The organism is Xanthocytophaga flava (assembly GCF_030068545.1).
GTDB lineage: Bacteria > Bacteroidota > Bacteroidia > Cytophagales > 172606-1 > Xanthocytophaga > Xanthocytophaga flava.
Genome location: NZ_JASJOR010000003.1, coordinates 288,358 through 485,065 on the forward strand (window position 1 = coordinate 288,358; position 196,708 = coordinate 485,065).

134 protein-coding genes, 1 tRNA gene and 1 riboswitch are annotated in these 196,708 nt (G+C 39.4%); of the genes, 71 read left to right on the forward strand and 64 right to left on the reverse strand.

Going from position 1 to position 196,708, the window contains the following annotated elements; genetic code table 11:
* Positions 1-204: 204 nt before the first annotated feature.
* Positions 205-385, forward strand: a riboswitch (cobalamin riboswitch).
* A gap of 173 nt (positions 386-558) precedes the next feature.
* The 3 genes from QNI15_RS06555 (at position 559) to QNI15_RS06565 (ending at position 8,272) form a co-directional block, all read left to right on the forward strand.
* On the forward strand, positions 559-4,842 hold the full coding sequence (locus tag QNI15_RS06555; protein WP_314031087.1) for a cobaltochelatase subunit CobN: 4,284 nt from the start codon (positions 559-561) through the stop codon (positions 4,840-4,842).
* 564 nt (positions 4,843-5,406) lie between these two features.
* On the forward strand, positions 5,407-7,386 hold the full coding sequence (locus tag QNI15_RS06560) for a putative cobaltochelatase (RefSeq protein WP_314004776.1): 1,980 nt from the start codon (positions 5,407-5,409) through the stop codon (positions 7,384-7,386).
* A 160-nt stretch (positions 7,387-7,546) separates the two neighbouring features.
* A complete protein-coding gene (locus QNI15_RS06565) occupies positions 7,547-8,272 on the forward strand; it encodes a hypothetical protein (RefSeq protein ID WP_314031088.1) in 726 nt (241 codons plus the stop codon).
* On the opposite strand, the gene lptB is transcribed toward QNI15_RS06565, so the two are convergent.
* Both lptB and recJ read right to left on the reverse strand, forming a co-directional pair.
* A complete protein-coding gene (gene lptB, locus QNI15_RS06570) occupies positions 8,181-8,912 on the reverse strand; it encodes an LPS export ABC transporter ATP-binding protein (RefSeq protein WP_313985957.1) in 732 nt (243 codons plus the stop codon). The genes QNI15_RS06565 and lptB overlap by 92 nt on opposite strands.
* A gap of 132 nt (positions 8,913-9,044) precedes the next feature.
* A complete protein-coding gene (gene recJ, locus QNI15_RS06575) occupies positions 9,045-10,748 on the reverse strand; it encodes a single-stranded-DNA-specific exonuclease RecJ (protein ID WP_314031089.1) in 1,704 nt (567 codons plus the stop codon).
* Positions 10,749-11,145: 397 nt separating this feature from the next.
* Between recJ and QNI15_RS06580 the strand changes: the two genes are divergently transcribed.
* The 3 genes from QNI15_RS06580 (at position 11,146) to QNI15_RS06590 (ending at position 13,216) form a co-directional block, all read left to right on the forward strand.
* Positions 11,146-11,697 carry a nucleotide exchange factor GrpE gene (locus QNI15_RS06580; RefSeq protein ID WP_314004768.1) on the forward strand — a complete coding sequence of 184 codons (552 nt, stop codon included), beginning with the start codon at positions 11,146-11,148 and terminating at the stop codon, positions 11,695-11,697.
* A gap of 78 nt (positions 11,698-11,775) precedes the next feature.
* Complete coding sequence (dnaJ, locus tag QNI15_RS06585; RefSeq protein WP_314004766.1) at positions 11,776-12,921, forward strand: molecular chaperone DnaJ; 1,146 nt, start codon at positions 11,776-11,778, stop codon at positions 12,919-12,921.
* Positions 12,922-12,961: 40 nt separating this feature from the next.
* Positions 12,962-13,216, forward strand: coding sequence for a hypothetical protein (locus tag QNI15_RS06590; RefSeq protein WP_313985964.1), 255 nt, complete (start codon positions 12,962-12,964; stop codon positions 13,214-13,216).
* Positions 13,217-13,374: 158 nt separating this feature from the next.
* Here QNI15_RS06590 and QNI15_RS06595 read toward each other — a convergent pair whose 3' ends face one another.
* Both QNI15_RS06595 and QNI15_RS06600 read right to left on the reverse strand, forming a co-directional pair.
* Positions 13,375-15,711: a M1 family metallopeptidase gene (locus QNI15_RS06595; RefSeq protein ID WP_313985966.1), complete on the reverse strand. Its 2,337-nt coding sequence runs from the start codon at positions 15,709-15,711 to the stop codon at positions 13,375-13,377.
* Between the two features lie 197 nt (positions 15,712-15,908).
* Positions 15,909-16,508, reverse strand: a complete 600-nt coding sequence (locus QNI15_RS06600) for a HupE/UreJ family protein (RefSeq protein ID WP_314031090.1) — start codon at positions 16,506-16,508, stop codon at positions 15,909-15,911.
* 383 nt (positions 16,509-16,891) lie between these two features.
* On the opposite strand from QNI15_RS06600, the gene QNI15_RS06605 reads away from it, so the two are divergent.
* Positions 16,892-19,537, forward strand: a complete 2,646-nt coding sequence (locus tag QNI15_RS06605; protein ID WP_314031091.1) for a WG repeat-containing protein — start codon at positions 16,892-16,894, stop codon at positions 19,535-19,537.
* 166 nt (positions 19,538-19,703) lie between these two features.
* Entirely contained in the window at positions 19,704-20,720 is a 1,017-nt protein-coding gene (locus QNI15_RS06610) for an MBL fold metallo-hydrolase (RefSeq protein WP_314004760.1), read from the forward strand.
* Between the two features lie 11 nt (positions 20,721-20,731).
* On the opposite strand, the gene QNI15_RS06615 is transcribed toward QNI15_RS06610, so the two are convergent.
* The 5 genes from QNI15_RS06615 to QNI15_RS06635 all read right to left on the reverse strand — a co-directional run bounded on the left by QNI15_RS06615 (position 20,732) and on the right by QNI15_RS06635 (position 29,268).
* Positions 20,732-23,707, reverse strand: coding sequence for a PAS domain-containing sensor histidine kinase (locus QNI15_RS06615; RefSeq protein ID WP_314004758.1), 2,976 nt, complete (start codon positions 23,705-23,707; stop codon positions 20,732-20,734).
* A gap of 323 nt (positions 23,708-24,030) precedes the next feature.
* Entirely contained in the window at positions 24,031-26,949 is a 2,919-nt protein-coding gene (locus QNI15_RS06620; RefSeq protein ID WP_314031092.1) for a hypothetical protein, read from the reverse strand.
* A gap of 113 nt (positions 26,950-27,062) precedes the next feature.
* Positions 27,063-27,488: a hypothetical protein gene (locus QNI15_RS06625; RefSeq protein ID WP_314031093.1), complete on the reverse strand. Its 426-nt coding sequence runs from the start codon at positions 27,486-27,488 to the stop codon at positions 27,063-27,065.
* A gap of 249 nt (positions 27,489-27,737) precedes the next feature.
* Positions 27,738-28,340, reverse strand: coding sequence for a short chain dehydrogenase (locus tag QNI15_RS06630; RefSeq protein ID WP_314004751.1), 603 nt, complete (start codon positions 28,338-28,340; stop codon positions 27,738-27,740).
* Between the two features lie 67 nt (positions 28,341-28,407).
* Positions 28,408-29,268 (reverse strand): AraC family transcriptional regulator, encoded by an 861-nt coding sequence (locus tag QNI15_RS06635; RefSeq protein WP_314004749.1) that lies wholly within the window; start codon positions 29,266-29,268, stop codon positions 28,408-28,410.
* A 102-nt stretch (positions 29,269-29,370) separates the two neighbouring features.
* Here QNI15_RS06635 and QNI15_RS06640 point away from each other — a divergent pair, with 102 nt between their 5' ends.
* The 3 genes from QNI15_RS06640 (at position 29,371) to QNI15_RS06650 (ending at position 33,062) form a co-directional block, all read left to right on the forward strand.
* Positions 29,371-29,946, forward strand: coding sequence for a Crp/Fnr family transcriptional regulator (locus QNI15_RS06640; protein WP_314004747.1), 576 nt, complete (start codon positions 29,371-29,373; stop codon positions 29,944-29,946).
* 96 nt (positions 29,947-30,042) lie between these two features.
* Entirely contained in the window at positions 30,043-30,486 is a 444-nt protein-coding gene (locus QNI15_RS06645) for a carboxymuconolactone decarboxylase family protein (RefSeq protein ID WP_314031094.1), read from the forward strand.
* A gap of 332 nt (positions 30,487-30,818) precedes the next feature.
* Positions 30,819-33,062: a Tex family protein gene (locus QNI15_RS06650; protein WP_314031095.1), complete on the forward strand. Its 2,244-nt coding sequence runs from the start codon at positions 30,819-30,821 to the stop codon at positions 33,060-33,062.
* 572 nt (positions 33,063-33,634) lie between these two features.
* Here QNI15_RS06650 and QNI15_RS06655 read toward each other — a convergent pair.
* Complete coding sequence (locus QNI15_RS06655; RefSeq protein ID WP_314031096.1) at positions 33,635-34,834, reverse strand: GTP-binding protein; 1,200 nt, start codon at positions 34,832-34,834, stop codon at positions 33,635-33,637.
* 138 nt (positions 34,835-34,972) lie between these two features.
* Between QNI15_RS06655 and QNI15_RS06660 the strand changes: the two genes are divergently transcribed.
* The 4 genes from QNI15_RS06660 to QNI15_RS06675 all read left to right on the forward strand — a co-directional run bounded on the left by QNI15_RS06660 (position 34,973) and on the right by QNI15_RS06675 (position 39,454).
* Positions 34,973-37,072, forward strand: a complete 2,100-nt coding sequence (locus QNI15_RS06660; RefSeq protein WP_314031097.1) for a M28 family metallopeptidase — start codon at positions 34,973-34,975, stop codon at positions 37,070-37,072.
* 330 nt (positions 37,073-37,402) lie between these two features.
* On the forward strand, positions 37,403-38,368 hold the full coding sequence (locus tag QNI15_RS06665; protein ID WP_314031098.1) for a zinc metalloprotease: 966 nt from the start codon (positions 37,403-37,405) through the stop codon (positions 38,366-38,368).
* Positions 38,369-38,696: 328 nt separating this feature from the next.
* Positions 38,697-39,053 (forward strand): hypothetical protein, encoded by a 357-nt coding sequence (locus tag QNI15_RS06670; protein ID WP_314031099.1) that lies wholly within the window; start codon positions 38,697-38,699, stop codon positions 39,051-39,053.
* An 8-nt stretch (positions 39,054-39,061) separates the two neighbouring features.
* Positions 39,062-39,454, forward strand: coding sequence for a hypothetical protein (locus QNI15_RS06675; protein WP_314004733.1), 393 nt, complete (start codon positions 39,062-39,064; stop codon positions 39,452-39,454).
* 76 nt (positions 39,455-39,530) lie between these two features.
* On the opposite strand, the gene QNI15_RS06680 is transcribed toward QNI15_RS06675, so the two are convergent.
* Together QNI15_RS06680 and QNI15_RS06685 are read right to left on the reverse strand one after the other, a co-directional pair.
* Positions 39,531-40,373, reverse strand: coding sequence for a serine O-acetyltransferase (locus tag QNI15_RS06680; protein WP_313986022.1), 843 nt, complete (start codon positions 40,371-40,373; stop codon positions 39,531-39,533).
* Positions 40,374-40,438: 65 nt separating this feature from the next.
* A complete protein-coding gene (locus QNI15_RS06685; protein ID WP_314031100.1) occupies positions 40,439-41,671 on the reverse strand; it encodes a chorismate-binding protein in 1,233 nt (410 codons plus the stop codon).
* Positions 41,672-41,930: 259 nt separating this feature from the next.
* Here QNI15_RS06685 and QNI15_RS06690 point away from each other — a divergent pair, with 259 nt between their 5' ends.
* Positions 41,931-42,443 carry a SixA phosphatase family protein gene (locus QNI15_RS06690; protein ID WP_314004729.1) on the forward strand — a complete coding sequence of 171 codons (513 nt, stop codon included), beginning with the start codon at positions 41,931-41,933 and terminating at the stop codon, positions 42,441-42,443.
* 75 nt (positions 42,444-42,518) lie between these two features.
* On the opposite strand, the gene QNI15_RS06695 is transcribed toward QNI15_RS06690, so the two are convergent.
* The 3 genes from QNI15_RS06695 to QNI15_RS06705 all read right to left on the reverse strand — a co-directional run bounded on the left by QNI15_RS06695 (position 42,519) and on the right by QNI15_RS06705 (position 48,698).
* The gene (locus QNI15_RS06695) at positions 42,519-43,112 is read right to left on the reverse strand and encodes a type II secretion system protein GspG (protein ID WP_314031101.1); all 594 of its coding nucleotides are present in this window, start codon (positions 43,110-43,112) and stop codon (positions 42,519-42,521) included.
* 10 nt (positions 43,113-43,122) lie between these two features.
* The gene (locus QNI15_RS06700) at positions 43,123-45,600 is read right to left on the reverse strand and encodes a penicillin acylase family protein (protein ID WP_314031102.1); all 2,478 of its coding nucleotides are present in this window, start codon (positions 45,598-45,600) and stop codon (positions 43,123-43,125) included.
* A gap of 257 nt (positions 45,601-45,857) precedes the next feature.
* Complete coding sequence (locus QNI15_RS06705) at positions 45,858-48,698, reverse strand: putative LPS assembly protein LptD (protein WP_314031103.1); 2,841 nt, start codon at positions 48,696-48,698, stop codon at positions 45,858-45,860.
* A 76-nt stretch (positions 48,699-48,774) separates the two neighbouring features.
* Between QNI15_RS06705 and QNI15_RS06710 the strand changes: the two genes are divergently transcribed.
* The 4 genes from QNI15_RS06710 to QNI15_RS06725 all read left to right on the forward strand — a co-directional run bounded on the left by QNI15_RS06710 (position 48,775) and on the right by QNI15_RS06725 (position 53,377).
* The gene (locus QNI15_RS06710) at positions 48,775-49,560 is read left to right on the forward strand and encodes an N-acetylmuramoyl-L-alanine amidase family protein (RefSeq protein WP_313986037.1); all 786 of its coding nucleotides are present in this window, start codon (positions 48,775-48,777) and stop codon (positions 49,558-49,560) included.
* A 120-nt stretch (positions 49,561-49,680) separates the two neighbouring features.
* A complete protein-coding gene (locus tag QNI15_RS06715; RefSeq protein WP_314031104.1) occupies positions 49,681-50,616 on the forward strand; it encodes an MlaD family protein in 936 nt (311 codons plus the stop codon).
* A 144-nt stretch (positions 50,617-50,760) separates the two neighbouring features.
* Complete coding sequence (locus QNI15_RS06720) at positions 50,761-52,389, forward strand: acyl-CoA carboxylase subunit beta (RefSeq protein ID WP_314031105.1); 1,629 nt, start codon at positions 50,761-50,763, stop codon at positions 52,387-52,389.
* A gap of 139 nt (positions 52,390-52,528) precedes the next feature.
* Entirely contained in the window at positions 52,529-53,377 is an 849-nt protein-coding gene (locus tag QNI15_RS06725; protein ID WP_314031106.1) for a transglutaminase-like domain-containing protein, read from the forward strand.
* Positions 53,378-53,439: 62 nt separating this feature from the next.
* Here QNI15_RS06725 and QNI15_RS06730 read toward each other — a convergent pair whose 3' ends face one another.
* Positions 53,440-54,036: a hypothetical protein gene (locus QNI15_RS06730; protein WP_314004714.1), complete on the reverse strand. Its 597-nt coding sequence runs from the start codon at positions 54,034-54,036 to the stop codon at positions 53,440-53,442.
* Positions 54,037-54,259: 223 nt separating this feature from the next.
* Between QNI15_RS06730 and QNI15_RS06735 the strand changes: the two genes are divergently transcribed.
* The 3 genes from QNI15_RS06735 to QNI15_RS06745 all read left to right on the forward strand — a co-directional run bounded on the left by QNI15_RS06735 (position 54,260) and on the right by QNI15_RS06745 (position 57,725).
* Positions 54,260-54,817: a YqgE/AlgH family protein gene (locus QNI15_RS06735; protein WP_314031107.1), complete on the forward strand. Its 558-nt coding sequence runs from the start codon at positions 54,260-54,262 to the stop codon at positions 54,815-54,817.
* A 381-nt stretch (positions 54,818-55,198) separates the two neighbouring features.
* The gene (locus QNI15_RS06740; RefSeq protein WP_314004712.1) at positions 55,199-56,029 is read left to right on the forward strand and encodes a glycosyltransferase family 2 protein; all 831 of its coding nucleotides are present in this window, start codon (positions 55,199-55,201) and stop codon (positions 56,027-56,029) included.
* Between the two features lie 430 nt (positions 56,030-56,459).
* Positions 56,460-57,725, forward strand: a complete 1,266-nt coding sequence (locus QNI15_RS06745; RefSeq protein ID WP_314031108.1) for a serpin family protein — start codon at positions 56,460-56,462, stop codon at positions 57,723-57,725.
* 51 nt (positions 57,726-57,776) lie between these two features.
* Here the strand turns inward: QNI15_RS06745 and QNI15_RS06750 are convergent, their stop codons facing one another.
* Together QNI15_RS06750 and QNI15_RS06755 are read right to left on the reverse strand one after the other, a co-directional pair.
* Positions 57,777-58,982: a DUF1501 domain-containing protein gene (locus QNI15_RS06750; RefSeq protein ID WP_314031109.1), complete on the reverse strand. Its 1,206-nt coding sequence runs from the start codon at positions 58,980-58,982 to the stop codon at positions 57,777-57,779.
* A gap of 86 nt (positions 58,983-59,068) precedes the next feature.
* Positions 59,069-60,511, reverse strand: a complete 1,443-nt coding sequence (locus QNI15_RS06755) for a DUF1800 domain-containing protein (protein ID WP_313998458.1) — start codon at positions 60,509-60,511, stop codon at positions 59,069-59,071.
* 99 nt (positions 60,512-60,610) lie between these two features.
* Between QNI15_RS06755 and QNI15_RS06760 the strand changes: the two genes are divergently transcribed.
* Complete coding sequence (locus QNI15_RS06760; protein WP_314031110.1) at positions 60,611-61,126, forward strand: L,D-transpeptidase family protein; 516 nt, start codon at positions 60,611-60,613, stop codon at positions 61,124-61,126.
* Positions 61,127-61,132: 6 nt separating this feature from the next.
* Here the strand turns inward: QNI15_RS06760 and QNI15_RS06765 are convergent, their stop codons facing one another.
* From QNI15_RS06765 to QNI15_RS06775, 3 genes are all read right to left on the reverse strand, one after another.
* Complete coding sequence (locus QNI15_RS06765; RefSeq protein ID WP_313998463.1) at positions 61,133-62,098, reverse strand: quinone oxidoreductase family protein; 966 nt, start codon at positions 62,096-62,098, stop codon at positions 61,133-61,135.
* A 62-nt stretch (positions 62,099-62,160) separates the two neighbouring features.
* Positions 62,161-63,480 carry an ethanolamine permease gene (gene eat / locus QNI15_RS06770; protein ID WP_313998465.1) on the reverse strand — a complete coding sequence of 440 codons (1,320 nt, stop codon included), beginning with the start codon at positions 63,478-63,480 and terminating at the stop codon, positions 62,161-62,163.
* Positions 63,481-63,533: 53 nt separating this feature from the next.
* On the reverse strand, positions 63,534-65,369 hold the full coding sequence (locus QNI15_RS06775) for a M61 family metallopeptidase (protein WP_313998467.1): 1,836 nt from the start codon (positions 65,367-65,369) through the stop codon (positions 63,534-63,536).
* Positions 65,370-65,866: 497 nt separating this feature from the next.
* Between QNI15_RS06775 and QNI15_RS06780 the strand changes: the two genes are divergently transcribed.
* From QNI15_RS06780 to QNI15_RS06795, 4 genes are all read left to right on the forward strand, one after another.
* Positions 65,867-66,679 (forward strand): RNA polymerase sigma factor, encoded by an 813-nt coding sequence (locus tag QNI15_RS06780; RefSeq protein ID WP_313998469.1) that lies wholly within the window; start codon positions 65,867-65,869, stop codon positions 66,677-66,679.
* 66 nt (positions 66,680-66,745) lie between these two features.
* Positions 66,746-67,636: an alpha/beta fold hydrolase gene (locus QNI15_RS06785; RefSeq protein WP_313998472.1), complete on the forward strand. Its 891-nt coding sequence runs from the start codon at positions 66,746-66,748 to the stop codon at positions 67,634-67,636.
* Between the two features lie 261 nt (positions 67,637-67,897).
* Positions 67,898-71,059, forward strand: a complete 3,162-nt coding sequence (locus QNI15_RS06790) for a T9SS type A sorting domain-containing protein (RefSeq protein WP_314031111.1) — start codon at positions 67,898-67,900, stop codon at positions 71,057-71,059.
* Positions 71,060-71,225: 166 nt separating this feature from the next.
* Complete coding sequence (locus tag QNI15_RS06795) at positions 71,226-72,965, forward strand: M14 family metallopeptidase (protein ID WP_313998476.1); 1,740 nt, start codon at positions 71,226-71,228, stop codon at positions 72,963-72,965.
* 57 nt (positions 72,966-73,022) lie between these two features.
* Here QNI15_RS06795 and QNI15_RS06800 read toward each other — a convergent pair whose 3' ends face one another.
* Positions 73,023-74,807 (reverse strand): M61 family metallopeptidase, encoded by a 1,785-nt coding sequence (locus QNI15_RS06800; RefSeq protein ID WP_313986071.1) that lies wholly within the window; start codon positions 74,805-74,807, stop codon positions 73,023-73,025.
* Positions 74,808-74,902: 95 nt separating this feature from the next.
* Positions 74,903-75,682 carry a nucleotidyltransferase family protein gene (locus QNI15_RS06805; RefSeq protein ID WP_313998478.1) on the reverse strand — a complete coding sequence of 260 codons (780 nt, stop codon included), beginning with the start codon at positions 75,680-75,682 and terminating at the stop codon, positions 74,903-74,905.
* Positions 75,683-76,192: 510 nt separating this feature from the next.
* On the opposite strand from QNI15_RS06805, the gene QNI15_RS06810 reads away from it, so the two are divergent.
* Positions 76,193-77,287 (forward strand): Gfo/Idh/MocA family protein, encoded by a 1,095-nt coding sequence (locus QNI15_RS06810; protein WP_314031112.1) that lies wholly within the window; start codon positions 76,193-76,195, stop codon positions 77,285-77,287.
* Between the two features lie 59 nt (positions 77,288-77,346).
* Here the strand turns inward: QNI15_RS06810 and QNI15_RS06815 are convergent, their stop codons facing one another.
* From QNI15_RS06815 to QNI15_RS06825, 3 genes are all read right to left on the reverse strand, one after another.
* The gene (locus QNI15_RS06815) at positions 77,347-78,678 is read right to left on the reverse strand and encodes a glutamate-1-semialdehyde 2,1-aminomutase (protein ID WP_313998483.1); all 1,332 of its coding nucleotides are present in this window, start codon (positions 78,676-78,678) and stop codon (positions 77,347-77,349) included.
* A 308-nt stretch (positions 78,679-78,986) separates the two neighbouring features.
* The gene (locus QNI15_RS06820) at positions 78,987-80,825 is read right to left on the reverse strand and encodes a DUF3857 domain-containing transglutaminase family protein (protein ID WP_314031113.1); all 1,839 of its coding nucleotides are present in this window, start codon (positions 80,823-80,825) and stop codon (positions 78,987-78,989) included.
* Between the two features lie 92 nt (positions 80,826-80,917).
* Positions 80,918-82,882 (reverse strand): DUF3858 domain-containing protein, encoded by a 1,965-nt coding sequence (locus tag QNI15_RS06825; RefSeq protein WP_313998487.1) that lies wholly within the window; start codon positions 82,880-82,882, stop codon positions 80,918-80,920.
* A gap of 549 nt (positions 82,883-83,431) precedes the next feature.
* Here QNI15_RS06825 and QNI15_RS06830 point away from each other — a divergent pair.
* The 3 genes from QNI15_RS06830 to QNI15_RS06840 all read left to right on the forward strand — a co-directional run bounded on the left by QNI15_RS06830 (position 83,432) and on the right by QNI15_RS06840 (position 86,117).
* Complete coding sequence (locus QNI15_RS06830; RefSeq protein WP_314031114.1) at positions 83,432-84,889, forward strand: S8 family serine peptidase; 1,458 nt, start codon at positions 83,432-83,434, stop codon at positions 84,887-84,889.
* A 57-nt stretch (positions 84,890-84,946) separates the two neighbouring features.
* Entirely contained in the window at positions 84,947-85,474 is a 528-nt protein-coding gene (locus tag QNI15_RS06835; protein ID WP_314031115.1) for a hypothetical protein, read from the forward strand.
* A gap of 214 nt (positions 85,475-85,688) precedes the next feature.
* Entirely contained in the window at positions 85,689-86,117 is a 429-nt protein-coding gene (locus QNI15_RS06840; protein ID WP_314031116.1) for a hypothetical protein, read from the forward strand.
* A gap of 71 nt (positions 86,118-86,188) precedes the next feature.
* Here the strand turns inward: QNI15_RS06840 and bshB1 are convergent, their stop codons facing one another.
* From bshB1 to QNI15_RS06880, 8 genes are all read right to left on the reverse strand, one after another.
* Entirely contained in the window at positions 86,189-86,905 is a 717-nt protein-coding gene (bshB1, locus tag QNI15_RS06845; RefSeq protein ID WP_314031117.1) for a bacillithiol biosynthesis deacetylase BshB1, read from the reverse strand.
* 47 nt (positions 86,906-86,952) lie between these two features.
* Positions 86,953-87,957 carry a peptidoglycan DD-metalloendopeptidase family protein gene (locus QNI15_RS06850; RefSeq protein ID WP_313986100.1) on the reverse strand — a complete coding sequence of 335 codons (1,005 nt, stop codon included), beginning with the start codon at positions 87,955-87,957 and terminating at the stop codon, positions 86,953-86,955.
* Positions 87,958-88,158: 201 nt separating this feature from the next.
* Positions 88,159-89,103 (reverse strand): thioredoxin-disulfide reductase, encoded by a 945-nt coding sequence (trxB, locus tag QNI15_RS06855; protein ID WP_314031118.1) that lies wholly within the window; start codon positions 89,101-89,103, stop codon positions 88,159-88,161.
* 176 nt (positions 89,104-89,279) lie between these two features.
* On the reverse strand, positions 89,280-90,143 hold the full coding sequence (locus QNI15_RS06860) for a sigma-70 family RNA polymerase sigma factor (protein ID WP_313986102.1): 864 nt from the start codon (positions 90,141-90,143) through the stop codon (positions 89,280-89,282).
* 380 nt (positions 90,144-90,523) lie between these two features.
* Positions 90,524-92,665 carry a polyribonucleotide nucleotidyltransferase gene (gene pnp / locus QNI15_RS06865; protein WP_313998499.1) on the reverse strand — a complete coding sequence of 714 codons (2,142 nt, stop codon included), beginning with the start codon at positions 92,663-92,665 and terminating at the stop codon, positions 90,524-90,526.
* Positions 92,666-92,991: 326 nt separating this feature from the next.
* Positions 92,992-93,267 (reverse strand): 30S ribosomal protein S15, encoded by a 276-nt coding sequence (rpsO, locus tag QNI15_RS06870; protein WP_313986109.1) that lies wholly within the window; start codon positions 93,265-93,267, stop codon positions 92,992-92,994.
* Between the two features lie 126 nt (positions 93,268-93,393).
* Entirely contained in the window at positions 93,394-94,905 is a 1,512-nt protein-coding gene (locus QNI15_RS06875; protein WP_313998501.1) for an LptF/LptG family permease, read from the reverse strand.
* 193 nt (positions 94,906-95,098) lie between these two features.
* The gene (locus QNI15_RS06880; RefSeq protein WP_313986114.1) at positions 95,099-95,494 is read right to left on the reverse strand and encodes an START-like domain-containing protein; all 396 of its coding nucleotides are present in this window, start codon (positions 95,492-95,494) and stop codon (positions 95,099-95,101) included.
* Between the two features lie 92 nt (positions 95,495-95,586).
* On the opposite strand from QNI15_RS06880, the gene QNI15_RS06885 reads away from it, so the two are divergent.
* Both QNI15_RS06885 and QNI15_RS06890 read left to right on the forward strand, forming a co-directional pair.
* Positions 95,587-95,660: transfer RNA gene (locus QNI15_RS06885), tRNA-Met, on the forward strand.
* Positions 95,661-95,977: 317 nt separating this feature from the next.
* Positions 95,978-97,588: a S8 family peptidase gene (locus QNI15_RS06890; protein ID WP_314031119.1), complete on the forward strand. Its 1,611-nt coding sequence runs from the start codon at positions 95,978-95,980 to the stop codon at positions 97,586-97,588.
* Positions 97,589-97,643: 55 nt separating this feature from the next.
* Here the strand turns inward: QNI15_RS06890 and QNI15_RS06895 are convergent, their stop codons facing one another.
* The 5 genes from QNI15_RS06895 to QNI15_RS06915 all read right to left on the reverse strand — a co-directional run bounded on the left by QNI15_RS06895 (position 97,644) and on the right by QNI15_RS06915 (position 104,593).
* Complete coding sequence (locus QNI15_RS06895; RefSeq protein WP_314031120.1) at positions 97,644-98,348, reverse strand: DUF1003 domain-containing protein; 705 nt, start codon at positions 98,346-98,348, stop codon at positions 97,644-97,646.
* A gap of 83 nt (positions 98,349-98,431) precedes the next feature.
* On the reverse strand, positions 98,432-98,647 hold the full coding sequence (locus tag QNI15_RS06900; protein WP_314031121.1) for a hypothetical protein: 216 nt from the start codon (positions 98,645-98,647) through the stop codon (positions 98,432-98,434).
* Between the two features lie 208 nt (positions 98,648-98,855).
* Entirely contained in the window at positions 98,856-101,981 is a 3,126-nt protein-coding gene (locus tag QNI15_RS06905; protein ID WP_314031122.1) for an efflux RND transporter permease subunit, read from the reverse strand.
* Between the two features lie 167 nt (positions 101,982-102,148).
* Entirely contained in the window at positions 102,149-103,228 is a 1,080-nt protein-coding gene (locus QNI15_RS06910) for an efflux RND transporter periplasmic adaptor subunit (RefSeq protein ID WP_313998511.1), read from the reverse strand.
* Between the two features lie 51 nt (positions 103,229-103,279).
* On the reverse strand, positions 103,280-104,593 hold the full coding sequence (locus tag QNI15_RS06915) for a TolC family protein (protein WP_313998513.1): 1,314 nt from the start codon (positions 104,591-104,593) through the stop codon (positions 103,280-103,282).
* A 229-nt stretch (positions 104,594-104,822) separates the two neighbouring features.
* Here QNI15_RS06915 and QNI15_RS06920 point away from each other — a divergent pair, with 229 nt between their 5' ends.
* Positions 104,823-105,647, forward strand: a complete 825-nt coding sequence (locus QNI15_RS06920) for a universal stress protein (protein WP_313998515.1) — start codon at positions 104,823-104,825, stop codon at positions 105,645-105,647.
* Between the two features lie 101 nt (positions 105,648-105,748).
* Here the strand turns inward: QNI15_RS06920 and QNI15_RS06925 are convergent, their stop codons facing one another.
* The 3 genes from QNI15_RS06925 to uxuA form a co-directional block, all read right to left on the reverse strand.
* Positions 105,749-107,041, reverse strand: a complete 1,293-nt coding sequence (locus QNI15_RS06925) for a serine hydrolase domain-containing protein (RefSeq protein WP_314031123.1) — start codon at positions 107,039-107,041, stop codon at positions 105,749-105,751.
* A 30-nt stretch (positions 107,042-107,071) separates the two neighbouring features.
* Entirely contained in the window at positions 107,072-108,511 is a 1,440-nt protein-coding gene (locus tag QNI15_RS06930) for a glycoside hydrolase family 140 protein (RefSeq protein WP_314031124.1), read from the reverse strand.
* A gap of 1,084 nt (positions 108,512-109,595) precedes the next feature.
* Positions 109,596-110,798 carry a mannonate dehydratase gene (uxuA, locus tag QNI15_RS06935; protein ID WP_314031125.1) on the reverse strand — a complete coding sequence of 401 codons (1,203 nt, stop codon included), beginning with the start codon at positions 110,796-110,798 and terminating at the stop codon, positions 109,596-109,598.
* Between the two features lie 186 nt (positions 110,799-110,984).
* On the opposite strand from uxuA, the gene dctA reads away from it, so the two are divergent.
* The 8 genes from dctA (at position 110,985) to QNI15_RS06975 (ending at position 123,961) form a co-directional block, all read left to right on the forward strand.
* On the forward strand, positions 110,985-112,271 hold the full coding sequence (gene dctA / locus QNI15_RS06940) for a C4-dicarboxylate transporter DctA (RefSeq protein ID WP_314031126.1): 1,287 nt from the start codon (positions 110,985-110,987) through the stop codon (positions 112,269-112,271).
* A 2-nt stretch (positions 112,272-112,273) separates the two neighbouring features.
* Positions 112,274-112,972: a hypothetical protein gene (locus QNI15_RS06945; protein ID WP_314031127.1), complete on the forward strand. Its 699-nt coding sequence runs from the start codon at positions 112,274-112,276 to the stop codon at positions 112,970-112,972.
* A 42-nt stretch (positions 112,973-113,014) separates the two neighbouring features.
* Positions 113,015-113,899 (forward strand): SMP-30/gluconolactonase/LRE family protein, encoded by an 885-nt coding sequence (locus QNI15_RS06950; protein ID WP_314031128.1) that lies wholly within the window; start codon positions 113,015-113,017, stop codon positions 113,897-113,899.
* Positions 113,900-114,349: 450 nt separating this feature from the next.
* Positions 114,350-115,408 carry a protein-glutamate methylesterase/protein-glutamine glutaminase gene (locus QNI15_RS06955; RefSeq protein WP_314031129.1) on the forward strand — a complete coding sequence of 353 codons (1,059 nt, stop codon included), beginning with the start codon at positions 114,350-114,352 and terminating at the stop codon, positions 115,406-115,408.
* A 427-nt stretch (positions 115,409-115,835) separates the two neighbouring features.
* A complete protein-coding gene (locus QNI15_RS06960; protein WP_314031130.1) occupies positions 115,836-117,041 on the forward strand; it encodes a vWA domain-containing protein in 1,206 nt (401 codons plus the stop codon).
* A 71-nt stretch (positions 117,042-117,112) separates the two neighbouring features.
* Positions 117,113-118,222 (forward strand): AAA family ATPase, encoded by a 1,110-nt coding sequence (locus tag QNI15_RS06965; protein ID WP_314031131.1) that lies wholly within the window; start codon positions 117,113-117,115, stop codon positions 118,220-118,222.
* Positions 118,223-118,225: 3 nt separating this feature from the next.
* Positions 118,226-121,126 (forward strand): leucine-rich repeat domain-containing protein, encoded by a 2,901-nt coding sequence (locus QNI15_RS06970; RefSeq protein WP_314031132.1) that lies wholly within the window; start codon positions 118,226-118,228, stop codon positions 121,124-121,126.
* Between the two features lie 321 nt (positions 121,127-121,447).
* Complete coding sequence (locus tag QNI15_RS06975) at positions 121,448-123,961, forward strand: mechanosensitive ion channel family protein (protein ID WP_314031133.1); 2,514 nt, start codon at positions 121,448-121,450, stop codon at positions 123,959-123,961.
* A gap of 706 nt (positions 123,962-124,667) precedes the next feature.
* Here QNI15_RS06975 and QNI15_RS06980 read toward each other — a convergent pair.
* On the reverse strand, positions 124,668-125,333 hold the full coding sequence (locus QNI15_RS06980; protein WP_314031134.1) for a hypothetical protein: 666 nt from the start codon (positions 125,331-125,333) through the stop codon (positions 124,668-124,670).
* 266 nt (positions 125,334-125,599) lie between these two features.
* Between QNI15_RS06980 and QNI15_RS06985 the strand changes: the two genes are divergently transcribed.
* The 3 genes from QNI15_RS06985 to QNI15_RS06995 all read left to right on the forward strand — a co-directional run bounded on the left by QNI15_RS06985 (position 125,600) and on the right by QNI15_RS06995 (position 131,244).
* On the forward strand, positions 125,600-126,382 hold the full coding sequence (locus tag QNI15_RS06985; RefSeq protein ID WP_314031135.1) for a fatty acid desaturase family protein: 783 nt from the start codon (positions 125,600-125,602) through the stop codon (positions 126,380-126,382).
* 252 nt (positions 126,383-126,634) lie between these two features.
* Entirely contained in the window at positions 126,635-127,054 is a 420-nt protein-coding gene (locus QNI15_RS06990; protein WP_314031136.1) for a response regulator, read from the forward strand.
* Between the two features lie 350 nt (positions 127,055-127,404).
* Positions 127,405-131,244 (forward strand): ATP-binding protein, encoded by a 3,840-nt coding sequence (locus QNI15_RS06995; protein ID WP_314031137.1) that lies wholly within the window; start codon positions 127,405-127,407, stop codon positions 131,242-131,244.
* Between the two features lie 471 nt (positions 131,245-131,715).
* On the opposite strand, the gene QNI15_RS07000 is transcribed toward QNI15_RS06995, so the two are convergent.
* Positions 131,716-131,847, reverse strand: a complete 132-nt coding sequence (locus tag QNI15_RS07000; RefSeq protein ID WP_313986174.1) for a hypothetical protein — start codon at positions 131,845-131,847, stop codon at positions 131,716-131,718.
* 237 nt (positions 131,848-132,084) lie between these two features.
* Here QNI15_RS07000 and QNI15_RS07005 point away from each other — a divergent pair, with 237 nt between their 5' ends.
* Positions 132,085-134,601 carry a leucine-rich repeat domain-containing protein gene (locus QNI15_RS07005; protein WP_314031138.1) on the forward strand — a complete coding sequence of 839 codons (2,517 nt, stop codon included), beginning with the start codon at positions 132,085-132,087 and terminating at the stop codon, positions 134,599-134,601.
* 363 nt (positions 134,602-134,964) lie between these two features.
* Here the strand turns inward: QNI15_RS07005 and QNI15_RS07010 are convergent, their stop codons facing one another.
* The 11 genes from QNI15_RS07010 to QNI15_RS07060 form a co-directional block, all read right to left on the reverse strand.
* Positions 134,965-136,551, reverse strand: a complete 1,587-nt coding sequence (locus QNI15_RS07010; RefSeq protein WP_314031139.1) for a sensor histidine kinase — start codon at positions 136,549-136,551, stop codon at positions 134,965-134,967.
* Between the two features lie 1,173 nt (positions 136,552-137,724).
* On the reverse strand, positions 137,725-139,170 hold the full coding sequence (locus QNI15_RS07015; protein WP_314031140.1) for a glycoside hydrolase family 30 protein: 1,446 nt from the start codon (positions 139,168-139,170) through the stop codon (positions 137,725-137,727).
* Positions 139,171-139,384: 214 nt separating this feature from the next.
* Positions 139,385-140,854 carry a RagB/SusD family nutrient uptake outer membrane protein gene (locus QNI15_RS07020; RefSeq protein WP_314031141.1) on the reverse strand — a complete coding sequence of 490 codons (1,470 nt, stop codon included), beginning with the start codon at positions 140,852-140,854 and terminating at the stop codon, positions 139,385-139,387.
* A gap of 31 nt (positions 140,855-140,885) precedes the next feature.
* Positions 140,886-144,347 (reverse strand): SusC/RagA family TonB-linked outer membrane protein, encoded by a 3,462-nt coding sequence (locus QNI15_RS07025; protein WP_314031142.1) that lies wholly within the window; start codon positions 144,345-144,347, stop codon positions 140,886-140,888.
* 154 nt (positions 144,348-144,501) lie between these two features.
* Positions 144,502-145,503 carry a FecR family protein gene (locus tag QNI15_RS07030; RefSeq protein ID WP_314031143.1) on the reverse strand — a complete coding sequence of 334 codons (1,002 nt, stop codon included), beginning with the start codon at positions 145,501-145,503 and terminating at the stop codon, positions 144,502-144,504.
* Between the two features lie 66 nt (positions 145,504-145,569).
* Positions 145,570-146,223, reverse strand: a complete 654-nt coding sequence (locus QNI15_RS07035) for an RNA polymerase sigma-70 factor (RefSeq protein ID WP_313998565.1) — start codon at positions 146,221-146,223, stop codon at positions 145,570-145,572.
* 945 nt (positions 146,224-147,168) lie between these two features.
* Complete coding sequence (locus tag QNI15_RS07040) at positions 147,169-151,830, reverse strand: MG2 domain-containing protein (RefSeq protein ID WP_314031144.1); 4,662 nt, start codon at positions 151,828-151,830, stop codon at positions 147,169-147,171.
* Positions 151,831-151,872: 42 nt separating this feature from the next.
* A complete protein-coding gene (locus QNI15_RS07045) occupies positions 151,873-154,833 on the reverse strand; it encodes a carboxypeptidase-like regulatory domain-containing protein (RefSeq protein WP_314031145.1) in 2,961 nt (986 codons plus the stop codon).
* Between the two features lie 198 nt (positions 154,834-155,031).
* A complete protein-coding gene (locus QNI15_RS07050; protein ID WP_314031146.1) occupies positions 155,032-155,949 on the reverse strand; it encodes an alpha/beta hydrolase in 918 nt (305 codons plus the stop codon).
* Between the two features lie 165 nt (positions 155,950-156,114).
* Complete coding sequence (locus tag QNI15_RS07055; RefSeq protein WP_314031178.1) at positions 156,115-157,641, reverse strand: FtsX-like permease family protein; 1,527 nt, start codon at positions 157,639-157,641, stop codon at positions 156,115-156,117.
* Positions 157,595-158,536 (reverse strand): ABC transporter permease, encoded by a 942-nt coding sequence (locus tag QNI15_RS07060; protein WP_314031147.1) that lies wholly within the window; start codon positions 158,534-158,536, stop codon positions 157,595-157,597. The genes QNI15_RS07055 and QNI15_RS07060 overlap by 47 nt, the downstream gene beginning before the upstream one ends.
* Positions 158,537-158,863: 327 nt before the next feature.
* On the opposite strand from QNI15_RS07060, the gene QNI15_RS07065 reads away from it, so the two are divergent.
* A complete protein-coding gene (locus tag QNI15_RS07065) occupies positions 158,864-159,250 on the forward strand; it encodes a hypothetical protein (RefSeq protein WP_314031148.1) in 387 nt (128 codons plus the stop codon).
* Positions 159,251-159,292: 42 nt separating this feature from the next.
* Positions 159,293-159,721, forward strand: a complete 429-nt coding sequence (locus tag QNI15_RS07070; RefSeq protein ID WP_314031149.1) for a hypothetical protein — start codon at positions 159,293-159,295, stop codon at positions 159,719-159,721.
* Between the two features lie 353 nt (positions 159,722-160,074).
* Here the strand turns inward: QNI15_RS07070 and QNI15_RS07075 are convergent, their stop codons facing one another.
* Positions 160,075-161,019: a membrane-binding protein gene (locus QNI15_RS07075; RefSeq protein WP_314031150.1), complete on the reverse strand. Its 945-nt coding sequence runs from the start codon at positions 161,017-161,019 to the stop codon at positions 160,075-160,077.
* Between the two features lie 301 nt (positions 161,020-161,320).
* Here QNI15_RS07075 and QNI15_RS07080 point away from each other — a divergent pair, with 301 nt between their 5' ends.
* Both QNI15_RS07080 and QNI15_RS07085 read left to right on the forward strand, forming a co-directional pair.
* On the forward strand, positions 161,321-161,701 hold the full coding sequence (locus tag QNI15_RS07080; RefSeq protein ID WP_313998581.1) for a hypothetical protein: 381 nt from the start codon (positions 161,321-161,323) through the stop codon (positions 161,699-161,701).
* A gap of 124 nt (positions 161,702-161,825) precedes the next feature.
* Complete coding sequence (locus QNI15_RS07085) at positions 161,826-162,650, forward strand: hypothetical protein (protein WP_314031151.1); 825 nt, start codon at positions 161,826-161,828, stop codon at positions 162,648-162,650.
* 300 nt (positions 162,651-162,950) lie between these two features.
* Here the strand turns inward: QNI15_RS07085 and QNI15_RS07090 are convergent, their stop codons facing one another.
* Positions 162,951-164,396 (reverse strand): leucine-rich repeat domain-containing protein, encoded by a 1,446-nt coding sequence (locus QNI15_RS07090; RefSeq protein WP_314031152.1) that lies wholly within the window; start codon positions 164,394-164,396, stop codon positions 162,951-162,953.
* A gap of 193 nt (positions 164,397-164,589) precedes the next feature.
* Here QNI15_RS07090 and QNI15_RS07095 point away from each other — a divergent pair, with 193 nt between their 5' ends.
* From QNI15_RS07095 to QNI15_RS07120, 6 genes are all read left to right on the forward strand, one after another.
* The gene (locus QNI15_RS07095) at positions 164,590-165,387 is read left to right on the forward strand and encodes a hypothetical protein (RefSeq protein WP_314031153.1); all 798 of its coding nucleotides are present in this window, start codon (positions 164,590-164,592) and stop codon (positions 165,385-165,387) included.
* Positions 165,388-165,571: 184 nt separating this feature from the next.
* Positions 165,572-166,066 carry a hypothetical protein gene (locus QNI15_RS07100; protein ID WP_314031154.1) on the forward strand — a complete coding sequence of 165 codons (495 nt, stop codon included), beginning with the start codon at positions 165,572-165,574 and terminating at the stop codon, positions 166,064-166,066.
* A 167-nt stretch (positions 166,067-166,233) separates the two neighbouring features.
* The gene (locus tag QNI15_RS07105; RefSeq protein WP_314031155.1) at positions 166,234-166,731 is read left to right on the forward strand and encodes a hypothetical protein; all 498 of its coding nucleotides are present in this window, start codon (positions 166,234-166,236) and stop codon (positions 166,729-166,731) included.
* A 36-nt stretch (positions 166,732-166,767) separates the two neighbouring features.
* The gene (locus QNI15_RS07110) at positions 166,768-167,145 is read left to right on the forward strand and encodes a hypothetical protein (protein ID WP_313998594.1); all 378 of its coding nucleotides are present in this window, start codon (positions 166,768-166,770) and stop codon (positions 167,143-167,145) included.
* Positions 167,146-167,253: 108 nt separating this feature from the next.
* Complete coding sequence (locus QNI15_RS07115; protein ID WP_313998596.1) at positions 167,254-167,715, forward strand: hypothetical protein; 462 nt, start codon at positions 167,254-167,256, stop codon at positions 167,713-167,715.
* A gap of 659 nt (positions 167,716-168,374) precedes the next feature.
* Positions 168,375-169,727 carry a hypothetical protein gene (locus QNI15_RS07120; protein ID WP_314031156.1) on the forward strand — a complete coding sequence of 451 codons (1,353 nt, stop codon included), beginning with the start codon at positions 168,375-168,377 and terminating at the stop codon, positions 169,725-169,727.
* A gap of 232 nt (positions 169,728-169,959) precedes the next feature.
* On the opposite strand, the gene QNI15_RS07125 is transcribed toward QNI15_RS07120, so the two are convergent.
* Positions 169,960-170,682 (reverse strand): hypothetical protein, encoded by a 723-nt coding sequence (locus QNI15_RS07125; RefSeq protein WP_314031157.1) that lies wholly within the window; start codon positions 170,680-170,682, stop codon positions 169,960-169,962.
* Positions 170,683-170,728: 46 nt separating this feature from the next.
* Positions 170,729-171,778, reverse strand: coding sequence for an ankyrin repeat domain-containing protein (locus tag QNI15_RS07130; protein WP_314031158.1), 1,050 nt, complete (start codon positions 171,776-171,778; stop codon positions 170,729-170,731).
* 455 nt (positions 171,779-172,233) lie between these two features.
* Here QNI15_RS07130 and QNI15_RS07135 point away from each other — a divergent pair, with 455 nt between their 5' ends.
* Positions 172,234-175,743 (forward strand): DUF7619 domain-containing protein, encoded by a 3,510-nt coding sequence (locus QNI15_RS07135; protein ID WP_314031159.1) that lies wholly within the window; start codon positions 172,234-172,236, stop codon positions 175,741-175,743.
* A 282-nt stretch (positions 175,744-176,025) separates the two neighbouring features.
* On the opposite strand, the gene QNI15_RS07140 is transcribed toward QNI15_RS07135, so the two are convergent.
* Positions 176,026-176,883 (reverse strand): winged helix-turn-helix domain-containing protein, encoded by an 858-nt coding sequence (locus QNI15_RS07140; protein WP_314031160.1) that lies wholly within the window; start codon positions 176,881-176,883, stop codon positions 176,026-176,028.
* 205 nt (positions 176,884-177,088) lie between these two features.
* Between QNI15_RS07140 and QNI15_RS07145 the strand changes: the two genes are divergently transcribed.
* The 3 genes from QNI15_RS07145 to QNI15_RS07155 all read left to right on the forward strand — a co-directional run bounded on the left by QNI15_RS07145 (position 177,089) and on the right by QNI15_RS07155 (position 179,270).
* Complete coding sequence (locus QNI15_RS07145; protein WP_314031161.1) at positions 177,089-177,661, forward strand: hypothetical protein; 573 nt, start codon at positions 177,089-177,091, stop codon at positions 177,659-177,661.
* A 98-nt stretch (positions 177,662-177,759) separates the two neighbouring features.
* Positions 177,760-178,302, forward strand: a complete 543-nt coding sequence (locus tag QNI15_RS07150) for a hypothetical protein (protein ID WP_314031162.1) — start codon at positions 177,760-177,762, stop codon at positions 178,300-178,302.
* 11 nt (positions 178,303-178,313) lie between these two features.
* A complete protein-coding gene (locus tag QNI15_RS07155; protein ID WP_314031163.1) occupies positions 178,314-179,270 on the forward strand; it encodes a ligand-binding sensor domain-containing protein in 957 nt (318 codons plus the stop codon).
* 1,002 nt (positions 179,271-180,272) lie between these two features.
* Here QNI15_RS07155 and QNI15_RS07160 read toward each other — a convergent pair.
* Positions 180,273-181,268, reverse strand: a complete 996-nt coding sequence (locus tag QNI15_RS07160; protein WP_314031164.1) for an endo alpha-1,4 polygalactosaminidase — start codon at positions 181,266-181,268, stop codon at positions 180,273-180,275.
* Between the two features lie 350 nt (positions 181,269-181,618).
* Positions 181,619-184,078: a T9SS type A sorting domain-containing protein gene (locus QNI15_RS07165; protein WP_314031165.1), complete on the reverse strand. Its 2,460-nt coding sequence runs from the start codon at positions 184,076-184,078 to the stop codon at positions 181,619-181,621.
* A 650-nt stretch (positions 184,079-184,728) separates the two neighbouring features.
* Here QNI15_RS07165 and QNI15_RS07170 point away from each other — a divergent pair.
* From QNI15_RS07170 to QNI15_RS07190, 5 genes are all read left to right on the forward strand, one after another.
* Positions 184,729-185,445, forward strand: coding sequence for a hypothetical protein (locus QNI15_RS07170; RefSeq protein ID WP_313998618.1), 717 nt, complete (start codon positions 184,729-184,731; stop codon positions 185,443-185,445).
* A gap of 778 nt (positions 185,446-186,223) precedes the next feature.
* On the forward strand, positions 186,224-187,027 hold the full coding sequence (locus tag QNI15_RS07175) for an AraC family transcriptional regulator (RefSeq protein ID WP_314031166.1): 804 nt from the start codon (positions 186,224-186,226) through the stop codon (positions 187,025-187,027).
* A gap of 70 nt (positions 187,028-187,097) precedes the next feature.
* Positions 187,098-187,988 carry an SDR family NAD(P)-dependent oxidoreductase gene (locus QNI15_RS07180; RefSeq protein WP_314031167.1) on the forward strand — a complete coding sequence of 297 codons (891 nt, stop codon included), beginning with the start codon at positions 187,098-187,100 and terminating at the stop codon, positions 187,986-187,988.
* 286 nt (positions 187,989-188,274) lie between these two features.
* Entirely contained in the window at positions 188,275-189,363 is a 1,089-nt protein-coding gene (locus tag QNI15_RS07185) for a glycoside hydrolase family 5 protein (protein WP_314031168.1), read from the forward strand.
* A 273-nt stretch (positions 189,364-189,636) separates the two neighbouring features.
* Complete coding sequence (locus tag QNI15_RS07190; RefSeq protein WP_314031169.1) at positions 189,637-190,293, forward strand: hypothetical protein; 657 nt, start codon at positions 189,637-189,639, stop codon at positions 190,291-190,293.
* Positions 190,294-190,486: 193 nt separating this feature from the next.
* Here QNI15_RS07190 and QNI15_RS07195 read toward each other — a convergent pair whose 3' ends face one another.
* Positions 190,487-190,903: a hypothetical protein gene (locus tag QNI15_RS07195; RefSeq protein ID WP_314031170.1), complete on the reverse strand. Its 417-nt coding sequence runs from the start codon at positions 190,901-190,903 to the stop codon at positions 190,487-190,489.
* A 157-nt stretch (positions 190,904-191,060) separates the two neighbouring features.
* On the opposite strand from QNI15_RS07195, the gene QNI15_RS07200 reads away from it, so the two are divergent.
* Positions 191,061-191,519: an SAM-dependent methyltransferase gene (locus QNI15_RS07200; RefSeq protein ID WP_314031171.1), complete on the forward strand. Its 459-nt coding sequence runs from the start codon at positions 191,061-191,063 to the stop codon at positions 191,517-191,519.
* A gap of 474 nt (positions 191,520-191,993) precedes the next feature.
* Here the strand turns inward: QNI15_RS07200 and QNI15_RS07205 are convergent, their stop codons facing one another.
* Positions 191,994-192,872 carry a hypothetical protein gene (locus tag QNI15_RS07205; protein WP_314031172.1) on the reverse strand — a complete coding sequence of 293 codons (879 nt, stop codon included), beginning with the start codon at positions 192,870-192,872 and terminating at the stop codon, positions 191,994-191,996.
* A 620-nt stretch (positions 192,873-193,492) separates the two neighbouring features.
* Between QNI15_RS07205 and QNI15_RS07210 the strand changes: the two genes are divergently transcribed.
* From QNI15_RS07210 to QNI15_RS07225, 4 genes are all read left to right on the forward strand, one after another.
* The gene (locus QNI15_RS07210; protein WP_314031173.1) at positions 193,493-193,852 is read left to right on the forward strand and encodes a hypothetical protein; all 360 of its coding nucleotides are present in this window, start codon (positions 193,493-193,495) and stop codon (positions 193,850-193,852) included.
* Positions 193,853-194,044: 192 nt separating this feature from the next.
* On the forward strand, positions 194,045-194,353 hold the full coding sequence (locus QNI15_RS07215) for a hypothetical protein (protein WP_314031174.1): 309 nt from the start codon (positions 194,045-194,047) through the stop codon (positions 194,351-194,353).
* A gap of 17 nt (positions 194,354-194,370) precedes the next feature.
* Positions 194,371-194,829, forward strand: coding sequence for a hypothetical protein (locus QNI15_RS07220; RefSeq protein WP_313989286.1), 459 nt, complete (start codon positions 194,371-194,373; stop codon positions 194,827-194,829).
* A 528-nt stretch (positions 194,830-195,357) separates the two neighbouring features.
* Positions 195,358-196,335, forward strand: coding sequence for an aldo/keto reductase (locus QNI15_RS07225; protein ID WP_314031175.1), 978 nt, complete (start codon positions 195,358-195,360; stop codon positions 196,333-196,335).
* Positions 196,336-196,708: the final 373 nt, after the last annotated feature.

Sequence of the window (196,708 nt, forward strand, 5' to 3'; positions counted from 1 at the left end):
TAAATCCAGTATATTTGTTGTTTTCAATCAAGATGTTCTTTCTCCTCTGAAAAAAGGTTCTGTGTAAGAGGTTGTCTAACTTATTATTAAAGAAGCGAAAAGGCTAGATTTTGTAGCGAGATGAGGCCATTTCTCAGCCCGTAGCCAGCGGCTACAGGCCGAGAAATGGACGAAATCGTAGCACAAAAGATGCCTTTGCAGCCTTTAAGAATAGTTTAGACAACCTCTAAAACAGATGAATAGGGAATCGTGTGTAAATCACGAACTGTCGCGCAACTGTAAGTAACCTATGGGATTATGCGTTACTATCCACTATACTACACCGTATGGGAAGGATGGCATAATTGGTACAAGTCAGGAGACCTGCCTGTTTTCAGTATGATAATGCTTTCGCGGTTTGAAGCAGATTCAGCTGAGGTGATTAGGAATGTGGGCAGGCTTATACCTGTACCTTTAGCTTTTACAAGCTAACTTTTCATTCCTCCTCTGTCACCTGTCTATCCGCAAGCTTTTGAACGTCTGAAATCCGATTGCTTGCTTATATAAGTTGTAAATGGTATGACAGAAATAAAACGCCAGCGGGTAATGCGCCCGGATGGAAAAGCCATTAACCTGGTTCAGCGAAGAGGACATTTGTCTTACTGTTACAATGCATGCTGCTGTGGCCGTACAGACAGAGGCTATGCTCCCATTCCGGTTGAGTTGTATAAAAGTGAATGGTTACGGCGGAAGCTACGTAATGTAGTCCATATGACCAAAGGTGGATGTCTGGGCCCATGCACACTGGCTAATGTGGTGACCTTGTTGTTTGACGGAAACTCTGTATGGTTTCATTCTGTCAACAGCAACTGGCAGATCATTGCCATTTTCGATTACATCGAGAGTATGGTAAAGGCCGATAGTTTTCTAACCCCACCCGCTGAGCTGGCAGAGTATGTGTTTCAATTCTATACATGGAAAGGTTCTGAAGCTATAACCCGTTCCGGGCAGGTGGCAACACCCGATGGAGGAATTGTATTCCTAACCCATGCCGATACGGATCTACTTACCCTAAGTCGCACACTTCAGGACTTACCTGCTGACTTTCCCAAAACGACAGGCCTTAACCTGATGGCAATTAAAAGTGATGCCCATATGGCTCAGTTGCTGGATCGGGAAGTAGGAGCCGCTCAGATTATAATCATACGTATTCATGGCAGAGCCAGCAGTATTCCAGGTTTTGCGGAACTGGTTCGTCGGGCAAAGCAGCAGGCACAGCATCTGATTGTGATAAGCGGAACAGGTGAACTAAATCCGGAATTTGCAGCTGTGTCTACAGTGTCACCAGCCATATTGCATGAAACACTGGCATACTTACAAGCAGGAGGACATAGCAATCTAACCTCCCTGTTGTACTTTCTGTCAGACCATCTGTTGATGACAGGTTTTGGCTTTGAGGTTCCTGTAACTCTACCAGAACATGGTATTTACCATCCGGATCTCCCTGAAAATGCAGAGAAAGAAGATTGGTTAAAGATGCACAATCCTGCTTGGCCAAGTATTGGCATTACCTTCTATAGAGCACACTGGATTAGTGGCAATACAGCCTTTGTAGATGCCATGATTCGTGCACTGGAAGCTCGGAATCTGAATGTACTGCCTGTCTATACAGCCTCTCTCAAAGCAGTTGACAGTGGTACAGGTTGGCCGTACGCGCTGGATTTATTCAGACATACTAACGAAGTGCTGATCGACGTATTGGTAAATACAGTTTCGTTTGCCATGCGGGATATACAAACAGAACAACTGCAACAAGGAGAAGAGGAAATCCTGCGTCAGCTAAACGTACCGATTCTGCAGGCCATCACCAGTGGTATGAGTCGTGGCCCTTGGGAATCATCAAGCCGAGGACTCAATCCATTGGATACTGCCATGAATGTAGCTATCCCTGAGTTTGACGGACGCATTATCACTGTACCGATTTCATTTAAGGAAAAAGACAGGGAAGCCAAAGGATACGAACCTGTTGAAGACAGAATAGAACGAGTGGCTGGTATAGCAGCCCGTTTTGCCCGTTTGCGTCATTTACCCAATAAAGATAAACGCATCGCATTTGTTTTTACAAACTCCAATGCAAAGGCTTCGCAGATTGGCAATGCGGTAGGACTGGATTCTCCAGCGTCTTTGATGGCTATTCTGCAAGCTATGCAGGCAGAAGGGTATACTGTCCCTCATATGCCAGCTAGTGGAACAGAGTTAATTCATGAGCTGGTAGACAGGTGTTCGTATGATCTTACATACCTCACTACAGAACAGTTAGCACGTGCAGTCGGACAAGTGCCATTTACCCAATATGCTCAATGGTTTTCAGAACTGCCTGAGGTATTGCAGCAAAAAATGCAGAAACAATGGGGGCCACCACCCGGTGAAACCTACGTACATGATAATTACATTGCGCTGGCTGGTATGGAATTAGGCAATGCCTTAGTCGTATTACAACCACCACGTGGATACGGCATGGACCCGGATGCGATCTACCACCAACCTGACCTGCCACCTACTCATCATTACTATGTGTTTTACAGATGGTTACGGGATGGATGGGGGGCTGATGCGATTGTGCATGTAGGCAAACATGGGACATTGGAATGGCTTCCTGGTAAAGGAATCGGGCTTTCAGAAAATTGTTTTCCGGATGCTTTTTTGGGAGATATGCCATTATTTTATCCCTTTATCATCAATGATCCGGGTGAAGGCTCGCAGGCGAAACGTCGGGCTCATGCAGTTATACTGGATCATCTGACCCCACCCATGACATCAGCCGATAGTTATGGTGAACTGGCTCAACTAACACAATTGGTAGATGAATACTATCAGGTAGAGACATTAGATCCCGCCAAACTGCCACTGTTACAACGCCAGATCTGGGATTTAATACGACAAACCAATCTGGATAAAGACCTGTCTGCGATGCTGAAGCGGGATCATGGCGACCATGTACACGAATGGGATGACGAAATGACACCCGAAGGTGTGCCTGTTACATTGGCAGAAATGGGAGGGAAGGACATTGCTCACTTAATCGAAGATATAGACGGCTATCTGTGTGAACTAGGCGCTGCACAGATTCGGAATGGGTTACATATACTCGGAGAAATACCTCAGGAACAGAACCTGATTGATATGTTACAGGCTTTGACCAGATTACCTAATCGCAGTACTCCTGGATTACCAGCTGCTATTGCTGCTTTATTTGGATGGGAATGGGACGTAATTACAGCTGTCAGAGGGCAAAAGGTGGAAACTGTGTCTGCTGCTTTTACAGAACTGGCAGGGCGTCCGGTGGTGACAGGGGCAGATGTACAGGAAATGATTGAGGAACTTAGCAGACATCTATTTCAGATACTCTACCGTGAACGATTTCGGGTTGATTCTATACCTCAGGTAATTGCTGAGACATTTGGAGTAGAGTTGGTGCGGGATACAGCAGAGGTTCATAAAATACTAACGTTTGTTTGCCAGCAACTTGTACCTAATCTGGCTCAAACATACGATGAGATAACGCATTTGTTACATGGATTATCCGGAGGTTATGTGCCAGCCGGACCCAGTGGCGCTCCTACACGAGGTATGGCCCATATTTTGCCTACTGGACGCAACTTTTATGCGGTAGATCCCAGAGCCTTGCCTTCGCAGGCTGCCTGGCAGGTGGGACAACAGCTGGCAAAGGAGGTACTGGACCGTCATATGAAAGAGACAGGCCGCTATCCTGAAAACGTCGGCATCAGTATCTGGGGGACGAGTGCTATGCGTACCTATGGCGATGATGTGGCAGAGATTCTGGCATTATTGGGTGTGCGTCCTGTATGGCAGCCAGAAAGCCGGAGAATTATAGGGATAGAAATAGTGCCATTGGCAGAGCTGGGAAGACCACGTATAGATGTAACGATTCGTATCAGTGGCTTTTTCAGAGATGCCTTTCCACATCTGATCGAACTCATGGATGACGCAGTACAACAGGTGCTTGCTTTGGATGAACCTATAGAGCAAAACTTTGTACGGAAACATTATCTGAAGGATCTGGCAGAACTGCAAACTCCTGATATGCCTGTAGAAGAAGCAGAGCAACGGGCCAGCTACCGTATTTTCGGAGCTGCGCCGGGGAGTTATGGGGCAGGTATTTTACCACTGATCAATGAGAAAAACTGGCACAATGAAACTGACTTTGCTCAGGCGTATGTCAACTGGGGCGGATATGCCTACACCCGTAGTGTCAGTGGAGTAGATGCCCGCAGTGAATTCCGGCAGTGTTTGTCAGGAGTAGAGGTAGCGTTGCATAACCAGGACAACCGGGAGCATGACATCTTTGACAGTGACGATTACCTGCAGTTTCATGGCGGAATGATTGCTACCATTCGCAGCCTGACAGGTCATCAGCCCAAACACTATTTTGGGGACAGCCAGAATCCGGATCGGCCGGTCGTCCGGGATTTAAAGGAAGAAGCCTTACGCGTATTCAGATCCAGAGTGGTGAATCCCAAATGGATTGAAAGTATTCAGAAACATGGCTATAAAGGAGGATTGGAACTGACAGCTACAGTGGATTATCTTTTCGGATACGATGCAACGGCACAGGTAGTCGACGACTGGATGTATGAAAAAGTGGCAGAGACGTATGCCTTAGATGCAAATATGCAAGAGTTTTTTGCACAAAGTAATCCGTGGGCTTTGCATGCCATTGCTGAACGTTTGCTGGAAGCTGCACAACGCAGTATGTGGAAAGAACCCTCACCAGAGATACTGGAAGCGTTACAGGAAGTATATTTACAGAGTGAAGGCTTGCTGGAAGGAAGAGTTGAGTAATCTTATCCTGTCCGATAGCTTTTCAGAAATGAAAGTTAAAAAAAGGGAGCACTGGTTCGAATAGAAAGATGCTGGTTCGAACATTCGGTCGGACCTAATTTGACAGCAACGTCCGTTGCGTTGGGGCAAATTGAGCCAAGTTTACGTTTTTCCCCATGTTGGTGTTATCACCAACATGCATGATGGGAAACAACTCGTTGGTGATAACACCAACGATGGGAACAAAGGTTCTATCTACCAACGCCGCGTCCGCTCCATACTGTCAACTTAAAAGATTACTCATCCCTGTCCTTCTGAAAGAAACTTGTGACAAATAGAGCTACATTTCCTTTCTGAGAGAAAAAATACTCTCTAGTCGGAAAGGCTGCCAGTCTTGCCACAAGATTCTTCCAGAAGGACAGGAGAGGTAGTTTGAGTGGTTTTCTTACCTTGACAGTATTGAGCGGACGCTTACGCCAGAGACTTTCTTTATTTCCTCAAAAGACATAAGACACGATAAGTTGAGTAATAGGCCAACAATGGGCAGGCAAAAATAAAAACAGTCTTATAGCGTATTATCGATACATGAAGTATACACAGACATACTATCCTTTTGCTGCTTTAGTAGGACAGGAGAAGCTAAAACGGGCTTTACTGCTTTGTGCCATCAATCCGGAAATAGGAGGGGTGCTGATCAAAGGTGACAAGGGTACTGCCAAAAGTACAGCCGCCAGAGGGTTAGCTCAAATAGCACCTGCTATTACTAAGGTGGCAGGCTGTCCATACAATTGTGATCCGGTTCACCCACTGGATACATGCGAAGTATGCCAGGATAAAGCCAATCCGATACAACTCGTAGAGATGCCTCTGGTTACATTGCCTCTGGGTGCTACGGAAGAACGCATTGTAGGAAGCCTGGATCTGGAAGGAGTGTTGAGTGAACGGAAAAAGAAATTCCTTCCTGGACTGCTGGCTGCGGCACACCGGGGTGTATTGTATATTGATGAAGTTAATCTTTTGTCAGACCATCTGGTCGATGTATTACTGGATGCTGCTGCCATGGGAGTGAATACTGTGCAACGGGAAGGACTTTCGGTCAGTCATCCCGCTCGGTTTACGTTGATTGGAACCATGAATCCGGAAGAAGGCAATCTACGTCCACAGTTTCTGGATCGCTTTGGACTGATGGTCGAGATTGAAGCCCCTCGTGATACAACGGAACGAACCGAAGTAGTACGAAGACGAATTGCCTATGATGCCGATCCTGCTGCCTTTATAACACAATGGCAGATTGCCCAGCAAGCTCTGCAAAAGCAGTTGACAACAGCCCGTCAGTTACTGACCTCTGTACATATGCCAGATCATTTACTGGAACTGATTAGTCAGTTGTGTATGGAAATGGGCGTAGTGAGCCTCCGGGCAGATATCGTCATGTACAAAACTGCACGCACCCTGGCTGCCTTAGCCCAGCGTACTGAAGTAGTGCCTGAGGATATCCGACACGCCGCAGAACTAGTTTTGCTGCATCGTCGTCGGCAGAAACCTTTTTCGTCAGATACAAGAATGGATGAAAAGGCACTGGATGACCTGATGCAACAAGCTCAATCTACAACAGAAAATAAAACCTCTGATTCCAAAGCGGACGCTTCCGAGTCTTTGGAGAATCAAGCTCCCGATGACGATTGCCTGACAGAGGACTGTTTGCCTGACCCATCAGAAACGGAACAGGAAGGAGAGAAGGAACAGGTTTTTGCCAGTATACCAATTGGTAGTCTGCCTGATATTCAGATTGAGAATGGCGTCAAAACTTCACAGAATGCTACAGAAGGAAACAGGAATCAAAACTATACTATACAGAAAGGAAAATCTATCCGGTCTGTTCCGGATAAGCAACCCACTAATCTGGCTATAGAGGCAACTTTACAGCAAGCCTTATTGCGGAATCCGGACGAATGGCAGATTACCCGTGATGATCTGCATCAGAGAATACGGGAGGACAAAAAAGGTAATCTGATCCTTTTTGTGGTAGATGCTTCCGGTTCCATGGCTGCCAGCCGACGTATGGAAGCTGTAAAAGGTAGTGTACTGGCATTGCTTACCAACGCCTATCAGCAACGTGACTGGGTGAGCGTTATTGCATTTCGGGGTATTGAAGCACAGGTGTTACTTGAGCCAACCCATAGTATAGAGAAGGCAGAAAAAGCCCTTCACAGTCTACCAACCGGTGGGCGGACTCCCTTGCCTCATGCTTTACAGCTAACGCTGGATGTAGTGGATGCCATTTCAACAAGCACATTGCAACCTTTGGTCATTATTCTGAGTGATGGCAAAGCAAATGTACCACTGCCCGGAGGTGGCAATCCCTGGAGCCAGATTCAAGTGCTGGGCAATCAACTAAAAGAACAACAGATCCCTTCACTCATACTGGATACCGAAAGCGACTATTTACGCCTGGGAAAGGCCCGTGAATTAGCTGCTATATTAGGTGGTGAGTACCTATCACTGGATGAAATTTCGTCAGATTCCATATTGCAAACTATCACTATACGGATGCATGCTGGATAAAAGAAAGAAGTTGTTGTGATATATTTGTTTGTGGTGTTATGTATTTGATTATCAATTATTTGTGTTTTTATTGAGAATGGGTAAATAGTTGGTCATACGGCAGATTTTTAGTATTTTTAAGGTAGTAAAAAATCACTCTCTAACCTTCGTTTTTTAGTACATGGCAAGACATACTACAGCTTCCGCATTACGTAAATACAGATCAGACTATTATCGCTTGATGGCTCATGAAGCACGTCTCAATGAGCAGCTTCACCATATGTTGAAACGCATTAAAGCTATCAACGCAGACGAGGAGAGAACTCTTGCCAATCATACTCATCTAACTGCTCTATTGTCTCAGGCAACTCAGCAAAAAACGGAACTGGAAGCTCAGCCTGTTTCCAAAGAACGCAACAAGCAACTTAAAAAGGCGGAATCAGTATGGAAGGACATCACTATTCAATACAAACGCAGTGATCTTCGTCTGGCAGTGCTTGACAGAAAGAAAGACAAGGACAATGCCGCTAACTATGTATTGAAAGAGAATTACCGTGATCAGGTACGTTTACGTGCTGACGTTGCCTATGCTATGTGGAAAGAACTGGAGAAAATATATCAGAGAGAATGCCAGCAGGAAAGTCGGTTAGTGACTGAAATAGCTTCTCTTGAAGTGAATCCTGCCTTACAGGTATCTGAAAGGGAAACAACAGATATTCCATCAGTGACGGATGTTAGACAAGAGATTGTAACAGAAAATCAGGCAATGATTGTCTTTGCGTTGTCCAATCAGTGCCTGTATATCCTTACACCGGTTAAATCTTTCTTTTTAATTCAAAGTGTTTACCCAGATAAACGCGTCTTACCTGTTCATCAGATGCCAGGTCTTCGGGAGTACCAGATTTAAGGATCTTACCTTCAAATAGCAAATAGGCACGGTCTGTAATAGACAAGGTCTCGTCCACGTTGTGGTCTGTGATAAGGATACCTATGTTCTTGGTTTTGAGTTTGGCTACAATACCCTGAATCTCTTCAACGGCAATCGGGTCAACACCCGCAAAAGGTTCATCCAGCAGTACGAACTTAGGATCTACAGCCAGTGCACGGGCGATTTCTGTACGGCGGCGTTCCCCTCCGGACAATACCCGTCCCAGGTTTTTGCGTACATGCGTAAGACTGAACTCTTCCAGCATTTCCTCTGTCTTCTCTTTGCGGGCAGCTTTGGATAGTTTTGTCATCTCCAATACGGCCATAATGTTTTCTTCCACTGTAAGCGTTCTGAATACGGAAGCTTCCTGAGCCAGATAACCTAACCCTCGCCGAGCCCGCTGATACATAGGCAGATTAGTGATATCCTCATCATCCAGGTAGATAGTGCCTTCATTGGGTTTAATCAACCCCACAATCATGTAAAATGTTGTTGTTTTCCCTGCACCATTCGGACCCAGAAGCCCGATAATCTCCCCTTGTTGTACCTGTACTGACACATTGTTGGCTACAATACGAGAGCCATATTTTTTTAATAAATTTTCAGAGCGAAGAAGCATTTTTCAGTTTAAATACAATGTTCAGCTTTCGTTGAACCATTTTGGCTTTTTAACAAGAAGCCAAAGATAGAATATTGTTTTGGGGAGCTACAAATTTTGTTCCAATCCATCAGATATAATGCCCATACAACATTAAAAAGCCTTAATATCTTTGATCAGAAGCTGGAGAGTCTGATTGCCACGATAATTGTTCTCAACAATCTGGTAACAGATACGGAAGGGTTTGCCTTCGGTAACTTTGTCCAGATGTAATTGAGACATGCCAAATCCAATGGCATCAATATAGGAAGTGCCTTCCTGAAATACACTCATTTTCAAGTGAACGTCTTTTAGTATGCGTACATTATCGGCATACACCGGTTCGGACATAAATACCGGACGCATATTTTCAGGGCCAAATGGCTCCATTTGTTTGATGATATTATAAAACTTAAAGTTAATATCCCGTAGATGCAGTTTTAAATCGATTTCAATCTGTGGTATTAATTGCTCGGCTGTAATACGCTGAGCAACAATTGTTTCAAAACGTTCCCGAAACGCTTCTACATTTTCACGTTTCAGCGTTAAACCGGCTGCATAGGTATGTCCCCCAAACTGCTCCAGCAAATCAGCACATTCGGCAATGGCTTCATATACATCAAAACCAGGTACTGATCGGGCTGAACCTGAGACAATCTCGTGGGATTCAGTCAGAATGATGGTCGGACGATAATATTTCTCAACGCAACGTGAGGCCACAATACCAATTACCCCTTTATGCCAGTCACTTTTAAACAATACTGTACTTTTGGATAGCCGCAGTGTCTCATCTTCCTCAATCATTGCCAGCGCTTCCTTGGTAGTATGTATATCAAAGCCTTGTCTGTCTTTGTTATTGACATTAATTTCTTTGGCATATTGCTCTGCCTCTGCTTCTGAGTGGGCAAGCAGTAGATTTACAGCTGCATGAGCATGGGCAATACGTCCGGCTGCATTGATACGCGGGCCTATACCAAAGACAATGTTGGTAATATCCAATTCTTTCTCGAATCCTGCTAGTTGTGTCAGTGCTTTCAGTCCCGGACGCGGATTATAATTAAGTTGTTTAAGTCCGAAGTGGGCCATGACACGGTTTTCGCCTGTTATTGAAACCAGATCGGCCGCAATACTGACAACTACCAGATCCAGAAACGGATAAAGTCGTTCTTCAAGCGATAGGTCATTTCGTTGGCAAAAAGCTTGTAAAAACTTAAACCCAATACCACAACCCGATAATTCTTTGTAAGGATAAGGGCAATCCGGACGTTTGGGATTCAGGATAGCCACTGCTGTTGGAAGTATATCATCTGGGCGGTGGTGATCACAGATAATGAAGTCGATCCCTAACTTTTGGGCATAACTGACCAACTCTCCTGATTTGATTCCACAATCCAGACAGATAATGAGTGAAACCCCGGTTTTATGTGCATAATCAATGCCTTGCCGGGAAACACCATAGCCTTCGTTATAACGATCCGGAATATAAAAAGACAGATTAGAATGAAATTGCTGAAGGAACCCGTATACTATTGCTACAGAGGTTGTACCATCTACATCATAATCTCCATACACCATAATAGACTCATTATCACCTATTGCCTGTTCCAGCCGCTTAACTGCTTTGTCCATATCCTGCATGATAAAAGGGTCATGCAAATGGGATAACGAAGGTCGGAAAAACAACTTAGCCTTCTCGAATTCACTAATGCCACGCTGAGTCAATAATTGGGCAGAAGCCCGGCTAACATTAATAGCAGTAGTTAGAGACTGTATAGTTTCTTCAGAAGGGGTTGACTTAATGATCCAGCGGTTCTCCATATCTGCAAAGTAAGCAAAAAAATGTTAATTGGTTTGAGTGAGGAATGGATTTCTTGGATTTAACTATTGCATTTTAATCATTTATCTTAGGATTATGCTTGTGGCATAATAAAGATAGAATAATGAGCGTCAGGATATAAACGCAAAATTTATCTGGGTTATTTGTTTTTCATTCCTCCTCAGAAAACCAAAAAATGACATTCTGTTCTTTTTCTAACAAATTGGCTTATTTCTATTGGAATAGCATTAGATAAATTCCGACAAAATGTCATATTTTTGTGGGCAAAATGTGATTGGCAATATTCTTGAACTGCTGACACTGCATTCAGGTAGTTGTTCTACCAGGATAAATAATGCCTGAATTTTTATAAAGACCTCATAAATTATTTGAATAGGTATGCAAAACGAACCAAATCAAGGTACAAACCAGCATGAATCTGAAACTCCTGTAGATCTGAACGAAGAAACAACAAAGACACAGGAAACGCAAGCCGCAGCACCAGAGGCTCCGTCTGCTGATGCGCAGGTTGCCGAAATGAAAGATAAGTATCTGCGTTTGCTGGCAGACTTTGAAAACTTTAAACGCCGGACTGCCAAAGAAAAAATAGAATTTCAACAAACAGCCGAAGAGGGTGTTATTTTGGCCATTATACCTGTTCTGGATGATTTTGAAAGAGCTTTGAAATCAATGGAGAAAGCACAGGATATTAATTCTGTGAAGGAAGGTGTACAACTTATTTACCATAAACTGTATAAAACGCTTGAACAACGTGGTCTGAAGCCAATGGAAGCAATCGGAAAAGAGTTTAATGGTGAGACCCATGAAGCAATTACTCAGATTCCAGCTCCTACGGATGATCTGAAGGGCAAAGTAGTGGATGAAGTAGAAAAAGGATATTCTCTGAAAGAAAAAATTATCCGCTTTGCTAAAGTAATTGTAGGTAACTAAGAATTATAATCAATGAGGGATTAATGCAGGGAAAGGATATCCGATTCCTGGATTACGTTTCAATACATATCTTAACCCATGACAAAACGAGATTATTACGACATACTGGGCGTAAGCAAAACTTCTTCAGAAGAGGAGATAAAGAAGGCTTATCGTAAGTTGGCTATCAAATATCATCCCGACAAAAATCCGGATGATCCTTCTGCAGAAGATAAGTTTAAAGAAGCTGCTGAAGCGTATGAAGTGCTTAGTGATGCTCAAAAGCGTCAGCGTTATGACCAGTTTGGGCATCAGGGTGTAAATGGTGGAGGTGGCTTCAATGGTGGAGGCTTCTCAGATGTCAATGACATTTTTTCACGTTTTGGAGATATTTTCGGTGACAGTCCGTTTGGTGATTTCTTTGGTGGAGGTGGTCGTGGTGGCAAGCGGGTCCGTAAGGGAGATAGCTTGCGTATCAAGCTTAAGCTAAACCTGGAAGAGGTAGCTAATGGTATTGAGAAAAAAATAAAGGTAAAGCGTTATACCAGTTGTACTACCTGTGGCGGAAATGGAGCCAAAGGGGGTACTGCACTGAAAACCTGTTCTACCTGTCAGGGATCAGGTCAGGTACGTCGTGCGGTGAATACCATGCTGGGACAAATGATTTCAACCAGTACTTGTCCAACCTGTAATGGGGAAGGCTCTATTGTCTCTGATCGTTGTGAGGTGTGTCATGGAGAAGGCCGTCAATTGACTGAAGAAACTATCTCAGTACGTATTCCTGCCGGAGTGGCCGATGGGATGCAGCTAAATATGGCCGGGAAAGGCAACGTTCCTCCAAGAGGTGGTGTAGCAGGTGATTTATTGATTCTGATTGAAGAGGAAGACAATGAATTACTTAAACGGGATGGTGACAATGTGGTATTTGATCTGTATGTAAATTTTGCAGATGCTGCATTGGGAACGAGTGTAGAAGTACCTACCATCGAAGGAAAAGTAAAAATAAAGATAGATGCAGGTACTCAAAGTGGAAAAATCCTTCGTCTGAAAGACAAAGGAATCCGGAGTATCAATGGATATGGTAGAGGAGATCAGTTGATTTATGTAAATGTATGGACTCCTCAGCAGCTATCCCGTGAAGAAAGTGAGATTCTGGAAAAATTCCGTACAGCTCAGAATTTCCAGCCTCGTCCTTCCAAAAATGAAAAAGGATTCTTTGATCGTATGAAAGAATTTTTTCAATAACTTAGCGATCATATAATCCTTTACTTAACTATAAATGCATATGAGCGCAGACAAGTATTTTCATAACACAGATGAATTTGATTTTTATAAAGATTTCTTTGATGAAGAGACTGAAGCGCGAGTGGCGTTTAAGTTAGGGATGTATGAGGTTTTGCATAATCTACCTAAGTACAAAGATCTACTACCCACTAATGTGTATAGTGCATATAAAGCAGGTAGTCTGGCAAAAAAAGATATCGAGAAGCTAAAGGATGAGGTAGATAGCATTCTTAAATTGTATAAATACGAAAATTAAAAGAATAAGACCTTTTATACTAAAACACCTTCCATGATTCTGGAAGGTGTTTTTATTTGTAGCCTAGTGTACTATACTTTTTTGACTTTTCCAGACATAAAAAACGCAAGCCATAGTGGCTTGCGTTAACTATAAAAGAGCCTCTATACTTATCCAATCTATCGGTTGCTTGGCTGACCTCCTTGAGTCTGCTGAGCTTCCTGCATAGGGTTAGCCGGACGACGATTTTGCTGTTTGAACAACTGAAAACGTGTTGGTGCAGCTTTTGATGGAAATGCATTGTTATCAGTATCGATATCGGCAGTTTCCTGGAATGGATCTAGTGTAAACTGTACTACTTTTTTAGAAGTATGAATGACTTTGCTTACTTCTTTATTGTTCATACGCCAGATTTCAGCAGGAATACGAACAATCTCATTGGTGCCATCTTCAAAATCCAGTTTCAGAATCACAGGCATTACCAAACCACCATTGTTTTTCAGTTTTAGGCTATAGAAGTTTTCTCCTGAGGCAAGCAATTTCTTTTCCTCATCACTTAAAGAAGCCTGGTATTGTTCATAACGTGACTTGCTTTGTGGCGTTACTGCATAACGATCATATGAGTTATAGAAATCTTTCAATTCCGGGTTTTCATCAACCAGTGTTTTCTGAATGTCTTTCTCGTTACGAATCTGACTGATTGTCTTTTGTTCGTTTGCCTGAGCTTTGCTGATTGGGTTTTCCTTCTCTGGATTCTGTGTATCAGCATTGAATGCTTTTACATCTTCCAGTGCAATATCTACTGGTTCTGTGCCATAGAACCAACCTCTCCAGAACCAATCCAGATCCACACCTGATGCATCTTCCATCGTACGGAAGAAATCGGCAGGCTGAGGACTCTTGAATGCCCAGCGTGTAGCATATTGTTTGAATGCATAGTCAAACAGATCACGTCCCAGGATTGTTTCACGGAGAATATTCAGCGCAGTAGAAGGTTTTGCATAGGCGTTGTTACCTAGCTGACTTACTTGTTCAGAGTTAGTCATGATAGGCTCTAATTTAGATTGTTCCATACTCATATAAGGAACAATTTTATATGCTTCCCCACGGCGGCTTGGATATTCACGTTGCCATTCCTGTTCGGACAGATACTGACAGAATGTATTCAACCCTTCATCCATCCATGTCCACTGACGTTCGTCAGAGTTGATAATCATGGGGAAGAAGTTGTGACCTACTTCGTGAATAATCACAGAGATCAGACCATATTTGGTTTGTTCTGAGTAGGTACCATCTGCTTCCGGACGACCCCCATTGAAACAAATCATTGGATATTCCATACCCCCTACAGGACCATGTACTGAAATCGCTACAGGATAAGGATACGAAACAGTACGTTTGCTATACGTACGAATAGTGTGGGCTACTGCCTGAGTTGAATACTTACCCCAAAGAGGATTGCCTTCTTTTGGATAGTAAGACATACACATAACAGGCTTGCCATCTTGTGTAATCTGCATAGCATCCCAGATAAACTTACGTGAAGTGGCAAAGGCGAAGTCACGTACATTCTGTGCAGCAAATTTCCATGTCTTCTTTGTTGTAGACTTGTCTTTTTCGTTTGCTTCAGCTTCTTCCTGCGTTACGATGACTACAGGTGTTTTAGCTGTTTTAGCTTTTTGCAGACGGGAAATCTGAGTAGCTGTTAATACCTCATTTGGGTTTTGTAGAACTCCTGTTGCACCCAGAATGTGGTCTGCCGGAACTGTAATCGATGCTTTGTAATTTCCGAAAGGAAGAGTAAACTCTCCATTGCCCAGGAATTGTTTGTGTTGCCAGCCATACACATCGTCATAGACGGCCATGCGTGGGAAAAACTGCGCTATCTCATACAGATAGTTGTTATCCTTAGCGAAATATTCATACCCCATACGACCATTGCCAGGAGCCCCAGCTAGTTTATTATGGTCATGTATGTTATAGCTCCATGCAATAGAAAAGCTAAAAGAACCTTTTGATTTCAATGCATGAGGCAGGTCAATCCGCATCATGGTTCCATTAACGGTATATTTTAGGGCATTGCCAGCTTTGTCTTTTACATATTTGATCTTATAGCCACCATCAAACTGTTCCAGTGTCATGAAACCGAGCTGGTACATAGACACCTTTTCTTCCATTGCAGAAGTTTTGGTCAGATTGGCTGTTGAGTTTTTGTCAAAAATGTTTTGTTCCAGTTGTAGCCACAGATAGCCTAGTTCATCCGGAGAATTGTTGAAATAGGTAATCGTTTCGGTACCGGTGATCTGTTGTTTTTCATCGTTTAGCTCAATCTGCATGTCATAGTCGGCACGTTGTTGCCAGTAGTCATGACCAGGAGCACCAGATGCTGTACGATACGTGTTGGGAGTAGGGAGTAAGGTGCCTAACTGCTCAAATTTGGAGCGATTCTCCTCAAAACGCTGAGCCATGCCAGCTGTACTTGCCAGCAAAGCCGCTGCCAGAATTACTTTCTTCATGTTTGTTGGTTATGAGATATGGGAGGTCTTTAGTTTTTCAAAGATACTATTTTTGATTACTGGTTGATGTAGGTACAAACTATTATTTTACTTTTTTTCCTGTATTGCGAATAATTATACTGCCAAGTGCTTTACAATTAGTAGAATATGCCTTTAGCGAGGAATAGAATTTTTATCCTTTACGTTGTATACAGGAATTAAAAGATCCATGTTTTTTGAATGAGAATGAGGGCCATACCTGCTACTGCACCTGACAATACAAGGTTCCAGTCACGTCTATTTGTATTTAAGATTCGTTCAAATAGTGATGCAATAATAACAAATATGGCAACAATAATTAACTGACCCAGTTCCAGACCAATGTTAAAGGCAAGAAGAGGTTGCCAGATACTTTCTTCTTTGCCTAGCAGACTACGCAGGTAGTTGGAGAAACCCAGACCATGAATTAGGCCAAACCCTATTGCCAGAAAGTAACGGGAATATTGTGGTTTGGTTGGATTTGAGAGAGAATAGCCCTTAGGAACTTTATAAAACAGGTTGAAGATTGCTGTAAGGAGAATAGTTATTGGGATTAAGAACTCAACTACATCCGTTCTGTATGTGAAAAGCTGAAGGGTTGCAACAGCTAATGTAATGGAATGACCAATGGTAAATGCAGTGACTAATACCAGAATACGTTTCCATTCCGTTATCTGATAGATAGCACAAAGTGCTACAATAAACAAAATGTGATCATATCCGTTCAGATCTGTGATGTGGTCAAAGCCCATAATCAAATAAGCCTGAAAACTATTCATACGATGTAAGTGGAATGTAGGTTGGTTAGAAAATGGCTTAAAATGTATAACCCGTAGTGCCCATGTGTTTGTTACAACTATATGCTATTTGCTGTTGAACTGGAATAATACTTGCTAAAGAGAGCTAGTATACAGAGTATTTAGGCCTAGTGCTGCATAAATAGGAACTGAATTTCTGTAAATGGGTTAGAATTTCGTGAAAACTAAGAAGAAAAATGATGTTTTTTATTACATGGACAGAAAAAAGTACTGAATTTTTAGGCACAAGAGGGTAGGGTCGTTGTATATTGCAACGCCAGAAGAAAAGTGAGTTTTTTTGTTCTGCCTCATAGTCAAAGTTTTACATATACGTGAAGACATACCTTTGTTGTTTGTGGGTAACTGTGTGTATTTGCATATCTTCTACAGCATATGCAGATCGTGTCACCTCTGCTTTAAAAAAGCTGAGAAAAAACCATACAGCAGAAGCCCGGCTGTCTCTTAATAAGGTTTTACGAAAGCAACCAAAAAATGCAGGAGCGAAATACGTCTATGCACTGTATTTTTTGTACCATTATTCGCCTGTCCAGGCACAAGCTACCGCCTCTCTTACTACAACTTTCACAAACACGGAAATATATCTTGATTCAGCCTATGCTTATGTCCTGGAAGCATTGGTTGATTATCCGCAAACGGAACGTTCGTCTTTAAAATCATGGAAGAAGGCAGGTATAGATCTAACGGCTATAGAGGCCAAGAAACGTGAGATAGATAGTCTTGCCTATGTTATTGCGGAAGGCAAAAACAGTATACCAGGTTTTCAGTCATTCATCGACCGTTTTCCGGAAGCTTTACAAAAAGCACAGGCGATAGAAAAACGGAACGAATTGGCGTATGCGGAAGCATCCAGAATTAATACCTATAAAAGCTATAAGAAATTTTTAGATACCTACCCCGATGCCCGTCAGGCACATGAGGCGGTAAAGCTATATGACTTGCTGCTTTTTGAATTCCTGACACAGGATGATGATATTGTGTCGTATGAAAAATTCCTGGAAGTAGAGCCCAACAGTCCCTACAGAGGAGAAGCCGAAAGACGCTTATTTGAACTTTCTACCTTATCTCATACCCGACAGACCTATTACGACTTTATTCAGCGGTATCCGAAGAGTCCGTATGTTGAACAGGCCTGGTATTGGATTTTTTCTTTGTATAAAAAGGAAGATAACCCGATTGAAAGCTTCCTGACTACATACCCTGACTTCTTTGATAAAGCATATATTGAAAAACGTATTGCCACACAACCGCTGGCGTATTTTCCTGTTTATAATGAGGAAAATGAAAAGTTTGGATTTATTGATGCCAATGGAAAACTCCAGATAGAAGCAAAGTATGACTCTGTAGATACAGAGTATTTTTGTGATGGCGTGAAGGATAACACCATGCTGGTGTATCGGCAGAACCGATTGGGATCGGTTGACAAAACAGGCAAAGAGATCACCGGATTTGGCTATGAGAGCATTGAACCATTGGAAGGTGAATTATTGCTGGTAAAGCAGGAAGGGAAAGTGGGGGTATGGCATGAATCCGGATTTGCTGTATTACCTGTTCAGTATGAAGAGGTAGATGTATTGAATGAGACATTTCTGCTGGTAAAACAGGATGGCAAGTATGGGCTGACCAACTTCTTTGGTGGAAAGGTGGCAGATACAGAGTTCGAAGAAATTAAGAATCTGGAAGATGGGTTGATTGCTTTCAAACAAAACAGGCGATATGCTATTATCCGCAACCAAAGACTTTTGTTTAAGAAGTTTCCAACACTGGAATTTTTATATGATTCAGTTGACTGGATCAGACAGGATGCACTGAAAGTAAAGATTGGAGACTATGAGAGTATTATCAATTCCGAACTACAAACTATTGTAACTCCTGTTGCGGCTCAGCTAAAACCTCTGCCTAATGCCTGGATAGCTCAATATGAGAAATATCAGCAACTCCTGAATAACAGAGGCAAGCTATTAGCTGATAGTTTGGATGAAGTAAGGGGAAATAACTCATTCTATGCTACCCGCAGAGGAGACTTCTGGGCAATCTGGAAAACTAATATTTCTCCTCGTCTGAAGTTTGACTATGATACCGTAATGTTATTGGGGCAAGATGGATTTGCTGTTAAGAAAGGAACTGTCTTCTATGGTTTTTTTGCTCCGGATGCATTCCTTAAACTTGGCAATTTCGTTAAAATTAGTCTACTGCAATTAGAAGGACAACAGTCTCGTCGCTGGATTTTGGTGGAAGATAAAGCAGGTGCACAGGGATTATTGTCAGCAAAAGGACAAGCTATTTTACCCGTTAAATACGACAAGATTGTACTATGGACACCTGACCTGATTGCCGTAGAAGCAGGTGGGAAATGGGGATTGATGGATGGCAACGGAAAACAGATTCTTCCCTTGTTGTATAGTGCACTGAATTATGAAAATGGTTTTGTCAGTACACTGAAAAACGGAAAGTTCGGATTGCTGCATCTGGAAAGAGGAATCGATATTCCGCCACAGTATGAACGACTGATTAAACCGTATACAGATAACTCGCTTTTATTTGTAGCTGCCAAAAATGGAAAGTATGGATTTGTTACTGCTGACAATGAACCTGCCTCTGACTTTATTTTTGATGAGATAAATTACTGGCAATATGGGGTGGCACTTGTAAAAAAAGGTGATCAATGGCAGTTTTATCAGATTGCAGAGAAGAAGTATACATTAAAGCCTGTTGATGCGTTTGAATACATTCAGCAGGATGATAAAGAAATAATCATGCGTTTGTATGCCAACAAGCAGTATGGTATCGTTAGCAATACACGTGGTATTGTTGTAGATCTGGAGTATGATGATCTGCGTAATGTAGGTACGAAAGAAATCCCTTTTTATCTGGGAGAAAAATATATTGATACAGCGGATGTGTATCTGATCTTTTATATAGACCGGGATGGAAAGAAGGTGCATAAACAGCTTTTTGATCAGCAACGATATGATCGAATTGTCTGCGATTAAGGCTATTTATTTAAAAAATGTAGGAACCTGAGGAAACTCAGGTTTTTATTTTTTAGAAAAAGCATTCCCAGATTGACAATTTTTTACTAAAGTCTTCGTCTGCATGTATAGATATAAGCTTTACAGAGGGTAAGGCATTTTTAGTTGAATATACTTTTATCTTATTATGGAGAATTTAGTTCCTGTTTCGTATACATCAAATCCTGCATTGCTTACCATTTTACCTGTAGAGAAGTGGAAAGGTACTCCATTGGATGCTAAAGGGCGGTTTATAAATCATGAATTTCCTTTCTGGCCTTATTTGAAGGATGTATTGAAATGGCAAACAGAACACAATCCCTATAAAGAAATAAAAAAACAAGAGCGTTGGCACCTTCCCGTCAGAAAGGATAATTCGTTTCTGACCTCATCTGATGATGTGATTGTATGGCTGGGACACGCTACTTTTTTTATTCGTATCAATGGAGTTACTTTACTGACAGACCCAGTTTTTGGGAATGCAGGACCTGTAAAACGTAAAGCAGCACTACCTGTTGCGGCTTTGGATATCAAAGGGTTGGATTATGTATTGATTTCTCATAATCACCGTGACCATTGTGATAAACCTAGTTTAAAAATAGTAGCGTCACAAAATCCTCAGACTACTTATTTGACCGGATTACGAATGAAGGGCTTATTACAGGATTTTACCAAAAGCACACAGATTCAGGAAGCAGGTTGGTATCAGCAATACATTACAGATAACTCAAAAATTAAAATTTACTATTTGCCATCCAGACACTGGGCCAGGCGTGGATTGACGGATACCAACACTCAGCTTTGGGGAGCCTATATAATTGAAGCAGGAGGGAAGACAATTTACTTTAGTGGTGACACCGGATATGGAAACCATTTAAAACAGGTAGGTGAGTTATTTCCTCAAATAGATTATTGTATCATAGGCGTAGGGGCTTTTGCTCCGAGGTGGTTTATGGGCTCTAATCATATAGCTCCGGATGATGCAGTGAAAGGATTTCATGAAATGAGCGCCAAAAATATGATTCCTATGCATTATGGTACATTTGATCTGTCTGACGAGCCGTTAAGTGAACCACAGCGTATGCTTATTGATCTTAAAGAAAAGGGTCAGATTAATGGAGAATTAAAGCTGCTGGATATTGGAGAAGTCTTGTCAATTGGGTAGGCAGGCAAATATCAGGAGTTAGGTAATGGGAGTGAGAAAGTAAATGTCGTACCTTGATTAAGTTCACTGACAACCCAGATTTGCCCTCCGTGTTTTTCAACATATCCCTTACAAAGCTCCAGGCCTATGCCTGAACCCTTCTCTCCGTGAGTACCATATGTAGTGAAATTGGCGTGTTTCTGAAAAAGCTTTTCCAGATTTTGCGGACTTATACCTACTCCGTGATCCTTTACAGAGAAAAAGACCATATCATCCTGTTGAGTAGCTCGTAAAATAACCTCTCCTCCTGATTTAGAAAACTTAACAGCATTTGACAACAGATTTCGGAGTACTACCTTAAGCATAGATTCATCTGTAAAAGCGACTAAATCAGGTGCAATCTGATTCGTTATAACAATATTTTTGGCTAATATCTGATATTGATTGTGTTCTAAAATAGATTTTACTATATGCAGTACGGTACAAAATCCGGGTTCAAATGAGACTTTCTGAAACTGACTTTGTGCCCAGAGTAAAAGATCTTCCAACAAATCGTTTGCGTTAACTGAACAGCGCTTAGACAAGGATAATAATTCCTGTAAATCGGGTTCCAGAGATTCTTGAGAAGAAAGTGAAAATTCCAGCAGTGTATTGATTTTTCCAATTAATCCTCGTAAGTCATGGGCAATAACGGAGAAAAGTTTATCTTTTTGTATGTTTGAGGCTACTAATTCTTCAAGTAATAGACTTATTTTCTGTTCTCTTTCCTTAAGTTGGGAAATATCCTGAATAAAAGACCAGACATATTTTTCTCCTTTTCGGTTTTTAATAATTATTCCTGCCATTAACACCGCAATCCGCTCTCCGGATTTGGTAATATATTCTTTCTCATAAGGTCCATACTGACCTGTCTCTCCAGCAAGAGCAATTTGAACTTTGTCCTGGTCATCGTATTCTGGAGGTGTGAGCTGTTTGAATGTCATACCTTTAAGTTCTTCTCTGGAATAACCGATACTTTCTGCAAAAGCATTATTAAATTCCAGATACCTTCCTGTTTTAGGGTCTGTAAGAGCCATTCCTACAGGAGAAAGATTAAACATGGTCCGAAATTTTTCTTCATTCTCCTTTATCTGTTCTTCGGCTTGCTTGCGAGAGGTTATATCTTCTGTAAAGAGTAAGATGCCACCTATTTGTCCTTCTAAAGTATACCAGGGGCGGGCTTCCCAACGCATCCAAACAGCTGTGCCATCTTCGCGTACAATGTATTCTTCTTCTCTGGATTCTATATTTCCTGCCAGGCAGCTGTCATGACTATCGCGATGCATTTCCGCCATAAATGGGAGTAACCGATAATGATTTTGGCTCAGATAAGTTTCTGGGTTCAGTCCATAATAAGTTAACCAGCGTTCACTGGCTGCCAGATAATCTAGTTGTGTATCCAACATAGCCAATGAAGAAGGGGATTGGCTAATGAATAATTGTAATTGGGTTTTGCTTTGTTGTAACAGTCTTTCTGCTTCTTTTCTGTCGGTAATATCACGGGCTATAGCGTATATCTTCTCATTTTTAGCTACAGATGTCCATTCTAACCACAAATAGTGACCTTCCTTTGTTCGGTATCTATTGGTAAAATGCAGAGTTGGTATACCAAGGTTCAACGTTTTCAGTTCTGCCTGTGTAGATTCCAGATCCTCCGGATGGATGAGTTGCAGAAATGGAATAGCCAGAACCTCCTCTTTGGAAAACCCCAGCATTTTGGTAAATGCCGGACTGACCTGAGTAAAATATCCTTCAAAGTTTGCTATGTTGAGAGCATCAACGGAAATTTCAAAATAGGTTTGTAACTCTTCCTGTACTTTTTTCTGCTCCTGAATATTTTGAGTGGCACCTCGCAGCCCCGTTATTTTCCCTGTATTATCAAATACAGGTTTCCCAAGAGTTCTTACCCAAATAATGTTTCCCTTGCCTGTAGTAATCTGGAATTCCTCATCCCAGGGTTTGCCAACTTCAATAGCTTCTTTTACCTTTTGCTTTATTAGATCCGTATGGGGTGGAAAGAAACGATTCGTCATCTGTTCCGCTGTAGGAACAAAATCATAAGGCATTTGCCAGATGTCATACAATTCCCTTGACCAACGAAGAGATTGAGTTGAAAGATCATATTCCCAGCCACCTGCCTTGGACATTTTAGAAACTTCCTGTAATAGGAATTCACTTTCAGCCAGTTCCAGTTGTAATAACTTTTTGTCTGTGATGTCAATAATAGAACCACACATCTGAATAGGTTTGTTCTCATTGTTGAACAAAGCTTTACCAGATGTTTCAAACCAATAATATTTACCATTTTTATGCTTTAGACGAACTTCCAGCTTATACGGAAATGCGGCTTCCAGATGTATTTTGACGGCTCTCTCAACTTGCCCCTTATCCTCAGGATGGACAAGTACATTCATAAATGTATCGTAAGAAGGAATAATATCGCTTTCCTGGTAACCCAATAATTGATAAAATTTGGGTGACCACCAGTTTTTCCCACTCTCTATATGCCACTCCCATATACCAGCATCAATACCTCCAATAATTAATTCTAATCTTTGATTATTCTTTTTGACCTCATCCTGTATTTTCATCAGGGAGGATATATCGAAATATATACCTGTAAAAAGGGTAGGGTTACCCTGATTATCCCACTTGGCTATCTGACCTTTACTTAGGACATAGATAATAGATCCATCTTTATGTAGAAAGCGTAGGGTGGCTTCATACGGAATTTTGCCATCACTATGAAGATGATTGTTCAATGATTCCTGAGCAACTTCCAGATCTTCCTGAAAAACCAGTTGTCTCCAATAATTGGACAGTTCATCTGAATCTGTGATTTCGTAACCTAACTTTTTATAAAAGTAAGGATCTACAAAAACATGGTTTGTCAGTATATGCCATTCCCAATAATCTGGAATAGTATTTACAAGGATTGGGAATAAGTTATGGGTGTCTGAATTCATCATTCGTGGATAGAGCTTACCCGACAGAGTTGTAAAGATGCAGATGTTGTATGGATACAGGAAAAAAGGTGCTCATATAGGACTATTCAAATAAACGAAAAAAAAATGAAAAAGCAATACATTGACTTTCAAATATAAAAAGAAGAAATCAGGGTGGTTGGCTCAGATGAGAATAGGACTTTATCCTGAATAAAGTGTAGAAGTGATGTAGATAATTAACAGTAGAAAATATCCACAGAAAAATGTATAGGACGCTTTCTACTGTTAAAATATCAACACAGCAAAATTAAGAAACTTACTTTTTATCGTTTTCTATAACTGGAATGTTAAAAACCGATGTCTATGACGAGTGGCTGTACAATGACATCTCCTGAATTCGGACGATATACTGTGCGAAATCCAAGTTCCAGTTGAGGCAGCAAACGCATGAAATTAAAATTTGCGGAGATATCTATTCCTATAGAAGTCAGGTCAAGGCTGGCATCTCCCGTAGTTAAACGACCATAATCGGCAAAGAGATTGCCTTTAATCCGCTGTATATACAACCATCTGCCTACTGCCCAGTCTGGATAGAAGATAGGGAAACGATAATCAGCATATACCCCAGCATAATAGGTTGAGTTGGTATACGATTGCCCTCTTACAAAAGTGATAGGCGCTGCAAACCGATAGTTCTGACGTGTAGCACTCACATCTTCGTATTTAAAATTACCTCTGAGTAAGAATCCATGATGCTTAGCTAATCCCGGAAAGAATAAACCACCCTGGATTGTATATTGAGAACCTGTAAAATCACTGCCTGGCAATGTGTGACGGTATTGTGTAGTAAGTGTTTGACCCCATTTGGGAAATACATCCCGCAAGGCTTGTTTGCGCAATCTGTTATATTGTAGCGTATAGCGCATATCGGATAAAGAGCCATTGCTTTGTTCGCTATAAGATCGGGCTGTAAAATCATAATCTGATACTTTGGTATAACCACTATAAACCGATAACACCAAGCTTTCTCTAAATTTTGAGCGAGTGAATGTGAGCGGTAAACGAACACCTCCGGATATGCTGGTTTCTCTCCATCTATCTGTACGAGTACTATCCAAAGGTAATTTACGATCTACATACCCGGTGCCACTACGACCCCCACTGGATACACTTAAATCCAGTACAGGATATAACTCCTGATAACTGATATTTCCTATATAACTGGCTGTTTGCTGATTGGCATCATATCCAATGCCGGTCTGAATGGCTGTGGTACTTAAAATATCCTGAGACGAAATACCCACAAAAAAGTCACTTCCAGTACTGTTTACCACAGGTCCCCAGCTATAAGGGTTAATCAGATTGGCTAGTTTACTGTATGGCTTTATAGTATAAGAATCATGGCTGGTCATTTTCAACAGGTTTTTTTCTCCTTCCTGTAGAAGTAACGGACGATAGAAGGAAACGGTACGGTTTGGAAGTTCTTCTAGTGGTTTCCAGGAAGAAGGATCGTTCGGCATGGTAGCAATACGAAATCCATCGGGTGTAAAGTCATTGAACGCAATTTCTTTGCCATCAGGAGAGATTGTTGCATTGTATGCTCCAAACTTTCGGGAAGTGACCTGATACTTTTTCCCTGTAGGGGCATGAAGTGCATAAATATTGTCAATACCCGTAAAAGGTGAATTATAATAAATATACTCACCATGTTTGACAGGATGCGACACGTTTTCATCTCCAAATGGAAATGATTGTTTTGTTCTGTTCTTTAGATCAAATAATACAATACTTTTCCCATTTTCCTGAAGAATGACAGACATAATATAATTACCATCCGATGAAAATCGTGGTAGTTGAAAAAGAGGGTGCCCGGATGCATTAAGTCCCTCATTCAACCATTGAGATAAATCCGTTTGAACTATCTGGCCAGTTTGTGTATCCAGCAACTGTAGAGAAGACTGGTTTTGAGCAGTGTATTCTACTGCAAGTATGGTTTTCCCATCAGGTGAGAGCGAAGGTGCAAACAATTTGGTTCTGCGCGTAATTCTACGAATTTTTTGTGAAGACAGATCATAGAGTTTTATTACAGCATAGTCTCTCATATTCCATCGGGGATCAAACCCATGTTCTGTCCATACAATCTTGTCATCAGCTACAGATAACATCCCATTGGATGGATTGGATGCATGGCTGGTAAATTCTACAATACCAGGTACGAATAATTTTTCTTCCACTGCTTTTCCATTTTCCACTTTTTTCAGAGAAACATATGTTTCTATATCTCCAATTCCTGATTTACGGCAAACAATGGTGTTATTATCCAGATATTGAGGAAACTCGTAATTCGTCATTACTTTATTGCGGGCAGTAGGCAGGAGAGTGGCTTGTGTCTCATTGAGCTGGTTTAGTTGATTACGCCATAAACCTGCCAGTTCTTTAGCGGCTTCATGATACAGTTTCTCAACCTTCATTCCTGTTTCTTTACGGATAGCTCCTGAGAATGAAAAGGGTTCAAGAGGGAATTTATAATGGCGGGTCAGTATCTTTCCCCAGGCATCACCTTCGTAATGGCGTCTTAAATAAGAGGATAGAAAGTATCCAGAGACATAGTGATTGGGTATATAGTCTTTATATGAACGACAGGTTGCTTTTGAATACGAAAATTCGCTGCCTGTAAGTAACCGGGTCCGAAATTCGAGGTCAAAACGCGGAATACGACCCCTGCCTCCAGAAGTCAAAGCAGTTTCTGTACTCACCGCATCACCTTCCCAAAACCAGTTAGGAACAGTAAGACTAATCACTCCCAGTGCATTGCTTCCAAATATCCAGTAAGCTCCTTTGGTAAACCCGGTAAGCATCTTATCATACTGCACTACATGGCGGAACTCATGTACCGATAGTAGTCCCAACCAGTTATTGGTTCCAGCTAGGGTCGGGTCCTGAGGAGGTGTAGTGAAAAACTCGGAATGACGAGGAAACATGGTCACAAAACCGTTGGAGATAGTGGTCTGGTTTTGCAACACAACGGATAGCTTTCGTGGCTGCTTTCCTAATGTATGTGATACAGAGACATAGTTGGTCTGTAGTAGATTGGCTGTATACTGGGCTGTACTATCCAGTCCTCTGGGATAGATAATCCGAAAATGAGGTGTTTGTAACTGATTCCATCGTATACTGGTTGGATTCTGTTCAAGGATAGAAAAAGTTTGTGCATGTAAACTGAGCAACAGCCAGAAAAATAAAACAGACAGACAGATAGGTTTCATTAGAAATGAAGGATAAATCTTGGATGCAAAGGCAATGAATAGAATAAACTAATACATTGTTAGAATAGATGTACGAAAATGAGGCTTGGGAAACGTATGTGAATAAACTATACTTAATATTCTTCTTTATCAATTTTAGCACTTTGCTTAAAAGAAGTGATCTTACCAGTTTGTGTTTGGGCAAGACCTTTGATATCAATATCCTTTCCCTCCATAGTTGTCACCATAATGCCTACCTTGGATGAGTTGGATTGACTGTAAAATTCTGAGTAGACAGTATATTCCGTCCCTTTATTCGAAAATGAAAGCCAGTTAAGATCCTTTGCATCAGCTTCTTTACCACCTGTTCTCTGATAATAGCGAAAGGTAAATTTTTTCCAGCTGGATTCATCCAGTTGTTCCGGATATTGTAATTCGGTTTTTGCAGTTGTTCCAAATCTATAGACCAGGTATTTATCTGATTTCTCTTTGCAGAGTGACGCGGTCTTTTTGTTAGTCATCTGGAAGGAATATACATTGGTTTCATTTGCTGTACACAAACAATTGCAGGGTTGCTGAGCAACAACAGTTAGACATAAGCATGTGCAAACGAAGAAGAAAATACAAAATCTCATAGAACGGTATAGTAAAACTTTGTGAGTGAGTTTTTTGAAGTTCATGTTTCCGGCTCGTTAGTAGCAAAGCTATCTGTTTTTGGGAAAAAGAAAAACCTCTGACTACCGGCAGAGGTTTTGTAAGGATAAAGAGTGTAATCTGATGTTTAAGCTGTCTTTTTTATGGCAGGTTTTTTAGGCATATACTTTTAGTATTTTCCCTGTTATTGCACCTTCTGTACTACGTATATAGGCGTTTACAACTTTATTCATCGGTACAGGATCAATTCCAGGAAAACTTGCTCCATATCGTTCTACAGAGTCTTCCACTAGTCCGGGACTTACCACATTGATACGTATTCCTCGTGTTAGTTCCAGTGATGCAGCCAACACAAAGCTATTGATACCTCCATTGAGCATAGCCACGCAAGACGAATTACGTACGGGTTCTTCAGATAAGATTCCGGATGTTAAGGTAATTGATCCATTGTCATTCAGATAATGTTGTCCAATCAATACAACATTGATTTGTCCCATCAGTTTGTTTCGGATGCCACTATACACATTTTCTTCTGTCATTGTGTCCAGTTTGCCATAGTATCCTGTTCCGGCTGTACAGATACAGGCATCCAGTGAACCTATTTGTTTGAAACCTGCTTCAATCGATTGTGCAGAGGTAATATCCATCTGAATGTCCCCACTGGTGCGACCTGCGGTAATAATTTCGTGTTTTGATGATAATGCCTGAGCTACTTTCTTGCCAATAGTGCCATTTGCACCAATAATCAGAATTTTCATATTGTTTTACGTTTAAGGTTTCTGCAAAACTATAGTGCAATGAATAAACTCTGATAACGCAAAAAGCTCAAAGAATTGCCTGATTGGTTCGATTCTGAGCTGGGGTAAAGCCATAGTGCTTTTTAAAAATCCGGATAAAGTGAGACACACTTTCAAATCCGCAGGCAAAAGCTGTTTCTGAAACATTCTGGCTAGTATTGTCTAATAATACACGCGCATGGGCCAGACGTTGCTGATTAATCCATTTCTTCGGAGAGGAATGATAATGTGCCTGAAAGTCGCGCTTAAATGATGCCAGGCTTCTGCCTGATAGACTAGCTAACTCTTCAAGCGTGACCGGATGGAACAGGTATTGCTGCATAACATACTCCAATTCCAACGGTACCTTGTCGGTAATAGATCTTATAAAAGATAATACAGAATCTTTATGTGCTCCAAGACTCAGCAGCATAAAAAGCTCCTGAACTTTCATTTGCAGTAATTGATCAATATGTGGATAAGTACGTTTGAAATATGCCATATATTGCATCTTGAAACTATTAAGCAAATCATCGGATGGTAGTAGCAGATATTCTTTGTCCGTTTTGGGAAGGGTGGCAGAGAGTGGATTTTCATATAAGAATTCATTCAAAAGCTTATCAGTAAAATAAACTACCAGTGCTTCGTAGTTGATACCTTGTGGCACATAATCTGACATCGCATATATCCCTCTTTTTAATAACAAAATAGTTCCTGTTTCAACTACAAGTGTTTCATCTGGAAAATGCAGGAGCTTTTGTCCTTGCAGAACAAATAATAAAGAATGCTCCTTTATAAAGTAGGTGCGTTTGTGCTGAGCTTTCTGAACAATATGTTTGGCAAAATAGGTATCACCAGCCATAAGGAAGGTAGAATTTTCATTTGTTTCCTGTGGACTTCTTGTCAACATTGCATAAAGGGAATAAAACAAAATAATAACTCAAAGATACTGAGAGGTACAAAGCTTCTCAAATGAGATGAAGTATCTTTGCTAATATTTACTATACATTATATGAAGCATGAAGCGCTTTTGAGGCATATCCGCCGATATGTAGAGTTAAACGAAGAAGAGCAGGATTTGATTGGTGTATATAGTAGCATACAGGAGTTCCGAAAGAAAGACTTTCTATTACATCTGGACCAGACATGTTCAGCTCATTTTTTTGTAGCAAAAGGTTGTTTAAGAGCTTTTCTAATCAATGAAAAAGGTCAGGAACAAATAACTCAGTTTGCTATTGAAAACTGGTGGATTACCAACTATGATAGCCTGGACAACCAAATACCTTCTTCCTTAGCTATTCAGGCAGTTGAAAATACAGAGGTGATTCGCATACATAAGAATGATTATGAGATGTTATTGCATAAGATTCCTAAGCTTGAACGCTATTTTCGTCTTGTATTGCAGAAAGCTTATGGAGCATCTCAGCGACGGATACAATACATTTACACACTCTCAGGAGAAGAACGATATCATCATTTCAATGAATCGTTTCCTGAATTCGTTCAGCGAATACCACAATACATGCTGGCCTCTTACCTAGGATTTACGCCTGAATTTTTAAGTAAAATACGTGCAAAGAAAATCTAGGTATCTCCATTTCTTGAACTAGATTAATTTTTTTCAGCTCGGACTAAGGCACTTTTGTGATGTATTGAATTACTCACCAACTAAACATCACATAGTATGAACACCCGAATCAAAATCAATACTGTAGAGCCTGAGGCTTACAACGTTATGTTTGCTTTTGAAAAATACCTATCTACTACAGAGATACCAAAGTTACATAGAGAACTTATCAAAATCCGGGCTTCACAAATCAATGGCTGTGCCTATTGTATAGATCTGCACACCAGAGATGCTCGTAATGCTGGGGAAACAGAACAACGAATTTATGCTTTATCTGCCTGGCGTGAAACACCCTTCTTTAGTGAAGAAGAACGTGCTATACTGGCATTGACGGAAGAAGTTACCTTGATTCAGGGATGTGTATCCGATCAAACCTATGCAGAAGCAGCACGCTTATTTGATGAGCAGTATCTGGCTCAACTAATAATGGCTATTATTGCAATTAATGCGTGGAACCGAATTGGTATTGCCACAGAATTAACACCTTCTATCAGGGAATAATAGATTTGATGAGATTTCCAGTTTATATTCATAATCCCTTGTAAATCTGTTGTATTTACAAGGGATTATAATGCTGAATCCTACCTCTCAAAGTAAATCTTTCAATTTCAGGTGTCCTTTAAAAAATAGATATGCAGATTGATTATCTGTAACTTTTCTGTGTGATGGCTGATCCGATTGTATAACAAAATGGGTAAAAAAGATCTTTGAGAAAAGCAAAAAAATCGGGCTTTTTATCTTCAGTTTTAATAATAAACACCGGTCTTTTTACGACCACTTTTTCACTGAAAAGACTTACATTTGCGGCCTCAAATCAAAATAGTCGGAGTTACATGAGTTTAACACACATTGCCAAAATTGCTCAGGAACTGTCCATTACAGCTAAGCAGGTAGAAGCCACAATTACCTTGCTTGATGACGGTGGTACAGTACCTTTTATTTCCCGCTATCGGAAAGAAGTAACCGGATCTCTGGATGAAGTTGCAATTGCTGCTATTCGTAATCGTATCGAGCAACTTCGTGAACTGGATAAGCGTCGTGAAACGATTCTAAAATCTATTAGTGACCAGGGTAAACTAACACCAGAACTGGAAACGGCCATTCATGCAGCAGAAACAATGGCTGTCCTGGAAGATATCTATTTACCTTACAAGCCGAAAAAACGTACTCGTGCAACTATTGCAAAGGAAAAAGGATTAGAACCTCTGGCAGATATTATCTTTGAACAACAAACGACTGTTAATCCTCTGGCCGAAGCAGAGAAATTTGTGGATGCAGAAAAACAAGTTGCTTCTGTAGATGAAGCACTGGCTGGAGCACGCGATATCATTGCTGAACGTGTAAATGAAAATGCAGAAGCACGGGCTGCTGTGCGTGATCTTTTCTGGAAGAAAGGAACGTATAGCAGTAAGGTGATTCCTGGCAAAGAAGAAGAAGCTCAAAAATATAAAGACTACTTTGAATGGAGTGAATCGGTTTCCTCTGCTCCATCCCATCGGGTGCTGGCCATGAGAAGAGGGGAGAAAGAAGGATTTCTTTTATTAGATACGGCTCCTGAAGAGGAAGAAGCAATCGAATTACTGGAAAGACAGTTTATTCAGAATCGTAGTGGTAGCGCAGATCAGGTAAAACTAGCGGTAAAAGATTCGTATCGTCGCTTGTTAAAACCATCCATGGAAACAGAAATTCGCCTGATGTCCAAGAAGAAAGCTGACGAAGAAGCTATTCGGGTATTTGCTGATAACCTGCGTAACCTGTTGATGGCGGCACCTATGGGTGAACGAAACATTCTGGCTATTGACCCGGGTTTCCGTACAGGTTGTAAAGTGGTTTGCTTAAACCGGCAGGGTAAGCTATTGCATAATGATGTGATTTATCCTGAGTTTCCAAATAAAAAACAGGATGCTATTCATACAGTTATGGCATTGTGTGCTCGCTATGAAGTTGAAGCTATTGCTATTGGTAACGGAACTGCTGGTCGTGAAACGGAAAGTTTTGTACGTAGTATTGGTTTACCAAACACAATACAGATTGTAGTAGTAAATGAAAGCGGTGCTTCTATTTATTCTGCATCTGATGTTGCTCGCGAAGAATTTCCGGATTATGATGTAACCGTTCGGGGTGCGGTTTCTATCGGGCGTCGTCTGATGGACCCACTGGCGGAGCTGGTTAAGATTGATCCAAAATCGATAGGTGTTGGACAATATCAGCATGATGTGGATCAGTCTGCATTGAAACAGAGTCTGGATGATGTGGTAATGAGTTCAGTAAATGCTGTAGGAGTAGAAGTCAACACTGCTAGTAAGCAGTTATTAACCTATGTATCAGGTTTAGGGCCACAACTTGCTCAGAATATTATTGATTATCGGAATACCAATGGTCCATTTAAAACCCGTGAAGAATTAAAGAAAGTACCACGTCTGGGTTCAAAAGCATTCGAACAGGCAGCTGGTTTCCTACGGATTCGCAATGCGGAAAATCCACTGGATTCTAGTGCTGTACACCCCGAAAGATATGATCTGGTAAACAAGATGGCTACAGACTTGAATAGTTCTGTAAAAGATCTGATGAAGACAGATAGCTTGCGAAAACAATTGGTTTTAGCCAAATACCAGAGTGAAGAAGTAGGATTACCTACGTTACAGGATATCGTTTCCGAATTGGCTAAACCAGGTCGTGACCCTCGTGAGCAATTTGAGACTTTCCAGTTTGCCGATGGTGTTAATTCCATGGAAGATTTACGTGTTGGAATGAAACTGCCAGGTATAGTTACCAATGTAGCGGCCTTTGGTGCCTTTGTTGATATTGGTGTTCACCAGGATGGATTAGTGCATATCAGTGAGTTGTCAGACAAATATGTTTCTAATCCAAATGAGGTTGTCAAAGTACAGCAGAAAGTTGAAGTAACTGTAATGGAAGTGGATATTGCACGTAAGCGAATTGCTCTTTCTTTAAAGACTGGTAAACCAATTGATAAAGCAGGTGCTGGAAAGACGAAAGAACGTTCGCAGAAAAATGCAGAACCAGAAAACGATCTGCAAACAAAATTGGCTCAGTTGAGAAGCAAATTTAAGTAACGGCTGATAAAGCGAGCAATTTGCTTAAAATGAGAAAGTTGCTTTAAAAATAGATAAAGAAAGGCTGGCCGTAATGTCAGCCTTTTTGTTATCTTAATGTAATGTATTGGTTAATTTTTGCTAAAAACAAGTCATTTCTTTGTAAAAAACATAAGTTTATTTTGAGGGTCGTTACTTGTATTTTTTCTGGGTGAGTAAAATGTAAATAACTATAAATCAGTGTAAAACCTTTTTGGTGGCTTTAAAAAACAGTACTATATCATTGAATTGATATTTATTTTTATAGATGGTGTTTGAAAAAAAGGAAGAATAGAGAAATTGAAGTTTACAAATAATGCATTTTTTTCAAAAACAGAAAAGAAGGTATATGTGTATGAAAATGAGTGAATTGTGACTTTACAGGCAAGGGGTAGATATAGTATCTTTGTAATGTAAATCAAGCAGATATATCTTCAGATGTAAGTCTGATTAAAATATAAAAATACGAATTTAGGTTGTAAGTGGTTTGTTACTGAAATTCTCCGAAGGTGTCCTTCGGAGAATTTTCGTTTTACTAGGGTGATACGATTGAACTAATGTGGGAAATGATCGGTGAATTTGTGACCATTATACATCTGTAGAACCTCAAATGGAGTACATAGGCATAAACCAAGTTCCTGCTTGATGATTTTTTCTTCTATATCCTGACCAATAATTACCAACTCATTTATACGATCACCAAAGTCACTATTCCATCGTTCCTGTATGAGTTGTTTGTTTTCCTGATATGCCGGATGTTGTTCTCTTTTTGCTTCAGGCATAGAAGCCCACCATATACCAGCCGTTTCCGCTCGTAATGATCCGCCTGCCTGGCTCCAGCTTAGTGCTACACTGGGACGAGAGGCCAGCCAGAATAGACCTTTACTTCGAATAATATTGGCAGGCCAGTTCGCATTCAAGTAGTTCCAGAATCTTTCAGGGTGGAATGGCAGTCGGGATCGGAATACAAAAGAGCTAATACCATACTCTTCGGTTTCTGGTGTATGCGTTTTTTGTAACTCTTCCTGCCATGCTGGCGAATTTTCAGCTTCTTCCAATGTAAAAAGTTGAGTATGAAGAATCTCTTTTAACTCAACCTGTCCATACTGTGATTCAATAATACGGGCTTTAGGATTAAGCTTCTGTAGAATAGCTTTTAGTTCACCCAATGTTTGTGGTGTTACCAAATCTTCTTTATTCAAGATAATGACATTGGCAAATTCAATCTGTTCTGTGAGTAAGTTAACGATTGGGCGATGGTCATCTTCTGTTTCATTTAGTTTTCTGTCTGTAACAGTTTCATTGCTTCCATAGTCTCTGGCAAAATTAAATGCATCCACTACTGTAACCAATGTATCCAGTTGCGAAAACCTGGAAAGATTAACACCTGATTGTTCATCTACAAAAGTAAAGGTTTGAGCAACGGGCAGTGGTTCTGAGATTCCTGAGCTTTCAATTAGCAGATAATCAAATCTTCCTTCTTTTGCAAGTTTCTCGACTTCCTGTATTAAGTCTTCCCGTAATGTGCAACAAATGCAGCCATTTGACATTTCAACCAGTTTTTCTTCGGTTCTGGATAAAGTATTTTCTCTTTGTACAGTCTGAGCATCCATGTTGACTTCACTCATATCATTGACAATAACGGCCACCTTCAGATTTTCTCTGTTATGAAGAATATGATTCAGGAGAGTAGTTTTACCTGCTCCCAAAAAGCCGCTGAGAACAGTGACAGGCAATTTTTTAACTTCTTGCATAAGAATAAGTAGTTGGTTACTTGAACGATGGATTTTTACTTTTGCAATATTGTTGCAAAAGTAAAAATCCATCGGAACTTTTAAAAAAAATCCTACATTCGTTATCGCAACACCAATTGATCAAACCAACCATTCATCATGAAGAAAACTTTCTGGAGACTTTCTATCGGTCTCTTTGTAGTAGCAGGAGCCAATACTCTCAATGCTCAATCATTAACGGGCTTTCTACCTTCTCAGCAGGCAAAAGAACAAGAAGCTGAAAAACTTTTTTTGCAGAAACCTAAGCCTGAAGTCTATAAAAAACATCTGGAAGCATTGACTCGTGTACCACATTCTGCAGGTACTCCTGAGAATGCTCAAGTACGAGCATATATTGTAGATATCATGAAAAAAGCAGGCTGGCAGGTAGAAGAACCTGCCTATGACATTTTTATGCCTGTGTCTCCTGGTGAAAATACAGTTGAAATTATCACACCTGAGAAAATAAAATTAAATACTACTGAAACACCAGTAGATGCTTTTTCAGGCCAACCTCGTGTTACAGGTGGTTGGAACTCATTTTCCGGTTCTGGAGATGTAACAGCAGAAGTAGTGTATGCTAATTTTGGTACAAAAGAAGATTTTGAAAAGCTGGAGTCAATGGGAGTTTCTGTTAAGGGTAAAATTGTCATAGCCAGATATGGTGGGAACTTTAGAGGATACAAGGCCAAACATGCTCAGGCACATGGTGCTGCCGGAGTAATAATCTATACAGATCCGATAGATGCTGGCTATATGAAGGGCATTACTTATCCGGAAGGACCTCAGGCAAATGATTCCTATATTCAGAGAGGATCTTTATTGACAGTAGATTTTACAGGTGATCCTTTGACTCCTTTTGTGCCTGCATTACCATTAGATGGAAAGAAAAAAATAGAACGCTTATCTCCGGATAAAGTAGATTTACATAAAATTCCGGTTACTCCAATTTCTTATGGTGCTGCCAAAGAAATTCTAACCCGAATGACAGGACAGAGCGTGCCTGCTGGCTGGCAAGGGGCTTTGCCTTCTGCCTATCGGATTGAAGGAGGGAGTAAACTAAAAGTACATTTAAAAGTAGAGCAAAAGAATGACTTTACCAGAGTCACTAATGTGATTGGTACACTCAAAGGTAGTGAGTTCCCCGATGAGTGGATTATTCTGGGATCACACTATGATGCATGGGTTCATGGAGCAACAGATCCAAATAGTGGAACCTCTATGCTCATTTCTGTAGCAGAAGCACTGGGAGAGCTGGCAAAGGCAGGTTACAGACCTAAACGCAGTATTAAAATCTGTCATTGGGATGCTGAGGAATTTGGGGTAATCGGATCGACAGAATGGGTTGAGCAATTTAAAGAAGAATTGTCTGCTAAAGCTGTTGCTTATATGAATGCAGATGCAGCTGTATCAGGTAAGTCCTTTGGAGGGGCTTCTTCCCCATCGTTGAAACAATTGTTAAAAGATGCTACACAGATGGTTTCGTATCCGGGTTCTGATAAGACAGTCTATCAGCAGTGGGCAGGAGCTAAATCTGAACCTGAAGTAGGAAATCTGGGCGGGGGGTCGGATCATATTGCTTTTTATATGTATGTTGGTGTGCCTTCGTGGGGTGGGGGAACAGGTGGTGTAACGCCTTATCACTCAGCTTATGATAATTTCGAATATTACTCCCGCTTTGTTGATCCGACTTTTCAGATGGGACCAATGGTTTCACAGATTTTTGGTGTTATGGCCATGCGATTGGCTAATGCAGAAGTGATTCCTTATGATGTAAGTAGATATGCAACAGACCTGGAAAAGCATTTGAGTACTATTGAGAAAACTATAAAAGTGTATTCTCCTGCTTATTCGTGTGAAAAGCTAATGACAGCTGTTCATGAACTTGGAAAGAATATTGAATCATATAATGCTGCACAACAAAAATATATTCAGGCCAATAAGAGTGTTAAAAACACAACTGCAGAATTAAATAAAATTCTTATTTCTCTGGAGAAGTCATTTATTGATGCACAAGGTATGGCCTATGGCAAATGGTATCAATCCTTGTATGCCTCTCCTGATCCCTACAGTGGATATGCCTCCTGGATGTTACCAGGTTTTATGTATGAGGCATCTTTAAAATCAACAGCCAACCTGCCTCAGTTAGAGGCTCGCTATCTGAAAGCTATTCAATCTTTAAATGAAAAGGTAGTAGATCTGACTAAAAAGTTAGGATAGACTAGTTGTATCTTAACAAAGAAGTCCAGATCTCGTCAATTACAGTGAGATCTGGACTTCTTTGTTATACTTTATATAATTGAAATTTGCAAATTGATTTTATATAAAAACTTGCATTTTAGATAGTAAAAAACTTTTTAGTGTTTTTTGGAAAGAGAAATTCTTTTCTAAAAGATTTGCTTTTGATGCTAAATGGAGGGGTTAGATCCACTTGAATAACTATGTGAGATTATTTTTGCAGATGTGATTATTGTAGAATCTTACAATCGGATTCTATTTTAGATGGGAAATTTTATATTTGGTTATCACAAACTCCTAACTTAATTAAACATGAAAAAACTGCTTCTACCTTGCCTGATTATGGCATTGACTTTTGTGTCTTGTCATAAAGATGAAATTGAGTCTCAAAGCTCTGATATCACTATTGCTCCGACTGCACGTAAATGTGCTTCTATGGAACTGCTTGCCATTCAACTAAAGAATGATCCTGCTATGGCAGACAGAATGTTGCAAATAGAATCATTTACCAATAAGGTACTAAAAGAGCATAAGGCGGCTCGTCTGGTAAATGGTGTAATAGAGATACCTGTTGTTGTCAATGTCCTTTATAGAACTGCAGCAGAAAACATATCTGATACTCAGATACAATCTCAGATTGATGCATTAAATGAAGACTATAATGCAACCAATGCTGATTTCACGCTTGTTCCGGCAACTTTCTCAGGTGTAAAAGCCAACGTTGGAATTCGGTTTGTACTAGACCAGACCGTTCGTAAATCCACCAACAAGAGGTCATGGAATACCAATGATTACATGAAAATATCATCACGCGGTGGAATCGACCCTACTTCGTCTGCTACTAAATTGAATTTATGGGTATGTACCTTGTCAAATGATATTTTGGGGTATGCTCAGTTTCCTGGCGGAGCCTCTGCTACGGATGGCGTCGTGATATTAAATACAGCCTTTGGTCGCACCGGCACTGCTGCTGCACCGTTTAATAAGGGGAGGACAGCAACCCACGAAGTGGGACATTGGCTGAATCTGCGCCATATATGGGGTGATGCAACCTGTGGAACTGACTACGTCAATGATACTCCATTGCATAATACAGCTAATTATGGTTGTCCGGCTGCTGGTCACAAATCTACCTGTACAGGTACACCTGTAGAAATGACAATGAATTACATGGATTATACAGATGATGCCTGTATGTATATGTTTTCCAATGGACAAAAATCAAGAATGTTAGCTACTTTCGTTTCAGGAGGACCACGTTATAGCTTTGCTCAATAATGTCAGTTTTTGATAGGTTGTTGTATACATACAACAACCTATTATTTTTTATCTGTTCTCCTCATTTGTTTCTCTACAAGTTTCCCTCCATTCAGAAATTCATCGTTAGATTCTTCCATCCTGATTAGAAGTTAGATTCTTTTATTTTTTATATCGATTCTACAGAACCAAACTATCTATCTACCAGTGATATAATAATTTTTTAGTTAAGATAATTAATTATATTTTCAAAATATTTTGAAAATATAATTAATTATCTGTAGTTTTGAATCGTTCAACAAGAACAAAAAGCATCAGAAAAACTAATCACAAGCAGAAGCCATTTTATATGAATGTGATTGCTTACCTAATATATTTAGCTATAACCTATTGGGTTACAGTACATGTAGGACTCAGTTTTTACAAGCATGGAAGACTTTATCTTCTTTCTCTTTTTCACAATGATGAAAAGATTAGTGATAGTATCAATCGATTACTGCTTGTTGGATACTATCTGCTTAATTTAGGCTACGTAGCTATTATGATACGTTTCTGGGACTCTGTTACTTCCTGGCAAACATTGGTTGCTAGTGTAAGTACTATGGTAGGAAAGATCATGTTAACACTGGCTATTATCCACTTTATCAATATGACAGTACTTCTGTTTTTTAGTAAATCATATCATACATCTACTCATTCCAAATAAACACTTTTATGAAAACTTCATTTGTATTAACCTCGTATCTGATCTACTTACCTGTTGTGGTAATGCTTACCTGGTATGTTGCTCATACCTTATTTAAAAATAGTAAAGTCTTCATGTTGGACATATTTCATGGAAAAAGTGATATTGCCTATTCAACCAATAAATTGTTTGAGGTAGGATTCTACCTGCTGAATTTGGGTTTTGCTTTGTTGATAATGGAGACGAGTGCTGCTATAGCCAATAGTCAGGGAATGCTGGAAGAGTTAAGTAGCAAAATAGGAGGGTTTAGTATCTATCTGGGTATAATGTTGTTCTTTAACCTGTATCTGTTTTTTAGAGGACGTCGGATTTCGAAACAAAAAATGGCACAAAGTTTTGTACCACCTGCTGATTTGAGATAAAAAGAAACATAATATTAAAAGAAACGCCAGTCGGAATATATTCTGACTGGCGTTTTGTTATGAGAATCAGTAATTATCAGATATAGTATTCAAGATATTCGTCTGCTTTTTCGTAGGCTGTTCCGCTGACCTTGATCTGATTCTTATTATAAACTTTTGAATAAGGTTTGATACTTTCTGTAAGCCAGACATTTCCGCCTATGATACTATCATGACCTACAACAACATGCCCACCCAGAATCGTTGCTCCCGCATAAATTACCACATTATCCTCAATCGTTGGATGGCGTTTTACACCTGCCAGGGTTTTTTCTACACTTAAAGCCCCCAATGTTACACCCTGATATATTTTAACACGATTTCCTATAACTGTAGTTTGACCAATCACAATACCTGTACCATGATCTATGCAGAAATGCTCTCCAATAGTTGCTCCTGGATGTATGTCAATGCCCGTTTTTTGATGGGCATATTCTGTTAATAGACGCGGAATCAAAGGAACTCCTAACTGGCATAGCCGATGGGCCATACGATAAATAGCTATGGCATAGAAGCCAGGATAAGCCAGTATAACTTCATTAGGACTTGTTGCTGCGGGGTCTCCATCTGCCATAGCACGTGCGTCGTTCAAGAGCAAATCATAAATGCGTGGAAGACTTTCTGCAAACTGATTAGCAATGGTAGCAGCAGGAGCAGGGAGATTAGGCTCAATATCAATTAAAAGCTTCTCTCCATTATTTTGTAATTCATAGAGTTCTGCTTCTACACTTTCAGGTGTTTTGAATGTTTGATCTGCAAATTGTGGAAATAACATTTGCAAAACTGAGTCTATAAAACGATATACTTCAATCTTTTGTGGAAGTTTGTCATAACTTGTGTGTGACTGAAATAACGTTTGTGCAAAACGGTGGTAATTCATAATCGTGGCAAGATAGATGAAATAAGCAGATAATGTAAAAGTAGTATAAAACCCAATGGTAATGGCTATACGCCTACAATTTTCCGCATAGTTTGTGTTTTTAATTCTGTTTCACGCCATTCCCGTTCCGGAATAGACCCTGTGGTAATACCTGCTCCTGCATAAAAAATCACCCGATTGCTTAGCCATTGGGTACATCGCAAATTTACAAAAAGATGAGACTCTCCATCTATATTTACAGGGCCTAGAAATCCACTATAAAATTCCCGGTTATGAGGTTCGTGGTTACTAATGAAGTCCATGGCTGGTTCTTTGGGAGTGCCACAGACAGCAGAAGTAGGATGCAATAACCGAAGCATAACTGTACCCAACTGGGGAAATTGAGTAGCTTGCATATCTACAGTCAAATCAGTTCGTAAATGCAAGAGATTACCTGCTACTACAGTTTTTGGACCTTCTTCTTCAAACTCCCTCAGACGAATTTTTTTGAAACAGTTGATAATGTAACGACTCACCAATGCTTGTTCTTCTATCTCTTTCTGCTTCCACATTACTTCAGACAATGGTACACCTGGCTCATAAGGTTGTGTTCCTGCCAAAGCTATTGTACGAAATATCTTTTGTTTATTTGTACTGATAATCACCTCAGGAGAAGCACCCATCCATGTGCCATGTTCAGGGATACTGATTAATGAGACAAAGGCCAGGGGATAAGATTGAGTTAGCTTAAAGTAAGTTTGAATGATATTGGTATCTTCCTTGATTGGAACTGTAATAGTGCGGGAAAGTACAACTTTCTGAAATTTCCCTTCTTCCATCTCCCGAATAGCCTTGGATACCATATCTTCAAATATGGCTTGATCTGCATCCTGAGTTTGATAAGAAGTTCTGGAAGATATAACGGATGAGTAATTTCTGGTTTGTAAAATATTCTCTACAGTCTGATAGAAATTTTCTTTTCGAATCTGTAAGATAGGATCGTTAAGAGGAAGATTCTTATCCGAGAATATATATGTTTCTGTTGATGGATCTTGCTCTAGCGTAAAATGGATGTCTGCATGAATAAATAAAGACTGATCTGCTTCAGGGTTAATGAAGGGACTGACTGCAAATCCGGAATGCAGTTCTTCAAGATCAATGACCGTTTTTTGAGGTTGTCCTGAAAGATCTATTATTCCCTGAATTTCCTGAGTTTCTGGTAATCGCCATAATGCGATAGGTAAACCCATTTGGTGTGTAGCAATCCAGAGTGCTTGTATATATTCTAAAGTATTTGTTAATGTAATAGAAGAAACCATGGAAATGTACAAAGTTCGATACTCAGAAAGGTAATAGACCAAAATAGTATCCTGATAAGATTCTCATGCTCACCTTAGGATATACAAAGAACTGAAAAAAAAAACTTTCAGTTTCCATTTTTTTCAAAAAATAAGAAAACCAATCAGAGTAAGTGACAGGCTGGATAAATGACTGGGCATATTTGAGAGAATTAGGACTGATATTCACATCTTTGTATAAATTAATTCTTATTTTTACTCTATTAACAAACATTTACTTATGAAGAGATACTATCTTGCTTTATTCTTTTTTTTGGCTTATATAGGTAATGGCATCAATCTCTATGCACAACAAGTAACAGGAAAGGAGACTATTATATTTCTTGTCCGTCATGCAGAGAAAGATCTTACAGAAAGTTCAAATGATCCCTCACTCTCTTTGGAAGGAAAGAAACATGCGGAGCAATTGGCTGCAATTCTGAAAGATGCAGGAATTGAAGCTATTTATTCCACAGCGACTAAGAGGACTGAACAGACAGCACTGCCTTTGTTGCAGAAGCTGGGATTATCTATTATGCACTATGATGCTAAAGAATCTGATCTGCCTATAAATTTAGCTAAGAAGGGAAAAAATAAACGTATTTTGGTAGTAAGTCACTCAAATGTGGTTCCTAAGTTGTTGAATGAATGGACAAAGTCAAATAAATATACAGAATCAGATGAGTATGGTGATTTATATATTGTGAAAATTAGTGATAGTCAACCTGCTAATGTGATTAAATTACACTTCTAATAAAAACTGCCTATGTCTAATACATAGGCAGTAGAAATATAATTGTCTGAACTGTTTGTATTGTAAGCAGAGTGATTAACGATCCTGATAGAGCAGATCATCCTCTGTATCTGGTTTTCCATCTACTCCGGATGATCGTAACATAAATGATTGTCCATTATTGATAGTCTTGTATTGATATACGTTTTCCCAGCTATCTTTATCCCAATCTCTTCGTAATGGATCGTTCCCTATTACTTCTCTAAGAGTTGTCGGATAGTTCTTTGTACTCTCTTTATAGAACTGTAAGGCAGAGACTATCTGATCACATTCCTGTCGTGTAGCTCTTTTGTGGAAATAATTTTGTCCAAAAATAAATACACAGGAAATGATAAGTGCAAGAATGAGTAGGGTAGTTAAAGTTGATTTTACTATTGATCTAAGGATGGATGTGTAATTTATAGATGAGAGATCTACATTCCATTTTGGAACAGAAACAAATGGTAGGGTAAATGTACCTTGGTTCATAGTGCGTACAATAAGGTATCCTATTACCATTAGGAATACACACATAAGTCCAGGTAGAAAGCCAGATAGCAATGAAACTACCGCAAATACAAATCCTGTACAGAACAAAGTTATTCCGGCAGAATAAAGCAATGTATATAAGGTAGGATGGGAAGATTTCATAGTAATATACTTAATGGGTTAATGTCCAGGTAGCTTTGATACGTTCATTTTTTTCAGTCTGTTTGTGTAAAAATACAACATCCAGCAATTCGCCCTTAGACCATTTATCTATCATGTTATCATAATAGTAGCTGCCAGGGTTACCAGATTGTCCACCTGGATAGAGTGCATACGCTTTAAGATTTGGTCCTAATGCCACTACCATACGCCATGACGGACCGTTGCGTTCAGAGGTTGCATTTACAATTCCTCTGCCTCCTCCAATCCATATATCCTTTCGTGAGAAAGGAAGAATTGAACGGGACAAATGTAGAATGGTTGTGCTTTTGTATTTTGCCCAAGCCCAGGATTCTGGATTTAGTTCTCCTTTTTTAGTTGTGAGTGTATCAATGGTAGCTCTGAATGATTGAGTTGCTATATCTGCCAGTGTTTCTTTTTGTTCTGTTTCTTTATTGTCAATCCAAGGAGAGGTAGGTTCTGTTGTTACAAGTTTTACCGTTCTATCCTGGTTGGGCATTCGCATAGGTTTGTCGTCTGTACTACGAAACTCATCCCATAATTTTAGTGAGAAATATTGCCACCAAACATAAAAGATTGTTGGTCCAATCTCTGCAGGGTTATTTTGTTTATTCCATCCCGCAACTGTTTGATATGCTTTTAACTGTTCTTTATTAAGTTGATTCTGTGAGACATAAGATAATAACTGTGGCAATACATCCCGTGCATGAATATTATAATTATCATTTTGCAACATACGAAGGCTATCGGGTGTAATCTGCTGCATGCTGGTTAATCGTTGATTGATGCGTTCACCACGAGAGTAGTTGGAAAATTCCCACCCCAGATAATAAGGATACGTTGTATCTGCCGAGAATTGATTGGCAGAACTGACAAACCCACGAGAAGGATTAAGCACATGTGGATTCTGAGCATGTGGAATCCATCCTTGCCAGTCATAGGCAGAATTAGATCCATCCAGAATAAATTTACCCTGCTCTTTCCATTTTATAGGAAACTTGCCATTGGGCCACAGTGCAATATCATTGTCAGCAGAAGCGAAAACAAAGTTTTGAGCTGGACTAATATAGTAAGATAGTGCTTTTACATAATCTGAGTAATTTTTGGCTCGATTAAGGTAATAGAATGTCACTAGTTCGTTGGAGGGTTCGTGTGCAATCCATCGCATGGCGCAACCAATTGGGGTTCTGCCATTCAATGATTGCATTCCCTCATTGTATACTATAGGACCATGATGGGTATATAAAACAGTATCTATAACATCCGGTTTTCCACGAACTTTAATGACCTCAATAGCCTGCTTTACTGGTTTGTAAATGCCATCGTATAAGTATTCTTTGTGTGTTTGATCTTTGAATGTAATCTTATACCAATCCATTACATCTGATCCTACATTGGTTACGCCCCAGGCCACTTTTTCATTAAATCCACTGATAACATTAGGTGCTCCAGGTAATGAGGCCCCACATACATTTACATCTGGACCGACAAGCTGAATCTGGTACCATATAGATGGTAACGATAATTCCAGATGAGGGTCATTGGATAAAATAGGATAACCAGTTGCTGATTTCTGACCGTTTATAGCCCAATTGTTACTGCCAACTTCTTTCTCTGCCTGAGGATCATTGTAAACAAGAGATGGATTTGCTCGAGAGAATTTGGATAAACTAGTTATAGCATTTGATATAGGTTTGATAAAATCTTTGGGTTGTGGTGGTGTAGGGAGTGGTTCAAAATCCCATTTGGTGCCGACAGGGATGACTGGATTTTCGTGAAATGGATAGTCAGGAAACAAATCTTTGACAACATCATAGCCATATTGAGCCAGTACATTTGTCATCTGACCATCATCATCACCCGTTGCCAGCGTGGTTGCCATTTGTTTTAATAGCAAGGCAGACTTTAAAGGCTCCCAGGGTTCTGGTGAATAATCAAGAATTTTGTATTCAACCGGATAATCTTTTGGAGATAAGCTTGAAATATAGGCATTGACGCCTGCTGAATAGGCTTCCAGAATTTGTCTACTGACAGAGTCTGACATCATTTGTGTCAGTGTAGCTTTAGCGGCAACAACCATTCCCCTTCTACGAGTATTCCGATCTAATTCCAGTGTACGGTCTCCTATGATCTCTGACAATCTTCCTGCTGCCGCGTGAGTTTGCAACTCCATCTGCCATAACCGATCATAGGCTGTAACATATCCCTGCGCATAAAACAGATCATAGGTATTATTGGCAAAGATGTGTGGTACATGATTGTCATCAAACCGGATTGTTACTTTATCCTGTAATCCTGTAAGCGAAAGACTCTTCTCGGATTCTGTTTTAGTTGGATCTGCATTAGCCCAGAATCCATGAAAAGGATTCAATAGCTTTCCTAAAGGAGGGAGAATGCCCAACTTGGTATTAAAGAAAAAGATAAGTCCAATTGTTAAAACCGAAGAGAGAATGGCTTTAATCCATTTCATAGAATCAGGAATAAGAGTTTAGATCAGACAGATACTCTGTTTGATTCAGACAAACAATTAAAATATGTGTAAAAGATACTAGTGCAGTTGAAAAGTACCAAATACTTCAGGGAAAATTGATTATATCTTGATTGAGATGCTCTAGTCTATACCTATAGAAGGAATTTTCCTGGAAAATAATTATGGATATTCTGATAAGAAAATCCCTCTGATTTATAGAAATCAGAGGGATTTTTATGTGAAATAGAAAAATTAGTTTAACGTCCTTGGTCATACCATGTACGACGGCGGCTGAGTTTAAGATCTTTAAGCATAGAAGCTTTCACTTGAATATCAATAGAATAATATTGATAGGAACCAAAAGGAGCCCAGTTGGCTGTCATCTGCCAGCAATGTAAATCTCTGAATATATTGATGGCAGTCGTATTAACAACATAATTTCTGGTAAAATCATAACCTGATGTAACCCCAATACGCCATTTTTCGGTAAGTTTTACTTCGCCGTTAAAAGTCAGCGTTTGTACAACACTGGATGCTCTAAATCCATCTTTGGAATAATTGAAGTTATATGCCACATTGGCATTCCATGGAATATCAAAATCTACATAGAGGTTAGGATTGGCCTTTATCTGTTGTTTGGTTTGTTCATCCAATGTTGGATCTTTATCAACCTTTTCAGTTGTCTTTTTACTTGCATTCGGATTTAAACTGGTACTAATACTTAAGTTCAAACTAGTAATACGTCCTAAGCTGCTACCCTGTACCTTTCCCACTCTTCCTGTATTCGAAGTATAACGACTGGAACGCCAGGCAAATTCATCTACACGACGTTGTATATAAACTGGATTGCCATTAGAATCAAAAACCGGATTGTTATCTGCATCAACTGATTGCAACTGAACCATACGGTATGGATCTAATGTAGAGGTAAAGTTAATATCTACTTTTTTGAATAGTTTGGTACGTGCCGAGATGCTAATATTGGATAGTTTTAGCGAGTCAGCTGCCAGGTTGTAGCTACCTGAAAAACCAAAATTGTCCAGAAGACTTACTTTTTCATACTTCACTTTCGCTGTATCGCTTTTGGCTTTTATTTTAGCCTCAAGAGTATTACTCAAACTAAATGTAATGCTTTTTGAAAGACTGGCACTTGGTAAATTACTGGTACTGCTAAAACGAGGTAGCCTTACTTTCGTCATTTCTCCAGAAGAATCCTGTACCATGGCTATCTGATAGAATCCAAATTTATCAGGTGACAAATCAGGAGTAAAGCTAAAGCCTATGCTTGGCACCATCCGGTGGCGGATTGCCTCAATTCGTTTGCCATGAACATTAAACATCCCATAAATGTTGGTTGTCAGACTGGCACTGGCAGAGTAAGAGCTTGAACGGGCAAATCCTCGCGCTGTATCAATTCTAATACTATCACCCTGATTGAATGAAAGATCTGAGTTAATTAAACGATTTTGGGCATCATAGAAAGTCAGTTTTTGAGGATACCAGGTTTCTTTGTAGTTAAAACTATAATTCATACTCAGGTATTTGAGTAGTTTCATTGTCATTGAAACCGGTATAGTATGTGTTACACCTTTATCCGCTCTTTTCCAAAGTAATCCTGCATTTGAAAAATTGAAAGGAAGCGTATCTCCGTTAGTCTGATATGCATTCGATATCGGTAGTCCCTGATAGGATGTGGCAAAAGATTGAGGAGAGTTACTAATTCTGTTATACCCATCCAATTGATAAGCCATGTTTAAGGTTTGCCAGAAATATTTGCTACTACTTCCTCCTTTACCTTTCAATGGATAAAATCGGTTAAGAGAAATATTAAATTCAGGTAGTGATGTATTAACAATACCTGTTACCGTATTCATATCCTGTCTGGCACTTGCACTATAGGTTACTGGCAGGTTTTTGATTGAAAAAGAGTTGGAGTAAGAAATACTGGAAGTAAAGGAAGAAGAAATTCTTCGGTTGATATCATTTTGTACACCTGCACCTGCATAGGCAAATTTGGAGTTGTAATTTGTCGAACCTAAGTTAACACTTGCAGAAAAACGTCCTGTACCTTTGCTGACAGGACTGTGTGACCAGCTAATCCAGAATGCATCTGTGCGTGATTTAAATCCTTCATCTCCTGTGCTTTGTCTGTTAAAGCGTAAGTCAAGTGAACCGCTGTATGCATATTTCTTTGTATAAGTTGAACGGACATTTAAACCCCATCCTCCACGTGAATAAACTTCACCCAGGAAGCTCATATCCATAAAATCACTCATTGCCCAATAATAACCACCCTGTCGTAAGAAAAAACCTCTATTAGTAGGTTCCTCTCCATACGTTGGTACAATAACACCTGATTTACGTTTTTCAGAGGAATAGGGAAAGAAACCAAAGGGAAGTCCTAAAGGTAAAGGAATACCACTTAGATAAAAATTGAACGGTCCGGATACAACTTGTTTATTTCCAACAACTTTAATTTTTCGTGCTGCAATATGGAAGTGCGGATTTGGTAAATTACAGGTTGTATAAATAGCCCCCTTTATATAAAGGTTATCATAGGGATCTTTAAATACATCTGTACCTCTGACATATCCTTCTCCTTGCTGAGTTATAACACCACCAATAATTGCTTTTTTAGTTTTAATATTATATTGAATTCTTTCTGTCTCATATTTTTGATTACCTTCTGTAAAAATGGGTGCCCCAACCACTTTACCTGTGGAATCTTTTACCCCTTGTGCATCTACGATTCCTGTATCCCAGTTTATCTCTATATATTCGGCGTCTAAAGCAATATTACCATAATTGATCTTTGCCTGGCCATACAGCCGGGCTATTTTACCATTAACATCCAGTATAATCGAATCCTGAGCACTGTATGTAACAGAAGTCTCAATTTCTCTGCTTTGTTTTCGCAAACTGTCTGTCTGTGCCCCCTGAGCTGTTGTGTCTCTCAACAAAGAAGGTTTTTTTAATGAATCAAGTGCTGTGCTACGTGGAGAAACACGTACACTGTCACGGCGATTCTGACCATAAGTGGTTAGTATGGTACCTGTAAGAATACAACCGAATACTAGAAAAAGGCAAGATAAACGCAAAAGATGTTTCAGTTTTATTAAAAAATTTACATTTTTGCACAAATTTAGGGCATTCGAGACAAAAAATTGAAGCATTGTGAAAAATATTATTCTCATTTTTGTACTGGGTATTATAGTTTCGTTATGTGCTTTTACTCCATTAGAAAAACGCCCCCAATACAAACTACGTCTGGTGGTTATTGATGCGGGCCATGGTGGCAAAGATCCAGGTACTCATGGAAAATATGTACAGGAAAAAGAAATTGCTTTGAAAGTAGCCTTGGAAGTAGGCAAAACTATAAAAAAGAACTTTCCTGATGTAAAAGTTCTTTATACCCGTATGACTGATAAGTTTGTGGACTTACAGGAACGTGCTGCAATTGCTAACAGAAATCATGCCGATCTTTTTATCTCGATTCATTGTAACTCAAATAATTCCAAAGCGATTGCTGGAACAGAAACGTATACAATGGGGTTACATACTTCAGAAGGAAATCTGGATGTTGCCAAACGGGAAAATTCTGCTATTCTACTAGAGGATAATCACGAAAAAAAATATGGCGGCTATGACCCCGATTCACCCATGGGGCATATTTTGTTTGCCAATTATCAGAGTGCTTATATGGAAAATAGTCTTAGATTTGCCAGCCATGTAGAGTCTCAGTTTGAAAAGAGAGCAAACCGACATAGCAGAGGCGTGAGACAGGCCGGTTTTATCGTTTTATGGAAAACCACTATGCCTAGCGCTCTAATTGAGATTGGTTTTCTGAGCAACCTGACAGAAGAAAAATATCTTAGAACAGAGGAAGGCCGTTCAACTATTGCGAACTCCATTTATCGTGGATTTAAAGCGTATAAGGAAGATATGGAAGCAACAGATTAAACTTTCTGTATCATGACAGATAAATGCCATTTTTATTTTCCAACAATTTTGTTTTTCTAGTATTATTGGATCGATTTAAATAGGGTCTAAATTTTGATTTTTTAACTTAATTATTTTGCTGTGGCAGTCTCGAAAGAAATTAGAATAGGGATACTGGCTCTTGTGTCAGGTGTTGTTTTATATTTTGGCTTTAACTACCTGAAAGGTTCTGATCTTTTCTCCAACAAAGAATATTATTATGCTATTTACCCTAATGCTGAGGGATTAAATGTTTCAAACCCTATTACGGTCAATGGTGTGCAAGTAGGGCAGGTGGCTGGTAAAACATTGCTTCAGAATCGTGGCAACCAGGTGCTTATCACATTGGATATAGAAAAAGAAGTAAAACTCAATGATTCAACTGTTGCGATAGTTGCCAGCACTGGTTTATTGGGTGGCAAAGAAATTAAACTTCTGATTGGTAAAGGTGGCCGTCCGTTGGATGAAGGTGATACTTTGATCTCGCAAATTGAGGTAGATATGTTGGGAAAACTAGCTGAAGAGGCAAAGCCTTTAAGCCGTGACCTGGATACCGCCTTGTATAACCTGAATGTTTTGTTAAAACAATTTCAACAGATAAGCAAGCCTTTGGGAGGAACGTTACAGAATCTGGAGAATACATCTTCTGCTCTAAATGGCATACTGGCACAAAATCAGGCTGCTATCAAGGGAATTCTAACAAATCTGAATGCAATGTCTGGTGCGCTAAATGATCCTCAGACAGGAGTAAAACCTTTAATGGCAAAATTGAACGCTACAGGTGATAGCTTAAGCCGGATACAGTTAGGTCAGACAGTTGATAAAGCCAATGCATCACTTGCTAATATTAGCAAATTGTTAAATGAGATTAATCAGGGACAAGGATCATTGGGCAAACTGGCAAAAAATGATTCACTCTATAATAACCTAAATCGATTTTCTGCCAATCTGGATAGTCTGATGGTTGATTTCCGTGAACATCCTAAGCGATATATACATTTTTCTGTATTTGGAAAAAAGGATAAGATAAAAAAATAAGACTGCTAATTAGCTAGTCAAGACCTTCAGTATCTCACTGAAGGTTTTTTTATTTCCATTGTTTTTGATTTTTGTCTATATTTTTCTCGTAAAAGTATAACTTGGTTCCGGTTAAATTTCATCACGCAACTGATAAGCCATTCTATGAATTCGGAATTTACTAAAAATGAACAGACAAATAAACAGCTAAGTGCTGATCTTACTGAAAGATTAAAGAAGATACATCTGGGTGGAGGAGAGAAAAAAATTGCAGACCAGCATCAGAAAGGCAAGCTTACCGCAAGAGAACGTATCCAATATTTGATTGATAAGGAAAGCGATTTTCTAGAAATCGGAGTTTGGGCAGGATATGGTATGTATGAGGCTGACGGAGGATGTCCAGCTGGAGGGGTAATTACAGGGATTGGTTATATTCATGGGCGTCAGTGTGTGATTGTTGCCAATGATGCTACTGTTAAGGCAGGGGCCTGGTTTCCGATTACGGCCAAGAAAAATCTTCGTGCACAGGAAATTGCAATGGAAAACAGACTGCCAATTATCTATCTGGTAGATAGTGCAGGTGTATATCTGCCTATGCAGGACGAAGTTTTTCCAGATAAAGACCATTTTGGGCGTATTTTCAGAAATAACGCTCAGATGTCTTCAATGGGAATTGTTCAGATTGCAGCTATTATGGGCTCTTGTGTAGCTGGAGGGGCTTATCTGCCTATCATGTCGGATGAAGCCATGATTGTTGAGGGAACAGGCTCTATCTTTCTGGCAGGTTCTTATCTGGTCAAGGCTGCTATCGGAGAGGATGTAGATAATGAAACTCTGGGAGGTGCTACTACTCATTGTGAAATTTCAGGTGTGACAGACAATAAATATCCTAATGATCAGGAATGCCTCACCGCTATTCGTCGGATAATTGACAAAATGGGACATGCTCCTAAAGCAGGATTTGATAGATCTACACCTGTGCCACCTAAAGACAACCCTCAGGAACTATATGGATTATTTCCATCAGATCGGGTAAAACCCTATGACATGCGTGAAATTATTAAGCGTTTGGTGGATAATTCAGAGTTCGATGAATATAAAGAATTGTATGGGAAAAGTTTGCTTTGTGGATTGGCACGTATAGACGGGTGGGCTGTTGGAATTATAGCCAATCAGCGGACAATGGTAAAGACAAAAAAAGGGGAAATGCAGATGGGTGGAGTAATCTATTCAGATTCGGCAGATAAGGCGGCACGATTTATTATGAATTGTAATCAGAAACGTATACCATTGGTGTTTTTACAGGATGTGACCGGATTTATGGTAGGAAGTCGCTCTGAACAGGGAGGAATTATAAAAGATGGTGCAAAAATGGTAAATGCTATGGCAAATTCCGTAGTACCTAAATTTACTGTTGTTGTTGGCAATTCATATGGTGCAGGAAATTATGCGATGTGTGGCCGTGCCTATGATCCCCGATTGATGGTTGCCTGGCCTTCTGCTCAACTGGCTGTAATGAGTGGTTCGTCAGCTGCCAAAACATTATTGCAAATTCAGCTGGCAGCCTTAAAGGCAAAAGGGAAAGAGATAACAGCTGACGAAGAGAAAAAGATGTTTGAAACGATTAAGAATCAGTATGATAACCAGTTGTCTCCTTATTATGCTGCGGCCCGGTTATGGATTGATGCGGTGATAGATCCACTGGAAACTCGTAAGGTAATTGCGATGGGAATTGAGGCTGCTAATCATGCACCTATTGAAAAACGGTATAATGTAGGAGTTATTCAGACATAAATGACGATATAGGTATTGGAAATATGATAGATTCTACAACTGGAAAATATCCATTTGATTGTCATTGAATCTAAAGTAAATTTTTGTTTCTTGTTTTTAGAATTGACACATTTGCGTGTACGCTACGTTTTGCCTTGCTATGAATACAAATGAAATCAAAGCTTTGGTGTCTCTATTAGATGACGATGATAAGGAAGTCCAACTACATGTAGAGCAAAGAATTATTTCTTTGGGTGGGCCAGTGATTCCTTTTCTGGAGGCTGAGTGGGAGACAAATTTTAATCCAATTGTTCAGAAGAAGATAGAAGAACTGATTCATACCTTACAGTTTGATGCTTTAAAACAACGCTTAAGGGAATGGAAAGATAGTGAAACACAGGATTTGCTGGAAGGTATGTGGTTAGTAGCAACCTACCAATATCCTGATTTGTCTTTGGAGAGATTGAAAAAAGATCTGGAACAGATTTATTATGATGCATGGCTTGAATTTAAGGCCGATGTTCATGCCTATGATCAGGTGAAGATACTAAACAGTGTAATGTTTAGTAAGTTGAAGTTTGCTGCTAATACCAAAAACTTTCATTCTCCTGCTAATTGTATGATCAACATTGTGCTGGATTCCAAAAGAGGCAACCCTATTTCACTTTGTGTGATTTATATGCTTATTGCTCATAAGTTAAAACTGCCTATTTATGGAGTAAACCTTCCTAATCTATTTATTCTGACATTTAAAACGGTTGATACACAATTCTATATTAATGTGTTTAATAAAGGAATTGTTTTTTCCAGATCAGATATTGATAGTTATATCAAGCAATTAAATTTACCTCCTTCTGATATTTTCTATGAACCTTGTTCAAATGTAGATATCATCAAACGGGTACTTCGTAATCTATCTCTGGCTTTTGAGAAGACAGGTGACAATGATAAGATGGAAGAGGTTCGTTTGTTACTAGATGTTGTAACTGAGAATAAGGAAGAAGAATAATGCTTTCTTGTGACAAATCAGTAAAAAAGGCTGAAGAAATATTTCTTCAGCCTTTTTTACTATTAACTACCTGTTCCAAAGTTTGTGCTTAATGTGATATATCCTGGATAAGGAACGGTAAGGCTACCAATCATAATAGATGGCTTTATCTTGAGAGATAATTTAGGTGAAGGTTTGTTGCCTGCGCCAACAAGGCCTAAGCCTAAATTGATATTTTCATCCATGCTGTTCTTGGCCATAATTTTGCGTAAATCAGCATTAATTTGTACAGGTATAGTCGCTGTTCCTCCACTGGGAGCAATGCTTATTCGATCATTTAATGTACCTGTTACAATCTCTTTGCCTTCAATCAATAATATCCATTCCATTTTATTCATAGCTGCTGTCGCATCATTAGGATTTTGAGCATCCACATTAATGGTTAATGAAAGAGGCATTGTACCTGAAGCATAAGCAGCTGTTAATTTGCCTGCCTGTAGAAGGTTCATGTCAGATAAACTTTTTATTTGCTGAACGTTAACTCCTGCTAAGTTGGTATTTTGTACTGAACTCATTCTAAACTGGCACTTAGTAAAGTTGGCCATTTGTTTGAGTTGTGTACAGGAAACAGAAACCAGCAACAAGGGCATTATCCATAATAAAGAACTTTTTTTCAACATAGGTATGGTATTTTAGTAACTAATTAGAATTAACAAGTGAGAGTAACTATTAACCTTACAAAAATAAGACCTTTCTTGTGTTGGTAATGAAATTTTTGTATGTTAACTGAGCTTTCTATGTACAGAATTAGTACGAATAATAAAAGTGTTTGCTGCTATCTTGTTGATAAATAGAAGGTAATATTCTTTGTTTGATCTGACGATTACATAAATTTTGTGTAAAATGATAGAACAAATTCCAGCTAAAGGCAAATTATTGATTGCAGAACCCTTTTTGGGAGATCCTAACTTTGAACGGAGTGTTGTTTTACTCTGTGAACATACAGAAACAGGATCATTTGGTTTTGTTCTAAACCAAACTACTGTGCTGACTCTTAAAGATGTGATTGAAGATGAAATATATGCAGATCTTCCATTACATATTGGTGGGCCTGTAGAACACAATACACTTCATTTTATCCATCGTATGGGGCCAATTATTGAAGATACTATTCCTGTTGCAGATAACCTGTACTGGGGAGGGGATTTTGAGCAAGTGAAGAGTTTGCTAAACATGGGTAAAATAACAATGGATGACATTCGTTTTTTTGTAGGTTATTCAGGTTGGGGTGAAAAGCAGTTAGAAAATGAATTGAAACAAAATGCATGGATAATTACAGATGCTGAGTCTTCCTTTATTTTTCAAACCCCGGCAGACCAGTTCTGGAGAAATATATTGCGTCGTATGGATGGTAAATATAAATCTTTTGCCAATTACCCAACAGACCCTCGATTGAATTAACTTTTAGAAAGATATTTACTCTTTGAATGGTAAAACTGAATTGTATAAATCGGCTTTAGTTGATTTTAGTTTGTAAGTTGATGATTTATAATGTTTGTTATATAGTTATGCATAGGATAATGAGTGAATATACAATCTAACTTATCTTGTTGAGACGATACTGCGCAGGTTGGTAATTTTGAACATCTACAATTTAGTATTACATAACTCTTAAACATGTAATACATTGGCCAGATAGCTTTCTGTGTTTCTGAATCTACTTGACTGCCGTTTCCGATCTCAAGTAAAACGCTATTTTTTTGCTTAATAAAACATTGTAGATTTGCAGTAAGAAACATTTTATTCTGTATATTAATAATACAATATTATCACAAAACTCATATGAGCCGTTTTCCTAGTTGCTCCCTAGTAATAAGTACATATAATTGGCCTGAGGCTTTAGAAGTATGTTTGTTGAGTATTCTTCATCAGACAGTTCTCCCTCAGGAGGTAGTTATTGCTGATGATGGCAGCAAGGAAGATACTTTTAAACTAATTGAATCCTATAAAAGTGAATTTCCTGTACCTATTCATCATGTGTGGCATCCTGATAATGGATTTCAGGTTGGAAAGGCAAGAAATCGTGCATTTGCAAAGGCCAAATATGACTACGTTGTTCAAATAGATGGAGATGTTATTTTGCATCCTAAATTTATATATGATCATTTAAACTTTGCTGCAAGTGGCTACTTTCTGAGTGGAAGTCGTATGTTGCTGACTGCTGATCTATCCAAGAAAATACTGAAAGAAAAACGTACTCTTATCAGCTTATTTGAAAAAGGAGTGAACAATAAGTTAAATGGAATCCGTTTTCCGATAATGAGCCATATATTATCTCCATTATACAGAGTTGGAGAAAAAAAATATTACGTAAAAGGGTGTAATATGAGTTTTTGGAGACAAGATTTAATAGATGTTAATGGATATGATGAGAATTTTATTGGTTGGGGGAGAGAGGATAGTGATCTGGCAATTCGGTTAATGAATAATGGTAAAACCAAACGATTTTTAAAACAGCGTGCTGTTATGTGTCATATATGGCATAAAGTTGCGTCTCGTGACTATGAAAAGATAAATATAACACGGATGAATGAGGCAATCCAAAATAAATTAATATGGGTGGATAATGGTATGGACAAGTATCTCAACGAACTGGAACTTCATAAAATTTAAAATAATTAGAAGCTTTAGTATATAGGCTAAAATTTTAATCTGATTTTGTTTGACAGAAAATTTGACGGATTTTAGCCTATATAAATATAATTGCCCCTCAGTGAACATATTGTTAAGAATAATTATCGACAAATATTTTTAACTCTATCCTATCTCTACCTTCCTCACTAGTTTATTCACAATGAGTTATTATTCCATCAAGTAAATTGATTTTTTTTCTGCATTCGTCCTTTACAAAGCCATTTCTGACATTTATTGAGTTAGATTCTGCTTAGCGGATTTACCTGTACAGAATTATTTTCTATAGTATTTTAACTTACTATTTATGTAAGTAATATTTTAGTTAATCTATATAATAAGATGCAACCTTTCTCAGGTTTTGAGGGTCAAATAGTTAGAATAAAATCGACTCTTTAATCAAAACTGAGACATGAAAAATCGCTACCCTATTTATTTCTGCATAGCAGCTACTATCTTACTGTTTTCTGCCTGTAAGCAGAATGAAATCTCGCCAGACAATAAACCCAATGTTCGGGCTCTACGAACTAATGAAGCACAGACTGTCAAAAATTCCACGGATTTTGCTTTTAATGTCTTTCATCAGTTAAATGAAATGCAGCCTGTTGATAAAAATCAGTTTATCTCTCCCTTTAGTATTGCTATGGCTGTTGCTATGACATATAATGGAGCAAATACTACAACGAAGGATGGAATAAAAAAAGCATTAAGTATGCAAGGCTTGACAGATGAGGAACAAAACAGCGCTTTTCAATCAATAGCAGACTATTTAAATGGAATTGACAAAACAGTTACTTTTTCGCCTGCCAACTCTATCTGGTATCGCAAAGGCCTTATACCACAGACCAATTTTGTCGAAACTAATCAACAATATTTTGATGCAGAGGTAAACGAATTGGATTTTACTAAAAACGATGCGATCAGTAGTATCAATGATTGGGTCAAGGATAAGACAAAGGGGAAAATTGATAAGATCATAAGCGAAATAGGAGGTGAGCAGGTCATGCTTCTGATTAATGCTATTTATTTTAAAGGGGCATGGACTAAAAAGTTTGATAAAAGTAGCACACAGGAAGAAAATTTTTATCTTCAAAGTGGCTCAACTGTCAAGAAGGAATTTATGAGAGGAAACGTTTCTGTAAACTTATATAAAGATGAAGACAAAGTATTGGTAGATCTTCCCTATGGAAATAAGCAATTTACAATGACGTTGATTATGCCTCAAAATACCAAAACCATAGAAAGCTTAATAGAGCAGTCTACTACAGAGAGTTTTACCAATTGGCTGGCAGAATCTGATTCGGTTGCAATAGATATAAAATTGCCTAAATTTAAGTTTGAAGGAGATTATACAAAAAAAGAATTTAATGTTATTCTGGCTAATTTAGGAATGGGAGAAGCATTTTCAGATGAAGCTGATTTTAGTAATTTACTGGTTGGTATCAATAAGGGAGTATTGAAGATTGATGAAGTGGCACATAAAACTTTTGTGCAGGTAGATGAAACCGGAACTGAAGCAGCGGCTGTTACATCTATTAGTATTGGATACACTACAGCTCCACCTCCTCCTCCAGTGTATAGCTTTAACCGTCCGTTTATCTATATGATCCGCGAGAAAAGTTCTGGGGTTATTTTGTTTATAGGTAAAATGATGAACCCTGCTGTCGAGAAATACTAACAGGAAGCATTCCCATCTATAGTATAGATAATCCTGTAGATGGGGATGTTTTTAGACCAACTTTAAATGTCCTGTCGAATTACTTATGATCATCTTATCATCTATCCCCAGCCAATCTTTTAGTAAGGTGGCATAAATGTTGCGAAAGTCGATCTGGTATTTGAGGTCTCCTTCATCCAGGTTCTGAAGATTAGGAGACTCATTAAATAATCCTGGCTTTTGTAGTTTTCCCCCTATAAGGAATACATTATTGGCAGTTCCATGATCAGTCCCTCCACTACCATTCTGTGCAACTCTGCGACCAAACTCAGAAAATGTCATAACCAACGATTCATTGAGTTGATTGTTCTGTTTTAGATCTTGTATGAAAGTGGACATAGCCTCTGAATATTGTTTCAACAATTGTCCCTGTCTTATTTTCTGATTGACATGTGTGTCAAACCCGGAAATGGACACATAGAAGATGTTTGTTTCCACTCCTGATAAAATAAGTTCGGCAATGGTTTTTAACTTTCTTCCAAGTTCAGTGGGAGGGTAGGTTACCTTAGTTTTATAAATTTTAGATTTATCATAGATGTAGGCCGCAGATGACACAGTTTCACCTAATGTTTTATATAAATAACTTACTTGTTCATGATCTGCTTCCGTGTGTTGTGCTGAATTGATATCTGTAATTATTTTGTTATGTGTGAGTTGATAAAGTTTTTGAGGATTTGACACTGCCAGTCCCTTCAGGCGATCTCCTTTCATTGCCAGGCTTAATGTATCATCTACTTCAATAGCATTGTAGGGCTGGCTGCAAGAACCGCCACAAGCTTCGTCCAGGTATCGACCAATCCAGCCTGTACCCAGAAATTCATCCGACCCAGATGCTGTTTGCCAGATATCCATCGAACGAAAGTGAGATCGGTCAGGATTAGGGTATCCAACACTGTTAAGAATAGTAAGCAGGCCATCATCATACAACTGCTTCATGCCTGTCAGAGCTGGATTAAAACCCAATTCATCCGATAAATGCAGTACATGTTGTGATTCAATGGCAAGTTTGGGACGTACTTTGTAATAGATATCATTTCGGAAGGGGATAACGGTATTTAGTCCATCGTTTCCTCCCGACAGTTGAATGATAACTAGTTTTTTATTGCTTAGACCTAATGTATTGAGGTGTTGTTTTTCAAAGGCTTTTAGAAAATTGGGAATCAGCATTGTTCCTGCTGTTGTCAGGGCTGATCGGGAAAGGAAATCACGTCTTTTCATAGCTTTCAGTTGTATATGTATTCTCCGAGGGTAATAGAGAGAGTGATAGGGCCAAGTGGGTACTGGCTTTTGGATGACTTGATAGATTAACAGAGTTGATATTCAGGCAGAGAAACCAACGCAGAAGAAAGACTTTTAATTAGTGCTTCTTTACTGCTTTTGTCAGCTCGTCGCCAGATCAGATCTTTTTGTGCCAATGTGATAGGTAAGGATAAGAGATAACTGGCAAGAGCATCCAGAGTTTCCGTATCCTTCACTTTTATAAAGGCATTCTGCAATCCAGTCCAATTGGCAGATGCCTGAATGGTTTTTCCTTTGCGATTGTTCAGATAGGCGGTATTTACATCTCCCTCTTCTTTTGCCTCAACCTTTACTTCTGCCGATTGAAAAAGTAGTTCGGGAAGTTGCATACGAAAAAGAAGACTGCTACTGTCAATCCAGTTTTTTCCCTCTTTCCAGCCTGCTACATTAGGGGGATTGAGTAACGTTTGCCCCAGAACTTTCTGAAGGAAGATAATATTTTGTGTCTCCTGAAACTGAATAGTAAATGTTTGTTGTAAGCCTACTAACAGCTCTACTGGACTTTTTACTCTGCTACCAATGATAGAAGACTGATAAAACCAGTCTGCGGTAAAGATAGATTCCATTAGTTGAGCTATATCATAATCCGACTTATAAAACTGGTCTGACAGGCTATTGATAATTGTTGGATCAGGTTTTTCATTAACGAAGTATTGATAGATTTTAGTGGTAATAAATCGGGCTGTTTGTTTGTTTTCCAGAATGGTAGTGAGTATATCTTCTCCTGTAAAGTTGCCTGTCTTACCAAAGAATGTTTTTTCTCCCTCATCGTGTTGTCTTTGGTTAAAGAAAAATTCTCCATCATGTCTGAACTGCCATCCTGTAAAAGCTCTTGCTGCATTTTTTATATCCTGTTCTGTATAGTGATCTCTTCCTAGAGTAAATAACTCCATTACCTCGCGTGCAAAATTCTCATTGGGGCTATCTTTGCGGTTTTGTTTGTTATTAAGAAAGGCCAACATCGCTGCATCCTTCGAAATAGCCATCAGTAAATCACCAAACTTGCCTAGTGCATGTGTACGAAGTGTATTATTCTGAATCTGCATGAAATAGGCATTGTTGCTACGACAGGCAAAATGGCCATGCCAGAACAATGTCATTTTTTCTCTTAGCATTGCATTGCCACTGACCATCTGATTGATCCATGCGAGATTCAGGGATTTTATGCTTTCTATGCGATCTTTGATAATAGTTTTAATCCTTTCCTGAGGGGTTGAGCTTTGTGTAAAGGTTTGTTTACTGTCCTTTTTTTCCTCTTTTTCCAATCTCATTTGTTCTGCTGTTACCACTTGCAGAGGATAAATATTTTTTGATTGTACAAACAATTCCTTTACTGCTTTCTCAACCGATTTGTGACCAACTTCTTTTATCTCAAGTGGTGAAATACCAAAGCCAGCCCGGTTGTACAGGTGTTTAATCTTTTGGTCATTGGATATCTTTGTTTGCATAGCTTTTGATAGTTTTCATCACCTAATTATGTAGATCTGTGAGGTTAGATGAAAATTAGTAGTAATCGTTTAAATTAGCGGGCGACTTTACTGTAAAAAATGAATAACTTACATAAGTTCTTTTGTCTTATCCTCATTTCCCTCTTGGGTATTTTTATCGCTTGTTCTAAAAAGCAACCTGCAATTCGTGAGAAAGCAGATAGGGTTTTGGTATTTAAATCAAAACGAAAAATGCAGTTGTTGAAGGATAATAAAGTATTGCGGACCTATTCCATCGCTTTAGGAGCAAGTCCTGAAGGGCATAAAAGTCAGGAAGGAGATGAAAAGACTCCAGAAGGAAGATATACGCTGGACTGGCGAAATGCCAAAAGTAGCTGTTATAAATCACTGCATGTTTCTTATCCTAATGAACAGGACCGCAAGAGTGCAGATGAGAAGGGTGTATCACCAGGAGGGATGATTATGATTCATGGCTTGCATCCAAGTATTAAATGGGCAGGTGGCTTTCATACACTATATGACTGGACAAATGGATGTATAGGGGTCACAAATGCAGAAATGGATGAGATATGGAAGACTGTTCCGGATGGGACAATCATTGAAATAAAGCCATAATATACATTATGGCTTTAACAAAACTTTTCCTGTAGTGATACGTGCTGCGAGATCTTTGTGTGCTTGGGTGGCTTCTGCTAGGCGATAAACGTGTTCTATCTGCAACTGTAGTTTTCCCTCTGCTATCCATTGAAACAAATCATTTGTGCGATTTAATAGCTCATCACGAGTCAATACATAATGACCTAATGTAGGCCTGGTAAGGAATATTGATTTCTTACTTAAATGTAATGGATCAAACGGAGGAACTGCTCCACTGGAGGCGCCAAACAAAACCATATACCCTCGAGGTCGCAAACATGCCAGACTTTTATCAAAGGTTGTTTTACCTACGGAATCATATACTACCTGGACACCAGATTGATTAGTGATTCGCATGACTTCTGTTTCAAAGTCTTGTTGAGTGTATAGAATGACTTCATCGGCTCCGGCTTGTCGGGAAAGCTGAGCTTTTTCTTCTGTTGAAACCGTGGTAATGATTTTTGCTCCAATTTGCCGAATCATCTGGGTTAACAATAGTCCTACACCTCCTGCTCCTGCATGTATCAATACCGTGTCTGTTGGTTTTACGGAATAGGTACTATAACAGAGATAGTGGGCTGTGAGTCCTTGTAAAAGAACAGCTGCTGCTCTATCATCATCCACCGAGTCCGGAATAGGAACCAGTCTGCTGACTGGGACAAGTGCATATTCGGCGTAACTGCCTACTTGTAACGCATAAGCAACCCGGTCTCCAGGTTTGAATTCTGTCACTCCATCTCCAATTGATTCTACAACTCCGGCTGCTTCTGAACCCGGAGTAAAGGGAGTTGGAAGAGGATATCTGCCCTCCCGGTGATAGATATCAATAAAATTGACTCCAATGGATTTGATTCGTACAAGTGCTTCTCCTGGTTTAGGTGTCGGTATGGCTACTTCCCGATATTCCATTACTTCAGGACCGCCGGGTGTGGTAACTTGAATGGCTTTCATACTATGGTTTATAAGAATAAAGCAGATAAGTATTTCGGAGCTTTAGTGGCTATATAAAATACTCATCCTATGTTTGATTTAATGTATTTAAAGCCGAATAACATAAATAGAACTAAAAAGAAAAATAATAATCCAAAAAAGATAGCACTTAACAGAGGATAAAAGTAACTAATAGCTGCTGTGCAAAACAAGGCTAAAAGTAATGCCAGATAAGGAAAAATGGGATAGAATGGAGTTTTGTAAGGGCGTTCCAGATCGGGTTCTTTCTTTCGCAGCACTAACAGGCTTACCATACTGATTGCATACATCACCACCGCTCCAAGTCCGGACATAACAATGATCTGGTCTGTTTTGCCAGAATAAATAGCCAGAACACCAATCAAACCACCTGCTATGAGTGCCCAGTGTGGGGTTTGATAACGATTCAGAAAACTTAACTGGGTAGGCAGATAATTCTCACGTGCCAATGCGAATATCTGTCTCGAATAGCTAATGGTATTGCCATGAAAAGATGCAATCAGACCAAATAATCCCAGGCTGGTGAAAACTTTAGTCCATCCACTTTCATGCCCGAACACCATTGCCAATACCTCCGGTAACGGGTGATCTATCTGTTGGAGTTTTCTCCAGTCTCCCACACCCGCACTCAGAATCATAATACCTAGTGCTAAAATAACAAGTGTAATGATAGCAGAGATGTATCCTCTTGGAATCGTTTTATGAGGATTTTTGACCTCTTCAGCTACCATAGCAACACCTTCGATAGCAACAAAGAACCAGATAGCAAATGGAATACCAGCAAATATGGAACCGAAAGAAACGGTTGGAGGATTATGAGCAAAAAAGTTGTCCGATTTAAAATGGAAAACAATTAATCCCATAAATAACAGAATTTCGCCCACAGAAAGTAACGTTACAATCAAAGAAATACGGGCACCTTCTTTGATCCCAAACCAGTTAACAGCAATGAAGATTACATACATACTGATTGCTGTCTGCTCAACAGGAATTTGAGGAATCAGGAAATGTATGTAGGCACCTAAGGCATAGGCAATGGCTGGCATGGCTAATAAGAAGTCGACCAGCGTAGCAAAACCCGCAATAAAGCCACCAATAGGTCCAAACGCACGTGTGGCAAAAGAAAATGGGCCTCCGGCTTTAGGGATAGCCGCTGTAAGCTCTGTATAGCTGAAAATAAAGGTGACATACATCAGCGTAACCAGAAGGGTCGAAAAAAGAAACCCAATGGTACCTGAGGTTTGCCAACCATAATTCCAGCCAAAGTACTCTCCGGATATGACCATTCCAACTGCCAGCGACCATAACTGTATGGTGTTTATCTCTTTTTTTAGTTTAGGTTGTGTTTCTGTAATGGTTTGCATGGTAGTTTGTATGGTTTACCTGCCAGAGATTTCTCTGGCAGGAGGAATTATGATTAGGGTAAAGCTTTGCTTTTTAACCAGTTGTCACGTAAAGTCAGTATTTCCTTTGTTGTTTTCATCCCCACTTTCTCATAGGTAACTACTTCTAACTGAGGATTCTCGCTTAGTGTCACCAGAGTGGTTTTGACAGTGCCTTTGTGGCTATATTGTACTGGTACTACATCACCTGGTTTATGTTTCTTTATAAGATCATCCAGATTTTTGGTATCTGTCACAGTTGTATTTTCAACTGACAGAATGATATCTCCTTGATCAATACCTGCATTGTAAAGCGGGGTATTGATTTGTGTTCCTGTTCTGACAATGATCTGTCCCTGTTCTCCTTTTAAATTTCTTCCAAAGAAAGCCTCATTAGGTCTTGCTTTCCGAAGCAGGAATCCCATTTTACCTAATAGAGTCTGGTAATCTGCTACTTCATGACCAGTTACATATTTACGGAAAAAGGTATTGGCAAATGTAGTATCCTTGGTAACCTGTCCAAGAATGGTTTGGAGATCCGGAACAGTATAGGGTTTTTCGGGTTTCCCCTGAGCCTGCCAAACTGCTTTCATAAAATCATCCAGTGTCAGGTTTTTAAATTTTGTCCTCAGAGATAAGTCAAGAGCCAAGCCAACTACACATCCATAAGGATAATAAGAAGTATAGGTGTTCGCAAAATTGACCGGATCTACATAACTGGACGCATCTACAAACGGAGCCTGCTGACTCATCTCAACAGGAGAAAATCGATACGTACCTGGAGAGTTAAGTACATAGCTTAACTGACCTGACAGACTTTGTACATATTGGTCATTGTCATAAAATCCTGCTCTTCGTAAAATTAGCTCACCATAGTAGCTGGTAAATCCTTCGGCAAACCAAAGTTCACTGCTCATATTGGAATGCTCAAAATTGAATGGTTCTAATGACTTGGGACGAATCCGTTCTACGTTCCAGCAGTGGAAAAATTCGTGGGAAACGGTACCCAGGAAGTCTTTCGGATTTCCTTTAAAAGAAGCTGCATCTGTGATGAATGTCGAATTGCGGTGTTCCATACCATCCCCATCATTATCTGGAAATACATCCTGGATAAAGGTGTAGGTACCATAGTCATAGGAAGGCCATTCGCCAAAAACACCTCCGGCTTCCTGTACTACTTTTTGTACCATAGGAGCATAGGTAGTTACATTTTCATCTGTACCATCATGATGTAATGCAAGACGAACGGTGATAGGCTTTTTATCTGTGTTGGTGACAGTCCATTCTTTCAGTGTAAAGTTGCTTAGCTCAGTTGGTGAATCCATAAAGTATTGCAGATTCGGTGCTGAAAAAGTATTTGGCTCAGTAGCTGCTTTAAGTTGGGTGGCCACTTTCCAGTTTGAACCATCTGGAATATCAAATGTAATACTGATGGGAGCACTCTCTAAACCTTTGGCCCATAAAAAAGAAGCAGGAATATTCAAATGGGCATGTGTTTCATCAATGCCCGCATATGTACCATCGACCAGATTCCCAAATAATGTATACAGAATATTGACTGTGGTGCCATGTTTCGGAATTTCCCATACATCGGACTCCAGGCGGTTTACAGGGATATAATTTCCATTGGCATCTGTTGCCTTCAGATTATAAATGTTCTTACCAAACTCATGTGTTGCATAACGGCCTGGAGAAGATCGGCTCATTCGGACTATAAGTGGCTGACTAGACAGGCCTGAGAAGTTGGCTGTAATCTCTGCTTCGTGGTGGATGGCATTGGGAAAAGAAACCCTATAATAGATTGCTGATTGGCAATACCCTACACAGGCAATGAAAAAGGTTGTAAAAACAGATACTAGTGTTTTTTTCATGAAGATTGTAAAGTGAATAAAGATTCTTAGCTTGTTTTTTGTCTGGAATGGTACTTTTCTTAGTTTTAGATACCTTCCGGTTTTGAAGATACTATTTTTTGCCCAAGTCTGTGTAAGATGAGGTATTATTTTCAGTTGTAAGTATGCTTAATGAGATAATAGGGTTAAAATAAATAGGCTGTTTGTGAAAAAGATTACAAAACAAGAGGAGATGGTTATTTACTGATTGTCTTTTTTCGTTGTATCTATGTTTTGTTTTTTACAATAGAATTTTATTGGCCAGATAACTGTCTTAGCTAACTGGAATTAGTATGTGATATAAAGATTCTAACAAACATCTGTGAAAAGTTAAAAAAGAATTGTATCATAGTGACATATAGACAGACATACGAATGAGGCCAATGTATGTGATTTACAGCTATCAAATGGAATGGACTTATTTTGTTGAAAACAATGCATCTGGAGACAATCCGGCAAATCATAAACACAAATTAAACATGAGATCTACAATAAGTTTTGTCTCTAAGATGAATATTCATCAAAACGAATACAATGTTCAGGAAGAGTTTTTACAACATCGTAGCACCCTTGAATCCTATTTATATAGATTGTGTGGCAATCGTGAGGATGCAAAAGACCTAGTGCATGATACATACCTGAAAGCAGTATCGAATTTTGATTCCTTTAAAGGTAATTCAACTTTTAAGACATGGGTATTCGCCATTGCAACAAATCTGGCCAAAGATAATTATCGTGTTCAAAAACGGTGGCCACTCAATGCACAGGATTTGTGTCGCAATGCCACAGAATCTGACGTGGAAAAACATGATCGGATTATCAGTGCTTTTGAAAGTCAGTCAGAACCATCTTTTGATATAGTAGAGCATATGAACTATTGTTTCACCTGTATGGCTAAAAACCTTACTCTTCAACAACAAATTGCCTTGATTTTAAAGGAGATCTATCAGTTTAAACGAAATGAGATTGCTTCTATCTTGCAAATGACAGAAGGTGTGGTGAAACATCTTTTATTTGAAGCACGAAAAGAACTACAGGAAAAGTATGAAAAACGTTGTGCTTTGATTAATAAGAATGGTCCATGTTATCAATGTGCCGAATTGAATGACTATTTAAGCCCTGCGGCAGATTCTTTTCAGAAGCTGGACAACCTAAAGCTTCCTTCTGACTTACAGGGACATTTTCGGAAACGTTTCTCTCTAATCTCAAAAATTAATCCACTAACAGATAATGGTGCATTGCTGGAAGACACAATTATGCGGATTTTAAATGAAGCAATAGCCTCTGACTAACAATTTCGACCGTTTTGCAGAGTTGAAACGTCTAAGATGAAAACAAACTGTAATCATAGACGTTTTATGTCAACTATTTCACTAACAGCCCCATCGTATCCTAATTGGCTAAATCGCCAGGAGTATCCATTTAAGTCAAATTACTTTACTCTTCCAGTAGGAAGGATGCATTATGTAGATCAAGGAGAGGGTGAACCTGTTGTTATGTTGCATGGCAATCCTGGCTGGTCGTTTGAATACCGCAATGTAATTAAGCATGTTTCCTTTTCTATGCGTTGTATAGTTCCTGATCTGATAGGTTTTGGTCTTTCTGACAAACCTTTTAATTGGAGTTACCTTCCAGAGGAACATGCAAGCAACATAGAATTATTTCTCGACTCTTTAAACCTCTCCAAAATAACGCTGGTAGTAAATGATTGGGGTGGGCCAATAGGCTTATCGTATGCCATCCGTTATCCACAAAAAATTAAAAAAATAATTTTGCTCAATACATGGTTATGGCCAGTTGATCAAGATCCTCATTTTGTTCGATTCAGTAAAATGATGGGAGGAGAGGTCGGAAGATTTCTCATTACACATTTTAACATTTTTGGAAAAGTGGTAGTAAGGCAAGCTGTAGGAGATAAACGCAAACTAACTTCTGAAATACACAGACATTATTACCAACATTTGGAGAAAAAAAGTGATAGAAAGGGATGCACTGTTTTTCCAAAAGAGATTGTAGGTTCCTCTGAATGGCTCAAAACTCTATGGGCTCAGCGTGAAAAAATTAATCATATTCCAACTACTATTATTTGGGGTATGAAGGATATTGCCTTTCGACCAACAGACCTGGAGCAGTGGATTACATCCTGCCCACAGGCAAAAGTAATACGTTTGAATGCTGTTGGCCATTTTCCCCAAGAAGAAGCTCCAGAAATTATAGTTCAACAAATTTTATCGCCATTTCAATCATAGATTACTATGTTTTGATGTGAAGTGGTCAGAAATCCTGATGAACAATATAGTGAATTTTTTGTCAGAAGGATTCAGCGAGGATAGTCTGAGAGTAGATATTGAATTATGTATAAATATTTATAGAAAAAATACCATATCAATTGTTTATCCTGCCAGGAAAATAGAATTAATAGATTGAGAGCCAATTGTTTAATACGCAAGCAAGCAGAACTCTCTACTTTTTAACACTTATTCATTTATCCATTAAAAAACGCCTAAGCTATGAAACATTTTTATTGGTTGCTGATACTCTTCGGCAACATTGTCACAACCAGCTATGCGATTCAGTCGCCTGTATTAATTTTCCCGCAGGCAAACTCTACAGTTAGTCTTAAAGATCTTTCTGGATTTACGGTTAATCCGAAAGAACCCACTGCCCGATATATTTCTATTCGGGTTTGGCTTAATGATCCGCGTACTCTGATATTTGAAGATGCTAAGAACCTTACAGCAACTGAAGCAACTCAGCCTGTTATTTTTAATTCGTGGGACAAGAGTTTACTAAAACCTTCACAGCAATATTTGATAGAACTAAAAACACTCAATGCCAATGGTGGGCTGCTCAAGCAGTTATATTTTACTTTTTTTACTTCTTCAACACCTTTAGAAGTTCCCAAACCATTACTGATTACCAATAATTCATTACATGATTTTTATACAGTATCATTTGTCTTTAATTCAGATGGAATGTCCTGGACGATCAATGCCAACAATGCTGCTGCCCGTTATATTACTGCTGAGATATTTGATAAGGCCTCCGGACAATTGGTTAATTATCAACGGAATGGAGCATCAACTGTTAAATTATTAACAGCGCAAACCGCTTTGAGTAATACTGAGATGTCTGCATTCATTCAGCCTCTTAATCGTGTTCCTTATCCTGCACGTATGGTTTTGGTCACAAAAGATTCCCTGGGAAATGTTATTGGACAAGGCGAGTATGATATTGTGATTCACCCACGTCCGCTGGCTGAAAATGTATCTATTGCTATTGTTTCACCTTCTGAAGGACAGACCAATGTTTCACTTTCTCCTATAGCTCAGATACAACGGCCAGATAGCCTGCTTTTGTTTCAGATCTCAGTAGCTGTTGCCCATTATATGATAGACACATATCCGGCAGACTGGCAAGGAGAAGATTATCATTCTGAAGCATTAAGTAATACCACAAGTATTACCAGCTGGCAGTTACCTAATCTGAAGGCAGGTACTCGTTATGTCCTGAAAGTAAACTATGTGGTTTTGGGTGCACCTGGTACTAATCCGAGTACAGGAAAAGAAGCAACAGTTACGTTTACTACTCAACCAGGTGTAAGCAGCAGTAAGCCTTTATTAATATCACCTAAGCCTGACTCTGCATTAGTATTATCCGAGAGAGGAGTATTTTATAAAAGCATGGGAACATATACTGTAAATGCTAATAATCCGCTCGCTCGATCTATGAATGTAAAGGTTTTGAATGCCAAGACTGGAGAACAGATTAATTATGTAAGAGGAGGGCCGGTATCCGAAATTTATTTACAAGATGCACAAGCTGCTACCAGCAATGTGAGTCGTACACAATTTATTTATGAAGGAAGTATCAGTGAAGGAATTACAGGTAAACCTTTTGGTGGAAAAGTATCTATTATTACCTACGATTCACTACATGTACTATTGGATTCTGCTTCTTATCCAATCACAGTTATACCCAGACCATTTTCTAAGGATATACCTATACAGTTGCTTTCACCTACCCCCGGACAAAGTAATGTAGCGCTTCCTGTTCAGGTTCGAATCAAGCATCCAGATACAACTCCTTTTACAGACATAGAGTTTGTTTATTCCGGTTATGAGATTGATCAGTATCCTGCGGATTGGCAAGGGAGCGATTTTAGAAAAAATACTACTGTGAAAAGGTATTTTTCCGGATCAATTGGTTCTTGGGACATAGATAGCCTGCAACCTGGTACAACCTATCAGCTAAAATTGAACTACACAGTTTTCAATACCTTGGATGCCGACCCATACGTCAATCTGGATACAATCATCACCTTTACGACTAGGCCTGTGATAAGTAGCGGTAAACCTTTGCTACTTTCACCTAAACCTGATTCAGTAATGGTTCTGTCTCAGAGAGGTGTTTTTGGTTTGAGTATGGGAAGTTATGTTGTAAATGCTAACAACACAATAGCCAGATCTATGGATGTACGCTTTTATAACACACAAACAGGTCAAAGAATAGATTATGTAAGGTCTGAACCCGTATCATTATTTTATTTTGCTAATGCTCAGCAAGCTACCAGTGATGTAACCAGAACTTTATATATCAGCACACCCAATACGGGGAAACTATTTGATGCGAGAGTAGATATGATTACCTATGATTCACTTCATACAAGACTGGACTCTGTCTCATACCCTATAAAAATTCTCCCTCGTCCATTAGGTAAAGATCTACCCTTAACTTTTCTATCGCCAACACCTGGACAAAATAATGTAGCGCTTCCTGTTCAGGTTAGAATACAGGAGCCAACATTTTCTCCTTTCACAGATATAGACATTTCCTATGAATACTATCTGATAGATCGGTACCCGGCAGACTGGCAGGGAAGTGATTTCAGAAAGCAGATGCTCTCAACCAATTTTCCTGTAGGCGTGACACCTACCTGGCAGATTGATAGTTTGCAAGCAGGTACTACTTACCAGATGAAACTGAGTTATCTGATTATTGGGGCTTTAGATAGTAGACCTTATCTTCGTTTAGATACAACTATTCTCTTTACAACAGCACCAGCACAAGGTTCGAATCCATTGTTGCTTTGGCCAGCAAATAATGCAACTGTTCGTGTTTGTGATAGTACGAATGCATTGTTTAATGCAAACAATGACAATGCACGAATGCTCTCTATAAAGGTATTCAGAAATGATCCAAGACAATTACTACGTGAATACAGCTATCAGCTTTCAGATGCTATGGCCGCAACAAAAACTATTGCTGTACCGGATCTCTTTCAACAGTTGAATGCCTCTGGTCAGTATCTGATAGAAGTAAAAACACAGACTTCTTCAGGTGGGTTAATTGCTCAGCAGTACTTTACGTTATTTACCAGTGGTTGTTCCTCTGCTGCCAGAAAAGTTTTGTCTGAAAATATAGAGTCTTCTTTACATTCTATAGTTTCTCCTAATCCATCTGTAACCGATTTTAAACTTCAGCTACACAGTGGTTACAATAAAGCTATAGTTGAGGTGATTTCTATAGATGGCAGAATCATAAACCAATACAATGCTCAGGGTAATAGTCAGATTCAGATAAACGGTAATGGATTACAGCCTGGAATGTACCTTATCCGGGTAAAAGGTAATGATGGAAAGATTGAACAATTTAAAATCGTGAAACAATAACCCTGATAATTGATTTTGTTCTACGTAAGGACAGATTACCACTAGCCATAGCTTTAGCTGTGGCTAGTGGTGTATATGGGGATACTTTTCGTGATAGAATATTGGTTGTTCAAGTTTTTGAGATGATCTTGCATCCGACAAGTCAGACCAACAAACCAATTACGATATGAAGAATTTCTTACTAATCCTAACTCTATCAGTATACATCTCCTCTCAGGCACAAAAAAACGAATTTCAAACCAAGTTTGAACATACCAAAGGAACAGAAACGGTTACATACCAGGAAGGTATTGAATTTCTGGAAAAGCTGGATCTCGAGTATGACAAGCTCAAACTAGTAACCTATGGCACAACAGACATAGGCAAGCCTCTGCACCTTGCTATATTGGATGGTCAACAAAGTTTTGACCCGGTTGCCATCAGAAAGTCAGGACGAAGTATATTGCTTGTTAACAATGGAATTCATCCTGGAGAGCCTGATGGGGTAGATGCGAGTCTGATGCTGTTGCGTAATCTATTGCAGAATAAAAAACTGCAGCCTTTGATTCAGAATACAGTCATTTGTGTGATTCCTTTTTATAATGTAGATGGTATATTGAACCGTGGCAAATACAGTCGTGCTAATCAGAACGGACCTGCCGAGTATGGATTCAGAGGAAATTCCCGAAATTATGATCTGAATCGGGACTTTATTAAAAATGATACAAAAAACGCACAAACCTTTGTTTCTATCTTCAGAGAGTGGCAACCCGATTTATTTATCGATAACCATGTGAGTAACGGGGCAGACTATCAGTATATAATGACTTACATTGCCCCTCAGAAAAATAAACTAGGAGGAGAGCTGGGGAAGTATCTGGACACCAGATTGGTTCCTGAACTAAAGCGACAAATGAAAGAGGCAAAGTTTGAGATGACTCCATATGTCAATGAATTTGCGATTACTCCTGATTCTGCTGGTATCGCAGGGTTCCTGGAAACTGCCCGTTATTCTACCGGATATACAGCATTATTTCAAACCATAGGGTTCATGCCTGAAACGCATATGTTAAAATCTTTTGCTCAACGTGTGGAAGGTACTTACCAGTTTATGCTGAGTATGTTGACTATGTTACAAACAGCTGGACAAAACATACAGACTTTGAAACAGAAGGATATTGAAAAGATAAAAACACAAACCGATTTTGTGGTGGAGTGGCAACTGGATAAATCTGTTTCTGAAAAGATTGTTTTCAAAGGATATGAGGGTAGAATGATACCCAGCAAGGTTACTACAGGAAAACGGCTATTTTATGACAGAACAAAGCCTTACACAAAAGAGATTCCTTACTACAATACGTTTATACCCAAAACTACTATTCAAAAGCCCCAAGCCTATCTTATTCCACAACAGTGGGAGAGTATTATTACAAGACTGAAAATCAATAAAGTAGAGTTGCAGCAGGTGTCCCGTGATACAAGTGTGGAAGTAGAAGTGTATTACATTGCAGATTACAAGACTTCCGGACGAGCTTTTGAAGGTCATTATCCGCATTCAGACGTGAAACTTCGTAAAGAAAAGCAAACTCTGGTATTTCGGGCTGGAGATTATATAGTCCCTTGCAACCAGACTGCCAATCGGTATATTGTAGAGACTTTGGAGCCACAAGCGACAGATTCATTCTTTAACTGGAATTTTTTTGATAGTATTCTACAGCAAAAGGAGGGATACTCTGATTATGTGTTTGAAGACTTGGCTGAGAAACTACTCAATGAAAAACCTGAACTACGGAAAAAGCTGGAAGATCAAAAGGCTTCAGATGAAAAGTTTCGTAATAATCCGAGAGCACAACTGGATTTTGTATATAAAAATTCTCCTTATTACGAACCATCTCATCTACGTTATCCTGTCTTCCGGATCCTATAAAACAAAAGGAGGAGTCTGACAGACTCCTCCTTTTGTTTTATTATAATAGATTAGTTATTATAGTTTAACCCATTTTTTCAATACCACATCCTGTTGAGAAGATGGATTGGATATTTTCTCAATGCGATAACTAATCGCAGGATTGCTGCTTAAAACAACATTAATAGTTTGAAGAATTCCACCACGGCTAATAGTAAATACTACTTTATCTCCCGCTTTTTTTCTTCCAAGCCACTGTTGTAAATCATCTCCCAGACGGAAGTTGTCAATGGCGATAATCTCATCGTTTACATTTAATCCATACTCATAGGCAGGAGTACCTTTGGATACACCATTGATGGTTAGTTTTCCTGATGAGAATGAAGTTGTAGCTCCCAGAAATGCTGCTTGTGGATTTGATTTGTATTCTCCTAAACGTAATCCTGCATAACCCAGGAATTTATTGTAATCAATTGTTTTGGCATCGTAGATATTGTTTTTGAAGAAATCATCCATGCTGTGTCCTGCTATCTTCTCCACGGTTTGTTGAAACTCTGCATCTGTAAAACCACGTTTCTGTTTTTTATAGTATTCTTCATATAGGAATTTCATCACATCATCGAGTGATTTTTGTCCATTGGTACTATGAATGATTTCCAGATCCAGCATAGGGGCAATTACTCCTCCTTTTGTATAGTAGGAAATAGTTGAGTTGCGAGAGTTTTCATCCGGACGATAATATTTAATCCATGCATCCCAGCTTGACTCTGCTGCTGATTGAACTTTGTTTCCAGGTTGATTTTCTGTGCTACCAATTCCGTTTGCAATGGTTGTTATAAACTGACTTGCATCCATAAAACCTGCGCGATGTGCGATCAGATCTTCATAGTAACTAGTAAATCCTTCTGATACCCACAACATATGTGTGTAGTTCTCATTGTCATAATCAAAAGGTCCTAATACTTGTGGGCGTATACGTTTTACATTCCATAAATGGAAATACTCATGTGCAACCAGAGTTAAGAACCCTACATAGTTATTTTCATAACTCCAGCGAGTAGTTTGCAGAGTAGTTGAATTCAGGTGTTCCAGACCACCACCACCATTTTGCAGATTATGCACAATGAATGTGTAATCTTTATTGGGATTTTCGCCTACTACTTTACCAGCCTCTTCTACAATTTTTTTCATGTCGTCAGCTAGTTTCCCTTCCTCATAGTTGCCAATTCCATACATAGCTACTTTGTGAGGAATACCCAAGGCTGTGAATTCAAATATCTTCTGATTACCAACTTCGATAGGGGAATCAACCAGAATATCATAATTGGGAACTGCCAATGTCCATTTATCTTTTCCGGTAGCAGATAAACCTGTAGAAATCTGAGTCCAGTCTTTGTAGGGTTTAACAGTTACTGTAGAAGGGAGTTCCTGTTGTTTATCAATATACATGAATACGGCTGCTGGTTGTACATAGCCATGAGACGCATCCAGATAAGGTGTACGAACACTTACTTCAAATGCGTATACTTTGTACTCTACAGTGACTTCTTCAGCATTGTTACTATACACTCTCCATGCATTTTTAGATACTTTTTCGCTTTTTAGCGAACTACTCTTCCCACTCACTGCAGTGAACCCTTCTACATTGCGGGCATACTCACGCACCAGGTATGAACCAGGTGTCCAGACTGGTAATTTAAAATCAATAGTAGATTGTTTAAGACCACTAACGGTAATTTTAACTGTAAAGTAGTGGGTGTGAGGTTCATCCATACTCAGGAAATACGATAATTTAGGGGCTGCCTGCAGAATCGTTGAAGAGAGGAGAATAAGGAGTGAAGAGAGAATAAAGCTTTTTTTCATTAGCAACAGGTTTTGGTATATAGAATGTTGGTTAGGTTCGCAAAATAGTAAAAAACGCTGGTATTACTTTGCTGCATTTGTACAGAATAGCCAAATCAGGCAGAATAGAGTGTCTGAAGTGCTTTCTGCAAGTCATTGGGAGTTCCCACATCCAGACAGCTGCCGTCTTCAAACAAGACCCCGCGTACATGGAGACCATTGTCAATAGCAGCTTGCATGATGTCACTGAAAATGATTTCACGGGCATTGCCTGTTTCAAATTCAGGTCGTCTGTGTTCCAGATATGTATGCATAAACTGCGTAAAAGCAGGAGACCAGGCGGCAATTGCCCATACATATTTAAGAGAAGTTTGAGTAGGTTTAATTTCTACTTTAACGATTCGTCCGTCTGTTGCCAGGTCTACAGGGTCCCATTTATGCGGGAATTCAGTTGGGAAAAGCCCCAATACCACATCTGCAGATGTAGATTTTAACTCAGACACTATGTCTTTAAATGCATCTCGTGGAGTAATCAGGATGTCAGGGAAGCCCATTACTATAATACTATTTTGTACAAATGGATAGGCTTGATCCAGTGTGTAAGGCGGACCATAAGGGACATTCATTAACAAATATCCTATATGCATGTTTAACATTGCACCATCTCCATAATAAGCAGGAATGTCCCATTTTCCTTGTCGAATAACGATAAACGCTTTATCAGCACCTCCTGCACGCATATCTTCCAGTAAATAGGTTGCGACAGCTTTGGGACGAAGTCCTCCATCAGAAGTTGGGTATAACCCTAATGGAAATAATTCTTTGCTGCAGGGCAGTGGTGAAATGCGGGTTGCCTTACCTCCCGCAGGAATTAATCCGATAATATCTTGATCCATGCCGAAAATTGCAGGAATTTTAGCGAAAAAAAAAGCTGCCAATAGTAAAACTGGTAGTCTGCAGATAATTGATTTAGTAAACGGGTGGTTGGAGATCAGAGGAATAACATACTGTATAGTTATTCTTCTGATCTCCAGGTTTCGGTGAAGGTGTATTTATATTTGTTATTTTTTATAGAGTTTGTTTGGGTATATGGATAGCTGACAATCAAAGTAGATTTAGTGAGATTATCAATAATACACGATATATTCTCTAATACAAGGCGGGATTCATCTTTATTAACAGACCAGGCTCTATTGTTTACAAGTGCTTTTCCTTGTTTTGTAATTCCTAAAAGATTATCCTTATACTAAATGTAGGTTTGATTTTATGGAAGACATACATTTCATCCCTATTGCATCTATCCATTAACTCAAATAAATTGTGTGTTATCTCTACTCCTTTTGCATTTGTAAATCATATACGATAGAAACTTAATCAATTCTGTTTTTCACCAGACAACCATTTACATGAAAACATTCTCACGCCGAAATTTTCTTCAGGTAATGATGATGAGTGGGGCAGCTTCTACAGTTTTTTCCTCTCATTCACTTCTTGCATGTACAAATCGTATTCAAAAGTCCCGATTGGGAATTGTGTTAGTGGGATTGGGATATTATAGTACAGATTTGCTTGCACCTGCTCTACAATTGACAAAAAAATGTTATCTGGCTGGAATTGTGACCGGAACTCCGGAAAAGGCCGAAAAATGGAAGAAACAGTATAAGATTCCGGATAAGAATATATACAACTATCAGAATTTTGATCAGATAGCCAATAATCCGGATATTGATGTAGTATATGTGGTATTGCCTCCTTCTATGCATGCTGAATATACTATCAGAGCAGCAAAAGCTGGCAAACATGTATTTTGTGAAAAGCCTATGGCAATGACAGTTGCCGAATGTGAATCCATGATTAAAGCTTGTAAGGATAACAAAGTAAAGCTGGCTATCGGGTATCGTTGCCAGCATGATCCGAATACACGTGAATACATGCGCTTTGCTAAAGAAAAAACCTTTGGAAAGGTTCAAATGGTGGCATGTGGAGCTGGATACTTTGATCCGAGAACAGATCACTGGAAACAAAAGAAGGCATTAGGAGGTGGTGTAATGTATGATATGGGAGTGTATGCATTACAGGGTGCCAGATTAGCTACCGGAGAGGAGCCTATAGCTGTAACAGCTCAGCATTTCACTACCAGACCAGAGATTTATAAAGATGTAGATGAAACTACATTATTTCAATTGCAATTTCCAAGTGGTGCTGTTGCTACCTGTCATACTAGTTTTGGTATCAATATGAACTATCTTCAGGCTAACTGTGAGAAAGGTTTTTTCAAGATGGAGCCGTTTTCTGCATATAGTGGAAATCAGGGATCAAGTTCGCAGGGAGTGATTCAATTTCCATTGGCTAACCAACAGGCAAAACAGATGGATGATGATGCAGAAACTATTTTAGCTAATCGAGCTTTTTTAGTACCGGGAGAAGAAGGTTTACGGGATATTAGAGTTGTTGAGGCTATTTATCAGGCTGCCCGTTCCGGAAAACAGGTAAAATTGTAGTGGGTAATAAAATAAAAAAGCCGGATTAGATAATATCCGGCTTCTCTTTTATGAAGTGATTAATTCTTCTTTCTATACACAGGTTTTACTGGACGACCAAGCAGGTATTTTTCAATTCCTTCATCCAATGCCTTCCTATATACTTGTAACGATTCATGAATAATGTCAAGTGTTTGAGCCACATCCTGATCAGAATGGGAGTAACTTACAATCAGTGATGGAGCCAATAAGCCACGTTTCATTGTTTCCTGCAGAAATAGAGTTCTGTAAGGTTGAGAAGGTTGTTTTTGCTGATCTTTGGTATAATACACCAAAGCACAGTCTTTTCCAGAAACGCCAAAGTGTCCTTCAAGGTTTAATTCCTGAACAGATTGTTCAATACCTTTTCTCAACTTTGCTCCCTGTGTGTATAAATGTTGAATAACAGGTTCCTGCTGATATACTTTAATAGTAGCCATTGCTGCTGCTAATGCATGACTTTCTGCTCCATAAGTAGTGGACATTAAGAACACCCTATCTTTATCATGCTGCAAACCACCCAATTGCATGATCTCTTTTTTTCCTACCAAAGCTGATAAGGCAAATCCATTGGCAATGGCTTTACCAAAACTTGCCAGATCAGGCTGGATGTCATACATGGTCTGAGCTCCACCATTGTGCCAGCGGAATCCTGTAATGATTTCATCCAGTATGAATACTGCACCATTATCGTGACAGAGTTTTTTTAATTCTTTAAAATAATGGGGAGCAGGAGGGACATCTTTTTCCGCTTCCAGAATGATACAGGCTATTTGATTAGGATATTGAGCAAATAGATCTTTCAGACTTTGCAGGTCATTGTATTTGAACTTTACAGTCATGTTCTGAATCGCTTTTGGAATACCAGAGTTGACAGCTGTAGTTCCGATAAACCAGCCTTCTACTGAGAAAAACGGATGATCTCCACAGATAGCAATCATATCACGTCCTGTATAGGCCCGAGCTAATAACACTGCTGCTGAAGTTGCATCAGAGCCATTCTTGGCAAACTTAACCATTTCCTGGCCTTTGATTATATCCAGCACCATCTCGGCACACTCCAGTTCGATAGTAGCAGGACGATTAAAATTAATCCCCAGATCCATTGCTTGTTTGGCGGCCTCATTAATAGGGGTAAACGCATGCCCTAATGTAACGGAACGGAGTCCCATAGCATACTCAATAAATTCATTGCCATCCACATCCCAGATATGGCATCCTTTACCTTTGACTATATAAGGCAAAGATGTTTCCGGATACTGATCATCTCCTTTGGCATAGGTATGACTACCACCAGGTATAATTTCGTTAAAGCGTTTTTGTAATGCGTTTGATTGTACAAAGCTGCCAATTTCAGTAACGGTGTGATTCATAGGGTGTATAGATTTTGTATGAAACATGAAAAGGGATTAGACCGGCGTATTCAACTATATAATTATGGAGGCTAGCTTCTGGAATTTTATAATTAATAATAAAAAACGGCAATATGTAAACTTCTAATTTATCTTACATAGGTTTGTATAAATAACTAATAAAATGAGTGTGTAGAAGTTATATACAGAGACACAGCGCTTTATGAATTCCAAGAATCAAGTATTTCGATTTTGTACAATAAATTTTGCACAAAAAAAGGCGTTTGCAATATAACAAACACCTTTTTAAGATTGTATTTTATGTTATATCAGGAACCCTTGTTTACAAGGACCATTTGAGTTTTATCTGCTTTTACGATTTTCTTTCTAAAATCTACCCACTCATTATAGGCACTAGCCGGATATTTACCCCGATTAACAGTCACACTGCGTATATAGGTAATTTCCCCTTCTTTGGTTTGTAAAGAAGACTGATATGTACCAAATTTCGATTCTATTTTTATTGTTTCCGGTACAAACTCTATCCCATAGCCTTTAGGCAATTGATAGATAACTGTGTCTATGTCTTGATAGGCCATGCGAAGTACAATCTCATTCTTTCTGTTTTCTGTTTTAGGTGGAATATAAGAAGATGCATTCATGACATTGGGAGTGATGAACATGCGTGTACCACTTTTAGATCCACATTTACGTACTGTCAATGATAGTTTTTCCGTAACAGATGGGATACGAGCTTTTTTCTCTGTCAAAGAAAATTGATTGATCTCGTAGCTAGGTACATTAATCTTCTTATAAAGAGCTTTTTTTTGTTCTTCTTGATTTTTAGTATTGAGGATATAGCTAAGGTCTTCCTGTTGTTCTCCATAATAGGTAGATAATGCTTCCACATTTGCATCTCCATTAACATCAAGATTAATCAGAACTTTTCTGCTTGCAAGATTATCTTTAGCTGTATACTGTGTGGTTTTTACCAGTTTTCCACCATCAGGAGTAATTAAAAGAGCATGTCTATTACCTGTAAAACTACCTTGATAACCAAATGGATTTGTTTGACTGGTACATTCCAGCCAGATTGTATCTTTTTCAACAGGAACACATAATATAGCATGATTAAAGTTAACACGGGATGAGAAATCAATCAGTAAATCTGATTGTGTAGGGCCAGCACCAATAATTGTATAATAGGATTCAATACCAATTGCTTTAAGCATTGCTTTGGTATAATTTGACAATGCCTTACAATCTCCATAACCATTTTGGGCTACTGTTTTAGCATCAAAAGGCTGCCAGCCACCAATTCCCATCTGAATACTCACATAGCGTGTATTGGCTTGCAGGTATTCGTAAACCTTTTTTATCTTGTCTATTTTATTCGTTTCTTTAGCTGTAATTTGAGTAATCTGCTGTTTTACATTCTCAGGAAGTTCGTCTCTGCCAGCAAGTAATGTACTTTGGAAACGTCCTAAGTTTTCCCAGGAAGTCATATTGCCTTTATAACCTGATACTTCAAAGTCAGAAGGTGAGAGATATACTCCAGAGATGATTTCATTATTAGAGGGTGCATTGGGCTCATCTGTAAGTGCAGGAAGATTTTCTAGTGTCCATTTATAGGTAGAAACTTCTCCTGTTGTCTGTACTTGTGCAGGGCTGCTCATTTTTTGCTCTTTGTATCGTAATGTGATATTCTTAGGGCATAAAACAGTCAGAGTTGCTTTTTCAAGTGAGACATCTTCATCATTTTGAGGGAACCATTGAGGATAATACATTAAATTGGTTGTAACTACCTCAGAGGTAAATTCTACTGTATAAGGATATTGTGCATAGGTAAAAGATGCTATCTTGAATTTCATATCCGTATATAGTGAAAACCCATCTGCTGCACTGATATCACGAATATCCGTTTTTTTTAAGGTTTTTACTTTACTACCCAATGCATCATAGAGTATACCGTCAAATTCAGTAATTCGATTCATCTTGTCATAATACTGAAAATTACGTGCCATGGCTTCGCCTTGCTCATCCAGAATAGTGATTACATAATGTGTTCTTTCAACAGCTTCGCCAACAGACTTGATTGTGAAGATCGTCTCATGAAGACGAATTACTGCATGAGCATCTTTCTTAAGGGTCTCAGAGATGGTACTCACAGGATATATTATCTCTGCATAACTCTGATACATACCTAAAAATACGAGGGTGATCAATAGGAGGTGTCTTTTCATTGTACTATTTTCTTTGATTAAATTTTCTTCAATACAATCTGCTCTGCATGTTTGCTTACAATCTGAGCATACAACTCTCTGAGTGCGCCATATTCATCTGCATAGAATATAGGTTTTCTTATCGAGATTTTGCTACTTACCTGAATTGTATTTCCGTTAACAGCAACCATAAATGAAAAGCGTCCTGCATTTTCAGGTAGTGACATTATGGCATTTTTAGGCATTTCCTCCACTTTAAAACCTTCAGGAACAGTAATAGTTGCTACATATGTTCTATCCATTGCAGTTGCAAAGTCCACTGGAAATTTTCTTTCCTGATGTTTAAATGGATTATCAGTCAGAGCTTCACTAAGTAGTGGTTTTAAATAGATAATATTCCCAGCTTTTTGACTGGCATCTCCCATTGTTAATTCATATTTTTCACTGAATGCTTCTGTATATTTATCTAAGTTGATAAGATCAATTTTAGATATTTGCCAGGTTGGATGCTCTTTTTTTAGATTTTCAGTATGCTTATCTTTCCCAACAGCAATTATCTCTTTGCGGTGTGTCCATGCATCATAGCCAGCTAATGATTTCTCTATCTTTCCACTCAACTCACCGTCTTCATTGATTGCCATTTGAACATTAATAAGCTGTGATGCTCTTTCTTTAGGATCTAGGACAATCCAATCTCCACCTGTTGCATCTATAAGCCTCCCTATACCATTCAAACATCTGGTAGGTAGCATTCCTGGAGATATATGTTCATCTGTAGCATCTAGCAAAATTGTATTTTCTCCAATTTTTACATGTGCTATTACATAATTAAACTTAGTTGTTGTTGCATAAAATGGAAGCACTTTTCCATTTTCCCTGGTGCTAAGTAAAACGGGTTTAGCATCTAAACCAATTTCTTTTAGCATAGCAATCAACAACAGATTAATATCAGCCGTGGTACCACTATGAGTTTCATACGCTTTTTTAGTTGCATCACTATACACTTCTTCTACCTCATTCCATTTGATAGATTTTCGTACAAAGTCGTAGCTAGCAATGGCTTGGGCTAAAGGTTCTTTATTTTCACTCTTGATTTTAGTGATAAATTCTTTTATAAACCCGGTTTTTTTGATTTGTCCTCCAAAGCTTTCATCTGTCAACATATTTTCACATATGGTGGTCCAATTGTTAGAGAATGATTTATAGGATATACCAGGAACCGAAATATTTGATAACTCAAACTCTATTTTGGAAACATAATCATCTATAGTGGTTATATATGGCTCTTCTTTGAGAGCGGGAACATCCTTGAATACCCAGCGATAGTTTTTCCCTGATACATTTGTTGTACCAAAAGACACATTTGCTGGTTCTATCTTTGAAATGTGTGGGGCTTCGTAACCAGACATTTGTAATTTATAAGACAAATATTCAGGAATGGATGCCCGATATTCACTCCAAATTACAGGAATTTCTTTTTGGAAGGTCCAATTATGAAATTCATACCAAAAGTCAGAAATTGTTGTATAGGTATATTCAATTACAGAGCCTTCCTTAACATTGGGTAGTGTAAATTTCTGGAAATATATATTCTTGCTTTTCTTTTCTGTAAAGACAGCCTCTTTATTCATTTTCTCTTTTATGATTTGGCCGTTTTGTAAGTTATAGGTAATTCCTTTCAGATCTGTAATTCTTAACTCTGCTCCTGTGTTTTTCAGGAATGGTATTATACCATCTGCCCAACTATATCCTGATTTCTTTAAGATCTTGATTCTTACAGTTCGCTCAAATTGAATTTGTAGATTAGTATTAAAATAAGCTTTCCCATAGTCGCACAATACAACAGCATCTGCACTGGTATCTTTATCATACGATTTCATTTGAAGATCTGCCAGCTCTACCTTCCCAAATTTTATAGGATCAGCCTGTGAAAATGCCTGATGAATTGAGAAAATTGAAATTGCAACATACCAAAGGCATTGAACAAAAAAACGGTGTTTCATAAATTATTGATTGAAGTTTAAATGTACGAGTGGGTGGTGTAGAAGTTCGTTATACAATTGCTCAAAGCAATTATCTGTAAGGATTGAAAGTAGAAAACTTACATTAATAATTAATCCAATAGAAAGTGAACATAGTAACCTGCAAAATTTATTAAAATAATTTACATTTTCAATATGTATTTATTTTGCAGAGTAAAGTTTTACATTTTTTATTGATGAAGCTGGAAGCAGAATTAAAAAGGTCTTTACGTAAATATTTGGCTAAAATCCTGAGTTGAGCTTGTAGATAGAATAGTGTATGGTTCTTTTTAGTACTTTTATAAAGTGAGTAATTTTATTTATCCTTTTGCTTGTTTTGTCTTTATGTTATTCAGATATATAGTCCTGTACTTTTTTTGTTGTCAATTTTTTATTGGTATTGAGGGCTTCTCTCAGCAAAAAAAATATTTTATAGAATTTACAGACAAGAAAAATTCACCGTATTCTCTTTCAAAGCCTTCGGAATTTCTTAGTCAGAGGTCTATTGATCGAAGAGAACGTCAGAACATTGTGTTATCAGAACGGGACCTTCCTGTTAATCCTGCTTATATACAGCAGATACGTCAACTAGGAGCTGTAATCTGGTATCCTTCCAGGTGGATGAATGGCGTATTACTGGAAGCAGATCCAACAACTTTGGATCAGATAACAAAATTGGCATTTGTAAAGCCTGTTACAGATCAAAACCGCTTGAATACTCGTTTGGTTTTACCGGAAAACTATGATAGAAAAATGCAAGCGACAAAACAAACTGCTACCATAGATTATGGAAGTGCAACTCGTCAGAATAGAATGCTAGGTATTGATAAAATGCATGAAGCTGGGTTTACAGGAAAAGATATACACATTGCAGTAATGGATGGAGGATTTTATCAGGCAAATGCAATGAATGTATTTGAACCTTTGTATGAGAATCGGCAACTATTGGGTACATATGATTTTGTTAGAAAGCAGGCGAATGTGTATGACCGGAGTAGCCATGGTTCAGAAGTATTATCAGTAATAGCCGCCAATAGTCCAGGAATGATGGTCGGGCCTGCCTATGATGCTTCATTCTGGTTGCTTAGAACAGAAAATGAAGATAGTGAGTATAGGATCGAGGAAGTAAATTGGTTGATTGCAGCCGAATTTGCAGATAGTGTAGGCGTCGATATTATTAATACATCCTTGGGCTATAACTATTTTGATGATGCTTCCATGGATTATCTTCCTGAACAGATGGATGGCAAAACAGCGTTAATCACCCGTGCTGCAAATATGGCAGCTGCCACTGGAATGCTGGTTGTTGTAAGTGCTGGTAATGAAGGCTCATCCTGGTGGAGAACTTTATCTGCTCCGGCAGATGCTGATTCTGTCTTGGCAGTAGCTGCTGTGGATAATTCGGAGTTGCGTGCTTCTTTCAGTTCGATAGGAAAAATAATAGGGGGGAGTACTATCAAACCCAATGTAGCAGCTCAAGGAGTCGGTACAGTGGTGATGACACCTTCAAACTCTCTTGGTACTGATAATGGAACTTCACTGGCAACACCACTCATTACAGGACTGGCTGCAGGATTATGGCAAGCATTTCCTGATCTGACTAATATGCAATTGCTGGATTTTATTCAGCGCTCGGGAAGCCAGGCAGAACGACCAGATACATTGTTAGGTTATGGAGTTCCAGATTTTACTATTGTCTCAGAATTAATCCGAAAAGAAACCGACCCTAATGCACCTATCGGATATTTATCTCCTAATCCCGTTACTTCAAATGAAGTTATGCTGAGAGTAAATATAACTCATCTGGGTAAGCCAGTAATTATCGAGTTTTTTGATATACAGGGGCGAAAGGTTTATGCGCACACAATTTCTAGCCCAATACCCGAAAATATAGTACGAATCTCTCCTGATATATTTAGAATGGGGTTGTATATCGTGAAAATATATAATTCAGACAGTCAGGTAATTACTCGCTTAGTTAGACTGTAATTGCAACTTTACCCCTTCTTTTTCGTAGCAATGGCAGTAACTAACCGCTGTTATTTTATGAAAAAACTAGTATGGACAATTGGGCTGTTTACTCTCTTTACAATTAATACTATATGTGGTCAGACAGGTCGTGGTGCTGCAATGGCAGGAGGTGGCCTTAGGCTTTTCTTTCCAAGAAATTCTGATAATTTCACTATGGAGTTCAATCCCAGAATTGGCTTTTTTGTAGCCAATAATGTGGCAATTGGAGGTATATTACCTGTGACAATCAATCGTACTGGAAATACCCGTATCTCTTCTATTGGACTTAAACCTTTTGGGCGTTTTTATCTGGGAGGATCTCAACTAAAATTGTTTTTAGAAGGACGATTCGGACTGGAGCATTTCACTGCAAGAGATGTTCCTACAGATCGTCGAATCAATCAGTATGATGATCTTTCTGTAGGATTTGGAGCGGGATTAGCTGCTTTCCTTAATAAACATGTTGCCCTGGAACCACAGGTAAGCTATGATGTATACAATCGGAATACTGCACAATATGCGGGTGTAACAGTTTCTGTCGCTTTACAAGTATACTTCCCATAGTGACAATTATAGAGAATAATCTCTTTCCTGATGTCAGTTGGGTTAGTCTATACTTTCTATGTAAATGTCTGCACTATTGTAGGGTATGTCTATTCTTAAAAGCATCAATCATTTTGAGTGTTATTTTTAGGATATAAGTAATGTCTCTTCTATAACACCTACTGATATGATAACAAAACGATGTTTCCAATTTCTTTTAGTCCCATTCTTTTTCATGAATATTATGGTTGGCTTTGCACAGGCACCAGGAGGGTTTGGCCCTCCTCCGGATATGGAGATGAACCAGCCTCCAACGCCAACAGAAATGGCTGAACAGGAAAGTAAATGGATGAAAAAGAAACTGAACCTAAGCAAGGAGCAGTATGAAAAAGTAAATGCCTTAAACCTGATTTATGCTACTATCCGTTCTGAAAAAATGTCAGCACGAATGGGGCAGGCGCAATCTCAATCAAGAGAAATGCCTTCACAGGAGGCAATGCAAAAAATAAGAGAAGAAGACCAGAAGTTAGAGCAGGAAAAAGAGGCAACGCTGAAGGGTGTTTTTACAGCAGAGCAATGGGAAACCTATCAGAAGAAAAAGAAAAATATGCCTCAGGATATGGGAATGGCGCCTCCTGCTGGTATAATGCCAGGTAATCCATAATACGAAAACTCCCAAGGTAGTACAAAACTTACCTTGGGAGTAGTCATTAACAGATCTATTTTTAGCTTATGTTACTTTAAATCAAAGAGATTAGCTACCCCTGGTGTCCGATGTGTGGTAAATCCTTCTCCGTATAGTACGCCTATTCTATGTCCAAATTCTATTGCTCTGGCTTTCTGAAAATCCAGAAACTCAGGTTTGGAAATATGTGTAATAGGCTCGCTACTTGAAGGATTAAAAAATTGAGTGCCAAATGCTTTTATAGAAGCTTCTTTTTTATCCCAGTAGGGGGTAATATCAACAATGATATCCGGTTCAATATACGTATCCTGAATAACGTGGTAAACAACCTTTGGGCGCCATGCCGATTGAGAAATACCATTGTCAACTGTTTCGACTTTGGCTAATCCAGACAGAAAGCAACTATCTCGTACTAGTTGTGCTGCTCTTCCATGATCACAATGTCTATCTGTAATAGCATTGGTAAGTACAATTTCTGGTTGATATTTCCGTATAGCTCGAATAACTTCTAGTTGATATTCTTTGGTATTTTCAAAAAAGCCGTCTGGTAATCCCAGATTTTCTCGTACATCCAGTTGCAGAATAGCTGCAGATGCTGCTGCTTCTTGTTTGCGTATTTCCGGGGTACCCCGAGTTCCTAGCTCGCCTCTGGTCAAGTCTACAATACCTATTTTTTTGCCTAAGGCTGCATGAGCTAATAACGTTCCGGAACAGGCAAGTTCTGCATCATCGGGATGAGCTACTATTGCCAGAATATCAATTTTCATAAAGTAATCTACTTGCGCTTCTTATATTTTCCTGGGATGTTATGTCTTTATCGTACTCTTAATCGCTGCCCTGCTCGTATTGTTTTGCTCCGCAGTCGGTTTAGTTTCATTAGTTTGGAGACGGTTGTTCCATGACGACTTGCTATTCCCCCCAATGTATCTCCTCTTCGCACTCTGTAGTAAACAAGCCTCCTTACCATTGCTGACTTTTTCTGACCTATATAAGAGAAATGCTGAGGCAGTAAATAAAAATATTGCTGTCTCAATTTTTCTCCCAGATAATCATATAATGCATCAGAATTAAATGCGTTTCCCTGATAGCGTACTTCATAGTGAAGATGAGGGCCAGAACTTCTTCCTGTACTTCCTCCCAGACCAATTATATCTCCTGCTTTGACTAACTGACCTACTTCTACCAATTGTTTACTCATGTGACCGTAAAGGGTCTCTAATCCATTGTAATGACGCAATAAGACGAAGTACCCCCAACCACCTGCTTCATAACGTACAATTCGTACAATGCCATCAAATGCAGCCCGGATCGTATCACCTGTATTTAAGTCCAGATCCGTCCCATAATGCCATCTATACCCTCTGGATCCAAAGTTCGAATTGACTTTTGTATGAGTGAGTGGTAATGCCCAGAGCTGGTTCTGTGCTTCGTCATACAATTGTATCTCTACGCTATCATCAAAATCTTTTGGATCAATGCCATAAGGATCTACATTTCGGGAATCCCAGACGGAATAGTATTCTGCTATTTTAATCCATGAGGAATCTACCCGTACTTCTTCCGTCACTTCTACTACACTCAATTCACCTTCATCTATATCTGTGGTATCCTCACTGACTACAGTCGGCCTGCGTTGTGGGTCAAAGCCAGGATGGTGTTTAGCTGGAGCTTCCTGGATTTCAGAAGGGATATCTTTTACTGTATCTTTTTTTTCTGTGGGCGCTTTCTTGTTGAGAGGTTTGGTAAACTTATCACCTTCTTGTGCCAATGCCCACGAAATACAGAATAGAGTAAAAAGAAAACTAATGAAAAAACGCATGATATATAGAAGCAGCTTGTAAATATAGCAAGCTGAGCTTGTTTCAATGAATGAATAGTGAACCTGCTAAAAACGAAAAAAGAATCGCAATAGTATTTTATACTTAACAAATTAATTAGCTCCTTTAGACATATAGTCTCAAAGAATATACTTTATTTCCTGACTGTAATACAGTAATAGTATGATTTTCTAATCATACTATTACAAACCTTTTGAAACAAGGTAACGTTCCGCATCCAGTGCTGCCATACAGCCCGTTCCCGCAGCCGTAACAGCCTGTCTGTATATATTATCTTGTACATCCCCACAGGCAAATACACCTTCTATATTAGTACGTGTACTTCCTTTCTCCGTAATGATATACCCACTCTCATCCATTTCCAAATAAGGCTTGAATATATCAGAGTTGGGTTGATGTCCTATTGCTACAAAAAAGCCCTTAATAGCTATATCTTTCAGTTCTCCGGTTTTTACATTCTTAACGCGAACCGCTTCGACTGCATGTTCTCCTAAAATCTCCTCCGTTTCTGTATTCCATAAGATTTCAATATTGGGAGTGTTTTTAACTTTCTCCTGCATGATTACAGATGCCCGCATTTGATCTTTGCGAATCAGCATATACACTTTACTACAGATTTTAGCCAAATAAGTAGCTTCTTCACAGGCAGTATCTCCTGCTCCAATAATAGCTACATCCAGTCCCCGGTAAAAGAAGCCATCACATACAGCACAAGCAGAGACTCCAAAGCCATTTAATCTTTTTTCAGAAGGGAGTCCCAACCATTTAGCGGATGCTCCTGTCGAAATAATAATAGTTTCTGCTTCTAGGGTATGCGTATCATCTATAATGACCTTTCTTGTGCTATTAGAAAAGTCAACACTTGTAGCGAGGCCAAAACGAATATCTGTTCCAAAACGAGCAGCTTGTTTCTGAAAATCATCCATCATTGTTGGACCCATGATTCCATCCGGATAACCTGGGAAGTTTTCGACATCATTGGTAATCATCAATTGTCCACCAGGCTGCAGTCCTTGATATAATACCGGTTTAAGACCAGCACGGGCAGCATAAATGGCGGCTGTATATCCGGCAGGGCCGGAGCCTATAATCAGGCATTGTACTTTTTCAATAGTAGTATTATCCATAAGTGTAAATGACTGTTTTTGTTAATTCGATAACAAAAACGAGCACCAAAGTTGCATAAAACAGAGGAGATGTGCAAAAATAGTATCTCTATAAAACAGAAAACCTCCAATATGGAGGTTTTCTGTTTTATGTAAGAGTGACAGTAGGGTTGATTTTCAATCTGCTACTGTGCTTTTTAACCCAGATATGGTTTCAATGCTTTGCTGCGTGATGTATGACGCAAACGACGAATTGCTTTTTCTTTAATCTGACGTACACGTTCCCGCGTTAAATTAAATTTCTCACCAATTTCTTCCAGTGTCATAGAATGCTCACCATTTAATCCAAAGTAAAGTGTAATTACATCCGCTTCACGTTGAGTTAGAGTAGATAAAGCTCTTTGTACTTCTCGACGTAATGAATCATTAATCAAACCTGCATCTGGAGTATCTTCACTATCGTTTTCCAGAACATCTAATAGGCTATTTTCTTCACCTTGTACAAATGGCGCATCCATGGATACATGGCGACCACTTATCTTCAGTGTATCAATAACTTCATTGGTTGGTACTTCCAATACTTCAGCTAATTCTTCTGGTGAAGGTTCACGTTCGTATTTCTGTTCTAATTCAGAGAATGTTTTAGATATCTTATTTAAAGAACCTACACGATTTAATGGTAAACGAACAATCCGTGATTGTTCTGCAAGTGCCTGTAAAATAGACTGTCGTATCCACCATACGGCATACGAAATAAATTTAAAACCACGGGTTTCATCGAAACGTTGTGCTGCCTTAATAAGGCCCAGGTTTCCTTCATTAATCAAATCGCCTAGTGATAAGCCTTGATTCTGGTATTGTTTTGCTACTGAAACTACGAAACGTAAGTTGGCTTTCGTAAGTTTTTCTAAGGCTAATTGATCGCCTTCCCGAATACGTTTTGCCAATTCAACTTCCTCGTCTGGGGTAAGCAAATCCACTTTACCAATCTCTTGTAGATATTTATCCAAAGATTGGCTTTCGCGGTTTGTAATTTGCTTGCTAATTTTTAGCTGTCTCATTCTGAAATTGTATATTTTTAAGTAGCCTGCGTTAAATTACCTGATTTTTAAACGTCTGACCTAAGCCAAAAGTTCCGTTTTTAGTAGTATTTATTTTGAGGGTATATGTATGATTTACAATCAATATACATCCTTATTTGATTAGTATGGAATCCTTTTATAAGGAAACACAAAATAAAATATATTTACAGACTATAGAACTAGAACTTCTTAACCAAAAGAACTTTCAACTATTTTCTGATGATCATATTATCACTCTACATTCATCTATATACTAAGAAAAAACAGTATTGCATAATTTCTTAGTATATAAATAAAAACAGGCATTCTGTGTTGCTATTTAAAGAAAATATTTTGTGTCTCCATTATACTAAAATTTTTTATGACTGAGCTGGCTTTCCTTCAGGTTTTGGTAACAAAACTTTTCGGGACAAACGATATTTACCCGTTTTTTTATCAATCTCTACCAACTTAACTTTCACTTCTTCGCCAACTTCCATTACGCCTTCCATTGATTCCAGTCGATCCCATTTAATTTCAGATATATGCAACAGGCCATCTTTACCAGGTAAAAATTCAACAAATGCGCCGAATGGCATAATAGTTTTTACCTTTCCATCATATACTTCTCCGATTTCAGGAACTGCAACAATACCTTTTACACGACTAACCGCTTTTTTCATCGACTCGTCATTTGTTGCGAAGATATTAACGTAGCCGGCATTGTCTTTTTCTTCAATAACTACGGTCGCTCCTGATTCTTTTTGAATTTCCTGTACTACCTTACCTCCTGGTCCAATAACTGCACCTATCTGGTTTTGCTCGATTCTGATAGTTACAGAACGAGGTGCGTGTGGTTTCATTTCCGGACGAGGCTCGCTAATAACTTGATTCATTATTCCGAGAATATGTAACCGCCCTTTTTTCGCCTGAGACAGCGCCTGAGCTAAAACTTCATAAGAAAGTCCGTCTACTTTGATATCCATCTGACAAGCGGTGATCCCTTCTGCTGTGCCAGTTACTTTAAAGTCCATATCTCCCAGGTGGTCTTCATCTCCCAGAATATCAGAAAGTACAGTATATTTTCCTGTCTTGCTATCAGAGATCATACCCATTGCAATACCAGAAACAGGCCCTTTGATTTTTACACCTGCATCCATAAGAGCTAAACTACCAGCACATACTGTAGCCATTGAGGATGATCCATTCGATTCCAGAATATCAGAAACAACACGTATAGTATATGGGTTTTCATCATCTGGAGGCAACACCTGCTTTAATGCACGGAATGCAAGATTACCATGTCCAACTTCACGTCGTCCCGGTGCTCTGTTAGGTTTTACTTCACCAGTAGAGAAACCAGGGAAGTTATAGTGTAACATGAATTTCTGGTAACCAGACAACATTACACTATCAATAATTTGTTCATCTAATTTAGTTCCAAGTGTTACTGTTGTCAGAGATTGTGTTTCTCCACGTGTAAAGACAGATGAACCATGAGGGGAGGGAAGATAATCAACTTCGCACCAGATAGGACGAATTTCGTCAGGTTTACGACCATCCAGACGCTTGTTTTCGTTTAATGCCAGATTTCGGGCTGCATCTTTCTCGATATCGTGATAATATTTTCCAACTAACGCCAGATCAATAGTATGATCTTCAGGTAAAGAAGCAATATACTCATCCTTTATGGCTTTAAATGCGTCACTTCTACCATGTTTGTTTGCATTACCTGACTGAGCCACTGCATACACTTTATCATACAATAACTCATAAAGTTTAGCTTTGAGTTCAGGATCATTTACCTCATGAGAGTATGTGCGTTTTTCAGTCTTGCCAACTTCTGCTTCCAGTTCTTTCTGAGCCTGAATTTGTATTCTAATAGCATCATGAGCTACCTTTAAGCCTTCCAGAATTTCTTCTTCCGACACCTCTTCACATGATCCTTCTACCATTAAAATATCTCTTGCCGAAGCCGCTACTATCAGATCCATACGAGCGTTCTTTAACTGAGTGCTGGTTGGATTGATTAAATATTGGCCATCAACCTTGGCTACCCGTACTTCGGAAATAGGACCATTGAAAGGAATATCTGATACGGCTAGTGCTGCAGATGCTGCCAGACCAGCCAAAGCATCAGGTTGTACTTCAGAATCTGCAGAAATTAAAAATATATTTATTTGGACATCTGCATGAAAGTCATCCGGAAACATTGGCCGGATTGCCCGGTCTACTAGACGGCTGATTAAGATTTCATTGTCAGATAATTTTCCTTCACGACGTAAGAAACCACCAGGAATTTTACCTGCTGAGGCAAACTTTTCTTGATAATCAACAGAAAGGGGTAAAAAATCAACGCCAGCCTTTGCTTCCTGATTAGCAACAACGGTTGCTAGTAACATGGTGTTACCTTGTCGTACAACGACTGAACCATCAGCTTGTTTTGCGAGTTTACCAGTTTCTATTGTTATTTTTTGCCCGTTGGGCATTTCAAATGTCTTGGTGATTACGTTGGGATACATATGCATTATCAAATCAAAATTCAAAATATTTGCAACTATTGTGTGTATAAATACTGAAACTAATCATAACTTCCTATTATTGAGAAAAGTAGATTGTTCCTTCATTATATTTTATAAAAAAATCTGCCATTGAAAGGCAGGTTTGGAGTGGCACCGATGGGAGAGAGACAATCAAGTCGGTGAGATATTAACTATTTTATTGATATTATTCCGCTTTAAATTTTATGGCTGCTTCTGTTGTGTCTGGACATAGACTAACCATTGATTTCCCAATAGCAAAAGAACGAAAAAAGGGAACTGCCCTTTGGTAAGTTCCCTTTGATGGCTTATTTTCTTATATTTAGCTCACCAATGATAGCACGATATCTTTCGATATCTACTTTTTGAAGATAATCTAATAATCTTCTTCTTTTACCAACCAATTTCAATAAACCCAGACGAGTATCGTAGTCTTTTTTGTGAGTCTTCAGGTGCTCGGTCAGGTGATTGATACGATAAGTAAACAGTGCGATTTGTGCTTCTGGAGAACCGGTGTCAGTTGTCTTCTTCGCTTGTCCGTACTGCGCAAACAGTTCTTGTTTTTTTTCTAAAGTTAAATACATTTTGTTTTTGCTTAAAATACTTATAATTTTTTAACAAAGAATGCCTATGCCAAAACAGACGGCAAAGATAGGAATATCGTAATGTAAATACAAAGGATAATACAAAATAATTTATAAGAAAAAAGCCTATAATTGAGGAACCTCTTCATTTTTTGCCTCTGCTTTTGGTTGAGGCAGAGATGATTTGTTTGTTTTTTTGAAACGTGAGATAAATTTGTTAAACGCAATTTTGTAGACATCTGCATCGAATAGCCTCGAGTCATTGCGTGCTTGTCTCAGGAAAAACAAACCAATCATAAATAGAACAAAGTCTGCCAGCCATGCTCCATATACTATTTCCATCACACCTTCCCGTGCCCATTTTTCACCCATTAGTGTTAATACGTAAAATAAAATAAAGAACCCAATAGAAACAAGAACAGGAACTCCTAAACCTCCTTTTCGAATGATTGATCCTAAAGGAGCACCAATAAGAAACATTGCCAGACACGCTACCGATTGTGTAAAACGGCGATGCCGTTCGATCGCAAAAATCCTGTATTCTTTTAGTGCGCTTTCTTGTTGGTATTTCCCTCCATCCAGATTGCTTTTTACATTACGTGCCTGATTAATAGCTGTTTCAATAATACTTACCTTTTTATAAGGTGGGTCTTGCAGATGGGCACGCTCTGTTGAATCCGCCCAATTGTTAGATCCATTTGTTATTTTTATCTTTTGAGCAACATTTGAATTGATTTGTTTTAAATGATGATAATAATATTGAGAAACTCCTGTCTCTGTATTATGAATTTCTTTTTCGAGTTTTTTATTCAAAGAATCTGCGGATTCCCGTAGTTCTGTGAAGTTTTTCATCAAGCGATCATACTTGAACAAGGAGGTAGGTGTTGTGTCCATTTCAAACGATGCCAAACTAAAGACCATCTTGGTTCGTTTGAAGACATTGCGTATAAACTGTGCTTTTTGATCACGTCGATTGCTGGCTCCCTGATCATCATAAATTGTACCATTGAACAACTCAAAAACAAGATACTTGCCATTCATCATATTGTACATTTGTGCTGAATCTGCAAGAATTAAACGCGAGTTTCCATGTCCTTGACTATGATCATAAATCATAAGTCCTTTCATGCTTTTACCATCTGGAAATTTCTTATTGGCTTTTATACTTACTCCTTCTAATCCACTATAGAAAATCCCTTCTTTGATAGATAGAGAGGGCTTCTTTTGTCGTATATCGTATAACAGGCTATAGGCTCTGAGATTGGCTTTGGGTACAATGTTATTGTTAAACCAGAACGCGAATAAAGTTAATCCTACTGCAAAAATAAATACAGGTTGTAAGGCACGTAGCAAAGAAATACCTGAACTTTTAATAGCTGTTAACTCATTATATTCACCCAGGTTTCCAAAAGCAATCAACGAGGAAAGGAGAATCGAAAGAGGAAAGGCAACTGTTGAAGTGTTAATGCTGAAATAAAAGAGAAGTTTTATATAAACAAGAAACGACAATCCCTTGCCTACAATCTCATCAAAATACTTGACTAACGTCTGAGTTACAAATATAAAAACAACTACAGCAAAGGTAAGTACAAAAGGACCCAGAAACGCTTTTAATACCAAAATGTGTATCTTCTTCATAACTACTATGCTTTTACTGTTCTGCAGGATTTTAGACGGGATAGTTTTTACACAGGAAATAGTTTTTAGAGTTTCCTCAAAAACTGTACCTGAGTTTGAAAAGCAAAATAATATCTAATGATTTGTAAAAACTATACTTCGCACGTCATTATTTAGTAACCGAACAATAAAAGATTGGAAAATCAACTACTATTTAGCCTCCCACAGTTTCTTTTAATGAGGCTATCAGATTTTCCCAAAGCTCCTGAAGATCTTCTTCCTCAGCCATCTCTGAATAGTCTGTGATCTTTACAAAGGATGATTGAGTCAATTCATTCTGATCAAATTTAAACTCAATGTAGTTAGGGTCTGTAGATTCTTTTCCATCATCATCCAAAAACTCAAACTTAACATAACGGTTTAAACGTTGGGCAGCAATTTTTGCGTAATGAGGGCGATTGTCCCACTGAAAGCTGAATACTTTTTCACCATCTATGGAAACATCATCAGCAAACCATTGAGCCAAACCGGCAGGGGTAGTAAAGTAGGAAAAAAGCATTTTGGGAGATGCCTTCATTTCATACTCAACTGAGAATTTAAATTTCTCCATTTGTAAAAGGTTTAGTGCCAGGTATTATTGCAAATATTGAAAAAAAAATTTGTAAATTAAAATAAAAACTTCATACCTTTGTGACCCAATTCGGCGAGGTAGCTCAGTTGGTTAGAGCACAGGATTCATAACCCTGAGGCCACGGGTTCAACTCCCGTCCTCGCTACTAGATTTAGTAAGCCCTTTATGCAACAGCATGAAGGGCTTTTTTTATTTCATTTCCGGCAAGTTGCTAAAATTATTTCATTATGCTATGTTTTCATAACTTATTTCATTGTTGAATTCAGTAGCAGGGTTAGTGTGTCTTTTGTAACTAAGTGAATTTCTGCATCGTATAGGACAAACTGTATGGGTGTAATCTAAAAGCATTACCTTTGTTTTTCCTTGAATAAGATTTTTTGTCAGTTTTGCTTCTTTGAAGAATGCATTCGCATGAGATTTGTTTATAACTAAAATTATGTATCATTAATTATTTTCTATTATATGATAAGAATAAACATCCGGAGAGTTGCTCAACCTATCATTTTGGCAGCTTTACTTAGTGGCTCTGGGTTTGCACAATCAGCAGATACCCCAAAAAAAGCTCCTGAGAACTGGTTCAATCTGGATCCTACTGCAGATAAGGTATATGGTGTAAGTACAGAAAAAGTATATCAGGAACTTTTGAAAGGGCGTAAAGCAAAGCCCGTGATTGTTGCTGTAATTGATGGGGGAGTGGATATAAACCATGAGGATTTAAAATCGGTAATCTGGACAAATCCTAAAGAAATACCAAACAATGGAAAAGATGATGACAAAAATGGCTATATAGATGATGTATACGGATGGGATTTCATTGGAGGGAAAGACAGCAGTGTACATTATGACAACCTGGAGGTGACACGTATATACCGTTCTATGTTACCTAAATTTGAGAAAGCTGATACTACCAAGTTTTCTGAGGCCGATAAGAAAGAATACGCACGTTTCAAAGAGATTAGTATTGCATATGAGGAAGAGGATCAGAAATTAAAAGGAGGCTATGCAAACTATCAGATACTGCTGGATGGATTGGAAAAAATAAAAGATAAAATAGGCAAAGAAACCATCACATTAACTGATATTCAGGCATACAGACCAACTGGTTCTATACTAGGGCAAATAAAGTTTATGGTGGAAAATGAAATGGCTAATGGAGCAACTTTTAATGATTTTATGGAGATGATTAAAGAAGGAATAAAAGAAACTGAAGCTCAAGCAAGTTATTATACTAATCTTGAATATGATCCGCGTAGTATTGTAGGGGACAATTATTCAGATGCAAAAGAAAAAATATATGGTAATAATGATGTCGTAGGCCCTGATCCAGACCATGGGACACACGTAGCGGGTATTATTGCAGCTGTTCGGGACAATAACCTGGGAATTAAAGGGGTTTCAAATGCTACTAAAATCATGGTTCTTCGAGTAGTTCCAAATGGAGATGAAAGAGACAAGGATGTAGCTAATTCAATCCGGTATGCTGCTGATAATGGTGCTAAAGTAATTAATATGAGTTTTGGGAAAAGTTATTCCTGGAATAAAGGTGTGGTAGACGAAGCTGTAAAATATGCTGCATCCAAAGATGTATTGCTAATCCATGCTGCCGGTAATGATGCGCAGAATAATGATGAGGCAGATAACTTTCCGAATGACGAAGATGATAACGCCAAGGAAATTGTGAATAACTGGGTTGAAGTAGGAGCTTCTTCCTGGAAACCTGGTGAGCAGGGAATAGGTAATTTTAGTAATTATGGAAAAAATTCCGTAGACGTATTTGCACCTGGTGTAGCTATTCATTCCACTACTCCTGGATCTAAGTATGCTGATCATAACGGTACAAGTATGGCTGCACCAGTAGTTTCAGGTGTGGCTGCTTTGATTCGGGCTTACTATCCTAAATTAAAAGCGGCTCAGGTTAAAGAAATTTTGATGAAATCAGCTCTTCCTTATAAAGAGAAAGTACAGGTTCCTGGCTCAGAAGGGCAAACAGCAAATTTGTCGGATTTGAGTAAGACAGGAGGAATTGTAAATGCGTACGAGGCTTTAAAAATGGCTCAGAAGATGTCTAAATAATCAAAAGACATAAATAAAGTCTACAGAGCTGTACTCAATTTGAGTACAGCTTTTTTTAATCTGTACTCTTCTTTTTCATTAATTGCTCCAGCATCTCTACCTGAAACTGCTGCAATTCTAATAGTTTTTGACCCTGATGCATGAGCAGATGATCTACTTTTTCATGCAAGAGCCGTATCTCCAGTTCTGCCTTTAAATTCACCTGATAATCATATTGAGATCGTAATCTGTCTTTTGCTTCCTGTCTGTTTTGACTCATCATGATTATTGGAGCCTGAATAGCTGCCAGACAGGATAATATCAGATTTAACAGGATGAATGGATAGGGATCAAATGGTTTGTTATATAAAACAAAAACGTTAACTCCCATCCATATAAACAGAAACGAGAAGAAAATGATGATAAACGTCCAGCTTCCTCCAAAATCTGCTACTTTGTCCGCAATCTTATCTCCCAGAGTCAGTTGCTGATCGCTTTCTACATCTACATTTCTTGAAAGAACTTCCGTATTACGTATACTCTCAATTACCTTTTCATCCAGTTTGTTTAGCCTCCCTTTTTCATCGGCTAATAGCTGGCGAATGTATTGATTTCTGTATTTGTTGAGCTCTTCAACTGCAATATATCCTTTGGGTAACCAATCGGGGTGTTTTTCCTGTATGAGTTTGAGTATGTTAGGATGTATAGAGTGGACAGACGCCAGTTTTTCAATAGGTAGATTCTTCCCTGTAAGCTGACAATGGCTGGTAGTAGGCTTCATACAGAATAAATGAGTACAAAATAATAAGTGTAAATCTGATAAATAATAGAATAGGTTCTATGTAATATCTGATGTTGCCTGAATTATTCAAATTTCCTGTTAAAAATACGTAATCGTACTGCAAAGATCTTTTGCAGCAAATTGCCAACCATTGTAGTTCGTTCTGGTAGACTTCTATGAGGACTTTTCCACCCAACACGGAAAATAATTCGAGGGTTAGTAGAACGAGGTTTAAATTTTTTTTGTGAAGGGATAAATAACTCGGGTATCTGTTGTTTGTCGACTGCACTTAACTGCATAAGATCATACTTAAATTCAGTAAGAGAGGGTTGGCTAGACGCGTAAGTGCAGGAATCTTGCTGTGCATAGGTGAGAGAACTTAACAGACAAACCATATATAGTAAACAGGGAACCTTCATCGACATTCTACAGATAAAATTGTATACAAATAAAAACTGGATACAGGCAATCTTCTCCTATATCCAGCCTTTACCTTGAAGTGATAAATCAGACTTGTCTAAGCTGTTTCTTTTCTTCTTTCTTGCGAATTTTTCGCCCATAGATCAGATTAAATATTGCTGGTAATATAAGCAGTACCAGGATGGTTGCTGATATCAGACCTCCGATTACAACTACGGCAAGTGGTTTTTGGGTCTCAGAACCAATCCCTGTAGAAATTGCTGCCGGTAAAAGACCTAGACTTGCCATCAGTGCTGTCATTACTACAGGTCTGAGCCGACTAATAGCTCCTTCGCGAACTGCATCTTTGAGGAGCATACCATTTTTCAGATTTTCATGGAAGATATTCACAAGAATTACGCCATTCTGCACCGAGACTCCAAATAACGCAATAAATCCAACACCTGCCGAGATACTAAAGTTAATTCCTGTCAAAAGTAATGCAAGAATTCCACCAATCAATGCGAAGGGAACGTTTAACAAAATAACGGTTGCATCTGTAGTACTGCCAAAGGCGAAGAAGAGGATCATGAAAATCATAACTATGGAAATCGGTACCACCACAGATAACCGTTTGGTAGCTCGTTGCTGGTTTTCAAATTCTCCAGCCCATTTTACTTTATAGCCTTGGGGAAGCTTTATTTGCTGTGCTACGCGTTGTTGCGCATCAGCAATGGTACTTCCTAAATCTCTGCCCCGAACAGAAAATTTGACAGCGATAAACCGGGCATTGCTTTCCCGATACACAAAGGCTGGTCCGGCTACATTGCGCAGATGGGAGATTTCTTTAATAGGGATTTTTGATCCGGTACGGGTTGGTACCAATAGATCTTCAATCTTTTCTTCTGAAAAACGATAGGCTTCATCATATCGTACTTTTATATCAAAGCGTTTTTCATCCTCATAGAACGTGCTGACTGTTTTACCACCTACAGCCATTTCTATTACGGACTGACAAGCTTCTGTACTGACATTATAAAGGGCCATTTTTTGCTGATCCAACTCGATTCTGAATTCAGGCTGCCCTAGGTTTTTGACAATACCCAGATCTTCTACACCCGGAACTTTTGCCAGAATGTCAAAAACATTTTTTGCTTGAGTGTCTAAGTACTTAAGGTCATTGCCGATAATCTTAACAGCCATAGAGCCTTTTACACCTGATACCGCTTCTTCTACGTTATCGGAAATAGGTTGAGAGAAACCAAAAGTAACACCTTTATAGGATTTTAGCTTATCCTGCATCTGAGCTACGAGTTCATCTTTGGTAATGTCCCGTTTCCATTCTTCTTTGGGATACAGGTCTACAAAGAATTCCGCATTAAAGAACCCGGTTGGGTCTGTACCATCATTAGGGCGTCCTGTCTGACTCATTACACCACGTACTTCCGGAAAACTTTTAAATATCTGGCGTATCTGACGGGTAAAGTGATAGCTATCGTCCAGATTGATGGATAATGGCATACTGGCACGTACATATACAGATCCTTCATTGAGGTGGGGCAAAAATTCAGAGCCGACAAAGCGGAACAGGAATAATGAGGTTGCCAGAATAACTACAGCGATGGAAATGCTTCGCTTAGGGAATTTTAAAACTTTGTCCAGAGCTGGAACATAAAGCCGATTCAGAAAGTTAACAAACGGATTATTTTTCTCCCGGACATTCTTATTCAAAAGCACATGGGTTAGCATGGGAATAAGGGTGAGACTGATAATCAATGCACCCAGTAAGGCAAAACCCAGGGTATAAGCAAGAGGCGAAAACATCTTACCTTCCACTTTCTGGAAAGAGAATATGGGCAATAAGGCTGTAATGATAATCAGCTTGGCAATAAAGATGGATTTTCCCATCTCAGTTGCTGTCTTGGAAATCCAGCCCATCTTAGCGCGCTTGTTGAAGGCTTCTTTGCCAAGTTCATGCGATTTATGAGCCAGCATAACAAAGATTCCTTCTACCATTACCACAGCTCCATCAATGATAATCCCAAAGTCAATTGCTCCAATTGAGAGCAAATTGGCACTCATACCCTTGATGCGCATACAGATGAAGGCAAATAAAAGGGCTAACGGAATGACAATGGCTACTGTGACGGTGGTACGCCAGTCGGCCAGGAAGATGAGCAGAATAAACGTTACCAGCAAAATACCCACTACCACGTTTTCCGAAACAGTGTGCATGGTATGGTTATTCAGCGTAGTACGATCGTAGAAAACGTTGATTTTAACATCTTTGGGCAATACATAATTGTTCAGTTCATCAATCTTTTCGTGCAAGGCCTGTAGTACTTCCCCAGGATTTTCACCCTTACGCATAAGAATGATTCCTTCCAGTACATCATCTTTGGTGTCACGCCCTGCCATACCTAGGCGGGGCTGATAGCTTTCTTTGACAGTGGCAACATCTTTTATTTTGATAGGGGCATTGTTGACGTTGTCTATGATCACATTTTCTACATCCTCAATTTTGGTTAACAGACCAATACTCCGTACCACAAATGCCTGATTACCTCGTTTGATTACATCACCACCTACGTTGATATTGCTTTTGCCTAAGGCATCGAAAACATCCAGTGCAGAGAATCCATAGTTGGCAAGTAACTTAGGATTTACACTCACCTCAATAGTTTTTACCCGACCTCCAAAGCTTACCACATCTGCGATGCCAGGTACTGATTTAAATTGTTTGTCGAGCGTCCAGTCCTGAATGGTTTTCAGTTCTGTAATATCTTTGGTTTTACTTTCCAGTGTATAACGATAAATCTCACCAGTAGGACCAGATGGGGGTTGTATTTCTGAATCTGCTCCAGCAGGCAAGTCTACGTTGGCAAGTCGATTGGCTACCTCTACACGCGCATTGAAGTTGTCTACGCCATCTTCAAAAATCAGGGTAACAACCGAGAGACCGAATAGAGAAATAGAACGAAGAGATGTCTTTTTGGGAATCACATTCATCTCTGTTTCTATGGGTATAGTCACAAATCGTTCTACTTCCTCAGAGCTTCTTCCTCTCCACTGGGTGATAATGATAACGTTGGTATTGGTGACATCAGGGAAAGCTTCAATGGGAGTATTGACAAAGCTGACCACTCCACCTACAATGAGCAGAAGGGTAGCAAAAATGACAAAAAACTTATTTTTGAGGGAGAACTTGATAACTCCTTTGATGAACTTATTCATACTTCAGCATGGAATGTATGTGTATAGATAGATGAAACCTTGACTAATTTGAGACACATCAACTACTATAAAACAGTAATGTGTGTTCAGAAAAGGCATGAGCCTAGAAGGGAGCCTCCAGGCTCATTAATTATTCAATCAATGAAAATGAATTATTTGATTGATAGCTAGCTGTTTAATTCGTTAAAGAGCAGTAGACTGCCTTCAGTTACGATTGTATCGCCTGGTTTGATATCTCCTTTCAGAAAGGCTTTTTGGGAAGTGTTTTTTAGTATCTCTACTTTGCGTTTTTCATATTTGCCATCTTTGGTAATAATGACGAAATAATCGTCGTTGTCAAAGACAACAGCTTTTAACGGCACGGCAAGCATTTTTTCATCTTGTGTGAGTTGAAGGTGCACAGTAGCAAACATATCAGGTTTCAGCAGACCGTCAGTATTCTCAATCTCAACGCGTACTTTCATCACCCGTGAACTCTGATCCAGTACATTGGAAATATTGGATATTTTTCCTGTGAAGGTTTTATCCGGATAGGATAATGTTTTGATGGTAACTTCCTGTCCCTGCTTCACAGAGGCAATGTCGGTTTCATATACATTGGCAAGTACCCATACCTTTTTCAAATTAGAGATAACAAACAAAGGCTCAGAATTATCTGGTCGTAATTCCTGACCCGTATTCACATTTTTCTCTACGATATAACCGCCTATAGGAGCTTTTACAATGAAATAAGGTTTATCTGACTTGGTAGCTCCTCCATAAATGCGAAGAACTTCGCGACTACGGGAGGCTTCCTGCTCTGCTTTTTCTTTTTCCTTTTTAGCTGTCAGATAATCTGTTTCAGAAGCAAAACCTGACTTGTATAATGTTTCTGCATTTTGAAGGCTTTTCTGAGCTAATTCCAGATTGGCTTTATCTACTTCATAATCTTTTATGTAATTGGTCACATCGGCGCTTTTAATCACTGCCAGTTCCTGTCCCTGCTGCACATACATGCCAAGTTGAGGCTTTACAGTTTCTACATTGCCACTAACCAGCGGGAATACACGTACGACATTACTTTCGTCAAAGGAAATTTCACCATTCAATACCAGTTCTGCTTCCGCATTGGTGTAACTAACCACTGCTGTCTTATAAATGGTACTGGTTGTTTGTTCATCTGTATCTTTTTCTGTTTGCTGTGGTGCTTGAGGCTTACTACAAGCAGCTAACACTAGCATTGACACAAAAATGAAATATTTTTTCATATAGGTAGGATGGATAAAATCAGGATTGAACCAGAGTTATAAATAAGTGGTTTAGAAAACTTTGGTATTGGTTACAAAGTTGAGATACTGTTGAGACTGAAAAACTGTATTTTGCAGGTCAATCAGTTTAAGGCTTGCTTGCTTGTATGTCCGGATCTTATCCAGGTAGTCTAGCAGGTTAATGGTGCGCTGATTGTAGTTTTTAGTTGCCTCTGCACTGATATTTTTCAGACTTTCCCGATAGGTGACTGAGATTTCCTCATTTAGCTGGTTTATCTGAACAAACTTCTCATACGCATTCATAACCTCGTTTTGTACCGTTATCTGCTGACTTTCAACAGACTTTTTTGCACTTTCCAGTTGGAGTTGGGCTACCTGAACATTTCCCTGATTTCTGTTGAAAACGGGCAGATCCATAGCTACACTTAATCCAGTATAGTTCATAAACGCACTCGCATACTTATCAAAGGTAAGTCCTGCTACCAGATCTGGGGTACGACGGGCTTTTTCATACATCAGACTCTGATGTGCATTGTTTACCTGTTCCTGAGTCAGACTGACATCCGGTCGGTTGGTCAGTGCTGAGTCCATAACGGTTTTCAGTTGTGGCAAGGTAATAACTGAAGGCACCACTTCTGTTGGCTTGATAAATACTATATCTTTTTGAGCTAAAAATGTACGAAGCGTAGTCTCTTCATCTGAGATGCGACCTTGCAGATTTAATATGTCTGACTGAATGCTCCTGAGTTCAGCTTCGAGCCGTGTCACTTCATACGCTGAGATACCTCCTTTACTCAAAAGTTGTTGCATCACATTGACCAGTGATTTCTGCTGCTTTTCTTCATTGCGGAGTAGAGTATACGATTGCATATCAAAATACAGACTGGCATAGCTGGAATGAAGCTGATAACGTAGGTTGCGTAGTAAATCTTCGAATGCCAGAGATTGTAAATTTTTATTGCTTTCGGCCAGTTGAACTAACTTACTGCGTTTGCCTGCTGTATAAATCAGTTGTTGCAACTGAAGTGTGATAGATCCTTTATTGTATTGTGAGGCTGCTATGTCTGCAGCCGAATTCTTGCCATACTGAAAGAATTTTCCTGTTTGAGGGTTATAAAAATTACTTTCTACAAAAAAGTTTGGATTGGCCCAGAGTTTGGATTGACGGATATTGGCTTCCGCAATATTGATATTATACTTTTGAGCTAATAGAAGGTAGTTCTTAGTGAGAAAGATATTTTCGGCCTCTTGTAAAGATAGAGTTAATGTATCACTTGTCAGAGAAGGGGTTTGACTCCATGCACTTCCCAATATGCAGATCCATAGGATGGATGCTACTATCCATTTCTTATTCAAATTGGACATAATTTATAATCATTTTGCTTGGGACAAATGTCTGAGAGTTGGATTAAACGGGTATTAAGGCCGAATTAAAAGGTGATTAAAAGATATAGATGCTATTTTGAAGCAGCTAATAAGGCGCTGATTGAGATATATCAGGCGTTGTATTGAGGGTTATCATACATTACCCGGAAAAGTCTGAGTAGGTTTGTCTGTCGGAATTATTGTATTGAACTACTAGACTATAGAGGCCATGAAAAAAATACTTGTACCAACTGATTTTTCGGATCATGCACACCAGGCATTGCTGTATGCCGCAAAGATTGCTAAGGTAACAAAGGCAGAAATTGTGGTTGTACATGCCTATCACTTTTTGTCTGCAGATCCTCTGTTTTCACAAAGTATGTATGAAACGGCAATTGACAATATGGCAAAACAGGCACAGTCTATAATGAATGAATATGCAAAGCGTGTTGCAGATCTTATTGAGGTACCTTGTTTTTTTGAGACAAAGATGGGATTGGCAGCAGATGTGATTATTGCAGAATTTCAGGCCAAACGAGCGGATATAGTGATAATGGGGACACGGGGTGCAAATGGAGTTTTAGGAAATGTGTTGGGCAGTGTTACATCGGCTGTAATAGAGAGACATACAGTACCCGTCCTGGCTGTACCTACTAGTAATATTGGAAATTTTAATACGATTGTTTTTGGAACCGATTATACGGAAATCCGAAACCCAGAAACGCTACGTCCTATGCTAGACCTGGCAAAGTCGTTTGGATCTCATATACATATCCTGAATGCAAGCTTTGTACCTGGTCATGAGGATTTAGACTATGCAGGTGAAGAGCAACTGGAACGCTTATTTGAAAATCTTAAAATTTGTTTTGATTACACCTGTGAAGAGGATGTAGAAAAGGCTTTACTGGATTGTATGAAACAGGATAGTGCGTCTTTGCTAGTTATGATTGCACATGACAGAGGATTCCTGAAAGGATTATTTCATTTCAGTAAAACACGTAGTATGGCGCTTCATGGAGATGTCCCTTTGCTTGTATTACCTGAGTTATACTAGGTATGCTATATGATGCATAAGCCCATTTTCTTTCATAATTCTGATAAAATACATGGAAGAAAATGGGCTCCGTAAATGGTACTAAAATAGAGGAAAATCCATTAATCATTTATAGCCTGATAGATCATTCGGACAAAAAGAGCTTCAGAGTTATCTCCGATGGCTCCCTGGGTTTGCTTCATCAGTACGGCTACTATTTTTTCCTGTGGATCTGCAAAGTAGTTGGTATTGAAATACCCTCCCCATGCAAAGCGGTTTACGCTACCTTGCCCTTTGTTGTGTCCCTGTTGATTCACTACCCGAAAACCCATGCTGAAATGAAATCCATCTTCTCCAAATAGATTACCTATCTGATCGGAGACAGTCAATAATTCCACTGTAGGTCGGCTAAGGAATCGTTTGCCGTTAAAAGTACCATCATTGAGCAACATTTGCAGAAAAGTTGCATAGTCCTTAGCGGTACTGGACAAGCCTGCACCTCCTGAAAGAAATGTTTTTGCTCCTTTAATGGGATACTCCGGATCATAAAATGTAACAGGATACTTAATCCATTGCTGATTAGCGTCCGGTTTCTGAACAGGAACCAACCGATCTTTTTTGGTATCTGGCAGATAGAAATAAGTATCATTCATTCCCAGGGGCTCAAACAAGCGGGTACGTAAAAACAGGTCAAAGGGCATTCCTGACCAGATTTCTATAAGGTAGCCTAATACATCAGTATTCAATCCATAGGTCCATTTCTCACCCGGATTATGCTGTAGTGGTAACTTTGCCAGCTTTCTGATGTTATCAGATAGCTTGACAGGTTGCGTCGTGAATAAATCAACAATACCAGCTTTAGCATTGATAGCATGAAAGCGTTCATCTCCTGAGATAATACCATAACTGATTCCAGACGTTTGTGTAAGCAGATGCCGTATGGTGATCTCGGATTTGGCTGGCTCTGTGGTATAGGTTGAGTCTTTCCAGTGAAAAGATTTCAGGACTTGTGGGTTTTTGAATTCCGGAATATAGAGCGAAACCGGGTCATCCAGTCCGAACTTACCTTCTTCATACAGCATCATTGCTGCTGTAGATGTCAACGCCTTAGTCATAGAGGCAATCCGAAAAATGTCATCCGTTTTCATATTTCGCCCTGCCTGTACATCTGCTTTCCCCAGTGCTTTATGGTATACGATCTGCCCATTCCGAATGACAATTGCCACCAGACCAGGTAATTTATGCTGGTCAATAAACTGTTGTAGAGAGTGGTCTAGTCGTTGCAGACGCTCAGAGGATATCCCTGCTGCTTCCGGTGTTTTCGCCACAACCAGTTTCTGGGGTTTACTGGAGTACTGGGCAATGGTCGGGGCAAAGGAAACCCATAGAAGAAAGCTGAATAAAAGTTTTCTCATGGTTAGTGGAGTATCGTGTAAAAGCTGTGTTTAGTTAATCAGACCCGGGGCTTTAAATTTTTTGGAGGCATCGTCTATGACTAATATCCAGTCCGTTCCATTGGGAGGTGGAGTAAAGGTCTGAGAGGCTGTATCTTTTATGGAGCCACTTTTTGTTGCCTTTCCAGTGCGGGGATCAAACCACCAGATATTCTTTGATTTGCCTGTTATTTTGCTTAAATCAATGGTAACAGGTTTACTTTGTGGCAAATAAATCAGGGCATAGGTACCTTGTTCATCACGGGTGGCTTGTACCAGATCAACATAGGTGCTGCCTTTATCTGAGGTGATCAGTGACTGGTCTGGAATTCGGGTAAAATAGGGACGCGAAAGCATAAGATTTTTCAGGTATTGCATTTGGTAGGCACCTTCTGCTTTGGCTGCCTTTTGCCAGCCTATAATGGTATCACCCGGATTAATAGGTGCATACAGATCTTTATTGAGAAACTGCCAGATCTGATGATGTCCGTAGGTTACCCCACAGGTTCCTGCAAATACACCTCGGTAGATACGCACACGAACGTCATACGCTGTAAAATATCCGCGCTGACGTGTCCATTTGCCATCCCAGGGATTGACAGGATGATCTTCATAACAAGGCTCCATATCCAGTGTTGGCTTTAGTGGTTCCAGAGATAAGTCGTGAGTTACCCAGTTCCAAACATCAGTTTCTCTTGCTCCATGTCCAGATTGAAACGCATTCATATCCAGCCAGTCTCTTAAATGAACGAATTTGCTGGAACTATTACCTCCTGATGGGTGATAGGTAATGAATACATCCTTCCCTAACACTTCCTGTATGCCTTGCGCCATAGCTTCCCATACAGGTCGGTCATCATGAATAGCTTTGTCATTTCCCTGATACACAGCCGGACGATCTCCCCCCAGTATCCATACCACATTCCATTGTTTGCCATATCGTTTAGCGAGGGTAATTGCATAAGCTTTGGCCTTTTCAGGATTAAAAATTCTGGGTCCATCTCCCCAGAGATCTGCTACTTTATCTCCCCAGGTAGGCAATAAGCCGATATATAGCCCTTTTTCAGCTGCCTTATTGATAACAAAATCTACATTATCCCAATAGTCATATTCGTCTGCATTGGTTGGACTGGAGCCGGGTGTAATGGCTAGTTTCGTAGGATCAGCATTGATAAGCGGAAAGTCACCATAGCGGTTAGGCTGCCGGATACCTTCAAACTCCGCCAGTGCCACTGCCTGAATGACATTGAATCCCTGCTGGCGACGAATTTCCAGAAATTCTTCCGCTTCTTCTCTGGTCAGACGATGAAAGATTTCCCAATCTGTATCTCCCAGCCAGAAAAAAGGTTGTCCATCTGTAGTGGCAAGATAACGATGATTATCACTTACCTTAATTTGGGCAAAGGTGATTAGTGAAAAAAGAAAGACTAAAAGTGAAGAGATAAAACGCATAATACATGAAGTGTTTATAAACAGGAATCTAAAAGTAACCTTTTATTTTACCTTTAAAAAGTTGAACTATTTTAATGGTTTTTAAGGAAAGATCCAGCTTTTATTTAAAAAACTTCCTTTTGCTATGTAGCAGCTTGCCGGAAAATGTAACCATAACGCATACTAATCTAAGAGATATCACTTAAGGGGTAAGAAGGGTCGGATGCGGGTCAGTTGTGGGCTAGATCTAAGTAGTTGATAATCAATAGGGGTAAGAAGGGTAAGATGTTTAGAGCGAAACGGTAGCAGAAGAATAGCAACAGAAAGGGTTAGTATATGCTATATTTATTATTTTCTTTTTATATTATATATATAACACACGTAGTATAGGAAATATTCTTACCCCTTCTTACCCTAACTGATTATCAGGGCTTTACATCTGACCCGCAACCGACCCGCTTCTTACCCTTCTGACCCGCATTTAATAGGTTTATTGTCATGTGGCTTCCTGTAAAAGTGGTTTAAAAATAAAGAAAATATACAGATGGTAAACCCTCTTTTTTGTCCTCCCTTTGGGATCTCGTGGCAAGACCGGCGGCCTGTGGATTTATAGCGTATCTTTTCTTCCAGAAACTAGCGATGGCTCTATTTGTCACAAGATTCTTTCAGAAGGACAGAAAGGGTGAGATTCTTATAGTAAAAACAGAAAGGGAATGGACCTTTCGGACAAAAGGAGAGATCCTTTCAGGAAGAAAAAAGATTAAGAGGCGCAAAAAACAGAGTTTTTTCAGTTCAAAACTGCAAAAGAGGTTGTTGATCTGAATTATGCGCATGAAACTTTTTGCCGTGAATTCCGGTCAAATATTCAGCGTGCGGTTTTTTCCGCTCAAGCATCAATGTTGCGGTTTATTCTATGCAAAAACTTTTTTGCGGTAAATTCAACGCATTGACAATATGGATGAGAGTAGGAGTATTTTTTTCGGTCAGAGAATTTTGCGTTGAATTAACCGCAGGGATTTTTGCCGTGAACTCAGTTCAAAATTTATTTTGTGCTGAGTTCACGGCGGGTTATTCAATTCAGCGGGTATAGTGACCTGAAAAAGAATTATGGGAAAAGTGTTTTTTCGATACCCATTTCCAGTCCGCGAAGTTCGGCTAGTCCACGCAGACGACCAATCGCTGTATACCCTGGGTTACTGCCTGATTTTTTCAAATCATCAAGCATACGGTGGCCATGATCCGGACGCATTGGAATCTGATGATCATTGCGACCTACTTCACGACGCTTCTTTTGCTCTTCCACAATAGCTTTGACTACCCCATACATGTTGGCACTTCCTTCCAGGTGATTGGCTTCATGGAAAGACTCCAGTGGCTGAGGTTCTGTTTCAATCTGTACACTGCGCAGATGCAGGAAGTTAATCTTTGTTCCCAGGCGACTTACTATACCTGCCAGATCATTGTCTGCTCTGGCTCCAAAAGAGCCTGTACACATAGTAAAGCCATTAGATGGAGAATCTTTCACTGCCAGTAACTGTATAATATCATGTTCTGTACTTACTACTCGTGGTAAGCCTAAAATAGGGCGGGGAGGGTCATCCGGGTGGATAGCCATACGAATACCGGCTTGTTCGGCTACAGGAATAATTTCAGAGAGGAAGTAATACAGGTTTTCTCTCAGCTCTTTGTCGCCAATATGTTTATATGCGTTCAATGCCTCCTGAAATTGTTCCACAGTAAAACTTTCCTCAGATCCGGGAAGACCGGCAATAATATTACGGGTAAGCTTTTGAATGCCCGCTTCATCTAGTGCCTCATGGTATTTCTGCGCCTGATGCACAAAGGTTTCCGGATAGGTTGTGGCTGCTCCGGGACGTTTTAAGATAAAGATTTCAAAGGCAGCAAAGGCAACTGAATCAAAGCGAAGAGCTTCTGATCCATCGTCTACTACATAGTGCAGATCTGTACGGGTCCAGTCCAGGATAGGCATAAAGTTGTAACAGATAGTCTGAATGCCACACTGACCCAGATTATGGATACACTCTTTATACACATCAATATATTTCTGACGATCAGGCATACCGCGTTTGATGTGTTCGTGTACAGGTACACTTTCCACTACGGACCAAACCAGACCCGCTTGTTCTATTTCATTTTTTCGTTTTTCTATCTCTTCCACAGTCCATACTTCCCCATTGGGTATATGGTGAAGGGCTGTTACGATGCCCGTTGCTCCGGCTTGTCGAATATCAGTAAGAGATACTGGGTCTTTAGGGCCAAACCAACGCCAGGTTTGTAGCATGCTCATACAGTAAAGGTGTGCGTTTAAAGTTAGATAACAGTGTTTTGTTTGAAGTTCTAATACACAAACCTTTGTATGTGTTTAATTACAAAACGGAAGGTTTGGTAGCATTTTCGAACTTTATGTGAATTGCTGGTGAATTTGAGTAGGATTTACGAGATTTACAACCTTCTGTCTACGCAATCTACATTCATGGAAAAAACACCGCGAAAAAAACTCTATCACTATCTGACTTTTCAGGTATTGGTTGCCATTACAATCGGGATTCTGGTGGGGTACTATCTGCATGAGCATATTCAGCAAAAAACAATTGATCCGGGTGTTTTAAAGAAAGTGGAGGCTATTGGCAAGACGTTCATTAACATGATCAAAATGCTGATAGCACCTATTATTTTCCTGACTATTGTAATCGGAATCGGGAAGGTGCAAAATATGAAGAAGTTTGGCAGAATAGGAGGGAAGGCGTTGGGGTACTTTCTGATTGTGACCACTGTCGCTTTGTGTATTGGGGTGTTAACAGCTAATATTATTAAACCAGGATCGGGTATTGATCCTGAGAAAATGAAAAAAGAAGATGTCTCTCAATATGTAGAGAAGAGCAAAGAAAAATCCTGGGTCGACCATATTACAGAGATCGTCCCTCCCAATGTAGTAGGTGCTTTTGCTGAAGGCAATCTTTTGCAGGTATTGTTTTTCTCTATCTTGTTTGGTGTGGCTGTTTCAAAAATGGGAGAGGCAGGACAGTCGCTGGTGCATACCTTCGAGAAGATTCTACATGCGTTGTTTAAAGTGCTCGGGATGATTATGGTTTTAGCCCCTATCGGCGCTTTTGGGGGGATGGCCTATACAATTGGCAAATATGGATTAGAGACACTCATCCCATTAGGAAAGCTGATGTTATCCGTTTATCTGACGATGATCGTGTTTATTTTTGTTGTGCTCAATCTGATATGTCGGAGCGTAGGCATTAGCCTCTGGCATCTGTTAGGCTATATCAAAGAAGAAATTCTGATTGTATTGGGTACATCCTCTTCTGAGTCTGTCTTGCCCCGAATGATTGAAAAGATGGAACGGTATGGCTGTTCCGCTCAGGCTGCCGGATTGGTGATCCCAACCGGATATTCTTTTAATCTGGATGGGACAAGTATCTATCTGTCTATGTCGGTGCTGTTTCTGGCTCAGGTCTTTCATGTAAACTTAAGCCTTGGGGAACAACTTGGAATTATAGGAGTGTTGATTTTAACCTCCAAAGGGGCTGCGGGTGTAACAGGGAGTGGATTCATTGTATTAGCCTCTACACTCGCTTCTTTTCCGCAAATTCCTATTGAAGGTTTAGGTTTACTACTGGGTGTAGACCGGTTTATGTCCGAAGCCCGCTCCATTACAAACCTGATTGGCAATGCGGTAGCTACTGTGGTGATTGCCAAAAGTGAACATGAGTTTAATCCGGTACTTTTAGAAAAGAAGATAATAGAATAACTATGATTTTTATAGGAGTTGCAATAGGCTTTCTGCTTTTGGCGATTAAATGGGTTCGCTTGATGGGTGATGATGTCAGATACCCCAGAAGTGTGTATCCAAAAGTGAAAGAAAAGAAAACTGAACCAGCCTTTATTCCGGATGAAAATGAACGGAGGAAAGAGGCCAAACAGTTTGTGAAAAGATTAGACGAACTGGGATATTTTAAATGGACAGCGCCAGAAGACCTTAAAAAAGTAAAGACTCATATTGCTAAGTATTACGCTGAAGAGCAAACTTTTTATACACTTAGTGATGAAAATAACGCTTCTCTGGATTATCGGGTCTATTATTTAGATCCTGAGACTATATATCATGGTGGGGCAAAATCAGAGTTTTTGAGACTAGGTCGGACACTGGAGAAGCTAGGATTTGTTGTAGACCGGATTGAGCAAACTCTGACAGAGCAGAATACCTATACTTTGTATGTGAAGGATCTTGAATTTGATCTTACTCCTTCTCCTTATAATTCTCCTGATATCGATTTTATTGACTTTATCAATGTGATTTTACAGAAAGAATTAAAAGTAGAAGAACGGTTATATGCTATAGAAGGAGAATATAGCTATGAAGTTATCTTTCTGGATCAAAAATTGTATCAGTTTCTTCGACAATCCAATCTGGATGAAAAAAGTAAACCGTTCCTGCTGGAATGGTATTGATAGAACAATAGTTTAATTTAATTTTCAAATTCCACTTACCGTATGAAATCTCTTTTGGGCACAGTCGCCACCTTACTTTTGATTAATACATCTTTTGCACAGGAGCTATTTGTGGCAAAAGATCTTACTGCTGAGAAACAATTTACTGTGAATATTGAAGGGCCTATGGTCGATAAAAAAGGGAACCTATATGTAGTAAATTACCAAAAAGATGGGACCATTGGATTGGTAAAGCCCAATGGAGAAACTTCTCTTTTTGTAGAACTGCCTGCAGGAAGCACTGCCAATGCCATACAGTTTGATAGCAAAGGAGCTATGTTCCTGGCTGACTTTTCAGGACACAATGTACTTAAGGTTGACCCTAAAACAAAAAAAGTAACGGTCCATTGCCATAATGATAGCTTTAACCAGCCTAATGATATTACTATCAACCGTAAAAACCAGTTGTTTGCCTCAGATCCGAACTGGAAAGAAAGTAAAGGCCAGATCTGGCGCATTGATACTGATGGCAAAGCAACATTGCTGGAAAAAGACATGGGCACTACCAACGGGATTGAGTTAAGTCCGGATGATAGAACATTGTATGTCAATGAAAGTGTGCAACGTAAGGTATGGAAGTATAATGTGGATTCTGTAGGAAACATTTACAACAAACAACTCTTCACTCAATTTGCTGATGGGGGTATGGATGGAATGAAGTGTGATGCAGCGGGAAATCTGTATATTTCACGCTGGGGTACTGGTAATGTCGTAGTTTTTTCACCAGATGGCAAACAATTGCGCGAAATTCCATTAAAAGGTAAAAATGTAAGTAATATCATATTTGGTGGCAAATCTGGAAAAACAGCTTTTGTAACTTTACAGGATAGAGGCTGCCTGGAAACCTTTCAGGTAGACGTGCCCGGTAAACGATTTATGAAAAAATAATAAGAGTATACCTGTGCCTTCCAACTCTAAAGACTGGGAAATAGGTATGTAAATTATGTAAATAAGGAAAAAGTATCCTTGCTGTCCTTCTGAAAGAAATACACTCTTCCTGTCAGCCTGAAAGGAGTACACACTCTCTGTCTTCCTGAAAGGAACCCGTGACAAGACCGGCGGCCTTTCCGACTGGAGTATATTTTTTCTCTCAGAACCTAGGCATGGCTCTATTTGTCACAAGATTCTTTCAGAAGGACAGAAAGGGAGGAATCTTTTCAGGAGGACAATTAAAGGATGTTCCTTTCAGAATGGCAGATAGCGGATGAACCTTTCAGGCAGACGAAAGGGGAAAGGATAATGGTAGGGATGATATAAATTGGAGCGGAAAGAGAAGGATGACTCAAGTATGAATAAGATAAAATACTAGTTATAGTATTTACTCATTGTAAGATGCTTATGCGGAAAAAAATTAGAGTACTGATTATAGATGATTCGGCTGTTGTAAGGCAATTGTTAAGCCGTACACTGGCTAGTGATTCGGATATAGAAATAATGGGAACAGCTGCCGATCCCTATATCGCCGCAAGCAAAATCAGCAATGAAATACCTGATGTCATTACACTCGATATTGAAATGCCCCGTATGGATGGGATCACCTTTCTACGAAAGATTATGTCCCAACATCCTATTCCGGTCGTTATTATTTCCAGTCTTACTACAAAAGGTACAGAAACAGCGCTGAAGGCATTGGAGTATGGAGCAGTAGAAATTATTTCCAAGTCTCAGCTTGAGGTCAATGCAGACGGTGAGGAACAAATCCGCATTTGTGATATCATAAAAACAGCTGCCAAAGTACAGCCTAAACGCCGTAGCTTGTCAGAGATCGCCGTTACGCCTAAGCTAACTGCTGATGCCATGATAAAGCCTGTTGTGAATCGGAGTATGATTCAGACAACGGAAAAAGTTGTTGCTGTAGGTGCTTCTACAGGTGGTACAGAGGCATTAATGGTTTTCCTGAAAGCACTTCCTCTGGATGCTCCTCCAATTATTATTGTACAACATATGCCCGAATTATTTACCAAGTCGTTTGCTAACCGCCTTAACACACTCTGTAAAATCTCAGTAAAGGAAGCGGAAAATGGAGATAGTGTAATTCGGGGTAGAGCATTGATTGCGCCAGGCAATAAGCATCTGATGCTAAACCGAAGTGGAGCCCGATATTATGTAGAAGTAAAAGATGGACCACTGGTAAACCGCCATCGTCCTTCAGTGGATGTATTGTTTCGATCTGTGGCTCAGTATGCAGGCAAAAACAGTGTAGGTATCATTATGACAGGCATGGGAGCTGATGGGGCACAGGGATTACTGGAAATGAAAACAGCAGGCGCGTTGACCATTGCACAGGATGAAAAAACCTCTGTAGTATTTGGTATGCCTAAAGAGGCCATCAAATTAAACGCAGTTGATAAAGTTCTTCCTCTGGAACATATAAGTAACCATATTGTTGCTTTTTAAAAACTGATTGTTTTCGATCACATTCGAAATCTTTATATTTGCTGAAGTTAGTGACTGGGCATAACTGGCATTTTTCAATACGTATTTTCCCCATTTCTCTGCATTCCTTTTTTTTCACTATTCCTGATTTATTTCTACTTTCCTGTTTACCAGAGCCAATGTAGATATGAGTACTATTATCTAAGAACTGCTCTTATCAGATTATACTAGACAGGCTGCTTTTTAAGGTAGATGATTCCCTTTTTCCTGATAGCCAAGGCCTCAATCGATAAAGTAACAGTAATAAGATACTAGGTATGAGAATTTCCCGAATGAAAGGATTTTATCACACTACCTATGTAATATACGGATGATTTTATTGCCTGTTTATCTACAAGACTTTTGTAGATTGCCCGGAATTATTGCATTATTCTGTTTTTAATTAGCTATGGCACAAAGCCCTCCAGTAGGAGATATATCCCGAATCTGCATACAGCTTCTATTGAAAGAACCCTTTTATGGGCACTTTCTTATGGGGATTCCCAAAGAATTCTCTGATAAGATAAAAACTGCGGCAGTGGCGCTCTATAAAAAACAGATGATCAAACTAATGGTCAATGCTGAGTTTTGGAATTCCCTTTCAGAGATTCACCAGTACGGATTGATCAAACATGAAGTTCTGCATATTGTGTTGCGGCACCTGATTCTGCAAAAAAGCTTTCCTCAGAAGCGATTATTTAACATCGCAGCAGACTTGGTTATCAACCAATATATTCAGTCTGAACAATTACCAGAAGGTGGACTAACCCTGGAGATGTTTCAACCCCTGTTGTCTAAATATGGCATTACACTGGAAAAGAAGCAGGGGGTGGATTACTACTATCAGCAGTTGGCTAAACTGATGCACTCTGTTAATTCCTCTGGTGAAGGCTGTTCAGATCCTATCTTCACTATTTTTAATGAAGACAATGACGAACTGGACAAACACTCTTACTGGGATGAATTTCGGGAACTGGAAAGTGGTGAACTGAAAGTAATGGAGCATCAACTAAAGCGATTAACCAAGACTACATTGGATAGAGTGAAGCCCAAAAACTGGGGTGGGCTGCCTATGGATCTGGTTGAGGTATTGCAGCAGATTGTATTGGAAGAACCCAAAATAAACTGGAAAAGGGCTCTACGGCTTTTCGCTGCCTCCAGCAATAGCACCTATGTGAAAAATACCATTCGTCGGGCATCCAAACGGTATGGAACAGTACCCGGAATTAAACTGAAACGCCGACAGGAACTACTAATAGCTATTGATACATCTGGCAGTATAAACCTGGAAGAGGTACAAAGTTTCTTTCAGGAAATCTATCATATCTGGAGGCAAGGCTGTAGTATTACCATAGTAGAATGTGATGCTAAAATTCATCGGCAGTACGAATTCAAAGGAAAGTTTCCTGCTGATTTTCAAGGAAGAGGAGGGAATGACTATACAGAAGCTGTAGAACTGGCAAACAAGACTATGCCGGATGGCCTGATCTATTTTACAGATGGACACGTGTCTACACCTGATATAAAACCTCGTATGCCGGCTCTTTGGATTATTTCAGCAGATGGCTCAACCCAATACAGAGCCAAAGATGAACGGGTAATTCAAATGAATTAACTAAATACCAACTTGTAAGTAATAAAGTAACCATACGTACTATTTTCTATTATTAAATCGATTGATCACACATGGCAGCTTCTAATGGGTACGTTTTCTATGGAGTAGAATCTACTTCGCAGGAAGTACGCAAATTTACTGAACATATATTGAGAGCCAATCTGGCAGCAGAAGAGAAAGGACACAAGAAAACACCTGTTTGTATCTGGGGGACGCATGGGATTGGAAAAACAGAAGTGGTTCAGCAGATTGCCAAAGATAATAACTACCAGTTTGTCTATATTGCTCCGGCTCAGTTTGAGGAAATGGGTGACCTGATTGGAATGCCTGCCATTGAAAATGGGAAAACCGTATTCCGTGCACCGGAATGGGTGCCTACACAACCAGGACCGGGAGTCTTATTGATTGATGACGTGAACCGGGCTGATGACCGGATTCTGCGAGGTATTATGCAATTGTTGCAGAATTACGAACTGGTAAGCTGGAAATTACCGTATCAGTGGCAGATTGTGTTGACTGCCAATCCTGATGGAGGCAATTACTCGGTAACACCTATGGATGATGCCATGCTTACCCGTATGATGCACATCACCATGAAGTTTGATAGCAAGGTATGGGCATTCTGGGCAGAGAAAGCAGGCGTAGACCCGAGAGGGATCAACTTTGTGCTTACCTATCCGGAAGTTGCACATGGTAGCCGAACTACGCCTCGATCCCTTGTACAGTTTTTTGATAGTATCAGCAGCATCAAAAGCTTGTCTGACGAATTGCCGCTGATTCAGATGCTGGCATCTTCCTGTCTGGACGAAGAAACCGTTACCTCTTTTATTTCCTATGTACAACAGAATCTGAGTGAACTGATTTCGCCAGAGGAGATTTATGAAGCCAAAGATTTTGCCAGACAGGTATACCTTCCGGTTAAAAAGTGTGTGGACCAGGATGTGTTTCGTGTCGATATTATGGCTACTATCTGTACCCGTTTGATCAACCACCTGACCATTCAGAATATAAAGTTAAAACCTGAGCAGGTGAAGAATATACAGGAGTTTATCAAGATAGATTTTCTGCCCAATGACCTGCGTCTTTCACTGTTACAGGATCTGGTGCAATCACCTAATTCTACACTGAAGATGGTAATGGCAGATCCGGAAGTAAGTCGGTTATTACTAAAGAAAATGTAAACTATGTCTCTCGAACTGGAATATCAATATTATTATTATCTGTGGGGAAGTGGGCAAGAGGTGAAAGCTATTTACCTGTCGAAGCCTGTCCCTGTTTCTGAATTAAAAACACGAGTACCTAATATAAAAGGAATTCATCTGGAGTTTGATAAGACAGAGTTCAAACCTTCCCGAATCAATCACGATGAGTATTTACTGGAACTGTTACAGGCATTTTCGTTACAAGAATTAAAGATTGACCGGAGCCGTATTACAACGATTCCGGAAGTTCTCTGGACGCACCCATTGGAATTGCTGCAAATAGAATATGCTTCAGAACTAAAATCTATTTATGTTCCGGATGATGCTATATTAGTGCTGGAAAAACTTGTGATCAATGGAGAAGATACTACGGTTAGCCCCAATCTATTTTCATCGCCTGTGTTACAGGAAGTCAACGTAACAGGGGTTCAGAGAGGACTAGAAGGTGTAGATAAAGCTGTTAATCTTAAAAGACTTCAAATTGGTAATTATAAGCATCCATCCCTGCCAATTGACTTTACGGCTTTACATCAGTTAGCGTATTTATCTATTGGTAATTCTGATAGTCTGGAAGTGCTTCCGGATCTGACGAGACTAACAGGCCTAAAAGAATGTTATTTTTATAAATTACCTACATTAGTACAGATGCCTGGTGGTTGGGATAATTTGCAACAGTTGACAGAGTTAAAGCTATCAAATATTGCCAATGAAAAGACTCCTGTAATATTCAATTTCACCCAACTTGATGCTCTGACACATCTGGAGGTGTTTGCCAGTCATTTTGCAGAAAATCCATTTGGGAACATGCCTGCTTTGACACGTGTAGATTTTGAGTATATGCCTATTTCTACGTTGCCTGCCTATCTTTTTCAAAGTCGACAACTTAAATGGCTGAAATTGGAAGGGTTAACTCAGTTGACAAAATGGCCGGAAGAAATAAAACAGTTTGATCAGTTGACTGCTTTGTATATACGAAGAACAGGAGTTGAAACACTACCAGACTCTTTAGCTCATCCTTTACTAGAGGATCTGCATCTGGAAGAACTGTCCCTGAAATCATTACCTGAGTGCTGGGCCCAACTGACAAAGCTTACCTCTGTTGCCATTAAGAATTGTACGGATCTGGAAATACTTCCCAGTTTGGGAAAAGAGAATACTTCTCTGGACCGGATAGAACTTACTAATTTACCAAAATTGTCTACTTTACCCGAGTCATGGAGTCAATTGTCAAGGCTTGTTTTTTTGAGTATCAAAGATTGTCTCAACTTAGAGAAACTTTCTGATCTGGGAAAAGAAAATCTTTGTCTGAATGAAATACGAATTTTCAATTTGCCAAAGCTAACTGCATTACCAGATTCCTGGGATGATTGTCCTGTCCTGGCAAAATTGGAGATTCGCCGGACAGGACTTCGCCAGTTTTCTGATAGCTGGCAACATATGAGTCAGTTAGCAGAAATCCAAAGTTATGAAAATGTTCATCTTCAGTCTATACCCGGAGTGGTGGCCGTTTGGCCTTCCTTACGAGAAAGCTGGATTGAGGAAAAGTGTATCCCTGCCCACTATAGATCCTATGTTCATGATTTACCTCACTTGTTACAGGAAACAGGGTGTACAGCTGAGCAACGAAAGCTGATAGGAACTATAATCTTCGCTGGAAAGCAAGCCTTAGCATCTTTTCCCAATGTGAAAGATCTGTTGGTAAGTCTGGTTAACAGGAAAAATTCACAGATCCGGCAGTTGGTTTGGGATAATCTGTCAGTTTTGAATGATACTATACCTGTATCTGACAAACAGAGGGCTTTATCGGTCTCTATATCTGGCAGTACAAAGCGGGCTAAAACCTATTACAAAGAAAAACTGAAAGCCAGTGGTTTTACCTATCAGCAAAAATTAAGTGCAGATACCCAGTGGATAGTAGTAGGTGATGAGATAACCCTGCCTCCTGATTTCTGGAAATACCCGCATCGTTTTCTGTCAGAAACAGAGCTGGATACTTTTCTGGATCAGGAGCAGCCTGGTTTTATGACTGCACTGGAACAACCGGAACTTGAAAATTTACGAAAATTGGTTTGGTCCAATGACCCAGTGAATGAAGAACTGGTGTTGGAGATGCTTAAAGGAGGAGGAATTCCGGATGAGTTTGTCCCGGATCTGCTGATTGTGGCAAAAACAACGAGAGAAAAAAAGATTAAGGATAATTTGCGGAAGTTGCTGGCTCCTAAGCTTTCCAAAGGCGCATTGCAGATCTTATCAAACCCGGTAAATCTGGGTTTGGGACGTTGTCCTTATTTACAGTATGAGAGAGTGGCTCCCGATTTTGATGTAGCTCAGATGGCTGTCTGTCATTATAAACGTACAGGCAAATTTTTGAGAGATTTCTTCGATTTAAAAAGTAGTTTGACCAATAGCTATCGGACAGAGTTATTTCAGGTGGCAGCTGCGGAATTGACGGTAAAGTCTCATTATGTTTATTTTAATGGGTGGCAATTCACAGATGAAGAGATTAATACCATTTTAAAGATGGAACCTCTGAGAGGGTGGCTAGCTCGTCTGGTATTACCTACCTGCAATATAGAAGCTATCAAGGATTCGCTGTTGCTTCATTCGGAGAAATTGCAGGAAATTTCTTTTACTACAAAGGAAGAAGTAATACCATCAGCTCTGGAAGGTCTATCCCGATTGCAAAAGATTACCATTCATGGAGATAAGCTAAAAGAGATCCCCGACTTTTTGCCACGACTAAAGTATCTGAAAGAAATAATCCTGCATAGCAAAGAACCTCTTGTTGCGCCTGAGAGCTTTAAAGAACTGAAAAAAATGAAGAAGCTTCTGATACAGCCAAGACCTATAAACGCAGCTGATTTTAGCTATAAATTTATGTAATCCGTCATTCTGAAATTTACTTGTAAACAACCCTGCTACTTATTGTATGTCTTATAATACAATAAGTAGCAGGGCTTCTGTTTTTAGCGAAAATGGACGAAATGAAAATCTGCTGAAATATGAGTTTTTATAGATAAGGTAAGTAATCCGTTGGATATGCTATTTGCCTTAAATCATAGGCTGCTGAATTTTACCTTAAAGTCCATTCGTAACCAGCTATCAGCATACATACGTTTATGGATAAATTGAATATATGTGCTTTCTTATTCAACTTATTGACAATCAATGCGTCGTTTACACTCTAAATCTCCATACTGGAGTATGACAAAAATCCTGATTCAGCAGTTTATCTGTATAGCACTGGATTTTATTTATCAATTTGTGAAAAAAAAGGATAGAAGTGATTCTTTAGTTATTGTAACATTTCGATCAAAACAGATGGGGGTTATCCCAGACTATACAATCTCTGCCAATACCTTTCAGCAGGTAAGACACAGGAAGAGATATCCCTATTTTCTCTTGATTTTGGTTTGTCTGACCTTGCAGGTATTTCCGAAAAGAGCGGAGGCAGTCGTTGCCAAACCGAGGGAAAATACAAAAGGTCCTTCTATAACCGTAGATAGTCTGGTCAGTCAGATTGAGTCTATGTATACTACGCTAAACCGTATCAATTTTCGTAACCGGCGTGGTTTTGCAACCAGAGAGATCGATCAGTATCTGCCTGAGGTTAAGTCTAACATTCAGATTATACGCGAGAATCTGGCACTTTACAAACAGGTAATAAATATCAAGAACCTGGAAACCATGTCTGTATTGCTGAAAGACATGAAGAATGATCTGGAAGAGTGGCGTAAAACGCTGATTCAGCATAGTAAAGATCTGAAAGAAATGAATCAACAACTAGTTGAGCTTTCTCGTGACTTTAACCTGCGAATCCAGCAGACTTCTGATACCAGTGTGAGTCATCTGTATACAACAGAATTAAAAGAATTAAAAGAAAAATGGGTAAAGTCCCGCAAAGCTACCAGTGAGAATATAGCTAAAATAAATCATCTTCAGGCTGTAGTTTCGGACAACTACTTTGAAAGTATAGAACTTCAGAACGAAGTACGGGATATGTTGCGGCAGTCTGCCGCAAAGACTGCCGGGAAAGAATATGATTTTTTATGGGAAACACCAGGTTCTGTAAAACAGGACGATGCCATTCCACAGATGGCCCGCAAATCATATGAAGGACAACGAAAAATCTTAAAATACTATATCGATAAAAACGGGAGTAGCCGTTTAGGTATACTGGCTCTGGGAGGATTATTCTTCTGGTGGGTGTTTTCTAACTTCCGGAAGATTGACAAACTACAGGCAACTGAAGCACTTTCGGATATAAAAATTCAATACCTGAAACGTATCCCTGTCATTTCCACACTAGTAGTCATTCTGATCCTGGCACCATTTATTGATCTGCATCCACCTTCTGCCTATGTGGATATGATGCAGTTCTTTTTGCTCATTACGCTTACAGTATTTATCTGGCGTAACTGGCCAACGAATCTGTTTTATTACTGGCTGGCAATCATTGTATTCTATGTTCTATTCCTGATTACCAACAACTTCCTTGCTCCAACACTAGGGCCAAGACTTTTGTTACTGGCATTGAATGTGGCCTCTGTGGTATTTGGGTTATTGTTCTTCTCCCGTATACGCAAGGCATTGTCAATCTTACGTTTTATTCGTGTCGTATCTATTATCTACATTGTATTTAACGTTCTCTCCATTCTGCTCAACTTATTTGGACGACTGAGTCTGGCCAAGACCTATAGCATGACTGCTATTTTTGGTATTACTCAAATCATAGGATTGGCTGTGTTTATTCAATTGTTAACAGAAGCTATACAATTGCATTTAAAGAAAAGCCAGCTTTCCAAAGGCATCGCTTCCCGATTTGATCAGGAGAAGATACAGAAGGTGCTTAACAAAGGGCTTTTGATCATAGCTATTGTGTTCTGGGTGGTCATCTTTACTATCAATCTCAATATGTATAGCATGGTGTTTGGCTCACTGGAACGCCTGCTTACTCGTCCACGGTCATTAGGGAACACTTCCTTTACCTTAGGGAATGTTCTGTTGTTCTTTGCCATTATCTATATTTCCAACTTATTGCAAAAGAACATTGGACTTTTCTTTGGTGAGACTGATGATGAAACTATTCCAGACAAAAAAGGTTCTCGTCTGGTAGTGATGCGCCTGATTCTGTTGTTACTAGGATTCTTACTGGCCATTGCCGCATCCGGGTTACCTATTGATAAAATCACTATTATTCTGGGGGCTTTGGGTGTCGGTATTGGTTTGGGTTTACAGAATATCGTTAATAACCTGGTATCGGGCGTGATCCTTATTTTCGAACGTCCGTTCGAAATCGGTGATTCGATTGAGGTAGCCAGTAAAAAAGGACGTGTAAAAGACATTGGTATCCGTTCCAGCCGACTTATTACTGCAGAAGGTTCTGAGATTATTGTGCCCAATGGAGACTTGCTATCAGGTCACGTGGTGAACTGGACATTGAACAACAATCATGTGCGTATAGAAATGATATTTAAGGTAGGCACAGGGGTAGATCTGGAAACAGTGAAATCGTATTTGCAGGAAGAGATTATGAAAAACCCGAACATCCTGTCCACAACGCCTCCTGACATACTACTTAGTGGAATTTCCGAAAAAAGCTTTGAGATTAAAGTTTTGTTCTGGATTAGCAATATACGGAAGGAACAAGTTGTAAAAAGCGAAATACTAACCAGTGTCTATAAGCGATTTGTAGAACAATCCGTGCCGATTATCTGAGGTGAGGGAACTATAGAGAAAGCTAAAAAAGGTACAAAGAGAGTCGTGATGACCTCAATCGCGGAAGGTCGTGTAGGTGCGTGGGAATAAAAAGTCTACGGACCTAGCGTTAACCCTTATTGTGTCCCATAACTTTTCTGGAAAAGAGATTTGTAAATAAAGAAAAAACACTCTCCCTATCCTTCTGAAAGGAACATCCACTCTCTGTCCTTCTGAAAGAATCTTGTGACAAATAGAGTGGCGTTTGGATTTGGAGAGAAAAAATTATCTCCTGTCGGAAAAGCCGCCGGTCTTGCCACGAGTTTCTTCCAGAAGGACAGGAAGGAGATAGATCCTTTCAGGAGGACAAAAAAGGTAAGAAGGCAGGGAAAAGTGAGAGGCACAAAAAAAAGATTGTCCCCTAAAACCTGCAAAATTGAAAAAATTCCGCGAGCCTAGCGTTAGCCCTGTAGGGCGAAGCTTTGGAATTTTTTGTCCTTTTTGGGTTATTTTTTTGGACAAGCAAAAAAGTAACAGGCCGCAAGTAGAACAAAGCTAAGGAATATGGAATAACGATTGGAAGAAGGCAAAAAAAGAAATAAGCCTCTGAAAGAATAATGGAATATAAAACAACAAAATTAAAAAACAACTCAAAGTAAAAAGGAGTGTCAGGAGATTTGTAGATCCATCCCCTGAACAACTCTTATATACACCTGTTTGAAGTATTCTACTTAGCTGGTTCTGTTTTGGTGAGTTGCAGCCTAAATACACCACTAGTCAGTACCAGTTCATCTTTCTGGTCTGTTCTTTTATATCCATTTCCCTCCGGATCAATGTCTGAATCATAACCGGTTGCACTAGTTACCGCTTTGTCTTCCATCTTATTGATGATACGACCTACTCCACCAAATGCGGTTGCAGTTGCTTTTTCTTTGAAATGAGTGCCATCCAGATTAGCTGTGAATTTTCCTTCAATCACATTGGTATTAGAGGTGGTGACCTCAATAACTCCGCCATTTGTATGGCGTGACTTGCCTACATGGTATTCCATACGGGGCGTTTTCGTTTCTTCCACATATTTGACAAATGCAATTCCTTTGTATTTGCCTTCTGCTGCCAGTTGTTTGATCTCTTTGTTGCTGTAGTTTTCCTCCACAATCAGGTATTGACCTACTTCGGGAAGTTCGGTTTTGTTAAAGTTAGCAAACCAGAAACGTAAGGACTTATCGGGTTTTACCGCATTGGCAGTGATATACCATATAGAGCCCATCCGAATGCGACGGGGAGCGGTTTTAAATTCCTTGCCATCGATCTGCACACTGAGTGTATTTTCGTTTTGTGCAAAAACATAGCTGCTTGTTAGCAGAAGTAAACAAATAATGACTGATTTCATAGGTGAGTGTACGTTTAGGTAGTAATGGATAACTAAAATTCAACCAGGTGGGAAAGGATGCGTAATCTTTCTGATAAATTATTGACTGTCATATTGTTAGTCGGTAGTATCAATGAGAGGTAAACAGGATATATTTCCCACAGTGAATGTATTGGCAGAATTGTATCATGAAGTGTGAATAAAAGCTGTTCAATTGTAAGTTACCTTGCTTGAAAACAAGGGTATAAATACTACATTGAAGCACAGAAAAACTAACCTGTATACCTATGACTCACACAGAAATACTTCGTACCGTAAAATGGAAAGACCTGCAGCAGCTATCTATTCGGGAGATGCTGATCGAGAATAATCTGACTATTCCCTGGGCATTGATTTCATGGTTGTTTGTCTTTTATGACTATTATATGCTGGCATTGCCTTTCTCAGCTTTTTTCTTTTTAACAGCTTTGCGACAGGTACACAATGGATTTCATAATTCTTTGGGAACCAACAAAACACTCACCTGGCTGTCATTATATATCAATAGCATACTAATGATGGTTTCTATTCATGCGGTAAAGTATAACCATATCAGGCATCATAAGTATTGCTTGTCTGAAGAAGATTATGAAGGGAAATCGGCAGGTATGACATGGTATGGAGCTATTCTGTATGGTCCTGTACATATGTTTCTAATACACAAAGTAACTTTGCAACTGGCAAATAAAAAGTATGTACGCAATGTGTTACTTGAGCTTTTCTCTGTGGCAGTTTTTGTGAGTATTATCTTCTATTTTAATATTACATTTCTGATCTATCATTTCATTGTGATGCTGATAGGCGAATTTCTGATGGCGTTTTTTGCCGTATGGACTGTACACCATGACACACATGACTCACCAGAAATTGCCAGAACACAGAGAGGAACATGGAAGAATAAACTAACATTCAGTATGTTTTACCATCTGGAACACCATCTGTTTCCTGCTGTACCTACAATAAAGTTACCAGAACTAGCCAAACGAATTGATGATGCCTTACCTGAACTGGATAAGAAGCAAACTTTTTGAAAGCAAATAGTATATAGTCTTTCTGGATAAAATATAGCCAGGTTGTTTATGAATGTTACTCATAAACAACCTGGTTTTTGCTTACATAGATATAGATAATCCTTATCCGTAAGTGCTGTCAGTAACTAATTTGCAGTATATCCTGAAAATACCTCTCAGGAATAGGTATGACTATTAGATATACTCTTCTTTTCTATGTATTTTTGGCCTGAGCAAACCGTTTACTCTAAAATGGCTTTACACCATACCCACATGAAGCAAAATACTTTCTTTCTTTTAATTGCTGAGGATGATCCTGATGATAGAGACATGTTGCGTATGGTACTCAAAGAAAATTTCCCCCACTGGCAATATTATGTTGCTAACAATGGACAACTATTACTGGATTATCTGACAAATAGGCCTCTGGATTTACCTCCTGTTTCACTGATCATGCTTGATATCAATATGCCTATTAAAGATGGTGTAGAGACATTGATCGCCTTAAGAAGGTGTCACGATTATACTCAGTTGCCTATCGTTGCTTATTCTACATCAAAAACTATACAGGGTGTACATACCTTTATGCAGGCAGGTGGAACAGCTTATTTTCAGAAACCGTGTGATCTGGAAGAAATGATAGACATATTTTCCGGTTTGTCTGAATTGGTGCCTGTTTCCCAGAGTCGATAGAATATATTTGGTTAATTATAGTAGTTGGCTGCTTTTGTTTGTCTATTGATTGCTGGAAATGAGTTGCCTGTCTGAAAATATAAAATAATAGCCACATCCTTTTTTCTGTTATTTTTACAAAAAAATAAGTATAACAATCCTTATTTTTGCTTTGTCCTTCTTATTCAGCCTTTTAGCTGCTTTATAAAAAAGCAGAACAATATTTTTTTCTCCTGTCGTTATTTTAGATAGTAGCAATGGAGTTTGAACAGATCTTCTACACTGTTTTGGAAAATAAAGCAGGTACGATGATTTTAGGGAAGGGCCGGAAGATAAATAGCTTACAATCAAACTAAATTTCGGGAAATAGCATGCAGGACTTAGCATCTAGCCATTCTTTTATATCAGGAGGCGGAGAGATGGGGGCGTTGATACGTTCAATGGATTGGTCAAAGACACCACTTGGTCCGTTTGAAGACTGGCCTCAGAGTTTAAAGACTACTGTAAGTCTTTGTCTTTCGTCAACCTTTCCCATACTGATTGCCTGGGGGCCAGAGCTGATTCAGATTTACAATGACAGTTATCGGCCTATCTGCGGTGCTAAGCATCCGGAGTCGATGGGGCAAAACTTTAAAATATGCTGGGAAACGGCATTGCCTGTTGTGGGAGGTGCTTTTGATCGCGGTCTGGCTGGAGAGGGGACATATATTAAGGATCAGCAGATGCTTTTGGATCGGTATGGTTACCTGGAAGAGGCATTCATGACATTCTCTTTTGCGCCTATCCGGGATGAATCTGGAAATGTGGGAGGCATTTTTCACCCCATCACAGAGACAACAGAACAGATTCTGAGTGCCAGACGGACACAGGTTTTACGTGATGTAGCTGTCCATATCGGTAAAGCCCGGACTAACAGTGAGGTGGTAAGAGAGCTAACAACTATTCATCCTTCATTAACCTATGATTTGCCCTTCATCCAGCTTTATGAACTGGATTCCAAAACAGGTCTGGCAACTCTTCAGATGTCTTCAGGAACCAGTCAGGGAGCACTTGAATTTCCGCAGATAGACACTCAGACGTCCGATGAAACGCATTGGCCATTTGACCTGGTACTAGAAAGCCAGGACTTTGTACTGGTTAGTAACCTGGAGGAACGTTTTGGCTCCTTCCAGTCTGGCCCCTTTGAACAACCACCCCACACTGCATTCATTTTTCCTATTCAAATTCCCGGACAGGAAAAGCCATATGGGTTTATGGTCGCAGGTGTAAGTAGAGGACGTGCCCTGGATCAGGAATACCAAAACTTTTTTGAGTTGCTTTCGAATGCAATCTCCACTGCTTTCTCAAGCGTAGATGCCTATCAGCAGCAACAAAAGCGGGCACAACAGTTGGCTGAAATTGACAAAGCGAAAACTGCTTTCTTTAGCAATGTGAGCCATGAGTTTCGTACACCTCTTACACTGTTACTTGGGCCATTGGAGGAACAGATTGAAAAGTCCCGGAATACACTTACCATGTTGGATATTGAATCTATGCATCGGAATGCGCTGAGACTTCTGAAACTGGTTAATAACTTGCTTGATTTTAGCCGGGTGGAAGCAGGGAGGGTAAAAGCCAGCTTTGAAAAAGTGGATTTAGGAGAAGTGACTGAAGATCTGGCTTCTACCTTTCGATCGGTCATGGAGAGTGCTGGCTTGGAACTACAAGTCAGAAGGCCTGCTGAGGCGATGCCTGTATATGTAGATAGGGATATGTGGGAGAAGATTGTATTAAACCTGCTCTCCAATGCATTTAAATATACCCTACAGGGTAGAGTAACAGTTTCTGTATTTGAAAAAGACGGTCAGGCAGTAGTACAGGTTGCAGATACTGGGGTTGGTATTGAAGAAAAAGAACTGCCGCATATGTTTGAACGTTTTCACCGGGTCGAAAATTCACAGGGACGGACCCATGAAGGTACAGGGATTGGTCTCTCATTAGTGTATGAGCTGGTGAATTTACATCATGGACAGATTCAAATTTCCAGTGTGTTTGGAGAAGGCACTACTTTTACGGTGTCTATTCCAACAGGTAAAGACCATCTTTCTATAGAGCAACTTTCTGAAGGTAAAAACCTGCCAAAAGTCGTTTCTCAGAAACAAACATTTATTCTGGAGGCTATGAGCCTTCTGGGAACACAGAACATAGCAGAAGAGAGTTGGGAAAGTACGTCAGCTTCTGATCAAATACTGGATAATCCATTTGACAATAGTCAGATAGAGCCTATTGCAGTTCAGAAGCACATTCATGTGCTGATTGTGGATGACAATGCTGATATGCGACAATACCTGCAACGAATGCTTTTACCTTATTTTTCTCTTGAGTTTGCTACAAATGGACAAGAGGCCATTGATAAAATAGAAATTCGAACTCCTGATTTGATTGTCAGTGATATTATGATGCCTGTCATGGATGGGCGAGAGATGTTACAGCAAATCCGATTACGGAGTGGTTATCAGATTCCGGTTATTTTACTATCGGCCAGAGCTGGGCAGGAATCGCGTCTGGAAGGCATGGACTGGGGGGCAGACGATTATCTGGTTAAGCCATTTTCTGCAAAGGAATTACTTACCAAGGTGAGTGCACTGATTAAAATTCATCAGGGCCGGAAAAAGACAGAAGAAGAGCTGCGAAGTATTTTCCGTCAGGCTCCTGTTGCAATAGGAATTTTCCGTGGTCAGGACCTGATTATTGAAGTAGCCAATACCATGCTGCTCAATTACTGGAATAAGACAAGTGAACAGGTTATAGGACTACCGTATCTTTCTGCATTTACAGAGATTTCAGATGATGGATTTGAGACTATGGTTAGAGAGGTGTTGCAGAGTGGGATAGGACGTGTAGTAGATCAATGGCCAGTGGAAATCAAACGCGCAGATACCTTAGAAAAACTATACATTACCCTGGCCTTGGAGCCGTTACAGGAACACAATGGTATTGTGACTAAGGTAATGATGGTTGCCAGCAATGTAACTGAGCTATCTACCGCACTGGAACAGATTCGGGAAAGTGAACAACGTTTCCGTTTATTGGCCAACAGCATGCCACTGTTAGTGTGGAGTCTGGATACAGAGAGTAACAATCACTTTTACAATGCTTTTGCTCATACCTATTTTGGACATTTGGAACAGTCACTAACTCAGTATATGTTACTGGATCTTGTGCATCCGGATGAAAAAGAGGAGAGTATGATGCATTGGAAATACTCTCTGCAAACCGGGAAAGATTTTATTTATGAACATCGCTACCAACGGTATGATGGTGAATACAGATGGCATTTGACCAGGGGCACGGCCTTACGGGGAAGGCATGGACAAATGGATAGCTGGATTATGACGAGCACAGATATTCATGATCAGAAAACAGTGGAGGAAATACTGGAAGATCGTGTAGCTATCAGAACATTCGAACTGAAAAATATCAATGAGCAACTGATAAAGACCAATGCCGAACTCGAACAGTTTGCCTACATTGCCAGTCACGATTTGCAGGAACCACTCCGGAAAATTCAGGTCTTTACTAAACTGATACGCAAGAGACTTTCGCTGGAAGATGAAGAAAGCCAGGTGTATGCTGACAGAGTGATTGCTTCTGCAAATCGTATGTCACAGTTGGTGAATGATATTCTGAAGTATTCAAAAGTAGCCCACATAGAGTTAACCTTTGAACAGACAGATCTGAATACGATTGTGCAGGAAGTCCTGGCAGATTTTGAACTTTTAATTGCAGAGAAAGAGGCTGTAGTTTCTGTTGACCCGTTACCTGTTATTGAAGCTGTCCCTTTACAGATGAATCAGCTTTTTTATAATCTGCTTGGGAATGCATTGAAGTTTACCAGGCAGAAGCCTACAGTAGAAATACAATACCACTATATAGCCGAAGAAGACGCAGAAGTCTATGGATTTCTACAGACAGATATTGCCTATGCCCACATTGTTCTGATTGATAATGGAATTGGCTTTGATTCAGAACATGCCGAACGAATCTTTACTATCTTCCAGCGGCTTAATCCGGATGCTGGATTTGAGGGTAATGGAATTGGACTGACCATCTGCAAAAGAATTGTGGAGAATCATAGTGGACATATACGAGCAAGTGGAGTAGAGAATGAAGGAGCTGTGTTTGAGATTTTTCTACCAATTACACAGACATCTATTCTTTCGGGCATCTAATCTAGATAAGAACTTTACTGCCTAAAAACGCAATATGACTCATTCCAAATTTAAAAAAGAAACAACGTAGTTACAAAGAGAGTTGCGATTCCTTCAATCGTGTGTGGCAGTGTTGTAGATGCGATGGTAATCTTTTCTCCGCGAGGTTGGCCTTTGGCCTGTGTGGGGGAGGATCGGAGAAAAGTGCCCTTTTTTGCTAACACACCAATCTGGCTCACCAAATTCTCATTTGGTGCCCTGTTTTTGAGCAAGCAAGAAAGTAAGAGGCCACAAGAAGAGTGATGTAAGAGACAATAAACCAAGTTAGGAATAGGCGCTGATTTTGTAAAATAAGCTCACATCTAAAATTTATGATGAGTCATGTTTTGTTCTATATAGCTTATGGCAATACAAGACAAACTGTGTGAATCAGATAAAGAATGTATCAGAATAAGCACTCCTATACCATAACCGGGAGGCATTCAGGACCTCTTATCTTCCGGCAGAATAAGGATGTTTATACAATGCCTTGGCACTTTTGTTCTTGGGTGGTTTGCAATGTGGTGCATATTCAACAGCACAGGAGGTAAAGCAAAACACACAGGCCAGCAGTAAGTATTTCATGGTTTTATATCTGAGAGTAAGTAGTTGTGTGTAGAATAACGTAAGTTAGTCACATTTATTTGATAAAGGTAAATAACAGAGATTCAGAGAGTTTTCTAGTATAAGCTACTATAACATCTCTAAACCATGCAGACGTAATAATGCTATTGCTTTTCTTGTTTCTTTTGACCTGCTGAATGTGTGAAATAGTTTATTTTTGTTTGCAGTAACTCGTATTCAGCTAACTTTTATACAGCTATGTATATTGAAAATATTGATCAGCTACAGGAAAGAGATTTTGAGCAGCTTTCATATACCTCTTACCTGACTATTGCAGATCGGAAAGCAACCAAAAAGCAGGTAGAAGAAATCCTGGACAAAGCGCCACAGGTAAGTACACTGATATTTCAGAAAATGATGCTGGAAGAGTTGCCTGACAATCTGCCTTCTCTGAAGAAGTTACATAGCCTGAGGATTGAAATTACCACTCTTACCAATCTGGATATACTCAAGAAATGTAGAGAATTGGTCGACTTTACCTTTCTGGCTGACCCTTTGCCTGCTATAACAGGTAGTGCAAAAGAAGACTTGCCTAAACTGCAGAACTTATATTTGGGAATCAAAGATTTAACGGAGTTTCCTTCTTATTTTATTACACCTACTATTCAATCATTACAGATTTGGTCAGATACATTGAATACTTTACCAGGTCATGTTTTAAATAAAATGTCAGCTTTAACCAGTATGACTCTGGAAGCTCCATTAAAGACATTGCCTGAATTACAAGTAAACAATAAGTTGACCTATCTATCCTTAAAAGATACTCGTATCGATGACTGGTCAAATCCCAAATGCTGGCCTGGTTCCTTACAAACAGTGCATATTACACAGAACAAGATTGGTGGATATGGACCCGTATTTAGTCAGCTACCAAATTTACGAAGTCTACATATAGGAACTGATTGCCAGCAAAACTGGCTTACTGGTATTGGATCATGCCAGAAACTGACAGATTTGTCTATCTCACAAATAGATGGTATTCCGGATGATTTGAAGGATTGTCAAGTGCTTGAGTCTCTTTCTATCTATAAAGGAACAATTACTTCATTGTCTGACTGGTTTTGCTCTTTAGCCAATCTGAGAAAGCTTTCTATCTCATATACCAGTCTTAAACATGTACCCGCTGATTGGAGCAAAATGACCAAGCTGGAAAGTGTGAGTTTGGACAATAATCAAATAGAAGACTTTCATTTTACCTTCTCAATACCTGAATTACAAGGGGTGGTAATAAGCAACAATCCTATACGTGATCAGTGGTTTATACTGGATGCAAAAAAAGCACTCCCTATCAGCATGTATGGCTCTTTCTGGTCATCTGTTTTTGTAAAAGGGTTTAACCTGGAAGATAAAATCACTTTTTATAAAGCTATAGCAAAAAGTGACCTGGATCGTGAGGATAAAAAATGGTTCATGATAGAAATAGATCAGCAAAGGGTTTTACATGTTCCTGATGTATGGCCTATCTACAGAATGTTTCAGGGGCTTTGTATTCCACATAAACGATTATTGGATAAGTTACAGCAAAAGTTACTGGATCACAAGCTGAACAATGACTCTGTTAAGGCTATGCAGGCTGGCAAAGTATGGCTTTGTGGTGATTTTACAGAGAAGAAAACAGCGATAAAAGAAAAGCTTGGCAAGATAGCTGTACCTCTTACTACACAGTTTGATGTAGATGTAACCCATATTGCATTAGGTAAAAAGCCGACAGACCTCGGGGCTATATTCAAGGGTAATTCCTATCAGTTTTTGCTGGAATCTCAGTTATATCAGGTACTGAAGGAAGTAGATTCAGAAGAAAAGTTTCTGGTTCAGGAAGAAGTTACCGGAGGGCAGCAGATGGCTGATAGCCTTCGTAAGCTGCTAACCAGCAAAGATGATTCTTCGGTATTACTGGGGCTGGAAATGCTGAAAACAGGAGGTGTTCCTTCCAATATAATTGATGAATTACTCCTTGTACAAAAGACCAGCTCTGATGCGAAAGTACGTGCAGAGGCAAAAAAGCTTCTGCTGACACAGGGTTCAGTGGAGTGGGTGCAAGTACTGAATGATAAACAAAGCTTTACCAATCTGGAAACGACGAAAGAGAAAGATGTTCGTACCAAGTTGGAAAAGATGGCTAAGTCTGTGAGCAGAGAACGGGTTGCAGAGTTTGGGTTATTGCTTTTTTCTCATTATCAGAAAGGCTTATCATATATTCTGGTACATTTCAAACAAGGAGGCCCCCAACGGATTAAAGCCCTAAAAGCTTTGACACAAGGCGATCATTTTGATTTTCATATAGGAGTAGGGTATAATAACTGGAAATTGGAAAAGCCAGAGAGTGTGATCTTGTCTCCTGTCAAAACCGGAGTTAAGTTTCCGTTTGACCATCCGGAAGCGGCAAAGATCCGGATTATGAATCTACACAATACCAAGTTTGCAACTATACCTAAAGAGATTGCTGTATTTGAGAATCTGGAAGAACTGGACTGCTCAGCCAATAGTTTGAAAAGCCTGCCTGAGGAGATTGGGAAGTTAACTAAATTAAAACGGTTGGATCTGTCTTTAAACCGCTTCGATTCCTTACCTACCGGTATTCTGAAACTAACGAATCTGGAGTGGCTGGATCTTCGTTACAATAACGATAGTGTATTTAAAGATGGCGAAAAGTCGATAGTAAAGTTACCGGAAAACTTTAAGGAGTTACTACCTAACTGTGAGGTATTGTTGTAAGCATTTTCTTTTCTGGAAATGAGGTCTGTAAATAAGGGAAAAACACCTCTCTGTCCTCTTGAAAGGACCATCCCGCCCACTACAAGGCTGTAGCGGGACAGGCGTGACAAATAGAGCCATGCTTGGTTTCGGAGTGAAAGAGATTTATTCAGCATCCAAAGGCCGCCGGTCTTGTCACGGGTTCCTTTCAGGAGGACAAAAAGGGCGGGATGGTAAAAAGAGAGTTTTTCTGCCCGTCGTTGGTGTTATCACCAACGACCACTTTCCTATGATGCAAGTTGGTGATAACACCAACTTGGGGAGTGAAAATCCGATCTTTTCGCCGCTAAGAACAATATATATGATTGTGTTGAGTATACCCTTTTAATTTTTAGGTAATAGTATATAGAAGGTTGCACCCTCATTAGGTTTACTATCAGCCCAGATGTAACCACCATGTGTAGTTACTACTTTTTTGACTGTTGCTAAACCTATGCCTGAGCCTTTATACTCAGAAACACCGTGCAGGCGGGTAAACACGTTGAAAATGCGTTCTGCATCTGCTTGTTCAAAGCCAATTCCATTATCAGCAATACGTAGCATATAAAAGTCTTTTCCTCTCTTGCTTTCGGCAATAGGGAAGGTTACCTCTTTTCCTGATACACTAATGCAATCTATATCAATCAATGGCTCCACATCAGAGCGAATGTACTTGAGTGCATTGCTAAGCAAATTCTGAAAAGCTTGCTCCCATTGGCTTCGATAGCCTTTTATCTCACACAACACACCCACCTGAATAGTGGCTTTGGCTTGATCCACCTGAAAATCCAGATCTGTAAGTACCTGAGCAACTACCTCATTGAATGAGAACATTTCTGGTAACACCCCTTGCTGATCTACTTCTGAATAGGCTAACAGAGCTTCAATTAGTGTATTCATACGGTCCGTAGCCAATAGCATCCGGTCAAAAAGAGCACTTTCGCTTTCTCCCAGCCGCACACCAAGGGTAGATTTTAACAGTTTGGAAAACGCTTGTATTTTCCGGACAGGCTCTTTTAAATCATGGGAAGCGGCATGGGCAAAGTCTTCCAGGCGCTGATTGGAACCTTTGAGCTCAACAATTTTATCTTCCAACTGAAACTGCAAGTGTTTCAGGTTAGTAAAGTCCGTAAAGTGAATCACCACCTGATCGTTAAGCTTGAATGTGCTCATCAGGTTATACAAGTCCAGTCCATCCTTATCATAATGAATCTCAAAGGTAAGCGGCTCACCTGTAGTATAGGTTTGAACAGGGTTTGTAAAGCTGATCGTTTCCAGATAGCCGGGAAATACTTCACCTACCCGCTTTCCTTCCAGTTGCTCGGGAGTTGCGTTTGCATAGGCAGCATAAGCCTTATTAGTCAGAGCAAAAGTAAAGTCAACAATCTGATCATTTTCAAAAATAGGTTCCAGTACTTGTACCGGCTCTTTACACAGGTTGAGAATAGTTTGCAGGTACTCTCTGGCCTGACTGGCTTGCACAAGCTGCCTTGAATGAGTAACATCCTCGGTTGTATGAATAATATGGGATACCTGTCCCTGGTTGTCTAGCACCGGCTTATTGATAGGGCGCCAGAACCGGGTCTCTGTGGCACCTGTCAATGGATGAGTCTGCTGATAAGACTGATCCGACATCATATTGGGTTGCCTGGTTTGTAACACCTGTGCCAGAGATTGCAGGAGTTGAATGGAAATAACCTCATCACGACCATCACTAAAAAATACCTCAAACACCCCCTGACCAAGTAACGATTCCCTATTTACCCCAAATGCAGATAGATAATCATCTGAAATGGCTGCAATGGTAAATCGGGGTGCATCGGGTAGCAATAACAGGTGATTACCTGGTATGGCGTTAAAGATCGGATCATGGATGATCTGTGAATGGGTGCTGTTTTCTGATGGTGTTGGTATTTGATCAGGTAATTGCATTATAAGAAACCAGGGGAAGTATATCGGTATGATAAAGGTGTTCTGATAAATGTGACCGAAGTCAAATATCATCAAAATTGATTATGTCATGAAGTAAAATAACGAATTTGTTGATAAAATTGTATCCGAATCATGGAAAAGATAATGATCTATGAGAAAATTACAGAATCTATTTCTCAATTAAGAACAACGAAATGTATACTTTGGTTTACTGAATTGGTTTATGACAGTGCTTACTAAAATATCGTAGGTTTTACGAAATAGTGGACAAGTTGGCTTTATCAGGTTCTTTACAAAACTACTTCTTAGTATTTGTATTTTCTATTTGAGTTTCATTAGGTAATCCAAAATCTGATCAACCAAGAGGTAGATTCTGAAAAGGTGGCTGTTTAGTAGTTCTCATATATAGATTAAAGTCATTTTAGGATTTTCAAGTTCGTTTTGTAGTAATGGTATCTATCGTGATACCTTCTTTAGCCATTTCCTATACATACTTCACAAATAGATAGTGTTAAAATTGTGTTTGGTGAAACTTAGCTATGAAGAGTTAACTGAAACTACCAAAAAAACTTCCATCACCAACAACTAAGTAAAGGAAAGTAAATAGTACTCCAAAAGGTCCCTGAACCATTATCATTAGTATACAACTGATAAGTAGTACTATATTTATTCTTGTCAGTTTAGTAGTGTAATAGAGATTGATACCAAGTATAAAGGCAAGTAGAATAATTTCAATAAAAAAAAATAAGATAAAATTAACAGGATCAGTTTTAAGTGGATTGTATTTTGTTGGAAGAATAGTAACCCTTGAATGAAGTATAAATGAAATCAGAGGCTCAAGGCAATATGTACTAAAAGGTAGGCTGAATAATAAAAAGAAGATCTGTATCGGATTAAGAAATTTTTTCATTGCTTTAACAAGTTAAGTCTTGATTAATTATTGATTCTGCCGTTCTTCCTTCCAAAAAAAGATTAGTGAGATAATCTACAATCTAAGAAATAAAACTTCAAGTTTCTTGTACACAAAAACAGATTTATCTCCTCAAAAGACTTCTCACCAAATAAAAAGCAGTGCAAGTTTGATTGCACTGCTTTTTATTTTTTATTTTAGTATCTATTTAACAATCCAAAAAACTCGTCAATTGATGTTTCTATCTTGCAAGGCTGGCCGTATTAAAATACAAAAGTGGCTACACTGGCTGCATTGATAGATACAGGGGCAGACTTGCCATTGGTTTTAATCACAAAGTCTTTTTTTGTATTGCCTTCATTTAATACAATCAATACCTTTTTACCAGATGGTGTTTTGAATGCTACATTCGGCAGATCCGCAAGCTCAGTTGATGCAATGCGTACAGAACCTGGCCGTACAAATTTGGAAGCATGGGCAATAGTATAATAAGAAACATTTCTACGTACTGTATCCCCAATAGTTAATGCTCCCAGACACTGAGTACAACCACCCGGTGTATGTGGATTTTGCTGAGGATCTGCTGCCAGATTCCATTGCAGTACATTCCGGCTCCAGTTGCGAGTAGCTCCGATAATCAGATTTTTTACAGCCCATTGCAGATCACCACCAAACTGTCCTTCGGATGAAGTCCATTGTTCTGTGAAGTATACATGTTTATCCGGATGCGCATTGTGCACCTCGGTAAGAGCAGAGATCGACCCCAGGTATAAATGGAAGGCAGAGCCATCAATGTATTTCTTTGCTTCACTGTCGTTCAGGATAGAGATCGGATAGTTGGGGTGATCACAGTTATGATCAAAGATCTGAATCTTGGTTTTGATACCTGCAGCTTCAAAGGCAGGACCAAGGTGTTTTTTAACAAAGGTCGCCTGTTCAGGAGCTGTCATATCCAGGCTGGGGTTGTTTTTAGGATTCTCAGGTTCGTTTTGCACCGTAATAGCATCGATTGTAATGCCTTCTTTAGCCATTTCCTGTACATACTTCACAAAATACTTTGCATAAGCAGCGTAGTATTCAGGTTTTAGCTTGCCTCCAATGGTGCTGTTGTTAGACTTCATCCAGGCAGGAGGGGACCAGGGGCTGCCCAGAATTTTGATAGAAGGATTAATAGCCAGGATTTCTTTCAATACCGGAACCAGATCTTTTTTATCAGGAGTCAGGCTAAACTTTTGCATGTCTTCGTCTGTCTGACCAGCCGGAAGATCGTTGTAGGAAAAAGTACTGGAATCCAGATCGGAAGAGCCAATGCTTACCCGCAAATAGCTAATTCCAATGTTTTTATCATTTGTGTCAAACAACTCGTTGAGTAATGCAGCTCGTTGTTCTGAATTTAGCTTTTGGTGCAGTACATAGGCACTACCCCCTGTAAGCGTATACCCAAAGCCATCCATGGTTTGGAAGGTCTGGGCGGTGTCTATCTCAATCGTTGGCAGGGTAGTGGCTTCTGTTCCGAATGTGTAGGAAACGGGCTGCTTACTGAATAACGTTGATTTATCAGTAGTGGTAAGCCATACTTCCACATCTGTTTTCCCGGAAGTTTCAGTAATAGTTTGATCCTGTGAGTTGTTTTTACAAGCTATACAGGCCATCAGTGCAAATAGGCTGACAATACCTGATACACGAAATAGGGAATGGGGTATATGCATAAGGAGTGATTGGAAGAAAATATAAAAACCTGTTTCTGACGCTGCTGGAAGTTTTGTATGGCAAACACTAATGAGTAAGTAGTGTGTTGAAGATACTATTTCCGGCAGATATCAGGAACAGGTTTGAGAAAGGTTGTATAAAAGTCAGAGAATGATATTGTCCGGCTTTGCTCCTTTAGGTTTGGAAACAAAGCCGGACAGACAACTTCAGTGATTAATAACCCGTATTTTGTTTGATGGATGGGTTATTATTTAATTCATATTGCGGAATCGGGAATAGCAGATAGTGTTCATCTTCTGTTCCTCTGACTGCTTTGATAATATCCAGTGCCGTAACCTGATGCTCAGCCGATGGATCTGCTTTGGTATGGGCTGCATAACGCAACAAATCAAACCAGCGTTCGCCTTCAAATGCCAGTTCCAGGCGACGTTGTCTGTCTACTTCATCACGGAAGGCTTGTTTGGTTGCCAGATCTGTCAAAGTAAGAGCTGTCAATCCTGCCCGCGTACAAACAGCATTTAGTTTATCCAGTGCATCCTGGCTTGGACCACCTTGTTCATTCATAGCTTCTGCATAGATCAGATACATTTCTGCCAGGCGAAGCACAGGATAGTTATCGCTGCTGTTGAAGAAGTTAGTGTTTCTCCATTTGTATACAAACCAGCCATTGTCATTGCCAGTACCTGCACCACCGTAAACCATACTGCCATAACTTTTTCCACCACTTACTACCCCATTATACTTAAACCGATTGTCTTTGACTGTATCTGCATACTGTACAAATTCGTTGGTTGGAATATTATATTTTGGAAATGAATAGGTAGCAGGAGGTAGTGGAAGTGTTAGATCTGGTAATGTAAAACCACCATCTTCAGTACCCGCATATTCAATCTCAAAAATAGATTCGGTTTTGTTATTAGCTGGCCATAAGTCGTTGAAGTTAGGCGTCAGTGTATTTCCATACTTGCCACTGGTAATTACTTTGTTTGCCGCTTCTACTGCCTGTGCCCATTTACGTTCAGTCAAATAAACACGTGCCTGAAGTGCATTTACTGTGGTTTTGATAGCACGGCCTCTATTTCGTGGATCATTATTGTTACCTCCTTGTTGCGTTGCCGCCATTTCTTCTGCTTTTGTTAGATCGGCTTCAATCTGAGCATAAATCTGTTCAGCAGTAGAGGCTGCCAATGAAGGAGATTCTCCTGATTCTACCGGTTCGGTACGCAAAGGAACACCTCCATACAATTTAACCAGGTTAAAGTAGTTTAGGGCACGGATAAAATAAGCCTCTCCCAGAATCTGCTCCTGACGGGTTTTATCCATAGCAATGCCAGGTACATACTTCAGAATAGAGTTGGCTCGATTGATACCCTGAAATGCCATCTGATAAATTCGGCCTACAATTCCCGAAGTCGCATTCCATGTTATCCTATCCAGGTAAACCACATCGCCGTTGTTACTGGTGCAGTTGTCAGAAGGCATCTCTCCGATAATGTTCATGGTAGAACCATAATAGGTATCTCCCTGAAAGGCATCATAAGCTCCTGTGATAGCTGATTCTGCATCATCTCCTGTTTTGTAGTAATTCGATGCTGTGATACTTGTCAGAGGTTCTTTATCCAGAATGCTATTACAACCAAACATACCAGATAATAATAGTGCTGAAACGAATATTTTTTTCATATAGATAGCTAATCTTAAATCGTTAGTAATATTAGAACTGGAGGTTAAGTCCTACAGTATAGGTACGTGCCTGTGGATATACCCCAAAGTCTCTTCCGAAGCTGGTAGAGGAGAAGGGGTCTGCACTTACTTCCGGATCATAACCTCTGTATTTGGTAAAGGTCAACAGATTCAATCCTGTTACATAAATACGCAGGTTACTGATTTTAGCTTTTGAAAGCAGGCTGCCTGGTAATGTATAACCCAGTGTCAGGTTTTTCAAGCGTACATAAGTACCATCCTCAATAAAACGATTAGAGAAACGATTGTTGTTATTAAGGTCTCCATATACTACACGTGGCATGTTGGTCTCTGTATTGGTTGGTGTCCAGCGATTCAACAAATCCGGAGATCCATTGGTAGCAGAACTCATGCTTTCCAGTGCCTGACGTGTGGCATTGTAAATATCGTTTCCGAAGCTTCCCTGGAACAAGAAACTCAGGTCAATTCCTTTATAAGCGAATGTGTTGGTGATACCCCCAAAAAATTTAGGATTAGGATTGCCTAATACAACACGATCATCTCCATTAATCTGTTTATCTCCATTGGTATCTGCAAACTGAACATCTCCAGGTTTTGCGTCTTGTTGTTTGGCTGCCTTATTAATATCATCCTGATTCTGAAAGATACCTACCATTTTATATCCATAAAATGAACCCATTGGCAAGCCTTTTTTCACGATAGAATACTCATATATCAGAACGTTGTCTACCACTTTACCTGTTGCATCTGTTTGTGTTCCAATATCAATCACTTTGTTTTTATTGGTGCTGATATTGAACTGGGTAGTCCAGGTAAATCCATTCTCCAGACGGATATTGGTACTGGTAATGCCAAGTTCAAAACCTTTGTTTTCTATAGTTCCCAGGTTTTTGGTTACCTGTCCCTTCTGAGAACCTGTACTATAAGCCAATGGTACTTGAGCTAATAGATCATTGGTGCGTTTTAAATAAACGTCTGCTGTAACAGTGATTCTGTTATCCAGTAATCCGATGTCCAGACCTGCATCATACTGATTGGTGGTTTCCCATTTCAGTTTATCATTTCCAATTACGTTTGGTACAATACCCCCATCAATACCACTGCTACCCTGATAGTTATATCCTGTACTGTAAGTACTGAAGCGGTCATATACACCAATATTTTGATTACCATTGGCTCCATAACTCAAGCGGAGTTTCAGATCAGACAATGCTTTGGATTTTGGAAAGAATGCTTCGCTGGAAATACGCCATCCCAATGACAAGGCAGGGAAATAGCCAAAACGATTCGATTTGTTGAAACGGCTCGATCCATCGGCACGCATACTGGCAGTAGCATAGTAGCGATCAGCATATGCATAGGTACCACGTACAAAATAACTGATTAGTCCCCATTGTTCCTGATAGCTATAAGGTGGTGAATATTTAGTACCCGCTGAAAGGTACGGAACTGCATTAGACGGATAACCATATACAGAAGCTCCTGAAGTGAAGCGGTCAGATGCCTGAGCAGAATATCCTCCCAATAAAGTTAAACTTTGATTGTCACCAATTTTGGGTTTGTAAGTCAGTGTATTTTCCCATAACCAGATTAACTCCTCACTTCGCCCTGTTCGACCACTTCCTTTATCGCTGGATGCCGTGTTTTGTGTGCCTGCATATTCTCTTGATATAAACTGATTTTCATTCTGAGTACGAAAGTCAATACCCCCATTGGTACGGAATGTCAGATTATCCAGAATGTCAAATTCTCCATACAGGTTGCCAATGGCCTGATAGATCAAAGCCTGGTTATGTGTTTCGTTCAAGTTACTGTATGGATTATCACTAAATGAGAAGGTGTTTTGTCCATAGCTGCCATCACTCTTATATACAGGTATAGTAGGAATCTGAGTCAATGCACCCATGATTACACCTGAGTTTCCTAGTCCCAATTCACTGCGTACACTTCGGTTATTGTCTGTCCGGCTAATGTTTAGGCTAGTTCCTGCTCTGAAGCGTTTGGTAATTTCCTGATCCAGGTTCAGTTTAAACGAGATTCTTTTGAATCCCGAGTTTTTGATAATGCCATCCTGATCAAAATACGCTCCTGATAGATAGTATTTGGTCTTATCTCCACCTCCCTGTACACTCAATTGATAGCTTTTGATAGGAGCCGTACGATAGATAAGGTCTTGCCAGTTTGTATTGGTTTTAACGGTATCTGGTTGTCCAAAAGCCTTAGCTCGACCACTATTTACCAATGCCTCATCATAGAGGGTTGCAAATTGCTGACCATTTAGTACATCTAGTTTTTTTCTCAGCTCCTGCTGACTGAAATACGCATTGAATGTCACCTGAGGTTTACCTGCTTTCCCACGTTTGGTTGTGATAACCACAACGCCATTGGCAGCACGCGAACCGTAAATAGCAGCAGACGCCCCATCTTTCAGTACATCAATCGATTCAATATCACTTGGGTTTAAGGTATTCAGTGGGTTAGGTTTCTGATTGCCAATGCTAACTTCCGAATCGTAGCTTGGTAATACAGGTACGCCATCAATCACATACAAAGGTGAATTGGTAAGACTGATTGAGTTATTGCCACGAATACGGATGTTAATACCAGAACCAGGAGCTCCGGTGGGTGCAGTTACCTGTACCCCGGCAGCCTGACCTTGTAAAGCCTGATCAAAACCAGCTACGGTTTGTTTGCTTAGTTCTTTGGAATTTACTGTCGCTACAGAAGTACTCAGTTCAGGTTTTTTCTGGGTACCATATCCTACTACAACTACTTCATTCAATGACTTGATATCAGGCACCATCTGAAAATCAATGGTCGACCTTGCACCTACAGTCACTTCTTCAGTAGTATAGCCAATAGCAGAAATTACCAAAACTGCTTGTTCATCCGGAACATTGATGCTATAATTTCCTTGTGCATCAGTAGCTACTCCCTGATTTGTGCCTTTGATCACTATACTTACACCTGGCAGGCCTTCGCCTTTCTCATCTGTGATTTTCCCTTTTACCGGAAAAGCAGCTACTTGCTCCATTTTATTCATCGAAGTGAATGTCATGGAATTGCCAGATGAATTGTTCATGGGAATATTGGGAGATTGCATCGGTTCCAGCGAAAGTTTGGTTGACTTTTGCTCAGATACAATCACATAGGTATTCTTCTTTAGTTTCTTCAATTGCAGACCTGATGCTTTCAGCAGATTTTGCAGATTCTTCTCTGCTGACAGACTCATATCTATCCGCTTGCTATCGATGCGTTTGTTTTCTACAATATCTTCTTCAAAAAGTATATCTACATGGTAATGTTCTTTTATTTCAAGGATCGCATCACGCAGTAACAGCGTTTTTGGATCGTTTTGCTGACTCCTTTGGAGGTTATAGGCTAATGTCTGAGAGTAAGACGTTGCTGGATAAGCACTTAGCCAGCATGTCAACCCAATTGTCGACAGAAGCAAGGGTACTTTATGATTCATGTTAATTTAAGGGTTTAGAAAAGTGATAACAGGATTTTAATTTGTGTTTTGTGATGTTCAATCGGTGAATAGTACAATTTTTTACCGCGTAGCCGAAATGGGCTAAAACAGTTTGATCGTTTGAGTTAAAAAGGATTATAGATTATACAATGTGTTATTGAGGCGATAGTAAAAAGGTGTCTTGCTGAACTTGTACATTCAGATCCATGGCTTGAGAAACTACATACAGGAGTTCCTGAGCACTTTCGGCCTGAAAGGTTCCTGTGATTTTACGTGAAGCAAGTGTTGTATCTGTTATCTGTACCGAGACTCCGAAATTTTCGGATAATAACTGAACGAGTTCTTCTACTGAGGTTCGGTTAAAGACAAACCGATGATCTTTCCAGGAAGTATATTGCTGTACTTCCTGCTTTTGTTGCAGACTAAATGATCCTTTGGAATCTACCGTTACCACATCTCCCGGATGGATAACTACAGGTTTTTGAATGGTTGCAGTACGTAACTGAACCTTCCCTTTAGTTAAAATTACTTTTGAACCACGTTGGCGACTGAAGACAACGAATTCCGTACCCAGTACCTCTACTTCCAGGTTATCGGGTGTTTTTACGACAAAGCGTTTATGATCTGGTGTATGCGTTACCGAAAATTCAGCTTCTCCCTTTAACAATACCTCACGATTTCCTTTTCCAAAGAAGAAACGAGAATGTTGCAGTTGTGAGTTTGCATTTAGGGTCACAATAGTACCATCTTCTAGTGCTACTTTTCTAATCTGGCCGTAGGACGTCTGGTACGTTTTGTTCAGAATAGCCTCTCTCTGCCAGAATATTCCTATTCCCAACAGTGCAACCACAGAGGCAGCTACCCACCAAGATGTGCGCTTACGGGAATAGGAAACAAACGGCGATTGAATGGAATTATAGTTTGTTGAAATAGTTTCTGTATCTGGATTGGTAGCGCGTGTAACTAGTTTTTCGAAAGCTGAATTGGCATCTGGTATAAACTGCGGATGTTTTTCTTCCCACTCTTCCAACCAATCATAGTATTGCTCCCGATTCCGCTCATCTTGCAGCCATTCCTCTATTAACTTGCGTTGTAAAGGATTGGCATTACCTGACAGGAACATAAATATGATATCTTTAGTCAATTCTGTTTTCATGAATGTAGGCTTTGCTGAATAGAGTATAATAGCAGGGGGATACCCTAATCAAAAAGAAAGATTTTTTTAAAAGAACAGGGTAGAAGCGATCAGGATGGACACAATGAACCATTCTTTTTTCAAAGCAGCCTTTATAATTTTTAGTGCTTTGGTAATATGTGCTTCCACTGTTTTCTGTGAAAGATTCATTTCGGTAGCTATCTCTGTATATTTTTTGCCTTCAAAGCGGCTTAACAGGAATACCTTCTGGATCTGTGGAGGAAGTTCTTTGATGATTTTATCCAGTTTCAGATACAATTCATCGTATTGAAGCATCTGGTCTGCTGTAGGCATGGATGACGTGAGCAGCAGATCATCGGTAATTTCGTCCGGCGCTTTGCCAAGTTCAGCACGTAAGTAGGCAAATGCTCTATAACGCACTACTGTAAAGAGGTAGGCTTTGTAGGATGTTTTAACATGAAGATACTGCTCTTTGGTCCAGAACTGAAGAAACACTTCAGTTACCAGATCCTCAGCAATCTGTTTGGAATAAACAAACCGGATGGCATGGCTGCACAAAGGTTTGTAATACTTCTTAAAAAGCAATTCTATCCCTTCTGAGACATTTTCTTCCAGTGTTTTGCGAATAAAAAATTCTTTGTCAACTGGAGTACTGGTAGAATTTTCGTCAGATTGAAAAGAAAATAAGGATTGTGAACTTTGATTTTCGGGCAACGCCATACCTGCGACTCAATAATAAAAACAAATCAAAAACTCTTCTTGCCTATAAGAGTTAAAACCCCGGTGCATACCCTAATAAGAATTTCATTTTTTTTATAATTTTTTGCAAAACCTCTAGGGGGCCACCTGTATTTTCCTCTACTCTATACTGTTTTCCAAACTATACCCGAATGCGTAAATTTTCTGTAAGGGTAGAACATGAGGCATTGTATAAAAGTGCCATCTTAGAAGATGTAATGAGCGTAGGAATTGCCCGGTTTTGTTTGTGGAAAGGGTAAAAGGTTGATTTGTTGTGTGTTGTAAGCCTTCTGTGAATAGTGTTTTTTCTGTGTTATCTACTAAATAGCATTGCCTAGGTGTAAAATGTTTTTTCACTAGCGAGTAAATTTGCTATTTTCACAACTAGTAAAAATACAAACAGAAGCTAACTCAACTTTAAGGCAAGGTTTTTTTATTTTATCCTTCTGAAAGGATCTTTTTCTCTTTCTGTCTCCTGCAAGGATATCCCCATTGTGTCCTCCTGAAAGGATCTCTTGACAAATAGAGCCATGCTTAGTCTCTGAGCAAAATAATTATCTCCAGTCGGAAAGGTCGCCGGTCTTGCCACGAGTTCCTTTCAGGAGGACAGAGAGGGGTGAGAAGGTCGGACGAGATATGTCTTGAAGGTGATTTTTTTGCAAGCAAAAAATGAAGAAGCTTATGGAAGAGACAAGAAAGTGACAATAAGCAAATGTAGGTAGAGCGAATAAAAAAAACGATGAAAGAGATAGATTCTGGAAAATAAACAAACACAGAAAGAGTGCTTGCTCAAAAAATAACCCAAGCCTACATTTTTCAAAAGTATAGACTTGGGTTGTACTCTCTTCAAAATTCAGATCATCTATGTAGTGTATCTAGGATACAATCAAAAGTCAGGTTTAACGCTTGATGCATATCACCAGTGCTTTATTTCAAAATCTCAATTTTCTCTCCACCTTCCCAGTCTTTAAACTCATTGGTATAGTAGAGATAGGCTGTACTGGCAGGTGCTGTAAAGGTGCCAGGTACCTCAGCTTTCAGATCAAGTTGAATCTGAATCCAGTCTTTAGGGGCTACTTTGCGATAGTAAAACACTACATAATTTTTGCGCACCTCATAGAAGTCTACTATCTTCTTTTCCTGTAGTTCCTTTAACTGCCAGGGTTGTGGACTCAATCCAGATGGAATGCCCACCAGAGCCACAGTCATAGGGAGTGTCTCACTGGTTTTGTTTTTTACCGATGTTGTCATTCGTACCGTTTGTCCAGTTTGAATGGCTGTGTGTGAAAGCTGAGTTTCTACGTCTACCTTACACTCAGGTGCACTGTTTGGAGTTTGCGATGCCCAGGATACATTCATAGAATAAGGAAGAGCTGTTTTGGTGTTTTCAAATACAACCCGGAAAGGTTGTTTACCTTCTTTCATAAACCGTTCTATACCTGTAATCGTAATATCTTCCCGTGCATCCTTTTCATACGACTGAGAGCCAATCAACTCTTCCCCCATATATACCAGCAGATTACCTCCCTCTGATGTGTGTCGTACAAATTTGGCATATTCAGTCAGCGATTTCAGTGCCAGAATAGTAGCCTGAGTAGATCCAAAGCCTCCATACTTTCTGGATTTTACAATTTTATTGACAAGCTTCTGTACCTGAGTTTCATCGGGATTGGTTGTCTTTAGTAAGGCTTGCAATAAAAGAGAAGCCGTTTCTATTTGTAGTGACTGTCCATACGAAGAGGTCATAGATGTAGCCATTTTTGCCTTTTCAAGTCCTTTTTCGTTTATCTGGCGAGTACATTCTGTTATGAGTTTTTCTCCTTTCTCTGTGTCTTTCAGATTGAAAGCTGCATTGGCTAAAAGTGCCATCTGGTAGAGATCCTGATTTTTGAGGGCTATCTGATAACTGTTCTCATACTCTGGTCTGATTTCCTGGATTCCGGCTTCTGTCAGGGCATAGACAATATAGGCATTCATAGCCTGATCGCTGCCCGGGATAGAGTACATGTGTCGGGGATTCAAAATAAAGCTTCCTTTCCCGTCTCGACGACTCAGTATCCATTGTTTGGTCCGTCTGAGCATTTTCTCGTCTACCCCATCATACACTTTCTTCATTTCTGTAAACTCTGCCAGACCAAAAGCCGTCAGTGCTTCATGGGGAGGAGTATGTCCAAACCACTCAAAGCCATCTTCTTTGGTTTCAAACCCTATCAGGCGTTTGTAGCCTTTATCAATATAGTCCAGTGCCTGCTTCTCCAGTTTGGGATTGGACGTGCCTGATTCCCGTAAATATTGTAATACCAATACATTGGGATAGGTAGAGGAAGATGTCTGTTCAAAACATCCATAGGGTTCTCTCAATACCGATTCAATGCCATTTAGTAATTCATTCAATAGATTAGGATAAGCTTTTAACTCTGCTTTTATAGAGCCTTTGACAGGTTCATTGATCGTGAACGAAAACTGTGCCTCTTTTTCTTTGCCAGAGTAGGCCATTTCTGTGGGAAAGCCCTTCGGCTGTACATCTATCTCCTGTGAAACCGTCTCCTGCATACCATCGCCCTGGAAGATAAGTGTCAATGTGCCTTTACCTGCTACGGGTTGCACTTCGGCATGTAAATACAAGGTTTTGGCTTCTCCTGGTAGACTATACACCGACCCATTGAAAGCGGTGATTTTTAGTTGAGGAGGTGTTTTTATGGTAAGTTCACCATGAATAGCCTGACTGGTAGTATTCTTCAGGGAGATAGGAATTTCCAGTCTGTCTTCGAAAGTAAGATAGGGAGGGATTTTTGCCTCGATGCTGAAAGGTAACTGGGTTGCATAGGTTAGTTCGGCACGACCTGCCAGGCCGCTGGTACTCATACCCTCTGTAGTAACTCGAAAGGCAGTGACCTGATCTGAATTATAGAAGCTTACATGGGCAGTACCTGTTCTGGCATCTGTCTGTATTTCATGATTCCAATAAATAGTACTACGAAAGTCTGTACGTTCAGCCACTGCTTTCTTCGGATCGTAGACCGGTATATAGAATTCCCGAGCTACAGAGAATTTTCGTTCGGCAATATATACCTGAGAAATCGGAAGCTTGTTGCGGGGGATAGATCGTTTGTAATAAACGTCCTTTTTAGTGGTAATAACAATAACGCCATTGCTCCCACGTGAGCCGTATAAGGCGGTTGCTTCTCCTGATTTCAGTACACTGATGCTGGCTATATCAGTTGGAGAAATAAATTCAGGTGTAGTAACGAGTGTTCCATCTACAACATACAGAGGGTCACTGTTGGCTATGCTACTAACACCACGTATTTGAACACCTGATACAGACCCTGGTGCTCCATCTGACTGCGTTATTTGCACGCCTGATATTCGACCCTGTAAGGTCTGTGATAGTTCTGTAGATGGGAAAATATTCAATTCGCTGGATTGAACAGTAGCTACCGCACTAGTTAAGTCTTGTTTTCTTTGTGTGGCATACCCCACCACTACTACTTCATTGAGAGCCTGTACATCAGCAGACAGACTCATGTCTCCTAACGAGAATGGCGAATCTTCCATTACATCAGCAGATTTTGATTGAGCCTTTGTTGAAGGATTGGGTTTGCTTACTTGTACCCTTTTTGGAGTAGCAACAGCCTTTTCCTTAATAGCCTCATTTTGCCATTTGAAATCCTGGTTAGCCGCTACAGAACCTGGATTACTTGTCGGTTCCTGATCGAGCCTAATATATAGATATTGAGGGAAAACACCTGGTGCTTGGGCAAATAGCTGTATGGCTACTTTGGGATTGATTGCCTGAAACAGGAATCGTCCGTTAGAGCCGGTTGTAAGTTGAGCAGAACGTCGTTTATCATCCAGTTCAAATAAGGTTACTGTAGCAGACAATGGCTTTTGATCACGTGCATCCAGAATGGTTCCGGATAAGTTACCTGTTTTCTCTGGCGCAAAAATCATGTTTTGGGGACCTTCCTGAACCTGTTGCCAGGTAAATCTTCTCCAGCCATGTGTCATCATCACATAGTCCAGTGCTTTGGATGCTTTGGGCTCATTGGGCTTAAAGTAAAAAAAAGGTTCTTCTATCTTACCTCTCAGATCCGAGCTCATCAGCATGTGAGACAGTATGTTATCTTGTTTGTCATCGGCAAACGTTACCAGCCGATCATCAGCCACCGAAAGGGACAGGTTAGCTGGTACAGGCAGGCTATCTTCATCGACTGTACGGATGGTAAGGTCTACTTTTTCGCGGGGAGAGTAGTGCTTCTTATCGGTGGTGACAGAGATATGCATTTTACGTTGTGCATTCACGAATACCAGCCGTTCACAACGTGGTACCTGATTGTAGTCAAACAGTGTAATCTGAGCAATACCAATAGGAAAATCCTTGAGAGGAACAGAAACCTGATTGTGTCCTGTCTCAGCAGAGATTTCCTTGGTATAATAGATTTTGCCACGTACCTGACCTACCAGATAAATCGGTTTGCTGGCAGGGGCATGAAAAGAGAGTTGAATCTGTTTTGCTGTAACCGTATCCACAGACAACACATATCCTTTAGGCAATGCTGCCGGAAGAGCATAGGTTTGACTGATGGCAGGCTGAGTGATGTGTACAATGTATTGTTGATCTTGTGAAGGAGTTAGGGCAAATGCCCCCATGCCTTGATGAAAGCTTTTGAATGACTGAAGTTTTTTGCCTGTTTCATCGGTTACATACCCTTCTATATCGGCTGGCTTGCCAAACTCATTGATAGCTTTAAAGGCTACCCTACTGGGAATGCCTGCTACCAGATCGCCTCCTTCCGGAAAGAACTGAAGGGCAATTTTATTGAGTACAATAGGTATTGAGCGGGATATACTTTCTGTATTTCCTTCATACAAAATCGTGATGTTTAGCAGGCCGTCTGTGGTTTGCAGATCAGCAGGCAAGGTAAAACGGATACTTGCTTTTCCATTTTTATCTGAAACTGCATGGGCTTGGAGAAATTGCTTTCCTTCAATCTGCACAGTATAGGTGACTGACTTTTCAGTTAACGGATGATTTTGCAAATCTTTCATTTCCAGATCTGCCACTACCGGATCTCCGGCCCCGTATGCTTTTCGGGTAAAGTCCAGCTTCATCAGCAGACGGGGAGTGAGTACTTTCTGTACCTGAATCTCTTTTTCGAAAAATGCTTCCGGTCCCTGATTTCTCATCCATTGGGTATAAGCTCTCAACTTATATAATCCTCCGGGTGCTGATTCCTCCAGGTGAAAGTCTCCATATACACTTCCTTTTTTTACCAGAAGCTGCAATGTTTTCTCTACCGTTCCACGCGGATTAACCAGTTCCACATAGACAACATGACTGGCAGCATCTGCTGTAAGAATAAGACCATTCGCCAGATATCCTTTGAACCAGATATCTTCACCCGGTTTGTAGAACGTCCTATCTGTATGGATGTATAGTTTTTCGTCTGGTATTTTATCTGTATAGGCTTCTGTCTTTTGGCGTAGGTAGTCGAGAAAATTTGCCGGTAACAGCATGGGTAGTTTAAATGCCGACAGACAAAGGATCGACAGGCTGATAAATAAAAGTATAAATTTCGTTTTCATAAAACCCGAAAGTTTACCTGATAAATAAGGGAGAATAATAGATTAAATAGTGATTTGAACAGAAGCGCCATAGCTTCGCAATGAAGGTGCATTAAACAGATCCAGGCCTGTTGCGGTGTTGTAGCCAAACAGCATACCTACCGGATCTACTCCTTTGTAAGGCGTAGAAAGCCATAGGTTACGACCTGAAACAGATACCTGGATATCACATCTGGGTAGGAAACTTTGTCTGTAGGATGGAAACTTATAGGAGAGTTTTACCTCTTGTAAACGTATCCACGAAGATTTTTGGATAGACTCCGCACCCACACCACTTTGTCCGTAATGTACCCAGCGATTACCCTGTAACCCATGCGCTGAATTGGCAAAATCGACCATGATACCATTGGGCTTTCCATTTTCCTGAACGCCCTCGAAGATATAGTTCTGAGTAGGACGCTGTTGCTCTGTTACTTTAGATACTCCCAGGTAGTTTAACGATGCCTGAGTACCATTCCAGATATCACCGCCCTGACGGAAGTCAAACAGGATATTGCATGACCAGCCTTTCCACCAAATGGTATGTTCTGTTGATGCCGTCCACCGGGGATTGGGATTGCCAATGATCTGGGGTTGGTCATCTACTACAGGATAGCCATCAGTGCCAATAATAGTTTGCCCATTTTCGTTTGTTTTCCAGCGGGAACCCATCAGGACTCCATACGGTTGACCTGCAACGAGATTGGTGGAAACATCTGAAAAACCTGCTATGGGTATGCGGGTTTCGTTGTTGTAGAGTTTGGTGACAACAGGTTTTACTTTGCTGAAGGAAACTCTAGACATAAACCGTACGGCTCCAGTGTGATGCTGATAGGATACAGACCATTCGTATCCTTTGTTTTCAATATCAGCCAGGTTTTGTAGTTGAAAGCCATTTTCGCTGAATATAGGAACCAGTGCTTGTTGGGTTAGATTCTGAAAATAGCTAGCAGATACATGTAGCCTGTTTTGTATAATATTCATATCCAATCCGAGTTCCTTCTTTGTGGTTTTTTCAGGCTGTAGCTGGCGTGTATAGACTATTTCCTGTGTTTCCTGATACTGGGCAAAGTTGGATGCTGCATACTGTGTAGAGTTATACTGCCACTGATTATAGATCAGAGGTGCTTCCTGTATGTTTTGAGAATAATTGGCATATACCTTGGCAAAGTTGAGGAAGGATGAATAGGAGAAAAGTTCAGAGAAAGTGAATCCCAGACCTATAGTCGGCAACCAGAATTTACCTTTTGTATAGGTTGATGAGAAATAATGCTGGTTTGTAAGATTCAGAAGCACCAGGTCTCTGTATTTAAGCCGTATGCTTTCTGCAATCTCATGCTTCTGACGTAAAGGGGTAAATTTACGAATAGCTAAAGAGTCTGCATTACTGATATCAAATGATTCTGTTGAGGCAAATCTAAATCCATCTTTGCGGTTCAGTTGTTCCTGCTGGTGAGCAAATGTATAGGAAACCGAAGTTTCCAGGTAGATCGTAGAGCTATTATTCAGGTAAGTATCAAAAGAAGGCTTGGCTGTAAACTGATAATTGCTCAGCTTGTATTCCCGGGTGGTTAACCTTCCTTCGGGATAAGTGGTCATTCCGGGAACTATACCAAAAACTCTGTTCTGATTCTTATGTTCCAGACTGCCTTTTAGCAATACCTGAAAGTTGTTTTGGTCGTAGTTTAGGCTAAGGTTGGTAAAGAGATTCCGGATATTCTGGTTGTCGGGCAACAAATTTACCAATGCATAGGGATTGTCTGTATTGCCTGCACTATAGGTACGAAACTGATTGTCTGAAAGCAAATAGGCATCTTCATTGCGAAGTGCTTCTCTGCGAGATAAACCACCCGCGTTGTCAAAGGTGGGTGCGGTTTGCATGACAGACGACAGTATATGTGCCCAGTTGCCATTCTGATTAGGTAAAGTTTGATTAATTGAGGTATAGAATAGAGTATACTCTGCTTGTAATGCAGGCATGATCAACCGTTTCAGATTCAGGTTCCACTGACTTTCATTTGTGTGTGCATTAGGCAATACCCCTTGCTGGGTATGATACGTAAACCCTGTTTTCATAGCTGTATTCCAGAGAGTAGTCTTTACAGTCAGGTTATGATTGGTTGTCATACCGTTTCTGAAAAACTGATAGGGGTTATAAGCTTTTGCTCTAGTGCCGTTGCCATTGCCTCTTATGGTTAATGCTCCATTGGGATTGTAGGCATAGGGCTGTCCATCAAATTCCAGATTGTTGATTTTTGGTCCCCAGCTAAATATCTCGCCTGTTTCCGGACCTTGCCAGGTTTCTGTGCCATTTACAGGTCTTCCCTGACCATATTGGTTCTGTAAGTCAGGCAACCGATTGATCTGGTCTAGCGTAAAAGAAGAGGAAAAGGTAAGCTGAACAGGTGCTTGTATATAGGGTCGTGTATCTGCTACAAAAATACCATTACGGGCTTTGGAGCCGTATTGCAATCTGGCAAGCCAACCCTTTACATAGCGAAGTGTGTAGGTATTGGTGAGATGGTTTTGATTAGGAAATGTAATATACGATTGAATAGTATACCTTGGCGAATCATCTGTGAGTGTGGCTACTCCTGTCTTTTCAGGCGTTGGTTGAGTGGGTGGCTGGGTGCTTTGTTGAGCCTCCTTCTGAACCATTTGTGAAGAAGGTATTTGCACGGGGTCTGACTCTGATGAATCAACAGAACCTAATGCCGTTGAATTCTTTTCTGTCACCTGTACCTCACGTGTGGTAAACCCAATAAACGAAATCACCAGTGTAGCGCCTAATGGAGCTGTAATACGATAATATCCTTCGGCATTGGTGGTTGTTCCCCGGTCAGTTCCTTTTACTGAAATACTTACCCCTGGTAATGGCTCTCCATTCGTATCTTTAAGACGACCGCTGATAACGCGATCCTGGGCCTGAGTGAAAGCCGGAATAAGGCTTGTGAGAAAAAATAGCGTAAATAAAAAATGCTTCATAATCCCGTTCATTTAGTTGCTTATAGGATGCAACCAGGATTATTTTTCCATAAACCGGGAATATATATGTAGAGATTATAGTGAATACTTCTTTGTCAGGGAAGATTTTGGTTCTGAAGGTCAGATAGTTAGATTGAGATAGATTTTTCCGTAAAGTGATTCAAAACCGGATAGTATTTTCGCTATTGCAAAAAATCCTCATTGGGTAGGAGATGGCACGATCCCAGAGTTTCTTTTGATAAAATCTTCAATTACCTCTCTGTAAATACTGTGTGGGGAATAAGATAATTCTTTCCATAGTTCTCCATGTTTGAGTCTGTGGATGTGCAACACTTCTAACTTATTGTATTCTTTCTCTCTGAGGCGGGTTTCAAACAAATCAGCATATTTAAATGTGTTTGTCTCAGATATAAGTAGCATTGGAGTGGAGAGACTATCTATATACGATGTTGGTGATCCCTTTTCAAAATCTTGTATGGTTGGGCCAAAGACACTGCCAATGTGATTATCTGCAAATGAACTGCCGTTTGATTTGGCTAAAACCTGATAATAGTGCAAAACATCATAGGCTCCGGCAATAGGAATCACGCCTTTGAATATATTCTTGGATAGTCCTTCATTTTTGAGATACTGATTATCCATGGCAATCAGTGCCGCCAGGTGACCACCAGATGAATACCCACTAACAAAGATTTTATTAAGAGAATACCCATACTTACTGGCGTTGGCATACAGATACTTTACTGCTCTGGCTATGTCTATACTATGTTCCGGATGTCTGATTCCCTTGTTTAGAGATGAGTCCTTCCAGGTAGCCGGACTTAACCGATGACCTACAGATGCTACGGCTATACCTTTTTGGGCAAATTTTCGGCCAATGTCCATTTCCATATTTCGGTTTACATACGACCAGGCTCCACCACCAATCCAGATTAACAACGGTGGATTTTTTACACCCCTGGGTAAGACCAGATTTAATTTATGATTGGCTGAGTCATAACCTGCTCCCTGATAGTAGGGAATGTCTTTTAGTTCTGAAACAGAATACGTAGTGATTGCCTGAGAGTATGCCCAGTTACATACCAGCATAAAAGAAAACAGAAACAGATTCTTCATATAGGTTTGTTCGTTAGAGATACAGTCAGGCAAAACGTTGGTCACTTCAGCATACTACCTTACTTACTGGTCTTTATTACGTGTGCTACCCTCGTTTATGTATAGGTATATAGCTGACAGCCAGTGCTATAGGCTCAGCGAATATATGTTTTTCTGACAAAAGTATCATTCATTGCGCAGGGATTTTACAGGATTGGCAAAAGCAGCCCGAATCGTAATCGTACTGATAGTAAGAAAGGCAATGCCACCCAGTACCAGAACAGGTAATAAGCCATACCATCCCTTGATATCAATCCGGAATGCATAGCGGGTGAGCCACTCACTCATGCCATACCAGGCTATCGGAATAGCCAGTAAGGCAGCCAGCAGAATCAAACGTAAGGTATCCCAGGCAAGTAGTGAAACGATATGTTGTACACTAGCCCCAAGTACTTTGCGTATGCCTATTTCTTTGGTACGACGGGCGGTGTTATAGGACGTCAGACCAAACAGGCCAATACAGGCAATGAAGATCGCCAGTGAAGAAAAAAAGGCGACTACACGTCCAAATACTTCTTCCTGTTTGTACTGCTGATTAAAGAACTGATCCAGAAAAAAGGAGTCAAACGAGGATTCTGGAAAAAACTTCACCCAGGTAGCCTCTATTTTTTTGGCTGTCTGTTTAATGTCACCTCCCTGTATTTTTATAGAAAGGAAATCTGCCGGTATCCAGCGGAAGTCCGGGTCCATAAACAGGATGATGGGAGTATAGGGATGTTGCAGGGATTGCTGGTGATAGTCTTTGATCACACCTATAATTTCATTGGCTCTGCCCCGATTAGCCTCCAGCAGGATTTTTTCGCCAATGGCTTTTTCGCTGGATTCAAACCCAAATTGTTTTACTGCCGATTCATTGAGAATTAACCCATACTGATCTGCAGGGCGACTTTTGTCGAAGTTGCGTCCGGCTATGACTGTTAGATCAAAAGTTGGAATGAAGTCGTAGTCGGCAGCCATCATCTCGTATAGCCGATTGTCTGCCGGCTCAGAATGCAGCTTACGGTTGGCCAGAAATTCACCTACTTCTATACCCGGTACTGCTCCTGAGCCAGTTACATTCGTGATCCCTGCCAGCGATTTTAACTCATTCTTGAAGCTTTCTATCTTTTCAATATACCCTTCTGTATGTACAGGTGCCTCTACAACCATAACCTGAGTAATGTCTGCTCCCAACGTCTGATTCATCATGTAGCTGATTTGTTTGTAGGCGATCAGAGTACCCATAATCAGTATCAGGGATGTAGTAAACTGTAAGGTAACCAGGCTTTTACGCAGTAGATTGCCTCCACCAGAGAAGGTATACTTGCCCTTGAGAATTTGTACCGGAATTACCTTGGCAAGCAGAAAGGCCGGATAAATGCCGGAGATCAGAATCCCTACAGGAAAGATGATGGCAAAAAGAGTGTATTGATGGGGTTCAGTCCAGATAGAAGCCGGGATGTAGATAGTCAAAAATGTACGTAAACTCCATATACCTATTCCAATAAAAACAATTGCTACCAGTAACGCAATGAAGTTGAGGATAAATGACTCAAACAGAAACTGACCTACCAGAAGCGTAGGAGATGATCCCAAGACTTTCCGAATGCCCGCTTCCTGTGCCCGGTCAATAGCTCTTGCTGTAGATAGATTGATATAGTTTACCCTGCCAATAAGTCAGAATAATAATACCTGCTATAAGCAGAAACTGCACGGTGGTACGACTGCCTTTGGTTTCCGGTTCGTTGGTTTTGGCTGGGTTCAGATGTATAGCATGCAATGGCACCAGGTCAACAGCCCATTTGTGTTCTTTCATGGCATCTGCCGTTTTATATTTCTCGGCCAGAGCCGGGAATTTAGCTGCCAGGTTCGCAATGTTGGTATTCGGCTGTACGCGTATATAGGTGTAGCTGCTATGCTGATACCAGAAGTTACGAACCCATTCCGGAGACGTAGTCCATGACATCAGCATGTCAAACTGTAAAGAAGAGTTAATGGGTAGATCTTTGAAAACTCCTGACACCTGGCACCGATAGGTTTTGGAAATGGTGCTGATATCCAGAAATTTTCCCATAGGCTCCTCCTTGCCAAAATATTTATGGGCAGCTTTTTCCGAGATGACCACTGTATTAGGCGCATTCAGAAACGTTTGGGGATTGCCTTTGAGTACTGGGTAGGAGAAGAAGGTAAAGAAGTTAGAGTCAGCAAAGCATACATTTTGCTCACGAAATTTTGTATCCTGATAACGTACTACCCGTGTAGAGCTGTTCCAGTTGATACGGGTAAAAGACTCTACTTCTGGAAAGTTGGCCTTCATAGCCGGGCCGTAGCCGTTTGTACTACCTGCCCAATCGTCCGTTTTTTCACCTCCTTTATAAAAAATGCTCTCAACGCGGTAAATGTTCTCACTACGCTGATGAATCGTATCATAACTGTTTTCAAACCGAACATACCCTGTCAGCAAAAAGAATATCGCCATACCCAGGCTAAGCCCGACCACATTAATCAGGGTAAATACTTTGTGTTTGGCAATGTTGCGGAGAGCAACAGTCAGAAAGTTTCGAAACATGTGGAGTGGCGTGCAAAGATGAAAGAGTAATAGTAACGAAAAATAGTGTGTTTTACGATAGGTTACAATAAGTATTCTGACAAAAAGCTAGGTGGACAAAAGAAAAATAGGTTTTAAAAAGTAGTAAACAAATTTTTTCTATCACTTATGCAAGATTTGCCATAAACTATGTAAATTGAAATACACTTTTATAGAATTCTCATCAGGTTTCATTTTTTGCCTTTTTGCTTATTTATCTGTGCATTCAGCAGAGGTATCAAAAGGCTGGTTTAGCTATGAAAATCGTTTTAAGGAGTAATTAGCCTGGAAACAAAGAACTAATAACCTATGATGAAACACTATCAGTACATGTACTATCGGTTGGTGATCTGGTTGCAGTATGTAAACAGTGTACCGGCAACGAGTGCCACCATGTTGTTGATCATATGCAATGGGTTTAATCTGGTGGCTTTGATTGCTGTCATTAAATACGGTTTGGGTGTTCCGCTCTATCTCTCTTCGAAGCTGGTAGCTGTTGCTATTGGGGTTATTCTGTGTATGTTTAACTTCTTTTCACTGGAAGATAAATTGGAAGAAATACACGAAAACTATAAGGAAGAACCCGAAGAAACACAGGCGAAAAGTGAATTATACCTTATTGTATACATGGTAGTGAGTGTTCTTCTGTTAACGGTAGCCATCTGTGTGCAGCAGATGATATTGCATAGAGGATAGATTAACGAAAAAATACTACAAACTAGAAGTCAGAAAATGGGAATGCAAACACGTCTGTATGGATGCATAGTAGAATATGGACTGGATTTATCCTTACGTTCAGATATATATACACATAATGAAAAAATACTAAACAGCTTACCTGAACTGGATCAATGGCCTCCTCTCACAAAAAATATGTTTTCGATTACCCATAATGGGCAGGCAGCTAGTCCTAATTATGAATATGATGGGCGATTGATACATTTTGGAGGTAATTTCAAATCTATCGAATATGAATGGGAAGAGTGGAAAGTAAAATTTGAAAATTTACTCTCTCGGTTGTATTGGTTGGAGGCCGATGTGCATATCAAAACAGAATATACTCATGTACAGACTTTTACATGGGGAGTGGATCTGTATAAGTGGAATGAGTTGGATAGAAAGTTATTGAAACCGATTCAGAAAGAATATTTTGTCTATAATGAATAAACATTCTTGGTTTATTCTCGTCGTTGGTGAGAATACTATCGACCTGTTTCCTACAGTTCAACACTCAGAAAACGCTCTCACTATCCTCAAAGGATGATATTTTCTTTTTTGTCCTTCTGAAAGAATCCTTTGGCAAAGTTAGCGGCCTTTGGGTTTGGAGATACTTATTTTTCTCAGAACCCAGGCATGGCTCTATTTGTCACACGTGTTCCGTCGTGGCGGAAGTTTCTTTCAGAAGGACAGGGAAGAGGAATATTCTTTTCTGGGGACAAGAAGAGAATTTACTGCAAAAAAAAATTTTGCATGGAATAAACCGCAACACCTATATCAATCTGTAAATGATACACCATACATTACAGATCCACTGTATAACCTATTTTCTGCTTACTGGCATTATAGATCTCACCATTGGTTGCAATGTATATATAGTTCTTGTTCATATTATAGATCATAAAGGGATATTCTTCCCGATTGGATTTAATTAGTTTTCCAATCACCTTTACACTGCCACCTGTAGTTTTGATCAGATCCATTTGTGTAGTCAGATAATATTGATTCTCCGGATTGGAGTGAAATATAACTTTGCCTAACAAATATTTTGAGTCAATGGGTTGTACTGCTGCTACCTGTGAATCAGAAGAGGCAGACGTAGTATTTGTTCGTACATGGTCTGTGGGTGCACTCTTTTTCTGGGCAACCATACCCTCATTGGCTCTTTCCCATCCTACGGCAATGGCTTCCAGACGTGCTCGTTTGGGAGGATGTGTGACAGATCCTTTCTCTTCAGCCAGCATACTGATAGCTATCTGTGCTTCTGTTAAGGTCGCTCCCATTTTATGGAGGATAAAACCCGAAAACTCATCCGCTTCCAGTTCATTCGATGGGCGGCTGCCTTCTTCCAGCAGCGTATGTCCATTCAGATGGTGGCCGATTTCATGAGCTAGAATGCTGATCGCTGCCCAGTCTGTATGACACGCTTGTTGCATTTGGGACATAAAGTGCTGACTATACAGGATATACCGCTTATTGTCATAGATAACAGCTGCAGCATTCTCAATATTCACAGCTTTAATTTCAAAACGTGCCTTGAGTCCCATAACACTCATAATACGGGCAATAGCCTGACTCGTTTCCTCACTTGAGGTAAACTCGTACAAGTCGCCTGCAATAGGCTCTCCAAGATAGGTACAATGATGATCTGTTTCGATGGCTAGTGGATACTGGCCATAGCTTTTACCAAAAGCATACAGGATAAAAAACAGACAAAAGAATCCTTTGCCTAAAGGGATACGGTTCATAAAAAAGAGAAGAAAAGAATAGGAGTAGATCTATCTCATTTTTATCCTGGGTTTGGTGTGGTTACAATTGGATAACCCATTTTTAAAAGATTTATTGTATCTGTATTTAAATAATGTATAAAAAATAAATTAACCTGACTGTCAGTGTTTTTCTTTGATCTGAGCAGGCAAAAGTCTATCCCTTCTCTGTGGCAATTTTTTAGAAAGAAAACAGGTCTGATCGTTTTTTGCTACATTGGTCGCACAACGCTGATACGTACAAACACTTAGGCGTTTATGAATGTCCTGTTTTTTCTATCCTATGCATAAATCAAAATCACTGGCTGGGATTATCGGACCTACGTTGATTGTAATGGTAGCTTCCGAACTCAAGCTATGGAATCCTACTTTGTATGATGATCAGATAGTACCACTGATCTATCTGTCTGGTGTGTTGTTTTTTGTTGCCGGACTCGCCATTGTGCGTTCACATAACATATGGGTATTGCATTGGCCGGTGGTGATAACCTTACTGGGGTGGTTAGGTATGGCTCTGGGTCTGTTGCGTATGTTCTTTCCGCAAGCCTATCAAGGTAATTTTAGCAATGATATCAGTGCTATGGTAGTTGAAATTATTCTGATTAGTATTGGTTTTTTTCTATCCTTCAAGGCCTATTGGCCACAAATAAGACAGGAGAAATAAAGTTTTTTGCAGCTATACTTCAAAGGTTTTTACTGCTAAGTAGAGAATTAGTAAGTCACTAATTGTTTATTTATTTTGCCTGCCTAATGATATAAACTAACATCTGAATTAAAATAGTCTATTTGTGGAAGAGAAAAAAGCATTTGAGCAATTTGTTAAAGATGAACAGGCAAAGGTAGTAAACCAGTTTCTGAACCCTGAACATCCACTGGTTAAACAACATGCCGATATACTTAACCTGATTAAACAGCGGATGCTGGCTGTAAGGCTACGCAATCGATATGCTGTTTCAGGCTGGGAGAAAGTGCAGGAAAAGATAGTTGATGAGCAGAATCTGAATTATATCCTCAAACCATGGTCTTTGCAGGAAATCAAGATCTATGAATCGGAACATGAAGTCCGGCTTCCCGATGAAGTAAAAGTATATCTAATGGAAATAGGTGAGGGCGGAGGAGGATATTTTTGTGGTGAGAAGCCCATTATAGTAGAGAGACGATATGATCCTATTTATGCTATGAGATTGCCTTTTCCTATTACATCAGCCAAGATTCATGATATCAACCATCGTTGGGGAATAAAGGCTTGGGTTCCATTGGATAATGGTGCAGAACACAAGGAAGAGCTGGAAGAGCTTATCCAGTATCTGAAAAAGAAGAAGATACTACACAAAAATAATAGTCTGAGAGAATTATTTGCTCTTCCAGTATTTCCGGATCGGGGATTCTGGTGTTTTGGCCTTGTTGCTGAACAGGACCCCTTGCTGGTAGTAATGAATGGAGAGTTCGAGGGAGAAGTCTGGATAGATTCACTGCATTATGGTGTAGAAGACGGAGGTTATCTGGGACCTGCTACACCTGAACACCGAAAATTTTTATCCTTTATAGCAGGCAGCGTGCTGGCTAAGCTGGAAGGGGGAACAAAAACATCAGAGGTAGGAGATTGGTTGTAAGAGAAACATAAGGGATAGACTCGCTGTTTTTAGTCTAGGAAAATATGTTTCTTTTCTGGGTCTTTCTGCAATAATCTTCTCCTTGCTGTCCTCCTGAAAGGAACTCCTGACAAATAGAGTGGCGCTTGGATTTTGAAAGAAAGAATACTTTCCAGTCGGAAAGACTGCGAGTCTTGATCCAAGATCCTTTCAGAAGGACAAAAAAGGGCTTTAGAGCACAAAAAAGGCATTTTTTCCTAAAACTCTTAAAAATTGAAAAAGTTATGGGACAAGATAAAGGGGTTCTTCTGACATAATAATCTATGGTTTGCAGTTGATAGTGCAGTTAGGTACAGGCTTTTCTATAATGAGTTCATTAACGGATGGGTTCTTTGACCAGTAGTGTATCTGATAGCATTGATTTGGATATTTGATGTCCATACCTTCCTGATAGCGAATGTTACCGAAATAGAGTTTGTTGTTTACACAAAATTTATAGGTGATAACCTGACCTTTGGAATATCTTTTTTCAATAGTAACACCAACGCTGTAATAATTCTCTTTGGCTAGCTCTTGTCTGCTTTGCCAGTAGTATAAGTAACTATATCCTAAAAGGCTAAATCCTATAATTGAGAATAAGGCTTGAAAGAATTTTTTAGGATCTAAAAGAATTTCTTTAAGGGCTTTTTTTAGATGTTGTAACCGGATTTTAATCGATTGAGCTTTTTCTGTATTTTCCTCGTCTTCGATTTTAATCTTACAATCAGGAAGCCATGTTTTAATTTTTTCCTTTTCAGTCTCTGGAATAAAGTTGTTACGTAAGTCTAGAATTTGTAATTTGTCTAACTTAGCAATTTCAACTGGGAGTTGAGTTAATTCATTGGTATGTAAATTTAGTTCAATGAGGTTGGGAAGGTTTCCTATATAATCAGGTAATATCTTTAACTTTAGCTCCTTTACATCCAGACAGGTTAGTTTTGAGAGGTTTTCTATTTCTTTTGGAAATGACCTTACTAATGTATGGCTTAGGGAAAGAATTTCCAGGTTTTTCAGATTGCCAATTGTGGAGGGTAAACTACTAATATCATTAGAGTACAAGGATAACTGTTCCAATGCCATACAGTTGCCAATTTCTGAAGGAATGCATTGTAATTGGTTTGTGAATAGATACAAGTGCTTTAACTGGATACAATTTCCGATTGTTGAAGGAACAGATTGTAACTTATTTCTTTGCACATATAAATACTGTAGGCTGGTACAGTTTCCAATTTCAACAGGCAAGTCATGTAATTGCATAGCTGAAAGATCCAGCTTTTTGAGGTTCTGCAATAGCCCTATTTCAGCAGGCATAGAAGATATAGGATTCTCTTTCAATATTAATTCCTGTAGTTTTGAAAGAAAACCAATTTCCGCAGGTATTTGAGTGAGCGTATTGCAAGAGAGATCCAGTACTTCCAGATTCACCAGATACTTAATCTGAGAAGGTATAAAATTCAATCTATTTAAGACCTCTCCTTTATTCTCTTTTGATAAGGAAAGTTCTTTTAATGTGTAAACCCTATGTATCCTTTTTGAAAAAGAGGACCTTGGGAAAACCATTTCTTCATTCTCTGTAATCCAATCGAAAATAGCATCAATATCATTTCGGAACTCCCTGATATCAATCTTCAGTGATTTGGCGAGTGCTAGCCCCTGTTGAACATTTTCCATTTGACCAGATTGTACTAGTCGCATTACATTATCTTTTTCGGTAGATTCTGTACTCATTGTCGATATTCGCAAAATAGAAGTGTCTCAACCTATTCTACTATAGATTTCAGTTAGATCTGCAAAGCAAGTTTACAAACAATATTCTGATTTCTACAGAATGGATAGGTGAGATGCGTTGAATATCTTCGAACAGGTTTTGTATTTGTGCGAGTAAAATCCTATACTTTCCAATACTGATAGATTTAAGCTGATGAACCTGAGCAAGGACATTCTTAATGCATTTGCTCTCAAGGGAGAGTGCATTCCTTTGTCAGGAGGGCAGCATACATCGGTTCGGGTTGGTGATTTTGTACTGAAGCCTATAGATACTAATATCCTGTATTACGAATGGCTGCTGACCGTCTATAGTGCTATACATCCAAAAGGATACCGGTTGGCAAAGCCTGTAAAGAGTGAGCAGGATACGTTTGTGTACAAAGGCTGGTGTTGTACACGATATGAACCGGGTGAATTTATGAACGGAAAGCTACCGGAAAAGCTGGAGGTGGCGAGACTGTTTCATACTGATGTGGCAGAGTTACCTTTTCAGGATATGCCATCCGCAGATCACAAATGGGCAAAGGCTCATCAGATTGCCTGGCAAAAAGAAGACCTGCTCAGAGACATTACAGGTGAGGCGTATACCATATTGGCAGACCTACTTTCTGGTTTGACACTACAGGACAAGTATTCTTTGCAGATTATACATGCTGACCTGGCTGGTAATATATTTTTTGACGTTGCGTTACCTCCACTGATTATTGATTTTTCTCCGACCATAGCCCCTGTAGCGTATGCAGAAGCCATACTGGTATGTGACTCCATTGCCTGGCATGGAAGCCCGCTGGGAGATCTAAACTATCTTTCCCATTCTGAATTTACCAGAGAAATGATACTACGGGCGATTGTGTTTCGGTTAACGGTAGCTGCACTATCTGTACAGCAGAATGAGAATGCGTTCAGTACTGAATACAAATGCTTTCAGCCTATTATACAGTACCTGACATAATCAGGTCTGGAATGAGGATGTGCATTGGTAACATGAACGTATACACTTTGTTCTATAGAATAGTATGTATTTAATTACAAAGTGAGGTTCTCTCAATTCTTGACTTTTTATTTATAGTAAAAGATTTCATTTTCATCACTATATAATTACAGCTACTTGATTTCATCATTTAAGTTCATCCCTTATGGTAGGAACATTTCGTGTCAGAGAAGAAAATTGTGCTGCCTTTGCTTTCAGGCAGTTAAAAACTATAGCATTCATTCTTTTGGGATTAATAGTTGTATTTTCTCTTGTATTGCGTCTTATACGCTTTGATTTCTATCTTTTACTTTTAGGGGGAGCTTTTGCGTTAGGCTATTTGGGCAGGATACGGTATGTGGGACTGTTACGCATTGGTTTTCTGGAAGACCGCATTCTGCAGACCGTCGACACTACCCAAAGTAATGTATTGATAGAAGCATCAAGAGCCAGAAACAAAAGTCGGTACAATCAGAACGACGAGAAGGAAATCTTATTTGCCGATATTGAGAGAATTGATTTTAAGGATAAGGATGTTATAGTGTATGGGAAAGGAAGTAATGGATTTTCTACCAATCATAAAATTACGATTCCATGTGAAATAGAAAATTATGAACAAATCAAACAGGTTCTAAGCAGATGGAACGAAAAACAGGTATAGATATCCTTTGTAATAGTATAGGTCATACTTTTTGCAAGATACCAGGGACGGCATAGAGTAATAGATTATAGTGATATGCTGGCACCTTTGACTAACTAAAGAAAAGTGCTCCACAGATACTTTTATCTCATCAAATTACATCTCTTCAAATACACTCCCTTGAATTTATGGTTCTAAGCTCAGCTTTCTTATTTGCCCTTCTACTGGTGGCAGTGATTTCACTATTGTTTTACAGCTATCGACGTAGTGGCAAGGGTATGGAAATCGTGCTGGTATTTCTTTTAGGACTTGTGATTGTCTGTGGAGGCATAACCTTGATGATCGCTACATTTGATTTTCTGCATCCATCCGACAAAAAGCCTTTTACATTTATGGCCTTTCTGCTGATGTTTATCTTTACTGGTTTCTATTTTTCAGTGTATCAGGCTATTGTCTTTGCGGTTGTCAGACTGATCGCCGCTTTCTTCACAGCATCAAGAATCCTTCATATCCTAGGGGCTGTCTTGTTGGGAATTGGTGCACTGGTGTTGACATTTGTATTTACTTTGTTTGCCTCTCATACAAAGGATTGGGTATTAGCTGTATTTAACACACTGGGTTTTCTGAGTGCCTTCCTGTTTGGGCTCTGGGGAATTCCCAGATTGCAGGTTTTGAAGGAGGCTTAACGAAAAGTATATTGTGAAAAGAAAAACAATTACACAATGGCTGATAAAGAAGTTTCCGAAGAGTTTCGGGTGGGACGAGTCGAAAGGGTAGCAGTAATAATCCTGTTATACTTTCTGGTTCTATATAGTCTAACCTATTATGATGACTGGTTAGTTAGTCATTTTCCCCAACACAAGGAAACAATGGAATTTCTCACAAAAGATTTTCTGTTTCATTCCAGTCTACCTCTCACAATTATTCTAGTGTATTGTGTAATGAAAAGCAATAATGTGATCCTTAAACTTATTGCGTTTATCCCGTGTATCCTCTTAAGTCTTGTGTCCTTACTACAATTTTTTATTCTCTTCACCTGGCTCTTGGATATAGCTACAAGCTCACCAGCAGATCCCCCTATCGAAGAAAATTTTCCTTAAATATGAGTAAGACCAGATTTTCATCGTGGCATTTGTATAAAATAGACCACTTATTTAGGGTAGGATAGTAGATAAGAACAGAAAGAATAGTTAACTGTTAACTAACGTATGATCTATAAAATAAGCCTTGTAATCTCAGGAGATAATCTGGTCCCGGAAAAAGTTATTGAAGGAACCTCAAAGGATTTTATTGTTGTATCTTATAACAGCCCCACTGATAGGAAATTTGCAGACAAGGAAGATTTGTATGGGTATGGGGTTATAACATTCTGGCATACTAAGAAATTCGCAACGCGAGAAAATATACATACGTTCGAAGGAGAATATGTTGCGTTTATAGAGAATAATTTTTCATTGTTTACTCTGAATGGTGCAACGGACTTTGAATTATATATGGAAGTATATTATGATGGTGGACAATGCAACTTTGAAATTTTTGATAAAGATTTAGTAGCACGTTTGGCTAAGTTTAGAATATCTATTCCTGTTAGTGTCTATGTGTTAAGTGATTTAGAGCTGAATAAATGGATGAAAGAGATTGAACTAACATGGAGTGCTTCCTTAGATTAGAAACCCTACCATGTTACTTTTTTGTCACACCACGACGTAATAACCAAAAAGTTACTATTCTCTGATCCTTCTACCAACAGGTCAAAGGCCAGCCTCGCGGGAAAAGATTGCCAGTGCACCTATACCATCTTTCGAGATTAACGTTATCACAACTCTCTCTGTAACTTCTTTATTTTTATTTTTTAATACTTCCAACTTGATACAAATTATCAGATTGGACGTTATTCACTTATAAGTTTGGCGAATATACTGATTCTGTTTTCATCTTTTATACTACTGTCGTAGTACCCTATTTTCTATCCATTCGACTACGTATCTGAGAAAATGTTTGGTTAATGCAATGTAACTATAACAGATTCAATAATGCCGGTGATTCAATATTTACAGAAAGTATTCCTTATTTCTGAATAAGACTTTATATTTATTTTATTTTGAATGTGTGAAATAAAATAAAAGTATATTTACTAATGACATTGTTTCCTTTGTAAATCAATCTGATACTAAAAGCTATTATAAAAAAGCCGTACTATCAGTTATCCCAACTGCCTACTCTGCCTTAAAAGTATTTTTTGTTAATTTTTAAAATAACGATGTGCAGTTAGGATCACACCTGTACATACAATCTCTCAGTTATGAAGCTTTACAAACACCTATCTCCTATGAAAAACGTTCTTACGTTCTTTTTTGTCCTGTTACCCTTTACTTTAACAGCCAGAGACATTACTGTACCTCTGGGACAAAAGATTAGCACCTATGCCGCTCAGGCAAATGCGGGCGATCGACTGCTTCTACAGGCGGGTACATATGAGGATCAGGATTATATAACCTTAAAAGCAGGCATTAGCGTTAAGGGAGCGGGCAAAGACCGTACCCTCGTTAAAGTGAAACAATGGGCCTGGTATACCGGATTTTTTAACTTACGGGACACACCTGGTTCAAATGGTAACATTGAGATCTCAGATATGACACTGGATGGACAGAATGTGAGCTGGAGTGCTGTACGGAATGAAGAACTGGGAGCGATAAAGATACACGATATCATCATCCGCAATTTTTACAGAAGTGCCATAGAACTGGTAGGATATAAGTCAACATTACCTCTACAGAATATTGAGATTTATAACTTTCTGATTGAAAATAGTTCGAACGAAAATAATAGTAGTGCGAATGGCAATATCCAGGCCTATGGGTTCCTCAATAACATTATGATTCATCATGGAACGATCATACATAACAATGGAGATGAGTTAGATGATCCGCTTATTCCTCAGGAGGCCAGAGGATTTGGCAAGTCAGGTTATGCGATCAAATTCCAGGAAACCTACGATGCCGACAATGGCTATCAGGCAGTAACAGGAAAAATAACCAATAGCCGGTTTTATGCACTCAAAATGGTTGCCAAAGCCACCAGCAAATTCAACGGGGGGTATACACCTACCATCAACTTCGAATTTTTTAATATAGAGACAGAAAACATTGAAATTTCAGACTGTGACTTTAACTCTGCACTAAGCCTGGAAAAGGAGAACAGCCGCAAGCCTGCCCTCTCCGCCTATGTTCGAAACAATCGGTTTAAAGTTATTCAGGGCGTTAGCTCTGTTCTCGAAATAGCCTTATCCAATGTGGTAGTGGAAGATAACGAATTTAACTGGCTGGAAAACAAAGTTACCAATGTATGGGGAGCGGCAGGTCAGTACAATGGCAAAACCACACTTCTGACAGGACAACGAATTCGCAGAAACAAATTTTTATTTTACAACCAAAATCCTATTTTGTTCCGATATGACAGCGCCATCGGGGACTGGATATTTGAGTATAATACGATTATTGGAGGTAGCCCAACCGTACTGGGTTTTCAGGGCAGCACATCCGCAGGCAGTCAGACAGTTACAATTCAAGGTAATACATTTCAGTATACCTTTACCCCTGTTGGGTATGTCAATACCACTGAAAGTGTTTCAAAACCTGCGGTTATCAATGTAAACAATAACAAGACAAATGCAGTAAATTAATAGTATCCCTTAATATAGCATACCCCAAATAGTTCCTGTTTCCTATTCAATTGGGGATAAACTATTTGGGGTATGCCCTTATATGCTTTTATGTAAAATTGTCAAAAGTCTTACTAGATACGCTGCTGAGCAGGTACTGCTGTGTTTTCTATCGTCCCTGAGTCCAGGCATCTTTGGTGTTGGCAGAGATACTCAAGAATGTCACATAGATCAGGCGTTGTACTACTCTATTTTACAATCTATTCGGTTTACGTATCCTTTGTAAACAAAAGTTATCTTTCGAGTCAAGCTTTCCTATCATCAGATAGGAGGGGTATATACTATGTTTTCTTGATGTACCTATCCTATAATCATCCCATATATAGATAGAATCAATTCGCTGTTCGAGTTTTACAGGTGGATTCACAATACCCAATGCTTTATAGGTTGAATCCTGTGATTCATAAAAGTGAAGGGATCGGTAGGGAAGGTAAAACTGTTTTTCTTCTCCTTTTTTAATTTCATAAACCTGATCTCCTCTAAATTTGCCAAAATACTCTATAAGAAGAGATTCGTTTTCTGTATATATTTTCCGTTTCTCTTCTTTCTCTGGTGCTTTTTTGTACCGGCCAATATAAGGTCCATATATAGTAAATTGTTCTATCAACAAACATTTGTTATTTGCATAGACAGCAATGCTTGAATCCAGCTGATTGGTAATAGATAGAATGCAGTATTTATCATAGTAGTTGGCAAATAAGCCTTTCCGTTCACTATCTCCCAGCTTTGCATTCATGGCCGCTATCGTGTTATCTTCCGGATGAATGATTTTATACACAATACCATCTAACTCTATCTCTTTGTTCTGCGGTTCTTTTTTAATAGTATCAGCTATATTGGAATCTGTACAGCCACTACCTGCAAGCAGACATATCCCTAAGGCTATTAGAAATAAATAAACTCCTTTAAAATGCATTGTTCTCTAAGTGTATAGCAAGTGGTGGAAGGTAGCCTATATTATTTTATCGATTGTACTCTACATGTGAAAGAATTAAGGGCAAGGGGTTGTTTGTTACCCATTGTACACCCAGTTCACACAGTCTGGAGGTGTCGCCTGATCTTCGTTTAATTTTTATTACAAGTTCTTCTGCCTCCATTAGTTCAGAATAGGAGAGGGGATTTCCCTGTTTCATGAATGCAAGGAATGCATCTGCCATTTTCTTATACTCACTGTCCCAATTTATCCCTCCATTGCCTTGTACTTCATTGGCGATTCGTCCTGTGATTCGAATTACCTCACCTTGTAGGGTTGCTGCCGGGCCACTGGAAGGAACCAGAAGATCCCAAAATTCCTTATGTTGTTGTTGCCAGTTTGCGGCAGTAGTGGTTATAGGAGTTTTTCCATCATGCAGTATTCTTTTTGCCACAGGTTCCACGTCAAATAGCTGGTATAATTCTTCCAGAGCTGTACTTACCTCTTCCACATACTCCTGATTGAAACCAGCTCGGTAGAATTCAAATTGCTTCCCTATAGCTTGTACAAATCCTCTCATTTTGGGTGTTATTTGCACACCTGCCTGCAGGTATATTTTAGCTAGTTTTACAGTGTTAACAATATAGGCATTGCGACACATTTGTAATGCTTGTTCCAAAGGCGTATTGCCATCAGAATTGAGAGCATGTATGTACGCGTCATAGGCAAGCAAAAGCTCTGTATTCTCAACGTTATGGGCACTTGCTGCCGTATGCAGAGGTGTATCTTTATGATTGTTTTTAGCATGTACATAGGCACCCAGTGTCAACAAGCTTTTTATATTGCCATGTATGCTACCTGAGCGGTTGTGTAGAGGAGTGTTTCCCCAGGTATCAGTGGCTTGCAGATCTGCTCCTTGTTGCACTAACCATACAGCCAGTTCATGGGGACAGTTATCAAAGGCCAGCGCCGTAGCTTTCGCATACCCTCCACGAGCATCTGGCTCACAGGTAGTAAACACTGCTTTCAATGCCTGAAAATCTCCTGTGCTTAATAGTTCTTCAAAATCTTTGGGTAAGGTTTTCCTTTTCTTTGCCATGGCTTAGTATTAAATAGTCTGAGGTCTCCATGCAACAAATCTTCCAGGTAAAGATCTGTTACTTGTTTCTGGTTTTAAAATGGGTTAAAAAGATTGATAAAATAGAAAACCCTTATAGGAAGTATTCTTGCTCCTGGAAATCGGATGATTCAGCCAGATTAAGTCTGGCCGTCTTTCCACGACCAAGTATCCTTTCAGAGGCATAATGTTTAATTGGTTTGATAGGGCTTTGCTGCTTTGTAGTCTACCAGTTTTGTATTGTTCCATTAATTATGAGAGAATTATCTTTTCTCAAATCTCCTGGTAGTGTATTGCTTTCTTTCCATCAGTACTTGGTTAACGCGCTTGTATCTATTTCCAGACAAAGTTCTATGTAAATAGAGGAAAGAATAGAATGTACCATGAGACATTGAGTTTGTTTACTATTTTTGTGATTCAATATCTGTATATTTTCTATGAAAAAATTGTTACTGATTATCTTATTGCTATCTGCGTCATTCTTGTTCCATTCTTTTACTTTCGCACAAACCTATAATCTCCAAAGAGGAATTGGAAAGATAAATTTCTCAGAACCTATTAGTGTAGCTGTTGATACAAAGGGATATAAATATGTAGCTTGTTCGAATGGATATGTAGCAAAACTAGATAAGGATAATAAAGTTCAATTTTTATTAAACTTTACTACTCATCCAGATGGTATTATTTTATTATTTCTCATGTTGGACAGTGAGGAAAATCTTTGGGTTGGAGATAGAACAAGAGGTCGTTTACAGAAATTCGATTCTGATGGAAAACTTTTACTGGAATTTGGATCTCAGGGAGAAAAGGATGGGCAATTTTCCCTTCTTGGAAAATTTTGCTTTGATAGCCTGGGTAATATTCTAGTGGTTGATATGGGCAAACATTGTATCCAAAAATTTGATAAAACCGGAGTTTTCTTATCCAAATTTGGTTCTCAGGGCACTGCCAATGGAAAATTTTATTCACCTGAAGGAATTACTATTGATAGAGAAGGTAATCTTTGGGTGACAGAATATACAAATAGTCGTGTTCAAAAATTCGATAAAGATGGTAACTTCTTACTTAAATTCGGATCGTATGGCACTAAGAATGGACAGTTTTATCAGCCAGCAGCTATAAAAGAAGATGCAGATGGCAATTTTTGGGTTGCGGACTATAATAATTATCGTCTCCAAAAATTTGATAAGAATGGGAAGTACCTGTTAAAGGTTACTACCTACAGCATTTCATTTGGCTTTCATCCTTTGGATCTGACAATAGATCATCAAGGACATATTTGGACTACCGATGACACATACGGTTCTATACAAGCATTTAATTCGACAGGGCAGGGGGAAACTATGTTTGGTTCTTCTAAATTTTTTGGTGATGAGATATTTGCTATGGCGCAAAGTATTTGTGTGGATATAGAAGGCAATACCTGGGTAGCTGATATGCTTAATAATCGTATCCAGAAGTTTGATGCGACAGGTAAATTTTTGTTGTCAGTAGGAAATATGGGTGTTAATAATGGTGAATTTGAGTATCCGATAGATATGGCTATTGATAAGTTAGGTAATCTTTTGGTAACAGATAGATATAATCATCGTGTACAAAAGTTTGACAAAAATGGAAAGTTCTTGTCTAAATTTGGTTCTAAAGGTTCTGGTAATGGTCAATTTGTTGAGCCTCAAGGTATTGCTATAGATATGCAAGGTAATATCTGGATAGTGGATTCTGGTAATTACCGTGTTCAGAAATTTGATAGAGATGGTAACTTCCTCTTAACTTTTGGTTCCAAAGGGTCTGTTGGTGGTGACTTTCATGAGCCAACCTCTATAGTAGTAGATAATCAAGGCATTGTTTGGGTAATGGATCTTGAGTTTCCAAGTGTAAAGCTGTTTGATGAGAAGGGTAACTATCTTTATTCATTCGGTGGTGAGTCTGAGTATGGATATGGTGGTTTTTATAAACCCTCTGGAATGGCATTAGATAAGCAAGGATATGTATGGATTGCTGACCGACATGTTATTCAAAGATTTGCACCAGGAGGAAGGGAAAACTCATATATATCACAGATTCCTTTGCCAAACATGCGGTGTTCCGATCTGGCATTTGACCAGAAAGGAGATTTGTACTTTACTTCTCCATTTGGGGCAATAGTATATACAACAAACCTGCCACATACTTCGATTAAAGGAAAAGTTTATTTGGATAAAGACCAGAATTGTAGCTTTACCAATGGTGATAAACCACTACAAAATGCCATGGTAGTTGCAAATCCTGGTAGCTATTTTGCTATGACAGACATAGAGGGCAATTATGAAATTTTGTTAGATACAGGAAAATATACAGTTAGCCAGATAATTGATACTACATCAAGTTCAGCTATACAACCTTCTTGTCCAGCTACAAATGTTTCTTCTATTATCACTTTTACAAGTAAAAAAGATACCACTACTCATGTAGATTTTGCAAATAGAGGTACATTATTACCACAATTGGTAAGTAATGTAAGTCTTGAACCCCATCGGAGATGTTTTATCAGCACAATTGTTATTAGTTATTCCAATACAGGGTATGGCGATGCTGAAAATGTAAAGGTCTCTGTAAAACTTCCAAAATATGTGGTATTTAAGTCTGCTGATAAACCGTATACCATTGACAAAGATTCTAATTATGTCTTTACTATTGATACACTTAAGTCATTTCATTCAGGTGTTATTCATATTACTGATTCAGTTGTGTGTATAGCAAATATAACAGGGTTGGCTCTATGTGCCAAAGCCTGGATTACTCCTGCCAATACCTATACTCTACCTGCTAATTCTACCTGGGACAATTCCGACATTGTACTCACAGGCAAGTGTATAGAAAATGGCCGGGTTCAGATGGTGATTAAAAACATCGGACAGGCAATGGCTGATAGTGCTGAATTTAGAATATTGCTCGATGCTCAGCTGGCTTTCCGTAAAAATTATAAACTGGCAGCAGGAGATAGTTTAGTTTTGAAAGTACCTGCTAACGGCAAGACTGTTCGTCTGGAAGCAGACCAACGACCGGATCATCCCCGTAAGTCCCAAACCAATCTGACTATCGAAGGGTGTGTGGCTTCTAGTAGTGATGTAGTCAGCAAAGGATTTGTGGATGCATTACCACAGGATGATATCGAACCCGAAGTTGCCATACAATGTCTGCCAATTGTAGATTCCTATGATCCTAACGACAAGCTGGTAAGTCCGGCAGGAACAACAGATGAGCACTATACCCCGACAACCTCTGAACTAAAATACACGATTCGTTTTCAAAATACAGGAACGGATTATGCTTATACTGTTGTGGTAATCGATACCTTATCTGAAAATCTGGATATCGCCACATTGCAAATGGGAGCTGCTTCCCATGGTTATTCACTGAAAGTAAGTGGCAAAGGGCAACCTGTTTTAACCTGGACATTCAATAATATAAATCTACCAGACAGTACTCGTGATCAGAAAGGTAGCAATGGGTTCATTCAGTTTACTATCAAGCCAAAAGCTAATCTGCCAGAGAAGACACAGATTGAGAATTATGCCGATATCTTCTTTGACTATAATGATCCGGTACGCACAAACACTACAGCCAATGTGCTGTATGATGTGCCAAAAGTAATAGATGCTGCTAATCAGCTGAGTGATTCTATTATAGATAAGGTAATGGCTGCTGAACCAGATGCGCTGAAAGGCAAGCTGAGTCTGTATCCGAATCCTACCCAGAGTCAGGTGTGGATTCAGTCGGTAGATCTGTCTGTGCGCATTGAGCAGGTTAAAATCTATAATCTGTTGGGTGAGGCGCAGAACGTGAGTGTATCCTCTACAGATAGCCAGACTGTGCAACTGACTATGCAGGCTAAGCCGAAAGGGATTTATCTGGTACATATTCAGACAAACAAGGGTACTTCTATTCAACGGGTTGTGGTGCAGTAAGATGAAGTAGTACAAATGAGCTTCTATTGATAAACTTTCTAACACAAAAGGTCTGGAGACGTATTCAGGCCTTTTGCTTGCTACCTTCAAGGAAAAGAAACTTTAGTTTTGACTCTTCGATTGCTATCCAATCGGATAAAGGCTATTTTGATCTATACACTAAGTATGATGTAAAGTTTATAAAAGTTGTACCAGGTACTGAGTCATATCTGGAAATGAATTTTTACAGAAAATCAGGTCATCGGGTACCCGTTTCGGATCCAGTTGCCGGCAGCCTCCTTCTCAAGAGCTGATTTCAAGCTTATAGCCTTTGCCACGTATGACAACAATCTTGATGTTCGGATCAAATTCCAGTTTTTTCCTGAGTTTTGAAATGAACATATCCAGACTACGGCCTACAATAACCCCTTCATCTTCCCATATCTCTTTTTGTAGCCGGCTTCGCTCGATAGCCTCGTTAGGAGACAACGCGAAAATGCGTAGTACACGGGTTTCAGTTCTAGTCAGATCTATAGTCTTTCCATTGGTCAGAAGCTTACCAGTCTCTGTGTCGAACGACATTGACCCTAACGTGACTATAGCGGGACTGTCAGGTAAGGCCTTCGGTGGCTTAACAGATCTTAAAAAAATAAATCCAGCAAATGCTAGAACGGTCAGGCTGCCCAGAAAATATCCATTCGATGAGGTAATTATTCCGGTTGGTTTGAATTTAATGTTAATCTTATAACACGCCAGGGGTTGGTGTCTTCCGATACAGGCTACAATGTCATCTTTCTTATTTTTTGATATCACATATCCGTAGACTATGGTGGCATCGGAACAGTTAAGTACATTGACAACATACTCACTTGCAAGCGGATCTTTAGCCAGCAAACGCTGGGTAGTATTTACCAGGGAGCCGGGTTGGAAAGCAAACGCATGTTCAAAGCTTATCTGGTATTCATTACCGGCAATCTTTTTTACCGGTAATACCCGTGAGGTACTGTCGCCCGACTGAAGGAGCAGTTCGTGTCCGATCAGGCGAAGCAGAATTTCCCTTCGGGCAGAGTCAAAGTCATCATTGCCGGTCATACGGAAAGCCACGCAGATTACCGAAATGAACAACAGAATCAGTACTCCACCGATGTGCGTACGTTTCATGTGCAGGAAATTTCTTTTAACAAGCATACTGTCACGAGAAAATTTACAAAGTTTACAGTATTATTTACAATCCAAATTTCTCAAGCCGAAGAATCTCAAAGTAGATTTGCTGCATCAATTTAGAAAGGAACCTATCCTGATTTTGCCCAACCCCGCACGGTAAATCAGGATCGCTTCATCACCATTTAAAAGCAAAAATACATATATGAAAGTTAAAAGAAACGTTTTGTTCTGCCTGATTAGTCTGTTAGCAGGAGTAATTTTTTTTGCTGTTCAGGCACAGCAAAAAAATGACACGCATCGCGCTAACTTTTCTGGCGAATGGAAATCCAAAGAATCAATAAGTATGGGCGGAAATATTGTTTGTTGTTATGACTCGGGTGATCGTATGCTTGCTACAACAATGAAAATAACAGAGCATGCAGATTTTTTAACCATAGCTGTATCAAGCTCGTTTCCGGGTACAACGCCAGTTACAAGTCAGGAGAAACTGACCTTCGACGGTAAAGAAAACCAAATTAATCATGGCCCGGAAAGAGGAAAGAAGTTTACCGTAAAGTTCTCAGCTGATGGACAAACAATGACGGTTAACTCAACTGTACACCTGGGGGTTGCCTCTGCTTCCAATACCAGTGTGCCCGAACAAATGATTGTTTATGTAACGGAGGTTTGGAACTTGAGCAATGATGGCAAGTCTATCACTGTGCAGGCCAGTGCAAAATCAGACTTATATGGCAAAGGGCGTTCCTGGAAGACCGTATTCCATAAGGCCAATTAGTATTCAATAATGTATTTATACAAGTCCTACTCCGAAATACCTTGAACGGATCTGATTTGTTAGAAGATTGATCTGTGTTAAGTAAAACTACGAAAAATATGAAAAAAATTATCTATGTTCTGATCATACCGCTGGTTGTGGCAAGCGGACTTATATTTGCCTATCGCGAAATCAAAAAGGAAACTTCTGAAAAATCAACCCCAAAGCCACTCTCTGCTGCGGAAAGAGAAGCTGCATTGAAAAAATGGGAGGCTACCCCTGATGGCATACAGTACAAAAAATGGGAAACGTCTGTTGAAGGTAAAAAAGTGCTTGCCGGGGCTGCTAAACTAAGGAAGTCTATACGAGATTCTCTCCCTATGGAGGCGGTTGTAACCTCTCTTGCTCTTCCACCAGGCTCACGATTGGGTTTTGGAGTGATGGTCAGGATTAATGGTGACGATTACATTCTTAGTTTTGGGCTACAACAGTCTACTGAATTTCAGCCATTGCATAGCCTGAAAGTTAACGACAAACTACTAATAAGAAGCCGTTTTGTATCGTACGCACCCAAGTATTCCTATCCGATCGTAGCGGGCGACTATGTGGAACGAGACAGTAAAATACTGTATAAGCGTGCCCCTCGCAAAGGCGGCTGCTGAGCAAATACACGATGAAATACATACATATATTCGCTTTGCTCTTTGGCTTTCGCAGTTGCTGCAACGGACAAGTCAACACAAATGCATCCAAACCCATTCCTAATGTAATCCGAAACTTTAAACCGGCTTCTTTAGCTCCTGATTTTGACACAACCTTAGTTAGTCAGTATATCAGAAGTATTTTTCAGGACTCAAAAGGAAATATATGGTTTGGGACAATAGGCGACGGAGTTGTGAGATACGATGTAAAGACGTTGACTTACTTTTCTACCCCCGATGGTTTTATTAACCAAACGGTGTATGCCATCAATGAAGATAAGGATGGAAATATGTGGTTTGGGACAGACCAGGGAGTTTATAAATATGACGGCAAAACCTTCAAAAACTATAGTCAAAAAGATGGACTAACCCATGTAGATATAACCCGAAAAGGTATTCTTTTTGACAAATCGGGTAATAGTTGGGTGGGTACGCATGGAGGGGTTTACCGATATGACCACGTAGCAGATAGGAAAGGCCAAAAAAGTTTTTCATTATTCAAAAAACTGGGTGCGGTGAATATTGCGGGCATCATGGAAGACAAAGAGGGTACTATCTGGTTTGCTTCTTCAAATACAGGTGTTTTTCGATATAAGCCTTCAGAGGGAGAAAAAAGTCTTGTTCATCTCAAAGAAATCGAAAATTTAGGCGAAAACTACGCAGGCGGCATCGCACAGGATAAAGCAGGCAATATGTGGTTTACAATGAAAAATGGTATTTGTAAATATGATGGCAAAACGTTTACATCCTATACTTCAAAAGATGGCTTGGGAGGTACCGAATTTTGGGGAATACTCATTGAAGAATCTGGTATTATTTGGGTTACAGCCCGAGGTAGCACCACCAGATTCGACCCAACGATTCCCTTACCAAATCCCAACGCATTTAAGGTTTTTACACCTGCCGATGGCCTGAATTGCTGTGTATAAAGTATGTTTCAGGATAAAGAGGGGAATATGTGGTGGGGCACTGGTCAAGGACTCTATCGGTTTGATGGTACTCGTTTCTATCAAGTCAAGAAGACTGGCCCGTGGTGATAGTAAATAGTCCCCGCTTTTTGGCGCAAGCATTCGCTCAATGCTGTCAACGTAAGGAAGTTTATTTCTTTTTTTCATATTTCTTTTTTGTCCTTCTGAAAGAATCTTGTGACAAATAGAACTACGTTCGGTTTATGAAAGAAAAAATATATTCCAAATCTAAAGGTCGCCGGTCTTGCCACGATATCCTTTCAGGAGGACAAAAAAGGTGTAAGGTCAAAAAAGAGAGGTTTTCCCTAAAGTCTTCAAAATTGAAAAAGTTATGGGACAGGATAAGGTAGACGCTTGTGCCTACAGTGTGCGGGCAGTGACTTGATTAGTCTTCGTCGGGTAGTCAGAGACTACCTGCATGCAAAGTCGTATCTGTCCGCCACGACAGAGTCAGAAGACTACACCTAACGACGGTTTATACAGCCTAAATCAAGGCAAACATATACCGGATGTGGGGAGCAAAGTGTATTTCTACCACCTTTCTCGTTATCCTCGATGTTCAGAGGGAGGGACTTATCAATGTTGACTAAAAAGGGTGGTAGCCAAGAGGGCCAGAACCGTTGTTGCTGGTCCTCTTGGCAAGGTATAAAACCGGCCAAAATCATTCATTTACAAATCCACTAATCAATAATCAAAATCCTCGGGATACGTTTCACCTTCAATGAATGTAACACCCATTGGAATAATCGTCTGGATTGGGTTTTCTTCCGGAGTCGGACCGAACTAAATGACGATCAGCTTCGATCCCATCCGGCTTTTATCTATGGGTTTAAAACACGTAAGCCACACTTTGTAAATGGCAGGCGGAAGCCAGACATTGAGCTCTTCTTCACTGGTAGGAGTAAACAAAGTTTTTCATGTAGGATAAGTTATAGACAAAACTAAAGAGGGTGGTTTAGCATCTTATTTGTTTTCAAAATAGTCAAAGGCATCTATGATATCGAGATACAAACCATCAAATCCGGCATCCGTTATCTTTTTTACATAGGACTGATCATTTCCATAGATAATGTTTTGCCACTCTTTGTTCCAGTAGTACACTTTATAATTACCTTGCCACTCCGGATTTTCTTTTTCGAGCCAGGCTGGTTTGTTGCTTTTCCAGGTATCATTCCAGTAGTAGCGATAATCTTCTGCTTCCCCAATACTCATATAGCAGATAACAAGTCGCTTTCCTCCATTCGCTTTTGTCTTTAAAGATTGAATTTCAGTATTCGAAAAGGCAATATCATTGAAGAATAAATCCATAATAATGGCATCATAATTAGTGGCTTTCACTGCATCCAGAAAGGCAGCTTTAGAGGTATAGGACGCCGTATTTAATACATACAGGAAATTTTGGGCTGCTGATAAATTGGTAATATTCTGATTGTTTTCGGCATAGGGTTTTACAGGATAGGCTGGAATATGATCCAGTTCCCGGTGATCTGCCGCAAATGAAATAAATCCCTTCGCTTTATTTTTAGTATAGGAATCATCCATGTAGGACTGATTTGAACAGTAGTCTGTAACGAGTACCTTTACCTGATGATCTTTGGCTATGTTCAAAAAAGGAAGCATTTCATTCTGATCTGAAGCTTTGGTGGGTGTATTGTCATTATCATACCCATAAAAAAGGTCTTCCCGGCCTATGCCATCGATGGCTGTGATGTATGAAGTAGCTAAAGGGCCCTGTGGCTCACCATTTTGGGTCAGTATCTGATGACCATTTTGAGGGATAATAAGCATGCCTGCTTTTATGCTTTTGCTATAAGTACTTATACCTTGTACAAAGTTTCGCATCTCCTGTTTAAAATCAATGCCTGATAGGTCAGCATTGGAGTCACTGAAGTCGTCTTTTTTGCAGGAAGTGCTTATAAGTAGAGATATTAGTAGAAAATAAAGGAAAGTATATTTCATAGAAGAAAGGATATGCATGCGTTTACGAAAAAGAATCCTGCTTTGTTTCTGCTTTTTGCCTAGGGGTACATGGCGCGTGGGAATCATTCTGTCATCTCAAACAGTTATGTATATTCTGCATAAAGGTTAGTATCAGAGGATACTTGTGTTAGAAGCAGACAGGCAAAGAAACAAACTAAGCCATTGATTCTGTTTATTTTCCGGGATTGGTCAATAGCAAAAAGGAAGTTATCTTCTGAATAGTATAAAAAAGCTTACTGGCATACAGAGTGATTTAGTAGCAGTGATACATAAAAAGGAAGACAATACTGTATAGTTTTGTCTTCCTGAATGATCAAAAGTAATATGTTTTAGTTCAGAATCACTCGTTTGGTAACGGTGCCTTGTGAGGTAAGGACTTTTAATACATACAATCCAGATGGAATATTCCCTGTTTGGACTTGATAGTAATCTAAATCTTTATGCAGACTTACAGGAACTGCGTTTCCTGAGATGTCATATAATGTCGCTTCTGCCATCTGCCAACCTTGCGGTAAGGTGATGTTAAATTGTCCTGTTGCCGGATTAGGATACAAATGAACCAAACTGTTGCCTGATTCTTCCACTCCCAATGGTTTCTCCCCTTTTAGCTTTATTACTCTTGAATCTTTATAACTTACAAACAAACTATTTCCAGTAGAAAAAATTCTTCGCGTATTGCTAAATCCTTCAGGTACACTAACAATAAAAGTTTTGTCTGGATTACCATTATTTTGTAAACAAAGGATGGATTGCTGGAATGCTGGAAAGTTACCCGTTAAAAGCAATCTTCCATCTTCCTGGCGTATAATATCATCCACATAACCACCTTCTCCAAGTTCCACTCCAAAAGTATTATCAATTGTTCCATTGGCTTGTAAACGAAGAAGGCCATATTGGACTGTACTGCCTGGTATAAGTAGACTTCCTGCAAGTATAATATGTCCATCTTTTTGTATTCCTAGTGTGTGAACACCTGGTTTTGATTCATATGGTGTAAAGCTCATATCAACCGAGCCATCGGCATTAAGACGACTAACATATCCTGGCGTTGAAAAACTACCTGAGCCAGAAACAGTTGTTGCAAACTGTAGAAGAAGTATCTTTCCATCTTCTTGCAATACTATTCTTTCTACTGCTTTTTTTACTGTAGAGCCTCCTTTGAATGCAGGGTCTAGTGTACCATCTGGAAGCAGACGAAGCAGAAACTTGGTAGAATCCCAGCCATTGGATCGGCTTGATATCAAAATTTTGCCATCTGGCTGGATTGCAATATCACTTAAATTATACCTGGAATCACTCAACTGAAAGGTCGCATCTGTACTTCCATCTGGGTTAAGGCGAATGAGTGAGGTGGTGTTTTCTCCATTAAAAGTGCTAAAGTAACCGCCTACCCATATTTTGTCATCAGACTGGACTACAATTTTACTAATGCGTTCTTCATTACTACTGCTGGTTCCATCTAATTCTTTTCTGGCTTTAAAATTGATGTCTACCTGACCATCTGGTAGTAAACGGGTGAGAGCGAATTGTGCTTTGTTGTTAGCCGTTGCAAAGCTACCGCCAACCAGTACTTTGCCATCTGATTGTTGGTTAATCGTTTCTATTAATCCATCTCTCTCTGTTTTAAAAGGAAAAGAGGAGTCTATTTTTCCATCTGTACCTTTAAGTCGGACAAGTCCCGTTTGAATAGTCCCGTTATAAGAAAGAGATGTTCCTCCTGTCAGAATATCCCCATTGCTTTGCTGTACTACTATAGGAATAGCATACTGTGAACCACTGCTAACTTCAAAGGATTTATCCAGCTTTCCATCAGGCATAAAGCGTACAATTTGTCCACTTCCATATCCTACAGAGTTAGAAATAGGGCGCCAGATGGAGGCTATGATTCTATTATCAGATTGGATAGCAATGGCAGAAACATTGAATGATGTATTATTTTCATTTTCTGCCTTGAATGTATAATCTATTGAGCCATCTGCTTCTAGTCGGATGAGACTCCCATAGTATCCGAACAGCATTTTTCCATCATTTTGTAAGGCAATAGTGGCTACCTGGTCACCTATGGCGTCATTTGTCTTAAAAGTAGCATCCACACTGCCATCTTTATTAAGTCTAATCAGGTGAATTCTGGATACGTTCTCAGAATCAGGATAATCTATATCTCCAACAATAATTATTTTTTCATCTGCTTGAATATAAATTTCATTGATATAAATGAAGTTTATATTCGCTATAGTAAATGAGGGATCAATTTTACCATCGGGAAGGAAACGATTAAGTTTTGCACGATAACTACTTTTATAATAGGTATGCGTACCTACCAGCATTTTATTATCTTTTTGAATTGCAAAAGATTTTCCTGTGATAAAGTTACATGGAATGGTTGTTTTGTAGGTCGAGTTTAAAGAGCCATCCGAATTTAAGATATGAAATTGAAGGAGCGGCTGACTGGGTTCATCCCGTAATATATCTGTCAAAACAATTTTTCCATCCTGACGCAATTGCATGGATTGATATCCTTCAATTTCTTTTGCAAGTTGGAACGTATTGTCGATGCTTCCATTTGCATCTAATCGTATAAGCTCTTTAACAGGTATATCATTAAGATAAGTGAAGAAGCCTGAGATCAGAATTTTCTGGTCAGGCTGCAGCATGATAGACCTGACACTAGTAGTATATTCCTTTGTGAGAAGAGGTGTAAATGTGCTGTCAGGTGTATATGTCTGCGCAGATACCGTACTATAACTTAACCAGATAAGAATTACAAAAATTTGTAGGAGTTGTTTCATGTATGATTGATTATAAATAAATGCTAAGCCTGGCTTTACTAGTTTTCTTTTATTAATACTGTACTATATTCATACTATCTCATAGATACTTAAATCTTATATGAAGTAACTAACAAAATGATATTATTCCTGCAAATGTATACTAACTACAGGATCTTATTAAAAAGTATTTTCTGATACTTTCTAAAGATCTCATACAGAAGTATTGTTGCTATAGAAGTTGTCTATTATATTTTTTTAATGACACCACCAACAGATTTTGGAGCAAAAATGAGCCTATGTGAAGTTTGCTTTCATTCCGCAAAGCTATCAACTCGACTGCTCTTCTAGAATAGGGTATGGCTTGAACGCATACAGCCATGAATGCATCGAGGTGCGTTTTCCTCAGTTCACCCTGTAGAAGACCTATTCGGACAAAATGCTTTTCATTATCATCGTGATGGGGTTGTTTATGTTTTCTGCAACGAGTGCGAAAATAATGGGTGTAATCGGAGTGTCTCATGTGTTAATCAGGAAAGATTACCACGAGTGTAGACTGGAAATTTCCACCAAAAAAGACAGGTGTCATTTGGTAATAAATCAGGATAGTTACCTTCAAAACATGTTCAGTATATACAAATGCTTTCAATCATTTAATTGTATATCATCCTATGCGAATTTTTATTCTACTTGGTTTCCTGTTTTGTTCATCACTGGTTTTTGGTCAAAATTTGATTTTATATGGAAAAGTTGGTGGATATGATTCAGGACAAGGTAACAAAGTCTATTATGCCAGTAAGGGTAAAGCGTTTAATGAAAAAGAGTTTATTGTTTTTAATTCCACTCGTTCGTATTCTCTGAAGTTACCTATAAAGAAACTAGAGCAGGAAAAGATTCAAACACTTGTATTCTCTCTTGATCCTAAAGTTGATGCAAGTAAAAGAGGTGCCTGTATATATGAAGTTCATGTAGGTGAAATCATAAAATCAGAAGTATTTAAATCCAGGAAATCCATTGAAGTAAAATCCGATCTGTTAATAGAGCATAACTGTATAAGTTCAATAGCAGAGCATGACACAAAATTTGAAGGAGGTGGAGAATTTGTAGGTTCTTACCAGATGATCATCGGTGATACCACAGAGTCTATTGAGCTAAAAAGTAATTATGAATATAGGTCTTCTTTAGATAAAAAGCCCAAAGATCAGCTCACTATAGAATCAGGTACCTGGTCTTATGATTCAAATACATTGAGGTTTACGGTTTATGTAAGAGCAAATGAGCTTTTTGGAATCTCTGTACTCACAGAGAAAACATATGAGTTCAACGTGAAAAAGGATGGAGAAAAACTGAGTTTTGAATCAGCTATGGGAAAGTTGAAAAAACTTTAATTAGTGGACAAAAAAGTATAGTAAAGAAAGGCCATGAAAACATGCGTTTTCATGGCCTTTTTGCGTCTTGTAACTAGTGACCTGAAAAGACCGTTTTGGGGTCACTACTTTTATATGTATATAAGCTTACATTGGTACACTATATCTTGAAATCCTTAAAACGCATTTACAAAGAGTGTAATGAGTATCTGTCAGGTCTAATCCCTCTTTACTTTACAATAAGCAAGGGATTATATTTAGGCTAACTAATAACTACGGCTTGGATCGGATGCTTACGACTTATCTGTGTTTTATAGTCAATATCAGATATACCGCACTAAGTGCATTACTAAATAAAGTCATTATCACTATCGCTTTAAATGCCATTTTTAATCGACTTTGTTCAGTTATATTTTTAGATTGGACACTGTATAACACAAACATTAAGGTATAGAGTAGATTTAGGAAAAGAAGATAAATGACTAAAAACGGAAACATGAAAAAGTTCACGCTGGCACTGTTCAAAAGACGCATGATTACCAGGCAAACCAAGCCACTACTAATAGAATAGATATTGAAGAACTTACGTTGTTTCTCCCACCAACGTAAAGCATCTTTATTGTAGAGATCACTAATCATTATTTTAATTTTAAGCTTTGTTACTCATCATGGATGTTCTTTCCAAAAGGCTATAAAGGAACATTTTTTGTTGGGTGTAATCACATATATTGCTGCAATACCCGGAACTAGTAAAGGTATTTCAGGTGTATACATGTTAACAACTAGTAAAACAGTGAAAATGATAAACCATATTTCAATACAGCCAGAAAATATATTTTTGCGAAAGTTTGTTACAGAATTTGTGATTCTCGAAACAGAAAACGGACAAACACTACATAAAGAATTTGTTCCTAAAAATGGAATGGTTTGGGCTCTTACCAATTTGCCTGTTACTATTCACAACTCACAATTCCGCAATTTTCTGATTGGCATTCAAACGGAACCTCTACCCATGAAATGGGAGAAAGGTAAAGGAGTTTTTGTCAGGTTTTCTCCCTATGGAATGAGTCGATTTACCACTATTCAAATGGATAAATTCGCAAATACCATTATTGAAAGTGATTCTGTATGGGGTAACAAAGCAAACGAATTGAACCACTGTTTACTATCTCATACGAATTTAAAAGAAAACATATCCCTTATTGAAGATTTTTTAATAGCACGTGTCAGAAAGCCTTCAGACATAGAGCAGGCTATTTTTGATATGGTTGACGCATGGGATTTAAATGATGATTTATCGATCACTGAATTGAAACAAACCATTCCATTAAGTAATCGACAATTAGAACGTAAATTCAAACAACTGATAGGCGTCAATATTCAATCATACAGAAGAATTAGCCGTTTCCAAAAAGCATTTAAGCAGATGCAATTTGAATATAACACCCTAACTGACGTGGGTTACAATTCGGGCTATTTTGACCAGTCTCATTTTTCAAGAGATTTTAAATTCTTCACGAACTATAGACCAAACCATTTTTTTGAAAAAGCCGATTTTTACCGCCAACTAAATAAACTAATCCGCACCAGTTCAGCCGTTTAGCAAGATGTCGCTAGTGTACAATTTTTTCAGTCAGGCAATAGTCAACTTTGCAGTGAAAAACTATATTTATATGGCTGAAAAGATAATTGTAATGACAGGCGGCACTTCGGGATTTGGTGCTATTACCTCCAAAAAACTCCTGCAAGAACCGGGAACTCGCTTAATTTTAGGCACTAGAAATAAGCGCATTGCAGGTGCAGAACACTTGCCTTTAAACTTAAAAAGCGTACGATCAGTCAAGGAATTTTCCTCTGCTGTAATTTCAACGATTGAAAACAAAAAAATTGACGTACTGATTTGCAATGCAGGAATAAGCATTCCAACTGTGGACACTAAAACGGAAGATGGGTTTGAAACCACATTTGCAGTCAATCATTTAGCCCATTTTTTGTTGATTGACTTACTGAAACTAAATCTTGCAGATAATGCTAAAATTATTTTAACGACAAGTGGTACACACAATCCTGACGAAGGCTCTCGTGTCGCTCCACCAAAACACGCAAACATCTATTGGTTAGCATACCCCGAAAAAGATGAAACGCTTGATGAAAAGGATAAAATTAATGCCGAAAGGGCTTATGCTTCTTCTAAATTATGCAATCTGCTAACTGCAAGGTATATCAATACGCTTACAGGAAATTGGGAAGGAATTGCTTATGACCCGGGACCGACTCCAGGAACAGGACTGACGCAAAATCTTGGTATCTTCCGTCGCATTCTTTGGAAACTATTTTCGATTTCATTTTTAAGAAAACGGGTGTTTCCAAAATCGAATAGTATTGAGGATGCCGGCAAAGCACTGGCTGACATTGCACTTGGTAAAATAAGTATACCTGCGGGGAAAGAATATGCTGCATTGAGAGCAGGAAAAATGACCTTTCCTTTGCCTTCCGAACTTGCTCAAAAAGATGAAGTAATGGAGAAAGTATGGAATGATAGTAAAGAGATTTTAAATCTTTGAAAGAAGAAAATACCAGTCTTTACCATTGTATAAGCGTAATGCGGGCTGAATAGCTAAATTGAGTATGTTGGCATTTAGCAAAGTTTACTGTGGGCGGTTAATGAATCGCTCCGAAATCCGCACTGCGCTTATACTTGACCGTTAGGGGCAACCAAGAGAAATATTTATTACCACTGGTTTATTACCTCTTGTCGTGTGACGGATTACTTTTGTGTGAAAAAGGTTATTGACTCAATAGACCTGATTGAGCTAAATTGGTGACTCCAAACTTTTCTAAAGTAAGAGTATGAAAGTATGCATCCTTTTCGTGTTTTGGTTGTCAGTGCTAGGCATCGGCTTGCTGGCTGGAGCTTGTAAGCGACAGGACTCTGTCTCACAAACGCCTGATACAACCGCTGCCCAACGACCAGGCTTCTACATACAGGGGCGGTTCCTGTATGATCACTGTGGCAACCAGGTCCTGTTGCGGGGAGTCAACAAGATGAACGTATGGACCGACCGAACAGGGAGCTCCTTCGCCCAGATTGCCCAAACCGGTGCCAATTGTGTTCGGATTGTCTGGCTTGCCCACGAGGAAAACGGGCAACCTACGTCAGCGGCTGAACTGGACAATCTGATTACGCTTTGTGTTGCCCGGCAAATGATTCCGATGGTCGAAGTGCACGATGCCACAGGTGAGTGGAGCAAGCTGGGACAAATGGTTGCATTCTGGAAACGAGCGGATATTGTACAGCTTATTAAAAAACATGAGCAGTATCTGTTGGTCAATATTGCCAACGAGTGTGGGGATGACCAGGTGACCGATGCGCAGTTTATACAAGGCTACACAGATGCTGTGCAACAACTCCGGCAGGCGGGTATTCACACGCCGTTGGTGATCGATGGCTCGGATTGGGGAAAAAATCTTGAACAGCTGGTGCGTGTTGGAGGTGATTTGATACAGGCCGATCCGGCTAAAAACCTGCTGTTTTCGGTACATACTTACTGGCCCATGGCTTTGGGGGCTAATGCACAATTTATCAGACAGCAATTTGAAGCTGCTGTCAATGCCAGCCTGCCATTTATCGTGGGTGAGTTTGCCGCTTATGGAGCTTACGCAGGGGATGAGAGTATTTGCGGACCCAATGGAAAGGTAGATTACCAGACCATTATCAGCGAAGCTCAACGGCTAGGTATCGGGTGGCTGGCTTGGGAATGGGGACCGGGCAATGCGGGCGGAGGCGATCCGCTGTGTTCAGTGATGGACATGAGCACAGACGGCCAGTTCACTAATTTGACGGGTTGGGGCAAAGAAACAGCCCTTACCCATACAAATAGCATTCAGAAAACGTCCATCCGAGCCCCATTTCTAGTGAATAATTCACAATGTCCTTAACACGATATCCTTAAAACTGCCGTTGTCCAACAAAACAGGTTGCATTTCAATCATCTAAGTAATGATCGCTTATACTGATAACCTTTTGTTAAAAATACCTCATTTGAGGTATTGACTCTTAAGGAATCTACTCATTGTTTGCTTCCAGATATAATCAATGGAATAGTTATCCAACCTGCGCATTCTTTTTGGTATATTTGTTACGAAAGGATGCAAAACATGCGTCCATTTACGAGTTAATGGTCAGGCTATAGCGACACAAACCGACAAACAATGAAGAGAATAGTAGTAGCAATATTGACAATCTTACTCTTGACAAACTACACTAATTGGCAGTCAAGTTCTGTTGCCAAAAACGATAGATCAGAACTTGTTCTTGGACCAGACAAAGAATTACGTGAAGAGTATGAAAAACAACAAAAATTGAATAAATCAAAATGTTCTTTTGTTGACCCAGACACTTCTGTGGCTGGTATTAAAATAGGAGATGTAAAAAGTACTTTAGCTATTTTAGGAAAGCAAACTAAATTAGAAGGCGACTCAACTCATGTATTTTATTCGAATGACAAAAAACAAAAACTTGGACTGACAGTGCATCCAGGAGACTATTACAGCCAGGTGAGTATTTTCAAAATAGCTTATTCGGACAACTCTACACAGAACTTCCGACAAATAAATTCAAAGGAATTTAATACTGAAAAAGGAATTAAACTTGGAATAAGCAAAAAGGAAATCATTAAAAAACTCGGAACTTGTTATATCGCCAAAGACAGCACAAAAACCAGTATTGAACTTAACTACAGAATTGAGCTTCCAAATGACAGCAAAACAAAACTATTGACGAGCAACAATATGCCAACTTATTATGCAATTTACAGACTGAAAAATGATAAACTCGATTATATTGAATTTGGCTTTGAATATCCATAGACAAAAAGAAGCCCGAACTGCTAGCAGCCGTTTTGCAAAAGTGAACTAGTCACGACTTAATCGGACAGCTAGTGAAAAATTAGTAATCCCTTCACATAAAACCACTTTATTTTACGATACTGGACAAGTCCTATTTTTCTTTCACTTTTCTAAAGTGTGTTTTTCTTGGATTAAACGTAGAAAAGTAGTTTTATTAGTCAGCTTTTTTTAACGCTGTCAAAGGAAGGATTTCAGTTTGTATTTCTCCATCCAGGGTTAACCATTTGCAGATGACATGTGGAATACTAGTCGGGTAAAGACCTGTAACTTTCATAACTGGTTTGTCTGAATTCACCTGATGTTTACATAGTACTCTATCCTGTATGTTCATATCGCTTATGTTCATATCACTTTCTTTTCTTTCCACATCCTTTGATGAAGAAGGGAATCTGATTTCTTCCGGCTGAAAGATTTCTATTTCCATAAAATACTTTTTGTCAAAATAGGCACAATGGAAAATCTCCTGATTGAACACCTTATCAGACGTTATATGAATGATGGTCATTTGAGCACCAGACAGAATATTTTCAACAATATCACCTACTTGCAGTCGCGTATTGGCATCTTTCATTCGTTAAATAGAGAAGAATATGTTTACAAAGCATAGCCCAATAACGAAGTAAAAATAAATCCTATCAATACGTACTAGTACTCAATAATGATCGTATTAGTACGCATTAACAGGATTTTCAGCTTAGAGTAACTCCCTATGACAAAACAAAAATCAAATGGAAATAAAAATACATTCAGTAGCCATTGTAAAAAACACACGAAAAACCCCAACAGATGATTACTGGGAAGGGGTTGTTTCTGAAATTGAATTGGCAGATCATATTCCTACCGAAGCCTTTAATCAGATTTCGGATTTCTCTCATCTGGAAATAATTTACTACTTCAATCAGGTTGAAGATAGAGATATTGTTTTTTCAGGTCGACCAAGAGGTAATCCCGCTTATCCTTTGGTGGGCATTTATGGCCAACGAAAAAAAGACAGGCCCAACGCCATTGGCCTGGCCACAGTCGAACTTCTGGAACATAAGGGTAGAACCTTAAAAGTCAAGTACTTAGATGCAATCGATGGGACGCCTGTATTAGATATAAAACCAGTATTCAAAGAATTTGAGCCAAAGGGGAGCTTAAAACAACCTTCCTGGGTAGAGGATCTAATGAAAAATTATTGGGAATAACTGTTTTGCCAAATGAAAATTTAGCGAATCCATAAAAGCAAAAGTAAACAGTATTCCGATTCTCAAAGCGATCTGGAACTGTCTTTAGAGATGTGTATCTAAAGAATATATGGATGAGCGCAAAACCCAAGCCTATTCCTTTTATAAGTGTGGGCTTGGGTTTATTTTTGAGAAATTTCTTTAATTATGTTTGTTTCTTGCTCCAAACATCTCTCTACTTGCGGCTCCTTCATTTTTTGCTTGCCCAAAAAATGAAGCAAAAAAGGGCACCTTTTCCCGATCCTTCGGCCCGCATGGCCAAGGGCCAACCTCGCGGGAAAAGGATTGCCTACGCACCTACACTTCCGCACACGATTGAAGGCATGTTTGCTCTTTTTGTAGCATATTTTATTACTTTTTCAAGGACACCTTTTTACTTAAATTCAGGATTACTCATGTTGGAATCAGTGCTCTGGTATCAACGCTTAAACACTGCTACTGATAGAAATAGGTAATCCCGTAAGGACCCGCATTATAGATTGGATTGGTACAGGTAGCCACCAGACTTGCCGCATACCCGTAACCGCTGTCATAGGAGTAACTGATTGTTGCACTATAGGGTGTTCCTTGCTGGATGGTATAGCTAGTCACGTTGTTCTTGTACGAAAGCCACAGACCAGGCGTACCTTCTAAACGTCCCACCATGGTCACCATGAACCAAAACGCAAGGTTACCTCTGGCAGAAATCCAAGGGCTTATTTTGCCATCATGCCCGGTGGCTTGAATATTGAAGTTTGCCGAGCCGTTTTCTCCTGTCCGGTAAAGAGTATTCAGGTTGCCATCTGCCAGATAGGTAAAAGCGTAATTGCTATGGGCTCCCGGATATGCAATATGAAAATAAGTAAGCTGATTGGATGTATTGTAGGTAAGAGTTTGGCCAAGGTAAAAGCTACCATTGATCAGACAGCTAGCTCCGGTAATCAGGCCATCTGAGTTGGTAGTTACATCGATAACTCTGCCATCTGCAGTAGAGGTAACTTTGGTCAGATGATGACTGGCATCATAGCTGAAGTACCAACGAGTGGTAACTAATTGTCCGTCTGAGTAATTTTTACGAGTAACATCTGCCATACTGGGAAAGGTACTGCCACCCCGGTAATAAAACTGTATAAATTCATTAGCCGATAGAGAAATCCTGGAGATATAGGCAGACTGAATCTGGATGGGTGGTATAGTAAGGTCAAGCTTAGCTGATTTGTCGGTAACACTGGGCTGCGGCACTATGTCGTTTTCTCGCTGGCAGGAGCTGAAAAACAAAACAAGGGCTGTTAAAACAGAAAAAAAGAAGATAGTTTTGATTTGAAACGTTTTCATAAAATTTAGATTTGAGAAGTGAAAAAGCGAACGGTTTACAACTCCTCATGCTTGTCAGAGGGTCTGTTACCCCAGATCCTGGTAGAAGGTTTTGTGGTAACACAACAAAGATAGCCCAACGGCTGGGTGGCATTCAAGACATGAACATGTGTATTTGACTGTCCGAAAACAGTGTGGCTAGAAGCTAGTATCACCGGAAAACAAAAAAATACCTACCGGGTGGGTTTGCAAGCGCATGGATGTATTGATTCAGACTAGTTTGTTTCTCAAAGCTTTGTCAACGGCCTCGGAGCGGGAATGCACCGTAAGCATCCGACTCATACCGTCTTTCATTAGAGAAAGCTAATTTATACGTTTGTTTTATCATCCTGCAAACCTGGTAACCAAGCAATAGGAGAGAATACGTGACGGAGTGGATGCTTACACTTGTTTGAGGAACGCCAGAGAGGATATGGATATGATAGATACACAAGTACAATCATCTGAAATGTAAACATTCTTAATGAGTGATTTAGAAGTTTAAATCAGTAATTAGCAGGCTCATAGAAAATGAATATTTCCATATCCAATACTAAAAATCTCAACTAAACCTTATGTTCCACCTGCTAAAGAATAAATAGATGAGCTTTATCACGAATATTATTTTACTTTTTCCTGACATAGAAGATGAACTAGAAAGAATGAAAGAAGTGAATTCTTTTACATATAGAGGCATACTCTTAAATTTAATATCAATCAATGAGCCAAATCCAGAGGAATTTGTTACCTGGTATGGAGGAAGGAAAAAACTATCAGGTAATATGTTTATAGGCGCTTACAATTATTTCGATGAAGAAGGCTTCAGACTACATTTGTTTTCGAATGTTAACTGGGAATCGCCTGAATATGTTCAACTTATAATTAAAAGTGAGGCAGAATGGACATACAAAGTATATACTGATGCAGGAAAAACGCTGGTTTATGATTCAATTCTACAATAAAAAAAGTTTGTTGTCAAACTATTCCACTCAGAACTAGTGTAAAAGTCAAGCTCAGTGTCTGACTTTTGCTTTTTAGGGATACAGAAAACCATTTCAGATAGATTACAATTGAGTATATAGTAAACATTTGGCTAGGAATGTGTTTGCCAGTTAGCCTAAATAGAATACTTTGCCTACTTATTTATATAAGGTATGTCAGTTTATCATGATGCCGCCATAATTACACTGGAACACTTTTCCGCTGATGAGTTAGTGATTGTGCTCTTAACACCCTTAAAAACCAAAATTAAGCTTTCCTTTACAGGAACATATGATTGGGGGTTTACACCCTTTAGTACACAAAATGAATTGTTTGATCTTCATGTATATGATAAAAGGGTGGCTGTTCCTCAAACCGTGGCAGATGATAATGATATTCCCGAGTCTTATTTAAAGGCAATAGAGAAGTATAATTATGAAACCCTTCAAGGAAAATTTGTCATTGCGGGACGGATGAAATAATTTAGAATATAAATAGTATGCCTCAATACATAGATTCCTATTATTTAGTTGATAGCAGACAATCAAAGCTGATCTATGATTTTTTTGAACGATTTTCTTTTGTAAAAAGCGAGATGTCCGATGAGTATCCTATTCCTCAATATTCGGATGATCCGGAAAAAGTATTTTATTTGGATTCAGAATTACTTTTGTATTTGGAAAATAATGATGCCTCTGATTATATTATTTATTGGGGAAATTTGGACGAAACATCAGAAATTAAGCAGTTTACGCTACAGTATACAAACGATGGAAAGATGATTTTTGGGGTATCAATTTTTGGAAATGAACCTGGCTCAGTTGAAAGTATCCTCTTGTTTAAAAAGGTCAAAAACTATCTAAATTCTCAAACGGCTTGTATTACTGTTGAAGAGCCACCTCCAATAAGCACACTAGAGTTTATTAATTTTTGTAAGAAAAGATACATTCCAGGATAGGAGAAATATAATTACTAATGTTTCCATGCCTGACTATACCATTCTTCATCTCCAAACGGATTGCGCCACTTGATGTTATGCTTACTTATATAAGAAGGCAGGTGCCCTGCTAGATGGGATTCACCCTGCTCATAGCCAGCAAATTAAACGAACTTGTTTAACGAATGTCCTTCCAGTACAGCTCTAATGTAAGCATGCAATGAACAGCCTTGCTTATATTGTCCGCTCTTCGAATGCTAATTCCATCCTAATGAGGATTGAAACATCCTATCTATCCGCTATGCCCCATATAGGTAATCTACCTACTGCAAAATACGCCTAAATCCGGGTGAATCTGTCTGATAGTGGCAGACCTTTGTAGAGTTAGTAATGGTCGCACTACACCCAATTGGCATGACAAAATAAGCAGAGAAGCCCATCCACATATACAATCTGACTACAACAAATACCAATTGAGATACATTTCATTGGACTGCAATTCAGAATTTTGTACTTGAAAGTTATTCAGTTTTAAAAACAATAAAAAATATGCAAAAAAGAAAATTAGGAAATAGCGGATTAGAAGTTTCCGCATTGGGCTTTGGCTGTATGGGTTTAAACTTTTTGGACGGCAAAGGAATAGAGGAAAAAGAAGCCATAGCATTACTCCGCAATGCAGTTGAAAGAGGCATCACATTTTTCGATACCGCAGAAGCCTACGGACCTTACACCAATGAAGAAATTGTTGGCGAAGCACTTCAACCGTTGCGTGAAGAGGTAGTCATCGCAACAAAATTTGGTTGTAAAAATGCCAGCCCGGCTGTAGGTCTGGACAGCAGACCCGAAACAATCAGAGCAGTAGCCGAAGCCTCTTTAAAAAGATTAAGAACAGACTGCATTGATTTGTTTTATCAGCATAGGGTTGATCCCAATGTTCCGATAGAAGATGTTGCAGGAACAGTAAAAGATCTGATCCAAGAGGGCAAAGTAAAATATTTCGGTTTATCGGAGGCCGGTGTGAAAACCATTCGCAAAGCACATTCCATTCAGCCTGTATCGGCATTGCAAAGCGAATATTCTTTATTTTGGCGTGAACCCGAAGCAGAAATTATACCTACATTGGAAGAGTTGGGAATTGGCTTTGTGCCGTTCAGTCCTCTGGGCAAAGGTTTCCTCACGGGTATCATCAACGGAAAATTGGAGGCTGTAGACCGAAGAAATATACTTCCTCGTTTCAGTGAAGAAAACATCAAAGCCAATATGGTTTTAGTGGATGCACTTTCTGAAATTGCCAAACAAAAAAACATCACACTGGGACAATTGTCACTGGCCTGGCTCCTGGCTCAAAAATCTTTCATTTCGCCAATACCAGGGACTACAAAATTGCATCGTTTAGAAGAAAACATTGGCAGTACAAATGTTGTGTTCACAGCGTATGAGCTTGCAAAAATCGACACCACGGTAAACGGAATTACACTTGTGGGCGACCGCTATCCCGAGTTTTTGGCAAAACAAATAGACAAATAAAAGCTTGCAGTAATGCAAAATCTTAAAGGAAAATAATAGTTGTTACAGGTGCAAGCAGTGGAAAGCTCCTCATCGTGTTCCATAACTTTTCTGAAAATGAGTCCAGTAAATAAAGGAAAAGCAACCTTTCCTGTCCTCCTGTAAGGATCTCGTGACAAATAGAGTTGCGTTTGGTTTATGAAATATTCGTCCCCAGGTTGATGTTATCACCAACCTGAACTAAGGGAAAGTGGTTGTTGGTGATAACACCATAGCCGTCAGGCTAAGGGAAAAGAATTTGTTTAGGAGACAACCGAAAACCATTACAGTCAACACGTCTACGTTCTTTTTTGGCTAAATGAAATAACTGCTCAAAGACATGAGTAAACCAGTC

What these genes read in the sequence shown, in the direction of transcription:
- QNI15_RS06555 (WP_314031087.1), top strand. Translation starts at nt 559, where the DNA reads ATGACAGAAATAAAACGCCAGCGGGTAATGCGCCCGGATGGAAAAGCC.
- QNI15_RS06560 (WP_314004776.1), top strand. Translation starts at nt 5,407, where the DNA reads ATGAAGTATACACAGACATACTATCCTTTTGCTGCTTTAGTAGGACAG.
- QNI15_RS06565 (WP_314031088.1), top strand. Translation starts at nt 7,547, where the DNA reads ATGGCAAGACATACTACAGCTTCCGCATTACGTAAATACAGATCAGAC.
- lptB (WP_313985957.1), bottom strand. Translation starts at nt 8,912, where the DNA reads ATGCTTCTTCGCTCTGAAAATTTATTAAAAAAATATGGCTCTCGTATT.
- recJ (WP_314031089.1), bottom strand. Translation starts at nt 10,748, where the DNA reads ATGGAGAACCGCTGGATCATTAAGTCAACCCCTTCTGAAGAAACTATA.
- QNI15_RS06580 (WP_314004768.1), top strand. Translation starts at nt 11,146, where the DNA reads ATGCAAAACGAACCAAATCAAGGTACAAACCAGCATGAATCTGAAACT.
- dnaJ (WP_314004766.1), top strand. Translation starts at nt 11,776, where the DNA reads ATGACAAAACGAGATTATTACGACATACTGGGCGTAAGCAAAACTTCT.
- QNI15_RS06590 (WP_313985964.1), top strand. Translation starts at nt 12,962, where the DNA reads ATGAGCGCAGACAAGTATTTTCATAACACAGATGAATTTGATTTTTAT.
- QNI15_RS06595 (WP_313985966.1), bottom strand. Translation starts at nt 15,711, where the DNA reads ATGAAGAAAGTAATTCTGGCAGCGGCTTTGCTGGCAAGTACAGCTGGC.
- QNI15_RS06600 (WP_314031090.1), bottom strand. Translation starts at nt 16,508, where the DNA reads ATGAATAGTTTTCAGGCTTATTTGATTATGGGCTTTGACCACATCACA.
- QNI15_RS06610 (WP_314004760.1), top strand. Translation starts at nt 19,704, where the DNA reads ATGGAGAATTTAGTTCCTGTTTCGTATACATCAAATCCTGCATTGCTT.
- QNI15_RS06615 (WP_314004758.1), bottom strand. Translation starts at nt 23,707, where the DNA reads ATGATGAATTCAGACACCCATAACTTATTCCCAATCCTTGTAAATACT.
- QNI15_RS06620 (WP_314031092.1), bottom strand. Translation starts at nt 26,949, where the DNA reads ATGAAACCTATCTGTCTGTCTGTTTTATTTTTCTGGCTGTTGCTCAGT.
- QNI15_RS06630 (WP_314004751.1), bottom strand. Translation starts at nt 28,340, where the DNA reads ATGAAAATTCTGATTATTGGTGCAAATGGCACTATTGGCAAGAAAGTA.
- QNI15_RS06635 (WP_314004749.1), bottom strand. Translation starts at nt 29,268, where the DNA reads ATGTTGACAAGAAGTCCACAGGAAACAAATGAAAATTCTACCTTCCTT.
- QNI15_RS06640 (WP_314004747.1), top strand. Translation starts at nt 29,371, where the DNA reads ATGAAGCATGAAGCGCTTTTGAGGCATATCCGCCGATATGTAGAGTTA.
- QNI15_RS06645 (WP_314031094.1), top strand. Translation starts at nt 30,043, where the DNA reads ATGAACACCCGAATCAAAATCAATACTGTAGAGCCTGAGGCTTACAAC.
- QNI15_RS06650 (WP_314031095.1), top strand. Translation starts at nt 30,819, where the DNA reads ATGAGTTTAACACACATTGCCAAAATTGCTCAGGAACTGTCCATTACA.
- QNI15_RS06655 (WP_314031096.1), bottom strand. Translation starts at nt 34,834, where the DNA reads ATGCAAGAAGTTAAAAAATTGCCTGTCACTGTTCTCAGCGGCTTTTTG.
- QNI15_RS06660 (WP_314031097.1), top strand. Translation starts at nt 34,973, where the DNA reads ATGAAGAAAACTTTCTGGAGACTTTCTATCGGTCTCTTTGTAGTAGCA.
- QNI15_RS06665 (WP_314031098.1), top strand. Translation starts at nt 37,403, where the DNA reads ATGAAAAAACTGCTTCTACCTTGCCTGATTATGGCATTGACTTTTGTG.
- QNI15_RS06670 (WP_314031099.1), top strand. Translation starts at nt 38,697, where the DNA reads ATGAATGTGATTGCTTACCTAATATATTTAGCTATAACCTATTGGGTT.
- QNI15_RS06675 (WP_314004733.1), top strand. Translation starts at nt 39,062, where the DNA reads ATGAAAACTTCATTTGTATTAACCTCGTATCTGATCTACTTACCTGTT.
- QNI15_RS06680 (WP_313986022.1), bottom strand. Translation starts at nt 40,373, where the DNA reads ATGAATTACCACCGTTTTGCACAAACGTTATTTCAGTCACACACAAGT.
- QNI15_RS06685 (WP_314031100.1), bottom strand. Translation starts at nt 41,671, where the DNA reads ATGGTTTCTTCTATTACATTAACAAATACTTTAGAATATATACAAGCA.
- QNI15_RS06690 (WP_314004729.1), top strand. Translation starts at nt 41,931, where the DNA reads ATGAAGAGATACTATCTTGCTTTATTCTTTTTTTTGGCTTATATAGGT.
- QNI15_RS06695 (WP_314031101.1), bottom strand. Translation starts at nt 43,112, where the DNA reads ATGAAATCTTCCCATCCTACCTTATATACATTGCTTTATTCTGCCGGA.
- QNI15_RS06700 (WP_314031102.1), bottom strand. Translation starts at nt 45,600, where the DNA reads ATGAAATGGATTAAAGCCATTCTCTCTTCGGTTTTAACAATTGGACTT.
- QNI15_RS06720 (WP_314031105.1), top strand. Translation starts at nt 50,761, where the DNA reads ATGAATTCGGAATTTACTAAAAATGAACAGACAAATAAACAGCTAAGT.
- QNI15_RS06725 (WP_314031106.1), top strand. Translation starts at nt 52,529, where the DNA reads ATGAATACAAATGAAATCAAAGCTTTGGTGTCTCTATTAGATGACGAT.
- QNI15_RS06730 (WP_314004714.1), bottom strand. Translation starts at nt 54,036, where the DNA reads ATGTTGAAAAAAAGTTCTTTATTATGGATAATGCCCTTGTTGCTGGTT.
- QNI15_RS06735 (WP_314031107.1), top strand. Translation starts at nt 54,260, where the DNA reads ATGATAGAACAAATTCCAGCTAAAGGCAAATTATTGATTGCAGAACCC.
- QNI15_RS06740 (WP_314004712.1), top strand. Translation starts at nt 55,199, where the DNA reads ATGAGCCGTTTTCCTAGTTGCTCCCTAGTAATAAGTACATATAATTGG.
- QNI15_RS06745 (WP_314031108.1), top strand. Translation starts at nt 56,460, where the DNA reads ATGAAAAATCGCTACCCTATTTATTTCTGCATAGCAGCTACTATCTTA.
- QNI15_RS06750 (WP_314031109.1), bottom strand. Translation starts at nt 58,982, where the DNA reads ATGAAAAGACGTGATTTCCTTTCCCGATCAGCCCTGACAACAGCAGGA.
- QNI15_RS06755 (WP_313998458.1), bottom strand. Translation starts at nt 60,511, where the DNA reads ATGCAAACAAAGATATCCAATGACCAAAAGATTAAACACCTGTACAAC.
- QNI15_RS06760 (WP_314031110.1), top strand. Translation starts at nt 60,611, where the DNA reads ATGAATAACTTACATAAGTTCTTTTGTCTTATCCTCATTTCCCTCTTG.
- QNI15_RS06765 (WP_313998463.1), bottom strand. Translation starts at nt 62,098, where the DNA reads ATGAAAGCCATTCAAGTTACCACACCCGGCGGTCCTGAAGTAATGGAA.
- eat (WP_313998465.1), bottom strand. Translation starts at nt 63,480, where the DNA reads ATGCAAACCATTACAGAAACACAACCTAAACTAAAAAAAGAGATAAAC.
- QNI15_RS06775 (WP_313998467.1), bottom strand. Translation starts at nt 65,369, where the DNA reads ATGAAAAAAACACTAGTATCTGTTTTTACAACCTTTTTCATTGCCTGT.
- QNI15_RS06780 (WP_313998469.1), top strand. Translation starts at nt 65,867, where the DNA reads ATGAGATCTACAATAAGTTTTGTCTCTAAGATGAATATTCATCAAAAC.
- QNI15_RS06785 (WP_313998472.1), top strand. Translation starts at nt 66,746, where the DNA reads ATGTCAACTATTTCACTAACAGCCCCATCGTATCCTAATTGGCTAAAT.
- QNI15_RS06790 (WP_314031111.1), top strand. Translation starts at nt 67,898, where the DNA reads ATGAAACATTTTTATTGGTTGCTGATACTCTTCGGCAACATTGTCACA.
- QNI15_RS06795 (WP_313998476.1), top strand. Translation starts at nt 71,226, where the DNA reads ATGAAGAATTTCTTACTAATCCTAACTCTATCAGTATACATCTCCTCT.
- QNI15_RS06800 (WP_313986071.1), bottom strand. Translation starts at nt 74,807, where the DNA reads ATGAAAAAAAGCTTTATTCTCTCTTCACTCCTTATTCTCCTCTCTTCA.
- QNI15_RS06805 (WP_313998478.1), bottom strand. Translation starts at nt 75,682, where the DNA reads ATGGATCAAGATATTATCGGATTAATTCCTGCGGGAGGTAAGGCAACC.
- QNI15_RS06810 (WP_314031112.1), top strand. Translation starts at nt 76,193, where the DNA reads ATGAAAACATTCTCACGCCGAAATTTTCTTCAGGTAATGATGATGAGT.
- QNI15_RS06815 (WP_313998483.1), bottom strand. Translation starts at nt 78,678, where the DNA reads ATGAATCACACCGTTACTGAAATTGGCAGCTTTGTACAATCAAACGCA.
- QNI15_RS06825 (WP_313998487.1), bottom strand. Translation starts at nt 82,882, where the DNA reads ATGAAACACCGTTTTTTTGTTCAATGCCTTTGGTATGTTGCAATTTCA.
- QNI15_RS06835 (WP_314031115.1), top strand. Translation starts at nt 84,947, where the DNA reads ATGAAAAAACTAGTATGGACAATTGGGCTGTTTACTCTCTTTACAATT.
- QNI15_RS06840 (WP_314031116.1), top strand. Translation starts at nt 85,689, where the DNA reads ATGAATATTATGGTTGGCTTTGCACAGGCACCAGGAGGGTTTGGCCCT.
- bshB1 (WP_314031117.1), bottom strand. Translation starts at nt 86,905, where the DNA reads ATGAAAATTGATATTCTGGCAATAGTAGCTCATCCCGATGATGCAGAA.
- QNI15_RS06850 (WP_313986100.1), bottom strand. Translation starts at nt 87,957, where the DNA reads ATGCGTTTTTTCATTAGTTTTCTTTTTACTCTATTCTGTATTTCGTGG.
- trxB (WP_314031118.1), bottom strand. Translation starts at nt 89,103, where the DNA reads ATGGATAATACTACTATTGAAAAAGTACAATGCCTGATTATAGGCTCC.
- QNI15_RS06860 (WP_313986102.1), bottom strand. Translation starts at nt 90,143, where the DNA reads ATGAGACAGCTAAAAATTAGCAAGCAAATTACAAACCGCGAAAGCCAA.
- pnp (WP_313998499.1), bottom strand. Translation starts at nt 92,665, where the DNA reads ATGTATCCCAACGTAATCACCAAGACATTTGAAATGCCCAACGGGCAA.
- rpsO (WP_313986109.1), bottom strand. Translation starts at nt 93,267, where the DNA reads ATGTATTTAACTTTAGAAAAAAAACAAGAACTGTTTGCGCAGTACGGA.
- QNI15_RS06875 (WP_313998501.1), bottom strand. Translation starts at nt 94,905, where the DNA reads ATGAAGAAGATACACATTTTGGTATTAAAAGCGTTTCTGGGTCCTTTT.
- QNI15_RS06880 (WP_313986114.1), bottom strand. Translation starts at nt 95,494, where the DNA reads ATGGAGAAATTTAAATTCTCAGTTGAGTATGAAATGAAGGCATCTCCC.
- QNI15_RS06890 (WP_314031119.1), top strand. Translation starts at nt 95,978, where the DNA reads ATGATAAGAATAAACATCCGGAGAGTTGCTCAACCTATCATTTTGGCA.
- QNI15_RS06895 (WP_314031120.1), bottom strand. Translation starts at nt 98,348, where the DNA reads ATGAAGCCTACTACCAGCCATTGTCAGCTTACAGGGAAGAATCTACCT.
- QNI15_RS06900 (WP_314031121.1), bottom strand. Translation starts at nt 98,647, where the DNA reads ATGCAGTTAAGTGCAGTCGACAAACAACAGATACCCGAGTTATTTATC.
- QNI15_RS06905 (WP_314031122.1), bottom strand. Translation starts at nt 101,981, where the DNA reads ATGAATAAGTTCATCAAAGGAGTTATCAAGTTCTCCCTCAAAAATAAG.
- QNI15_RS06910 (WP_313998511.1), bottom strand. Translation starts at nt 103,228, where the DNA reads ATGAAAAAATATTTCATTTTTGTGTCAATGCTAGTGTTAGCTGCTTGT.
- QNI15_RS06915 (WP_313998513.1), bottom strand. Translation starts at nt 104,593, where the DNA reads ATGTCCAATTTGAATAAGAAATGGATAGTAGCATCCATCCTATGGATC.
- QNI15_RS06920 (WP_313998515.1), top strand. Translation starts at nt 104,823, where the DNA reads ATGAAAAAAATACTTGTACCAACTGATTTTTCGGATCATGCACACCAG.
- QNI15_RS06925 (WP_314031123.1), bottom strand. Translation starts at nt 107,041, where the DNA reads ATGAGAAAACTTTTATTCAGCTTTCTTCTATGGGTTTCCTTTGCCCCG.
- QNI15_RS06930 (WP_314031124.1), bottom strand. Translation starts at nt 108,511, where the DNA reads ATGCGTTTTATCTCTTCACTTTTAGTCTTTCTTTTTTCACTAATCACC.
- uxuA (WP_314031125.1), bottom strand. Translation starts at nt 110,798, where the DNA reads ATGAGCATGCTACAAACCTGGCGTTGGTTTGGCCCTAAAGACCCAGTA.
- dctA (WP_314031126.1), top strand. Translation starts at nt 110,985, where the DNA reads ATGGAAAAAACACCGCGAAAAAAACTCTATCACTATCTGACTTTTCAG.
- QNI15_RS06945 (WP_314031127.1), top strand. Translation starts at nt 112,274, where the DNA reads ATGATTTTTATAGGAGTTGCAATAGGCTTTCTGCTTTTGGCGATTAAA.
- QNI15_RS06950 (WP_314031128.1), top strand. Translation starts at nt 113,015, where the DNA reads ATGAAATCTCTTTTGGGCACAGTCGCCACCTTACTTTTGATTAATACA.
- QNI15_RS06955 (WP_314031129.1), top strand. Translation starts at nt 114,350, where the DNA reads ATGCGGAAAAAAATTAGAGTACTGATTATAGATGATTCGGCTGTTGTA.
- QNI15_RS06960 (WP_314031130.1), top strand. Translation starts at nt 115,836, where the DNA reads ATGGCACAAAGCCCTCCAGTAGGAGATATATCCCGAATCTGCATACAG.
- QNI15_RS06965 (WP_314031131.1), top strand. Translation starts at nt 117,113, where the DNA reads ATGGCAGCTTCTAATGGGTACGTTTTCTATGGAGTAGAATCTACTTCG.
- QNI15_RS06970 (WP_314031132.1), top strand. Translation starts at nt 118,226, where the DNA reads ATGTCTCTCGAACTGGAATATCAATATTATTATTATCTGTGGGGAAGT.
- QNI15_RS06975 (WP_314031133.1), top strand. Translation starts at nt 121,448, where the DNA reads ATGACAAAAATCCTGATTCAGCAGTTTATCTGTATAGCACTGGATTTT.
- QNI15_RS06980 (WP_314031134.1), bottom strand. Translation starts at nt 125,333, where the DNA reads ATGAAATCAGTCATTATTTGTTTACTTCTGCTAACAAGCAGCTATGTT.
- QNI15_RS06985 (WP_314031135.1), top strand. Translation starts at nt 125,600, where the DNA reads ATGACTCACACAGAAATACTTCGTACCGTAAAATGGAAAGACCTGCAG.
- QNI15_RS06990 (WP_314031136.1), top strand. Translation starts at nt 126,635, where the DNA reads ATGAAGCAAAATACTTTCTTTCTTTTAATTGCTGAGGATGATCCTGAT.
- QNI15_RS06995 (WP_314031137.1), top strand. Translation starts at nt 127,405, where the DNA reads ATGCAGGACTTAGCATCTAGCCATTCTTTTATATCAGGAGGCGGAGAG.
- QNI15_RS07000 (WP_313986174.1), bottom strand. Translation starts at nt 131,847, where the DNA reads ATGAAATACTTACTGCTGGCCTGTGTGTTTTGCTTTACCTCCTGTGCT.
- QNI15_RS07005 (WP_314031138.1), top strand. Translation starts at nt 132,085, where the DNA reads ATGTATATTGAAAATATTGATCAGCTACAGGAAAGAGATTTTGAGCAG.
- QNI15_RS07010 (WP_314031139.1), bottom strand. Translation starts at nt 136,551, where the DNA reads ATGCAATTACCTGATCAAATACCAACACCATCAGAAAACAGCACCCAT.
- QNI15_RS07015 (WP_314031140.1), bottom strand. Translation starts at nt 139,170, where the DNA reads ATGCATATACCCCATTCCCTATTTCGTGTATCAGGTATTGTCAGCCTA.
- QNI15_RS07020 (WP_314031141.1), bottom strand. Translation starts at nt 140,854, where the DNA reads ATGAAAAAAATATTCGTTTCAGCACTATTATTATCTGGTATGTTTGGT.
- QNI15_RS07025 (WP_314031142.1), bottom strand. Translation starts at nt 144,347, where the DNA reads ATGAATCATAAAGTACCCTTGCTTCTGTCGACAATTGGGTTGACATGC.
- QNI15_RS07030 (WP_314031143.1), bottom strand. Translation starts at nt 145,503, where the DNA reads ATGAAAACAGAATTGACTAAAGATATCATATTTATGTTCCTGTCAGGT.
- QNI15_RS07035 (WP_313998565.1), bottom strand. Translation starts at nt 146,223, where the DNA reads ATGGCGTTGCCCGAAAATCAAAGTTCACAATCCTTATTTTCTTTTCAA.
- QNI15_RS07040 (WP_314031144.1), bottom strand. Translation starts at nt 151,830, where the DNA reads ATGAAAACGAAATTTATACTTTTATTTATCAGCCTGTCGATCCTTTGT.
- QNI15_RS07045 (WP_314031145.1), bottom strand. Translation starts at nt 154,833, where the DNA reads ATGAAGCATTTTTTATTTACGCTATTTTTTCTCACAAGCCTTATTCCG.
- QNI15_RS07050 (WP_314031146.1), bottom strand. Translation starts at nt 155,949, where the DNA reads ATGAAGAATCTGTTTCTGTTTTCTTTTATGCTGGTATGTAACTGGGCA.
- QNI15_RS07060 (WP_314031147.1), bottom strand. Translation starts at nt 158,536, where the DNA reads ATGTTTCGAAACTTTCTGACTGTTGCTCTCCGCAACATTGCCAAACAC.
- QNI15_RS07065 (WP_314031148.1), top strand. Translation starts at nt 158,864, where the DNA reads ATGATGAAACACTATCAGTACATGTACTATCGGTTGGTGATCTGGTTG.
- QNI15_RS07070 (WP_314031149.1), top strand. Translation starts at nt 159,293, where the DNA reads ATGCAAACACGTCTGTATGGATGCATAGTAGAATATGGACTGGATTTA.
- QNI15_RS07075 (WP_314031150.1), bottom strand. Translation starts at nt 161,019, where the DNA reads ATGAACCGTATCCCTTTAGGCAAAGGATTCTTTTGTCTGTTTTTTATC.
- QNI15_RS07080 (WP_313998581.1), top strand. Translation starts at nt 161,321, where the DNA reads ATGCATAAATCAAAATCACTGGCTGGGATTATCGGACCTACGTTGATT.
- QNI15_RS07090 (WP_314031152.1), bottom strand. Translation starts at nt 164,396, where the DNA reads ATGAGTACAGAATCTACCGAAAAAGATAATGTAATGCGACTAGTACAA.
- QNI15_RS07095 (WP_314031153.1), top strand. Translation starts at nt 164,590, where the DNA reads ATGAACCTGAGCAAGGACATTCTTAATGCATTTGCTCTCAAGGGAGAG.
- QNI15_RS07100 (WP_314031154.1), top strand. Translation starts at nt 165,572, where the DNA reads ATGGTAGGAACATTTCGTGTCAGAGAAGAAAATTGTGCTGCCTTTGCT.
- QNI15_RS07105 (WP_314031155.1), top strand. Translation starts at nt 166,234, where the DNA reads ATGGTTCTAAGCTCAGCTTTCTTATTTGCCCTTCTACTGGTGGCAGTG.
- QNI15_RS07110 (WP_313998594.1), top strand. Translation starts at nt 166,768, where the DNA reads ATGGCTGATAAAGAAGTTTCCGAAGAGTTTCGGGTGGGACGAGTCGAA.
- QNI15_RS07115 (WP_313998596.1), top strand. Translation starts at nt 167,254, where the DNA reads ATGATCTATAAAATAAGCCTTGTAATCTCAGGAGATAATCTGGTCCCG.
- QNI15_RS07120 (WP_314031156.1), top strand. Translation starts at nt 168,375, where the DNA reads ATGAAAAACGTTCTTACGTTCTTTTTTGTCCTGTTACCCTTTACTTTA.
- QNI15_RS07125 (WP_314031157.1), bottom strand. Translation starts at nt 170,682, where the DNA reads ATGCATTTTAAAGGAGTTTATTTATTTCTAATAGCCTTAGGGATATGT.
- QNI15_RS07130 (WP_314031158.1), bottom strand. Translation starts at nt 171,778, where the DNA reads ATGGCAAAGAAAAGGAAAACCTTACCCAAAGATTTTGAAGAACTATTA.
- QNI15_RS07135 (WP_314031159.1), top strand. Translation starts at nt 172,234, where the DNA reads ATGAAAAAATTGTTACTGATTATCTTATTGCTATCTGCGTCATTCTTG.
- QNI15_RS07140 (WP_314031160.1), bottom strand. Translation starts at nt 176,883, where the DNA reads ATGAAACGTACGCACATCGGTGGAGTACTGATTCTGTTGTTCATTTCG.
- QNI15_RS07145 (WP_314031161.1), top strand. Translation starts at nt 177,089, where the DNA reads ATGAAAGTTAAAAGAAACGTTTTGTTCTGCCTGATTAGTCTGTTAGCA.
- QNI15_RS07150 (WP_314031162.1), top strand. Translation starts at nt 177,760, where the DNA reads ATGAAAAAAATTATCTATGTTCTGATCATACCGCTGGTTGTGGCAAGC.
- QNI15_RS07155 (WP_314031163.1), top strand. Translation starts at nt 178,314, where the DNA reads ATGAAATACATACATATATTCGCTTTGCTCTTTGGCTTTCGCAGTTGC.
- QNI15_RS07160 (WP_314031164.1), bottom strand. Translation starts at nt 181,268, where the DNA reads ATGAAATATACTTTCCTTTATTTTCTACTAATATCTCTACTTATAAGC.
- QNI15_RS07165 (WP_314031165.1), bottom strand. Translation starts at nt 184,078, where the DNA reads ATGAAACAACTCCTACAAATTTTTGTAATTCTTATCTGGTTAAGTTAT.
- QNI15_RS07170 (WP_313998618.1), top strand. Translation starts at nt 184,729, where the DNA reads ATGCGAATTTTTATTCTACTTGGTTTCCTGTTTTGTTCATCACTGGTT.
- QNI15_RS07175 (WP_314031166.1), top strand. Translation starts at nt 186,224, where the DNA reads ATGATAAACCATATTTCAATACAGCCAGAAAATATATTTTTGCGAAAG.
- QNI15_RS07180 (WP_314031167.1), top strand. Translation starts at nt 187,098, where the DNA reads ATGGCTGAAAAGATAATTGTAATGACAGGCGGCACTTCGGGATTTGGT.
- QNI15_RS07185 (WP_314031168.1), top strand. Translation starts at nt 188,275, where the DNA reads ATGAAAGTATGCATCCTTTTCGTGTTTTGGTTGTCAGTGCTAGGCATC.
- QNI15_RS07190 (WP_314031169.1), top strand. Translation starts at nt 189,637, where the DNA reads ATGAAGAGAATAGTAGTAGCAATATTGACAATCTTACTCTTGACAAAC.
- QNI15_RS07195 (WP_314031170.1), bottom strand. Translation starts at nt 190,903, where the DNA reads ATGAAAGATGCCAATACGCGACTGCAAGTAGGTGATATTGTTGAAAAT.
- QNI15_RS07200 (WP_314031171.1), top strand. Translation starts at nt 191,061, where the DNA reads ATGGAAATAAAAATACATTCAGTAGCCATTGTAAAAAACACACGAAAA.
- QNI15_RS07205 (WP_314031172.1), bottom strand. Translation starts at nt 192,872, where the DNA reads ATGAAAACGTTTCAAATCAAAACTATCTTCTTTTTTTCTGTTTTAACA.
- QNI15_RS07210 (WP_314031173.1), top strand. Translation starts at nt 193,493, where the DNA reads ATGAGCTTTATCACGAATATTATTTTACTTTTTCCTGACATAGAAGAT.
- QNI15_RS07215 (WP_314031174.1), top strand. Translation starts at nt 194,045, where the DNA reads ATGTCAGTTTATCATGATGCCGCCATAATTACACTGGAACACTTTTCC.
- QNI15_RS07220 (WP_313989286.1), top strand. Translation starts at nt 194,371, where the DNA reads ATGCCTCAATACATAGATTCCTATTATTTAGTTGATAGCAGACAATCA.
- QNI15_RS07225 (WP_314031175.1), top strand. Translation starts at nt 195,358, where the DNA reads ATGCAAAAAAGAAAATTAGGAAATAGCGGATTAGAAGTTTCCGCATTG.